This is a genomic window from Kitasatospora sp. NPDC022785, from assembly GCF_055561295.1.
Genome location: NZ_JBVHHB010000002.1, coordinates 1 through 226483 on the forward strand (window position 1 = coordinate 1; position 226483 = coordinate 226483).

Genomic DNA, 226483 nt, shown 5'->3' on the forward strand with positions numbered 1-226483 from the left:
ACCGCAACCGCATCCGGCGTCCGCACCACCTGAGCCTCGAACAGATCCACCAACGAACCCGCCCCCACCTCACACCCCGTCGCATTCCAGCCCTGGAGCTGCAGGCGCTCGGAGTCCGAGAGGAGGTCCACGGCCGCGATCGGCTGCTCCGGATCGGCCGCGACGGCCTCCAAGAGCCGGACCAGCCGGTCGGCGAGCCGCAGGGCCGACGCCTCGTCGAACAGGTCGCGGGCGTACTCCAGCCGGCCGGTGATCCCGGCGGCCTCGTGTCGGTCGTCCTGGCGCTCGATCAGCTCCAGCGTCAGGTCGAACTTGGCGGTGGTCAGCGGCAGCGGCACCTCGCTGCTGCGCAGGCCGGGCAGGTCGAGGCCGGCCGAGGGGTTGTTGTGCAGCGAGAGGAAGACCTGGAACAGGGGGTGCCTGGCCAGCGAGCGGGCCGGGTTCAGCACCTCCACCAGCCGCTCGAAGGCCACGTCCTGGTTGGCGTAGGCCGCGAGGTCGGTCTCCCGCACCCGCCGGACCAACTCACGGAAGGTCGGGGCGCCAGAGGTGTCGGTCCGCAATACCAGCGTGTTGACGAAGAAGCCGACCAGCTCGTCGAGCGCGGCGTCGGTACGGCCGGCGATCGGTGCGCCGATGGGGATGTCGTCGCCTGCGCCGTGCCGGGAGAGCAGGGTGGCCAGGCCCGCCTGCAGGACCATGAAGAGGCTGCTGTCGGTGGCGCGGGCGAGCTCCAGCAGGCGCTGGTGGGTCCGCGCGTCCAGGCTCACCGGTACGTCGGCGCCCTGGTAGCTCGACTGCGCCGGGCGGGTGCGGTCGGTCGGCAGCGACAGCTCCTCGGGCGTGCCGGCCAGCGACTCGCGCCAGTGGCCGAGCTGGGCCGTGAGCAAGCTGTCCGGATCGGCCTCGTCCCCGAGGACCTCCTGCTGCCACAGGGTGTAGTCGGCGTACTGGACCGGCAGCGGCTCCCACTGCCGGGCCGCGCCGCCGAGCCGCGCCCGGTAGGCGGCGGAGAGGTCGCGGCCGAGCGGGGCCATCGACCAGCCGTCACCCGCGATGTGGTGGAGCACGATCAGCAGCACGTGCTCCTCCTCGGCGAGGCCGAACAGGTGCAGCTGGACCGGGAGTTCACGGGACAGGTCGAAGCGCGTGGCGGCCGAGCGGGCGAGCTCGGCGGTCAGCGCGTGCTCGGTCACCGTGGCCCGGTGCAGAACCGGGCGGGCCCGGTCGCCGGTGAGGATCTCCTGGTAGGGCGTACCGCCCTGCTCGGGGAAGACGGTGCGCAGGCTCTCGTGGCGCTCCACCACGTCGGCGAAGGCGAGTTCCAGCGCCTCGGCGTCCAGCGGGCCCGAGAGCCGCAGCGCGGCCATCAGGTTGTAACTGCCACTGTCGCCGTCCAGCCGGCTGAGGAACCACAGCCGCTGCTGGGCGGGCGACAGCGGGATCCGCTCCGGCCGCTCCCGACGGCCCAGGGCCGTACGGGCGTCGCCGGCGAATCCGAGCTGTTCGGCGACGCCGGCGACAGTGGGCGTCTGGAAGAGGCTGCGCACCGGCAGCTCCACCTTGAACTCGCGCCGGATCCGGCTGACCAGGCGGGTCGCCGTCAGCGAGTGCCCGCCGAGATCGAAGAAGCTGTCGTCGATGCCGATCTTCTGGAGGTTCAGCACCTCGCCGAAGAGCCGGACGAGCTGCTCCTCCTGCTCGTTGCGCGGTCCCCGGCCGCCTCGGGTGGTTGCTTCGGGGGCCGGCAGGGCCTTGCGGTCCAGTTTGCCGTTGGTGGTCACCGGCAGGGCGTCCAGGCCGACGAACGCCGAGGGCACCATGTACTCGGGCAGAGACTGCGCCATGTGCTCCCGGAGCACGGTGATGTCGAGGGTTGAGTCCACCGGCACCACATAGGCCACGAGCCGCTTGTCGCCGGGCTGGTCCTCACGGGCCACCACCGCCGCGTGGGCGACCAGCGGATGCGCGGCGAGGACGTGCTGGACCTCGTCCAGCTCGATCCGGAAGCCGCGGATCTTCACCTGGTCATCGACCCGGCTCACGAACTCCAGCTGCCCGTCCGCGCGCCAACTCACCAGGTCACCGGTGCGGTACATCCGCTCCCCGGGGCCGCCGAACGGGCAGGCGACGAACCGCTCGCCCGTCAGGCCCGCGCGTCCCAGGTAGCCACGCGCCAGACCCGCGCCGGCGACGTAGAGCTCGCCCGGCACGCCGACCGGCACCGGCCGCAGCATGCTGTCGAGCACGTAGACGCGGCTGTTGAAGACCGGGCGCCCGATGGGCGGCGTACCGGCCCCCACCGCCAGCGGCGCGCTGAGGGTCGCGCCGACGGTCGACTCGGTCGGACCGTACGCGTTCACCATCCGGCGCCCGCCGGCCCAGCGGTCCACCAGCTCGGCGGGGCAGGCCTCGCCGCCGACGATCAGGCCCCGCAGTGAGGAGTGGTCGCCCGGCCGGACCGTCGCCAGCGCCGCCGGCGGGATGAGGGCATGGGTCACCTGCCGGTCGTCTATGAAGCCAGCCAGCAGATCATCGGCGAGCGGGCCGAGGGGCGGCACCACCAGGGCGGCACCCGCCGGGTAGGCCATGCACAGTTCCAGCACCGAGGCGTCGAAGCTGGGGGACGCGAACTGCAGCACGCGGCTGTCGGCGGTCACGTCCATGCGGTCGAGCAGGGAGGCGGCGAAGGTGGCCAGGCCGCGGTGGGTGACCGCGACGCCCTTGGGGCGACCGGTCGATCCCGACGTGTAGATGACGTAGGCCGCGTTCGCGGTCGACACCTCGACGGCCGGGTTCTCCTCGGACCGGCCGGCCAGGTCGGCCTCGTCCAGCAGGAGCGTCGCCACATCCAGGTGCTCGGGCACGCTCGCGACGTGCCGGGAGTCCGTCACGGCCAGGACGGGCGCCGAGTCGTCCAGCAGGTAGCTGATGCGGTCCTGCGGGTAGTCCGGGTCGACCGGCAGGTAGGCCGCACCGGCCTTCACCACGGCGAGCTGCGCGACGGCGATCTCCGTCGAGCGGGGCAGGACGAGGGCCACCACCTGCTCGCGGCCGACCCCCCGCTCGATCAGGAGGTGCGCGAGCTGGTTGGCGCGGGCGTTCAACTCCGCGTAGGTGAGCGAGAGTTCCTCGGACTCCAGGGCAGTCGCCCCGGGGGTCCGCGCCACCTGGGCCTCGAACAGAGCCGGCAGGGTCATCGGCTCGACGGCGCGCTCGCTGTCGTTCCAGTCCGCCAGGACCTGCCGGCGCTCCTGTTCGGCCAGCAGGCCGATCCGGCCGAGGGGCGTCGCATTCGGCTCCACGACCTCCTCCAGCAGCCGGACCAGCCGGTCCAGGACGGCCTCGGCGGCGGCCCGGTCGAGGACGTCCGCGCGATAGTCGAACCTCAGGTGCAGACGCTCGCCCGGAAAGGCGGTGACGACCGCGGTGTAGTGGGTGGCGTCCCGGCCGTCGAACCCGGTGACGTCGACGTCCCCGGCGAGCCGCAGGTCGGCGGCGTCGACCGGGTAGTTCTCCACCACGATGCAGGAGTCGAAGAGGTCCCGGTGCCCGGCCCAGGTCTGAATGTCCGTCAGGCCAACGTAGTGGTACGGCGTCAGCGCGGCCTGGTCGGCCTGGATCCGGTCGGCGAGACCGTCGAAGGTCTGGGCGGGGTCGAGGGTTACGCGCACCGGCAGGGTGTTGATGAACAGGCCGACCATCGACTCGATGCCCGGGATCTGCGGCGGCCGGCCGGACACCGTCGTGCCGAACACGACATCGCGACGGCCGGTCAGCTGGCCGACCACCATCGCCCAGGCGGCCTGGAGCACGGAGTTGAGGGTGCGGCCGGCCGAGCGGGCCCGGTCGGTGAGCGCCTGGGTGAGCGCGGCGGAGAGGTCGAGGGACACCCGCTCCGGAAGCGATTGACTGCCGCCCCGGGTGACGGGAGCGAGCAGGCTGGGCTCCTCGAGACCGTCGAACGATTTGCGCCAGGCGGCCTCGGCCTCCGACCGGTCCTGCTTGGCCAGCCAGGCGAGATATTCGCGGTAGGGGGTGACCGGCGGCAGGCCGGAGTCGTCGCCCTCGGTGCCGTACAGCGCGAACAGCTCGCTCAGGAGAACCGGCATCGACCAACCGTCCAGCAGGATGTGGTGGTTGGTGAGGACCAGCCGGTACCGACCGGGGGCCAGCGTGACGAGGGTGAAGCGCATGAGCGGCGGCTTGGTGAGGTCGAAGCGGCGGGCACGGTCCTCGGCCAGCCACCGGTCCAGCTCGGCCTGGCGCTCCGCCTCGGGGAGATCGCTGAGGTCGGTCTCGGACCAGGGCAGCTCCACCTCACGAGGGATCACCTGGACGGGGTCCTCGAACTTCGAGTAGACGAAGGCCGAGCGCAGGTTGGCGTGCCGCCGCAGCAGGGCTGCCGCCGCCGATCGCATGGCCTTGGCGCTCAGCAGCCCTTCGATTTCGAGCACGAGCTGCACCGTGTAGATGTCAGCCGGGTCCTCGTCCGAATCCCCGTCGTAAACCGCGTGGAACAGCAGCCCCTGCTGCAGCGGCGACAGCGGAAGAATGTCCTCGACTCCAGGCCTCGTCACGTCTTTGTCTCCCACTCAAGATGTGCTCGAAATATCCGCGCCTGCAGACGGTCGGCGCATTCAAGCACTCACCAAACAGTGTGCAGGGACGGCCCGCAACCATCGCTGCAGCAAGCTGCCAGCGGCGGAACTCCGGATCCCGCGATAGAGGAATTCCGGCGACCATCCGGAGCTGGTGAATCGGTGCGACTGCCCCGGTCCGACCATCCGCCCTACGGGCGCACCCCAGAGCGCTGCCGATCGCGCGCACAACAGACCGCAGCACATCGGCAAGAAACTGTCGCAGAGCCGCAAGATTCGGCCCGATCTGCATGATCGGTGACATTTTCCTGCCGTGTCGCTCTCTTGTCAGGCGATTCCGGAGCCAATTCGTGAATCCGTTGAATTCGAGCGACCCGTTCCACGCTGGGCCACCGCCATGGCGCGTGCCGTCCCCCTGGTCGGACTGCCCGCGTGCCTGTGGCGGCTGCCGTTCGCGTTCGGCTTCACCATGAGGACGGTGCAGGAAAGGACGTACAACTGGTGGGAGATCGCGCCGTACCGTCTTCGCCCTGAGCACGGTCTCGGTGTGCCTCGCCCTGCTCTCCATCGGCCCGGCCTGGTGCGCGGGTGGGGCGAGGTCGTGCCCGGCTGGGTCCCGGTGATCGGCGCCCGTCGGGTACCGCCGGCCGCGGCGATCGTGCCGGCGACCATCGGCGGGCTGGTGCTGACCGGCGTACTGGTCGAGTGGTCGCTCGGGATGCCCGGTGTCATCCCCGGCCTGCACTACACCAGCAACGCGTGGCGGGTACTGGCAGTGTGCTGCCAGAGCCTGATGGTCCTGTGGGGCCCGCTGCTGCTCGCCGTCACCTACGCCTACCGGGTGCGGCGCTGCCGCTGAGCCGGCACCGGCGAATGGATCGGGCCAGACCCGCGGGAAGCTGTCCGTGGCCGGCACCGACCAGCCAGGACGGCGCTGCGGCCCTTGCGGGAAGGCGGAGGGGCCGCCCGGTCGGGCGGCCCCTCCGTGCGGGCCCGATCGCTCTTCCGACGCCCTTCGCGCGCCGTTGGGTCGACGCGAGGAGGCCGGCCGGGCCGGGCGGTGCCGGGCCCGGCCGCTCCCGTCACAGTGCGATCTCGACGTCCGTCACCGGGTAGGCCACGCAGCTGTGCGTGAAGCCGTTCTGGGCATCGGACATCCGCAGTCGGGCCTCCTCGGCGTCGAACACCTCACCCGACACCACCCGAACCCGGCACAGGCTGCATTCGCCGGACCGGCAGCCGACCTCGGGCCGGATGCCGTGCTCCTCCAGAGCATCGAGCAGCGGCCGGCCGCGCGGGGTGCGGAACGACGGCCCGCCCTGGACCGTCACCTGGACCTCGCCCTCCGGGTCCCGCCCGGCCGGCCAACCGGCCTGCGTCTGCGGGCGCGCGGGGGCGCCGTTCGCCTCCAGGCGGATCCGCCGCCGTGGGTGCCCGAGCCGGGCCAACTCCGCCAATGCATAGGGGTACATCGCCTGCGGGCCGCAGACGTAGACCATCCGGTCGGCCAGCGGGCCGGTCAGTGCGGTGATCGTCTCGCCGGTGAGCAGTCCGGCCGGCCCCTGCCAGTCGGCACCGGGCCTCTGGACCACGAGGTCGACCCGTACCCGGTCCGGATGGTCGGCCGCGATCTTGTCGAGCACTTCCCGGAAGATCACGTCGTCGGCCGTGCGCGAGCCGTACACCAGGTGAAACCGGCGCGCCAGGCCATGGTCCACGATGTCGCGGATCATGCTCATCGCCGGAGCGACTCCTGACCCGCCGGCGAGGAAGACCAGATCGTCACCGTGGAACAACGGATTGTGGTGGAACGAGCCGAGAGGCCCGGAGGTCCGGACCCGGTCACCGACCGCGAGGTGGTCGATCAGGTGGTTGCTCACCCGGCCGCCGGAGACCCGGCGCACCGTCAGATCGTAGGCGTCGAGCCGGGCCGGGCTGGAGGAGACCGCGAGCGGACGGCTGGTCGCAGTGCCGCCGACGGTCGCATCCAGGGTGACGTACTGACCGGCCTGGAAGGGCGGGAGGTCCGCGCCGTCCGCCCGGCGCAGCCGGAAGGTCTTGGCGGTCGTGGTCTCGGTGATCACCTCGGCCACCACCAGGTCCAGGCCGCTCGGGTGGTACCGGTCGACGAGCCGCTGCACGTCGCCGGCCGCACCGTGGTCGACGCCCTCTCCGGCGCGACGGTCGATCTCGGTCATGATGTCGGGCGCTCCGGCGAACAGCTCGGCCAGCGGATGCGCGGGCATCGGGTCTCCGTAGGGTCAGGCGGCGTTGCGCCGCAGCAGGTTCCGGGCCACTCGTGCCCCGGCCTCCAGGGTCGGCTGGAATCCGCCGACCCCGGCCCAGGCGCCGGCCAGGTGGAGGCCGGGCACGTGGGTGGTCGACTCGTCGTCGCGGAACAGCCAGCTCTCAGTGGCGTCCTGGTCGAAGCCGTAGATCGCGCCGCCGGGGTGGCCGAGGTAGCGCATCACCGTGAGCGGGGTGGCGACGTCGACCTCCTCGATCACGTCGCGCAGGCCGGGGGTGACCTTCTCCAGCAGATCGATCAGCGTCTCGGCGTACGCGTACTTGGTACGTGCGTAGTCCGCGGGTGCGACCTTCTCCCAGACGTCGGCGTACTGCAGGGTCATCAGGCTGACGTGGCTGGCCCCGGCCGGCGCGAAGCCGATCGGGTGCACGTCGTAGGCGCTGGCGCAGATGCTCGGGGCCGGACGCAACGAGCGCAGCCCGTCGATCACCTCGGCCTCGTCGAGCGTCGCGTTGACGAAGTGCGTGCTGGTGCCGAAGCCGAGATCGGCGGGGGTCGCGTCCAGGCCCATGTGCAGCACGAACGCCGACACGCCGATCCGCCGGCTGCTCAGGTCACGCCGCACCGTGTCCGGCACGGCCGACCGGTCCAGCAGCCGGGTGTAGGTGGTGACGGCGGAGGCGTTGGAGACCACCTCCCGGGTGCTCAGCTCCTCACCTCCGGCCAGCCGTACTCCGCGCACCACGCCGTCACGGGTCATGATCCGCTCGACCGCGGTGTGGAAGCGCACCTGGCCGCCGGCGGCCAGGAAGGCGTCCAGTACGGCCGACGACATGGCCTGGCTGCCGCCGCGGACGTGGAAGGGCTTGAACTCGACATAGGTGTACAGCAGGGTCGCCAGTTCCTGGAACGGGAGCCGGGAGGGCGGCTGTCCGAGGTAGTACCAGTACGCGCCCAGCGCCGTCTTCACGCGCTCGTCGTCGAAGTACTCGTCCAGCACCGCCGTGACCGGCCGCAGTCCCTGGCTCAGCAATGCCTCGCCGCGCTTGGTCAGGGCCCGGCGGACCCGCTCGCCACCGGAGCGCTGGGCCATCACCTGCCACATCGCGACCTCACGGCAGAGGCCGAAGAAGCGCTTGAGCCGGTCGAGGTTGCCGGGAAAGGCGTCGTCCAGCGCCTCGGCGGCCCCGGTCCAGTCGGCCGGCAGCGTCACGTCGAGGGCACCGGGCACAACCGCCCGGTAGAGGTCGCGCTCCTCGACGAACTCCAGGCGGTCCGCGACGCCGAGTTCGGCGAAGAGTCCGCGCAGCGAGTTCGGCTGGCCCTCCCGGCCGATCCCGGAGAGCTGGTGCAGCGCGGTCTCGAACTCGAAGCGGCCCCGGACGAACGAGGTGCCGCACCCTCCGGGCACGTTGTGCCGCTCGACCAGCAGGGTGCGGGCGCCGCCGCGCTGCAGCGTGGCGGCGGCGGTGAGACCGGCGTTGCCCGCCCCGATGACGATCACGTCGTAGTCGTCCATGATGCCGTCAGTCCTGCCCGGACCGGACCGCGGCGACGAAGCCGGGCAGCCGGTCGATGCCCCAGAACTTCTCGAAGCCGTCGATGAAGTACGGCACCCCGAAGACTCCGTCCTGGTACACCTTGGTGAGCGCGGCCACACCGCGCTGCTTCAACCCCTCGTCCTGGTGCGCGAGGGCCAGGACGTCCTCGTCCAGACCGAGCCGGCGCGCCACCCCGGCGACGACCTCCGGGTCCGCGATGTCCTCTCCCCGCTCCCAGCGCGCCTGGGAGATCAGGTCGATGTACTGGCGGCCCAGGCCCAGGTCCTCGGCCCTCAGGTAGGCCAGGTGGGAGAGGTCCCAGTCGGGGTCGCGGTCCACCGGCCACGCCATCTCCAGACCGCGCTCCTGGCACAGCCTGCGGGTGTCCTGAAGGATGTACATGTGCTTCTCGCGGGTCATCGGCACATAGGCCAACTCCATGCCTGCCTCGTTCAGTTGCCGCCTGATCTGCTCGCCAGGCTCCCAGTACGGAAACCAGTCGATCCGCTCGGCCACGTCGGCGTAGCGGGTGACCAGATCCCGGAAGGCCATCCACGAGTACGGGCTGCGCAGCGAGAAGTACCAGCGGGGCCGGGTGGCCATGACGGTCTCCAAGAGAGCGAGGGAACGTTCGGGAAAGGGTGCGGCCGGCCCAGCGGGTGGGCCGGCCGACGAGGGATCAGATGGCGATGCCGCCGTCGATCTGCAGGACGGCGCCGGTGATGTACGCCGCCCGGTCGGAGGCGAGGTACGCGACCAGGTCGGCGACCTCCTCCGGCTGCCCCATCCGCCGCAGCGGAACGGAGGCGAGCGCCTCCTTGCGGGTCTTGCCTTCGAGTACCGCGGTCATGTCCGTCTCGATGAAGCCCGGGGCGACGGTGTTGACCCGGATCCCGTATCGGCCGACCTCCTTGGCCAGCGACCTGGAGAAGGCGATGATCCCCGCCTTCGAGGCCGCGTAGTTCGTCTGGCCGGCGTGACCGTACACACCGGCGACCGAGGAGAGGTTGATGATCGAGCCGGACTTCCGCTTCATCATCTCGAAGACGACGGAGCGGCAGAGATGGTAGACGCCGTCCAGGTTGACGTCCATGACCTGGTGCCAGTCCTGGTCTCCCATCATGACCAGCGGGTTGTCCCGAGTGATCCCCGCCGCGGTGACCACGACGTCGATCGGCCCGAGTTCCTGCTCGGTCTCCCGGACCAGGGCTCGGACGGACTCCATGTCCGACACGTCGGCCCGCCGGGCCAGGATCCGTGCCCCGCTCCCGGCCGCCTCCTTGGCGACGGTGTCGGCCGCCTCCTGGTTCGCCTGGTAGCAGAAGGCGACGTCGTACCCGTCCTGGGCCAGGCGCAGCACGGTCGCCCGGCCGATACCACGCGATCCACCGGTGACCAGGGCAACCCGGTTCTTGTTCTCCGCCATGGATTCCTCTGTTGATCCGGGCCGCTGCTGCGCGGCGGCGTGCGTCATGACGTCCATGGCTCGGGAATCAGCAGGTCCTGCCCGGCGCGGCGGACCGGCCTGCCGTGATGGCGACTCGTCGAGCCGGCACCTGTGACCTCCTCGCCCGGAGGCCGAGGAACCGCTGCGACGGTCCAGCGCAGGTCGGCCACGCCAACCAGATGGTCGCCGAGTCGGGCGGATCGCCCGACGGCCACAGCAGTCCCCCCATGTGTGACGATCGCGCAATGGCGATCGGCGTTTCGCTCCGATTACCAGCCCGCGGATTCCGCGACGACCTCGTACACACCCTTGAGGTGGACCATGCGGGCGAGTTCGGCCTGGTCGATGACGACGCCGAACCGCTTCTCCAGCGCGGCCAGGATCTCGATGGCGCGCAGCGAGTCCGCGTCGTGCTCTTCCTTGAAGAGGCTGGTCTCGGTGGCCTCGTCCTCCTCGATCTCGAGAATGTCGCAGACGATTTCCTTGATCTCCGCGAAACGCTCGTCGTAGCTGTCGCCCATGTGGATCAGACTCCTGTCGTCCCGGTTATTCCCGCCGATTCGTGGCGTGGCGGATTGGGCGTAAGTGAATCCGAGTCAACGGCACCGGGCAATAACAGGTGCAGCAAACTGCCATTTCACCCGAGCTCGCGGACCGAGGCCGCCCGGCCGCGGCAGCAGGCTGCCGGGCCGCCTCTGGAGGAGGACGTGGCAACCGCTGGCGGGTCTAATCGAGGGCGTCCCGTGGACCGCCTGACGGGGAGATTCATGTCCCGCGCAGCACCTCGAAAACCCGGAAGTCCACACCGCCGGCCACGCCCCGGCCCTGGCGAAGCCGCCGCTCGCCCCGGACGACTACCGAACTTGAAAGCGTGATGTCGGTCAGCCTTCCAGGGTGTGGCTGGTGTCGGCGAAGCGGCCGTTCGCCCGGTTTGTAACAACCATCCTTGCCGTCGAAACCCGCCCGGAGCCGCGGCCGCCCTCCCCGCGGAGGACTCGATGCCCCCCGCGGGGGTGACCGCCAGACACTACTTCAGGCCGATCCCCCGGCGCCGCCGAGCAAGGAAGATCTACCCATGCGATTCAAGACGCTTCATCCGTCCCCGACGGTCGGTGACACCGCGCAGCCCGTCCCCAAGTGGGCCATCCGCTCCGCCCAGCTCATACCCCTGCTTGTCCTGCCATCGTGCATCTGGCGCCTGCCGTTCGCAGTCGACTACGACATGGGCCAGGTCTACGCCGTCCACAAGACGTGGCACTGGTGGGTGATCCTCTACGTCTTCGGGCTCAGCATTCTCTCCGAGGCACTCGCCTACCTCTCCTTCGGCCTGGTGGCCGGATGGGGCGAAGTGTTTCCTTCCTGGATTCCGATCATCGGAGGCCGACGTGTTCCACCGCTCGCAGCGATCATCCCGGCCACCTTGGGCGGTCTGGCGCTGATCGTGCTGTGGGACCCACTGCCGCTCGCCTTTCTCCACATCGGCGGGGTCCCCCTCGTCGAGTACTCCAACGGCTGGTGGAAGGCCCTCTCGGCAGCGGCTACTCTCCCGCTGACTCTCTGGGGCCCGCTTCTCCTGGCTTTGACGTACGCGTACTACAAGCGCCGTCGTGGAGAGTGACATGCAGTCAACTTGACTTGGTGGAGTCGGTGCGGTTCGCCTGACAACCGGCAGACGCTGTCGGTAGCCCTGTGCTGTGAGGCATGCGCAGGGCGGCGGCCTTATCGACGCCGAGAGGACCGCGCGGGAGCGGATCCGGCTTCAGACCGTGGAACGCTTCGAGGGCGGGGAGCGGAACAGGGAGATCGCCATCGCGTTGCGGGTGAGCGTGCGTTCGGTGGAGCGCTGGCGCCGGCAGTGGCGTGAAGGGGGGCGGCAGGCGTCGCCTCGAAGGGCTCACCCGGCAGACCGAACCTGTCCTCGGCGCAAGTCAAACGTCTGGAGCGCGAGTTGGAGCGCGGACCGCTGGCTCATGGCTGGGAGGACCAGCGGTGGACTCTCGCACAGGTGAAGACGTTGATCGGCCGGCTGTTCCACGTCTCTTACACCGTGGAGGGCACATGGGTCCTGCTTCAGGGGCACGGGTGGTCGTGGCAGCAACCGGCCCGCCGGGCCACCGAGCGCGGCGGTGCGGCTGTCGAGTTGTGGCCGAGGCGTGGCCGCGGGTAGAAGCGCCGCGGGGCCTGGCTCGTCCTTGAGGACGAAGCCGGGCAGTCGATGAGGCCGCCGCGTGCCAGAACCTGAGACAGGGCCGGTTACACGCCGGTCGTGTGGGCAAGAGGCTGGGGAGCCGGCCGGGTCTCCAGGGCGGGGCTGAGCTGCTACAAGCCCGGCTCCACACGAACGGCTGCACCCCAGCCGGGTCTCCAGCAGCCCACGCTCAAGTCCCCCGACGTCCACCGTCGCGGTCCACATCGGCTCGTACTCCAAAACGGCCTTCCCCGGCGCGCGGGTCGGGTTCGTGGTCGCCCGACCAGCAGTTCCGGCACGCCTCCGGTGCGAGCAGCCTCCCTGCCGAGGAACTCCTGGATCAAGAACATGGTGACGGTCAACACCCGCCGCCGAGTCAGGCAGCCGTCCGGTGGGTTGCTGGCGACGGACGAGCGCCTGGCCGGGCCACAACCGACGCCCCTCGGAGCACTTCGGGGAGGTGATGCGGGTGACATCGGGGCAGTTGGCCCGCCGGTCCCCGAGGGGCGGCGGCGTGCCCTGGGCGTGAGCTGGAACGAGCCCCGGGGCGGCTTCTTCCTCACCATCACGTCCCGTTCGCCGCCGACAACGGGGCGCTCCTGCGCTCGACCGTCGGGCTCGGTGTCCTGTGGACCCCCATGCCCTACCTCTACCCGGACGGTGACGGCGAGCGAGGCATCAGGCTCTCCGTCAGCTACCTTTCCGTGCCCGAGATCGAGGAGGGCATCGCGCGGCTCGCGGAGTTCGTCCAGGCGCAGGCCGGGGAACGGCCCGCGCGGCTCGACGAGGGCACCACCGCGTCCGGCGCGACCCCCGCGTCCGAGGGCGGCGTGCGATGAAGACGGGAACGGTCATCGGAGTCGGGGCGATCGGAACCTCGACCGCGCTCGCGCTGACCCGGTAGCACTGGCCCGACTGTTCGCCGCCACCGGAGGGCCGGGGTGAACATCGAGGACGTCCGGATCGAGCACGCGTCGTAGCTCTCGCGCGGCCTGGTCGAGCTGCTGCTCCACCCGCGCTCGGCCCCGGAGCTGTCCCGGCGCCGGCCGCGGACGGCTGGATCCTGCGACCCCAGGAAATGGAACCGGCGCCCGGCCGGCCCCGGCGTCCCGACCACGCCCTGACGCGCGCCGGGCGGCACCGATCCTCCGTTCAGCACCCGGCGTTCACCGCGAACCGTCGAGGCGCGAACTCACCGTTCCCTGCGAGATCCCACGCCGCCCCCGTGCTCTTCCCGTGGGCACCGACAACCCGCACTGCGGAAGCGGTCAACTACCTGCCAACGAGCCACCCGCAGGAAATTCCGCGTGATAGAAGTTCCGACACATCAGACGATCGACCAGCGGAAAACCAATTCGAAAGAGGCAAACTTATGACCAACTCGACAGTCGAAGTCACCGGGAGCAGATCCCGGCACCTCCCGCTCGACGGGGTGCGCTTCATTCCGATGTTCCTGATCTTCCTGTCCCACGTGGCACTGACCGTCGCGTTTTCCTCGCTCAGCTTCACGAAGTCCTATTTCCGGTACTTCGGCGGCATGGGGCAGATCGGCGTCTCCTTCTTCTTCCTGCTCAGCGGCTTCGTACTGGCCTGGTCCGCCCGCCAGAACGACACCACACTCGCGTTCTGGCGGCGACGGATCGTCAGGATCTACCCCATCCACGTGGTCACGCTGCTGCTGGCGCTCGCGGTCTTCGGGACCGCGACGGCCACCTTCAGCTCGTCGATGGCCAACCTCACGCTGATCCAGGCCTGGTCCTCCGACCCCCGGTGGTTCAACAGCCTCAACGCGCCGAGCTGGTCGCTGAGCCCCCTCCTCTTCTTCTACCTGGCGTTCCCGCTGCTACACAGGCTCCTCAACCGGCTCCGGTCGCAGTACCTGTGGTGGTGCGCCGGCGCGATGGTGGCCATAGTGATCGCGTTGCCGGCCGTGGTGCGCGCGCTGGTTCCGGCGGACCCGGCCGCCCCTCTCTTCTTCCGGGCGACGTCACTGAAGGCGTTCTGGCTGGTCGAGATCTTCCCTCCGAGCCGGCTGCCCGAGTTCGTCCTGGGCATGGTGCTGGCCTACCTCGTCAAGTCCGGCCGGTGGATCCGCATTCCGCTCTCCGCCGCCCTGCTGCTCGCTCCCATCGGCTACGTGATCTCGCTGAACGTGCCCAAGGAGTACCAGATGTCGGCAGCGATGATCATCCCCTGGGCAGTGATCGTGCCGGCCATTGCGGCGGCATCCGACGACAGGCTCGGTAGGATCCTGCTCGGCAACCGGATGATGGTCTGGCTCTCGAAGCAGGGCCTCGCCTTCATGCTCGTCCAGTACCCGGTCATGATCTTCTTCGTTAAGCAGTTCGGGGCCACCCGGACCTACACCGTCGCCCAGGGACTGGGCCTGGCGACGCTGGAACTGGTGGTCTCGATAGCCCTCGCCTGGATCCTGACCGAGTGCATCGACCGGCTGATCACCCAGCGCTTCTCCTCTCCGCGCTCCCGGCCGGTGGAGACGCCCGTCGAGCGCACCGGCGACCGGGACATGCTCGCGGGCCGGACGACGGACTGACCGGACGCGCAACGGCGCCGCCGCACCAGGTGCCCGAGCTGATGGTCGACGCCCCCAACCAGCCGTCCTGGGACGTCACCCGACTGCACACGGTCGAGCAGGGCGCGTGACCGCACCAGTACGCCCTGCTCGACATCATCCTTGATCGGGCCCTTGCCCGGCCGCCAGGTGCGGCCGGGCAAGCCGCGGTCTGACGTCGAACGCCTGGTGGCAGCCTCGGATCCGTACTGGGACGCCCTCGCCGAGGCACGACCTTCCGACGGCTCTTCCACCGCCGCGCCAGATCGGGACTTTCCCGGCCTACGCCTCCACCAGGCAAAGGGCGTCGATCAACCGCGAGCTGTACCTGCCCGCCTCCTGGACCGACGACCGGGCACGCTGCCGGCCGCCGGGATCGAGGACGGCGTGCCGTTCGCCACGGCCGGCTATGGCCACAGCCGCCCGGACGGCCTGGAACTGCACCTGATCCGCATCCCGGCCGGCCAGCCCGTCACCCGCCCACGGATCGCCCACAGCCACTGACCGACTTCGGAACCACTCGTCCAGCCCGGCCTGTGGCAGGAACCTGTCCCTCCACCGGGAATACGGCAGCCCGGGGAACCGGGGGCTGTCCTCACTGACAGTGACGCTGCGCTGAACTCCGTTCGCGGCCCGCCTGTCGACCGCCGGACGCTCGGAGATGTCCCCGAGTTCGGGCTACGCTCGAAACAGCCGGCCGGGGTGGGTCACTGACTGCTGGTCCGAAGCCCGACACGACCGTGGGCGGGGAGCACGTCGGACGGCGTCGACTGGACGGAGCGCGGGTCCGCCCCGGGATCCTGCAGCCGGCTGTCCAGCTCTTGGGCGAACTCCATCCAGCTCTCCGCGCACCACCGCGCCAGATCCACCACCAGGGCACCGCAGTGCGCCGGCACCGCGGCGGTCAGCTCGGACCACTCCTGGCTGCCGATCGCGTTCTGCCGCAGCAGGCGCAGCAGCTCGCGCCCCTCCTCCTTGTGGCGCAGCGCCGGGTCACGCAGCAACTTCTGCAGCACCACGGCGGGATCCGAGTGCACCAGGCGCACCCGGCGGGCGGCCTTGCCGCGGGGGTGCTGGGCCGAGCGCACCGCGCTGACCGTCCCGTCCCGCGCCCCGTCCGCCACCGGCGGCTCGCCGGCCGCGATCCGCCGCCGCACGTCGCTGACCGTCGCCGGCGAGATGCCGGCCAACCGGGCGACCTCGCGCAGCGAGGCCTCCGGTCGCTCGGCGAGCAGCTCGGCCGCGCGGCGCCGGCCCGCCCCGCTGTCCAGCGGGCGGACCTTGCCGTCGCGGCCGACCCGGGCCTGAAGCGGCGGCTGCTCGGCCCCGCGACACCGGATGGCCGCGACCGTCCTGGCGCCCAGTCCGGCGGTGCGCGCGATCGCGCGGTCCGACATGTGCGGGTGAGAGGCCACGATCCGCTCGGCTGCGATCCGGCGGTCCGCCTGCGACAGCGGCAGGCCGTGCGTGACGTTCGCCTCCACCGCCTTGAGGAAGGCGTCATCGGCGGTACCCTCGAAGAACTCCACCTCGATGCTCTGCTCCCCCTTGCAGACGGCGGCCAGCAACCGGTGGGTACCGTCGATCACCCGCATGGTGCTCCGCTCGACCAGGATGGGCGGGAGCGGCCCTTCGAGTTCGGCCAGCAGCGCGATGTGCTCCTCGTCGCTGCCCTTGGTGCGTGGCGACTCCCCAAGGACCAGCGATGAGATCGGAACCTCGACCCTGGTAGCCAGTTCAACCGCAGCCTGACTCAACGTAACCCCCGCTGTAGTGCGCCTCTGAGCCCGACTCCAGCACGTCGGGTAGGCCCGTACAAGGGATCTGTCCGCTTGTCGCCTTCCTTGTCGAAGGGTCACTGATCCGCCCGGCTGCTCCGACCCATCGACGCACGCGCGAAACGCGTCCGCCTCGCCGCGCGCAGGGTGGTGCCCTCCGGTAGGAGGATGTCCCGGGGCGCGGGCGGTCGATCAATGACCGGGGTTGTCAACGCGTCGGTGACGGCCCGTGCTCCGCAGGCGAACACGTTCAACTGCTGTGGTGCACCAGTTGAACAGCCTCGGCCGCGGCATTCCCTGGCGGCCGCGCCGCCGCCGCGACAACACGCTCAGATCCCGCCGCATTGAACGCCTTCACCGCGGCGCGTCCGCTCTCCTATCGTTGGCCCGATGGCTGGATCGCCAACCCGAAAGGAAATAAAACTGTGTCAGAAATACTGAGCTGGCAGATTGTTGACGGCAAACCGGCCATGACGCGGGTCACCGGCCTCACTGACATGGCACAGGCCGGCGCCTGGCTGGAGGGCGTTCGTCCGCAGCTGACCGCGGCGCTGCGGGAACACGGTGCGATCTACCTGCGCGGTCTGCCGATGGCGACCGTCGAGGACTTCGCCCAGGTTCGCGACCTGCTGATCAGCGAGCGGACGCCGTACCGGGAGAAGGCCACCCCGCGCAGTCGGCTCGGCGACGACGTCTTCTCCTCGACGGACCTCCCGGCCTCGCAGTCGATCCGCATGCACAACGAGAACAGCTACACCCTGACCTTCCCGGGTCAGCTGCTGTTCGGCTGCCTGATCGCGCCCGCTCAGGGTGGGGCGACACCCGTCGCGGACTGCCGGAAGGTCCTGGAGGCACTTCCCGCACGGGTGATCGAGAAGATCCGGGCAGCCGGCTGGCGGCTCTCGCGCAGTTTCTCCGAGCACATCTCCACCGACTGGCAGACCGCGTTCGCCACCGACGACGTCGACGAGGTCGCGCGCTACTGCGCGGACAACCTCATCAGCTGCCGCTGGCAGGAGGACGGCACGCTGCGGACCGACCAGATCCGCCCCGGCATCATCATCCACCCGTCCACCGGCGAAGAGGTGTGGTTCAACCACATGCTCTTCTGGAACGAGTGGGCCCTGGAGGAGGATCTGCGGGAGGCCCTCGTCGACGAGTTCGGCAGGGACGGCCTCCCGTTCAACACCGGATTCGGCGACGGCTCCCCATTGACCAACGAGGACCTCCAGGCCGTTCAGGCTGCGTACGATTCGGCGACCGTCCGCGAGACCTGGCAGCCGGGCGATGTGATGCTGGTCGACAACATCCTGACCGCGCACGGCCGGGACCCGTTCCAGGGCGACCGGAAGATCGTGGTGGCCATGGGCGACCCGGTCGAGCTCTCGGAGTGCCGGCCGACCGTCGAGCCCGCGCCCGCGTTCGCCTGACCCCGGCCGGCGCCATCAGGCCGCGCCGGTCTGATCGCAGCGCCACGCCCTCATCCAATGGTGCAAGGAGCCTTTCGTGACTGACCTCGCCCAGAAGCCGGTTGACCTGGTATCGCGCTTCCGTCGTGCCGCCCGGCTCGACCCCGACCGGATCGCCGTACGGAGCGCCGACGGTGAGCTTACCTTCGCCGAACTCGACCGGCGCACAGCACAGTTGGCGGCCCACCTGACCGCTCGCGGGATCGGCGTCGGCGACCTGGTCGGGGTCAGCCTGAAGCGCGGCGTCCAGCTGGTGGTGTCGCTGCTCGCGGTGTGGCGGGCGGGTGCGGCCTATCTTCCGCTGGACCCCCGCTATCCGGCGGACCGCCTGGAGTTCATGGCCGAGGACGCCGGCATCCGGGTGCTGCTGGGCTCGTCCGGCCACGTCCTCGGGGCATCCGGTCTCGAGATCGTCGACCCGGATTCCGTGGCCGGCGATCCCGACGTCGCCGACTCGGAGCCGGTGGCCGCCGGGCCGCTCGTCCCGGCGTACGTGATCTACACCTCGGGCTCAACCGGCCGGCCCAAGGGCGTCCAGGTCGGACGGGGCTCGGTGGCGGACCTGGTCGCCGCCCTGGAGCAGGCCGGCATCTACGCCGGGGAGCCGCGCGTGGTCGGCTGGAACGCCAGTGCCTCCTTCGACGCCTCGGTGCAGCAGTGGGCGCGGATCTGCCGGGGCGACACCATCGCGATCCTCGACGAGGACCAGCGCACCGACCCCGTCCAGCTCCGGGCCCTGCTCGACACCTACGGGATCCAGGACCTCGACCTCACCCCCTCCCACTGGGAGCTGGTGCGGACCTGTCTGCTGGACGGCGCCCACGACCCGCTGCCGCGCCTGTTCATGGGCGGTGAGCCGGTGCCGGAGCGGACCTGGCAGGAGATCTCCAAGGCCACCGCCAACGGCCTGCTCGAAGCGGTGAACCTGTACGGTCCGACCGAGTGCACCGTCGACGCCACCACCGCCTGGATCACCGGCGAGGAGCCGCACATCGGCCACCCGCTGCCGGGCACCCGGGCGTACGTGGTCGGCGACGACCTCCGGCAGGTGAGCGGTGCCGGTGAGACCGGTGAGCTGTTCCTGGCCGGCGAGGGCTTGGCCCAGGGCTACGTCGACCGGCCGGCCTTGACCGCCGAGCGCTTCGTCGCCGACCCGTTCGCCGCAGACGGCGGGCGGATGTACCGCACCGGGGACCAGGTCCGGCTGCGCGCCGACGGTTCGCTGGAGTTCATGGGCCGGGTCGACCGCCAGGTGAAGGTGCGCGGCTACCGGATCGAACTCGGCGAGGTCGAGGCCGCGGTCTCCTCGCACCCCCGGGTGGCCACCGCGGTCCTGACCGGCTATCGCGACCCCGCCCTCGGCGACCGGCTGGTGGCCTACTACGTCTCCGAGGAGCCGCCGGCCGACGCGGAACTGCGCGACCACTGCGCGGCGGCGCTGCCGGAATTCATGATCCCCTCGGTCTTCGTACCGGTCGACGCCATTCCGCTCACCGTCAACGGCAAGGTCGACTGGGAAGCGCTCCCGGAACCGCACACCGCACCCACCGAGCTGTACGTCGAACCCGAGGGAACGATCGAGAAGCTGCTCGCCGAGGTCTGGTCGGAGGTCCTGGGCCAGGAGCGGATCAGTGCCGACGACAACTTCTTCGCGCTGGGCGGCCACTCGCTCGTCGCGCTGCGGGTGATCAGCAAGCTCAAGCGTGAACTCGGCCTCACCGTCCGCATCCGGGAGGTGTACCAGCACCCGCACCTGCGCGAACTGGCCGCCTACGCCGGGGCCAAGCTCGCCACGCCCGAGAACCCCTGACCCGTCACATCGCAAGGGACCATGCCCATGGCTACCAACCAGGACCTCATCGTGGTCCGATTCCGCCGAACGGCGAACCCCGCCCGCACCCTGGTCTGCCTCGGCTTCTGCGGCGGCGGCACCGGGCAGTACCAGCAGTGGGACAGCGTGCTCCCCGAGGACGTCGACCTCGCCGCCATCTGCTACCCGGGCCGGGAGGGCCGCTTCCTGGAGGACTTCGCCCAGGACTGGGACGCCCTCGCCGAGGACACGACCCGGGCTGTGCTCTCCGTCGCGGCCGAGGGCCCGTACGTGCTCTTCGGCCACAGCATGGGCGGCTGGATGGCGTTCGACGTCGCGGTGCGCATCGGACGGCTCGGCGGGCCCGCGCCCGAAGCGCTCGTGGTGTCCTCCGCGAACGCGGCCAGCCGCGGGCTGACGCCCAAGGATATGTTCCCGGCCCAGCAGGACACCAACGAGCAGCTGCTCGACTGGATGACCATGCACGGGATGATGCCCGAGCACGTCATGAGCGACCCGGAGCTGCAGGAGCTCGCGGTCGAGCTGATGCGGGCCGACATCCGGGCCCGGGACACCTTCCACTACCTGCCCGGCTCCAAGGTCGACGTGCCACTGCACGTGCTCACCGGGGAGAGCGACACGGTGATCGAGCCCACCACCGGTGAGCAGTGGCAGGACCTCGCGAACGGCGACTTCCGGCACGACATGCTGCCCGGCGGGCACTTCTACACGCCGGAGGTGTGGAGCCGGCTGCCGACCTACATCCCCGCCCTCTCCGGCGCGGTCAGCGCGCACTGACCGCGCGGTCGGGGGAGTCCGTCGACACCGCCAAGCGGGGGCACCAGGCCGTGAAGCGGCCTGGTGCCCCCGCTTCGGCATGCCGGGGTGACGGATCACCGCCCAGGCCGGCGGGCCGAGCAGCAGCCAAGGCCGCCGGACGGCACCGGCCGGCAGGCCCGCCGCGAGCCGCCCGCCGTCCAGCGACGGCACTGCGACCGGCGGCCACGACGGAGATGGCGCTGCCGCCCGGCTCGTACGAGGCATCTTGTTTCGTCTCCGGTGCACCGGCCGCCCCGCCCGAACAGGTGTACCGGCACGGATCGGCGGGCACCGGGTAGAAGGGGGCTTCCCGCCGAGGAGGTACGAACATGCCGCACGCGACCGCCCCGCACACCAGGCCCGAGGGCATCTCCCCGCACGCCCTGGGCAACGACACGCTGCTGCACGAGCTGGAGCAGCTGCACCGCACCCGGCACGAGACCTTTCTGTACGGGTCGGAGGAGGCGCTGAAACGCCACACCCTGCGGACCGGGCAACTGGAGGCGGAGTTCCTGCACCGGTTCCCGAACCGGCAGGTCACCGCGGCCCGGACCAGGGCCGGCGCACGGGCGAGGGAGGCGGCGGCCCGGGTCGAGTCGCTGCCGGAGTAGCGGTCGGCGCCGCACCGCCCGGCGGGACACGCCGGGCGGTGGTGGCGTGCCCGGGGGCCGGGTGTCGGCCAGGGTGGAGGCAGAGCCCAGCCCCACCACCCGTACGGACACCTGGGAGCCCACCGATGCCCATCGCAAGCGTCAACCCCGCGACCGGCGAGACCCTGGAGACCTTCGAACCACTGGACGCCGCCGGCCTCGAACAGCGGCTGGCCCGCGCCGAGGAGACGTTCCGCACCTACCGCACCACCTCCTTCGCCCATCGCGCCGAACTGCTGCGCCGCGCCGCCGACCTGCTGGACCAGGACCGGGAGGCCGCCGCCCGCACGATGACCGAGGAGATGGGCAAGCCGCTGGCCGCCGCCCGCGCCGAGGCCGCCAAGTGCGCCAAGGCGATGCGCTGGTACGCCGAGAACGCCGAGTCACTGCTCGCCGACGAGCACCCCGACCCGGCCGACGTCGCCGACTCCGGCGCCGCCCGCGCCTACGTCCGCTACCGCCCGATCGGCGTCGTCCTCGCGGTGATGCCATGGAACTTCCCGTTCTGGCAGGTGGTCCGGTTCGCCGCGCCGGCCCTGATGGCGGGCAACGTGGGCCTGCTGAAGCACGCCTCCAACGTGCCCCGGACGGCGGTGGCGCTGGAGGACCTGTTCCGCCGGGCGGGCTTCCCGGAGGGCTGCTTCCAGACCCTGCTGATCGGCTCCGGCGCCGTGGAGGGCGTGATCCGCGACCGCCGGGTGGCCGCGGTGACGCTCACCGGCAGCGAGCCGGCCGGCCGGGCCGTCGCCGCCGCGGCGGCCGACGAGGTCAAGAAGGCCGTCCTGGAGCTGGGCGGCAGCGACCCGTTCGTCGTCATGCCCAGCGCCGACCTGGACGCCGCCGTGCAGACCGCCGTCCGGGCCCGGGCGCAGAACAACGGGCAGTCCTGCATCGCCGCCAAGCGCTTCATCGTGCACACCGACGTCTACGACCGGTTCACCGCCGCCTTCAGCGAGGCCATGGGCTCACTGCGGATCGGCGACCCGATGGACGAGGCGACCGAGGTCGGCCCGCTGGCCAGCCGGCAGGGGCGGGCCGACCTGGAGGAGCTGGTCGAGGACGCCCGGGCGCACGGCGCCCGGGTGGAGTGCGGCGGGCGCCGCCCCGAGGGCCGGGACGCCGGCTGGTTCTACGAGCCCACCGTGCTGACCGGCATCACCCCGGCGATGCGGATCGACCAGGAGGAGACCTTCGGGCCGGTCGCCACCGTCTACCGGGTCGCCGACCTGGACGAGGCGGTGGCGCGGGCCAACGACACGCCGTTCGGGCTCAGCTCCAACGTCTGGACGGACGACCCGGCCGAGCAGGAGCGCTTCGTCCGGGACATCCAGGCCGGCGGGGTGTTCTTCAACGGCATGACGGCCTCGCACCCGGCGCTGCCCTTCGGCGGGGTCAAGCGCTCGGGCTTCGGGCGGGAGCTGTCGGGGCACGGGATCCGGGAGTTCTGCAACGTGACCACGGTCTGGCTGGCGTAGCTCCCGTCCGGCACCCCGTGCCCCGGCCCGGGCCCGGTCAGGCCGCCATGCGGTGTCTGCCGGGGCCGGGCGTCACCCAGCGCGCGACCATGCCGCACAGGGCGATCAGGGTCGCGCCCCACACGATGCTGAAGATGATCAGCATCGGCAGCCAGCTCACCTGGGCCCCGACGAGACCGAGGCCGAGCGAGAGCGCGACCATGAAGGTCACGGCCGTCGGGCTGAGGCTGAGCAGGCCGTGCCAGGCGCGGTGCGCCCAGCCCGGGTGCTGCGGGGCGTCGGGACCGGTGTCGAGGTCCTTGTAGGTCAGCAGGTCCATCTGGGTTCGCCTCCGGACGTCGGGGGGACTGCCGGTGAGCAGCTCACGAGGCCTTGCGGGGAGCTGCGGACTTCCTGGGGGTGGTCTTCCTGGCGGCGGCCGCCGTGGTCTTCTTCGCCACGGTGCCCGTCCCGGTCGCGGCGCCCCTCCCCGCCGCCGTGCTCTTCCCGGCCGCGGTGGTCTTCCGGGCCGTGGTGGTCTTCCGGGCCGTGGTGGTCTTCCCGGCGGCGGGTGCGCGCTTGCGGGGCGCGGGCTTCCCCGCGGGCTCCTCCTCGGCCGCTGCCGCCTCCTCCGCGCCGCGCTCCGCGGCCCCGGGCTCCCCGGCCGGCGCCGCCGCGTGGCCGCGCCGGTGCCCGCCCTTGGCCTCCTTGAGGCTGCTGCGCAGCGCCTCCATCAGGTCGATGACGTTGTCCGGTGCCTCGCCCGGCTCCTCCTCGTGCGGCACCTCGACGCCCTGCAGCCGGGCCTCGATGACCTGCTGCAGCGCGTTCTGGTAGTCGTCGTGGAGCTGGGAGAGGTCGAAGTCCTCGGAGAGGGTGTCCATGAGCGAGCGCGCCATCTTCAGCTCCTGCGGCCGCACGGTCACCGCCTCCTCGGGCGCGATCCCGGCGGCAGGGCGCACCTCGTCGGGCCAGATGCAGGTCTGCAGCACCAGCGTGCCGTCGTGGACCCGCAGCACCGCCGGGGACTCCCTCGTGCGCAGGGCGATCTTGGTGACGGCGATCTGGCCGGAGTCGGTGAGCGCGTCGCGCAGCAGTGCGTACGGCTTGGCGGCGGCCTTGTCGGCCACGCCGATGTAGTACGCCTTGGAGAACATCAGCGGGTCGATCTCGGCGGCGTCCACGAAGGCCAGCACGTCGATGATCTTCTTGCTGGGCAGCGGCAGCTCGGCGAGGTCCTCGTCGGTGAGCGTGACGGTGCGGCCGTCGGGGGACTCGTAGCCCTTGGCGATCTCCGCGTACGGGACCTCCTTCTCCTCCTGTTCGCAGTACCGCTTCATCCGCACCCGCCCGCCGTCCCTGGCGTGCACCTGGTGCAGCGGGACGTCGTGCTCCTGGGTGGCGGAGTACAGGTGCACGGGGATGCTGACCAGCCCGAAACTGATCGTCCCCTTCCACGTGGTCTGCACGGGGTCACCCCTTTCCCGGAGGTCCCCCTACCGGAGATTTCCCACTCTGCCCGGATTCACCCGGATCGGCCACACGATCCCGCGCGGGTCCGGTCCGGCGGACAATGGGCGGACGGAACGAGGAGGTGGCGCGATGCCGGGAACCCAGCCGCCCCCGCCGCCCGACCGGACCACGTACACGGTGGCGTACACCGTCACCGGGGAGCCCGGGGTGCGGCGGGCGGAGGTGACGGTCGTGCCCGGGTACTCCCAGGAGAGCGACATCCCGCGCATCCTGGCCGCCCGCCTCCCCGGCCGGCCGGCGGACGGGCGACCGGCGGCGGCGGACGGGCAGCGGGACGAGCAGCCGGCGGCGGGCGGGAAGCCGGACGGGCCACCGGCGGCGGACGGGCGCATCGTCCTGCTGGAGGTGCGCCCGGTGTGAGGCCCCCGCGGCGCGGCCGGGACGGGCCGGCCCGACCCGCCGAACGGAGGCACCGGCGCGTGTCACCGGTTGATCGGCCGGGGCCGGGCCGGGCCGCTCCTTAGCATCGGGACTCCGCGCCCACGCCCGAGTTCGCGTGACGGAACGTCACCCCCGCCCCAGGAGCGCTCATGCCCTCGTCCCCGGGCGGACCCGCCCGCACTCCCGGCCCCGCCCGCACCCCCGGCCCCGACCGCCCTTCGCCCGCGCCGGGGCGCAGCTCCCTGCGCGCCCTCGGCGAGTGGTGCGCGCGCCACTCGGTCCTCGTGATCGTGCTCTGGCTGGTCGCACTGGCCGGCGTCCAGGTGATCGACCGGGCGGTCGGCGGGACGTTCTCGGACGACTTCTCGCTCTCGAACACCCAGGCGCAGGAGGGGCGCGACGTCCTCCAGGAGCACGAGCCGTCGGTGGGCGGCACCAGCGCCCAGGTGGTGCTCCACGACGCCCAGCCGCTGACCTCCTTCCAGAGCCAGGTCGACCAGGCGGTCGGCTCGCTGCGCCAACTGCCGCACGTGCAGTCCGCGCAGAGCCCGCTGCCGCCCCCGGGCCAGCCGGCCCCGCCCGGCGGCCCGCTCTCCACGGACGGCCTCACCGGCTACATCACCCTCCGCTTCGACGTGAACCCCACCACCCTGGGCGACGCCTTCCTCGACGAGGTGGACGCGGCCGTCGCCCCGCTGCGGGACGCCGGGGTCGAGGTCGAGTACGGCGGGCCGCTCGGTGAGCTGGCGCGTCCGGCCCCCGACGACCGGCTCAGCGAACTGATCGGCTTCGCGGTCGCGATCGTCGTCCTGCTGATCGGCTTCGGCAGCGTCATCGCGGCCGGCCTGCCGCTGGTGACCGCCCTGATCGGCGCCGTCGTCGGCCTCGGGCTGCTCGGCCTGCTGGCCGCGGCCACCACGTTCGCGACCGTGGCCCCGACCCTGGCGACCATGATCGGCATCGGGGTCGGCATCGACTACGCCCTCTTCCTGCTCACCCGGCACCGGCAGGACCTCATGGACGGCAAGGACCCGGTGTCGGCCGCCGGGCACGCGGTGGCCACCAGCGGCCGGGCGGTGCTGGTCTCCGGCTGCACGGTGGTCATCGCCCTGGCCGGCCTGGTCGTCTCGCGGGTCAACTTCATCGCCAAGCTCGGCGCCGCCGCCGGGGTGACGGTGGTCTCCGCCGTGCTGGCCGCGCTGACCCTGCTCCCCGCGCTGATGGGCCTGATCGGCCGCCGGATGGACCGCTGGACGGTGCACCGGCCGGTCGCCGAGACCGGGGCCGCACCCGGCGAGGAGATCACCGGCAGCTGGCACCGCTACGCCCAGCGGGTCGAGCGCCGCCCCTGGTGGTTCCTGGCCGCCGGGGTGATCACCGTCGGTGTCCTCGCCATCCCGCTCTTCTCCATCCAGCTCGGCCACATCGACGACGGGGCCGACCCGACCTCCTTCACCGACCGGCGCGCCTTCGACCTGATGTCGGATGCCTTCGGCCCCGGCTCGAACGGTCCGATCACCGTGGTCGTCGACCAGACCGCCGTCCCGGCCGACGCCCGCCCTGCGCTGCAGAGCTCCGTGCAGCAGGCGCTCGCCGGCGTGCCCGGCACGGCCGGCGTCACCCCGCTCCAGAGCAGTTCCGACGGCGACGTGCTGTTCACCACCGTCACGCCGGCGCAGCGGCCGCAGGACCGGCAGACCACCGACCTGGTGAACGACCTGTCCGGCACCGTCCTGCCGCAGGCCGTGGCGGGCACCGGCGCCCGGGCGTACGTGACCGGAACGACCGCCGCCCAGGTCGAGTTCGGCGACATCGTCGCCGCGCGCCTGCTGCCGATCATCGCGGTCGTGGTCGGGCTGGCCTTCCTGATCATCCTCGTCGTCTTCCGCGGCCTGCTGATCGCGGTCAAGGCCGCCGTCCTCAACCTGCTCTCCATCGCAGCCTCGTACGGCGTCGTCGTGGCGGTCTTCCAGTGGGGCTGGGGCGGTCCCGCGCTCGGGGTGTCGGGCACCGTGCCGATCGAGAGCTACGTGCCGATGATGATGTTCGCCATCGTCTTCGGCCTCAGCATGGACTACGAGATCTTCCTGCTCTCGCGGGTGCACGAGGCCTGGTTGCGCACCGGGGACAGCCGGGGCAGCGTCGCGCATGCCCTGGAGATCACCGCCCGCGTGATCAGCTGCGCGGCGCTCATCATGGTCAGCGTCTTCGCCGCGTTCGTCGTCAGCGACAACATCGTCATCAAGATGATGGGCCTCGGCCTGGCCGTCAGCGTGCTGATCGACGCCACCGTCGTGCGGCTGCTCCTGGTGCCCGCCGTGATGACCCTGCTCGGTCCGGCGGCCTGGTGGACGCCCCGGGTGCTGGACCGGGTCCTGCCGCACATCGACACCGAGGGTGAGCGGTCGTGACCAGGTTCGGCACCCTCAGGCGTTGAGGGAGACCAGCGTGACGATGGTGATGTCGGACGGGGCTCCGACCCGGACCGGCGGACCCCAGGCGCCGGCGCCGCGGGTCACGTAGAGCTGGGTGTCGCCGTACCGCTCCAGCCCGGCGACGGTGGGGTTGGCCAGTTCGGCGAGGTGGTTGCCGGGCCAGAGCTGGCCGCCGTGGGTGTGGCCGGAGAGCTGGAGGTCGACGCCGTGCCGCACGGCGTCGTGAATGGTGACCGGCTGATGCGAGAGCAGCACCGAGGTGCGGGAGCGGTCGCGGTCGCCGAGCGCCCTGGCGAAGTCCGGGCCGTCGCCCTCGGAGCGCCCGGCGAGGTCGTTCACCCCGGCCAGGTCGAAGCCGGGCAGCTCGACGCGCGCGTTCTGCAGCGGGTGGACGCCCAGCTCGCGGACGAAGTCCACCCAGGGCGCCGCGCCGGAGAAGTACTCGTGGTTGCCGGTGACGAAGTAGGCGCCGTCGCGCGCCCGCAGCTGTGCCAAGGGCTCGGCGGCACGGCCGAGTTCGGGCACCGTGCCGTCCACCAGGTCGCCCACGATCGCGATCAGGTCGGGCTGTGCGCCGTTGATCGTGTCGACGATCCGCTGCGTGTGGCCGCGGCCGAGGATCGGGCCGAGGTGGATGTCGCTGACCACGGCGATCCGGTAGCCGTGCGCGCGGGCGGGCAGCTTGGCCAGCGGCACGGTGACCTGCTTCAGCCGCGGCCCGCGCAGCACCCCGTACGCGCCGTTGCCGACGATGGCCGCCGCCGCGCCGGAGGCGCCGATCGCGACCGTCCGGGCGACGAAGAGCCGGCGCTCGGGCGAGGGGGCGGTCTGCGGCGCCTCGCCGGCCGGCCCCTCCTCCGCCGGCGTCGCGGCCGGGCGGCGCGGGAGCCGGAGCAGCAGCGGCCGGACGGCCTCGCCGACCGCGAGGGCGAGCAGCAGGTAGAGCAGCACCGCCAGCCAGAGGTACCCGGGCCAGGCGAGCCATCGCTCGACGGACAGCGGGAGCTGCCGCCCGCCGACCAGGGCCCCGACCGACAGCAGCGGCAGCACGACGGCGAGCACCGTCCCGGTCCGGCGCCACCGGCCGCCCGGCACGGAGACGTCGCGCACCAGGCGCCGCCAGAGGTACCAGTGCGCGAGAACCAGGACGGCGAGGACGGCGAGCAGGCCGAGCACCACGAGGACGATCATCACGCGGACAGTATGGACGGCCCGGCGGCGAGCTCCCGCGCCGGGCCCCCGGAGGCCCGAACAGCCTGACGCTGCCTCAGATTTGAGCTTTCCACGACACCTGTTCACCCACTCTGACCTGGCCTTTTATGTCCGCTGAGCGAACAGTTTCCGAGGCCTTGTTCCGATACTCGTAGGTAGAAGTTAGGTTGCACCGCAATGCGCGGGTCCGTCCCCCACCCTCCGGCGAACGAGCCGAGGGTCAGCCGCGCTGGAAAGGCACAGGGCACCCTCACATGAGTGCGGAAACCACCACCTCGGCCAAGAAGCCGTCGGTCGACGCCGGAACCCGGCATGACCACGGCCACGGCACATCCGGCCTCGGCGCCGACGGGCACCTGAAGCCCGGGCTCAAGAACCGCCACCTGTCGATGATCGCGATCGGCGGCGTGATCGGCGCCGGCCTCTTCGTCGGCTCCGGCGCGGGCATCGCGTCCACCGGTCCCGGCATCCTGCTCTCCTACACGCTCGCCGGCGTGCTGGTCGTGCTGGTGATGCGGATGCTCGGCGAGATGGCCGCGGCGGACCCGCAGAGCGGCTCGTTCTCCGCGTACGCGGACCGGGCGCTCGGCCGCTGGGCCGGGTTCACCATCGGCTGGCTGTACTGGTTCTTCTGGGTCGTGGTGCTGGCCGTCGAGGCCACTGCCGGAGCGAAGATCCTCAACAACTGGGTGCCCGGGGTACCGCAGTGGGGGTGGGCGCTGATCGTGATGGCGGTGCTGACCGCCACCAACCTCTTCTCGGTCGCCTCGTACGGCGAGTTCGAGTTCTGGTTCGCCGGGATCAAGGTGGTGGCGATCGCCGCCTTCCTGGTGATCGGTGTCCTGGCCGCGTTCGGGCTGCTGCCCGGCACCCACGCGGTCGGCACGGAGAACCTGACCGGCCACGGCGGCTTCCTGCCGCACGGTGTGGGAGCGGTCTTCACCGGCATGCTGACAGTCGTCTTCGCCTTCATGGGCAGCGAGATCGTCACCCTGGCCGCCGGCGAGTCGGAGGACCCGGAGAAGGCGGTCAGCAAGGCCACCAACAGCGTGATCTGGCGGATCGGCGTCTTCTACCTGGGCTCCATCCTGCTCGTGGTCACCCTGCTGCCGTGGGACTCCGACGCCGTCAAGGGCAGCCCGTACGTGGCCGTGCTGGAGCACGTCGGCATCCCGGGCGCCGGCCAGGTGATGGACGTGATCGTGCTGACGGCCGTGCTCTCCTGCCTCAACTCGGGCATGTACACCGCCTCGCGGATGGCGTTCTCGCTCGGCCAGCGCGGCGACGCGCCCAAGGCCTTCGCCACCGTGACCCGGCGCGGCGTGCCGCTGGTCGCCATCCTCTCCTCGGTGGTCTTCGGCTTCGTCGCCGTCTTCTTCAACTACACCTCCCCCGACACCGTCTTCTCCTTCCTGCTCAACTCCTCCGGCGCGGTCGCGCTCTTCGTCTGGCTGGTGATCTGCTTCTCCCAGCTGAAGATGCGCAAGATCATCGAGAACGAGATGCCGGAGCGCCTGACCGTGCGGATGTGGCTGTACCCCTACCTCACCTGGGCCGCCATCGGCATGATCGGGTTCGTGATGGCGTACATGTTCACCGACGCCGACGGGCGCAAGCAGATGTACCTGTCGCTGGTCGCCGCAGCCATCGTGCTGACGGCATCGGCCGTGGTGGGCCGCCGGCGGCGGGCCGCGGCGGTGGCACCGACTGCCTGATCCGGACCGCGCCGCCCGCGCACACCGGGCCCGGGAGTCGTTGTGACGGCTCCCGGGCCCGGTGCCGTCTCCCCTCGGACTCCGCTTCGGCACCGGACCATGACGAGGCGGATATGACCTGCCGGCGGCCGGCCCCTACCCTTTCCCCCTATGCGAGATCTTGTGGCGGGGACGAAGTACCTGGCCGAGGGCCAGAAGTGGGTGGGGCGGCATGGCCGCTGGTGGGCGTTCGGGATGATCCCCGCGCTGCTCACCCTGATCGGGTACGCGGTGGCGCTGGGGTTCCTCGGCGGCTGGTCGGAGGAGCTCGCCGCCTGGGCCACCCCCTTCGCCGACGACTGGGGCTCGCCCTGGCAGGGCCTGCTGCGCGGCGCGCTCGCGCTGATCGTCTTCGGCGGCGGGCTGCTGATCTCGCTGATCACCTTCACCGCCGTCACGCTCCTGGTCGGCCAGCCGTTCTACGAGTCGCTCTGCGAGAAGGTGGACGAGAGCGAGGGCGGCGCACCCACCCCGCCGGACGTGCCGCTCTGGCGCGAGCTGGCGGTCTCCGCGCGCGACAGCCTGTACGTGCTGGTGCGGGTGGCCGGGTTCGGCGTCCTGCTGTTCGCCTGCGGGTTCATCCCGGTGGTCGGGCAGACGCTGGTGCCGGTCGCCGGTTTCCTGGTCTCCGGCTTCTTCATGGCGGTCGAGCTGACCGCGGTCGCCCTCCAGCGGCGCGGGGTGCCGCAGCGCGAGCGGATCCGGCTGCTGCGCGCCCGTCTCGGACTGGCGCTCGGCTTCGGCGTGCCGCTGATCCTGGCCTTCCTGGTCCCGTTCGTCACCGTTCTGGCCATGCCGGGCGCCGTCGCCGGCGCCACGCTGCTGGCCCGGGACCTGGTGCCGGTCGAGGAGGCCGGGAGCGAGGCGGAAGGGGAGCAGGAAGAGGTGGACGGCCCCGCCGACGGGCCCGCCCCTGGCTTCCCCTCCTACCCGGCGTACACGGAGCAGCGGCCGGTGCCCGGCAACCCGTACGCGAACGCTCCGGTGGCGGCCGAGCACAACCCGTACCGGAGCCACTGATCCGGTGACCGGCCGGTCACCCTGCGCCCATCCGCGGGCATCCCGGGTGTGAAGCCGCCCACAGCGCCTCTCCCGCCTACTACCGTCGATAGTGGCCGGCCGCACGCGGAGGCGACCCGGAGGCCCGGGTGCGGACCGGTCGGACCGGCCCGCAGCCGGCCGGGAACCGGCGGGAGGCCGGAAGAACGCAGGCGGCGGGCCCGTTCGGGCCGACCGTTCGTCGACGGTACAAGCGATTCACCCCCTGTTTGAACAAAACGGACAAATCACTCAGAAGCGCCCGGCTCCGGCCGGGCGCTTTCGCCGTTCCCCCCGCGTCGGCCACTACTGCGCGTAGTATCCGGCGCCTTTGCCGCCCGCGCCGCGCTCTGCCAAGAATGGCCCGTCGCCAGGCAGCGCGAACGGCCCCACGGCCGCCGCGCACCCCGCCCGCCCCGCCTTCACCGCCGGGGTGCCATGGCCGTCCCGGACGGCATTGCGGGCCCCCGCTCACCCGAGCCCCGCCCCGCGTGCCGGATGCCACCGCGCCCCCGACACGGCCCCCGACGGAAAAGGATCGCCCGCTCCATGCAGCTCAGCCATGCCCGCCGCAACTCGCTGATCACCGGTATCACCACCCTCGTGGTGGCGAGCGCGGCCACCGCCGCCCTCGCCATTCCGCAGAGGGGCGGCAACGTCGCCGAGGCCGCCGCCCCGGTGGCCGGTGTCTCCGGGGTCTCCGTGGACGGGCAGCCGGCTGCCGAGCAGGCCCCGGCCCCCCAGGCCGACGCCGCCGCGGCCGCCCAAGCACAGGCCGCCGCCCAGGCGCAGGCCGAGGCGGACGCCGCCGCTGCCGCGCAGGCCCAGGCCCAGGCCGCCGCCCAGGCACAGGCCCAGGCACAGGCCCAGGCCGACGCGAAGGCCCAGGCGGACGCCAAGGCCAAGGTCGACGCCCAGGCCGCCGCCTCCCGCTCGCAGGAGCGCCCGGCCCTCAACGCCAAGCCGAGCTACTCCGGCAGCCCGCGCGACATCGCCGCGCAGATCGTCCCGGCCGGCCAGCTGCAGTGCTTCAGCAACATCGTCTCCCACGAGAGCAGCTGGAACCCGCTCGCCGTCAACGCCTCCTCCGGCGCGTACGGCCTGGTCCAGGCCCTTCCCGGCTCCAAGATGGCCTCCGCCGGCTCCGACTGGCGCACCAACCCGGCCACCCAGATCAAGTGGGGCCTGGACTACATGAACTCCCGCTACGGCAGCCCCTGCGGCGCCTGGTCGTTCTGGCAGTCGCACCACTGGTACTAGGCCGGCCCCAGGCCGACCCCGGCATGTGCCGAGGACCCCGCGCGGAGCTCCGCGCGGGGTCCTCGGCTTTCCCGCCCATAGCCGCCTTTCCCGCCTACCGTGCCACACACAAAGGCGCGGGCCGCACGGGCAGGGCATGGCGCAGGGCCGTCGCTCTGGAGGACAAGCCATTCCACCGGGGCTCCGCTCTTGCGTCCGGCAAACGCCCAGATCAACGTGCCCTTGCCAATGCAAGCAAGTCCATAACTTCACGGCCTCGGCCGAAAGGGAAGTGATCTCGACGTCCGTGGCGGGTGCGTGCCCGGTGCCGCACGGGGAGCCCGACGCGCGACACCGGGTGGTGCCTTCGACTCCGGAGCGTCAGGGGTTCAGCAGCTGATCAGTCCCTTGAAACGCCCGAACTCGAAGGAGAGCTTGCTGGTCACCTTCTGGCCGGGCTGGAGCACGTAACACGTCGGGTCGGTGCGGTCCGCGTAGACGACCTTCGCACGCTGCTCGGTGCTGCAGTTGTTGGTGACGTCCACCCAGACGACGCCCAGGAGCCACTCCTGGGCCTGGACGCAGCTCGGAACGGTCGAGGCCGTCGTCGACGCGGTGGTCGTCGCCGCGCTCGCCACGCCCTGGCCGGCGGCCACCAAGGCCATTCCGCCCACGGTCGCTGCCGTGGCGCTCATGAATCGGCGCATCATGTTCACATTTCCTCCGTCACGGAATTCGCGCGGCAACTCCTTTTGGTCGCCATCGCCGTGAGATTCATTGAACGTCGCGTGATCCGCGGCGGAGTCCTGATCCGACGACCTGTCATGTTCCTGCATGGATGCGTGACCATCGCGGTAAAGGGGTGGCAAAAACCGGTCACCGGCGTTTCCCGGCGGCGGCGCCGGTTTTTCGATGCTCTGCGAATTCTTGATAAAAAACCTTGCCCAGGGGGAGTTCATGGGCTGCTGCGTCCGCGACTGCGAGCGCCTGCCCGAACATCACGAGGCCATGGTCCGGTGGTCAACGATCATCCTCACGGCCCGGCGCCTCGCCCGACCGGCCCCCGGGGAACGCCGGGTGCGGTGCTGACGTGGACGCGCCCGGCACGACGGGTGAAGATATGGCGCACGCTCGTACGATTTGACGGGTATTGCTCAGAATTACGGGGCGTCAGGCCTTTGCCACCTCCCGCGTCCGCTCCTACGCTCCGGCCTCATGCCCTCACCTCTGATCAGCGTCGTACTCCCCGCCTACGACCAGCAGAAACAGCTCCCGGAGTGCCTGGACTCGCTGCTCGCCCAGTCCTTCCGCGACTTCGAGGTCATCGTGGTCGCGGACCGGTCCCCCGACTCCCCGGCCGGGCTCGTCGACACGTTCGCGGCCCGGCACCCGCAGATCACGGCGCTCCACCTGGACGCCTCCGTCGGCGTCGGCGTCAGCCGCAACGCGGGCGCGGCCCGGGCGCGCGGCGAGTACCTGCTCTTCCTCGACGCCGACCACCTGCTGCCCCGGGACGCCCTGCAGTCCCTGGCCGACCGGCTGGCACAGACCGGGCCGGTGGACGTGCTGCTGTTCGGACACACCCGGCGGCACGGCGGGCGGGACTGGCCGGGCGGCGCGGAGGCACTGCTGGCCGAGGCCGGGCCGGAGGTGTTCGGGCCGCTGGACCACCCCGAGCTGGTCGGCGCGCCCGCGCTGGCCTGGGACCGGCTGCTGCGCCGCGAGCACTGGCAGGGCCGGGAGCTCACCTTCCCGGACGGCCGGTACGAGGAGATCCCGCCGGTCCACGCGGCGATGCTGACCGCCCGGCGGATCGCCGTCCTGCCGCGCGCCTGCGCCCAGCTGCGCCGCCGCGAGACCGTCCACCCGACCGGCTCGCCCGGGAGCAGCCGGTTCGACATCTTCGAGCAGTACGAGCGGAGCTTCGCGCTGCTGGACGAACTGGTGGCGCAGCGACCCGAGCTGGACGCCGTCCGGGACGCGCTGTTCATCCGGATGGTCCGGCACTACCTCTTCGTCTTCGACCTCGCCGGGTGCGTGTCGCGCGCCGAGCGTCCGCAGTTCTTCCACCGCGCCGCCGAGCACCACCGCCGGTTCCTCCCGGCCGGGCACCGCCGGCCCGGAGGCCGCGAGGGCGTGAAGTTCTCCCTCCTGGCGGGCGGCGCCTACCCGGCGTTCGAGATGGCCAAGCTCTCCCACATCGCCAAGGGCACCCTCACCGGCTCGGCGCGGCGCAAGGCCTCCTGACGGCGGTCACACGTGGGCCGTGCCGCCGCCCTCGGCCATCGCGGCGGCGATCCGCCGGGCGGTCGCGGCCCACGCCTCGACGGACGGCGCCGGCAGGAGGTCCATCCAGAGCGGGAGGGTGGAGCCGCGCAGCTGCATCATGCCCTCGGGCCGGGCGATCAGCCACAGGTGCAGGTGCGCGGCGCCGTCACCCCACCTGTTGACGTGCACCCGGGCGATGCCGCCGAGCGAGAGCAGGGCCGCCTCGACCCGCTGGAGCATCGGGCCCAGCTCGGCGGCGCGCCCGGGCGGCAGGTCGAACAGGTCGTGGTGGGCGCGCGGCTGGAGCAGGACGACGGCGGGCAGTCCGGAGGGGGCCTCGGCGGTGCTCAGCCGCCAGTGCTCGTCCGTCCAGAGGAAGTCCGCGTCCGGGCGGGCGCACTGCTTGCAGCTCTCCGGCCCGTCCTCGCCCTGGCGGGGCGGTTCGGGCAGCTCGGGCGCGTCCAGCACCTTGGTCCGCAGCTCGCCCTCGTACGGGAAGATGTCCCAGGACGGGGCGCCGTCGACCGGGAAGGGCGGCCGCTCGCCGATCGGCAGGCCGGCGAGGTAGGGGCTGGTTCCGGCGGTGGCGCCGGCCTCGTTCTCGGAGATCATGACACCCGACCCTGCCAGATGACACCCCGTCGGAGGTACCCCGGGGTGGCCCGTACCGCGGGCGGGGGCCCGGCTGCGATGATCGGCGGCGGTACGCCAGCCCGCCCCACCCCGGGAGGTCCACCGTGAGCCGACCGTCCGCCACCCCCGGCGCCGACCTCGCCCGGGAGTTGGCCGCCACGCTGCGCGGCGAGGTCCGCTTCGGCGCCGCCGAGCGCACCGTCTACAGCCACGACGCCTCCAACTACCGCCACCTGCCGCTCGGCGTGGTCAAGCCGGCCGACCTGGACGACGTGCGCACCGCGCTCGCGCTCTGCCGCCAGTACGGGGTGCCGGTGGTGCCGCGCGGGGCCGGGACCAGCATCGGCGGGCAGGCGATCGGCCCGGGCGCCGTCGTCCTGGACTTCCGGCGTCACCTGGGCGCGGTGCTCGGGGTGGACCCGGCACGCCGCACCGCCCGGGTCGAGCCCGGCGCCGTCCTGGACGACCTCCAACGGGCCGCCCGTCCGCACGGGCTGCGGTTCGGGCCCGACCCGTCCACGCACAGCCGGTGCACGCTCGGCGGCATGATCGGCAACGACTCCTGCGGCGCGCACTCGGTGGCCTGGGGACGGACGGCCGACAATGTGGAGTCGCTGGACCTACTGCTCGCCGACGGCACCGAGCTGACCGTCGGCGGCCCGCTAGGGCCCGACGCGCGCGCCGCGCTGCTGGAGCTGCCCGGCGGGGCCGGCCGACTCCACCGCGAACTCCGGGAGTTCACCGACCGCAATCTCGCCCTGATCCGCCAGGGCATGCCGGACCTGCCCCGCCGTACCTCCGGCTACCCGCTGGACGCGCTGCTGCCCGAGCGGGGGTACGACCTCGCCCGGGCGCTCACCGGCACCGAGGGCACCTGCGCGCTGCTGCTCGGCGCGACCGTCCGGCTGGTCGAGGACCCGCCGGTCCGCGTCCTCGTGGTGGCCGGCTACCCCGACGAGACCGCCGCCGCCGACGCCGTCCCCGCGCTGCTGCCCCTGCGTCCGCTGACCGTCGAGGGGATGGCCGCCGACCTGATCGCCGCGCTGCTCGCCGCCGGGCCGCGCCCGCCGGCCCTGGACCGGCTGCCCGAGGGCGCCTGCTGGCTCTTCCTGGAGGCCGGCGGCGCCACCGCGGCCGAGGCGCTCGACGCCGCGCGCCGACTCGCCGACGCGGTACGGCGCGAGCGGTCCGCCACTGTCACCGTGGTCACCGACCGCGGGGAGCAGCGCCAGCTCTGGGGGGTGCGCGAGGCCGGCGCCGGGATCGTCACCCGGCTGCCCGGGGGCGGCGAGGCCTGGCCCGGCTGGGAGGACTCGGCCGTCCCGCCGGAGCGCCTCGGCGACTACCTGCGCGACCTGCGGGCCCTGCTGCGCCGGCACAGCCTGCGCGGAGTGCCGTACGGGCACTTCGGAGAGGGCTGCGTCCACCTGCGGATCGACTTCCCCCTCACCGAGCCCCAAGGGGTGCTGGTGTTCCGGGAGTTCATGGAGCAGGCCGCCGATCTCGCGGTCTCGTACGGGGGTTCGCTCTCCGGCGAGCACGGCGACGGGCAGGCCCGGGGCGAGCTGCTGCCGCGCATGTACCGGCCCGAAATCATCGCCCTGTTCGGCGAGTTCAAGCGCGTCTGGGATCCCGGGAACCTGCTCAACCCGGGCGCCCTGGTCGACCCTCGCCCGCTCGACTCCGACCTGCGCTTCGCCGGGCCGGTCCGCGAACTGCCGCTCGCCCTCCCGTACGAGCAGGACGACGGCAGCCTCGCCAAGGCGGTGCGCCGCTGCGTCGGCGTGGCCAAGTGCGTGGACCCCGATACCGGGGTGATGTGCCCGAGTTACATGGCCACCAGCGAGGAACGGCACTCCACCCGGGGCCGCGCCCGGCTGCTCGCCGAGATGCTGCGCGGCGGCGTGGGGGCCTCCGGGGGAGCGATCACGGACGGCTGGCGCTCGCCCGAGGTCCGGGAGGCGCTGGACCTCTGCCTCGGCTGCAAGGGCTGCGCGAGCGACTGCCCGGTCCACGTCGACATGGCCACCTACCGGACCGAGTTCCTGTACCAGCACTACCGCCACCGGCCACGGCCGCTCCCCCACTACTCGATGGGCTGGCTGCCGCTCTGGCTGCGGGCGGTCGCCCTCGCCCCCGGCGCCGCCAACCTGGCCGCCCGCTCCCCGGCGGCCGGACTGCTGAAGCGGCTCGGCGGGGTGGACCGGCGCCGGGTCGTCCCGGTCTTCCCACCCGAGACCTTCACCCGCTGGTACCGCCGCCACCGCGCCGCCCACCCGGCCCCGGCCGGCGCCCGGCCCGTCCTGCTCTGGCCGGACACCTTCTCCGACCACCTCCAGCCGAACGTGCTGCGCGCCGCCGTCGAGGTGCTGGAACACCTCGGCTTCGACGTCCGGCTGCCGGCCGGCCCGGTCTGCTGCGGCCTGACCTGGTATTCCACCGGCCAACTCGGCACCGCCCGGCGGGTGATGCGCCGCAGCCTGCGGGCGCTGGCCGCCACCGGACTGCCCGAGGACACCCCGGTGGTCGGCATGGACCCGAGCTGCACCGCCACCCTGCGCGAGGACGTGCCCCGCCTGCTCGGCCCCGACGGCAGCCCGATCGCCCGGCGGACCCGCACCTTCGCCGAGTTCGTCGACCAGTACGCGCCGGACGCCCCGCTCCCCCGGGCCCCCGTCGACGCGATCACCCAGACCCACTGCCACCAGCACGCCGTCCTCGGCACCGCCGCCGACCGCCGGGTCGAGGCCCGGATGGGCCTGCGGAACCGGGTACTGGACTCCGGCTGCTGCGGCCTGGCCGGCAACTTCGGCTTCGAGCGGGGCCACTTCGAGGTGTCGGAGGCGATCGCCGAGCGCGTCCTGCTCCCGGAGGTCCGGGCCGCCGCACCGTCCACCGTGATCCTCGCCGACGGCTTCAGCTGCCGCACCCAGATCTCCCAACTCGCCGAGGGGCGGCAGTCGCTGCACCTGGCGGAGCTGATGCAGCGGGCGCTGCACGAGGACGGTTGACGATCCGGAGCCCCACCCGCACGGTCTTCTCCCCCGGGGAATCACCGGAGTTGAATGGCCGTCACCGACTCGGCCAAGCGTCCACCGAGGTTCCGGGGGTTACGGGGAATGCTGGTGGAGGCTCGGGCGGCAGATGTCCGACGACGAGCGTCCGTTCACCCTGGCGTGCGCCAACGACCTCGCTGTCCATCGTCGCCGGGCCGGGGACTCCCGCGCGGCCGCCCGGGACGGCCGCGCAACGGTGGACGCCCTCATCCGGGCGGTCGGGCCGGCCGTAGGCTCGCCCCGTGACGGATGAGATACAGCGGCTCGTCGAAGGGCTGGCCGGCCGGGAGTTCGTGGGGGACGTGTGCATGCTCCTCGACGAGCACCTGGAGCGCGGTGACACGGCGTACCTGGCTGCCTTCGGCACGGCACTGCACGCACGCTACGGCTCGGGTGAGTCGGGTGCCGAGCACCAATACCTGTTCGACCGGATCCTGTGGGACGTGACCACCACACCAGGGCGGGAGAACGTCGGGCACGCGATGCGGCTGGGGCTCGCCACCGGGACACGGACCGGCGGGCCGGTCCGCCGCGCGGCCGCCGTTCTGGCCGCCCACCAGTCCGTGGCGGACCTCGCAGCACTGTTCGCACCGGGCCGGCCGTACGACGACACCCCTGACGAGTTGCGCGCCTGCCTGGTCCACGAACTGGTGCTCCGGGACGCACCGGTCGCGCAGTCGCCGGAAGCGGTGCGGTGGGCGGCGAACTCGCCGCTCTGGAACGACCACCCGCTGGCCTGGCTGCCCTGGTCGCTCTCCCCGGTGGAGCGCAGGCCCGCTCTGCCGAGGTACTCCCGCGGCGGGGTGGCGTACGGCTCGGGTTACGGGCTGCCGCAGGGCGCCAGGCCGCCGGGCGGGGATCCCGACGGCGTGCCGTCCGTGCGACGGATCGCCGAGGAGCACACGATCACCGCGGCCGTGGAACCCTGGGCGCGGCGGCACAACGGGCGGGTCGAGTCGGGGATCTACCTCACCGACGCTCCCATCGGCCCCGGCGCCGTGCACGCCGTCCTGGCCTCGCTCCCCATGGCCTGCCTGGCGGACCTGGCCGACCCCGGCCATCTCACGGTCCGCACGGGATCGCCGGCGGAGGCCTGGCGCCTGCTCTTCGCCGCGGCATCCACCGGCGCAGGCCCGGAGAGCGACTGGTGCTACGGCGCGTACGGCCGCCTGGCCGCGTGGCAGTCACTGGCAGCCCTGTCGGGCGCGGCCCACGGCGCCTCGCCCGCCGAGGTGGAGCAGCGGGCACAGGAGTGCGCCTGGTACGGCTTCCAGGCGTCCACGCGCTGGTTCAACCAGGATTCCAAGGACTTCGCGCTCCTGGCCCTCTCGCCCGGAGGCCACCGGCTGGCCGTGCTGGCAGCCACCGACTACGAGGGCGGGTAGCCCCGAAGCGGCCGGTCCCGGGCACCGGCGCACCGGGAGGTGCCCGCCCGCGCCACGGCGGCGGGGCTGCGGCTCGCGGCCTCCGCGAGCCGGTACGCGCCCCTACCGCTTGACCGCCACGCCCCCGTACATCGCGATGTCCCGGTCGCGCACCGGGGCGGCGTCCGCGTCGGGCCGCCAGTGGTGGACCAGCGTCACGCCCGGGTCGAGCAGCTCGTAGCCGTCGAAGAAGGCGAGCGTCTCCTCCCTGTCGCGGATCTGCAGCGGGATGCCCCGCGCGTTGTACTCACGGCCGACGCCTCCGACCCCCACCGGGTCGGTGTCACCGGTGAAGACGGTCAGGGCGAGGAAGCTGCCCGGGGCCAGCTCGTCCATGAACCGGCGCACGATGCCCTGCGGGTCGTCCTCGTCGAGGACGAAGTGGACGATCGCGATCAGCGAGAGCACCACCGGCTGCGACAGGTCCAGCACCTCGCGCAGCTCCGGTGCGCCGAGGATGGCGTCGGGGTCGCGCAGGTCGGCGTCGACGTAGCAGGTCCGGCCCTCCTCGGTGCTCGACATCAGGGCCCGGGCGTGGGTCAGCACGATCGGGTCGTTGTCGACGTAGGCGACCCGGGTCTCCGGTGCGATGCCCTGCGCGACCTCGTGCACATTGGGGGAGGTCGGGATGCCCGTCCCGATGTCCAGGAACTGGCGGACCCCGTGCTCCTCCACCAGGTTGCGGACCACCCGTTGCATGAAGGTCCGGGTGGTGCGCATCGAGACCGGCAGTGCGGGCCAGGCGTTCACCGAGGCGTGGGCAGCCGTCCGGTCCGGCTCGAAGTTGGTCTTGCCGCCGATGAGGTAGTCGTAGACCCGGGCCGAGTGCGGCACGTCCATCCGCAGATCCACCGCCGGCCAGCGTTCCTCGCGCGGATTCCGTGACACCCAGCCCATGTTCGACATCGCTCGCCCCTCCCGATGACCCGCCGCCCCGGCACCGGCCGCCCCGGTGGCAGGCCGTGGTGCGCCGTCGTGCGCCGTGGTGCGCCACTGTGCGCCTTCGTGCGCATGGTAACGGTGACTCCCGCACAGGGGCTGTCAGTTCCGGGATCGGGGCATCGCTGCACGGCCGCGCCCCTGCGACGCCCGCACCGGGGGCGCGCCCACACCGGGCGAACCACTGACACCGCCCCCGCCGGCCCGCCACAATGACGGCATGACGCTGACCACCGCCGAGGCGGACACGATCCTCGCCGACAACTTCGCCCCCTGGGTGCAGGCGCTCGGCCTCTCGGTGACCGAGACCGGCCCGCGGCACGCCGTGCTGCGGCTGCCGTGGTCCGACCGACTGGCGCGCGAGGGCGGCGGGTTGTCCGGCCAGGCGCTGATGGCCGCCGCCGACACCGCGAGCGTCGTCGCGGTCTCCGCGGCGCTGGGCGGCTTCGGGCCGATGACCACCGTCCAGCAGTCGACCAGCTTCCAGCGGGCCGTCACCGGGCGGGCCGTCCTGGTGCACGCGCGTGTCACCAAGCTGGGGCGGCGGATCGCCTTCCTCGACATCACGCTGACCGCCGAGGGTGAGGACGAGCCCGCCGCCCACGCCACCACGGTGTACGCGCTGGCCGGTTGAGCCCTCCCGCCGGGCACGCGCCCCGCGGTTGCCGGCCCGCCGCCACCGGCCCGGCACCGCTACGCGCCCTGTGGCTGCTGCACCTCCGTCGACCTCGGGTTCTCCTCCGCGCAGACCGCCGAGACGAACTCCGCCAGCCGCGCCTGCGGCAGCCCCCGGGCGATGTCGGCCTCGCTGATCATCCCGACGAGCTCGTGCTCCGGGTGGTTGATCACCGGCAGCCGGCGCACCCGGTACTGCTCCATCACCCGCAGCACCTGCTCGGCGTCCTCGTCCGCCTCCACCGTCATCGGCCGTCCCTGGGCCAGTTCGCCCGCGGTGACCTCCGCCGGGTCGCGGCCCTCGGCGACGCACTTCAGCACGATGTCCCGGTCGGTGACGATGCCCAGCAGCTTCTGCCGCTCGCCGCAGATGGGCAGCGCCCCGACGTCGCGTTCCTTCATGATCCGCGCTGCGGTGGCGAGCGTCTCGTGCTCACGGATGCACTCCGCGCCCGGGTGCATGATGTCGCTGGCTCTGGTCATGATCGGCCTCCTGACGTGCCTGTCACTGCCGCTGCCGCTCACTCCATCGTGGTCCGGCCCCGCGGGTGCCGCCACCGGGCCCGCCGTGGCCCGCCAAGGCGGGCCCGACGGTTCGCACCGGACACCGACCCGTCGGGCGGGACCTAGACCGACGCCTCCGGGCGTCCCCCGTTCTGCGGAGGGTCGGCCGGCGGCTCCAGCGGCGAGTGCTCCAGCAGCTCCTCCAGCGGCGGCAGTTCGAGCTGCTCCACCGGCGGAAGCCGCGGCCCGTCCGCGACCGGACCGGCCGCCGCCTCCTCCTCCCCGCCCCCGTCCCCCTTCGCGGCCGACTGCCGCTGCACCTCGGCGGCGCTGTCCAGGAACCGCAGCAGCTCGACCGGGAACGGCAGCACCAGCGTCGAGTTCTTCTCCGCCGCCACCTCCACCACGGTCTGCAGCAGCCGCAGTTGGAGCGCCGCCGGGGTCGCGCTCATCACCGCCGCCGCCTCCGACAGGCGCGCCGACGCCTGGTACTCGCCGTCCGCCGTGATGATCCGCGCGCGGCGCTCCCGCTCGGCCTCCGCCTGCCGGGACATCGAGCGCTTCATCGACTCCGGCAGGGCGACGTCCTTGATCTCCACCCGGTCGATCTCGATGCCCCAGCCGAGCGCGGGGCTGTCGATCATCAACTCCAGGCCCTGGTTGATCGGCTCGCGGTTGGCCAGCAGGTCGTCCAGCTCGCTCTTGCCGATGATCGACCGCAGCGAGGTCTGCGCGACCTGCGAGATCGCGAAGTTGTAGTCCTGCACGTTGACGGTCGCCCTCACCGGGTCCTCCACCCGGAAGTAGACGACCGCGTCCACCCGCACGGTCACGTTGTCGCGGGTGATGCCCTCCTGCGCGGGGATCGGCATCGTCACGATCTGCACGTTCACCTTGCGCAGCCGGTCGGCCAGGGGCATCAGCATCACCAGCCCCGGATCCCGCACCTGGTCGCGCACCTTGCCGAAGCGGAACACCACGCCGCGCTGGAACTGCTGGACCACCCGGAGGCTCAGCCCGGCCACCACGGCCGCCAGCAGGATCACAGCGACAATGACTCCCACGACCACATCGACGCCCATCACGGCCTCCTCGCGCGCACCGGCGAGTCCCGGCGTCGCCGGCCCGGCCCAGCCGGTGGCCGCCGGAGCAGCTGATTCCACGCTACGCCTGCGCGGGCCCCGCCGGAACGCGCGGACTCCGCAGCCGTGGCGGCCCTAGCCCTAGGATCGGGCCCATGCCCCAGCCCGCCGACGAAGGCCCGGCCGCCGATCCCGACGACCCGCGCCACCCCGCCGCGGCCGCCGCCCGGGCCGACGGGCTGGCCGCGCTCGACCGGGTGGTCACCGGCTGCCGCGCCTGCCCGCGCCTGGTCCGGTGGCGCGAGGAGACCGCCCGCACCAAGCGCCGCGCCTACCTCGACTGGGACTACTGGGCCCGCCCGATCCCCGGCTTCGGCCCGCCCGACGCCCCGCTCGTCCTGGTCGGCCTCGCCCCCGCCGCCCACGGCGCCAACCGCACCGGCCGGATCTTCACCGGCGACCCCTCCGGCGACCTCCTCTACGCCGCCCTGCACCGGCTCGGCCTGGCCAACCGCCCCGAGTCCGTCCGGTACGGCGACGGGCTGCGCCTGCACGGCGTCCGGATCACCGACCCGGTCCGCTGCGCGCCGCCGGACAACAAGCCGACCACCGGCGAACGCGACACCTGCCGCCCGTGGATCGTCCGCGAGCTGGAGCTGCTGCGGCCCACCGTCCGGACGGTGGTCGGGCTCGGCGGCTTCGCCTGGCAGGCGCTGCTGCCCGCGGTCGAGGCCGCCGGCTGGCAGCTCCCCCGCCCGCGGCCCGCCTTCGGCCACGGCGCCCACGTCACCCTGCCGGCCCGCGACGGCGGCCCGCCGCTGGAGCTGTACGGGTGCTACCACGTCAGCCCGCGCAACACGAACACCGGCCGGCTGACCACCCCGATGCTGCGCGACCTGCTCCGCACCGCCGCCCGCTCGGCGGGGCTCGCCCCGCGCGAGGAGGAGTGACGGGCTCAGCCGAACCGCGCCGGCGTCCGCTTCTCCGCGCGGGCCCAGACCACCGGAAGCTCCCGCCGCGCCGCCTCGGCGGCCGCCAGCTCCTGCGCGTACAACACGCCGTACCCGAACGTCTCGCCGGAATCCTCCGCCTGCTCCCGCAGGGCCGCCGCCGCGACCACCGCGTCCTGGTGCTCGCCGAGCACGTCCTGCACCGCCTTCATCCGCTCGACGTACCCCTCCGCCGCCCGGCCGCCCACCGGCATCGCCGTCTCCCCCGCGTACCGGGCCCGCTTCGCCGCCTTCCGGGCGTCGTGGAGCGCCTCGTCCCGGACCTGCGCGGTGCCGTCGTGCTCGGCGGCCAGCGCCCGCCGCACCCGCTCCGCCGTCCGCCGCTGCTCCCGCGCGGCGACCCTGGCCAGCTCCCGCCCGGCGGCCCGCTCCGCCCGCCCGCGCAGCGGCGGTTCGGCCAGCAGCGCGGCCAGGCCGTCCGCCAGGGCGCGCCGCCGCGGACTGTCCAGCGCCGCCACCACCTCGGGCCGGACCCGCCGGTACTCGGCCCGCCCCCACCGCTCCACCTCGGCCGCCACCCGCTCCGGGCCGCACGCCGCCGGCAGCTCCCGTGCCCGCGCCACCAGCCGCTCCCGCAGGACCTCCCGGTCCCGGGCCCGCCCGAGCGCCGCTCCCAGCCAGCGCAGCTCGGCCACCAGCACGTCGGTCGCCCCGGCGGCGAACAGCCTCCGGTACGTCCGCAGCGCGCTGCGCAGCCGCCGGCAGGCCACCCGCATCCGGTGCACCGCGTCCGGCTCGTCCGCCCGCACGGCATCGTCCAGTCCGCCCAGCACGGCGGCCTGCGCCCCGATCCGGTCGAGCAGTACCGCACCGACCGTGGGACCGTCTGCGCCCACGCGCACTCACCCCCTCGTCGGGGCCTCCGGGACGCCTTCCAGGCTAGGTCCTCCGCCGGGCCCCGGCAGCTCCCCGAACCCGTCCCGCCGGTGAACCCCGCGCCCCCGGCCCGCGAACGGACGGCCGCCGCGGGGCAATGCCCGCGGCCGCTGCCCGCCGGCCCCCGACGCACCCTCGTGCGGGATGTAAGCGCCGTGGCATACTCCGGGGCGTGACGACTTCCACCCCGGCGACGAGGGCCCTGCGGGCCGCGGTGTTCACCGCGCTCGCCGTGCCGCTGTCCGCGCTGGGCCAGGTCGTCATCACCGGTCGCCCGCTGCCGCTGACCCTGGTGGCCGCCGCGACCGTCGTCGTCTTCCTGGTGGCGGGCGTGCTGGCCGGCGGGGAGCGGCGGCTGCTGCACATCTCGGCCGTGCTGGTCCCGGTCGAGCTGCTGCTCAACACGACCTTCAACCTGGGACAGGCCGGCTGTGGGCCGGTGCTCGGGGCGGACCACGTCCCCGCGCGCGGCGTGAACCTGCTGGTGTGCGGCGGCGGCTCGGTGGACGGGTCGCTGTTCTCCGGGCAGTTCGGGCATGCCGGGCCGGTCGCGCCGGCGGTGACCCAGCTGCTGGTCCTGCTGGTCCACCTGCTGGTGGCGCTGGCCGCGGCCGCGTGGCTGCGGCTGGGCGACGCCGCCCTGTCCGGTCTGGCCCGGGCGCTGCGGGCACTGCGCCAGTCGGTGGCGGCCCCGCTGCGGGCGCTGCTCCTGCTGCTGGCGCCGGTGCCGGTCCGCCCGGTGCTGCGGGTACCGCTGCCCGCCTCGGACCGCCCGCGGCCGCGCCGCGAGGCCGTGGTGCTCAGCCCGGCGCCCCGGCGCGGTCCGCCGCTTCTCGCGCCTGCCTGCTGACGCCCCGCGTCCGTCACCCCGCTGCCCGGCAGCGGCCGACGCCGCCCGCGCAGGCAGTGCGCACAACTCCCGCGTTCACCGACCGAGCCCCCTCGTCCCCGCGCACGTGCCGGCGCCCAGCGCCGCCGCCGCGACGAGGCGGGCACCCCGCGCGCCCGCGCGCCGCGTACAGGAGTTGACCCACCATGGCCCAGCCCACCGACAAGCCCACCCGTAAGCAGTCCGAGAAGATCAGCGCCCGCCAGCGGATCCAGGAGGCGCAGCGCCTGGAGCAGCTGGCCGCCAAGCGCCGGCAGCGGATCGTGGTCGCCGTCTCGATCGTCGCCGTGCTCGCCCTGGCGGGCGGGACGGTGCTGGCGATCACCGCGGCGGGCGGCGACAAGTCGTCCGCCTCCGACACCGCGGCGGCGGCCGAGCCGACCGCGCTGGTCGTCCCGGCCAACGCCGGCGGCCCGGACGGCACGGTGATCACCTACGGCAAGGCGGACGCCGCGCACACCCTGCAGGTCTTCGAGGACTTCCGCTGCCCGGTCTGCAAGAACTTCGAGGCGACCAACGGCGACACCGTCAGGAAGCTGGCGGACGACGGCACGGTCAAGGTGGAGTACCACCTGGCCGCGTTCCTGGACAAGAACCTCGGCGGCAAGGGCTCGCGCACCGCGCTGGCCGCCGTCGGGGCCGCGCTGAACGAGGGCGTGGACAAGTTCAAGCAGTTCCACGACGTGCTGTACGCCAACCAGCCGGACGAGCGCGAGGACGGCTTCGGCAACGTCAACCACCTGCTGGACCTGGCCGACAAGGTGCCGGGCCTGAAGACGGACGCCTTCGTCAAGGCGGTCACCGACCGCACCTACGCGCCGTGGGCGGCGAAGGTGGCGGACGCGTTCAACGACAGCGGGGTGACGGGCACGCCGACGGTGAAGATGGACGGCAAGCCGATCACCCTGTTCAGCGGGAACCGCGCGGTGACGCCGGAGCAGTTCACCACGCAGGTGAAGCAGGCCGCGGGCTTGCAGTGAGCACCACCGGCCCGGCCGACACCCCGGCCGGGCCGGCCCTTCTCACCCACCGGAGTGCTCTGCCATGACCGCCCCGACCGCCGTGAACCCCGTGAACCCCTCCCGCCCCGCCGTCACCGAAGCCGCCCCGCCGGGCGGCTCCGCGGTCGGCGCGGGCCGGGTGTACTCCCTGTTCGTCCTCCTCGGTGCGCTGATCGGGCTGGCCGCCTCGGCCGTCCTGACCTTCGACAAGCTCCGCATCCTGGAAGACCCGTCGTACATCCCCAGTTGCAATCTCAATCCGGTGATCAGCTGCGGTTCGGTGATGCGCACCGAGCAGGCCGGGGTCTTCGGTTTCCCGAACCCGCTGATCGGCCTTGCGGCGTTCGGCGCGCTGGCGGCGGTCGGCGCCGGGCTGCTGGCCGGCGCCGCGTACCGGCGCTGGTTCTGGCTGGGCGTGCAGGCGGGCACCGTGCTCGGCGTCGTCTTCGTGCACTGGCTCATCGACCAGACGCTGTACGAGATCGGCGCGCTCTGCCCGTACTGCGTGGTGGTCTGGGTGACGGTGGTGGCGCTGTTCTGGTACACGACGCTGCACAACCTGCGGACCGGCGTGATCCCGGTCGGGCCGCGGCTCCAGGTGGTCGTGCGCGAGGCCGCCCGCTACCACTGGGCGGTGCCGGTGCTGTGGACGGCGGTGATCGCGCTGCTGATCCTCAACCGGTTCTGGTATTACTGGTCCACCCTGATCTGACCGTTGGTCACCCCGTCGCCGGGCACCGTCGTGTCCGGCGGCGGGCTGCTCAGCCGAAGACGGCACGGCGGAAGGCGTTGCGCAGGTCGGTGAGCGGCTGGAACTCGCGGTCGTAGTGGACCTTGTTGGTGAGCAGCAGCGCCCAGCGGCCGAGCCGGCGGGAGACCCAGATCCCGGTGCCGGTGAATCCGTAGTGGACGAAGGTGCCCTCGGCCGGGTCGGTGCCGGCGGCGCAGAGCCAGGAGAGGCCGCGGGCGGGGGCCAGCCCGCCGGTCTGTTCGCGCAGCGATTCGGCGATCCAGGCGCCGCCCCAGGGCAGTGCGCCCGGCGGGTCGAGCAGCGCGGTGAGGAACCGTTCGAGGTCACGGGCGGTGGAGAAGACGCCGGCGTTGCCGGAGACACCGCCGAGCAGCCGGGCCGACGGGTCGTGGACGACGCCGCGCAGCACGGCGCCGGCCACCTCCTCGTGCTCGGTGGGCGCGGTGCGGGCGGTCTCGGCGGGGCCGAGCGGGCCGTACCGGGTGTCGGTCATGCCGAGCGGCCGCCAGACCTGCCGCTCGGCGAGGGCGTCGAGCGGGGTGCCGGCCAGTGACTCGACGAGGTGGCCGAGGAGGACGGCGGCCCGGTCGGTGTACTCGACGGCGGTGCCGGGCGGGCGGTGCAGCGGGGCGGAGAGCACCCCGGCCAGGATCGTCGCCCGGTCGCGCCCGTAGAGCTCGGCGAACCGGGTGCGCAGCGGCATCCCCGCGGTGTGGGTGAGCAGTTGGCGGGCCGTCACGACACCGGTCGGGCGGCCGGCGGCGGCCGGCCAGTAGTCGCCGAGGGGCCGGTCGAGCGGGAGCCGGCCGGCCTGCCGGAGGGCCCCGGCGCAGGGCCAGAGTGCGACGATCTTGGTGATGCTGGCCAGGTCGAAGAGGGTGTCGGGCCCCATCGCCAGGCGCCCGTACGGGCCTTGGCCGAGGGCGCCGGTGCTGCCGCCGCCACGCCGGCCGGCGGCGTCGCCGACGGCCCAGACCGCGCCGGAGCCGACCGCGCGCAGCCCGTCCGCGACCAGCCGCTCCAACTCCCCGCCGGGGGCGGCCAGAACGGGGAGCGGGGCCGGGGCCGGCAGCGGGACGGGAGGTGTGCTCGCCCGCTTCGGCTCGTCCATGCCCTGCTCCCGCCCCCGCGGCCGCCCGCCGGCCGGCCGGTCCGCCGGGAGCCTACCCAGCGGGCGCCCGGTCAGACGGCGGGCGCGCCGCCGAACTCCTTGCCGAGGCAGATGCTCTGCGGGTGGTCACGGTAGATACCGAACTTCCGGATCGGCTCGTACCCCTCGGAGGTGTAGAGCGCGACCGCCTCGGGCTGCTCGGTGCCCGTCTCCAGGACGATCCTGGTCCGCCCGGCCTCGGCGGCGGTCCGCTCCAGGCGGCCCAGCACCGCCCGGGCCAGGCCCCGGCCGCGCGCGGCCGGCACGACGAACATCCGCTTCAGTTCGGCGTCGCCGTCCCGCACGCCGTGCGGGTCGGCCGTCTTGGCCCGCCAGCCGCCGCAGGCGACCGGCTCGCCGGCGAGGTAGGCGACCAGGAAGAGCCCGGCCGGCGGCTCGAAGTCGTCCGGGTGCAGCATGGTGAGGTCTCCGTCGCCGTAGCGGCGGACGTACTCCTCCTGCACCTCGGCCGAGAGGCGCTGGGCGTCCGGGTGGCCGTAGCCGGTGACGCGGATCTCGATGCTGTCGCCCTTGCTGTCCTGCAGGACGGCCGTCTCCGTGATGCTCTCCATGGTTGAAAAGCCTACGACCTGCGGTCAGCGGCCCTCGAACCGGGCGACCAGCTCGTCCTTGCCGAACATCCGGGCGGTGTCGACGGCGGACGGGGTGCCGGCCCCGGGGTCGGCGCCGCCGTCCAGCAGCACGGCGAGCACGTCCTCGGCGCCCTTGAAGACGGCGCCGGCCAGCGGGGTCTGGCCGCGGTCGTTGGCCCGGTTCGGGTCGGCGCCGCGCTCCAGCAGGGCGGCCACGCTGCCCGCGTGCCCGTGGTAGGCGGCGAGCATCAGCAGGGTGTCGCCGCGGTCGTTGGTGAGGTCGGCGGGCGCGCCGGCGTCGACGTACGCGGCGAGGGTGGCGGAGTCCCCGGCCCGGGCGGCGTCGAAGAGCTTCCCGGCGAGCGCGATCACCTCGGCGTCGGGGGCGTCGGCGGGCTGCTGGCTGGCGGCGTCGGTCATGGCGGGCCTCTCTGGCTGTGTGGGCGGGGCGCCCCGCCCACAGGGCGTCCTGCGGCCGGGCGTCCTGCGGGTCTGATCCTGCGGGGGTGGTCGTGCAGGTCGCAGGTCTGGTCCTGCGGGGGTGGTCGCGCCTGTCGCACCGTAACGGCCGGACGGGGCGTGATCCAGCCGGTGTCCGGATTCCGGATCACCGGCCGGTGCGGCATTCCCGGCACGACACACGGGCGGGAAGGTTGCGCAGCCGTTCGGGCGAACTTCCCGCCACCCCCGGACGCTTCCCGCCCGCACACCGGGAATGCCTCGCCGCGCCGGGAGGGAGCGGCGGACGGCCCCACCGAGGGCGGTTCGCATACCTCCGCCCGGCGCCCCGCCCGGTATTGCCCGGGAGAACCACCCATTTGCGCCGTTCCATCATCTATTACTTTTTGTCACGATTAGGGCACATTCCGTGACACTGTCCCTGTCCCCCTCCCCGAGGAGCAGACCGTGATCCTCTCGATTTCCGGCATCGTCCTGTTCGGCACCATCGCCTTTCTCTTCTTCCGCAGGGACGGACTAAAGCCCTCCCACGCGATCGTCTGCGCCCTCCTCGGCTTCTACATCGCCGGATCCTCGATCGCCCCCAGCATCACCGCGGGCGGCGCGAGCCTGGCGAGCCTGCTCGGCGGCCTCAAGTTCTAGGGCTCGTCCGACGATTCGCGCCGCCTCAGCGCGGCGGGAATCGTCGGACGCCCCCCAGCCACCGGCACGCCGTCCGACGGCCGGCCCCGGGCCCGGGTGCGGATCCCACCGCCCCGGGCCCCGGCGTACCGCCCGCCGGACCGAACCTCCTCAACCCGACCGTCCCACTCGCCCGGGGAGCCAAGGAATGCCGCTCAACCGCCACCTCAGCAAGGGCCGCGACATGGCCCGCACAGCCGGCGACCACGCCTCCGACATGTTCGCGCCGCTCACCGTCATCGGGCGCGGCCTGCGCCACCACGTCGGCTGGGCCAAGGGCCGCTGGCTGGCCACCCCGAAGGAGCGGCGCGGGCCGACGGTCTTCCTGGTCGCCGCGATGCTGCTCGGCATCTACCTGCTGCCGCACGGACTGCTCTTCGCCCTGGTGGCCCTGATGGCCAGCGCCGCCTGGGTGGGCCGGGCCCCCAAGGCACCGTCCGCCCCGCCCGAGCCGGACGTCGCCGACACCAAGCTCTCCGCCCTCTACGCGGCGCTCACCCCGTACCTGGCCGCACCGGAGGACCTCAACCCGCTCTACCACCACGAGCGCGGCTACAAGGACGCCTTCCGCGCCTGGGAGTTCGACGGCGAGGGCCGGCTCTCCCGGCTGGAGCTGGATTATCCGGCGTACTTCACCGACACCGAGCCGGCCGCCCGGGCCCGGATCGAGCAGGTCGTCCAGGGCAAGGCGGGCCGGGCCCGGGAGTACCGCTTCGACTGGGACGAGGAGTCCAACAAGCTGCGGATCGCCGCGCTGCCCCCGCTGTCCACCGACATCGCGGCCCAGCGCTTCGTCGCCGCGCCCGGCGAGATCGTGCTCGGCTTCACCGACGAGGACGGCAGCGCCCGCACCATCCCGGTCGGCCAGGGCGGGGCGATCACCCAGCAGCCGCCCGTGGTCTGGCGCACCGGCCCGCGCTCCGCGGAGCCGCACCTGCTGGCGCTCGGCGTGGCCGGCTACGGGACGTCCAGCCTGATTCGCTCGATCGCACTCCAGGCGCTCCCCTTCGGCGACCTCGTGGTGATCGACGGCGCCGGCACCGGCGAGCACGCCTGCCTGGTCAACCGGCCCGGCGTGCACACGGTGGAGACCAGCCTGCACGGCGCGCTGGCCGCGCTGGAGTGGGCCACCCAGGAGACCGAGCGCCGGCTGGCCGCGCTGAACGCCTCCCGGCACGCCGGGTCGGCGCCGCCGGAGGACGTCACCCGGCCGCTCTGGCTGCTGCTCGACCACCCGACCGAGCTGAGCGAGCTGGCCCACGCCGAGGGCCGCCCGGACCCGCAGGACCTGCTGGAGCTGCCGCTGCGGCACGGCCGGGCCGCCCGGGTCACGGTGGTGATCGCCGACGACGTGGAGGCGCGCCACCGGATCACCCCGACCGTCCGGGCCACCACCCGGGCCCGGGTGCTGCTCGGCCCGGCCGGCCCCGAGGAGGGCTTCGCCGCGCTCGGCGCGCCGCTGGACATCGTTCCCGCCGCGCACGCCCCCGCGGGGCGCGGCTACGCCCGGATCGGCAACAGCGCGCCCGTCCGGCTCCAGGTGCCGGCCACCGTCGACCCCCTGGACGAGGAGGCGCCCGCCCAACTGCGCGAGGCGGTGATCGCCCTGCTGCCGCACCGGGACACCCGGACGGAGGCGGCCGCCCCGGTGGACGTACCGCCCCGCCCCGCCGGTCCGCCCCCGATGCCGCCGGCTGACGCCGGGGCCCGGCCGGGCGTCGATCTGGGCAAGGAGCACACCCCCCTCCGCTTCCGTCCGCTCGCCTGATCGGGCGGCCGTACGCGGGGGCGGCGCCCCGCCCGGCGGGTCGTCCCGGTACGCTCGTCCCGGAAAGGCCGACCGATCACCAGATGTGAAATAGGTGACACCTGGGGTGATATCACCGGCCAGATGTGACAAATCGGGCGCCGGTGGGTACAAACAGGGGCGGCACGACAGACGACGCATGTCCCGGGACGGGAATCTTCGTCGGAAGCCGAGCGTTGACCGAACGACGAAGAACAGCGACCACTAGTCCTGTGGGCCATAAGCCCGGGAGGCACGATTCATGAGCGAGCGAGCTCTCCGCGGCACGCGACTCGGGGCCACTAGCTACGAGACCGACCGTGGTATCGATCTGGCTCCCCGCCAGACCGTCGAGTACGCATGTCAGAACGGACACCGATTCGAGGTTCCTTTCTCGGTCGAGGCGGAGATCCCGTCCGCCTGGGAATGCCGCTTCTGCGGCCAGGAAGCCGTACTTCTCGACGGTGACGAGCCGGAGGAGAAGAAGACCAAGCCCACGCGCACCCATTGGGACATGCTGATGGAGCGCCGGACGCGCGAGGAGCTGGAGGAGGTGCTGGCCGAGCGGCTGGCCGTGCTCCGCTCCGGAGGGATGAACCTCGCGGTACACCCGCGGGACACCCGTAAGAGCGCCTGACCCGGCCCCCGCCACCCGGCGGGAGCACGCGAAAAGGGACCCTGGCTTCCAGGGTCCCTTTCGCGTTGTCCGGCTTTCGCGTTGTCCGGGTCCCGGGTGCCGTACGGGTCCGTCGCGGGTCCGCTCTCGTGGGCCGGCCGCCGGTCGACGGACGGCCCACGAGCCGACGGCCGGCCCCGGGGGGTCAGCCCTTGATCGGCGGGCGGTAGGTGGTGTCGGGGCCCTGCGGACCGGCGTCGGGCTCGACCACCTCGCCCTGGATCACCTTGCCGTCCGGGCGGTGGATCCGCAGCTGCTCCTGCAGCCGCATCGCGTCCGCGAGCGGGTCCGCGCCCACCGCGGAGGTGCCGCGCAGCGCCTTGTCGGCGAAGCGGCGCCCGGCGGCCCGCCAGAGGGCCCGGGTGGGCGGGAACAGCAGCGTGAGCGCCAGGACGTCCGAGAGGAAGCCCGGCACGATCAGCAGCAGGCCGGCCAGCACGGTCAGGCTGGTGCCGGTCTGCGGCTGTTGCGACTTCGGGTCCCTGCTCTGGTCGATCGCCGCCGAGAACGCCTTCAGCCCGGCCCGCTTGATCAGCGAGCCGCCGATCAGCACTCCGGCGACGAGCAGCAGCACCACGGTCAGGCCGCCCAGCCACGAGCCCACCTGGACCAGCAGCCAGATCTCCAGCACCAGCCAGGCGGTGATCAGCAGCGGCACGATCCGCCTGAGCTTTCCGCGCGGGGCCGGACGGGCGGGGGCATCTTGCTGGGTCACGGTACGAATCCACTCCAAGCGGTGCTCTGCGCGCCGCACGGGAGATCCGGGCCGGCTACGGCACCACCCGGTCCAACGATTCGCCGGCGGCGGGTGTTCCGACCCGCCCCGAGCCGAAGGGCCCGCCGGGGCCGGAAGGGAGAAGGGCCGAGCCGCCGACGGTCGGCGGGCGCTGCGCCCGCCGACCGTCGGCGCCGGATCAGGAGGACCCGGAGGCGAGCGGGCGAGTCACCCGTCGGCGGCCGGCCAGCAGCGCCGCGCCGCAGGCCAGCAGGCCGCCGACGGCCAGCGTCCACTCCGGCACGGCGCCCACGCGGTCGGCCACCGTGGTGCCGTCGCGCAGCGGGACGACGGCGGAGAGCTCGGCGGCGGTCAGCTCCTCGGTCTGCTGCTGCACCGTGCCGTCGGGGGCGATGACGGCGCTGATGCCGCTGGTGGCGGCGATCAGCACGGCCCGGCCGTGCTCCACGGCGCGCAGCCGGGACATCGCGAGCTGCTGCTCGGGCTGGCCGGTCTTCGCGTAGGTGGCGTTGTTGGTCTGGACGACCAGCACCCGGGCGCCCTTGTCCACGGTGTCGCGGACGATCTCGTCGTAGGCCACCTCGAAGCAGATGACGTCGCCGATCTTCGCCGGGCCGAGCTGCATGACGCCGTTGTGGTCGCCGGGGTAGAAGTCGCGGGCGACCCGCTGGAGCCGGGTGATCACCTTCATCAGCTGGTCGCGGAACGGCACGTACTCGCCGAACGGCACCGGGTGCTGCTTGGTGTAGGAGGCGCCGGGGCCGGTCTTCGGGTCCCAGACGATGCCCTCGTTCTGGACGTGCTGCTCGTCCGGGCCGTCCACCAGGGTGCCGACCAGGGTGGGCACGCCGACCGCCCGCACGGCCGCGTCGATGCGCTGGTAGGCGAGCGGGTCGCTGAACGGGTCGAGGTCGGAGGAGTTCTCCGGCCAGATCACGATGTCCGGCTTCTCGACCTTGCCGGCCTTGATGTCGGCGGCGAGCTTCTCGGTGGCCGAGGCGTGGTTGTTGAGGACCATCATCGGGCGGCCGAGGAAGTCCATGCCGGGGTTGGGCACGTTGCCCTGGATCAGGGCGACCTTGACGGTGTCGGCCGCGGCGGTGGGCACCGGCACCAGGTAGCCGGCCAGCAGGGTGGCGACCGCGCCGAGCGCGGCCAGCGCGGCGGCCTTCGGGGCCCGGCGGGGGCCGCGCAGCCGCAGCGCCGCCCAGCCGAGGAGGGCGCCCGCCAGGGCGACGGCGAAGGTCACCAGCGGGGCGCCGCCGAGCGCGGCGAGCGGGGTGAACGGGGTGGCGGTGTTGGCGAAGGCCAGCCGGCCCCAGGGGAACCCGCCGAGCGGCAGCCGGTCACGTGCCCACTCCTGGGTGACCCAGAGGCAGGCCGCCCAGAGCGGCCAGCCGGGCAGCCGCGAGGTGAGCGCCAGGCCGGCGCCGAGCAGGGCCAGGAAGAGCGCCTCGATGACGGAGAGGCCGACGGTGGCGTCCCAGCCGACCACCCGCAGCCAGCTCAGCAGCAGCAGGAAGAACGGCAGCCCGAAGGCGAAGCCCGTCCAGGCGGCCTGCCGGACGGTGCGGCCCCGGGTGAGCAGCGAGAACGCGGCGACACCCACCAGCGAGAGCGGCCAGAGGTCGAACGGCGGGAAGGCGAGGGCCAGCAGCAGTCCGGCGAGCACGGCCAGCCCGGTGCGCGGCAGCCCGGCCCGGACCTTGGCGAGTACCCGTGCCCGCCGCCCGGGCGCGGGAGCCTCGTCGGGTGTCTCGGGCGCGGTCCCGGACCGCTCCTGGGTGACGGGCATGGCCACCGGCGCACCATCTCTCTCGGTGCCGCCTCGCGGAGGTACGGGGACGGCTGTTCGGACGCTGTCCGAAGAAGGTACCCCGGAACGTCACCTCACCGTGAGGTCGGGTGCACCGGGCCCGGCTCACCGCGGGAAGTAGCGGACCTCGCGCAGCGGCCAGGCCTCGGCGAGCCAGGCGGAGACCGTCCGGTGGAGCACGGCGTCCAGGTGGGCGCGGTCGGCGCGGACCCAGGAGCTGACCTTGGTGACGGACGGCTCCCCGCGGTCCGGGTAGATGTAGACGCAGCCGATGACGGCGTCCCCGGGGGTCTCCAGGACGGTGTAGGTGAAGCCGAAGCGCTTCTCGAAGTCGGCGGCGTGCCGGCGCAGGTCGGCGAGGTTCTGCTCCGGCGTCATGCCCTCGGCGGGCGGCCAGCTGCCCGTCCAGCCGGGGGTGGCGTGGATGTGGTCGATGCTCGACGTCCAGGCGGCGAGGTCGGAGGCGTTGTGCTGTTCGCCGAGGGGCTCCAGGCGGAACCCCTCGGCGGTGAGCGTGCGGGGGACGGTGAAGTCGGCGGGTACGAGATCGGTCATGTCGATCAACCTAGGGCCGACGGCGCCCCCGCATCATCCGGTTTTCACCCGGCGGCGAGGTGCACCGTGCGACCGCGGACGACGGTGCGCAGACAGCTGGGGAGGGGGCGGCCGGGGGTGAGGTCGGGCAGGCCGGGGGTGCCGGAGCGCGGGTCGGTGGACCAGCCGGCCACCCGGGAGTCGGGTGCCTGGACGACCAGCTCGTCGGCGGCCCAGACCGCGTAGCTGGCGACCGCACCCGGGACGAGGACGCCGTCCTGGTCGCGCCCGAGGGCCCGCCAGCCGCCGCGGGTGTGCGCGGTGAAGGCGGCCCGCACCGAGATCCGGTGCTCCGGGGTCCGGTGGAAGGCGGCCGCCCGGACGGTGCCCCAGGGGTCGAGCGGGGTGACCGGGGCGTCCGAGCCGAAGGCGAGCGGGACGCCGGCCCGCAGCAGCGCGGCGAAGGGGTTGAGGGCGGCGGCCCGCTCGGCCCCCAGGCGCTGGACGTACATGCCGTCCGGGCCGCCCCAGGTGGCGTCGAAGGCGGGCTGGACGGAGGCGGTGAGGCCCAGCTCGGCGAAGGCGGCGATCGACTTCTCGTCCAGCGCCTCGGCGTGCTCGACCCGGTGGCGCAGCGCCCGGACCCGGTCGGCGCCGACCCGCTCCCCGGCCGCCCGGACGCCGTCCAGGACGGCGGTCACCGCGGCGTCGCCGATGGCGTGGAAGCCGGCCTGGAGGCCCGCCTCGGTGCAGGCGGCGACGTGGTCGGCGACCTGCGCGGCGCTGAGGTAGGAGACGCCGGTGTGGTCGGCGTCGGCGTAGGCCGTGTGCAGGCAGGCCGTGTGCGAGCCGATCGCGCCGTCGACGAAGAGGTCGCCGCCGGCGCCCACCGCGCCGAGCCTGGCCGCCGTCTCGACACCGCTGCGGCCGGCGCCGCCCAACTCGCCCCAGTAGCCGAAGACTTCGGGGCCGCCACCCTCGGCGGCCAGGGCCAGCAGGGCGGTGAGGTCTTCCTCGGAGGAGATCTCCGGACCGGCACACTCGTGCAGCGAGCCGATGCCGAGTTCGGCGGCCCGGGCCAGGGCGGCGCGCTGGGCGCGGCGGCGCTGCTCGGCGGTGAGGTGGGCCAGCGCGGTCCGCCGGACGGCGTGGTGGGCGTCGCGGGTGAGCGGGCCGTCGGCGTCGTGGCCGGGCTGCTCGGCGAGGCCGGGGGTGAGGGCTCGCAGGGCGGTGGTGGCGAGCGCGGAGTGCACATCGGTGCGGGAGAGGTAGACGGCGGCGCCCCCGGCGGCGGCGTCCAGCTCGGCGAGGGTCGGCGGGCGGCCCTCCGGCCAGCCGGTCTCGTCCCAGCCGTGACCGATGAGCACACCACCGGGCTCGGCCGCGGCGGAGGACTCGGCGAAGGCGGTGACGGCGGCCAGGGCGGCGGCGAGCGTGGGGCTCCCGGTGAGGTCGAGGCCGGTGAGCGCCAGACCGGCGGAGGTGGCGTGCACGTGCGCGTCCACGAAGGCGGGGGTGACCAGCGCACCGTCCAGTTCGACGATCTCGTCCACGGTGTCGGCGTACGCCTCGGCGGCGCCGTCGCTGCCGACCCAGGCGACGTGCTCGCCCTCGACGAGCATCGCGGTGGCGAAGGGGTCGGCGGGGCTGTAGACGGCGCCGCCGCGCAGCAGGACGGTCCGGAGGGTGCGTTCGGTCATGGCCCTTAGTCTGCACCTCTCCGGACGTGCTCAGAGCTTCGGGGGCCGCGCCTCGTACGGGGTGGAGAGGACGACGGTGGTGCGGGTGGAGACGCCGGCCGCGCTGCGGATCCGGGCCAGCAGGTCCTCGAGGTCACCGGGGGCGCCGACACGGACCTTGAGGATGTAGTTCTCGTCCCCGGCGACGCTGTGGCAGGCCTCGATCTCGGGCAGCCCGGCGAGCCGCTCGGGGGTGTCGTCCGGGGCGCTCGGGTCGAAGGGCTTGACCGAGATGAACGCCGTCAGCGCCAGGTCGACGGAGTCCGGGTCGACGATCGCGGTGTAGCCACGGATCACCCCGCGCTGCTCCAGGCGCCGCACCCGCTGGTGCACCGCCGAGGTGGACAGGCCGGTGGCCTTGCCCAGGTCCGTGTAGCTCATCCGGCCGTCCTCGAGGAGCAGCTGAACGATGCGTTGGTCGAGATCCTCCACAAGGCGCAAACCTACCCCTTCGGGGGCGCGGGCCGCGCCACGGCCGGAGCGCGCGATGGCACGGGTGGTGGTGCCGGGTGCCGGGCGGGCACATGCCGGGCGAATGTGGCGAAGGACACACCCGGTGCATCACAGTGCACCGGGCTGCAGGGTTATGAGTCCGCGTCGCAGGGAAGTGCTGGTTGTGGCCCCGGGCGACCACGCCGGGCCCGATCCGAGGGGGATCACCATGCGTGCAACCGACCTGCGTTCGCCGAGCGCCGACGACACCCACGATATGACCGGCCGCGACGCTCTCGCGGTCCCCAACGGCCCCGCGCCGGGGGTGGACCCGGGCGAGGCCGACACCTGGGAGATCTTCCGCGTGCACTGCCCCGAGTGCCGCCGCCCGATCGCCCTCGTGGGCGACGAGGAGCGGCTGCCGCAGCACGCGGTGCTGCCGACCGCGTGGCACCCCTTCTCCCCCGCGCTCTGCCCTGGTTCGGGCGCGCCGACGGACGACCTGGCCGAGGTGGAGTCGGCCGAGGACGCCGAGACCGACGACCTGGAGGCGCTGCTGGCGCTGCCGGCCGAACTCGACTGGCGCACCCAACCGTTCTCGCACGCGGTGGCGCACCGCCCGGTGCAGGTGCCGGCCGTCGCTCCGGTGATCCCGCGGCAGCGCACCCGGCTCGCCCGGCGCTGACGGCGCACCAGACCCCGAGCCGCTGAGCCCCTGAGCCACCCCTGAGTCGGCCCTCCCCGCCGTCGGGGCCGACCGCCTGCCGGTCGGCGGCGGGCCCCGACGGGACATGCCTCCGGGCGTCACTCCGCACCCTGGAGTGACGCCCGGAGGCCGTTTCGGGGGGCTGCCCGGGGGCAGCCCGCAGGGCCGTCAGCCCTGGGTCAGGTGGCGGCCGATGACCAGCCGCTGGATCTGGTTGGTGCCCTCCACGATCTGCAGCACCTTGGCCTCGCGCATGTAGCGCTCGGCCGGGAAGTCCTGGGTGTAGCCGTAGCCGCCGAGCACCTGGACGGCGTCGGTGGTCACCCGCATCACCGTGTCGGTGCAGAACAGCTTCGCCATCGCCGCCTCCTTGGAGAACGGCCGGCCGGCGTCGCGCAGGCGTGCGGCGGAGAGGTAGAGCGCGCGCCCGGCCTCGATCTGGGTGGCCATGTCGGCGAGCATGAAGGACAGGCCCTGGAACTCCGCGATCGGCCGGCCGAACTGGCGGCGGGTGCGCGCGTAGTCGACGGCGAGGTCGAGAGCGGCCTGGGCCACGCCTATGGCGCAGGCGGCGATGCCGAGGCGGCCGGAGTCCAGGGCGGCGAGGGCGATCTGGAAGCCCTGGCCCTCGGCGCCGATCAGCCGCTCACGGGCCACCCGGGCGCCGTCGAAGTGCAGCTGGGCCGTCGGCGAGGAGCGCATGCCCATCTTGTGCTCCGGCGGGGCCGCCGAGAGGCCGGCCGTCGCACCAGGCACCAGCAGGCAGCTTATGCCGCGCGAGCCCGGCTCGCCGGTGCGCACCAGGGCGCTGTAGAAGTCGGCCTGCCCGCCGTGGGTGATCCACGCCTTGGTGCCGCTGACGACGTACTCCTCCCCGTCCAGGTCGGCGCGGGTGCGCAGCGCGGCGGCGTCGGAGCCGGACTGCGGCTCGGAGAGGCAGTAGGCGCCGAGCTGCTCGCCGGAGAGCATGCCGGGCAGCCAGGCGGCGCGCTGCTCGTCGGTGCCGAAGGTGGCCAGGGCGTGGCAGGAGAGGGTGTGCACGCTGACGCCGAGGCCGACGGCCAGCCAGCCGGCCGCCAGCTCCTCCAGGACCTGGAGGTACACCTCGTAGGGCTGGTCGCCGCCGCCGTACTTCTCCTCGTACGGGAGGGAGAGCAGGCCCGCCTCGCCGAGGGTGCGGAAGACCTCGCGCGGGAAGCGGCCGGCGGCCTCGTCCTCCGCCGCGCGCGGCTGGATCTCGCGCTGGACCAGGTCCCGGGTGAGGCTCAGCAGCTCCCGGGCCTCCTCGGTCGGCAGCTGGCGGTCCACGGCTTTCGCAGGGGAGGGGGTCATGGCGGCTGGTCGCCTCCTCGTTCGGGCGGCGGGCCCTGGTGTGGCGGGCCCGACGCGGGTGTGGCAGGTCGGCCCGACCGGCACCGGATTGCGGTGAACGGCCGTTCACATGCGTGGCGAAGTGAGTATGCCCGATCCCGGCGCTGCCGTCACGAGCTGCGTGCAGCACTGTCCGTACCGGCGTACGGACCGCCGTAGGGTGGCCGATGTGGCTGCTTCCGAAACCTCCCGCACCCCTCCCGGCATCCGGCCCGGTGCGCCCGCCGCGGACCTGAGCGCGCTGGCCGCCGAGCTGCGCGCGCTGGCTCCGTCCTGCGGGGCGGTGCGGCTGGTCGCGGTGGACGGGCACGCGGGCTCCGGCAAGACCACCTTCGCGGACCGGCTGGCCGCCGCGCTCGGGGGCGCCCCGGTGGTCCACCTGGACGACCTGGCCACCCATGCCGAGCCCTTCGGCTGGACCGGACGGCTGCGCGCCCAGGTGCTGGAGCCGCTGGCGGCCGGGCGGGACGCCGCGTACGAGGTCTACGACTGGACGCTGCGCCGGTTCGCCTCGACGGCGGCGGTGCCGCTCGCGCCCGTGGTGCTGGTGGAGGGGGTGGGCGCCGGGCGCCGGGCGGTGCGGCCGTGGCTCGCCAGGCTGGTCTGGATGGAGCTGGCGGCCGAGGACGCCCGGCGGCGCGGCGAGGAGCGGGACGGCCCGGCCCTGGCGGAGTTCTGGGAGGGCTGGGCGCGGGCCGAATCGGCGCATTTCGCCGCCGATCCGAGCCGCCCGCACGCCGGGACCACGGTCGACGGAGTGACCGGGCGGATCTCGCCGGGCACCGTCGGTGAACCTTCAACAAGCCCTTGACCTGCGGCATCGCCAGAACATAGGTTCTCCTCAGTTGCCGGACTCGTTGAGCGGGCAACATTCGGACGCGGCATCCCCGGCTTGTTCCCCCGTGAGCCGGGGGTGCCGTCCCCCTTTCGGTGCCGGCGGCGCCGCGGTGGGCCCCGCACGGTCGTGGAATCGACCGGGACCGGCCAATCGATGCCCCCGGCCGCGTCCCCCTCCGCCCGATTGCGTGGAGCGCGGCGGCACGGTCAGTGACCATCCGGGAGCCGCGCAGGGCCCGGTGCATGCCCTGGCCGGCCGCCAGGGGCGTCTGGGGATCCCACTCGTTCTGCAGGACAAGTGCGCCGACCGTGTTGTCCACCGTCGTCCCGGGCTCGCTGCCCTCCTGCCAGAAGGCGCACGGCTTGATAGCGGACGCGAAGTCGCCGTACAGCGGGTACCGGGCCCGGTCGCGGACCGCGTCGCGGCGGTACTGCTCTGGGTCGCGCGGCCAGGTACGGGTGTCGGCCCAGGCACTCGCGATCTCGTTGTCCGGGAGAACGGTACGGGCGGGCGCCGCGGGGACGCGCTCCGCGGCCCGCCCGGGCGGGCCGGCGGGGGCCGGCGTCCTGCCCTCGGCCGCCTTCTTCAGCTCGGCGACCTTCTCGGCGGCCTCCTGGACGTGGAAGAACGTGGCGCGCAGCCGGGAGCGGATGTCGTCACCCGTGAGGGCCTCCCCGCCGGAGTCGACGGGCCGGCGGTCGGCCCGGGCGACAACGTCCCAGAAGGTCGTGCGGACCTCGGCCGGAGTCTCACCCAGGTGGTACGTCGTGTGGTGCCGGGCGGTCCATTCGCTCCACCGGGTGAAGGCGGGCTCGGCCCCCTCGGCCATCCCCCGGAACATTCCCTGCCAGATCCGCGCGGAGTCGGTCGCACTGTCCAGAACGAACCGGTCGGCCCGCTGGGGGAACATCTGCGTGTAGACGGCGCCGAGGTAGGTGCCGTAGGAGTACCCCACGTAGGAGATCTTCTTCTCTCCCAGCACGGCACGGATGACGTCCATGTCGCGAGCGGTGTTACGGGTGGTGAGGTGCGGGAGTGTCCCGCCCGCTGCGGCGCGGCACTTGGCGGCCACCGTGCGCACCCACTCCACGTCCCTCGCGAACGTTCCGGCCTTGTACGGGCGTTCGGGGTTCTGTTCGTCGTCGGTCAGACCGCAGCTGACGGGAGAGCTCCGAAAGCGACGAACAGCCCCGCTTATGGCCGTCGGCGCCGTGGCAGCCCAGGGGTGCCGGCCCTCCGCCCTTGTGTGCGCGGGAGGTTGGCGCGTCCGACTGCGGGAGGGAGCGGCCCGGTCCCTTCTCCGCTCATCGTGCGTTCTGCCGTCAACCGGTCAGGACACCATCCTGGTCTGCGGGGTCACGGGTGCACATCGCGGGAAGGCGGGAGAAATCGCTCCCCCGATCGGGGGAGGCCGCCGGTGAGCAGGCCGGTCATACTGCCGATCATGATCACGGGAATCCGGCCGCTGCTGCGCGGCTCCACGTATTCGGGTGTGTTGTTCGCCTATGGCGGCGCGTTGGCGAGCCTTCCGCTGCTGCCTCTCGCCATGCTGCCGGTGCTGGCGTGGCGAACCGCGCCCTACGGAGTGCAGGTTGTCCTCGTCCTGCTGGCCTGGGCGGCACTGATCGGTGCGGTCGGGCTGGCCCGCACCACGCGGCGGGTGCTGATCGTGTGCGCCCGTCGTCTGCTGAGGGTTCCGTTGCCGGATCCCGTGGCCGGCCGTCCGCCCGCGGGCCCGCCCGGCACCGGGCCGACCCCTGCCGTGCCGGCCGCCGCCGTACCGTCCGGCACCGATCGCTGGCGGACTCCGGTCTGGCTGCTGCTGCACGTGGCGGTGGGGTGGACGGGGGCGCTCGTGAGCGGCGTGCTGCTCGCCGCGGGCCTGACCCTCCCGGGGGGCTGGACCGGCGCCGAGGCGGGGCTGAGTCTGTTCGGCCGGTCGGTGCGGGTGGCGGACGGCTGGATGAGCTGGGTGGCGGCGCTCGGCTGCGTGCTGGTGGCGGCGGCCGGGTGCGTGGGGGTGACGAGCGCCCTGCGGTGGTCGGCGCCGAGGCTGCTGGGCCCGTCGTCGGCCGAGCGGCTCGCGCTGGCCTCCGAGCGGGAGCTGCGGCTGGCCGAACGCAACCGGCTGGCCCACGAGTTGCACGACTCGATCGGGCACACGCTGACGGCGGCCACGATCCAGGCGGCGGTGGCGGGCGAGGTGCTCTCCGCCGATCCGGTGGCGGCACGGGCCGCGATGCGCAGCATCGAGGAATCGACCCGGGCCGCGCTGGAGGATCTGGACTACGTGCTGGGCGTGCTGCGCGAGGAGAAGGCGGGGACGGCGCCGACACGGACCTTGGCGGACCTGCCCGAGCTGCTGGAGCGGTTGGGCCACGCGGGCGCGGTGGTGGCGCCGGAGCTGTCGGGCGAGCTGGCGCAGGTGCAGGGGACGCTCTCCCGTGCGGCGTACCGGATCCTCCAGGAGGGGCTGACCAACGCGTTGCGCCACGGGGCGGGCGGTCCGATCGAGGTCCGGGTGGTGGCCGCGTCGGACGCGCTGGAGCTCAGTGTGGTCAACCGGACCGGGGCGGGGGCAACGACCGGCAAGACCCCGGGTGCCTTCCCCACGTCCGGGCACGGCCTGTCCGGACTGGCCGAGCGCGTGCGGCTGTTGCACGGCGAGCTCGACGCCGGCCCGGACGGACCGCAGCGCTGGCGGCTGGCTGTCCGGCTGCCGGTACGCTTGTCGGCATGATCGGCCCTGACACGAGCGCAGCCGTCATGGCCGGCCCGGGCCTCGCCCCGACCACCCCGACCGTCACCCCTGTCACCCCTGTCACCCTCCTGATCGCGGACGACGACGAGGTGACCCGCAGCGGTCTGGGCACGCTGCTCGCGGCGCAGCCGGGGATCGCGGTGGTCGGCGAGGCCGCCGACGGCGTCGAGGCGGTCGAACAGGCACAACGACTGCGGCCGGACGTCGTCCTGATGGATGTGCGGATGCCGCGCCGCAACGGGATCGAGGCCACCCGGCAGCTGCTGGCCGAGTCGGCCGAGCCGCCGAAGGTGGTGGTGATCACCACCTTCGAGAACGACGACTACGTCACCGCCGCGCTCAGCGCGGGGGCCTGCGGGTTCGTGCTCAAGCGACTCCCGGTCCGGCAGATCGCGGAGGCGGTGCGGGTGGTGGCGACGGGGGAGGCGATCCTCTTCCCGGCCGCCCTGCGCCGGATGGTCGCCGCCCGCCCGCTGGGCTCCGCCGAGGCGTTGCCTAAGGCGGCGTTGACGGGGCGGGAGGAGGAGGTGCTCCGGCTGATGGCCACCGGCCTGTCCAACCCGGAGATCGCGGACTCGCTCACGGTGAGCCTGGAGACGGTCAAGACCCACGTCGGGAACGTGCTGACCAAGCTCGGCGCGCAGAACCGGACCCACGCGGTGGTGATCGCGTACGAGTCCGGTCTGGTGGTGCCGGGGTTCACCGGCTGACGCGCCCGGACCTGCGCCCGGTGCGGGGGCCCGTGCGGGTTTCCGGCCAGGGCGCACACCCGCGTGCCGGCTCGGACGCCGGTTCGAACCCGTCCGACCCGTGCGAACGCCCAACAACCGCGCCCCCGATCGCATTTGACTGCGCGCGGCACCCTTCCGGATCAGCGCCGCGCCGGTACGATTCCTGGCAGGCGCATTGGCGCCCCGGGGGCTTCGACCACCGGCCGGCTCTCCGCACGCGACGCGCCGGCCGAGCCCCGAGGCACACCGCGGGGGGCGTGAGTGACGACGGTGGACAGTTCCGACAGCAACAACGCGGGCGGCCCGGCTCCGAACCGGCTCGCCGACCGGGCCTGGCTGCGCGCCATGGACGCCTACACGGCGGGCGCGTACGCCCGTGCGGAGGAGGAGTTCCGCGCGGCCGTCCGGCTGGACCCGGGGATGGCCGACGCCTGGCTCGGCCTGCACGCCCTGCGCAGCGACACCTCCGGGGCGCTGCTGGCGATGTACCGCCACCAGAAACGTTTCGGCGAGCAGCGCAGAATCCACCGCCGCCCGCTCAGCTCCTGGTACTGGCTGGGCTGGTGGGTCCAGCCGGTCCTGGAGGACGCCCGTGACCTGGCGCTCGCGCACGCCTCGCACTGGCTGGACGGCCGCCATCTCGCCGAGCTGGACCAGGCGTTGGAGCAGTGCCCGGCCCCGAGCGAGGACCCGTCCGCGCGGTTCCTGCACGCCTGCCGTTCCTACCTGCTCAAGGACTGGGAACAGCTGATCCGGGACACCGACCGGTTGCTGGACGACCCGCTGCTCGGCATCGAGGCCGGGCTCTTCGCCGGGATGGCACGGGTCCGGTTGGACATGTGCGCGCAGGCCCAGGCACCCCTGGCGGCCTCGCTCGCCCGCTGCCGCTCCGAACAGCCGCAGCGCAAGGAGCTGCGGTACTGGCTGGCCCGGGCGTACGAGGGGGCCGGGCGCAGCGCCGCCGCGCTGCCGCTCTACCGGGCGGTGCACCGGGCCGATCCGGCGTTCATGGACACCGCGGCACGGCTAGCGGCGATCTCGGCCGAGGACGGGCTGGTCGACGGGCTGCTGGACGCCGTCGGCGGGGCCGGCGGCCGCGAGCCCGGGGGCGCCATGCCCGGCGAAGAGGCGTTCGACGCGGCCGAGTTGGACGCGGCGGTGTTGGACGCTGCGGAGGCGGAGGCGGCGGGCCCGGAGTCGGCGGTGGCGGACGTCGCGGGGTACGGGACTCCCGGGTTCGGCCCGGGCACGTTCGAGGCCTCGGCGTTCCCCGGGGACGCCTTCCCGGCCGAGGAGCTCCCGGCCGGGGACTTCCCGGGTACGGCGTTCCCGGCAGGGGAGTTTCCGGCCGAGGCGTTCCCGGCCGAGGTGTTCCCGGGTGGGTCGTTCCCGGCCGGGAACCCGGCGTCCGGCGAGGAGGCGACCGGGCCCGCCGAGGCGGGGGCCCCGCCACTGGCCGCCGGCGAGCGGTCCGGCTCGGCCGTCCCGCCCGTCGCCCCGGCTCCCGCCGCCGGGCAGGTGCCGGGCCGGGGCGAGGCCCTCCCCCGGGCCGCGAGCACCTTTGCTCCCGAGGAACGGGAGGGCGGCGAGCGGGAGTTGGACGAGGCCCTGGCAGAACTCGCCCGGATGGTCGGCCTGGAGCCGGTCAAGCGGCAGGTCCGGGCGCTCTCCGCGCAGCTGCGGATGTCCCGGCTGCGGGCCGCGCAGGGCCTGCCGATCCAGCCGCCCAAGCGGCATTTCGTCTTCTCCGGCCCCTCCGGCACCGGCAAGACCACCGTGGCGCGCATCCTCGGCCGGGTCTTCCACGCCCTCGGCCTGCTCTCCGGCGACCATCTGGTCGAGGCCCAGAGAGCCGACCTGGTCGGCGAGTTCCTCGGCCAGACCGCGGTCAAGGCGAACGAGCTGATCGACTCCGCGCTGGACGGCGTGCTCTTCATCGACGAGGCGTACAGCCTCTCCAACTCCGGCTACAGCAAGGGCGACGCATACGGCGACGAGGCGCTGCAGGTGCTGCTGAAGCGGGCCGAGGACAACCGCGACCGGCTGGTGGTGATCCTGGCCGGCTACCCGGAGGGGATGAACCGGCTGCTCGCCACCAACCCCGGCCTCAACTCCCGCTTCACCACCCGGGTCGACTTCCCCAGCTACCGCCCCGGCGAGCTGACCGCGATCGGCGCGGCGCTCGCCGGCCGGGACGGCGACGGCTGGGACGAGGACGCCGCCGAGGAGCTGGCCAGCATCTGCACCCATGTGGTGCGCGAGGGCTGGATCGACGACCTCGGCAACGGCCGGTTCATCCGCACCCTGTACGAGAAGTCCTGCGCCTACCGGGACCTCCGGCTCTCGCTGCTGCGCGAGCCGCCGGGCCGCGAGGACCTGGCGACGCTGCGGCTGCCGGACCTCGTACAGGCCTACGGCGAGCTGATCGACGGCCGGGGCTGACTCCGCCGTCCCCGGCCGCCGTCGCCGCTCAGCCGGCCAGGACCTTGGCCTCCCGCTCCGGGTCCAGGCCGACCACCGGCCGGTCCGGGCGCTGCGGGGCCGTACCGCCGATGGACCGCAGCCAGGCCCAGGTGTCCGCGACCGTCTCCGACACCGGCCGGCAGCGCAGCCCGGCGGCCACCGCCTTGGCCACGTCGGAGCCGTGCATGGCCTCGTGCAGCTCGCCCGGCGGCGTCCAGACCGGCAGGTCGCTCCACGGCTCGATGCCGGCCGCCAGGATCACTCCGGGCTCGGTCCAGCGCAGCTCTGCGTCCGAGCCGGTGGCCCGGACGCAGGCCTCCAGCAGCCCGCCCATGGTGGCGTGCCCCTGCGGACTGACCAGGTCGTACGCGCCGCCGAGACCGGCCGCCAGGGCGTCGAGGGTCCAGACCGCGACATCGCGGGCGTCGATGTACTGGATCGCGAGCTCGCGCGGGCCCGGGGCGAGCACCGGGCCGCCGCGGGCGATCCGGCCCAGCCACCAGGGCAGCCGGCCGATGTTCTCGTACGGGCCGATGATCAGCCCGGCACGGGCGAGCAGGGCCCGGTCCCCGAGGGCGTCCAGCAGGGCCAGCTCGGCGCCCCGCTTGGCCTGCGGGTACGGCACCTCGCCGGCGTCCGGCGAGCCCTCGACCACCGGCGCGCTCTCGTCCGCCCCGGCCGGGGTCGGGTACGTGTACACCGACCGGCTGGACACGTACGCGTAGCGGCCGATCCGGCCGGCCAGCAGGCGGGCGCTGTCGCGCACCGCCGCGGGGGCGCCGGACCAGGTGTCCACGACGGCGTCCCACTCCCCCTCGGCCAGTGCGGCCAGGCCGCCCTCGGCCGTGCGGTCCCCGTGCAGGGCGCGTACGCCCTCCGGGGGCTCGTGCGTCCCCCGGTGGAAGACCGTCACCTCCCATCCCCGGGCCAGCGCCTCCTCCGTGACGGCGCGACCGACGAATTCCGTTCCACCCAGCAGTAGAAGCCTCATGCCGACCACCCTGCACAGAGGGTGGCCGGCATGGGAACAGGCGAACGCTCAGAGCAGAATCGCCCACAGCGGAAGCCCGGTGGCGGATCAGGCGGCGGAGCGGTGGTCCGGGTCGTGGACCTCGCCGACCAGCTCCTCCACCACGTCCTCCAGCGTGACCACACCGAGCGTGCGCCCGTCCTGGTCGAGCACGGCGGCCAGGTGGCAGGCGGCCCGGCGCATCGCGCCGAGCGCGTCGTCCAGCAGGAGCGTGCCGCGCAGCACCGTGATCGGCCGCCAGAGGCGCGCCGGGACGGGAGCCGACTGGTCCTCGACGTCCAGGATGTCCTTGAGGTGCAGGTAGCCGAGGTAGCCCTGACCGGCCGGGTCGCCGTCGGTGACCGGGAACCGTGAGAAGCCGGTGCGCAGCGCCAGCTCCTCGACCTGCGCGGCGGTCACCTTGGTGTCCACGGTGACCAGCTGCTCGGGCTTGAGCAGGACGTCGGTGACCGGGCGGCGGCCCATCTCCAGGGCGTCCTCCAGGCGTTCCTGGCGGTCCTCGTCGAGCAGGCCGGCGTCCCGGGAGTCGAGCAGCAGGTACATCAGCTGCTCGGTGGTGAAGACCGACTCCACCTCGTCCTTGGCCTCGACCTTGACCAGCTTCAGCACGCCGTTGGCGAAGGCGTTCAGGAAGCGGATCACCGGCGTGAGCCAGCGGGCGAGCCGGTCCAGCGGCGGGCCGAGCCAGAGCGCGGCCTTCTCCGGGCCGGCCAGCGCCATGTTCTTCGGCACCATCTCGCCCATCACCATGTGGAGGTAGACCACCACGGCCAGCGAGATGCCGTACGACAGCGGGTGCATCAGGCCGGACGGGATCCCGATCGCGTGGAACGGGCCCTCCAACAGGTGGGCGATGGTCGGCTCGGCGAGGGCACCGAGGCCCAGCGAGCAGACGGTGATGCCGAGCTGGGCGGCGGCGAGCATCGCGGAGACGTTGGAGAGCGCGTGCAGCACGGTGCGGGCGCGCCTGTTGCCGGCCTCGGCGAGCGGTTCGATCTGGCTGCGCCGGACCGAGATGACGGCGAACTCGGCGCCGACGAAGAACGCGTTGCCGAGCAGCAGCAGGACGGCGACGGCCAGTTGGAGCGCGGTCATCGGGTCCCGTCCTCGTCGTCGCCGAACTGGTGGTGGCCGCCGGTGCGTTCGACCCGCACCCGGCTGGTGCGGTGGCGGTCCACGGCCTCGACGGTGAACCGCCAGCCGGGCAGCTCGGCCTGCTCGCCCGGGACGGGCAGGCGGCCGAGCAGGTCGGAGACCAGGCCGGCCAGCGTCTCGTACGGGCCGTCGGGGGCGTGCAGGCCGATGGCCTCCAGCTGGTCGATCCGGGCCCGGCCGTCGGCGGCCCAAACGGGCTGCCCGCCGACCGGCGGCAGCGGGACCAGCTCGGGGGTGTCGGCCGGGTCGTGCTCGTCCTGCACCTCGCCGACGATCTCCTCGACGATGTCCTCGACGGTGACCACGCCGGCGGTGCCGCCGTACTCGTCCACCACGATGGCCATCGGCTGGAGCCGGCGCAGCTGGTCGAGCAGCCGCTCGGCCGGGAGCGTCTCGGGCACCAGCAGCGGCGGCACGGCGAGCTCGCCGACGCGCACCAGGCCGCGGCGGGCGGCCGGGACGGCGAGGGCGTCCTTGAGCGTGACGGTGCCAGTGACCTCGTCCAGGCTGTCCGTGTAGACCGGGAAGCGGGAGAGGCCGGTGGCCCGGGTGAGGTTGAGCACGTCGGCGGCGCTGGCGTCGCGCTGGAGGGCGGCGACGTCCACGCGCGGGGTCATGACCGACTCGGCGGTCAGCTCGCCCAGGCCGAGCGTGCGCACGAACAGGGTGGCCGACTCCTCGTCTATCGCACCGGCCTTGGCCGAGTGCCGGGCCAGCGAGACGAGCTCGGCCGGGGTCCGGGCGTGGCCCAGCTCCTCCTGCGGCTCGATCCCGAAGGCGCGGACGGTGCGGTCCGCGGAGCCGTTCAGAAAGCTGATCAGCGGGCGGCAGGCGCGGGAGAAGGCCATGTGCGGGGCGGCCACCGCGCGGGCCACCTGGAGCGGCCGGGAGATCGCCCAGTTCTTCGGGACGAGCTCGCCGATCACCATTTGCACCACGGTGGCCATCATCATGCCGATGACGACGGCGGCGGCGCGGGCGGCGCCGTCGGACAGGCCGATACCGGTGAACACGGGCTTCAGCAGGACGGAGAGCGCCGGCTCGGCGAGCATGCCGACCACCAGCGAGGTGACGGTGATGCCGAGCTGGGCGCCGGAGAGCTCGAAGGAGAGGTGGCGCTGGGCCCTGGCGACCCGGCCGGCCGGCGCGTCGCCGGCCTCGGCGGCACGCTCGACGGCCCCGCGCTCGACGGTCACGAAGGCGAACTCGGCGGCCACGAAGAGGCCGTTGGCGAGGATGAGCAGAAGTGCCGCGAACAGCAGCAGCCAGGCGGTGATCACAGTGCCGCCTGCCTTCCGGTGGTCGGAAGTGGGGCGGCGTGGGTACTACCGGACGGATCGTCCATGGACGGGGGGTGTCACTCCTCTGGTCGTCGGAAGCAGGGCCAGGGGACCGCCGGCGGTGCGCTTTGCCCTGCTTTTACCAGCGTAGACGATACCCGTACGGCTGTCGGATCCGTGTTCGGACAGGCCGCCCACGGCTTCGTGCGGCCTGCCGGGCCCTCTACCGCGCCGGGGGCCCTCTACGGCCGTGCCCTCGGCGGCCGGCCGGTCAGCGGCCGTGGTGCTCGACCAGGTCGCGCAGCGCGCGGGCGTCCGCGATCGCCTGCGCCTTGCCGACGCCGGACTGGATGCCGACCACCGCGAGCGAGGTGCCGTCGGCGAGGTCGAGCGTCGCCCACGGGTCGCCCTGACGGAAGTTGACCCGGACGATCTCGGCCCAGCCCAGCCGGCGACGCCGGACGAAGTTCACCACGGTGACGCCCTCGGCGTCCGCGCTCACCCGCGGGCGGGCCAGCATCAGGCCGGCGGCGGCGAAGAGGACCCCGCTGAGCACCATCATGATCCGGTCGTTGAGCTGCCAGCTCGCCGGGAGCGCGACCGCGATCACGGCGAACAGGACGACCAGCAGCGCGCAGACCGGCAGCAGCACGGCCCGGGTACGGCGCGGTGCCCAGGTGACGGGGAGCTCGGCGGGGGTGGACACGTGGGGTCTCCGGGGGTCGTTCTGGGGAGGTCCGGCCTGGGGAAGGCCGGCGGAAGGGGTGGGGACGCCGGCCGGCGTCCCCACCCCATTGAACCGGTACCCGACTCCGCGCCGGCGACCGCCCCCGGGGGCCGGAGGCGGCGGGCGGTCAGAGGCGGCAGGCGTGGATGTTGGTGACCAGGATCGCCCGGGCGCCGATGCCCCACAGGTCGTCCATGATCCGCTGGGCCTCCTTGCGGAGCACCATCGAGCGGACCGCGACCCAGCCCTCGGTGTGCAGCGGCGAGACCGTCGGCGACTCCAGGCCCGGGGTCAGCGCGACGGCCGCGCCGACGTTCTCGGCGCGGATGTCGTAGTCCATCAGCACGTAGCGGCGGGCCACCAGCACGCCCTGCAGGCGGCGCAGGAACTGGTCGACGCCGGCGTCCTCGCCCGCGCCCTTGGGGCGGATGACCACGGCGTCGGAGACCAGGATCGGCTCCCCGAACACCTCCAGGCCGGCGTTGCGCAGGCTGGTGCCGGTCTCCACCACGTCGGCGATCACGTCGGCGACGCCCAACTGCACCGCGGTCTCCACCGCGCCGTCCAGCTTGGTCACGGTCGCCTTGACCCCGTGGTCGGCGAGGTGCTGCTCGACCAGGCCGGTGTAGGAGGTGGCGATCCGCAGCCCCTCCAGACCCTGCACGTCCTTGACGTCCACGCCCTCAGGGCGGGCGAAGCGGAAGGTGGAGCCGCCGAAGCCGAGCGCCAGCACCTCCTCCGCGTTGGAGTGCGAGTCCAGCAGCAGGTCGCGGCCGGTGATGCCGACGTCCAGGCGGCCGGAGCCGACGTACACCGCGATGTCGCGCGGGCGCAGGAAGAAGAACTCGACCTGGTTGTCCGGGTCGACGAGGACGAGCTCCTTCGGGTCCTTGCGCTGGCGGTAGCCGGCCTCATGGAGCATCTCCGCCGCCGGACCCGAGAGCGAACCCTTGTTGGGGAGGGCGATGCGCAGCATGGAGGTCGGTTCCTTACCTGTTTTGGTGGGGTGGTGCGGTTTCTCTGGACCGGTGACTAGAGGTACTTGTAGACGTCGTCGAGCGTCAGCCCGCGGGCGACCATCATCACCTGAAGGTGGTAGAGGAGCTGGGAGATCTCCTCGGCGGTCTGCTCGTCCGACTGGAACTCGGCGGCCATCCAGACCTCGGCGGCCTCCTCGACGACCTTCTTGCCGATCGCATGGACGCCCTGCTGGACGAGCTGCGCGGTACGGGAGGACGAGGGGTCGCCGGTGGCGGCCTTCTGCTGGAGCTCGGTGAAGAGCTCCTCGAATGTCTTCGAAGCCATGATGGACTCACCTTACGGCGTGCGGGCTTACAGGCGGTAAACGGTCCCGGACCGTGGACAGTCCAATGGACATCCACGGTCCGGGGTCCCGAACGCGGGTTCGCGGGGAGTGCGCGGGGGGTCGGTTCAGAGCGCGCGCAGGGCGGCGGCGGTGGCCACGGCGGCGGTGACGGCCTCGTGTCCCTTGTCCTCCGCAGAGCCCGGCAGGCCCGCTCGGTCCACGGCCTGCTGCTCGTTGTCGCAGGTCAGGACGCCGAAGCCGACCGGAACGCCGGTGTCCACGCTGACCTGCGTGAGGCCGGAGGCGGCTGCCTGGCAGACGTAGTCGAAGTGCGGGGTGCCGCCGCGGATGACCACGCCGAGGGCGACCACGGCGTCGTAGCCGCGCTCGGCGAGCCGCTTGGCGGCGACCGGCAGCTCGAAGGTGCCGGGGACGCGCAGCACCGTCGGCTCGGCGATGCCCAGCTCCTTGAGCGCGCGGTGCGCGCCGTCCAGGAGGCCGTTCATCACCTGCTCGTGCCACTGGGCGGCGATCACGGCGACCTTGAGGTCGGCGGCGTTGTCGATGGTCAGCTCGGGGGCGCCGTGGCCGCTCATGGGCTGGTCCTCTTTCGGGGTGCGGGGTCGGTCGGGAGGTGGTTCGGGTTCAGGAGCCGAGGCCGGGCAGGTCGTGGCCCATCCGGTCGCGCTTGGTGCGCAGGTAGCGCAGGTTGTGCTCACCCGCCGGGGTCTCGACCGGCTCGCGGCCCTTGACCTTGAGGCCGTGCTCGGTGAGCGCGGCGAGCTTCTCCGGGTTGTTGGTCAGCAGGGTGAGCGAGCGCACCCCGAGATCCCCGAGCATCTGCGCGCCGATGCTGTAGTCGCGGGCGTCGGCGGGCAGGCCGAGGTCCAGGTTGGCGTCGACGGTGTCGCGGCCCTGCTCCTGCAGCTCGTAGGCGCGCAGCTTGTGGGCCAGGCCGATGCCCCGGCCCTCGTGACCGCGCAGGTAGAGGACGACGCCGCGGCCGGCCTCGGCGACCTTCCGGAGCGACGCCTCCAGCTGCGGCCCGCAGTCGCAGCGCAGCGAGCCGAACACGTCGCCGGTCAGGCACTCGGAGTGGACCCGCACCAGCACGTCCTCGCCGTCCGGCAGCCGGCCGTCGGCGTCCAGGCCGCCCGCGACCAGGGCGAGGTGCTCGATCCCGTCGATGCTGCCCTGGTAGCCGACCGCGGTGAACTCCCCGTACGCGGTGGGCAGCGCGGTGACGGCGGCCCGGTCCACGTGCAGCTCGGTGCGGCGGCGGTAGGCGATCAGGTCCTCGATCGAGATGATCGCCAGGCCGTGCTCACGGGCGAAGGCGACCAGCTCGGGCAGCCGCGCCATGGTGCCGTCGTCGTTGACCACCTCGGCGATGGCACCGGCCGGCGCCAGCCCGGCCAGGCGGGCCAGGTCGACGGCGGCCTCGGTGTGGCCGGGGCGGACCAGCACACCGCCCTCGACAGCCCGCAGCGGGAAGACGTGCCCGGGGCGGGTCAGGTCGGCCGGCTCGGTGCCGGCCGAGGAGAGCAGCCGGACGGTACGGGCGCGGTCGGCGGCCGAGATGCCGGTGTCGACCCCGTCGCGGGCGTCGACCGAGACGGCGTAGGCGGTGCCCTTGCGGTCCTCGTTGACCTGGGTCATCGGGGGCAGCTTGAGCCGGTCCAGCTCGTCGGCGGTCATCGGCACGCAGATCACGCCGGAGCTGTAACGGATGGTGAAGGCCATCAGCTCGGGGGTGGCCGCGGAGGCGGCGAAGACGATGTCGCCCTCGTTCTCGCGGTCCTCGTCGTCGACCACGATCACGGCGCGGCCGAGCGCGATGTCGGCGACGGCCCGCTCGACCGGGTCGAGCACGAGGTCTTCGCCCACGAGGTCTTCGGTGGCGCGGTCGGTGCTCATGCGGAGGCTCCCTGGAGGACGGTGGCGGACGAGGTGCGGGGCTCACGGGTGCTCAGCCACCAGGAGCGCAGGCCGAGCAGCACCAGAACGAAGTAGATCGAGTAGGTGAGGCCGGAGAAGGAGTAGCCGCTGTTGAAGGCGAGCGGGACGCCGACGACGTCGACGGCGATCCAGGCGAACCAGAACTCCACCCAGCCGCGGGCCTGGGCGACCATCGCCGCCAGCGTGCCCACGAAGATGTAGGCGTCCGACCAAGGGCTCCAGGACAGGCTGGGGTTGGCCAGGAACAGCCAGGCCAGAGCACCCGTGCCGAGCGCGGTGCCGGCCACCAGGGCGGCCCGCTCCGGCCAGCTCGCGAACCGGACGGCGATCCCACCGGTGCCGCGCCGGCCGCGCTGCCACTGCGTCCAGCCCCAGGCGGCCGTGGCGACGACGATCAGCTGCTTGCCGATCAGGCCGGGCACATGGCCGTTCAGGTACGCCGTGATCAGCACGAGGCCGGAGAGCAGCTGGACCGGCCAGCTCCACACCGAGCGGCGCCAGCCCAGCGCGAGGGCGGACAGCCCGAGCAGGTTGCCGAACATGTCGGCCCACTTCACGTGCTCACCGAAGACGGTGAACGCTTCTCCACTGAGCCAGTTCACTGGGACTCTCCGGTCGTCTCGGCGGCGATGGTGGGGGGAAGGGTGCGCGATTCGAGCAGGCGCTCCACGTACTTGGCGAGTACGTCGACCTCGAGGTTGACGCTCTCGCCGACGGTCTTGGCGCCCAGTGTGGTCAGCGCGAGGGTGGCGGGGATGAGGCTGACGGTGAAGCTGTCCCGAGCCGCCTCGACCACGGTGAGGCTGACGCCGTCCACGGTGATCGAGCCCTTCTCCACCAGGTAGCGGGAGATGCTGTCGGGCAGCGAGAAGCGCAGCACCTCCCAGCGGAGGTTGCCCTCGGCGTCTCGCTCGCCGGGCTCGCGGCCCAACAGGGCGCCGGTGGCGTCGACATGACCCTGTACGAGGTGGCCGCCGAGCCGGGCACCGAGCGCCATGGCCCGCTCCAGGTTGACCCGCGAGCCGGGCTTCAACTCGCCCAGACTGGAGCGGTGCAGCGTCTCGGCCATCACGTCGGCACTGAACTCGCCTGTCTCGGCAGCCAGTTGCTCGGGGCTGTCGACGACGGTGAGGCAGACGCCGTTGACCGCGATGGAGTCGCCGTGGTGCGCGCCCTGACAGACCACCGGGCCACGCAGGCGGATTCGCGAGGAGTCGCCGATCTCCTCGATCGACACGACCTCGCCGAGCTCTTCGATGATGCCGGTGAACACCCGGGTTCTCCTCGCGCTTGGGGCGCGGACTCCGGGGCGGCATGGGAGAGGACACGGACGGGCACGGGTGCACGAGCCCCGGGGCACGACCCGTCGCCGGGGTGCCGCAGAACCGCCGGGAGAGAGCTCTCCCGTCGCACACCTTCCCGAGGTCCACCGGGGGACCACGGGCACTGCTCTTCGTCCGCCGCGCACGCCTCCCATCCGGACTTTAACCGTCGGTCCAGGAATTTCACCTGGTCAACCGGCCGCTGGCTGCGGACGGGTCGCGGACTGTAACCGCCGGTTCGGATTTTCACCGACCCCGGAGTGCGCTGAACGTCACTGCTACTACTGACGTCATTGTGCCATGATCCGCGCGAAGCGAGGGAGAGACTTCCACTGTGGTCTGTTTCACGTACGGCGCGGGAATGCGCCGGGCGCGCGGGCGACGAATTCCGGCCGCCCGGCGCGGGGCCGCCGTCATCCGCCAGGGCTCCGGCGGCATCACCGTCAAGGCTCCGGCGGAGCATCACCGTCAGGGCTCCAGCAGCGTCACCTCGGCGTGGTGGCGACGCTGCTGCGCGGCGTCCCAGTCCCCCGTGCAGTAGACGGAGAGGCGCTCGATCGCGCCGTCCCGGACGTCGGCGCGCAGCAGTTCGCGGCAGTACTGGCGCTCGCCGTCCTGCTCCCAGCTCTCCTCGACCTCCAGCACGAACCCGGCGTCGGTCCGGTCCATTCGGTGGCGCGGGACGCTGCCGGGCGCAGGGTGGCCGTTCCGCCGAAGGGCGACCAGGCCGTCGACGCCGCGGGACTGCAGGCGCCAGGACGGGACGGTGAGGTCGCAGAACACGTCGGGGCGGAAGAGACCGTCGGGCGGGGTGCCGGTCTCCAGGAAGGCGATCAGGAGGGTCGCGAGGCGGTCGGCGGTGGCGGTGGTGGTGGCGGGTGCGGCTGCCGTGGTCGTCATGGTGCGGCCCTCCTGGTCAGGCTTCGGCGCCGGCGGCGATGCCGGCTTCGGCGGGCGGGGCGGCGCTGGGAGCCGGGGTGGTACTGGGAGCCGGGGTGGTACTGGGGGCTGCGACGGCCAGGGCGGCTGGGGCGGCTTTGGTCGCGGCCAGGTTGCGGCCGACCACGGCCATGGTGTGCTCCAGCGCCTCGGTGGGGCTGAACTCGATCAGCTCCGTCCCGGCGAAGATCAGCGGGAGGTGGCCGGGGGCGCCGTAGTAGGCGTCGCCCGCGCGGTAGACCTCGTCGTGGTCGGCATAGCGGAACACCACTTTGCCGGTCACCACGACGCCCCAGTGCGGGCTCTGGCAACGGTCCTGGGGGAGGCCGGCGAAGAGCGGGCCCGGGTCCACGTCCGCCTTGTGGGTCTCGAACCCGACGGTGTAGCCGCCGAGTTCGGCGTAGCGGCCCTCGATGACCGGTTCGTCCAGCGCGAGCTCGGCCTCGGCCTTGGAGATGCGGGGCATGGCGTCCTCCTCGGGTGGTTCGCCCGCGGGGCGGTTCGTCCGTGGGCGGTTCGTCCGTGGGCGGTTCGTCTGTGAGGCGGTTCGTCCGTGGGCGGTTCGTCTCTGAGGAGGAGGCGTGAGGAACGGGCGCACGATGTGAGGCGGGTCGTCGTCACGTCTGCCAGTGGACGGGCTGCTCCGGCTCGTACACGCAGAGTGTGCCGGTGCGGACGGCGTTGGCCAGGTGGCGGCCGAGGGCGGGGTGGGCGCGCGAGACGCGGTCGATGGCGGCGCGGATCCTGGCGGTCACGGCCGTCCGGGCCCGTTCGGCGGCCGAGCCGGTGCGGCGCACGCGCCCGCCCAGTCCGTAGGCCGCGGAGAGCTGGCCGACGAGCGCGTCCCGTTCGACGGCGATCCGGGCGGAGCGCTCGGCGTCCCCCGCGGCGTCGGCCTCGGCGGCCTCCTCGTCCAGTTCGCCCAGTCGGCGGCGGTAGGCGGCGCGCGCGGTGGCGTCGATCAACTCGCCGGTGTCGGTGGGGTGGTGGAGGCCGAGCGCGGCCTCCACCACCTCGTCCGCCGCGGCGGCGGGCGTGGGGGTCGCCAGGTCCAGGGCCGGGACGGGCGTGCCAGGGCGGGAGAGCAGAGTGGCCAGGTCGTGCAGGCCCTTGCTGTCGGGGAGCCGCACCTCCTCCCCCGCGTACCGGAGCTGCCAGAACTCGCCCTGGCGGAGGAAGAGCCGGCCGTCCTCGGCGGGCGGTCGGCGGGTGCCCGCCTCCCGGTCGATCCGGTCGGCCAGGCGGGGTGCGCCGAGCGCGCGGGCGGTGGCCAGCGCCCGGGTGAAGTGCTCGCGGGCGGTGGCGGGTTCGCCGAGCGCGGTGGCCAGCAGGCCGAGGTGCCGGTGCACCGGGCCGCGGACGGCGGCCGCGATGCCCTCGACCGCGAGCAGGTCGCGACAGGGGTACAGGGCGTCGTAGAGCTCGCGGGCGAGCGGCTGCAGTTCGGCCTCGGCGGTCGTCCCGCCGACGAGCGCGAGCGCCTCCGCGGCCTGGGCCATCATCGGCAGCCACTCGCTGTCCACCGGGGCGGACGCCAACAGCGGTGCCACGGCCGCGAGTCGGCGCCCCGCATCGGCACGGTCGCCGAGCTGGGCGGCGATGAGCGCCCTGGTCACCCGGGGCCAGACGCCCGGCAGGCCGTCCAGCGGGGGTGGTCCGGCGAGCAGCCGGCCCAGCTCGTCGGACGCGCCCGACTCCGCACAGAGGCACCAGCGTTGCGTCGCGCCGAGGACGGCGGCATTGGCGCTCCCGGCCCGCCCGCCGAGCTCCGCCGTCTCCGCGAGGGCGGCACGGCAGTCGGCGTACCGGCCCTCCAGCAGGGCTCGCATGCCCCGCCAGAGCGGCACGTACCACGTGTAGAGCGGTCGGCCCAGCGCCCGGGCGCCCGCTTCGTACGCCTGGATCTCGGCGTACGCCTCGGCGGCCTCCCCGCGCTCCAGCAGGGCGACCAGGCGCAGGCGCCGGCCGAGCAGCTCCAGCTCCCGGTCCGGCTCCGGCAGCCCCCGCGCGAGGTCCACGATCTCCCCCGCCCAGGCCCGCCGTTCGCCGCAGTGCGCGGGCCCGGAGAGGGCGTCGCAGAGCGCGGAGAGCGCGTACGCCAGTACGGCGTCGTCCCCACTCCCCCGCGCCGCACGGACCGCCTCCTCGGCCAGCGCGAGCCGGTCCCGCTCCGGCTCGACCAGCGCGTCGGCGACGGAGAGCCGCGCGGTCACGGCGGCGAGCAGGGCGGCGTGCGGGGACGGGGTGGGGTGGGGGTCGTCGGATGCGCTCGTGCCGCCGGGCGGTGCGGGGGCGGGCGGCGCGGGGGCGGGCGAGGCAGCCAGGAGGTGGGTGCGGGCCTCGCCGAGAAGGTCGATCTGCGGGCGGTCGAGGAGGTCCACCTCGAAGCCCGCGGGGCCGGAGCCGAGGCCGAGGGCGGCGCGGGCCAGGAGGTCCGGGCGGGCGGCGCGGCGGGCGGGAGCCGCGGCGGCGAGGAATGCCTCGCGGCTCTCCTCCCGCCGGCCGGCGCCGAGGCGCGCGGCGCCGAGGCCGAGCAGGAGCGCGGCTCGGCGGGAGTCGTCCGCGCCCGCCACCTCCGCGAGCGCCGTCAGGGCCCGTTCGTACCACTGGGCCGCGTCCTCGAAGGCCAGCAGGCCGGCTGCCCGGTCCGCTGCCCGTCCGGCGAACTCCGCTGCGGCACTGGCCTGTTCGGGCCCGGCCTGGAGAAGGTGGCGGGCGGCCTCGGCCGGGCCGGTGTCGCGGCCGCGGTCGGCGAGGGCGGCCAGTACCGCGCCCGCGCGGCCGTGCAGGGCGGCGCGTTCGGCCGGGCCGAGCGCCTCGTGGACGGCCTCCCGCATCAGCTCGTGCCGGAACCCGCCCACACCCGGCTCGTCCAGCGTCAGCAGGCCCTCCGCTGCCGCGGCGGCGAGCAGCGACCTGAGCGCGCCGAGTGGTACGGCGGCGAGTTCGGCGAGCACGTCCAGGCCGAAGCGGGTGCCGAGCACCGAGGCCGCGCCGAGGACCCGCGCACACTCGTCCGGCAGTCCGTCCAGTCGCGCCGCGACCGCCGCGCGGACGGTGGCGGGCAGCGGCTCCGGCCGTCCGGCGCCGCCGTGGCGCAGCAGTTCGGTGACGAAGAAGGCGTCGCCGCCGGTCCGGTCCAGCAGCTCCTGGACGGCCGCCGGTTCGGTGCGTCCGCCGGACGCGGCGGCGAGCAGCGCCCGGACGTCCGGCTCGGTGAGCGGGCCGACCGGAAGCGTCCGGCCGGCTCGCAGGAGCGCGGCCCCGGCGGCGGTGCGCCCGTGCCAGGCGGCGCCGTCGTCGCGGGCGGTGGCGAGCAGCAGGGTGGGCGCGGTGCGCAGCGCGGCGGCGAGTTCGGTCAGCAGGCGCAGGGAGGAGACGTCGGCCTCGTGGACGTCGTCGAGGACGAGCAGCAGCGGGCGGGAGGCCGCGCCGGTGCGGAGCAGTTCGGCGAGGTCGCCGCCGAGGCGCTGCCGGGCCGCCTCCGGGTCGGCGGCGCGCGGACCGGCGGCAGGCGCACCGGCGGGCGCGACGGAAGGGGCCGGCTCGCCGGAGACCAGGGCGCGCAGCCCGGGCGAGGCCCCGACCAGCCGCCCGCAGGCGGGGTCGGCGGCGGCGAGCTCACGCGCGGCCTGCGACCAGGGGCCCAGCGCCCCGGAGCCCGCGCGGCCGCCGGACTGCGGCGGGCACCAGAGCCAGAGCACCCGGCACCCGTCGGCCCGGTGCACCGCCTCCTCGGCCGCCCTGGTCTTGCCCGCACCGGCCGCGCCGGTCAGCACCGTCAGACCGCCCCGGCCGGCCCGCGCGTCGGCGACCGCCGCCGCCAGCTCGGCCAGCAGGTCGGCGCGGCCGACGAAGGGAAGCACGGGCATCGGGCCGTCCTCTCGCCGGGGCCGGGGAGGTGCAGGGGTGGCTCCGTTCCGAGCGTAGGCCGCCGGGCCGACGCCTTGCCCGGTGGCGGGCCCGGGTGCGGCGGGCGCACGCTGGTGGTAGGCGGCCGGCGACGGCCGGCCGGGGACTCCCGGAGGTGCGAGAGCGATGGCCAAGTTCATGGACGTCCACCACGGCATGGCGGGTATCACCGAGGAACAGCTGCGGATGGCCCACCGGGCCGACCTGGCGATCGAGGGCGACGAGGGCGTGCACTTCGAGCAGGCGTGGGCCGACCCGGAGTCGGGCACCGTCTACTGCCTCTCCGAGGCGCCGTCCAAGGAGGCCGTGCAGCGCGTCCACGAGCGCAGCGGGCACCCGGCGGACGAGATCCACCCGGTGCCGCTGATGGTCTGAACGCCGACGGCCCGCGCCTCGTCCGGTCGGCACCCTGACGGTCCGGCGGTCCGGGTCGGACGGTCCGCCGGTCCGCATGGGCGCGCGTCAGACCGGCCGGACGGCCGGGATCGGCGTGAAGTGGGTGACCTCGGGCGGGTGCACCAGGTAGCGCAGCTCGCCCTCCGACCAGACCGGCCGGATCCGCCACATCGGCCCCGCGTACCCGCGCAGGGCCTCCTCGTCGCGCCACCGGCTCACCACCAGCACCCGGTGGCCGTCCTCGGTCACCGACCGCAGCAGCTCGCCGCCCAGGCAGCCGTCCGTCTGCCCGAGCTGCGGGATCACCTGTGATGTCAGCAGGGCGCAGAACTCTTCGATGTGCCCGGCCATGACCTGCCCGGCCCAGATCCTCACGATCACGGCCACCACCTCCCTGAGGCACTCCGCACCAGGCTGCGGGCCGATGGAAACACCACAATTATCCGCCGCGGCGCCGTTCCGGCACCTGCCCCTTTTACGGCGCCCGGTCGGTGCTCTCGCAGCACCCGCGCGCAGGGTGCCCGACCAGTCCCGATCAGCCCCCGGACGGGGCGGACGGGGCTTCCGGACAGGGCTTCCGGACCGAGCTTCCGAACGGTCGAGGGGGCTCCGCTAGATTTCCGGTATGACCAGCACACCGGAGACTGTCGTTCCGTCAACCACCGGGCCGGGCGGGCCCGCCCCGCAGGGCGCGCAGGGGAGCCTGTTCGAGGCGCTCCGCGCGGATGCCGTGAAGGACGCGGCGGACCTGCGGGAGATCTACGAGCAGCCGAGCGACCATGCGCGGCGCAAGCAGGTGGACCGGATCCACGAGGTGGCCCGGCAGCTGATCGCCTGCTCGTCACTGGTCTTCGTGGCCAGCGCGGACGCGGCCGGGCGGTGCGACGTGTCTCCGCGCGGCGGGCCGGCCGGGCTGGTCTCCGTCCTGGACGAGCACACGCTGGCGATTCCGGACGCCACCGGCAACAAGCGGCTGGACACCCTGCACAACGTCATCGAGACCGGGCAGGTCGGGCTGATCTTCGTGGTGCCCGGCCGGGACACCACGCTGCGGGTCAACGGGCGGGCCTGCGTCTCCACCGATCCGCGGCTGCTGGAACAGCTGACGGCGGTCGGCAAGCCGCCGCGCAGTGCGATCGTGGTGGCGGTCGAGGAGGTCTACGCGCACTGCCCGAAGGCGCTCCTGCGCGGTTCGGCGTGGAAGCCGGAGAACTGGCTCGCCAAGGACGCGCAGCCCACCTCGGCGGCGGTCACCCTCTCCCACCTGCGGGACCCCTCGCTGACGATCGAGATGATCGAGCAGAACGAGCGGGAGGCGCTGCTGTACCGCTACGAGTAGCCGGGCGGTCGGCGCACGGCGGAGCGGTCGAGCGGAGGCGCGCAGAGGCGCGGAGCCGCAGACTCGCAGAGCCCAGACGTAAGGGCGCGCCGACGTCCAGGCGCGCAGACGTGCGAGAAGACCGTCCCGGGTGCTCGGCCGGGGCCGGTCTCCTCGCTCCTACTTCCCCCGCCCCCCGCACCGGCCCGCGCGGTGGGCGGCCTCCGCCCGTGGGCGGCCGGCGTCAGGCAGCCGCGGCCTTGGGAACGTCCACCACGTTCGCGCCCACGGCCGCCCGCTGGACGGCCTCGACGCCCTTGTGCGCGGCCTCCTTGCTCGCGTAGCCCTGGCCGGTCGCGACGATCTCGCCGTTGCCCGCCTTGAGCCGGAAGCGATACTTGCCGCCGGCGTCCTCGTAGACCTCGAACTTGCCCGTCATCCGGGCCACCTCCTCAGCGGGGCGCGCGGCGCGCCCTCCTGCACCGTGCGACCGCCCGGGGGCCCGCCGCACCTGATCGGCGGCCGGACGGGTGAAGCCCCGCCGTGGGGGGTTCGCGGGCGTGCCGGGGCGGCGGGTGGTCGCTTGAATGGACGGATGGACTGCGTCTTCTGTGCGGTGGTGGCGGGCGAGGAGCCCGCGCACCGGGTGCTGGACGACGAGGCGGCGGTGGCCTTCCTGGACCGGCGGCCGCTCTTCCCCGGCCATGTGCTGGTCGTTCCGCGCGCCCACCACCGCACGCTGGCAGACCTGCCGACGGCGGAGGTGGGCCCGTTCTTCCTGCAGGTGCAACGGGTGGCGGCCGCCGTGGAGCGCGGGCTCGGGGCGGCGGGCAGCTTCGTCGCGGCGAACAACCGGATCAGCCAGTCGGTGCCGCACCTGCACGTCCACGTGGTGCCGCGCAATCCGAAGGACGGGCTGCGCGGCTTCTTCTGGCCGCGCGGGAAGTACCCGGACGAGGCGGGCGCGGCGGAGGTCGCCGAGCGGCTGCGCGCCGCGCTCGCCCCGTCCTGACGTTCGCCGGCCGGGCGGCTCAGCCCACCCGGACGTTGTCGAGCACCCAGTACCAGTTGTTGCTGCCGGTGTACCGGAACCGCAGCCGCAGCCGGCTCGCACCGGCCGGGACGGCCAGGGCCAGCGTCTGCCGGCCGTTGGTCTCCGCGCTGTAGCTCTTGACGACGACCGGCGTCCCGCCGTCCCAGACCGCCAGCACCTGGGCGGTCTGGCTGCCCTCCTGCTGGTAGTAGGTCGTGAACGAAACCGGGACGCTGCTCAGCCCGGCCACCGGGTACTCCGGGCTGACGAGGGTGGAGTCGTAGCCGCCCTTGAACGTCTTGTCGGCCCACTCGTCGGAGTCGGCGACGGCGAAGACGTTGCGGGAGCGGACGTTCAGCTCGCGGTACTGGTCACGCTGGGTCCGGGTTGCCGGGGTTTCGTCCCGGTCGTGAACAGCGCCGGAATTCGGTCCAGACCCGTTATCGTTCAGTGATCACGTGGGCGGCGCGGGAGGCGCCGTCAGAGCCCGGGCCGCCGAGCCCGGGAGGGCCTGGGGATCGCCCTGGGGTCGGCCGCGTCCGGGGCGACCCCAGGCCCGGGGTCGTCTCCGGGGTCGTCCGCGTCCGGGGTCGGCGGGCGCGCCGGTGGTCAGTCGGCTTCTAGGCGGGTGGTGAAGCTGAACCGGTCTCCGCGGTACAGCGATCGCACCCGCTCCAGCGGCGCGCCGGCCGCGTCCCTGGTGAGCCGGTGCAGCAGCAGCATCGGCAGGGCGGGTGGCGTCCCGATCAGCAGTGCCTCGCGCGGCGAGGCGAGCACCGTCTCGATCCGCTCGTCGGCCGCGCCGAACTCGATGCCCGCCTTCTCCTTCAGGTAGACGTAGAACGACGAGCCGGGGTCGAACTCCCGGTCCAGCTCCGGGACCCGCGCCACCGCCAGATAGGTGCTCTCCAGACCGACCCGCTCGCCGTCCGCGAGCAGCACCCGCTCCAGATGCCAGACCTGCTCCCCCACCCCGATGCCCAACTGCCCGGCCAGCAGCGGATCGGCGGCGAACCGCTCCAGCCCGATCAGGCTGCGGCCCGGCACCCGCCCCTGGCGGCGGACGCCCTCGGTGTAGCTGGCCAGCGACAGCGGCTGCTCCAGCTTGGGACCGGCCACCACGGTGCTGCGGCCGCGCCGCCGGACCCGCCCCTGGATCAGCAGGTCACGCAGCGCCTGCCGCAGCGTCTCGCGGGCCACCTCGAAGCGGGCGGCGAGGTCGCGCTCGGTCGGCAGCACGCCGTCCTCGCCGAGCTCGTCGAGCAGCGCCTCCAACTGGCCCTTGACGGCGTAGTACTTGGGCACCCGGCCGTGCTCGGGGATACCCGCACGGATCGGCGCGCCGAGGCCGGGCAGGGGGTCGCGGGCCCGGGGTTCTCGTCCATCCGGCCATCCTCGCAGACTCGGGCGGGCGTCCGATCGAGGCCGAACCGACGGATGCGCCGCGTTCGGACCAGGGGTGCGCCGGGGTCGCCCCAGGGGCGCCGTGGGGGTTTCCCGGGGGTCGCCCGGGAGGCCCGGCGGGGGTCCATGGGGCCCGCGGAGGGATCCACCGGGGGCCGATCCCGGACATCGCGCGGGCCGATCCCGGCCCAATCCGCGGCCAACCCCTTGACAGGTATAGACCATTCCGCTTGAGTCTCGGTCAGCCCCGCACCCGGCCCGCACCCCGGTCGGCCCGTCCCCCCACGACGCGCCCCCGCGCGGGGCACCGAGGCCCCGGCACCACCGTCCCTGTCCCACCGATGTGCGGCCCCCACCGCACAAGGGGTGATCACGTGTCAACGAAACGCCTGCTCGCACTGCTCTCCGCCATAGTCACGGCACTCTCGCTCGCGCTACTGCTGCCCGCCGCCAGCGCCAGCGCCGCCGCCTGCGCCGCCCCCTGGAACGCGGCCACCGCCTACACGGGCGGCGCCGCCGTCTCCTACAACGGCCACAACTGGTCCGCCAAGTGGTGGACCCAGAACGAGACCCCCAGCACCGCCGGCACCGGCGTCTGGGCCGACCAGGGCGCCTGTGGCGGCGGCCCGACCGACCCGACGCCCACCCCGACCTCGGGAAGCTGCGCCTACCCGGACTGGGCCGCCGGGCGCACGTACACCACCGGGAGCATCGTCCGCTACACCAACGGCGGGCTCTACCGGGCCACCCACGACAACCCGGGGTACGACCCGGTGATCAGCACCTGGTACTGGGAGCCGTACAGCTGCGGTCCGACGCCGACGCCCACCGGCACTCCGACCACGACCCCGAACCCCGGCGGATTCCCGGTCAGCCAGGCGCAGTTCGACCAGATGTTCCCGAACCGGAACTCCTTCTACACCTACCAGGGCCTGCTCGACGCACTCGGCGCCTACCCCGGCTTCGCCAACACCGGCAGCGACACCGTCCGCAAGCAGGAGGCCGCCGCCTTCCTCGCCAACGTGAATCACGAGACCGGCGGCCTGGTCTACGTGGTCGAGCAGAACACCGCCAACTACCCGCACTACTGCGACACCTCGCAGCCGTACGGGTGCCCGGCCGGACAGGCCGCGTACTACGGGCGCGGTCCGATCCAGCTGAGCTGGAACTTCAACTACAAGGCGGCCGGCGACGCCCTCGGCATCGACCTGCTGCACAACCCCGGCCTGGTACAGACCGACCCGGCCGTGGCCTGGAAGACCGCGCTCTGGTACTGGAACACCCAGACCGGCCCCGGCACCATGACCCCGCACAACGCCATGGTCAACGGGTACGGCTTCGGCGAGACCATCCGCAGCATCAACGGCTCCCTGGAGTGCAACGGCGGCAACCCCGCGCAGGTGCAGAGCCGGATCAACGCCTACCAGGACTTCACCCGGATCCTCGGTACCGTCCCCGGTTCGAACCTGGGCTGCTGACGCTTCGACAGCTCTCAGCCCTGTCATGCGCCGGTACGCCCCTGCTTCGCCCCGATACCTCACGGGGAGTAGCGGGGGCGTACCTCGGGTGGAGGACCGGCGGGGGTGCGGAATCATCGTCACGGCGGACGACGGGTGGATGGTGGCGGCCTAGGCTCGCAGCCATGAACGACCTTGGCAGCCTTGTCCAGCAGACCGCCGACCGGCTCGCCGGCCAGCAGGTCGGCGCCGTGGTGGCCGGCCTGGCCGGCGGCGCGGTGGAGATCCGCGGCGCCGGAAGCACCTCCGCCGGCCCGGGCGGCAGCGTGCCCGGGGCACAGACACTGTTCGAAATCGGCTCGGTCACCAAGGTGTTCACCTCGCTCGCCCTGGCCCGGCTGGTGCTCGCGGGCTCGGCCGCGCTCGACGAACCACTGGCCCACGTCCTGGCGGACGCGCTGCCGCCCGGCGTCACCGTGCCCACCAAGGGCAGCACCCCGATCACCCTGCAAGACCTGGCCACCCACAGCTCCGGGCTGCCGCGACTCCCCGCGGGGATGCTGCTGCGGGCCCTCGTCACCCCCAACAAACCGGACCCGTACCGCCATTGCACCACCGACACCCTGCTGGCCGGGCTCGCCCGCACCAGACTGCACGCGGTGCCCGGCCGGAGCTTCCGCTACTCCAACCTCGGCGCAGGCCTGCTCGGCCTAGCCCTCGCCCACCGGGCCGGCACCGGCTACGAGGAGCTGGTCACCCGGGAGATCTGCGAGCCGCTCGGGCTCGCCGACACGGTGATCACCGTCGACGAGGAGCGCACCGGCCGCCTCGCCCACGGTCACACGCCGGGCCGGCGCCCCGTCCCCGGCTGGCACCTGGCCGACCTCGCGGGCGCCGGCGGACTCCGCTCGACCGCCGCCGACCTCGCGACGCTCCTGCGGGCCCAGCTGGCCTCCGCCGCCCCTTCCGCCACCACCCTCGCCGCGGCACCCGAGGCCTCATCGCTGGCACCCGCCATCGCGCTCACCCGGGAGGTCAAGCACCACGTCAACCCCTTCGCCTGGATGCACCTCGGCTGGCTCGCGCACCGGCTCCACCCCAGGCAGGGCGGCCACCTCCAGATCTGGCACAACGGCGAGACGGGCGGCTTCCGCTCCTTCGTCGCCTTCGACCCCGAGAAGCAGGTCGGCGTCATAACCCTGGCCAACACCCGCCGTTCGGTCGACCCGGCCGGGGTGTCCCTACTGCGCAGCCTGCAGAACGGCCACGCGACGCGCGGTGGCGGGGCGCAGGCGCGGGGCCGGGCGTAGGCGCGGGCCGGACGGGGCGCAGCGCACGCCGCAGGGGTACAGACGGGGGCGGGGGGTGACTCGCGCCGCCCCGGGGGCGCGCGCCAGGGCGGCAGCAGGCAGCGAATGACCGCACCCGAGTGGCCCGGACCACAACTTCATAGCGTTGGAATTCCAAACTCACCAGCTCTATAGTGAGTTTGCTTTTCCAACCACCCCTCAGAGGAAGGCAGCCGCCATGCGTGACGCCGTGATCGTCGAAGCCGTTCGTACCCCCATCGGCAAAGGCAAGCCCGGAGGCACCCTCTCGTCCGTCCACCCGGTCGAGCTGCTCGCGCACACCCTCCAGACCCTGATCGGCCGCAGCGGCGTCGACCCGGCGCTGGTCGACGACGTGATCGGCGGCTGCGTCGACCAGGTCGGCGAGCAGGCCATGAACACCACTCGGTACGCCTGGCTGGCCGCCGGCCTGCCGGACTCCGTCCCGGCGACCACGGTCGACCGGCAGTGCGGCTCCTCCCAGCAGGCCGTCCACTTCGCCGCACAGGGCGTGATCGCGGGCGCGTACGACATGGTGGTGGCGTGCGGGATCGAGTCGATGAGCCGCGTGCCGATGTGGTCCAACGTGCCGCCGGGAGCGGACCCGTTCAGCGCCGCGATCGCCGCCCGCTACCCCGGCGGGCTGATCCCGCAGGGCGTCAGCGCGGAGCTGATCGCCGCCAAGTGGTCCGTCTCCCGCGAGGCGATGGACGCGTTCGCCGCCGGTTCGCACGCCAAGGCCGCGCACGCCCACGCCACCGGCCTGTTCGAGGCGGAGCTGGCACCGGTGACCACCCCCGCCGGACTCGTCGCCATGGACGAGTCGGTCCGCCCCAGCACCACGCCGGCGATCCTGGCCGGCCTCCGCCCGTCCTTCGCCGACCCCGGCTTCGCCGAGCGGTACCCGCAGATCGACTGGTCGGTGACGGCCGGCAACAGCAGCCCGATCAACGACGGCGCCTCGGCCGTCCTGATCACCAGCAGCGAGACGGCGGCGCGGCTCGGCCTGCGCCCGCTGGCCCGGCTGCACTCCTTCGCGGTGACCGGTTCGGACCCGTTGCTGATGCTCACCGGCGTCATACCCGCCACCGAGAAGGTGCTCGGCCGGGCCGGCCTGTCGCTGGCGGACATCGACCTGTTCGAGGTGAACGAGGCGTTCGCCAGCGTCGTGCTGGCCTGGCTCCAGGAGACCGGCGCCGACCCGGCGAAGGTGAACGTCAACGGCGGCGCGATCGCGCTCGGCCACCCGCTCGGCGCCAGCGGCACCCGGCTGATGACCACCCTGGTGCACGCGATGCGCGAGCGCGGGGCGCGGTTCGCACTGCAGACCATGTGCGAGGCGGGCGGCCTGGCCAACGCCACCATCCTGGAGGCGCTGGACTGACACCGGCCGACCGGTCGCACCCGGGAGGCCACCCCCGGCCCGCTCCCACCGCGTCTGCGCGCCCGCGCCGCCGCCCCGACCGGTGCGAGCACGCGGTGGGGGCGGGCCGGTGCACGTGAGACTGCGTACCGTCGGGCACCCCACCGTCCGCTTCCGTACCGTCCGCTTCCGTATCGTCCCGTTCCGCTCCGTCTCGTCCCGTGGAACGAGCGGGGCCGTGGGGCTGCGTGGGAAGATGGCAGGGCTGGTGGAAACGATCTCCGGGCGGTTCTCTGGCCATGGTGAACGAGCAGCGTGATGCCGGCGAGCCCAAGCGGCCGCGTCAGGATGCCCTGCTGATGGTGCCGATCGCGACCGCGCTGATCGAGGCCGACGGCCGGATCCTGCACTGGAGCAACGACGCCGAGGCACTGCTCGGTTACACGGCCGAGGAGGCGATCGGCGCGCGGGCCGCGCAGCTGCTGGCCTCGGACGAGCAGCGGCCGGAGGTGCTGGAGCTGTTCCAGGAGATCCTGGACGGCCGCGGCTGGTCGGGTGTGTTCCCCGTCCGGCACCGGGACGGGCACCTCGTCAATCTTGAATTCCGCACCCACCCGATCTCGGGACCGGGCGGCAGCCCGCTGGTGCTCGCGGTGGCGTCCGACGTGACGACGCTGCGCCGGATCCAGGCGGATCTCGCCGTCCTCGACGGGTTCTTCACGCAGTCCCCGGTCGGGATGGGCGTGTTCGACACCCGGCTCGCCTTCGTCCGGCTGAACGACGCGCTGGCCCGGGTGAACGGCCTGCCCGCCGCGGCGCACGTGGGCCACCGGCTGAGCGAGCTGCTGCCCGGGATCAACGGCGAGGAGAGCGAGGCGGTGATGCGGCAGGTGCTGGAGAGCGGCGAGCCGGTGGTGGACTCGCGCTCGCACGGCCGCACCCGGGGCGATCCGGAGCACGATCACGCCTGGTCGGCCTCGTACTTCCGCTTGGAGGACCCGGCCGGGCAGGTCCTCGGGGTGAGTTCGACGGTCATCGACATCACGGAGCGGTTCCGTGCGGACGCCAGGGCGGCGCGGGCACAGGAGCGGCTGTCGCTTCTGGTGGACGCCACCGCGTCGATCGGCACCACGCTGGACCTGCGGCAGACCGCGCGCGAGCTGGCCGACGCCATGGTGCCCAGGGTCGCGGACATCAGCGGCGTGTTCGCCCTGGAGGCCCTGGTCGCGGGGCGCAACGTGGAGCCGCTGGACCCGTCCACCGCGCAGCTGGTGCGCCGCCTGGCGCTCGCCACCACCGACCCGCTCTACCCGGCCGAGGCGCTGCCGGTGGACACGGTGTACGAGGTGGCGCCGGACTCGCCGTACGCGCGGGCGCTGGCGACCGGGCGAACCGTGGTGGTTCCGTCCTGGGAGCTGCCGCTGCTGAGCCAGGGGCTCTCGGAGAGCCGCCGCCAGGCGTATCTCGGCGACCGGCCGCGTTCCGTGCGGATCACTCCGCTGGTGGCGCGCGGCACCACGCTGGGCATGGTGGTGTACTCGCGGCGCGGCGAGCGGGAGTCCTTCGTCGAGGCCGACATCACGCTCGGTGACGAGCTGGCCCTGCGGGCCGCCGTGGCGATCGACAACGCCCGGCTCTACCTGCGCCAGCACCAGACCGTGCTGGCCCGGCAGCAGGCGCTGCGCGAGGCGAAGGCCGCGCAGGAGCGGCTGGCGCTGGTCAACTCCGCCTCGGCGCGGATCGGCACCACGCTCGACCTCGCCCAGACCGCCAAGGAGCTGGCCGAGGTGGCGACGCCCCGGCTGGCCGACACGGTCGTGGTGGAGGTGCTGGACGACCTCGTGCGCGGCGAGCGCGAGGCCCGCCCGCTGGCGGACGGTTCGGCCGTGCTGCGCCGGATGGCCTTCCACTCGGCACACGGCTCGACGCTGGAGCCGATCGACCGCACCGACGGGGTGCAGCGGTTCCGGCCGGGATCGCCGTATGCGTGGAGCCTGGCGCACCGCAAGCCGGTGCTGGTGCCGCGGATGGACGCGGCGGGCATGGCCTGGTTCACCGACGACCCCGTCCGCACGGCCGCGGCCAGGAAGCAGAACGTGCGCTCGTTCATGGTGGTGCCGCTGATCGCCCGGGGCTCGCCGGTCGGTGTCGCCGCGTTCTACCGGACGGTGGTGGAGCGGCCGTACGAGGACGACGATCTGGCGCTGGCCGGGGAGTTGGCGGTGCGGGCGGCGGTGTCGATCGACAACGCGCTGCTGTTCACCCGGGAGCGCGACGCGGCGGCCGCCCGCCAGCGCGCCCTGGACGAGGCGTGGGCGGCGCAGCAGCGGCTGTCGCTGCTCAACGAGGCCAGCACCCGGATCGGCACCACCCTGGATCTGCACCGCACCGCCGAGGAGTTGGTGGAGGTGGTGATCCCGCGCTTCGCCGACTTCGTCACCGTCGACCTGCGCGAGGCGGTGCTGAGCGGCGACGAGCCCAGCCCCGTCCCGGACGACGGCACGGTACTGCTGCGGGCGGTCGCCGTCGGCGAGGCCAACGCGCGCGGGGTGCTGGCGGGCGCCGCCGACCAGGTCGGCGCCAACTCCCAGTCCGCACGGGTGTATGCGGAGAGCCTGCGGACGGGGCGCTCGATCCTGGTGTCGGAGGTGGACGAGGCGGCGCTGCGGCGGATCGTCGCCTCGCCGGACCGGGTGCAGCCGGGCCTGGAGGCCGGGGTGCACTCGTACCTGATGGTGCCGCTGCTGGCGCGCGGACTGGTGCTGGGGGGCGCGGAGTTCATCCGGATCCGCAACCAGGTGCCGTTCGGCCAGGCCGACCGGGCGCTGGCCGAGGAGCTGGCCGCCCGGACGGCCCTGGCGATGGACAACGGCCGGCTCTACCGACGCGAGCGGGACACCGCGCTCACCCTGCAACGCAGCCTGCTGCCGCAGGAGATCCACCGTACGCTGGGCCTGGAGATCGCCTACCGGTACCTGCCGAGCAGCGTGGTCAGCGAGGTCGGCGGCGACTGGTTCGACGTCGTGCCGCTCTCCTCGGGTCGGGTCGCGCTGGTGGTCGGCGACGTGATGGGCCACGGCATCCGGGCCGCCGCGACGATGGGCCAACTTCGCACGGTGGCCCGTACGTTGATCACGCTTGAACTGGATCCGGCGCGGGTGCTGCACCGGCTGGACGAGGCGACCACGGCGCTCGGCGAGGGCCAGTTCGCGACCTGCGTCTGCGTGGTGTACGACCCGGTGGACCGGCACTGCACCGCCGCCTGCGCGGGCCACCTGCCGCCGGTGGTGGCCGACGCCGAGGGCGGAGCCCGGCTGCTCGACCTGCCGCCGGGGGCCCCGCTGGGGGTCGGCGGGGTCCCCTTCGAGAGCGTCGAGTTCACGCTCCCGGAGGAGGGCATCCTGGCGCTGTACACCGACGGACTGGTCGAGCGCCGGGGCCGCGACCTGGACGAGGGCCTGGACCAGCTCTGCCGGACCATCGCCGACCGGCGCCGCTCGCTGGAGCAGACCTGCGACGCCGTCCTGGCCGAGCTCACCGGCCGCACCAGCGAGGACGACATCGCGATCATCCTGGCGCAGGTCCGGCCGGCCGGCTCGGACCGGATCGCCACCCTGCCGCTCACCGACGACCATGCGATGGTCGCGCACTCGCGCCGGTTCACCCGCGACACGCTCATCGGCTGGGGGCTCGCCCCGCTCGCCGACTGGGCCGAGCTGCTCACCAGCGAGCTGATCACCAACGCCCTGGTGCATGCCGGATCCCCCACCCAGCTACGGCTGTTCTACAACCGGCTTCTCACCGTCGAGGTCGCCGACCGGGACGCTGAGTCGCCCAGGATGCGGCGCGCCCGCGAGGAGGACGAGGGCGGGCGCGGCATGCACCTGGTCAACGAGCTCGCCCACCGCTGGGGCAGCCGGCGCACCCGGGACGGCAAGGTGGTCTGGTTCGAACTGGAGCTGCCGCCGGGCACGCCGGCCCGCTGACCCGCCGACCAGGCACGACAACCGCCGTTTGTCGCCGCCGCCGTGCGGTTGTTCGCCCGCGCGCACCCCGAGGAGCTTGGCTTGGTCCCGGCAGAACGACCGATCCCGAGCACCAGGAGCAGACCATGGACCAGCTCGACCCCCGTACCGTCGTGGAGCGCTACGTCACCGCCATCGCGACCGGCGACCTCCCCACCGCGGTGGCCTCGTTCGCCGAGCACGCCACGTGGTCCTACCCCGGCAACCTGCCGCTGTCGCGCGTCTGGAGCGGCCGGGACGCCATCGTCGAGGACTTCCTCGGCTCGGTGGGCACCCTGTTCGCCCCCGACGGCGCCCCGCAGGTGACCCTCACCGGCCTGCTGGCGGACGGCCCGCAGGTGGTCGCCGAGTGGACCGCCAAGGGCACGGCGGCCGACGGCAGCGCGTACGACAACCAGTGCCTGGGCATCTTCACCGTCGAGAACGGCCTGATCACGGCGGTGCGCGAGTACCTGGACACCCACCACGCGGCTCTCACGCTGTTCGCGGACCGGTCCGCCTGAGCCCCTGTCCGGGCCGCCCGGGAGCCGCTGGGTGGCCCTCCCCGGGCGATCGCGCCCAGGTCCTGGCCGGCCCTAGTCGGGCAGCAGCAGGTTGACGTCGCCGAACTCGTGCCACAGGTAGCGGTGGCGGACCGCCTCCGCGTAGCAGCGCTGCAGCAGGGGGCGGCCGGCGACGGCGGCGAGCATGAGCAGGTGGGAGGCGCGGGGCTCGTGCCAGCCGGTGAGGAGGCCGTCCACGGCACGGACGCCGCGCTCGGGGGTGATCACCAACTCCGTCCAGCCGTCGGCCTGGTGGACGGTGCCGTCCGGAGCGGCGGCCGACTCCAGGGCACGGACGGCGGTGGTGCCGACCGCGATCACCCGGCCGCCGCCGGACCGGACGTGGCCGACCAGGCGGGCGGTGGCGGCCGGCACCTGGAACCGTTCGGCGTACGGGGCCTCGTGCGCCTCGGGGGAGGCGACGCCGGTGTGCAGGGTGATCGGCGCGACCAGCACCCCGCGGCCGGCCAGCCGGGCCACCACTTCGGCGGTGAACGGTCGGGCGGCGCTGGGCATTTCGCTGCTGCCCGGGACGGCTGCGAAGACCGTCTGGTACGCCTCGATCGGCCAGTCGCCGTCCACGTAGCCGTACCGGATGGCCTTGCCGTGGCGGGCCAGATAGCCCAGCAGCGGTGCGGGTAGGTCGAGTCGGGCGTGCCAGAGGCGGGCGGTGAACGCCTCGACCAGCTCGGCCGAGCCGCCGCCCGGCAGCGCCACCCGCAGCCCCGGGCGGGCCGGGGACTCCTCCGGCGGGTAGTAGTCGGCGGCCTCGCCGGGTGCCGGCCGGCGCAACTCCACCAGGAAGGAGCCGCGTTGGTCGGGCTGGGCGGAGGAGAGGTGCAGCGCGACGGGGCCGCCGTCCGGCAGCCGGCCGGCCAGCGCGGCGGGCAGGGTGGCCGAGTTGTTGACCACCAGGAGGTCGCCGGGGCGCAGCACCGCGGGCAGGTCGGTGAACCGGCGGTGCTCGACGGCGGTGCCGTCGCGGCGGCCGACCAGCATCCGCACGCCGTCGCGGGCGGTCCCGCGAGCCTCCGCGGGTGCGCGGGCGGAGAGTTCGGGCGGGACGGTGACGTCGATCCCGGGGTCGGTGAGTGCGGTCATCGGTCACTCTGGGCAGTGGCTGCGGTGGCAGGGGCCGTGGCAGTGGCAGTGGCCGTGGCAGTGGCCACGGTGTCGGTGGCCGTGTCGGTGACGGCGAGCAGGTCGGCGGCCCGGTAGCGGCCGGAGGCGGGACGGTCGCGGAGCAGACCGAGCAGGGCAGGGGCGACGGCCTCCGGCAGCGGCTCGGCGGAGATGTCCTCGCCCGGGCACGCCTCCTGGTACATCCTGGTCCGCATGGTGCCCGGGTCGACCGCCCAGACGTGCAACTGCGGCTCCTCCCGGGCCAGTACGGCGGAGGCGTGGTCCAGCGCGGCCTTGCTCGCGCCGTATCCGCCCCATCCTTCGTAGGCCTCGACGGCCGCGTCGGAGCTGATGTTGAGCAGGGCGCCGGAGTGCGCGCGCAGCTGCGGCAACAGGAGCTGGGTCAGGGCGATCGGCGCGAGGGCGTTGACCTCGAACATCTCCAGCAGGTCGGGAAGCGGGACGTCGGCGAGCCGGGGCAGCGGCTCGCCGCCCGCGTCCGAACCGTTCAGCGTGCCGGCGTTGTTGACCAGGAGCGTCGCGCCGCCGAGCGCGGCAGCGGCCTCGGCCAGGCGCGCGCGGTGGTCGTCGTCGACGACCGAACCGGCCGGCGCGGTGACCTTGGTGACGGCGGCCAGCTCGGCCTCGGCGGCGGCGAGCGCGGCCCGGTCGCGCGCCGTGATCACCAGCTGCCAGCCGGCGGCGGCCAGCGCCCTGGCGAGCGCCAGACCGAGGCCGCGCGAGGCGCCGGTGATCACTGCGACGGGCTGGGCGGTGTCCTGGGCGACGGGCTGGGCGGTGTGCTGCGATGCGGTGTTCATGGCACCACGATCGCCCCGGACGGCCGCCGCCGGATCGGCCACCCGGCCCGGGACCGGGTCGTCCCTTGGGCCTAGGGCTGGATCAGGAGGCCGAGAACGCGCGCCGCCCCGGTGTCGTCGCCGGTACGCCGGTAGGCGTCCGCCGAGGCCTCGTACGCGGACCGGACCTCGGCGGCGGGGTGGCCGGCCGTGGCCCGGCTGATCGCAAGCCCCTTCAGCGCCTTGGCCTCCATCGGCGTCGACTCGGACTCCCCCGGCGCGGTCCCGGAACGTCGTCGCGTCGCCGTGCGCGCCGGGGCTCAGGTGCACGTCCGCGTCGCTGGCCCCGTCGACGTAGTACCGCAGCAGCCGGTGCGCGGCCGCGTCGCTCGCCGCGCCCGGGCCCGGGGCGTGTCAGGCAGTTGCCGCCGGGCGCGCGACGCGAACCGTCGGACGCGCCCTACGGCGCGTCGGGCACGGTGGCCGGGTGCTCCCGGCCCTCCGGCCATCCCTCCGGGCCCGCCCAGGCGGCCGGGTCCGACCAGGCGGCGAGCGTGCGGCGGCTCTCGAAGCGGCGCGGGCGGCCGGTCAGCGGGTCGGTGAACTCGACGGTGGAGGCGAGCAGTTGCAGCGGACGACGGAAGTCGTCCGGGGCCGCCTCCGGCAGCAGCAGCGGGTACACCGGGTCGCCGAGGATCGGCAGGCCCAGGCCGCTCATGTGCAACCGCAGCTGGTGGGTGCGCCCGCTGAGCGGGAGCAGCCGGTAGTGGCCGAGGCCGTCGCGGTGCTCGACGAGCTCGATCCGGCTCTCGCTGTTCGGCGGGGCGTCCAGCTCCCTGGCCGCGATCACGCCGCGCTCCTTGACGATGTGGCTGCGGACGGTGCGCGGCAGCGCGAGCGCCGGGTCGTACGGCGCGATCGCCCGGTACTCCTTGCGGACCAGCCGGTCGCGGAAGAGCGTCTGGTAGGCGCCGCGCTCCTCGGGGCGCACCACGAACATCGCCAGGCCCGCCGTCAGCCGGTCCAGCCGGTGGGCCGGGCTGAGGGCGGGGAGGTCCAGCGAGTGCCGCAGCCGGGAGAGCGCCGTCTCCACGACGTGCCGGCCGCGCGGGGTGGTGGCCAGGAAGTGCGGCTTGTCGACCACGACGAGGTGCTCGTCGCGGTGCACCACCGCCACCTCGAACGGGACGGGGACCTCGTCCGGCAACTCGCGGTAGAGCCAGAGGTGCGCCCCCGGCCGGAACGGCTCGTCCGGCCCGATCGGCCCGCCCTGGCCGACGATCTCGCGGCCGTGCAGCAGCGCGTCGATCCGCTCCGGCGCCACCGTGGGCAGCCGCTCGGCCAGGTACGCGCGCACCGTCGGCCAGGGCCCCTCGACGGGCAGCCGCAGGTGCACCGGGTCCACCCCACGGCGCTGTGGAAGGGGGGCGACCGGCTTGCTCTTGCGTCTCATCTCGCCGCCAGCCTATCCGGGCCGTCGCCGGCACCCCGGGGCGGCCAAGGGGAGGCCGGGGCGGTCGGCGGGAGGGCGGGGCGCCCCCGTCCGACGTGCCGATGCCGGCCGCCGCGGTGGAGAGTGGACGGTGAGGCCCCCGCCGACCCCGCTGGAGGCGTACGCGTGACCGTCGACCGACCGCAGGACGCGGTGCCGCCGCTGCACCTGCCGCGGCGAACGAGGCTGCTGCTCGCCGGCGCGTACCTCCTGCTGGTCGCGGCCGTGGTGGCCGACCTGGTGTCCGGGCCGGGGACGACCCTCTCCCCCGTGCTCGCGGTGGCGCCGGTGCTGGCCGGGGCGACCACCCGGCGGGCCCGGGTGCCGCTGCTCACGGGGGCGGCCGCCATCGTCGCGGTCGGCCTGCTGGAGGTCACCAACCGCGGCCTGCCCGTCTCCGTCCACCTGACCGCGCTGATCACCGTGCTCGCCGCCACGCTGGCCAGCGCCGGGAACGTGGTGCTGGTGGCCTCGCGGGAACGCGAGCTCTTCCAGGTCCGCACGGTGGCCGAGGCGGCGCAGCGGGCGCTGCTGCGGCCGCCGCCGGAGCGGCTCGGGCCGCTGCGGGTGGCGGTGCGGTACGTCGCCGCGGCCGCCGAGGCGCGGATCGGCGGGGACCTCTACGAGGTGGCGCAGGGCCCGTACGGGATCCGGATCCTGCTGGGGGACGTGCAGGGGCACGGGTTGCCGGCGGTGGAGACGGCGGCGGACGTGCTGGGGGTGTTCCGGGAGGCGGCCCGCACGGAGCCGGAGCTGGCCCGGGTGGCGGAGCGGCTGGACTCGGCGCTGGCGAGCCGCCCGGTGAACGAGCGGTTCGTCACGGCGCTGCTGCTGGGGGTGGACCCGGCGGGCGGCGCGGCGCAGCTGGTCAACTGCGGCCATCCGCACCCGCTGCTGCGCACGGCGGGCCGGGTGAGCGAGCTGGAGCCGCCGCAGCACGCCCCGCCGCTGGGGCTGCTCGACCTGATGGGCGGGAGCTACCGGGCGGGCGGCTTCGAGCCCCGGGCGGGTGACCTGCTGCTGCTCTACACCGACGGCGTGTCGGAGGCCCGGAACGCGGAGGGCCGGTTCTTCCCGTTGGCGGAGCGGCTGACGGGGGCGTCCGCGGGGAGCCCGGAGGACGTGCTGGACGAGCTGCTGGCGGAGGTCCGCGCCTGGGTGGACGTCGCCGGCCTGGCCGACGACGCGGCCCTGCTGGCTTTGCGCTGGGAACGCTGAGCGGCTCGGCCCGCTCCGCGACCGTCCCGCCTCGGTCGGCCGCCACTGTCAGTGCCGTGTGCAACGCTGTCGGTGCGGTCGGCGGAGCGCCGTCCACGGGCAGGTTCGTCGAGGGGACGGTGTCATGGGGATCAAGACGGGCGGGGCGTTCGAGGTGACGGCGTTCGAGCCGGAGGAGACGGACGAACGAGCGGGCGCGACGCTCGGCCGGGTCCGGATGGCCAAGGAGTTCACGGGCGGCCTGACGGGCAGCAGCGTGGTGCGGATGCTCTCCGTGCTGGGCGGCTCGGGCGCCCCGGCCGGGTACGTCGCGATGGAGCACTTCACCGGTGAGCTGGACGGCCGCAAGGGCTCTTTCGTGCTCCAGCACACGGCGCCGGACAGCCGGGGCGAGCGGCTGGCGATCCGGGTGCTGGCGGGCACCGGCGCGGGCGAGCTGGAGGGGATCACGGGCACGTTCGAGCTGATCGTGGACGACGAGGGCAGGCACAGCTACGCCCTGGAGTACGAGCTGGGCTGATCCGGGCCGGTCCGACACGAGCCGATCCGGACCGGGCCGGGCCGGGTCGGACCGGGCCGGGCCGGTGCGCCGGCGCGAGTGCCTGCGCGGCGTCGGCGGCGCCTGGCCCGCCACTGTCACGATGATGCGATCGGTCAACGGTCGATCGCGGAAGGTGACGGATGGCTCGGAACATGGCGCACGCGGTCGACGACGTGATCCACCGGCTGCGCGGGATCGGCGCCGGCCTCCCGCACGGCGACGGTGTCGCGGTCTTCAACCGGATGTACCTCACCGTGACGGAGGCGGTCCGCCGCCACCTCGGACGCCGGTACTTCGCCGACCCGGCCGCGATGGCCGAGCTGGACGTGGTGTTCGCCGGGCGGTACCTGCTGGCCGTGGACGCCGTCGCGGCGGGGCGGCGGCCGCCGGCCTGCTGGCGGCCGCTGTTCGACCTGCGGGCGGAGCCGGGGGTCCACCCCCTGCAGTTCGCGCTGGCCGGGATGAACGCCCACATCCAGCACGACCTGCCGCTCGCCGTGATCGACACCTGCCACCGGCTCGGCCGCACGCCCGGGCAGCTCGCCGCCGACTACCACCGGATCAACGGCCTGCTCGCCGCGGTGGAGACGGCCGTGCGGGAGCAGCTGATGCCGGGGCCGGACGTGCTGGAGCGGGCCGAGCCGCTGACGCACCGGGTGGGCGCCTGGTCGGTGGATGCCGCCCGGGACGCGGCCTGGGCGAGCGTCGGCGCACTCTGGGAGCTGCGCGAGGTGCCGTGCGCCGCTGCGGCGCTCACCGCCGCGCTGGACACCTCTGTCGGCCTGCTCGGCCGGGCGCTGCTCACCCCGCTGGGGTTCCACGGCACCCGAACGGACGGGCCCCGCTCCCAGGAGGCGTGCTCGCAGGAGGCCCGCCCGCACGACACCCGGTCCGCCGGCATGTGCTCCGACGGTCCCCGCCCGGACGGCACACGGTTCCACCGCGCGGACAGCGGAACGGCCGGCCGGCTCCCCGAGGCGAGGAACCGGCCGGCCGTGCGCTGAGCGGGATCAGGCCCAGCTGGAGTGCAGCGGCTTGCCCTCGGCGTAGCCGGCCGCGCTCTGGATGCCGACCACGGCCTTCTCGTGGAACTCCTCCAGGCTGGAGGCGCCCGCGTAGGTGCAGGAGCTGCGGACACCGGCGACGATCGAGTCGATCAGGTCCTCGACGCCGGGGCGGACCGGGTCGACGAACATCCGGGAGTGCGAGATGCCCTCCTCGAACAGCGCCTTGCGGGCCCGGTCGTACGTGGAGTCCTGGGCGGTGCGGTTGCTCACCGCGCGCGCCGAGGCCATGCCGAAGCTCTCCTTGTACTGGCGGCCGTCGGCGGTGGTCTGGAGGTCGCCGGGCGACTCGTAGGTGCCGGCGAACCAGGAGCCGATCATCACGTTGGACGCGCCGGCGGCCAGCGCCATCGCGACGTCGCGCGGGTGGCGGACGCCGCCGTCGGCCCAGACGTGCTTGCCGAGCCTGCGCGCCTCGGCGGCGCACTCCAGCACGGCGGAGAACTGCGGGCGGCCGACGCCGGTCATCATCCGCGTGGTGCACATGGCGCCGGGGCCGACGCCGACCTTGAGGATGTCGGCGCCCGCCTCGACCAGGTCGCGGACACCCGCGGCGGAGACCACGTTGCCGGCCACGATCGGGATCTGCGGGTCCAGCCCGCGCACCGCGCGCAGCGCGCTGATCATCGACTCCTGGTGGCCGTGCGCGGTGTCGACGACCAGCACGTCGGCGCCGGCCTCGATCAGGGCCTTGGCCTTGCCGGCCACGTCGCCGTTGATGCCGACGGTGGCGGCGATCCGCAGGTGGTTCCGCGCGTCCACGGCCGGGGTGTAGAGGGTGGCGCGCAGGGCGTTCTTGCGGGTCAGCAGGCCGACGAGCTTGCCCTCGGCGTCCACGACCGGGGCGAGCTTGCGGTGCGCCTCGCTGAGCCGGTCGAAGGCGGCGCGCGGGTCGATGCCCTCGTCGAGCAGCAGCAGGTCGCGCGACATGACGTCGGCGAGGCTGGTGAAGCGGTCGACGCCCTGGCAGTCGGAGTCGGTGACCACGCCGACCGGGCGGCCGTCCTCGACCACGACCAGCGCGCCGTGCGCCCGCTTGGGCAGCAGCGAGAGCGCCTCGGCGACGGTGGCACCGGGGTCGAGGGTGATGGCGGTGTCGTGCACCAGGTGGCGCTGCTTGACCCACCCGATGACGTCGGCGATCACGTCGGTGGGGATGTCCTGCGGGATGGCGACCAGGCCGCCGCGGCGGGCGACGGTCTCGGCCATCCGGCGGCCGGCGATGGCGGTCATGTTGGCGACGACGAGCGGGATCGTGGTGCCGGTGCCGTCGTTCGAGGAGAGGTCGACACCCTGCCGGGAGCCCACGGCGGAGCGGCTGGGGACCATGAAGACGTCGTCGTACGTGAGGTCGTACGAGGGCTTGAGGTCGTTCAGGAAGCGCATGAAGATAGGGCTCTCTGGCTGGGAGAAGGTACACCTCGGGTGCGGTTGCGGCGAGGCCGCGGGGCGCACTCGGGCGCCCCGCACCCAACATTCGATTCTCCGGCACGGTGGGGGCAAAAGCCAGTTCGAGGACGATTGCTGGCGCAGTGCACAAACCATGATCACCTGGGGACCCGCAGGCTTGGAGGTTTCTCCAAGTGATCGGCTTTTCGCCCCGGCCGGGGCCGCTCCCGTAGCATTCACGCGGTAACGGCGAGGCAATCCAGGAAAGCGGCAGCGGGCGATGACGGCGGGCGTGGACATCCAGCAGGAGAACGGCACCGAGGGGTCCGAGGAGGAGATCGACTACGGTCCCGGCCTCGACCCGGAGCGGCTGCGGCTCTGCCTCGACGTGCTCGCCGAGCTGGACGAACTGCACGTCGACCACCCGGACGCGATCACCGTCCGCCAGGCGGTCGGCGGCATATTCCGCACGCTCAAGCAGCGCCGCCGCCAGGAGACCCGGGCCCGCAAGACCGCCAACGACCGCGCCGTCACCGCCCGGACGGCCACCGGCGCGCCGACCCGGATCGACGACGAGACGGCCGGCGCCTTCGGCCTGACCACCGTCACCACCACCGAGATCGCCGGCATCCTGGAGCGCCCCCGCTCCTGCTACACCTGCAAGCAGCGGTACGTCGAGGTGGACGCCTTCTACCACAACCTCTGCCAGGCCTGCGCGGTCAAGAACCGCGCCCGCCGCGACGCCCGCGCCGACCTCACCGGCAAGCGCGCGCTGCTCACCGGCGGCCGGGCCAAGATCGGCATGTACATCGCGCTGATGCTGCTCCGCGACGGCGCCCACACCACCATCACCACCCGCTTCCCCAACGACGCCATCCGCCGCTTCACCGCGATGCCGGACAGCGCCGACTGGCTGCACCGGCTGAAGATCATCGGGATCGACCTGCGCGACCCTGCCCAGGTGATGGCGCTGGCCGACGAGGTCGCCGCGGACGGCCCGCTGGACATCCTGATCAACAACGCCGCGCAGACCGTGCGCCGCCCGCCGGAGTCCTACCGCGAGCTGGTCAACGCCGAGTCGGCCCCGCTGCCGGCCGGCGAGCTGCCGCAGTCCACCACCATCGGCCGCTTCGGCAGCGGCAGCGTGGACCTGCCGGCCCTGCCCGCGCAGGCCACCGGCGCCCAGGAGCGGCTGTCCGCCGAGGACGTCACCTCGCTCGCGCTGGTCACCGGCTCCGCGACGCCCGCCCGGATCGAGGCCGGCACCGCGATCGACGCCGGCGGCCTGGTGCCCGACCTCGCGCCCACCAACAGCTGGGTGCAGACCGTCAACGAGGTCGGCCCGGTCGAGCTGCTGGAGGTGCAGCTCTGCAACTCCACCGCGCCGTTCATCCTGATCAGCCGGCTGCGCCCGGCGATGGCCGCCTCGGCGTCCCGCCGCAAGTACGTGGTCAACGTCTCCGCGATGGAGGGCGTGTTCCAGCGCGGCTACAAGGGCGCCGGCCACCCGCACACCAACATGGCCAAGGCCGCGCTGAACATGCTCACCCGCACCAGCGCGCAGGAGATGTTCGAGACCGACGGCATCCTGATGACCGCCGTCGACACCGGCTGGATCACCGACGAGCGCCCGCACCCGGACAAGATGCGCCTGGCCGACGAGGGCTTCCACGCCCCGCTCGACCTGGTCGACGGCGCGGCCCGGGTGTACGACCCGATCGTCCGCGGCGAGCAGGGCGAGGACCTCTACGGCTGCTTCCTCAAGGACTTCGACCGCGCCGCCTGGTAGCCCCGCAAGGAGAAACCGAGTTGACCACCGCACCACTGCTCGGCGCCGGCGTCATCGTGCCCACCGGGGACGGCCGGGTCCTGCTCGGCCGCCGGATCACCGCCGGCGAGCCACCCACCTGGAGCCTGCCCGGCGGCAAGGTGGACGACCCGGGCGAGTCCTTCGAACAGGCCGCCGCCCGGGAGCTGGCCGAGGAGACCGGCATCGTGCTGCCGGCCGAACGGATGCGGGTGCTGGCAGTGCTGCTCGACCACGAGCTGGGCCGCCCCCGGCTCACCGCGGCCGTGCTCGCGCCGCCGAGCCTGGCCGCCGCCGAGGTCACCGAGCCGCACGCGTGCGCCGGCTGGGAGCGGTTCCCGCTCGACGCGCTGCCCGGGCCGATGTTCTACCCGTCCGCGCTGGTGCTGGGCAGCTGGCTGCCGGACGCCCCCTCGGCGCTCCGGGCCGGGACGTACGCGTACCCCGTCACCGGCGGAAGCAGGTGACGGGGTAGCCGCTGCGGGTCGGGCGCGGTGCGCGTGCGGTGACCGCGGCGGGTTCAGCCGTTGCGGGCCGCCTCCGGGCCTGTGCTCCGCTTCAGCAGCGGGAGCGTCGAGGCGATGATCCCGAGCGAGGCCACCAGGCCGACCGCGGTCAGCACGTAGTACAGCGTGCCCGGCGACACCAGGTCGTAGTTCATCTGCGACTTGAGGAACATGGCCGCCGCCGAGAAGCCCGTCCCGATCGAGAGCGCCGACACCAGGAGCAACGGCAGCGCGCTCTCCAGGCCGATCACCCGTTGCAGCAGGCCGAGCGGCGCACCGGTGAGCCGCAGCATGGCGAACGGCCGCTTGCGGTCGGTCAGGCCCGCGACCACGCTCACCGCCAGGCTGCACCCGGCGATCGGCAGGGTGGTCAGCAGCACCACGTTGGCCAGCTGCCTCCAGCCTGACAGCTGCTTCTGCTGGGCGGAGCCCCAGTCGCCCACCGTCCGGGGCCCGTACCCCGGGTAAGCCTTGGTAAGCAACGTCCGGGTCTGCTCCTTGGCCGCGGCGGAGCCGTCGGTGGTCACGTAGATACTGCGCACCGGCAGCCTGGCCGCCTCCTCTGCGGAGACGGGTGCGGCCGGCCACTCGAACCCGGAGGTGGAGCGCAGGCTCATGAAACCCCACTGCGGAACGCCGACGACGCTCGCGCCGGCCGGGCACCGGCCCACCACCGGGACCTGCGCGAGCTCGGTGCAGAGCACCAGGCTCGGGGAGAACCCGGGGCGCTCACCCGGCAGCGCGCCGAGCCCCTGCGGGTTGTCGTGGCCCAGCGCGAGGCCGTGGAAGCCGGGCACCGCCCGGAGGTCCGCCAGCAGCTGCGCCGGAACGGCGCCCGTCATCGCGGGCTCGTCGACCATGCTGCTCTGCTCGACCGCGGTCCGGGTCTCCGGGTCCCCGCTGAGCGTGCCCCGGTTCTCGTTGATGGTGCCGATGATGCAGACCGTCGCCGTGGTGACGAAGAGGGCGAGGACCAGACCCGCGACCGAGCGGAAGCCCGCCTTCGGGTCGTCCGCGAGCCGCCGGACGGCGATCAGCGTGGCAGGGCGGCTGGTGCGCAGCGCGACGGCGCGGGCGCCAACCATGGTGAGCCAGGGTCCGGCGATCACCAGGCCGAGCATGATCACCAAGAAGCCGGTCAGATAGGCCGCGGTCTGCCCGTTGGTGGTGTCCGGGCGCCGGTTGACGAAGTAACCGAGCTCGGCCAGACCGGCCAGCAGCGGGACCACCCGCCAGTGACTGGGCGGCTTCGGGGTGACCCGGCGGGTGACACCCAGCGGGGAGATGGTGACCCGCCGCAGCGCCAGCCGCGCCGCGACCGCCGCCGCCACCGGGACGCCCAGCGCCGCGGCCGCCATCTGGAGCGGAGTGAGTGTCAGGTCCTCGGCGAAGAACCGGTCACCGGTGAACGGGACGGTCGCCACCAGTGGGCGCAGCAGCAGGAAGAGACCGAAGCCGACGACCGTGCCGGCCACCGCGGCCACGGTGGACTCCGCCGCCGAGATCACCGAAACCTGCCGCGGGGTGGCGCCGACCAACCGCATCGCGGCGTAGCGCTGCTCGCGGGTGGCGGCGGAGAGGCGGGTCGCGGTGCCGATGAAGATGACCACAGGGAAGATCAGCGCGCCGGCCACCACGGAGAGGATCAGCGTCATGGCGTCGCCGCGCGTGCCCAGCCCCGGGCAGTCGTTGTCGCAGGAGGGCGGGAGAGCGGTGGCGATGGTGGTGACCTTGCTCGCCCCGGGCATGTGCTCGATCTCCGCCGGAGTGCGGCCCTCGATCAGGTAGAGCGAGTCCGGGGAGGGCAGTGCCCCGTCGCCGAGGATTCCGGCCATCCGGCCGGGGAAGCGGTCGCCCAGCTCGACGGCCGGGGTCTTGCGCAGCAGTTCGGCGAGCGCGGGCGAGGCGTAGTACTCACCGGGCGCGGGCAGCTTGTCGAGACCGGGCGGGACGGGCGCGGTCGGCCCGGTGGCGGCGACGTCGAGCTGGAAGATCTCCTTGCCGTCGAAGTAGTCGCCGTGGTCCCACCACCAGAGCGGGTCCACCGGCGCGGTCTCGGTCCGGCTCGCCGCACCGCTGTTGGTCCACAGCACCCGCTCGTTGGACTTGCCGACGGCGTTGATGCTCGCCAGCGTCGAGAGCAGCAGGCCGACGCCGATCGCCACGGCCGCCGCGATCATCACCAGCCGGGCCACGGCCTCCCGCCCGCCGCTGACGGCGAGGCGCAGTGCGAAGTGGATCACGAGGTGATCCGTTCCGCCGCGCGGTCGGCCGCCGGTCCCGCCGAGAGCGAGGTGGCCTTGCCGTCCCGGACGATCGCCTCGCGGTCGGCGTAGCAGGCGACCCGCGGCTCGTGGGTGACCAGGATGACGGTGGTGCCCTGTTCGCGCGCGGCGCCGACCATCAGCTCCATCACCTGCTCGCCGGTGAGCGAGTCCAGCGCGCCCGTCGGCTCGTCGGCGAACAGCACCTGCGGCCGCGCCACCAGCCCGCGGGCCAGCGCGACGCGCTGCGCCTGACCGCCCGACAGCTCGCCGGAGCGGCGCCGCTCCATGCCGTCCAGGCCGAGCCTGGCGAACCAGGGCCGGGCCTCGGCCAGGGCCGCCGCCCGCCTGGTGCCGCTCAGCAGCAGCGGCAGTGCGACGTTCTCCTCGGCGGTCAACTCCGGGACGAGCTGGCCGAACTGGAAGACGAAGCCGAACCTGTCACGGCGCAGGGCGCTGCGCTGGGCCTCGCCCATGGTGTCGATCCGCTGCCCGTCGAAGCGGACCTCTCCCGAGTCGGGTGTGAGGATGCCGGCCAGGCAGTGCAGCAGGGTGGACTTGCCGGAGCCGCTGGGGCCCATGATGGCGAGCACCTCGCCGGCGTGGACGGCCAGGCTCGCCCCGCGCAGGGCGGGGGTCTCGCCGAAGGCGAGGGTGATGTCGTGGGCCTCGATCAGCAGCGTCACGACCGCACCGCCTCGGCCAGCGCGTCCAGGCGGGCGGTGGTCAGGTCGATCCAGCGCAAGTCGGCCTCCAGGTGGAAGAGTCCGTGGTCGGCGAGCAGGGCGTCGACCAGCGCTCCGTTGCGGCGCAGGTCGGTCAGTTCGCGCATCCGCCGCATGTGGGCGGCGCGCTGGGTGTCGAGGTAGACCTCGGCGTCGCGGCCGAGCATCAGGGCCAGCACGACCTTGGTGAAGAGCACCGTCTGCAGGTTCGGTTCGGGCGAGACGGGCTCGGTGAGCCAGTGCTCGAACTCCGTCACACCGGCGTCGGTGATCACGTAGCGCTTGCGCTCGGGCCCGTCGCCGGGCTCCGCCTCGCCGGCCACGACCTTGCCGTCCCGCGCCAGCCGGCCGAGCGTGGCGTAGACCTGACCGTACGGCAGGGGCTTGCCCCGCCCGAAAAAGGCGTCGTAGTCGCGCTTGAGGTCGTAGCCATGGCTCGGCTCTCGCTCCAGCAGCCCGAGAAGGGTCAAAGGAACACTCATGAGATGACCATACATCAGGCGTATACTCCGAGTGTATAGTTGGCGAGAATACAGCCGTGACCTGCGAAGACGTGAGCGAGGCGTTAGGGCGGAAGCGTTCGGACGGCGCGAGCGGGAGGCGGCCCCACGTCCGCCCCCCGCCCCGCACCACGGTCCGGCACGCCCCCACAGCACGCCGGACCTGCCGCGCCCCGGCACTCGGAGGGCGCGACCACTCCCAGCCTGCCCCGTCCGCCCCTCCCCCGCCGAGGGCCGAACGTCCCGGTTCGCGGGCCGGACCCCGGGTGGTGCGGGCCCACACGCTCTTGTGCGCACGCGGGGAGCGGAGGGAGATTGGATGCCCGCAGTACCGCCGGCTGTGGCAGTCCGGGCATCCGGCGGGGGTGCCCCGACCGGGCGCCTCGCACCATCGCCCCGCACCGTTGCCCCGCGTACCCCGAGGAGCGCGCATCGTGTCCAGCACACCCCGCCCGGCCAGGCCCGGGTCGCTGCCGCGGCGAGTCGGCCGGGAGCTGCGGCGGGCCCTCGGCGCGCGCCCCGCCGCTTCGGCGCGGCCGCTGGGCGGGCCCCTCGGCCGGGCGCTCGACCTGCCGCTCGACCGCCCGCTGGACCGCTCCCGCAGTCGCGCACGGCTCGCGGCGGCGCTGGGTGTCCTCCTCGCCCTCGTGGCCGCCGTAGCCGGTGCGCTGCTCGGCTACCAGGCCACCGCGCGGTCGGCGGCCGCCGACCGCGCCCGCCTGCACCCGGTCGACGCCGTCGTCCAGAGCGTCGACCGGCCCGGTGCCACGACGAGCGCCCGCCGCACCGGCGACTACCAGAACCTGCTCACCGCCGAGGCCACCTGGACGGCCCCCGACGGGCAGCCGCGCACCGGCGCGATCGAGGTCCGCCACACCACCACCGCCGGTTCCACCGTCACCCTCTGGCTCGACGGGGCCGGCACCCCCACCGCTCCGCCCACGACCAGGAACGGCCTGATCGCCGACGCCGTCTGCGCCGGACTCGCCGGCTTCCTCGCCGTCGCCACCGCACTCGGCGGCGCCCTCGCACTACGCCTGCGCGTCCTCGACCGGCAGGCCGACCGGGCCTGGGAGGAGTCCTGGGCCCGGCACGAACCCAGGTGGAGCGGCCGCACCACCAGCAGCCCCGGCGGGCCGCAGGACGAATGACGGAGACCCCCGTGCTCATCGCCTTCACCACCGGCCGGCTCACCGCCCGCCTCTGGGAGCCGCAGGACGGGGCTGCCGGGCTTCCCGGGAGTGCCGGCGATCCCGGGGCCGGGGCGACGCGCCGCCCCACCCTCCGGACGCCGGCCGAACTCGTGGACTGGGTCCGCGCGTTCGCGGAGATCTCGCACCGCACGATCGAGGACGTGGTCGGCCCCCTGATCGCCGCGGAACAGGCCAGGGCCGACGTCGGCCGGCCGCACCGGCCGGGGCAGGCGCCGGACGCGCGCCAGGTGGAGTGACCCGCTGGGCCCGGCGGCCCGTCGGGGGCCGCCGGTCCGTCAGGGCGCGCCGGTCCCTCAGGACCCACCGGTCCGTCAGGGCGCGCCGTCCGGGTCCACCCAGGCGGGTTGGGTGAGCGAGGCGTGATGGGCGAAGGCCGCGACGGCGGCGAGCAGGGCGAGGGCGAGGGCCAGCGCGGCCGGGACGTCGGCGTGCAGGACGAGCACCGCCCCGAGCAGGGCGCCGCCGAACATCCAGATAGCCGAGGCCAGTCTGCGGGGGCCGGACCGGTCGGCGGCGAGGACGGTGATGGTCATGGTGAGGACGGTGGTGGTGAGGTCCGGCACCCCGATACGGCGGACGACGGCGTTCTGCAGGCCCATCGCGAAGCCGAGCAGGCCGATCAGCGGGTAACGGACCGGGTCGGCGGTGTGCCCCGCCAGCGCGGCGAGGGCCGTTCCGCCGGCCAGCAGGACGGCCTGGACGACGGCGGAGACGACCAGCAGCCGCCCCCGGTTGCCGGGCAGCCGTTCGCAGAGCCGGCCGCCGGCGAGCGCGCCGAGGAGGAAGGCGGCCAGCGCCGCGAGCGCGGCCGTCACCGAGAGGCCGGGTGCGCCCGCGAGGGCGAACCCGAGGAAGACGACGTTCCCGGTCATGTTGGCGACGAAGACGTGTCCGAGGGCGAGGTAGCTGACCGCGTCGACCAGCCCGGTGACGACGGTGAGCACGAGCAGCATCGGGACGAGCGGGCCGTGGCGGGGGTCGGTCTTCAAGCCTGTTCTCCTCCGGTCGTGCGGCGCGCCCGGTGACACCCGGCGATCTCTCCGTCCGTTCTACGCCCGCCCGGCCCTCCGGGGCGCGCCGAACCCCGGTCGCCACGTCCCCGTCCCCGTCCCCGGACACGGCGCCCGACCCCCCCCTGCCCCAACCGGCACCCGGCCACCGAGACCGACCACCACGGCCCCACCACCGCACCCCACCACCGAGCCCCCGCCACGTGCCCCGGAAGCGGCACCGCCCCCGTCCGGGAGAGCGTCCGGGACGGGGGCGGTGCCGCGGGCGGGTCGTCAGACGGCGAGCGCCGGGCGGTGGTGGTCGAGCCAGAGCGCGAGGTCGACGACCCGCTCCAGGCGCAGCCGGTGGCCCCACTCCAGTTGCTCGGCCGGGGTGTCGAGGCTGGCCTTGATGACCGTCTCGTCGGCGATGTCGCGCACGTGCGGCGCGTCGAGCGCCTCGCGCGCGAGGCGCTGCAGGCCACTGTTGTAGTCGGCGTGGTGGGTGGTCGGGTAGTGGTTCTTCGGCCGCCAGAGCACCGAGTCCGGCGCGATGCCCTGACCGGTGGAGCGGAGCAGGCTCTTCTCCCGCCCGTCGTGGCTCTTCATCGCCCAGGGGGTGTTGAAGGCGTACTCGACCAGACGGTGGTCGCAGTAGGGGACGCGGACCTCCAGGCCCTGCGCCATCGAAAGGCGGTCCTTGCGGTGCAGCAGCTGGCGCAGCCAGCGGGTGAGCGAGACGTGCTGCATCTCGCGCTGGCGGTGTTCGGCGGGGCTCTCGTCGTCCAGGTGCGGGACGGCCGCGAGCGCGGTGCGGTAGGTGTCGTCGCGGAACTCGCCGATGCGCAGGTGTGCGGCGAGGTCCGGGTTGATCGGCATGGCGGCCTCGTCGCCGGTGACGAGCAGCCAGGGGAAGGTCTGCGCGGCGAGCGCCCTGGGGGTGTGGAACCACGGGTAGCCGCCGAACACCTCGTCCGCCGCCTCGCCGGACAGGGCGACGGTGGAGTGCCTGCGGATCTCGCCGAACAGCAGGTAGAGCGAGGTGTCCATGTCGCCGACTCCGATCGGCGAGTCACGGGAGACGACGACGGCCCGGCGGTTCTCCGGGTCGAGCAGGGCGGCCGGGTCGAGGACGACGGTGGAGTGGTCGCTGCCGATGAAGGCGCCGGCCTCGGCGGCGTACGGGGTGTCGTGGCCGGTGCGCAGCACGTCGCCGGTGAACTGTTCGGCCTGGTCGCTGTAGTCGACGGCGTAGGAGCGCAGCTTGGCCTGCGGGCCCTCGGTCAGCCGGAGTTCGTCGGCGACCAGCGCGGTGACGACGGTGGAGTCCAGGCCGCCGGAGAGCAGGCTGCAGAGCGGGACGTCGGCCTCCAGCTGGGCGCGGGCGGCGCGGTTGACCAGCGAGCGGACCTGCTCGGTGGTGGCGGCGAGGTCGTCGGTGTGCGGGCGGGCCTGCAGCTCCCAGTACCGCCGCTCCCGGATGCCGTCCCGGTCGAGGACGAGCAGGCCGCCGGGCTGGACCTCGCGGACGCCGGCCCAGACGGTGGGGCCGGTGTTGAAGAGCAGGCTGTAGGCCTCGCGCAGGCCGTCCGCGTCGACGGTCGGGGTGATCTCGGGGTGGGCGAAGAGCGCCTTGGGCTCGGAGCCGAACGCGAGGCCGCCGCCGACGGGCGCCCAGAACAGCGGCTTGACGCCGAGCCGGTCGCGGACGAGCAGCAGACGCTCGGCCCGCTCGTCCCAGACGGCGAAGGCGTACATGCCCTCCAGGCGGTCGACCAGGGCGTCGCCCCACTGCTGGTAGGCGCGAAGCACCACCTCGGTGTCGCTGCGGGTCTCGAACCGGTGCCCCCTGGCCTGGAGTTCGGCGCGCAGCTGGTGGTGGTTGTAGACCTCGCCGCTGTAGGTCAGGACGACGCCCGGGTGGTCGCGGCGGTCGGCCATGGGCTGTGCGCCGCCCTCGATGTCGATCACGGCGAGGCGGCGGTGGCCGAGCGCGGCGTGGGCGCCGAGCCAGACCCCGCCGGCGTCGGGCCCGCGCAGGGCCATGGTGGCGGTCATCGCCTCGATGACGGGGGCGCTGTGGCGGACGTCCTGGTGGAAGGACGCCCAGCCGGTGATTCCGCACATGCGCGTGCACTCCTTGGGGCGGGCAGAGTCGGACCGGGCTGGCGGGGCGGGCGGACCGCGCCGTCCGCCCGGAGCTCCCGGCCCGGCACGGCCGCCCGTCGGCGCCCGGTCCACCAGTCGTGCGGCGGGGGCCCGGGGTTCCCTCGATTCGGACACATTTCCGGCCATGCCGTACGAGGTCGGACACGAACCGCCTTCGCCTCCTCCCGCTCGCGACGGTCCGCCCTCCTCCGGGAGCACGGACAGCAGGGGACGCGGGCGTGGAACAGCGGGCGGCGGGCGCTTCCCGCGCCCGCCGCCCGCTGTTCGCCGTCAGCCGTACTCCGTCCGGCGTACTCCGTCCGGTGCTCGCCGTCCGGTGCTCGCCGCCCCGCTGATCGCCGTCCGGTCCCGCCCGGGCTCAGCAGTCCTTGAGGGCGGTGCAGAGCGCCGAGTCCATCGCCTTGGCCACATCGGCCTCGGCGGGGCCGGCCCACGGGACCTTGGGCTGGGCGCCGGTCTTGCCGGCCGTCCAGAGCGACAGCTCGTTCACCGTGCCGTCCGGGGCGGTCAGGTACTCGTGCAGGGTGACGGTGGTGCCGCCGGCCTGCGGGACGGTCACCGTCGCCGCGAAGTACTTCCCGTCCTCGGGGCTGGTCACCTTGACGGTGGCACCGGGGACGGTCTTGGCGCAGGCCTTGACCTCGTCCCGGAGGTCGCCGAAGACCGCGTAGGCGCTCTGCGCGACGCCGCTGCTGGGGCGCGGGTCACCCTCGTAGAGGAGGGTCTGCTGGGCCTGCCACTGGTCGGCGCCGCCGACCCCGATCACGGACTGGGCGGCGGCCCGGCCGGCGCCGAGGCTCTCGTTGTCCTGGGACAGCTTGGAGTGGCACAGCTCCTGGAGCTTGAAGGCCGGAGTGCCGCTCACCCCCTTGGCGGTGCCTGCCGGGGCCGGCCACTTGTAGACCGCGTCGAGCGGGACGGCACGCGGGTTGATCCAGGCGCCGGCCGGGATGTCCTTGGAGACGGCGGGGCCGGCCGAGGACGGCTTGGCCGCGCCGGTCGACGGCTGCGCGGCGCCGCTCGCCGGGGCGGTGGCGGCCGCGGTGGCGGCGGTGGTTCCGACCGCGGTGGCGGCGGTGCCCGGGGCGGCGTTCTGCCCGCCGCTGTTGTCCGGTCCGCAGGCGCTCAGCGCGCCGAGGCAGAGGAGCGCGGCGGCGGTGACGGCCGTCCTGGCGATGACGGTGGTCCCACGGCCACGCTTGGTGCCGCCGGCTCCGCTGGTTCCGCTGGTACGCAACTGACTGTTCCTTCCCCCGATGCGATGTTCCTGTCGACACGACCGGGCGGCCGGCCGCATGACCGATGGTCAGCTCCCCTGCGGCCCGCCCGCGTCGACGGCGTCGAAACCTAGTGCGAACCGGCCGCACCACGCAAAACGGTCCACCCTCCACCGGAGGGCACCACCCGGACACCACCCCCTTTTGAACGTGTTCATTTTCGTATTAAGCTAAAGACAACACTTCGAGGGGGGAACCTGATGAGAATCGTCATACCCGGAGGCACCGGCCAGATCGGCCGCATCCTGGACCGCGCCCTGACCGCCGAGGGTCACGACGTCCTGATCCTCACCCGGCGGCCGCAGCGCGACCGCGAGCTCTACTGGGACGGCCGCACCCTCGGCCGCTGGGCCGAGGCCGTCGACGGCAGCGACGCCGTGATCAACCTCGCCGGGCGCAGCGTCAACTGCCGCTACACGCCCGCCAACCAGCGCGAGATGCTGGACTCCCGGGTGGACTCCGCCCGCGTCGTCGGCGAGGCCGTCACCGCCGCGAAGCGCCCGCCGCGGGTCTGGCTGCAGATGAGCACCGCCACCATCTACGCCCACCACTTCGGCACCCCGTACGACGAGGAGAGCGGCGTCCTCGGCGGCGGCGAGCCGGACGTCCCCCGGTACTGGGACTACAGCGCCGACATCGCCAGGGCCTGGGAGCGCACCCAGCAGGAGGCCCCCACCCCGGACACCCGGCGGGTCGCGCTGCGCACCGCCATGGTGATGAGCCCCGACCGTGGCGGCGCCTTCGACCTGATGCTGCGGCTGGCCCGGTGCGGGCTCGGCGGTCCGATCGACGGCGGCGCGCAGTACATGTCCTGGATCCACGACCGGGACCTCGTGCGCGCCGTCCGGTTCCTGCTCGACCGTGACGACCTGGCCGGCCCGGTCAACCTCGCCGCACCGCACCCGCTGTCACAGCGCGCGTTCATGCGGGCGATCCGGCGGGCCTGGGGCATCCCCGTCGGCCTCCCCGCCACCCGCTGGATGGCCGAGCTCGGCGCGTTCGCCCTCCGCTCGGACACCGAACTGCTGCTCAAGAGCCGCTCGGTGGTGCCCGGACGGCTCCAGGACGCGGGCTTCGGCTTCGAGCACCCGCACTGGCCCGCGGCCGCCGTCGACCTCGCACGCCGGCTGCGGCGCTGACCGGCACCAGGCCCTGCCCGTACGACGGGCGGCGGGCGACGGGCGGCGGGCGACGGACGACGGGCGGCGGAGCCGGCCTCCGCCCCGGCCCTCCCCCACCTGTTCGCCTGCGCCCCGCACCCGCAGCGCGGGCGGGCGGGCGGCGGCGGCTACGGCCGGACGGCGCCCATGTAGGGCATGACGCCGATCGGGAGGACCTCGATGTTCTTGCCGGTGCGGGGGGAGTGGATCATCTTGCCGTCGCCGATGTAGATGCCCACGTGGTGCAGGTCGTCGTAGAAGAAGACCAGGTCGCCGGGCTGGAGGTCGCCGCGGGCGATGCGGGTGCCGGCATTCCACTGGTCCTGGGACATGCGGGGGAGCTTGACGTCGGCCGCGCGGTAGGCGGCACCGGTGAGGCCGGAGCAGTCGAAGCTGTTGGGGCCGGTCATGCTCCAGCCGTACGGCTTGCCGAGCTGGGCGTAGGCGAACTGGACGATGGCGGCGGCGCGGCCACCGGCGGCCGGCGGCGGCGGGGTGTTCGTGCCGGGGCGTTCGGCGGAGCGGGAGGCGCGGTCGGCGGCGGCGGCCTGCTGGGCGGCGGCCTTGGCCTTGTCGGCGGACTCCTGGGCGTTGATCTTGGCGCGCTCGGCGGCGCTGAGCTTGTTGAGCAGGGCCTGCGCCTGGGCGAGCTTGGTCTGGACCTGTCCCTTCTCCGCCCCGAGCGAGGCGCCGACGGTGTCGAGCTCGGCGAGGGTGGCCGCGGCCTCGGTGCGGTCCTGGTCGAGCTTGCGCTGTTCGTCCTGGGCCTGCTTGAGCAGGTTCGTCTGGGAGTCGGCGACCTGGTTCTGCACCGAGGCTCGCGCCAGGTAGGCGGCCGGGTCGGAGTCGAGCATGAGCTGGACGCCCGGGTCCATGCCGTTGCTGCGGTACTGGTCGGCGGCGACCGCGCCGAGCCGGACCCGCAGTTCGTTCATGGCCTCCTGGCCGCGGGCGACCTTCTCCTGGATCCGGTTGGCCTCGCCCTGGAGCTTCTGCTGCTTGGCCTGGAAGCCGTTGTAGCGCTCGGTGGCCTGCTCGGCCTCCTGGTTGAGCTGGTCCACCTGCTCCTTGACGGAGGCGAGGGTGGGGGCGGGCTCGGCGTGGGCCGTACCGGAGGCGAGCACCGCGCCGCCGGCCATGGCCGTGGTGAGGACTGCCAGGCGGGCCCGGCTCGCGGGGTTGGGCTTGCGGCGCTTTCCCATGGCGGTGGGCTCTCCTTCGGGGGACGCTGGAGGGGACATTGGAGAAACGTCCAGGGGGCGTTCGCGGGTTCACTTCGAGGCGCCGGGAGCCGCGAAAGGCACGGCGACGGCGAGCAGGCACGCACGGGGATGCCGTCCCCGTGCGCCCTCTTCGAAGGGCCTCGGCTGCTGAGGGGCGGGGTTCCGCAATTCCCCCGTTCCGGGCGATTCCGGTCAGTCGATCATGGTCCGTGACACCGGCCTCGACCACGGGTGCCGCCACCCGTGGCACCGGCGTCGACCACGGGTGCCGCCACCCGCGACACCGGCCCTGACCTCGGGTGCCACGTCCCGCGGCACTCCTCGCCGCCCGGAGTGCTGAGGCTTCGCTAAATCGAGGGAAAGGTCACACGCGCCTCCCCTCCTGCGCCCTCGCTAACGGGCGCTAACCTGCGGTCATGAAGGTCCCGCCCGAAGGGCTCCCCCTCGCTGCCGAGTTCCCGGCCGCGCACCGTGAGCAGTGGCAGCAGCTCGTCGAGGGTGTGCTGCGCAAGTCCGGTGCCCAGCCCGAGGACGGCGCCGCCGCCGAGCAGGCGCTCACCACCGGCCTCCAGGACGGCCTGCGCGCCCGCCCGCTGTACACCGCCGAGGACACCGCGGCCGAGCCCGGCTACCCGGGCTTCCCGCCGTTCGTGCGCGGCGGCAGGCCGCAGGGCTCGGTCGTCGCCGGGTGGGACGTCCGCCAGCGACACGCCGACCCGGACCGCCGGCGCACCAACGAGGCCGTCCTGGCCGACCTGGAGCACGGCGTCGGCTCGATCTGGCTGGAGCTGGGCGGCGAGGGCCTCCCGGTGACCGCCCTGCCCGAGGCGCTGACCGGGGTGTACCTGGACCTGGCCGCCGTGGCGCTCGACGCCGGCCCCGAATTCACGGACGCCGCCGAGCAGTTGTTCAAGCTGTACGAGGAGCGCGAGGTCTCCCCCGGCGCCGCCGCCGGCAACCTCGGCGCCGACCCGCTGGGCCTCCAGGCCCGTACCGGCCAGGCCGACCGCACCCCCGCGCTGCTCGCCGAGGCCACCGCACTGGCCGCCCGCTGCGCCGCCGCGTACCCGGGCGTCCGGGCCCTGACCGTCGACGCCCTGCCGTACCACGAGGCCGGCGCCTCCCCCGCCCAGGAGCTGGGCTGCTCGCTCGCCACCGGCGTCGCCTACCTGCGGGCGCTGACCGCCGCCGGGCTGTCGGTGGACGCCGCGCTCGGCCAGCTGGAGTTCCGCTACGCGGCGGACGCCGACCAGTTCCTGACGATCGCCAAGTTCCGTGCCGCGCGCCGCCTCTGGGCCCGCGTCGCCGAGGTGTCGGGGGCGTCCGCGGAGGCCTCGGCGCAGCGCCAGCACGCCGTCACCTCCCGGGTGATGATGACCGCCCGCGACCCGTGGGTGAACATGCTGCGCACCACCGTGGCCTGCCTGGCCGCGGGGGTCGGCGGCGCCGACGCCGTCACCGTGCTGCCCTTCGACAGTGCGCTCGGCCTGCCGGACGCCTTCGCCCGCCGGATCGCCCGCAACACCCAGTCGATCCTGCTGGAGGAGTCCCACCTGGCCCGGGTGATCGACCCGGCCGGCGGCTCCTGGTACGTCGAGCAGCTGAGCGAGGAGCTGGCGCAGGCCGCCTGGGCCTGGTTCCAGGAGATCGAGCGGGCCGGCGGCCAGCTGGCCGCCCTCACCGACGGGCTGGTCGGCGAGCGGATCGCCGCGACCTGGGCGGAGCGGTCCGTCCGGCTCGCCAAGCGGCGCGAACCGGTCACCGGCGTCAGTGAGTTCCCGCACCTGGGCGAGCAGCCGCTGGTCCGCGAGCCGGCCCCGGCCGCTCCGGGCGGCGGGCTGCCGCAGGTGCGCCGCGCCGAGGCGTACGAGGCGCTGCGGGACCGCTCGGACGCGGTCCTGGCCGCCACCGGGTCCCGTCCCACGCTGTTCCTGGCCTCGATCGGCACGGCCGCCGCGCACACCGCGCGCACCACCTTCGCCGCCAACCTGTTCCAGGCCGGCGGCATCGCGACGACCTCGCTGGAGTCCGTCGACCCGGCCGCGTTCGCCGAGGCCTTCGCCGCCTCCGGTGCCACGGCCGCGTGCCTGTGCTCCAGCGACGCGCTGTACGGCGAGCACGCCGAGGCCGTCGCGGCCGCCCTCAAGGCGGCGGGCGCGCGCCGGGTGCTGCTGGCCGGGCGTCCCGGCGAGCAGCGCGCGGCCTACGAGGCGGCGGGCGTGGACGGCTTCGTGGCGGCGGGCGGCGACGCCGTCGCCACGCTGACCGGCCTGCTGGACGAGATCACCGACGAGAACATCGCCGACGAGAGCAAGGTGGCGTGATGATCCCCGACTTCACCGGAATCGGGCTGGACGGCGACGCCGCCCGGGACGTCACCGACGAGAGCTGGCAGGCCGCATGGCGCCAGGCCACCGGCAAGGACGTCGACGAGCTGCGCTGGGACACCCCCGAGGGCATCGGCGTCAAGCCGCTGTACACCGCGGACGACCTGGCCGGCCTGGACTTCCTGGGCACCTACCCCGGCGTCGCCCCGTACCTGCGCGGCCCCTACCCGACGATGTACGTCAACCAGCCGTGGACGGTCCGGCAGTACGCCGGGTTCTCCACCGCCGAGGAGTCCAACGCCTTCTACCGCCGCAACCTGGCGGCCGGCCAGAAGGGCCTCTCGGTCGCCTTCGACCTGCCGACCCACCGCGGCTACGACAGCGACCACCCGCGGGTGACCGGCGACGTCGGCATGGCGGGCGTGGCGATCGACTCCATCTACGACATGCGCCAGCTCTTCGACGGCATCCCGCTGGACAAGATGTCGGTGTCGATGACCATGAACGGCGCGGTGCTGCCCGTCCTGGCGCTGTACATCGTGGCGGCCGAGGAGCAGGGGGTGCCGCCGGAGAAGCTCGCAGGGACCATCCAGAACGACATCCTCAAGGAGTTCATGGTCCGCAACACCTACATCTACCCGCCGCAGCCGTCGATGCGGATCATCTCGGACATCTTCGCGTACACCTCGCAGAAGATGCCGCGGTACAACTCGATCTCCATCTCCGGCTACCACATCCAGGAGGCCGGGGCCACGGCCGACCTGGAGCTGGCCTACACGCTGGCCGACGGCGTCGAGTACCTGCGGGCCGGGCTCGACGTCGGGCTGGACGTGGACGCCTTCGCGCCGCGGCTGTCGTTCTTCTGGGCGATCGGCATGAACTTCTTCATGGAGGTCGCCAAGCTGCGCGCGGCCCGGCTGCTCTGGGCCAAGCTGGTCAGGCAGTTCGACCCGAAGAACGCCAAGTCGCTGTCGCTGCGCACCCATTCGCAGACGTCCGGCTGGTCGCTGACCGCACAGGACGTGTTCAACAACGTCACCCGTACCTGTGTGGAGGCGATGGCCGCGACCCAGGGGCACACCCAGTCGCTGCACACCAACGCCCTCGACGAGGCGCTGGCGCTGCCGACCGACTTCTCGGCCCGGATCGCCCGCAACACCCAGCTGCTGCTCCAGCAGGAGTCCGGCACCTGCCGGGTCATCGACCCGTGGGGCGGCTCCGCGTACGTCGAGAAGCTCACCCACGACCTGGCCCGCCGCGCCTGGCAGCACATCCAGGAGGTGGAGGCGGCCGGCGGCATGGCCAAGGCGATCGACGCGGGCATCCCCAAGCTGCGCGTGGAGGAGGCCGCGGCCCGCACCCAGGCCCGGATCGACTCCGGCCGCCAGCCGGTGATCGGCGTCAACAAGTACCGGGTGGAGAGCGACGAGCAGATCGACGTGCTCAAGGTCGACAACTCCTCGGTGCGCGCCCGCCAGATCGAGAAGCTGCGCCGCCTGCGCGACGAGCGCGACGAGGGCGCCACCCAGGCCGCGCTGCACGCGCTGACCCGGGCCGCCGAGGCCGGTCCGCAGCGCGGCGGTTCGCTGGACGGCAACCTGCTCCACCTGGCGGTGAACGCGGCCCGGGCCATGGCCACCGTCGGCGAGATCTCGGACGCCCTGGAGAAGGTGTACGGCCGGCACTCGGGCCAGATCCGTACCATCTCGGGTGTGTACCGAGACGAAGCCGGGGCGTCGGCCCCGCTCCAGCGCACCCGCGACCTGGTGGAGCGGTTCGAGCAGGCCGAGGGCCGGCGGCCGCGCATCCTGGTCGCCAAGATGGGCCAGGACGGCCACGACCGCGGCCAGAAGGTGATCGCCACCGCCTTCGCCGACCTCGGCTTCACGGTGGACGTCGGCCCGCTGTTCCAGACCCCCGCCGAGGTGGCCCGCCAGGCCGTCGAGGCGGACGTCCACATCGTCGGCGTCTCCTCGCTGGCCGCCGGACACCTCACCCTGGTGCCGGCCCTGCGCACCGAGCTGGCCGAGGCCGGCCGGGAGGACATCACCATCGTGGTCGGCGGGGTCATCCCCCCGGGCGACTTCGACGCCCTGTACGAGGCGGGCGCCGCGGCGGTCTTCCCTCCCGGCACGGTGATCCCGGACGCCGCCTACGACCTGCTCAAGTCGCTGGCCGCCGACCTCGGCCACGAGCTCTGAGGCGCTGAGCCGATGGCGCCCCGGACGATCGACCTCGACCAGTACGCCCAGGGGGTGCGGGAAGGCTCGCGCGCTTACATCGCGCGGGCCATCACCCTCGTCGAGTCCACCCGGCCCGACCACCGCGCGCTGGCGCAGCAGCTGCTCACCATGCTGCTGCCGCACGCGGGCGGGGCGGTCCGGGTGGGCATCACCGGCGTCCCCGGTGTCGGCAAGTCGACTTTCATCGACGCGTTCGGCACCATGCTCACCGGCCTCGGCCACCGCGTCGCGGTGCTGGCCGTCGACCCGACGTCCAGCCGCACCGGCGGCTCCATCCTGGGCGACAAGACCCGGATGGAGCGCCTCGCCGTCGACCCGAACGCCTTCGTCCGCCCCTCCCCCACCTCCGGCACACTCGGCGGCGTGGCCCGGGCCACCCGCGAGTCGATGGTGGTGATGGAGGCCGCCGGCCACGACGTCGTGCTGATCGAGACGGTCGGCGTCGGGCAGTCGGAGACCACGGTGGCCGGCATGGTCGACTCCTTCCTGCTGCTCTCACTGGCCCGCACCGGTGACCAGCTCCAGGGCATCAAGAAGGGCGTGCTGGAACTCGCCGACGTGATCGCCGTCAACAAGGCCGACGGCCCGCACGAGACCGACGCCAAGGCCGCCGCCCGCGAACTGGCGGGCGCGCTGCGGCTGTTGCAGGCGCCGGACGCGCCGTGGACGCCGCCGGTGCTCACCTGCAGCGGCCGCGACGGCAGCGGGCTCGACGTGCTGTGGGAACGGCTGCAGCAGCACCGCAAGGTGCTCGACGCGACCGGCGCCCTGACGGCGAAGCGCCGCGACCAGCAGGTCGAGTGGACGTGGGCGATGGTCCACGACCAGCTCTTCGCCCGCCTGCACGCCCACCCCGAGGTCCAGCGCCTCGCCCCCGGGCTGGAGCAGCAGGTCCGCGCGGGCACCCTCCCGGCGGGGTCGGCCGCCCAGCAGATCCTGGACGGCTTCTTCGGCCCCTCGTCCTGACGGTCACGCCGGCGGGGGCACGCAGATGAACGGAGAACGGCCCCGGACCTCGCGGTCCGGGGCCGTTCCGCTGCCCTGCCCGCGTCAGGCGGCGGTGACGGCGGCGAAGCGCTGCGACACGTCCTGCCAGTTGACGACGTCCCAGAGCTTCTCGACGTAGTCCGGGCGGACGTTGCGGTACTGCAGGTAGTACGCGTGCTCCCAGGCGTCGAAGGCCAGCAGCGGGGTGGTGCCCTGGCCGACGTTGCCGTGGTGGTCGTAGACCTGCTCGACGATCAGGCGCTTGCCGAGCGGCTCCCAGGAGAGGATGCCCCAGCCGGAGCCCTGGACGCCGGTGGTGGCGGTGGTGAGCTGCTTGCGGAAGGCCTCGAAGCTGCCGAAGTGCTCGGTGATGGCGTCGGCGAGGGCGCCCTCGGGGCGGTCGCCGCCCTCCGGGGAGAGGTTCTCCCAGAAGAGCGAGTGCAGCACGTGGCCGGACAGGTGGAAGGCGAAGGTCTTCTGCAGGCCGACCAGGCCGCCGAACTGCTCCTTGTCGCGCGCCTCGGCGAGCTGGTCCAGGGTGTCGTTCGCGCCCTTGACGTAGGCGGCGTGGTGCTTGGAGTGGTGCAGCTCCAGGATCTCGGGGGACATCGCCCGCTCGAGTGCGGAGTAGTCGTACGGCAGGTCGGGAAGCGAGTAGGTGCCCATCAGGACACGGCCCCTTTCGGCGGGTTGAACGATGACGATCGTGCCGGAAACACACTATTGCGTATCAGTTGCAGAAACGAAGTATGGGCTCCTGCATATTCCTCACACCCCGTCGGGCACAATGGTCGCACGCACGCGTAATGACCGATGAGGGTGAGTGACCGTGACCGGATCGCCGGTGGCGCTGGGAATCGAGCCCTCCTGCGACGAGACCGGCGCGGGCGCCGCCGCCGCGGCTCTGCACGGACAACGGCGCCATGGTCGCCGCCATCGGCAACCTGCTGGTCCGCTCGGGTGCGGCGCCGGCGCCGGCGGACCTGTCGATCGACCCCTCGGCGCCGCTGGAGTACGCGGCGCTGACGCCGCTCGCCTCCGTGCGGGCCGGCGCGGCGTGGCGGCGGCCGACTGCCGGTCTGCGAGACGGCGGGGTGACTGGACGACGGGACTGCGGGAGGGCCGGTTCGCCGGTCGGGGGTCCGCAGGCCTGTGGGCTGGAGTCCGTCGGCCGGCGGGTTCCTGACAACGTTTCGGTTGCGGTCGCGATCAATCCCGCCCGAGGCCTTCCCGTCGCAATGCGCCATGTGCCATTTTACATGTCACACATCGAGCGGTCGCGCCCCCAACACGCGACCCCGAACGGCCCCGGAGGCCCCCACAGATGCGTCCCTTCCGGATATCCAAGGCCCAGGCGCGAAGGGTACCGGCGCTCGGCGCCGCGTTCTTCATCGCGCTCGGCCTGTTCGCACCGCAGAGCCAGGCCGCCCCGATCGGTCAGGCGTCCGCCGCCGCGCCGGCCGCCAAGGCCGCAGCCCCGCGGGCGATCCCGGTCCCCAAGTCCCCCGAGGCCACGACGGGAGGCCGTCCGCTCGCCTCGGAGACCGACGGCACCGCCGGCACCCCGAAGGCGGCCGCCGCCGGCACGCCGGCCAAGGCCGCCAAGCAGTTCTCGGCCGCCGCCGCGGCCAACGGCTGCGACACCTCCGCCTTCACCAACGCCACGGGCAGCGCGCTGGTCGCCAACGTCAAGGCCGCGAGCCTCGACTGCATCAACTCGCTCTTCCTGCTCACCGGTACCGACGCGACCAGGGCGTTCCGCGAGGCCCAGATGGCCACCGTCGCCAACGGCCTGCGCGACGCCTCCGCCGGCTACCCGGGTGACAACTCCACCTCCGTCGGGCAGTTGGTGCTCTTCCTGCGCGCCGGCTACTACGTGCAGTGGAAGTACCCCAACGACGTCGGCCAGTACGGCAGCACGCTGCAGACCGCGATCCGCGGCGGGCTCGACGCCTTCTACGCCGCCCCGCACAGCAAGGACGTCACCCAGGCCAACGGCGACACCCTCGCCGAGGCCGTCACCCTGATCGACAGCGCCTACGAGAACGGCCGCTACACCGGCGTCGTGAAGCGGCTGCTCGCCGACTACACCACCAGCTGGCCCAGTTCGATGACCACGGCCGTCGCCAACACCGAGACGGTCATCGAGAACGGCTTCGACCGGGACGGCTTCATCCCCGCCCTCCAGGCCGATCCCGGCTTCGCCACCACCATGTCCTCGTTCGTGACGCGGAACGCCTCGCTGATCAACGGCGGCGACATGGTCACCTCGATCGGCATCCAGATCGGCAACCTCGTCGCCCACGACGAGCTCAGGGCCCAGGGCCGCCCGATCGTCAAGGACCTGGTCAGCCGCTACCCGCTGGTCGGCGCCACCGCCCCGCTCACCATGAACCTGGTCTGGTTCACGGAGAACAAGGACAAGGGCAACTGCTCCGTCTACGGCCTCTGCGACCTGCCCACCCGGCTCCCCCCGCTGGTGCTCACCAACGAGCGCACCTGCAACGCCAACCTGCGCGTCCGCGCCCAGGAGATGACCGCGCAGCAGCTGGCGGACACCTGCACCAGCCTGATCAACGAGGACGCCCTGTTCCACAAGGTGATCCAGGACAACGGCGCGATCCCGGGTGACGTCAACACCAACCTGGAGGTCGTCGTCTTCGACGACTACTACGAGTACAGCCTCTACGCCGGATCGATGTACGGCATCGCCGTCGACAACGGCGGCATGTACGAGGAGGGCAACCCGGCCAAGGTCGGCAACCAGGCCCGCTTCATCGCCCACGAGGCCAGCTGGCTGCGCCCGGACTTCCAGATCTGGAACCTCAACCACGAGTACACCCACTACCTCGACGGCCGCTACAACATGTACGGCGACTTCGACGCCGGCATGACCACCCCGACCATCTGGTGGGTCGAGGGCGTCGCCGAGTACATCTCGTACACCTACCGCAACGTGCGCAACGCCGACGCGATCGCCGAGGCCGGCAAGAAGACCTACAAGCTCAGCGAGCTCTTCGACACCGTCTACGACCAGACCCCCGACGCCAACGTCAACTCCAACCGGATCTACCGGTGGGGCTACCTGGCCGTGCGCTACATGCTGCAGTCGCACCCGGACGACGTGAAGGCGGTGCTCGCCAAGTACCGCACCGGCGACTGGAACGGCGCCCGCACCCTGCTCAAGAGCACCATCGGCACCAAGTACGACGCCGACTTCGCCACCTGGCTCACCGCGTGCGCGGCCGACAACTGCGGCACCCTGCCGCCCGTCAGCCAGGCCCCGCTCTGCACCGCCGCCGACACCCGGCAGTTCGACAAGAACTGCCGTCGTGACAACCTCGCGGCCACCACCGGCAACTACAGCTACCACTTCCTGTACCTGCCGGCCGGCGTCAAGCAGCTGACCATCACCAGCAGCGGCGGCAGCGGAAACGCCGACCTCTACTACGGCGGCGGCAACTGGGCCACCACCGGCAGCTACCAGGCGAAGTCCACCAACGCCGGCAACGGCGAGAGCCTCACCATCGCCAACCCGCCGTCCGGCTGGGTCTACTTCAGCCTCTACGGCCAGCAGACCTTCGGCGGCGCCAGCGTCACCACGCAGTACCAGTAGGCAGTAGCAGTAAGCCCTCGGTTGTGAATGCTGCGCCCCGCCCGTGCCCGCCACGGCGCGGGGCGCACGCGCATCGCGGCGGGCCGCGCGCACGTTGAGGCGGGGCGCGGCTTCACCTCGGCGAGGCGCACACGCATCACGGCGGGCCGCAGCCTCATCGCAGCCGGGTGCCCCCTCAGGCGGACCAGGTGACCAGGGGCGGCCGGACGGCGGCGCAGAGCGGGTGCCCCTTGGCGTCGGTCAGGCCGAGCCGGGCCACCAGCAGGCCGCTGCGGACGGCCGCCTCGACCGTTGCGGCCGGCACCGCGTCCAGCATCAGCTTGGCGCGGCGGAACATGGTGAAGCCGTCCGCGTCGGCGTTGACCCAGGACAGGTAGACGAAGCGGGCCCCCGGGCCGCCCTGGACGTACGGGCCGAGGAGGTCCGACCCCGCCTTGGCCGTGCACTCCAGCGTCCAGACGGCGCGCGGTGCGTCACCGGGGACGGGGTCGAGCAACTCGCCCGGTTTCCCCCGGCGTTGGACGGCGACATGGATGTCGTCGTAGCCGGGGAAGCCCGGCGCCGGAGCACAGCTGCGCCCCGGCAGGCCGGTGGCCTCGATCCTGATCCGCACGGTGCTGCTCCGCGCGCTGGTGTCGGGCGTGCCGCTGTCGGGCGGGGCGCTGTTCGGCATGCTGCCATCCTGCCCCTTCCGGCCCCTTGCGGGACGCAGGCGCCAGCTGCTCCGCGCGGCGACGCCGAGCGCGACGACGATCTCGAAGAGGACGCCGACGGTGATCCCGGCCGCCGTGGGCGTCGGCCGGTCCCGCAGCTCCTTCGGCGGCCGGACCCGTGCGGCCCAGCCCGTGCGGCCCAGCCCGTGCAGCAGTGTCCGTAGGGCCGGGTCCGTGCCTTCGCGGCCCCGAGGTCGGCCAGGGGCCGGGTCGCCCGCCTGCTGCTCGACTCCCCTCAGTGGCCGCAGCGTTCGGACACCGGGGCGGCACCCCAGGCGAGGAGCATGCGCAGGGCGTCGTCGGACGGCGTGCCGGGCTCGGCGGCGTAGGTGATCAGCGCCTGGTCGGGGTCGGAGGCCGGGCGCAGTGTGTCGTAGTCCAGCTCCAGGGTGCCGACCAACGGGTGGTGGAAGACCTTGCGGCCCGAGGTCTTGTCGCGGACCGGGTGCTCCGCCCACCAGTGCCGGAACTCCTCGCTCTGCATGGCGAGTTCGCCGATCAGCTCGGCGAGCCGGGGATCGTCGGGGCGGCGGCCGGCCTCCAGTTGGAGGAAGGCGACGCTCTCCCGGGCGCAGGTGGTCCAGTCGGCGTAGAGCGAGCGCGAGGCCGGGTCGAGGAAGGTGATGCGGGGGATGTTCCGCTCGTTCGGGGCGAGGGCGCCGTAGTCGCCGAGGAGGGCCGCGGCGGCGCGGTTCCAGGCCAGGACGTCCATCCGCCGGCCGATCACCAGGGCCGGGACGTCCGGCAGTTCGGCCAGCAGCCGGGCCAGCATCGGCCGGACCCGCTGCGGGGCGGACGGTGTGCGCCCGGCCCGGCGGTCCGCCCGGGTGCGGGCGAGCCGGTGCAGGTGCCGGGCCTCCTCCTGGTCGAGCTGCAGTGCACGGGCCACCGCGTCGAGCACGGCGTCGGAGGGGTTGCGCACCCGGCCCTGTTCGAGCCGGGTGTAGTAGTCGACGCTGACCCCGGCGAGCTGGGCGAGCTCCTCGCGGCGCAGGCCGGCCACCCGGCGGCGGCCGCCGAAGTCCGGCAGGGCCACGTCCTCGGGCCGCAGCCGGGAACGGCGGCTCCGCAGGAACTCGTTGAGGCTGATCGCGGTGGTCATAGGAGGATTCTCGCCGCCCTGTGGCCTCGGCAGCCTGGTCCTGTCAGAACCAGGCTGCCGAGGCCACTGCGGGCACGGCGAGCACCGCGGCGCCGGCCGGTACGGCGAACACGGCCGCACGTCGGGCACCGCGGCGCCGGCCGCAGGGTGACCGCTCAGCCGGCCGGGGCCGCCGAGACCAACCCGCCGTCGATCACGAAGTCCTGGCCGGTGAGGTACGAGGAGCGCGGCGAGAGCAGGAAGGCCACCGTCTCGGCGACGTCCTCGGCCTGCCCGAACCGGCCCAGCGGCACCCGGGCCCGGACGGCCTCCCGGTCGGCGACGGGGACGTTTGCCTCGAACATGTCCGTGACGATGTAGCCGGGGCTGACCGAGTTGACCCGGATTCCCCGACCGGCGAGGTCGCTGCCGAAGGTGCGGGCCAGGCTCTGCACGGCGGCCTTGGTGGCCGAATACACCGGGGCCACGGCGAGGCCGCGGTGCGCCGTCCAGGAGGCGTTGAGGACGACCGAGCCGCCGCCGGCCGCCGCGAGCAGCGGCAGCGCGTGCTGAACGGTGAAGAAGACACCCTTGACGTTGACGGCCATCAGGCGGTCGAACTGCGCCTCGGTGGCCTCGGCGACGGGTTGGAAGGCCGCGATCCCGGCGTTGGCGAACACCCCGTCCAGCCGTCCGTACCGCTCGCCGATCACACCCGCCAGCCGCTCCAGCTCGGCCGGCACGGCCGCGTCGGCGCGGACGGGGAGAACACGGCCCGGGGCGCCGCCGGTTGGGGTTCCGGCGCCCGCCGGGGAGCCGTGCCCGCCGCCGCCGCCGGTCAGTTCGGCCGCGGCGCGCGCCAGCCGGGCCTCGTCGCGTCCGGTGATCACCACGCTCGCGCCGCCCGCCAGCAGCAGCCGAGCGGCGGCGAGGCCCATCCCGCCGCTGCCACCGGTGATCAGCACCGTCCGGCCGTCGAACTCGCGGGCGCCGTCGGGGTTCTGGTTGTTCTCGTGCGGGGAGGTCGGGTTCGCAAAGGTCATGCCCCCACCTTCGCGACCGACCGGCCCCGCCCACCAGGCCCGCCGGAACCGGGGTCCGCCAGGACCACCCTCCCGGCCCACGGGGCTCGGAGGCCGGCCCGGTCCGTGGTGGCGGTCAGGACGGCGGGGTGGCCGTCGTCGCGGACGAGGCGGTCCATTCCCTGCCGGACGACGCCGCCGGAACCGCGGGCCTGTGCTGTCGCCCCGGGCACGGCGACGGCGACGGCGAGGCGGCGGCCGTCGCGGCCACCAGCGATTGCTTCGCCGTCGGGCCGGCTCGCCCGTGCGCCCGCTACACCTGCGAAGCCCTCCGGTGCCGGTGCCGGCCCACCGCCGCCCGGCCGGTGACGCCGGAGCGGGGATGCGTCCGGGCCTCGGGGGCGGGCGCCGGGCGCCAGACCCGGGTGGCCGCCCCGGCCGCCACCAGCGCGAGCGCGCCCAGCGTCACCGTGGCGGCCGGGAGGCCGGCGGTGGCGCCGAGCCAGCCGGCCAACGGGTAGGTGAGCAGCCAGCAGCCGTGGGAGAGGGAGAACTGGGCGGCGAAGACGGCGGGCAGGTCGGCCGGGCCCACCGCGTCGCGCAGGAGGCGTCCGGTCGGGGTGAGGATCAGCGAGCCGGCGGCGCCGAAGGCGGCCCAGAGCGCGAGCAGCGCGGGCCAGCGCCAGCCGGCCGTACCGTCCGGGCCGGCCACCGCGAGTGCCGCCAGCGCGCCGAGGAGTCCGGCGGTGCCGAACGCCGCCGGGAGCATCACCGCGCGGTCGGTCACCCGGTCCAGGACGCGGGGCAGCAGCAGGGCGACGGCCATCGAGCCGCCGCCGTACGCGCCGAGCGCGAGGGGGACGTCGCCGGCGGGGCGGCCGAGCTGGTCACGGACGTAGACGACGGTGTTGACGATCACCATGGCGCCGCCGGCGGCGACCGCGAGGTCGAGCGCGAGCAGGGCGCGCAGCCTGGGGGCGGCCAGGAAGAGGCGCACGCCCCGGGCCGAGCGCTCCAGGACGCCGCCGGGGCGGTCGGCCGGCACCGGTTTGGGGAGGACGGCGGAGACGACCAGGGCGGCCGAGGCGAGGAAACCGGCCGTGGTGCCCCAGAACAGCCAGTGGTACCCGACCAGCGCCAGCAGTCCGGCCGCGAGCATCGGCCCGGCGAGACTCTCCAGGTCGTAGGCGAGCCGGGAGAGCGACAACGCGCGGGTGTAGTCGCGTTCCGCCGGCAGCACCTCGGGGATCACCGACTGGAACGCCGGGGTGAACGCCGCCGAGGCGGACTGGAGCAGGAAGATCAGCAGGTAGACCTGCCAGACCGTGGTGACGAACGGCAGCGCGACGGCGACCGCCGCCCGGGTCAGGTCGGAGGCGACCATCAGCCGGCGGCGCGGGATCCGGTGGGCCATCGCGCCGACGACCGGCGCGATCCCGACGTAGGCGACCATCTTGATCGCCAACGCCGTGCCGAGCACCGAGCCGGCGTCCGCCCCCGCGAGGTCGTAGGCGAGCAGGCCGAGGGCGACGGTCGCCAGGCCGGTGCCCACCAGGGCGACGACCTGGGCGGCGAACAGGTGCCGGTAGGTGGGCTCGCGCAGCACGGACAGCATGGGGACCCCGCTCGGACTCGGCGCGCACGGCGGCGGCGCGCAGGACGACAGGGCACCGGCGTGGCAGCTCGGGCAGCGGAGCGGCAGGCGCCGGGGCGACAGCCTCAGCATAGGACAACATGTGCGTACGTGTGCACCTATTGGAGGGAGAAGCCGGGGAAGGGGACCGCGAAGGGGGCTGGGGAGGGCGCCGGGGAACAGGACCGCGAAGGGACCGGGGAAGAGCTCCGGCTGGAGACCCTCCCCATCGCAGCCGGGCCCGCTCAGTCGTGCGGCGGCAGTCCGCTGATCTGATGGTCCGCGACGTTCAGCGCCTCGTTGACCAGCCGGCGCAGGTGTCCGTGCCGCAGCGCGTAGACGACCCGTCGCCCGTCCTTGCGGGTGGTGACCAGGCCGGCCAGCCGGAGCTTGCTCAGGTGCTGGCTCACCGAGGGCCGGGCCGCGCCGCAGGCCTCGGTCAGCGTCGTCACGTCGGCCTCCCCCTCGCCCAGCCGCTGCATCAGCGCGAGCCGGGTGCGGTCGGCGAGCAGGGCGAGGATCCCGGCTGCCGTGTCCAGCCGCTCGTCGTTCCGCAGCCGTTCGCCCGCGTCCGGCTCCTGCGACCGATGCGCACCTGATAGCTGAAGGCTCCCGCTCATGGCCTCATCGTAGAGGGCGCACCGTGGCGGCTCACCCGCTCGCACACGGTGCCACCGGCCGATCCGCGCCCCCGGTCCGCCCCCGGTCCGCCCCCGGCACCCGGGCCGTGCCCGCACCCCCAGCCGCACACCCACCCGGCCCGTACCCGGGCGCCCACCCCCGCCCGGGCGATCGAGCAGGTCGGCCCCGTCGGGACGTGGCGCGCCCTCACAGCGAAGCGGCGGCCCCGGCTCCGGGACCGGGAGCCGCCGGGGTGCACCCGGCGCCGGTGGCACGCGGCACCGGGTGGGTCACCGGGCTACCGGCCGGGCTTGCGGCCGTGGTTGGCCTTCTTCTTCCGCCGGGCCTTCTTCCGACGGGCGCGCTTGGACATGTCGTTCTCCCTGGCAGGTAGGTGGTTCAGGCAGCCCGGCCGACGAGCTGGTCGGCGAGCTTGGCGAGGCGCTTCTGCGAGCGCTCCTCCTGGGCGGCCGCGGCCGTCGGGGCGAGCTCGCCGCCGTCGTAGTACTCGCCGTTGAGCAGCGACACGTCGGGCAGGCAGAGCCGGACCACGGCGGCCGCGCCCTCGGCCGGCGGCGCGCCGACCCGGCCGTACAGCGGGAGCAGCGCGGTGTCGCACAGGCCCGGGTCGAGGCTGACGGCGGTGATGCCGGAGCCGGCCGGGGCCATGTCGGCGGTCGCCATGGTCAGGGCGAGCTGGGACTGCGCGTACGCCGCGACCCGCGAGTACTTCTTCGTTCGGTGCGGGTCCGTCCAGTTCATCGAGGCGGTGCGGTGAAGGGAGGAGGAGACGTTGACGATCCGCGCGTCACCGGCCGCCGAGAGCGGGGCCCGCAGCAGCCTGGCGAGCAGGTGCGCGGCGAGGAAGTTGACCTGGAGCGAGACCTCGTTGCCGTCGTCGGTGAGGGTGCAGCGCTCGGGGGCCATCACGGCGGCGTTGTTGACCAGCAGGTCGAGCGCCGGGTAGTGCTTCACCACGGTGCCGGCCAGCACCGCGACCTCCGAGAGCCGGGTGAAGTCGGCGGCCAGCTCGACGAGTTGGTCGCGCCGGGCACCGGCGGCGACGAGCCGCTCGACGGCGGACTCGGCCTCGGCGGTGGTGCGGGCGTGTACCAGGACGGTGGCCCCGAGCCCGGCCAGCAGGCGGGCGCTCTCCCAGCCGATGCCGGAGGAGGCCCCGGTGACCAGGGCGGTGCGGGAGGACAGAACTGCGTCGGACATGACCCATCCAAGGGTGGCGGGCACCGCCGGGCAGCCGGCGGGCGTGACGGTGCACGCCCGCCGGGGGCCGACGGTGCGAAGAGGGAGGTGATGCGCGTCCGCCCCCGCCCACAGCGGCGGGGGGCGGACGGCGCGGAGCGGCGCGGACGCGGCGGAGACGCCGCCGGGCCCGCGCGCGCAGCCGGTGGCGGAGCGGGGAGGCTCGGTGCTACCGGACGCCGGTGAAGACCGCGGCCACTGCCGCGGCTGCGACCGCGGCTGCGGCTGCGGCTGCGGCTGCGGCCATGGGTGCGGCCATGGGTGCGGCTGCGGCAGGCACCACGGCAACGGCCCGGGGCCGCGGATGCGGCGGGCGGTCGTGGTGGCGTGTCGAGCGGTTCACGCCCCCCATCCAAGCCCGCCCTCCGACGCCCGGGCAAGGCCGACCGGCCGCCCTGACACGGCTCTGACGCTCCCCTGACGCCCCCTTGACGACGCCTCACTCTCCCGGGGTGCGGCGCCCTCTCATACGGCGCCATCTCATACGGCGCCCTCTCATACCGCGCCGTCTCAGGAGAAGTCGAGCGACCCCGTGCGAGTGCGCTTGAGCTCGAAGAAGTGCGGGTGTCCGGCCAGCAGCCGCACGCCGTCGAAGACCCTCACCGCGTCCTCGCCGCGCGGGATCGCGGTGAGGACCGGGCCGAAGAACGCGGTGCCGTCCACGTGCATGGTGGGCGTCCCGACCTCCTCGCCCACCGGGTCCATGCCCTCGTGGTGGCTCTTGCGCAACGCGCCGTCGTACGCGGTGCTGTGGGCCGCGTCGGCCAGTTGCTCGGGGAGGCCCGCCTCGGCCAGGGCCTCGCGGAGGACGGTCTCGCCGACGGCCCGGTCCTGGTCGTGCAGGCGGGTGCCGAGCGCGGTGTAGAGGCCGCGCAGGACGTGCTCGCCGTGCTGCTCGGCGGCGGCGATGCAGACCCGCACCGGGCCCCAGCCGACGTCGAACAGCCGGCGATAGCGCTCGGGGAGGTCCTCGCGGCCCTCGTTGAGGACGGAGAGGCTCATCACGCGGAAGGTGAGGTCGAGTTCGCGGTGGCGCTCGACCTCCAGGATCCAACGGGAGGTGATCCAGGCGAACGGGCAGATCGGATCGAAGTAGAAGTCGACTTTGTTGCTCACACCGCCGATCCTAGGGAGCGGGTGGTCCGCCGGACAGGACCAGTCCGGCTCATGATCCATGGGCCACTTGGCGCACGGGGACGGCCGCGGCCCGCCCGGGTCAGCCCCCTCGCCCGGGTCAGCCCTCGCGCAGGTCCGCGATCCGGCGGATCTTGCCGACCGAGCGCTCCAGGCTGTACGGGTCCAGCACCTCGGCCTCCACCGTCACCCCGACCCCGTCCTTGACCGCCCGGACGATCGCCGCGGCGGCGGCCTCCCGCTGCTCGGGCGCGGCGTCCGGGCGGGCCTCGACGCGGACCGTCATGTGGTCCATCCGGCCGCGGCGGGTCAGGCGCAGCTGGAAGTGCGGCGCCACGGCGGGGGTGCGGAGCAGGATCTCCTCGATCTGGGTGGGGAAGACGTTCACCCCGCGCAGGATGATCATGTCGTCGCTGCGGCCGGTGACCTTCTCCATCCGCCGGAACGCCGGGCGGGCGGTGCCGGGCAGCAGGCGGGTGAGGTCGCGGGTGCGGTAGCGGATGACCGGCACGGCCTCCTTGGTGAGCGAGGTGAAGACGATCTCGCCGCCCTCGCCGTCGGGCAGCACCTCGTCGGTGATCGGGTCCACCACCTCGGGGTAGAAGTGGTCCTCCCAGATGTGCAGGCCGTCCTTGGTCTCCACGCACTCCTGGGCGACGCCCGGGCCCATCACCTCCGAGAGGCCGTAGATGTCGACGGCGTGGAGGTCCATCCGCTCCTCGATCTCGCGGCGCATCTCCTCCGTCCACGGCTCGGCGCCGAAGATGCCGACCTTCAGCGACGTGCCGCGCGGGTCCACGCCCTGCTTCTCGAACTCGTCGAGCAGGGTGAGCAGATAGGACGGGGTGACCATGATGATCTCGGGCCGGAAGTCCCGGATCAGCTGCACCTGCCGGGCCGTCATGCCGCCCGAGGCGGGGATGACCGTGCAGCCGGCCCGCTCGGCGCCGTAGTGCGCGCCCAGGCCTCCGGTGAACAGCCCGTACCCGTAGGCGATGTGCACCTTGTGACCGGCCCGGCCGCCGGCCGCGCGGATCGAGCGCGCGACCACGTCGGCCCAGACCGAGAGGTCGTGCTCGGTGTAGCCGACCACGGTGGGCAGGCCGGTGGTGCCGCTGGAGGCGTGGATCCGGCGGACCTCCTCCATCGGGACGGCGAACATGCCGAAGGGGTAGGTCTCCCGCAGGTCGGCCTTGGTGGTGAACGGGAAGCGGGCCAGGTCGGCGAGGGTCCGGAAGTCGTCAGGCCGTACGCCGGCCGCGTCGAACTTGCGCCGGTACAGCTCGACGTTGTCGTACGCGTGGTGCAGCGTGCGGCGCAGGTGTGTGAGCTGGTGCGCCCGCAGCTCCTCGCCGGTCATCCGCTCGCCGGCGTCCAGCAGCTCGTCCGGGAGCGGCTCGCCCAAGCGCGTCCGCGCGGGCTCCGGGCCGGTCGGTCTGCTGGTCATCGCGTTTCCTCCACCGTCCGAGGGCCCCGACTGCGCCGCGCGCCGACCGACCATTCGGTCAGCTCTCGGGCATGGCCAAGTAATCCAGCACCCGCACCGGCTGTCAAGGGTTGCCGCGCAGGTCGGAGGCCCGCCGGGCACGGACCGGGCCGGGCGACGGGGCGTGGCGGGGGTACGGGGTGGCGGGGGTACCTGGGTGCCCGGGCACGGGGTGGCCCGGGCGCCGAAACCTTGACGAACGACCGGGGCGCCGGGCGCCCGGGGTCTGTCGAAAGTCCTGCGCGCATCTCTGCCGAACGGCAGATGGCAGCGGGCCGCCGATCCGGAAGGCTCGACCGCGTCGCCACCGGCCCGACCGAGAAAGCGGATCGCATGCTCGAACTGATCGACATCACCAAGGTCTACAAGGGCGGGAAACGGGCCGTCGACGGCCTCTCCCTGCACCTGGGCCCCGGCATGCTGGGCCTGCTCGGCCCCAACGGCGCGGGCAAGTCCTCGCTGATGCGGATCGTCTCCACGGTGACCAGGCCCACCTCCGGCGGGCTCCGCTACCGGGGCGCCGACGCGCTCGCCCGACCCGACGAACTGCGCCGTCACCTCGGCTACCTACCACAGGACTTCGGCGTCTACCCCAACCTGACCTCCCGCGAGTTCCTCGGCTACCTCGCCGCCGCCAAGGGGCTCTCCGCCCGCACGGCGCGGGCCCGGATCGAGGAGCTGCTCGCCCTGGTCAACCTCACCGAGGCGGTGAAGCGGCCGCTCGGCGCGTACTCGGGCGGCATGCTGCGCCGGGTCGGCATCGCACAGGCACTGCTGGCCGACCCCCGGGTGATCGTGGTCGACGAGCCCACTGCGGGCCTCGACCCGGAGGAGCGGGTGCGCTTCCGCAACCTGCTCAGCGAGCTCTCCGCCGACCGCGTGGTACTGCTCTCCACCCACATCGTCTCGGACATCGAGTCCGTCGCCGCCGACATCGCCGTCGTCGCAGGCGGCCGGCTGCTGCGCCGCGGCACCCCCGAGCAGCTGGCCGGCGAACTCCACGGGCGGGTGTGGGAGTTGCTCGTGAGTCCGGCCGAGGCCGCCGCCGTACAGGGCCGCCACCCGGTCAGCCGGATGGTCCGGACGGTGGACGGCGTCCGGCTCCGGGTGCTCGCCGACCGGGCCCCGTCCGGCGACGCCGCCCCGGCCGCACCGGACTTGGAGGACGCCTACCTGGGCATCGTCCGGCAGGCCGCCCCCGGCCCTGACGCCGGCGCCGAGTCCTCGCCCCCGTTCTCCCCCGGCGGCCCGCTCCGGCAGCAGGCGGTGCGGCGATGACGGCGCGCGCCCTGGCCGGCCTGGCCGCCGGCGACTTCCGCGACCGGGTGCGGCGCCCCGTCTACGCCGTCACACTGCTGGCTGCCGTCGGGCTCGGCTACCTGGCCGTCCCACCGGTCGACGGACACTGGGTGATCCTGGCGGTCGGCCGCTACCGCGGCGAGTACGACAGTGCGTACGTCGGGCTGGCGACGGCCCTCGCGGGCGCGCTCTGGCTGACCCTCGGCGGGTTCTACGTCGTACGCAAGGGCATCGGCCGGGACGAGGAGACCGGGGTCGGCCAGATCCTCGCCGCCACCCCACTGCGCACCTCCGCCTACCTGGTGGCGAAGTTCCTCAGCAACCTGCTGGTGCTCGGCTCGATGCTGGGCGTGCTGGCGCTCACCGCGGCGGCCATGCAGCTGGTCCGGGGCGAGAACCGCGCGATCGACCCGGTGGCGCTGCTGACGCCCTTCGTGGTGACGGCCCTCCCACTGCTCGCGGTGACCGCCGCGGCGGCCGTCCTCTTCGAGACGCTGCCGCTGCTGCGCAGCGGGACGGGCAACGTGGTCTGGTTCTTCGTCGCCCTGGCCGTCACGATCGGCGGGCAGTCCCCCGGCGCACCGTTCGGCGGGCTCGGCGTCGGCCAGGCCGCCGAGTCGCTGCGCGCGGCGGCCCTGGCCGCCGGGGCCGGCCCGGTCGAGGGCGAGGAGTTCAGTCTCGGGCTGACCAAGGTGGACACACCGCTGGTGCCGTTCCCCTGGGCCGGCGCCGGTTTCGATGGCGGCTTCATCCTCCAGCGGCTGCTCCTGGTGCTGCTCTCGGTGGCGCTGGTGGTGCTCCCGGCGCTCTGGTTCGGCCGCTTCGACCCGGCCCGAGGCCGCCCGGCCGACGCTGCCGCCCCGTCGTCCGGTCGGAAGGCCGCCGGAGAGGCCGCGCCGCTCACCCCTGCCCCCGTTCCCGTTCCCTCGATTGTCGCGCTGCCCCGCACCGCCCCCGCGTTCGGCGGCACCTTCGGACGGCTACTGGCGGGCGAGGTGCGCATCCTGGCCGGCGGGGTGTCGCGCTGGTGGTGGCTGGTCACCGCCGGGCTCACGCTGGCCGGCCTGACCGTCCCGATCGGCGCGGTGACCGGCGTGGTCCTGCCCGCGCTCTGGGTCTGGCCGGTGCTGGTCTGGTCGGGCCTGGGCAGCCGTCATGCCGAGAACGACCTGGAGGTCCTGCTCGGCGCCTATCCGGCCGCCCGCCGTCGTCTGCTGGCCGAGTGGGCCTCCGGCGTCGCCCTGGCCGCCGTGACGGGCGCGGCACCGCTCATACGCCTCGCCGTCGCCGGTGACGCCGCCGGCACGGCCGCCTGGGCCGCGGGCGCCGTCTTCGTCCCCTCCCTGGCGATGGCCCTCGGTATGCTCTCCCGCACCCACCGGGTCTTCCAGGCCCTCTACCTCCCGCTCTGGTACCTGGTGGTCAACCAGGTCGCCGCCCTCGATTTCATGGGCGCCGTCCGCACCGACGGCCGCCCCACCGGCCCCGCCCCACTGCTCGTCCTCGCCGTCGCACTGGCCCTGCTGGGCACGGCTTTCCTGGCCGACGCGGCCCGCCGCGAGGTGAAGGCGAGGTGAAGGGTCAGGCCGTGCCGCCGGCGGAGCCGCCTCATCGGCCACCCTGCTCACGGCTCTCCGGGCTCGCCCGAGCGGGTCACCAGGTGCGGGCGGCCACCAGGAGGTGGTCACGGACGCGGTCGAGCCGGGGGTTGGTCGGGGTGCCGGGGCGTTGGACGAGGTAGCCGGTGTTGATGGGAGGGTCCTCGGGGTCGTGCAGTTGGACGAGGGCGCCGGAGTCGAGCAGGGGTACGCAGAGGTAGCGCGGCACGACCGCGAAGCCGGCTCCGGCGGCCACCGCGGAGACGACCCCGCGCAGGTCGGGCACGGTCAGCGCTGCCTGGCAGTTGAGGCGCCGGCCGAAGACATGGCGCCAGTAGCGGCGCACGATCGGCAGGTCCTCGGCGTAGGCGACCAGCGGCACCTCGTGCAGCGCAGCCGGGCCCTCGGCGGCGAGCCGGCCGTTGAGGCGGCCGGCCCAGCCGGGCGCGGCGACCAGGACGAACTCCTCATCGCCCAGCGGCACGGCGGTGAGGGTGCGGCCGCGCGGGCGGGAGGTGGCGATCACCAGGTCGTGGCGGCCCGCGCGCAGCTCCTCCAGCAACGGGTCGGTGAGCCCCGCGGTGACCCGCAGCCGGATGCCGTCGGCGACCAGGGGGGCGAGGGCGGGCAGGACGAGGGTGCAGAGCAGCTCGGCGGGGCCGGCCAGGTGGACGGGTTCCGCACCCGCGTCGGGCCGGGCGCCCGCTCCGGCGACGGCCGCGAGCGCATCGAGCGGTGCGGAGATCCGCGCGGCCAGCTCGTCGGCGACGGGCGTCGGGGCGACGCCGCGCGGCCGCCGCTCGAACAGCTCGCGCCCGCCCTGCCGTTCCAGCGAGCGGATCTGGGTGGTCACGGTGGGCTGGGACAGGCCGAGCACCTGGGCGGCGGCCGTGAACGAGCCGGCCCGGTAGACGGCCAGGAAGGTGCGCAGCAGGTTGAGGTCGGCGGGCCCGGAAGACTCGGGGAGCTGGGCGGCGGGCCCGGAAGACTCGGGAGGCGGCCCGGCGGGCCCGGCGGCGGGACGCGGCGCGGCGGGCAGGCCGGCCTCAGCGGGGTCGTGGTCGTTCACCCGGCCAGCCTACGATGCGGCACCCATAGGAATGCCTATGGCAGCCATCGGCTCTGCCATTGGTGGACTGCTGATCACCCGGCCTATGGTCGGTTCCATCCTCCGGGCCCTGCCGGCCCCCTGCAGAGAAGAGCTCCCAGCATGTCGAAGATCCTGTTCGTCGTCACCGGCGCCACCTACTGGACGCTCGCCGACGGCACCCGGCACCCCACGGGCTTCTGGGCCGAGGAGGCCGTCGCCCCGCACGAGGCGTTCACCGCCGCCGGTCACGAGGTCACCGTCGCCACCCCGGGCGGTGTGGTCCCGACGGTCGACCAGGGCAGCCTGGCCCCCGCGGTGAACGGCGGGCCGGAGGGCGCCGAGCGGGTCGCGGCCGGCCTGGAGGCCTTCACGGGGCTGCGGCACCCGGTCAAGCTGGAGGAGGTGGACCTGGCCGACTACGACGCCGTCTTCTACCCCGGCGGCCACGGCCCGATGGAGGACCTCGCCGTCGACCCGGTGTCCGGCCGGCTGCTCGCCGACACCCTGGCCTCCGGCAAGCCGCTCGGCGTGGTCTGCCACGGACCGGCCGCGCTGCTGGCCGCCACCGGCGCCGACGGCACCAACGCCTTCGCCGGCTACCGGCTGACCGGCTTCACCGACGCCGAGGAGACCCAGGCCGGCCTGGCCGACAAGGCGAAGTGGCTGCTCCAGAGCCGCCTGGTGGAGGCCGGTACGGACTTCCAGGAGGGCGAGCCGTGGGCCCCGCACGTGGTCGTCGACCGCAACCTGGTGACCGGCCAGAACCCGGCCTCCTCCGCCCCGCTCGCGGCCGAGCTGCTCAAGAAGCTGGCCTGAGGCCCACAGCACCGACCACCGAACGGGCGCAGCGCCGGCCCGGAGCGATGCGGGCCGGCGGGCGGCCGGCCGGAGTGCACGAACGCGGCGGGCTCCAACCGGAGTGCACCGGCCGGCGCGCGCCCGGCGGGCTCACCGCCGGAGTTCGTCCACCAGGTCCTGGGCGCCGCCGCTGACCACGGCCGTCACGGGGATGCCCGCGGCGGCCAGCAGGCTCGCCGCGACGGTGGCCCGGCGACCCCGACCGCAGACCGTCCAGTACTCCCGGCCGGGCGGCAACGTGCCGATCCGGTCGGGCAGTTCGGTGAGCGGGATGGCGAGGGCGCCGGGCACCGGTGGATCGGCGGCAGGTCGCACGTCGAGCACCTGGACCGGTCGCCCGCCCTCCGGCCCGCCAGGCACGTCATACCCTCCACGCCCGCCGGGCCCTCCCCGCCCGTCAGGCCCGCGCGAGCCGGAAGGCCCACGAAGCCCGGAAGGCCCAGGAAGCCCGAGAGACCCGCGCGCGAGGGCTCCGCGCACCTCGGAGACGTCGGCCGTCCGGATCGTGGCGAGCTGGCGCCCGCTTGCCCGCCAGCGTTCCACGCCGCCGTCCAACTGCCCTACCAGCCAGGCGTCATAGCCGATCCGCAGCAGCTGCAGGACGGCTTCGCGGGCGGCGTCGGCGAGCGGCTCCGGCAGCACCAGGACCAGCGGTGTGCCGAACGGCACCACCTCGCCGACCAGCGCCGCGAAGGAGCCGTCCAGCTCGTCACCGAGCGAGCCCGGCAGGTGGGCGTCGGCGAACGCCCGGCGGTCCCGCGCGTCGACCACCACCGCGTCGCGCCAGAGGGCCTGTTGGACCTCCTCCGGGGTCAGCGGCAACAACCCGGGCGGGCCGCCGAGGACGGCCGGGCCGGCCCGGTTCAGCGGCCCCATCCGCCGGTAGTAGGCGGGCGCGGGCGGCAGACCGAGCAGGCGGGCGGCCACGAACGCGTCCTCGTCGCCGGCCAGCAGCGCCGGGTTGGCGAGCCGCTGGTCGCCGACCGTGCTGGTCCGCTCGCCGGCCGCCGCGCCGATCGAGCAGGAACTGCCGGCCCCGTGCGTGGGCAGCACCCGGGTGTCGGGGGGCAGTTGGGCGAGCCGCCGGAGCGAGCGGTACTGGGCGCGGGCCAGTTGCTCCGTCCGGGCGGCGCCGGAGAGGTCGGTCCGGCCGGCGCTGCCGACCAGCAGGCTGCCGCCGGTGAACACCGCCGCCGGGCGCCCCTCGCCCGGGCCCTGACCACCGTCCAGCACCAGGTAGGCGGTGTGCTCGGCGGTGTGGCCGGGCGTCTCCAGCGCCTGGACGCGCAGCCCGCCGAGGGTGAGCTCGTCGCCCTCGGCCAGCGGCAGGTGGTCGAACCCGTACCCGGCCCGGGCCGGCCCCGCCACCGTCGCCCCGGTCACGGCCCGCACCTCCAGGGCGCCGGAGAGGTAGTCGTTGTGGACGTGGGTCTCCAGGACGTACCTGATCCGCAGCCCGCGCGCCGTGCAGGAGGCGAGCAGCGGCCAGCAGTCCCGCTGCGGGTCCACCACCAGGGCCTCGTCACCGGAGGTCAGGAGGTAGCTGGTGTCGCCGAGGGCAGCGGTGGTGACGGGTTCGATGGTGTTCCCGCCGGTGCCGCTCCTCGTACCGGGGTCGCCGCCCATGGCCCTCAGCCTCCGCCCGGCCCGCCCCCGGGCCGTTCCCGTCCGCGGTCCGGCCCGCCGGCGGTGGCGGCCGTGACCACCACGACCTCCACCCCGGCCACCGGATTGCAGCCGTACCCCTGCTCGTTCCACGGCGCCCGCAGCGGCTGGGTGCGTCCCTCGGCATCGGTCGCCCGCACCAGCAGCAGCCGGGGCCCCGGCACCCGCGGCGTCCATGTGTACGTCCACTCCGCCCAGGCGTACGGGCCCCGGGCCGGGGCCAGCTCGGCCGGCCGCCACCCGGCGCTGCCGACCCGCACCTCCACCCGGCGCACCGGCACCCCGCCCGACCAGGCCCGCCCGCGCACCGTGCAGGGCAGGCCCAGCGGCAGCCGGGCCCCCGGCGCCGGGCCGGTGATCAGCGACTTCACCCGGATCTCCCCGACCGGCCCCTCGGGTGTGCCGCCGCGAACGCCGCGCGAGCCCCGGTAGACGTACTCCTCGGCCTGGAACGGGCCGGCGAACGGCCGCGCCACCGCCCTCACCCCGACCAGCCACTTGACGTCCGCCACCCCGTACCGGCCGGGCACCAGCAGCCGGACGGGCGCGCCGTGGCCGGGGGTGAGCGGGGCGCCGTTCATGTGCGTGGCGAGCAGGGTGTCGGGGTGCAGGGCGAGGCCGGCCGGAAGGCTCCGTTCGAAGGCGGTGCGGCGGCCGTGCAACGCGCCCTCGTCCGCCCCGGTGAACACCAGCTCCATCGCCCCCGGCCGCAGCCCGGCACGCTCCAGCACCGCCCTCAGCGGCACCCCGGCGAACCGGGCGCACCCGACCGCCCGCTGCCCCCACGGCAGGCCGGGCGGGCGCGGCTCCATCAGGCTGCGGCCGTTCCCGGCGCACTCCACCACCACGTCCAGCTCGCGCACCGGCAGTGCGCGCAACTCCTCGTAACCGAGGTCGAGTTCGGCGTCCACCAGCCCACCCACCCGCAACCGCCAGCCGGCCCGGCGCAGGTGCGGCACCCCGAAGTGGTCACGGACGAAGAACGCTCCGGTGGGCGTGAGCGGCTCGGCCAGCGCCGCGGCCGGCGTCTGGGCGTTGTACGGCTCGGCGCTGACCGTCTCGGGCGCCCAGTGCGGGGCGGTCGTCCCGTTGCGGGCTGTCGTCGTCATCCCGGCTCACCACCTGTGTGTGTCCCTCGTGCCCGTTCACGGGCCGCGCCCACCGGCCATGGCGGGCACCGGCCATGGCGGCCAGCCGCTGTGGCGGCCGTCGGCTGTGGCGCTCCGCCGTGGCGACGCCCCGCCCGCGGGCAGCCACGGATCGCCCGGGCCGCCACAACGCGCTGCGTCCACCCTCACCCCGGCTCACCCCCTACCGCCACCCGCCCAGCCGGCTGCCCAGCCACCGGCCCCGCCACCAGCCCCGACTCCCGCACCCGGGCCAGGGCGCGGCGGGCGCCGAGCGTCTCGAACAGCGCCGCCGCCTCCACCCGGAGCCGCCGGTCCGCCTCGCCCGTGCCCGCCCCGACGGCCACCGCCGCCGCCTGAGCCTTGGCCCGCGCTTCCCAGTACGGCTGTCGCGCCCGGCCGTACAGCCCGGCCGCCGCCACGTGGTGGTCCCGGGCGCCCTCCGGGTCATCCCGGGCCGAGGCCAGCGAGCCGAGCGCCGACTGCGCCATCGCGCGCCAGGCCGAACTGTCGGACCGGGCCGCCACCCGCCGCGCCGCCTCGGCGTGCTCGGCCGCGCCGTCGGCGTCGCCCAGGGCCGCGAACGCCTCCGCCGCCACCGGGTGGAGCAGCACCGTGCAGGTCGGGCACTCGCCGTGCCGGGCCGCGGAGGCCGCAGCGGCCAGCGCCGCGCGGACGGCCTCGCCGGGTTCGCCGCGCTCGACGGCGTCCAGTGCGGCGGTCGCGTGGAGCCGCCCGACGGCGTGCCGGGCCGAGGGGGAAGCGACGGCGACGGCCATGCCCTGTCGCAGGCAGGCCGCCGCTTCGGCGCTGTCGCCGCGCCCGGCCGCGTATTCGGCGAGCCGCTGCCAGGGCAGGGCGCCGCCTCGGCCGCCTAGCTCCTCGTGCAGGTGGGCGCTGCGTTCGAGGCAGCCGGGCGCCTCGTCCCAGCGCCCGCGCAGCAGCAACGACTCGCCGAGCAGGCACCAGGCGAAGGCCTCCGCCCGGCGCGCACCGCGGGCGATCGCCAGGTCGAGGGTGTGGCGGGCGTACTCCTCGACGCTGTCGCTGAGCCCGTCCCCGTAGAGGTGGTACTGGCTCAGACAGCAGTGGATGTCGAAGATCCGGGCGAAGCGGGCGTCCTCGTCAGCGGCGGCGCCGAAGCGGTCGATCTCGCTCCGCAAACCCTCCGGCCAGTCGCCGCGGAGGTGGTGGACGGTGGCGAGCGCCTCGTGGGCGGCGGTCAGGTCGTCGGCGGTGCCGTGGTCCCGGGCGAGGGTCAGGCCGGCCTCGGCCGCTCGCTGGGCCTCCTCGTAACGGCCGGACGCCCGGAGCCAGTCGGCACGGGCGCCGAGCAGCCGGCCGGTCTCGGCAGGGTCGCCGCCGGCCTCGGCGAGCGCGGTCTCGGCGGCGGCCAGGTGCGGTTCGGCCGCGGCTACTCCCGCCAGGTGCGGTTCGGCCGCGGTCGCGGCTTCTCCCTCCAGGTGGGCGGTGGCCGGGGCTTCTCCCGCCAGGAGGGCCATGACCGGGGCTTCTCCGGCCAGGTGGGCGGTGGCCGCCTTGCGGTGCAGCCGGACCGCTCGCAGGCCGGTGCCGTCAGCCGCCCGCCCGGTGAGGACGCCCGGCGAGGCCGGCAGGTCCACCACGCCCGGGTCGAGGGCGGAGCCGTACGCGACCGCGGCGCCGGCGGTGTCGCCGGCCGCCATCCGCTGGTCCCCGACGTGTTCCCAGAGCTCGCCGGCGAGTTCGGCCCGGACGTCGCCGCCGGTCCGGACCTGTTCGCGGAGCCGCTGGGCGGCGGGCCCCGGCCCCTCGGCGCCGTCCGAGGCGTGGTCCAGCGCGGCCGAAAGCCGGTCGTACTCGTGCAGCGCCTCGTGCCGGCGCCCGGCCAGCGCGTAGACCCGCATCAGCGCCGGTGACGCCTCCTCGTGCAACGGGTCGGCGGCCACCGCGCGGCGCAGTACGGCTGCGGCGCCGTCCAGGTCGGCGCGCGCCTCACGGAGCGCGCCGAGCTCGACCAGGAGCGCCAGGTACTCCGCGTGCAGGGCCTGTTCGCGTTCGACCGCCCATTCCTCGTACCGGTCCTCGGGCAGCAGGTCCCCGCCGTACCGGGCGACGGCCCGCTCGTACGCGTCGGGGTCGCGGCTTCGGCGGGCGTGCAGCGCGGCCTGCTCGAACTCCTGGACGTCGACCCGCAGCGGTCCGCCGTGCAGGGCGAGGCTCTCGCCCGACTCCAGGTAGCACCGGCCGGCGGCGGGGTCCGGGTCCGGGGCGAGGGTCCGCCGGGCCTCGTGCACGGCCGTGCCCAGCAGACCGACGCCGGCCTCGGGCGGCACCTCGGGCCAGAGCGCCGCGAGCACCTGCGACCGGTGCAGCCGGTGGCCGGGGGCGAGCGCGAGCAGCTTCACGAGGTTCCGGGGCTTCCGCAGGCGCCAGGCGTCGGCGGCGATCTCTCGCGGGCCCACCCGTACCCGGAAACCGCCGAGGAGGCGGATACGCAGTTCGAGCATGCGCCGGACGCCTTCCGTACGGACACTACGAACCTACTTCGGCAGCGGCCCACCGGCGAGTCCGGGGAAGCCCGCGAGACCCGCGGGAACGCGCCACCCGCGCGGAAGCCCCCGCGGCGCCCTCGCAGCACACTCCGCGCGGCCTACGCCGCACGCCGTGCACGGGGCCCTCAGGCCATCCCCGTCACGCGTCGCGCAGGCCTCATGCCATCCCCCTCACGCCGCGCACACCCTCCCCCTCACGCCCCGGAGAGCGCCTGGCCGCCGAACTCGCGGACGGCGTCGGCCACGATGGCGTCCAGGCTGGCGTGGTGGGCACCCCGCCAGTAGGCCTGGCCGCACTCGGTGCACTGGGCGAACGCGTCGTAGGAGCGCTCGGTGCCGTCCCGGAGCTGGTCCTGCACGGACGTCTTGGTGACGCTGCGCAGCGTCCCGTTGCAGGTGGTGCACCGGCTCCAGGGGGCGAGCGGCGGCGCGAACCGGGACAGGACGTCCCGCAGCTGTTCCGCGGGCCGGTGGCTGTAGACGTAGGCGCCGGCCCAGAGTTCGCGGCGCCGCAGCAGGCCTCGGTCGCGCGAGAGCATGACGCGCTGCTCGGCGGCCGAGCGGGCGGCGAGCGCGGCGTCGCCGATGTCCGGGTTCTCGTAGGCGGCGTCGATGCCCAGCAGCCGCAACCGGCGCGTGAGCGTGCCGAGGTGGACGTCGAGCAGGAACCGGACCGGGGCGGGCGAAGGCTGCGGCCGGGGTACGGCCTCGACCGAGATCCGCTCCCCGTCGGCGGGGACGTGTGCGACGCCCACCGGCCGCCCGTCCGCGACCAGCGCGCCGACCTCGGTGAGCGGGACGCCGAGCGACTCCACCACATGCCCGAGCGTCGAGGCCCCGTCCGCACGCAGCGCCGTGGGCACCCCCCGCCGCGCCGAGGCGACGAAGACGTGCAGCTCGGGCGCGAAACTGAGCCAGATCTCCGGTCTCTCCACCCGGCCAGCATGCCAGCGGCCGGCCGACGGCGGCCAGCGTTTTTCCCCGTCCCGGTGCTGTCGGCCGCCCACGACCGCCCGCGCCGCGAAGGCACACCGGTAGTCGGTCGGTGTCACCCCGACCGGGGCGGTGAGGTGGCGGCGCAGATTGGTGGCGCAGGTTGGTGGCGCTGCCGAGGCCGCTGCGCTCGCCGACCTGCTCGACGGGCAGGTCGGTCGCCTCCAGCAGCACCTGGGCGCGGGCGAACCGCTGGTTGAGCAGCTACTGCAGCAGGGTGGTGCCACTGGGGTCCCCGAACTGTGCCCGCCCGCCTGGCCCGTGAACGGGAAGACGACTGCGCGGTCGCCCGGCGCCCGTCCGGGATGCCGGCGGCGACCGCGAAGGCGCCGGTGCAGAGCGACCCCATGCGCGCCCCCGCCCGCCCCGCGCGCCGCAGCTCCGCCACCAGCGCCGCCCGTCTCTTCCCCCGACGCCCCCACCGAGGCCGGCGACCTCACCCACGCCCCCGCGGAGACCCTCCTCCGGTGCACCGGCCGAAGCCCCCTACCGGGCCGGCCCCGACTCCCCGCCGGGGCGTGGGCCTGGGACGGACGGGTGCGGTGGCCGGGGTCAGGCGTGGGGCGCCCAGAAGGCGACGAGCCGGGCGGCGCCGTGTTCGAGGCCCTTCCACGAACCGGTGAAGGTGAGCACCGCGATGGCGGAAGTCGGGAACCCGGAGCGGTTCATCCGGGGCAGCAGGTCGGCCTCGGCCTCACCGGCGAGGGCGTCGGCGAGGGCGTGGACGCCGGGGTTGTGGCCGACCAGCAGCAGGTCGGCCACCTCGTCGGACGTCTCGTTGAGCACGGCGATCAGTTCCCCGAGGCTCGCCTCGTAGAGCCGGTCCTCGAAGACCGTCCTGGGCCGCTGGGGCAACTCGGGGACGATCAGCTTCCAGGTCTCCCGCGTGCGCGCCGAGGTGGAGACGAGTGCGAGGTCCGGCACGATGCCCGTACCGGCGAGCCACCGGCCTGCGACGGGAGCGTCCTTGCGGCCCCGCTCGGCCAGCGGGCGCTCGTGGTCGTCGGCGTCGCTCCACTCGGCCTTGGCGTGCCGGACCACGACGATCCTGCGGGTCGGTTCGCTGCTCACTACGGTCTCCTCCTCCATGCGGGACATCGGTACCCGGCCGACGCTAGCCACCCGTCGACCGGGCCTCGGACATGACATCCGCCCCTCACTCGAAGGAGTGAGGGGCGGACGGCGGACGGGGAGTCAGCGGAAGGTGCGCAGGCGCAGGCTGTTGCCGACCACGAAGACCGAGGAGAAGGCCATCGCCGCCCCCGCGATCATCGGGTTGAGCAGGCCCGCGGCGGCCAGCGGCAGGGCGGCGACGTTGTAGCCGAAGGCCCAGAAGAGGTTGCCCTTGATGGTGGCCAGGGTCCGGCGGGAGAGCCTGATGGCGTCGGCGGCGGCGAGCAGGTCTCCGCGGACGAGGGTGAGGTCGCCGGCCTCGATGGCGGCGTCGGTGCCCGTGCCCATGGCCAGGCCCAGGTCGGCCTGGGCGAGGGCGGCCGCGTCGTTGACGCCGTCGCCGACCATGGCCACGACCCGGCCCTCGGCCTGGAGGCGCTGCACGGTGGCGACCTTGTCCTGGGGCAGCACCTCGGCGATCACGTCGTCCGGCTTGATGCCGACCTCGGCCGCCACCGCCCGGGCCACGGCGGCGTTGTCGCCGGTGAGCAGCATCGGGGTCAGCCCGAGGGCGCGCAGCCGGGCGATGGCCTCGGCACTGGTGGGCTTGACGGCGTCGGCGACCTCCAGGACGGCGCGCGCTTCGCCGTCCCAGCCGACGGCGACGACGGTCCGCCCGCCGGCCTCGGCCGTGCGCTTGGCCTCGGCGAGCCGCGCCGGCAGGTACTGCGACCAGTCGGCGAGCAGCTGTTCCCGGCCGACCAGGACGGCGTGCCCGTCCACCACGCCCTGGACGCCGAGGCCGGGGAGGTTCTCGAAGCCCTCCACGCCGGGCAGTTCGCCCGTCCGGTCGGCGGCGGCGGTGGCGACGGCGCGGGCGATCGGGTGCTCGGAGGCGTGCTCCAGGGCGCCGGCCAGGCGCAGCGCCTCGGTCTCGGTGGTGCCCTCGGCGGTGTGGACGGCGAGCAGGGTCATCCGGCCGGTGGTGACGGTGCCGGTCTTGTCCAGGACGACGGTGTCCGCCCGCCGGGTCGACTCCAGCACCTCCGGGCCCTTGATCAGGATGCCGAGCTGGGCGCCGCGCCCGGTGCCGACCAGCAGCGCGGTCGGGGTGGCCAGGCCCAGGGCGCACGGGCAGGCGATGATCAGCACGGCGACGGCGGCGGTGAAGGCGGCGCTCCAGCCCTCGCCGGTGCCGAGCCAGTAGCCGAGGGTGGCGAGGGCCAGGGTGATGACGATCGGGACGAAGACGGCGGAGATCCGGTCGGCGAGCCGCTGGGCCGCCGCCTTGCCGTTCTGCGCGTCCTCCACCAGCTTGGCCATCCGGGCGAGTTGGGTGTCTGCGCCGACGCGGGTGGCGCGGACCACGAGGCGGCCGCCGGCGTTGACGGTGGCACCGGTGACCGCGTCGCCCACCACGACCTCGACCGGCACGGACTCACCGGTCAGCATCGAGGCGTCCACGGCGGAGGCGCCCTGTTCGACCACGCCGTCGGTGGCGATCTTCTCGCCTGGGCGGACCACGAACAGCTCGCCGGCGGCGAGTTCACCGGTCGGGATGCGGACCTCGGCGCCGCGGCGCAGCACGGTGACGTCCTTGGCGCCGAGTTGGAGCAGCGCCTTCAGGGCGGCGCCGGCGGTGCGCTTGGACCGCGCCTCGAAGTAGCGGCCGGCCAGGATGAACGCGGTGACGCCGGCCGCGGCCTCCAGGTAGATGTTGGACGAGCCGTCGCTGCGGGCGATGGTGAACTCGAAGCCGTGCCGCATGCCGGGCATGCCGGCGTGACCGAGGAACAGCGCCCAGAGCGACCAGAGGAACGCGGCGCCGGTGCCGAGGGAGACCAGGGTGTCCATGGTCGCGGCGCCGTGCCGGGCGTTGGTCCAGGCGGCGCGGTGGAACGGCCAGGCCGCGTAGGTGACGACGGGCGCGGCGAGGGTGAGCGAGAGCCACTGCCAGTTGTCGAACTGCAGCGCCGGCACCATGGCCATCGCGACGACGGGGACGGCGAGAGCGAGCGCGGTGATCAACCGCTGCCGCAGCGGGGCGAGTTCGTCCGGCTCCTCAGGCACGTCACCGGACGGTCCGGCGACCGCGGGCTTCGGCAGGGCGGCGGTGTAGCCGGTGGCCTCGACGGTGGCGATCAGGTCGGCGACCTCGACACCGTCCGCGACGACGACCCGGGCCTTCTCGGTGGCGTAGTTGACGGTGGCCTCGACGCCGTCCATGCGGTTGAGCTTCTTCTCGATCCGGGCGGCGCACGAGGCGCAGGTCATGCCGCCGATCTGGAGTTCCACCTCGGTGGAGGCGGGTGCCTGGGTGGTCATCTGGGCTCCTCGTGGGTCGTGGATCAGGGTGGGTCGGGTCCGGGGCCGAGGTCCGGGGCCAGGACCGGGGTCCGGATACCCCCAGGGGGTTGTGCGGGGGGGGATGTCCGGCCCCCGGCCGCCCAGGGCGGATCGAACAGCGGCGGTCAGGCGCGGCCGGTCAGCTCGTAGCCCGCGTCGTCGATGGCGGCGCGCAGGGCCTCTTCGTCCGGCTCGGCCTCGGCGGAGACGGTGACCAGGCCGGCCGTGACGTCCACACGCACGGCGGTGACGCCGGCCAGGGCGGAGACCGCCTTGCCGACGGCCTGCTCGCAGTGGCCGCAGGTCATCCCGGCGACCGCGTAGACGGCGGTGACGGCGGCAGGCGCCGCCTCGATGGTGGCGGTGGTGGAGCAGGTGCCGTCGGTGGAGCAGCAGGACATGGGTTCCTCCGGTGGATTCGGCCTTGGATACCCGGCTGGGGTATCGGTCGGTGCGTTGCTTCGTTTATACCCCTGGGGGGTATCGAGTGCAACCCCTCCCCGCCCTTCAAAGCTCCTTGACTTCATACCCCTAGGGGGTATCTACTCCAGATCTCGGAGCCCCGCCCGAGGATCCGATCACCACCGAAGGAGCCCGCCATGAACACCGCGCTGAAGATCGCCGCCTTCGCCACCGGCCTCACCACCGCGTTCGGCGCCGCGTACGGGGTCGGCCACGCCACCGGCACAGGCCCGCGCCCGACCGCCTCCACCACCGCCGGCGCGCATGCGGGCCACACCCCGGAGGCGGCGAACGCCGCCGAGCACCTGCCCGGCGGGCTCCAGGTCTCGGAACGCGGCTACACGCTCAGCGTCGACGACCCGTTCGTCACCGCCGGCGCCACCCCCACCGACCTGCGGTTCCGCATCCTCGGAGCGGACGGCCACCCGGTCACCGACTACCGCCCGGCGCACGAGAAGGAGCTGCACCTGATCGTCGCCCCGCGCGACCTCACGAGCTTCCAGCACCTGCACCCGACCCGGGCCGCCGACGGCACCTGGAGCGCGGCGGCCGCCCTCCCCACCGCGGGCGAGTACCGGGTCTTCGCCGACTTCACCCCGGCCGGCGCGGCCGAGGGGCTCACCCTCGGCGCCGACCTCCACGCGGCCGGCGACCTGCGCCCCGCACCCCTGCCGGAGACCGGCCGCAGTGTCACCGTCGACGGCTACACCGTCACCCTCGGCGGCGACCTCACCCCCGGCCGGCCCGCCCGGCTCACCCTCACCGTCACCCGGGACGGTCGCCCCGTCACCGACCTCCAGCCCTACCTCGGCGCCTACGGCCACCTGGTCGCACTGCGCGCCGGCGACCTCGCCTACCTCCACGTCCACCCGGAGAGCACGACGCCCGGGCCGGAGGTCGCCTTCACCGCGACCGCACCCAGCCCGGGCGCCTACCGCCTCTTCCTCGACTTCCGGCACGGGGACACCGTCCGCACCGCGGCCTTCACCGTCACCACCCCGGGTGGCGACGCGCCCACCGGGGCCGACGCCCACCGGCACTGAGCGGCCACCGGCACCGAGCGACCGCAGCGCCTCGCGTGCCTCAAGCGCCTCAGCCGTAGCGCCTCAGCAACTCCTCGACGTAGTCCTCCAGCCGTTCGGCCAGCAGTGCGGGGGTCAGGTCCGCGCGGCCGAGCTCACGCCAGCTCACCCCGACCTTCTCCGCGTCCGGTGCGAAGGCCAGGGCATCGAGCAGGCGCCAGTACAGGTGGTCGGACGGGTCCTCGGTCAAGGCACCGCCGGCCGAAAGGTAGCGGTCGGCGAACCCCATCCCGACCGGCACCCCGTACAGCAGGGCCAGCGCGGTGGAGCAGTGCGCGACGTCCAGGTCGACGGGGCCCCATGAGGTCTCCACCCAGTCCACCACGCCGGTGATCCTCAGCCCGCCCGCGCCACGGCCGCCCTCGCCGCTCCCACCGCCCTCGGCGCCACCTCCACCGTCGCCGCCACCTCCACCTCCGCCGAAGAGCACGTTGCCCGGGTGGTAGTCCCGGTGCAGGAAGCGGCCCGGGAACGGCGGGGACGTGCCGGACTCAGGGCGTACCCGGGTCAGGGCGTACCGGGCTCAGGACGTGCCTGACTCAGGATGTACCGGACTCAGGACGGACCAGGCTCAGGACGGGCCAGGCTCGCGATGGCAGGGAACCGCCTACCGCCCCGGGCGGCCCCGGCGGGCGCCGCCGGACTTGCCGCCCGACGCCTTTCCGGTGCCCGGCCTGCCGGTGCCCGACCGACCGCCGGCGGACTTCCCGCCCGCCGCCTTGCCACCCGTCGCCCGGCCGCCCGCCGTCTTGCCGCCCGCCGTCTTGCCACCCGCCGGCTTCGCACCCGTCGACTTGCCGCCGGCCGGCTTGCCCGAGCCGCCGCGCGGGCGCCCGGCCGCCGGGGCGGGCTTCTCCTCGGGCTGCGCCGCGCCGACCCGGCCACGCGAACTGTTGACCGTCCGGCCGCGGACGATGCCGATGAACTCCTCCACCAGGTCGGTCGTCCTGTCCTGCAGCCAGGAGAGCACCACCTGCGACTGCGGCGCGTCCGGTACCGGGCGGTAGGTGAGGTCCCGGCGGTGGTGCAGCCGGGCGAGCGACTGCGGCACGAGCAGGACACCGACGTTCGCCGCGACCAGCTCGATCGCGTCCCCCGTCGTAGCCGGGCGCTCGATCGCGGGCCGCCCGGGGAGGGTCTGCCAGCCGAGGGAGTCGTCCATCGGGTGGAAGACCACCTCGTCGGCCAGGTCCGCGAGCGGCACCTCCTCGGCCGCCGCCAGCCAGTGGTCCTTCGGGAAGACGACCACGGTGGTCTCGGTGTAGAGGGGGATCGCGCTGAGGCTGTCCCGGTCGACCGGGAGGCGGACCAGCCCGGCGTCCGCACCGCCGCCCAGCAGCGTCGGCTCGCCCTCCTCCACCGGCACCGCGACCAGGGTGAGCGGGACGTCGGGCAGCCGCTGCTCCCAGACGCGCACCCACTTACCGGGCGTCACGCCGGGAACATACACCAGCCGGAACGAGGGGTTCGCCTGCATCTCTGTCACGCAGCAAGGCTACCGACCGTGATCGGGGCCGCCACTCACTCGCTTACCCTAGTGACCATGACATCGCTCAAGCCGAAGACCACCCAGACCATGAAGCCGGCCACGGCGGCCAAGAAACTGGGCATCTACCTCGACGCCGCCCCCGCCGACTTCCAGGAGGGCGTGGTCTCCCGCGAGGAGCTGAACGCCCTGCAGGCCGAGCCGCCGCAGTGGCTCCAGGACCTGCGCCGCAACGGCCCGCACCCGCGCCCGGTCGTTGCCGCCAAGCTCGGCATCTCCGTCTCCGGCCTGGCCCGCGGCGGGGTCACCGAGGCCCTCACCACCGAGCAGATCGACGCGCTCAAGGAGTCCAACCCCACCTGGCTGGAGCGCGAGCGCACCGTCCAGGCCGAGGTCCGCAAGGAGGCCGTGCGGATCAAGGAGAAGCAGGAGAAGGACCAGCAGAAGGAGCAGCAGAAGCAGGCGGCCCCGCAGGCCAAGCCCGCCAAGAAGCGCTGACACCGCCCGGCGGCACCGGCACCGCCCCGGGGCGCTGACACCGCCCGGCAGCACCGACACCACCCGGAGACGCTGGCACCGCCGGAAACCTGCCGGCGCCGCCAGGGGGGCTCCGGAGCCGACGGCCGGGGCGGCGGCGCGCACGTCCGCAGGGGGATCCGCCTGACGGGGGAAGGCGCCGGCCTGCCCGGCCTGCCCGGCCTCGGGGCGCAGCTGGGCGCCGCGCCCGCCGGACACCACGACCGGCCGAAGCTCCCGGGGCTGCGACGTTCCCGCCGGCGCCGACCGCGGCCGCACCCGTGCGGATGCCGGCGGGCGTGGCGGACCTGCCGGCCTCCCCGGACCGCTTCTCCCCCGAGACTCCGAGACTCCGAGACTCCGAGGCCCCGCAGCCCCGACCATTCCACCCGGTCCACCCCGTCCCCACGCCTCGGCCGCATTGGCGCCGGGCTCGTACCCGACGGACGGGGCGCCGGCGCACCGGTCGCCGGTGTCGAGGGACTCCCGCCCGGCCCAGGGGCCGGCGTTCAGGTTGTAGGTGTGGTTCAGACCTCGGTCACCTTGTTCACCGGGCTGTGGACCACCCCCGGGCTGCCGGTGACGTGGTACGACGGGACCGGCGTCGTCCGGTCCGCCCGTCGTCCACGCGCCGCCGTCGGCGCTGTAGGCGTGTGCGAGGACTCCGTCGACGCCGACGGCGAAGGTCTCCCGACCTGGTCTCTCCAGACCGACTCGGCAAACGGCTGGAGCCGGCCCGGCACGGCCGCTTTCGCACCCGACTCACCTTCTCCATGGGCACTTTGGGGTGCACGGGCAGGACTCGGCAGGCGGGCCGACCCCAGGGCCACCCGTCGCGGCACTACGGTGTGCCAGGACCGCCCCGGAGGAGAGGAGCACGACCATCACGACCCCGAGCTGGGCCGAGCTGCTGCTGCACAACCGGGAGACGCTGGCCGGCCTGTACACCGAGGTGCCGCCCCTGGAGGACGTGGTCCTCCGGTCGGTGCACTTCAACGTCTACGGCCCGACGCTCGTCTGCCGCCTCGAACTCCCCCGCTTCCCCGACCTGGCGCCGGACGACTGGCGGGCGGCGGGCTGCGACCGGTTCGAGCTCCAGCTCCACTTCATCCTCGGCCCGCAGGAGGACCTCCGGATGCAGGGCATGCCGAGCGGCCGCACCGTGACCGTCCGGCACGAGCGGTCGGGCGGCCTCGGGCAGCGGTTGCTGCGGGTCTCGATCGACGGGGAGGGCTGCGCCATCCGCTTCAGCTGTTACGAGGAACTCCAGGCCGCGCACCTCAGCGCCTACAACTCCTCGGACGGCGACGCCTCCAGCGCACCACGCCGGTTCGCCGGCCGCGTCGACCAGCGCCTGTACGAGACCGTGCCCCCGCCGACCAGGATGCCCTTCTATGACTCCCTCTGACCCCGACTGGTCGGCCGCGCTGCTCGATCCGGAGGACGTTCGCGCGGTGCTGGGCACGCCACCGCCGCCCCTGACGGACTACGCGCTGACCACCGTGCACGTCGACGAGCGCGAGGCCTCCGTCACCCTGCGCTTCTTCGCCTTCGGCGTCCCCGCGGGAGCGGCGGCGGCCTGGGAGGAGGCCGGGCACAACGCCGTCACGTTCTTCCTGCTCTGCACCGGCGTGCGGAACCTCGTGGTGGACGGCTGGAGCACGAGTCCGCTCACCGGCATCGCCCTCACCGCCGACTCCGTCGAACTGTCCGGCAGTGGCAAGCGGATGACGTTCGACGCCGCCACGATCACCGCCACCGCGCCCACCGGCTCCCGCGCCGGTGGCTTCTGAGCCGACGACCCCCGAGCCGACGGGTCACCGCTGCTGATACGCGTGGCCCCCGGGCGGACGTCCGCCCCGGGGCCGTGCCGCGTCATCGCCGGTCAGGGCCGGTCGGACCAGGAGAAGGCGACGATCCGCCAGCCCTCGGCGGTACGGACGTACTGGAAGACCTTCGTCCCACTGCCCTCGTAGGGCTCGCCGTTCATCATCCCGGACTTGCTGTACTCGCCGACCCGCGACGCGACGTTGCCCGCGATCTCGGTGCGCTCGGACGTCTCCCACTCGGAGAATTCGACCAACCGGCCGTCGCTCAGCAGCTTTTCGCGCGGCTCGACGAACTCGTCCACGGTGTAGACGGTGAGGGCCGGTCCGGTGTTGACGATCACTCCCCCCGGGATCAGCAGCCGGCGGAGCCGGGCCACATCGGCGGGCTTGCCGCCCCGGTTGTCGAATGCGCCGAAGAACTCGGCGGTCAGCGCGTCAATCTCGACCTTGGACATGATCCGACAGTAACACTGCAATGGCACGGCAGGACCGGAGTTGCCGCACCTTCCCGACCGTCTCGACGGTCACCGCGCACCCACGAGCCCGCCCGACATCGTGAACCGGCCGGACGATCGGCTGTCAGAGGGATCCGGAGGCTCCAGTGCCTTCCGCCGCGCGCCGGAGGGCGATCCAGTACCGCTGCACCGGGCCGAACCTGGTGTCCCGGACGTCCTCGAAGACACCGCCATGATGCGTGATCGTCCTCACCGAGGCCGTGTTGTCGACCGCGCAGCCGAGCAGTATCCGGTCCATGCCCAACTGCCGCGCCTCGTCCAGCATCCGGCCCAGCGCCCAGGTGGCCAGCCCACGCCGACGCGCGGACGGGCGGATGCCGTAGCCGATGTGCCCGTACAGCGGGACATAGCCCTCGGGCCCGTGCCGCAGCGCGATCCCGCCGAGCACCCGGTCGCCCTCGACGATCCAGCGGTAGGTGCAGCCCTTCCCGCCGTGCTCGGCGCGCTTCGTCGGATCCGACGCGTCGGCCAGCCGCGTCACCCAGGCCGCGAACCCGGCCGGCGACTCGGTCTCGTCGGACGGCTGCAGCCCGAACCCGTCCTCGTGAAGCCCGGGCCCCCACTCGTCACGCGCTTCGAGCCAGGCGGAGTGCAGGCGGACGGTGGGCGCGATCAGTTCGGGCATACGGCGACGATATACGGCAGCGTCGGGGCACCGGTCCTCCGTCGACGGCGGATGGTTGACGCCACATCAATAACAGTGTTTTCTTTGCGTAACGTCGTTTTTCAGCGAGGGGGAAGCGTCATGCGCAGCACTGGGAGCACCACCGAAGGCGCCGGCACGGCCGAGAGCGCCGCCCGGACCGTCGTCGGGCTGACGACCCTGGTCGACCACGTCGAGAACCGGGCCGACGCCGAACTCCGGGCCGTCGAGGACGGCACCGGCCCGCACGTGTGGCTCGCCTTCGCGGACGTCGAGCGCACGCTCGGCTTCACGCGCAAGCCGCAGGGCTGGTGCCAGGGCGACATCTGCATCCCTGCGGCCGCCGTCGCCCGGCTCGAGGACGCGGGCACGGGCACGGGCGCAGACCGGGACGCCGACGCCGGGATGCTGGACGTCACCGCCTTCGCCGAACTGCTGGGCCGGCCGGTGGCACTGGAGCCAGAGGCAGGGGTCATGGCGCTCGGCGCGTCGGCCGCCGACCGGTCACCGGCGCTGGTCGGCGCCATGGCACCGGACTTCACGCTGCCTGACGTCCACGGCGTCGAGCACTCACTGGCCGAACTGCGCGGGCGGAAGGTCGCGCTCGTCTTCTGGGCCTCGTGGTGCGGCTGCCGCTACGACCTGCCCGAGTGGGAGCGCCAGCACGCCGCGCTGGCCGCCGAGGGCTTCTCGGTGCTGAGTGTCGCCGTGGACCGCCGGATCGAGGACGCCGCCCCCTGGATCGCCGAGGCCGAAGCCACGCACCCCGCGCTGGTCGACGTCGACGGCCGGGTCGCAGACCTCTACCAGCTGCTGAACGTCCCGACCGTGCTCTGGATCGACGAGGAGGGCCGCACCGCCCGCCCGAACGACACTCAGTTCGCAACCGACCTCTTCCGCTCCATGAGCGGCCTGGACTCCGCGAAGGCGCTCGGCGCGCTGCGGCGGTGGGTGACGACCGGCGAGTCGGGCCTCGACGCCGAGGGGGTCGCCGAACCGACCCGACCGGGCGACCCGAAGCAGCAGCACGCCCGTACGGAGGCGGCGCTCGCGCTGTGGCTGCTGCGCCACGGCCACCAGGAGGCGGCCGAGCGGCACTTCGCGGCCGCGGCGGAGCTGGCGCCGGAGGACATCACGACGTGGCGCAGCGCGATGCCGCTCCTGGGCGTCGACCCGATGGGCGAGGAGTACTTCGCCCGGCGGGCGGCGCTGGACGAGGCGGGAGTGCCCATCTACCGCGCGCTGCCGGACTGGCAGTAGCAGCCCACCGCCCGACAACCGCCCCGGAGGATCGTTCCCGTGCCCGCCATCCCACCCACCGGTGCCTTCGCCCGGGCCCAGGCCCAGAGTGAGGAGGCACTGCGCACCGCCATGCTCGACGTCGCCGCCGGCATGCTGGCCACCGAGGGACCGGCCGCACTGAGCATGCGCCGCCTGGCCACCGCCGCCGACTGTTCGACCACCGTGCTCTACCGCCTGTTCGGCGCCAAGGACGGCATCGCGGCGGCCCTGTACCGGGAAGGCTTCGCCCGACTGCGCCGCCGTCTCGAAGCCGTGCCGCGCGGCGAGGACCAGGCCGAGTACCTCGCCGCCCTGGGCCGCGCCTACCGCGCCAATGCCCTTCAGGAGCCCAACTTCTACCGCGTCATGCACGGCGAGGCCATCCCCGGCTTCGTGCCGGACGAGGAGTCCCGGGGCGCGGCCGCGGCCAGTCTGGACGTACTGCGGCAGGCGGCCCGCGCCGCCGTCCGGGCCGGCGTGCTGCGTGCGGACACGGACGTCGACGAGATCACCGACCTACTGTGGGCGGCGACCCATGGGGTGATCAGCCTGGAGCTCGCCGGGCACTTCCCGGGCGGCTCGGGCGAGGAGCGGTTCCGGACGCTGACCCGGGCGGCGGTGTCGCTGTTCCTGCCCTGAGCGCGCGGGGGTCTCCGGACTGCCGCGCCTGCCGCCGATCCGGCGGCCCGGGTGTCCTTATCCCCGCGTAGGAACAGCGCCTGCATCGCACTCGACACACCCACTCGAAAGGGGCCTCGACCGGGACGCCGGTCGGGGCCCCTTTCGCCCAGGCCAGGTCAGACGGCGCCGAACTCTCCGACCTGGACCCCGGCGATGAACGACCGCCACGCGCCGGCGGGGAAGACCAGCGCCGGGCCCTCGGGGTCCTTGGAGTCGCGGACGGGAACGGCACCAGGGAAGCTCGCGGAAATCTCCACGCACTGACCGCCGTTGTCGGAGTACGACGACTTGACCCAGGACGCGCCGGACAGGTCAGGGTTCATGAGGCTAGATCCTTCCGAGCCTTGTCGATCAGTGCCAGGGAGGCCGCCTTGGGCAGCGCTTCCACCACAAGTTGATCGTACTCTCTCTCCCAGGCCATGACCGTTTCGCGGGTTCGCTCGAGATGCCCGCGAGCATGTGATTCGGCGTAGCCGACGACCGAGCCGTCCGGAAGGTCCAGCAGGGTCACCGGCATTTTGAACGGCAGGTTCTCACCCAGCTGGAACGGCGCCACCTGGATGGTGACGTTCGGCCGGACGGCCAGGTCCGCGATGTGGTCAAGCTGCTTGAGCATGACGGCCTGTCCGCCGATCGGCCGGACCAGGCAGCTCTCATCCAACACGGCGTGGATCAGCGGTGGTTTCTTCCTGTCGAGGCGCATCACCACCAACTCGACCCCAAGGAGCCCGACTTGCTGTACCCACTCCCCGAGATCCTCACCAACCCGCCCCGCCGCCGGCTCGGCCACCAGGCCCTCGTCCTCAACCCGGACGGCGCCGTCCTCCTCCTCGAAACCACCTACAAGAACGGCCTCACCCTCCCCGGCGGCAACGCCGAACGCGACGAACTCCCCCACCTCGCCGCCCGCCGCCACACCGAGACCCAGACCGGCCTCGTCCTCCCCCTCCGCACCCTCCTCGCCACCGACTACACCGACACCCGACTCCTCCCCGAAGCCGTCCACTTCGTCTACTGGGGCGGCCGCCTCACCCGCGCCCAGGAGGTGACCCTCGCGCGCCACCTCCCACCCCCGCACGTCATCGGCCTGCACTGGGTCCCCGAGGCCCGGCTCCCCGACGTCATGGCCACCCACCAGCACCGCCGCACCACCCAGGCCCTCACCGCCCTCGCCCGCGGCGCCCACCTCCCCTTCCTCCTCCGCGGAATCCCCGCCGAGTAGCCCCGCCGAGTAGCCCCGCCGAGCAGCCCCCGGCTCACCGCGCCCGGGCGAGGAAGAGGTCGCTGAGGAGGTCCATGGCGATGCCGCCGCCGTGGGCGTCCAGGACCCGCGCGGTGTCGGCGAGGACCTGCTCGCGCCGGTCGGGGGCGAGGAGGCGGTAGCGCGAGAGCGAGGCCAGGTAGCCCAGGTAGCGGGCGGTGTCGTAGTGCTGCTCCTGCCGGTACCGGACGCTGCGCAGGTCGGTGAAGCGGCCGTCACGGCGGCACTCGTCCTCGGGCCAGCCGGGCAGCCCGGCCCAGTTCCCGGCTGCCTCGCCGTAGGCCGAGGTCAGGTCCTTGTGCGGAGAGTCGGTGATCCCGTGCCGGCGGTCGACCTCGGCCAGGGAGGCGTGCAGCCCCGGATCACGGATCCCCTGCGGGTTCCAGAACAGTGCCACCGCGCCGCCGGGCGCGAGGGCCTCGTGGGCGAGGCCCCACCGCCGTTGCGGGTCCACCCACTGCCAGGACATCGCGGCGAGGAGCAGTCCGAAGCCGCGGCCGTCCGGCTGCCACTCCTCGAAGCTGCCGGCGTGGACCCGAACGCCCGGATACGGCTCGGTGTTTCGTCGGAGGACCTCCGCCATCCGCGGGTCGGGCTCGATGCAGACGAGCGGTGTGCCCAGCGCGGCGAACGGCAGCGTGGCCTTTCCGGTCCCGGCGCCGACCTCGACCGCCGCCCGGTCGCCCAGGGCCGCGTACGCGAGCACCTCCGCGACCAGCGCGTCGGCGTAGCCCGGGCGGGCGGCGTCGTAGAGCTCGGCCACCTCGCCGAACACCTGGCTGCGTGCCGTGTCGACGTGTCCCTGTTCGGTCATGCGCATCCCCTCCGGTTCCCCGGTGACTTCACCGACGACGTCCTCCACGCCGTCCCCGACGGCTCCCCGACCGACGGGCGGTCACCCTATCGACGATGCGGGCAGCGGTGTCCGTCGCCGGGACAGCAGTACCGGTGGAACCGGGCCCGGACGGCAGGGTGCCGGCCGCCACCGCCGGACTCGTCCCGCTGCTCGCGGGCTGGGCGATGGTGGCCGTCCCCGCGGCCGCCGAGCGGGCGTCAGACGCCGGGCAGGCCCGTCGTGAGGCCGTCCAGGGTGTGCGAGCAGACGCAGTCCCGGGTGACGGGCAGGCTCTCCAGGGCCTTGAACAGCACGGTGCGCAGCCGGTCGACGTTGCGCGCGAAGACCTCCAGCACCTCGGCGTGGGTGACGCCCTCGCCGCTCTCCACGCCCGCGTCGAGGTCGGTGACCAGGGCCATCGAGGTGTAGCAGAGGCCGAGTTCGCGGGCGAGGACGGCCTCCGGGTGGCCCGTCATGCCGACCACCGACCAGCCGTTGGCGGTGAACCAGCGGGACTCGGCACGGGTGGAGAAGCGCGGGCCCTCGATCACCACCAGGGTGCCGCCGTCGACCGGCTCCCAGCCGGCGTCGCGGGCCGCGGCCGCGGCGGTGTGCCGGCCGGCCGGGCAGTACGGGTCGGCCATCGAGACGTGGACGACCTCGGGCGCCTCGCCGCCCGGGAGCGGGAGGCCGTCGTAGAAGGTCTGGGTCCGGCCCGAGGTGCGGTCCACGAACTGGTCCGGGACGAGCAGGGTGCCGGGGCCGTACTCGGGGCGCAGGCCGCCGACCGCGCACGGCCCGATCACCTGCCGGACGCCGAGGGCGTGCAGCGCCCAGAGGTTGGCGCGGTAGTTGATCCGGTGCGGGGGGATCCGATGGCCGCGGCCGTGCCGGGGCAGGAAGGCGACGGTGCGGCCGGCCACCTCGCCGAGGAACAGGGAGTCGCTGGGCGGGCCGTACGGGGTGTCGACGGCGATCTCGGTGACGTCGTCGAGGAGCGCGTACAGGCCGGAGCCGCCGATCACGCCCAGCTCGGCGCGATGGGCCGTGGTGTCCGCCATTCCCGCCATGCCGGCCATTCCCGCCATGCCCGCAGCGTCCGCCATACCCGCCATACCCGCCATCTCGATGATCCTTTCGTCCGGAGAACTGGCCCCGCCAGCCTAGGCGGGCAGCGGCCACGGGGGTGCCGGAACCGTTCCCACCGGTCACGGACGGCGGCCGATCCGGAACCCCTGCCGACATATGTCGGCGGACTGCATATACTTTTCCCTGGCAGGTGCGGTATACATACTGGGTATGCAGGCCGGACCGGGCCGCGGGGAGTCCCTGCCGGTCCGGAAGCCTTCCGTCGCCATGCCGCATCCCGGGCGCCATGCCACTTCCAAAGGGGGAACACCCATGCCTCAGACCAATCCCAGCAGGAGCGCCACCGCACCCGTGCTGCACCTGGACCACGTCACCCGGGTCCACGGCCGGGGCGCGGCCGAGGTGCAGGCGCTGCGCGGGGTCGACCTGGCGGTCCAGCCCGGCGAGTTCGTCGCCGTCATGGGCCCGTCCGGCTCCGGCAAGTCCACCCTGCTGAGCCTCGCCGGCGGGCTGGACACCCCCAGCACCGGCCAGGTCCTGGTCGAGGGCGTCGCCCTCGGCGAGCTCGGCCGCAAGAAGCTCGCCGAGGTCCGCCGCCGCTCGGTCGGCTACGTCTTCCAGGACTACAACCTCATCCCGGCGCTCACCGCCGCCGAGAACATCGCCCTGCCGCTCGAACTCGACGGCGCCGCCGGGCGGGCGACGCGCCGCAAGGCCGTCGCCGCGCTGGCGGAGATGGGCATCCCCGAGCTCGCGGACCGCTTCCCGGACGACATGTCCGGCGGCCAGCAGCAGCGCGTCGCCATCGCCCGCGCCCTGATCGGCGACCGCCGCCTCGTCCTCGCCGACGAGCCCACCGGCGCCCTCGACTCCGCCACCGGCGAGGCCGTCCTCGCCGTCCTGCGCGCCCGCTGCAACGCCGGCGCCGCCGCCATGATGGTCACCCACGAACCCCGCCACGCCGCCTGGGCCGACCGCGTCGTCTTCCTCAGCGACGGCCGGATCGTGGACGAGAGCATCGGCCAGGACGCCGACTCCCTGCTGCGGATCGCCGCCCGCCACGGCCGCGCGCACCAGGCCAACGGGATCGGGGCCGTCCGATGAAGCTCCGCTCCCTCAAGGTCACGCTGCGGATCGCCCGCCGTGATGCCCTGCGCGCCAAGGGCCGCAGCGCCCTCGTCGTCGCCATGGTCGCCCTGCCCGTCCTCGGTGTCGCCGGCGCCGACGTCGTCTACCGCAGCGGGCAGCTCACCACGGCCGAACGGACCGAGCGGCTGCTCGGCGGGTCCGACGCGTACGTCACCGCCTACGCGCCCGGCAGCACCGTGAACCAGCTCCCCTTCGCCGAGGACGGGGCCTACGCCGTCGCTCCCCGGGAGGGACAGGCCCCGACGCCGGAACAGGCCCGCGGCGCCACCTCCATCCCGGCCGACCTGCTGAAGGAGCTGCTGCCCGGCTCCACCCTGCTGCCGGCCGGCCCCGGCCCCACCGCGAGCGCCGCCTCCCGGGAGGGCCTGCTCCAGACCGACACCGCCGAGGCCGACCTCACCGACCCGGCCTGGAAGGGCAGGATCACCCTGGTCGAGGGCCGGGCTCCGAAGGGTCCGCACGAGGCCGCCGTCACCCGGGCCTTCCTCGACGAGTCCGGGCTCGGCCTCGGCTCCACCACCACCCTGAAGGGGCTGGAGAAGACGCCGTTCACCGTGACCGGCGTGGTCGAGCGCCCCGGTGACCTCGGCAAGGTCGAGTTCGTCGGCCGCCCCGGCGAGGTCCTCGCGCCGCTCGCCGCCCTGGCCCCCGCCGCCAAGGCCCCGACCGGTGGGTCCGAGCAGGCCGCCGACAAGGCGTCCTGGCTGGTGAAGCTGCCCTCCGGCAAGCCGCTCGACTGGGCCGGCGTGCAGCAGCTCAACCGGTACGGCTTCACCGCCACCTCGCGCACCGTCGCGCTCCACCCGCCGGCCGAAGGTCAGGTGTCGTACCGCGCCCAGAAGGTCAGCCTGAGCGACTCCACGCGCAAGAACACCGCCGTCGTGGTCGCCACCGTCGCCGGCATGGCCCTGCTCGAAGTCGCCCTACTCGCCGGGCCCGCCTTCGCCGTCGGCGCCCGCCGCTCCCGCCGGCAGCTGGCCCTGCTCGCCGCCGGCGGCGGCGACCGCGGGCACGTCGCGGCCGTCGTCCTCGGCGGCGGCCTGGTGCTCGGCGCGGCCGGAGCGGCCGCCGGGGTGCTGCTCGGCACCGGTCTGGTCGCCGCGCTCCGGCCGTGGATCGAGGAGACCGCCGGCAGCCGGTTCGGCCACTTCGGCCTGAAGGCCGCCGACCTGGCGGCGATCGGCGCCGTCGGCCTCGTCACCGCGCTGCTCGCCGCCGCGCTGCCCGCTCTCCAGGCCGCCCGGCAGAGCGTCACCGCCGGGCTCAACGACCGCGACACCGTCAAGCCGCCGAACCGCCGGACCACCGCCCTCGGCATCGTCCTCTTCGTCGCCGGCGCGGCCACCGCCCTGCTCGCGGTGGGCACCAACGACGGCACCGGCCGCGGCATCGCCGTCTTCGCCGGCCTCGACAAGATGACCCTGATGGTGCTGGCCGGCTCAGCCGCCGCCGAACTCGGCCTGCTCGCCCTCACCCCGCTGCTGATCGCGCTCTGCGGCCGGATGGCCCGTCATCTGCCGCTCAGCGGGCGGCTCGCCCTGCGCGACTCCGCCCGCCACCGCGGGCGCACCGCCCCGGCCATCGCCGCCGTCATGGCCGCCGTCGCCGGCTCGGTGGCCGTCGGCCTCTACACCACCAGCACCGAGGCGCGGGACCGTGAGACCTACCGGCCGCACACCCCGGTCAACGCCGTCACGCTCGCCGTCCCCGCGGGCGACCCGCAGCTCCCCCGGCTGCGGTCGGCCGTCGAACGCGACATGCCCGGTCTCGGCGAACGCGCCGACCTCTCCCAGGCGTTCTACTCCTGGTGCCAGGGCTGCTCCAGCGCCGTCACCCTCAAGGGCAGTGGTGGCGGCCTCGGGCGGAACTCCCTCGTCGTCGGCGACGCGGCCGTCCTGCACAACGCCTTCGACCTCCGCGACCCGGCCGCCGACCAGGCGCTCGCCGCGGGCAAGGCCGTCGTCTTCAACGCCTCCCGGATCCACGACGGCAAGGTGGTGCTCCAGCTCACCGGCGGGTTCACCAGCGCCCCGCAGCCGGGCACCAACCCCGGGCAGGACATCAAGGAGATCGCCGTCGACGCCGTCCTGGTCGACAACCCCGCCGCCGACCGCTACGGCGCCGCCGTCATCGGCGCCAAGGCGATCGAGAGCCTCGGGCAGGGCGTCAGCGTCCAGCCCGTCGGCGCGGCCTGGCTGCCCGCCACCGTCCCCGACCGCCGGGCGCAGCAGCGCGCCGTGGCGACCGCCGACCGGCTCGTGCCGATGGCCCAGCTCGAGGTGGAACGCGGCTTCCAGGCCAAGGACGACCTGCCGACCCTCGCCCTCACCGGCTTCGCCGCGCTGGTCGTCCTCGGTGCCGCCTGCATCGCCACCGGCCTCGCGGCCGCCGACTCCCGGCGCGACCAGGCCACCCTGGCCGCCGTCGGCGCACCGCCGGGCATCCGCCGCCGGCTCTCGGGCGTCCAGTGCGCGGTGATCGCCGTGCTGGGCGCGGTGCTCGGCACCGTCAACGGGTTCGTGCCGGCGCTCGCCCTGCTGAAGACCCGGGACATCGACTACCCGGGCGTGACCAACCCGATCGTCGTTCCCTGGGGCGAGATCGCGCTCACCGCGTTGGTCGTCCCGCTCCTCGCGGGCCTGCTCGCCGGCCTCTTCACCCGCTCCCGCACCCCGCTCACCCGCCGCCTCGGCTGAGGCCGCGGCCGACCCCCGCCCGGCCCGGCGGCGCGCCCGATGTCAACGGACGCGCCGCCGGGCCGGGCCGTCGTGTTCCGCCGCCACCTCACAACTCCGCCTCGGGCGGCAGCCGGTGGACCCCCGGGAGGTGGGTGTCCAGCTCGCCCGGCTCGAAGCGGCACATGCCGATCGCGTGCCAGAACTCGCCGACCACGTCGCCCTCGTACTTGTAGGCGCCGGAGGGCAGCAGCGCCGCCCAGCCGTCGGGGGCGCCGAGGAGGGTGGCCCTGGGGGTGGGCAGGCCGGTGGCGGGGACGTTCCAGAGACGGACGGTGCCGTCCTCACCGCCGCTGGCGAGCAGGGAGCCGTCCGGGCTGAAGGTGACGGCCAGGATCCGGCCGGTGTGGCCGCGGAGCCGGCCGGCGTCGCGGCCGGTGTGAGGGTCCCAGAGCCGGACGACGCGGTCGTCGCCGGCGGTGGCGAGCAGCGGGCGCCGGGGGTGGACGGCGGCGGTCCAGAGCCGGCCGACGTGACCGCCGAGCCGGTGGCGGGCGGTGCCGTCGGCCCAGATCACGGCGTCGCCGTCCCACGAGGCGCTGGCCAGCCAGGCGCTGTCGGCCGCGAACGCCACCGCGTACACCCGGTCGTGGTGGCCTTCGAGCTGGGTCTCTATCCGGCCGGCCGCGATGTCCCAGATCCGGACCCGGCTGTCGTCGCAGCCGGTGGCGAGCCGCCGACCGTCCGGGCTGAAGGCGATGGAGCGGACCCTGCCGCGGTGTTCCCGCAGGGTGGCGACGTGGGCGCCGGTACTGCGGTACCAGATGCGGACGGTGTCGTCGTCGTTGGCGGTGGCGACGAGGACGCCGTCGGTGCTGAACGCCTCGGCCCAGACGTGTTCGGTCTCGACGTCCATCTCGCGCAGGTACTCGCCGGTGCGGGCGTTCCACAGGTAGAGGTCGCCGTCGTTGCTGGCGGTGGCGATCAGCGGGCCTTCGGGGCTGAACTGGGCGGAGACCAGCCGGCTGCTGCGGGCGGCGAGCTCCCTGGCCCGGCGGCCGGTGGCGGGCTCCCAGAGGCGGACGACACCGTCGTTGCCGCCGGCCGCGAGGAGCGTGCCGTCGCCGTTGAAGGAGAGCGAGCCGATCCGCCGGCCGTGGCCGCGCAGCAGCAGCCGGCTGCGGCCGGAGCCGGGCTCCCAGAGCCGGACGGCTCCGTCGTTGCCGCCGGTCACCAGCAGTGCCTCCGCGTCCGGACCGGGCGGTCCGCCGGCCGCCCCGCCGACCGGACCGGCGACCGGACGGTCCGCCGGCCTGAACCGGCAGACCCAGACCGAGCCCCGGTGCTCGGGCGGCTGGCGGCGCAGCGGCGTCACCTCGCGGCCGCCGCCGCTGCCGCTGCCGCTCCTGGTCACGGGGCCGACCCGCCAGACCCGGACCACGCCGTCGCTGTCACCGGCCGCGAGCCGGGTGCCGTCGGCGTCGAAGGCCACCTGGTAGACCGCCCCGGTGCAGCCCTCCAGCCGGCCCGCGGCCGTCCCGTCGAGCGGGTTCCAGAGCTGGACCCTGCCCTCGGTGTCGCCGCTGGCGAGCAGGTCGCCGCCGGGGTGGAAGGCCAGCGTATAGACGCGGCCGCCGTGGCCTTCGAGGGTGTGCAGGAGCCGGCGCCGGCGGACGTCCCAGAGCCGGACGGTGCCGCCGCGCTCGCCGTCCACGCCGCCGTCGCCGGTGGCCAGGACCGTGCCGTCCGGGCTGTACCGGGCGCGGTACACCGCTCCCCGGTGGCCGGGGAGTTCGGCGATCATCCGGCCGCTGCCGGTGGACCAGAGCCGGACCGCGCCGGCGCGGTCGCCGGTGACGAGCTGGGAGCCGTCGGGGCTGAACACCGCCGTGTACACGGGTGCGGCGTGGCCGGGGAGGCTGTGCAGCAGCCGGCCGGCGGCGGTGTCCCAGAGAGTGACGGTGCCTTCGGCGTCGCCGGTGGCGAGCAGGGCGCCGCCGGCCCCGAGCGAGACCGGCCAGACGCCGCCGGGGTGGACGTCGAGTCGGTGGCGGCACTCTCCGGAGACCGGGTCCCAGAGCCGGACGGTGCCGTCGGCGCTGCCGGTGGCCAGCACGTCACCGGCGAACTTGACGGCGTAGACGCGGCCGATGTGGTCCTTGAGGGTGCGCAGCGCGACACCGGTGACGGCGTCGCAGACCAGCACGGAGCCGTCGTCGCTGCCGACGGCGAGGAGCTGGCCGTCGACGCTGAAGGCGACGGGCTCGGGCAGCCGGGTGGTGCGGACGTCGAAGCCGTAGGGGACGCCGACCTCGGACGGGCGGAACCCGGCCTCGACGGGCAGGCCGGGGGCGATCGCGGCGGCGCGCAGTTCGGGGGCGGCGAGCACCCGGGCGTCGGTGACGGCGGAGATCAGGGCGGCGCGCTGCCAGCGGCTGCCGCGCAGGCGGGCGCCGCGCAGGTCGGTGCGGATGAGCCGGGCGCCGCGCAGGTCGGCGTCGCGCAGGTCGGCGCCGGTGAGGTCGGCGGCGTCGAGCCGGGCGCCGACCAGGCGGGCGCCGCGCAGTGAGGCGCCGGCGAGGTTGGCGCCGAGCAGCCGGGCGTCGGTGAGGTCGGCCCGGGCGAGGTCGACGCCGGAGAGGTCCCGGTGGGAGAGGTCCTCGCCGGCCAGGGCGGCGCCGCGCAGGTCGGTGTGGGCGGGGACGCGGAGCCGGGCCAGCACCTTGACGGCGTTGGACCGCGCGGCCTCCTCGGAGCCGGCGGAGTCCGCGGCGCCGTCCAGGACGGACTGGGCCCACTCCTGGCAGACCTGGTGGTCTGCCAGGTCGCAGAGGAACTCGACGGCGAGCCGGCTCAGCGGGCGCCGGGCGAGCAGCTCCGGCTCGCCCGCGCCGAGGCCGGCCGCGGCGGCGCGGGCGACCAGCCACTCCACCACCGAGCCGTGGATGAACTGGAACATGCCCTCGTCGGAGCGGACCAGCAGCGAGCCGGATCCGACCGCGTGGGCGAGCTGCTGGGTGGGCAGCCCGGTGCCCGCCAGGTCGGCCAGCACCCCGGCGATGTCGAGCAGTTCGTCGTACGGCATGGCGTTGCGGCCGCTCTCCCAGAGCCGCAGCGCGAGCAGGGTGACGGCCTCCCAGAGCTGGTCGAGGCCGAGGCCGGGCGCGGCGCCCGGCCCGCCATGGCCGCGCTGCTCCTCGAACCGCAGCCAGGCGGTGAAGACCTCCTGGTAGAGGCCGGCGGCGCTGAGTGCCCGGCCGGCGCCGGCCACGGCCCGCAGCCGGTCGTGGTCGAGGTCGGCGACGAAGCTGAGCAGCCGGGGGTTGCGGCAGAGGGCGAGGAGGTCGGGGATGGCCTCCAGCAGCCGCATCCGGCGGTCGGCGGCGGTCTCGTCGCCGTAGCGGTTGACCAGGTAGCCGCGGATCTGGGCGGTGGTGAAGTCCTGGACGGCGAGCAGCCGCCGCTGCGGGAGCAGGCCGACCCGCTCGCCGAGCGCGGTGAGCACCTGCTCCTGGGAGCTGAAGTGCTGGGTGCGGCTGCTGACCACGATCTTGGCGTTGTCGACGGCCGCGTCGAGCAGCACCTGGAGGTGGTCGGCGGCCCGTTCGTAGCTGACCCGGTTGAGGAGTTCGTCGAAGCCGTCGAAGAGCAGGACGATGCGGCCCTGGCGGAGCATGTAGCGGAAGGCCCGCAGGTCGATGGTGTCGATGCCGTGCGCGGTCAGGTGGGCGGCCACCAGACCGTCGAAGGAGTGCGCCTTGTCGAGCGCGCTGAGCTCGATGAACAGCGGTGTCAGGTGCGGGAGTTCGGCGGGGATTCGGCGGGCGAGCTCGCGCAGGGCGAAGGTCTTGCCGTGGCCGAAGTCGCCGAGCAGCAGCAGGAACCGGCCGTGGTCGGACTCCAGCAGCCGGAGCATCTCGTCCACCAGGCCCTCGCGTTCGGCGCCGCCGGGGCGTTCGGCGTCGCGGTAGCGCTGCGGGAGGTAGAGGCCGGGCTGGTACTGGCCGTCGGTGCTGAGCCGCTCGCTCTGGGCGGCGACGTACCCGCTCAGGTCGAGCAGGCCCTGGAACTCGATGAAGCTGCGCAGCCGCACGCCGCGCCGGCGGGCCCGGTCGCGCAGCTCGCGCGGGGGCGGCGGGCCGTCGTGGACGAGTTCGGCGTCGGGGGCGGTGCCGGCGGCGTGCACGGCGTCGACGAAGCGGTCGACGTCCTCGGCGGTGGGGGTGGAGACGCAGACGGCGACGCGCTGTTGGCGGACGAAGCCCGATTCCGTCCAGGTGACGAAGAGTTGGGGCGGGGCGCCGGCGACGGTGCGGATCTGGGCGCCCTCGTGGCGGGTCCGGCAGACCTCGGCGACCCGGGCGAGCAGGGTGTCGGCCGGGGAGGCCAGCTCCCGGGCCTCCCGTTCGGGTTCGGCGGGCGGCGGGGCGGCGGCCGGCGGCGCCGGAGGGGCGGGCGGTTCGGCCGTGTCCGGCGGCGGCGGGAAGGCCCGGTGGGCCCGGCGCCAGGAGGCGGGCGTCCGCTGGAGTTCGGCGCCCGGGGCGGGCCAGCGGGTGAGGCCGTCGCGGGTGAGCCGGAGCAGCTGGTGGGTGCCGGGGCCGTCGGCGCCGGCGACGCTGACCTCGCCGGTACCGGTGGAGAGCGTCCGGACCGCCGGCCGGGAGTCGGCCGGGCCGTGCAGCAGCAGATGCAGCCGGGGCGCGGTGAGCCGGGTGAACCGGTCGAGGTCGCGCAGCGGTTCGGCGTCCTGGCCGGCCCGGGCCGACCGGGCGCCGGCGGGCCGGGCGGTGACCGGGTGGCGCAGCGCGCCGATCCGCAGCCAGCCGTCGTTCTCGTACGGGCGCAGCGCCTGGGCGAACCAGGCGGCCTGTTCGGGGCCGAGCCAGCCGTACCGGTCGTCGGCGCGGTGGCTGTACGCCATCGAGGAGTTGAGGCCGGCGACGACGGTGCCGAGCTCGGGCACGGGGAAGAGCGTCCACGGCTGGGCGCTGTCGAAGACGACGTCCAGGCCCTGGTAGAACTCCTGGAACAGCCGGGCGTAGTGGCGCCACTTGGGCCAGTACGGCGGGGTGGGCCGCAGTTCGTCGGCCTCGCAGGTGCTGAAGTAGGCGCGCGAGGCGGCCTGGCTGACGTCCTGCCCGCCGGGCACGATGGCCACCCGGTGCGGTTCCAGGCCGAGCAGCGAGCGGATCCCGGTGAGGAAGGCGAGCGCCTGCTCGCACTCGCGGGGGCTGCCGGAGGCGGTCAGGTCGCCGGTGACGACGACCAGTTCGGGGGCGGGGGCACCGGCGTCGGCCAGCTCCACGAGGTCGCCCCAGATGGCGGCCTGGAGGTCGACCGGGTCGCTGCCGCGGCCGAAGGACGGGCCCGCCAGGTGCAGCACCGACACGCCCTCGCGGCCGCCCTCGCGGCCGCCGGCCGACGGGTACTCGGGCGGGGCGGAGGGCCTGCGCCGGCCGGCCCAGCCGGTGCCGCCGACCGGCCGGGGCGCGGGCACCTGCGACTGCGCCTGCCCCGGGACCGCGGGCGCCCCGGCGGAGCCGCCCGGGTAGCCGGGCCGCAGGTCGGGCCGGGCCCGGCCCTCCATGGCCTGGCCGACCCGGGCGAGCAGCAGCTGCCGGGCCCGTGCGGGCTCGGCGACGCCCGCCAGGTCGATGTAGGTGAGGGTGGCGAGCAGGCCGTCCACCGGGATGTCCTCGATCCGGACGGTCAGCAGCCGGCGTTCGGGTGCGTCCGGGTCGGAGCGCAGGGCGGCCTGCCACTCCATCCGCCCGTACCGGGAGCGCTCGTAGTTGCGGGAGAGCAGGGCGATGGTGGCGGCGGACTCGGTGACGCCGCGGTCCATGAAGTCGACGAAGTTGGTCCCGGGGACGAAGTCCCAGGCCTGGAGGAAGGCTCTGTAGCCGGCCTCCTCCAGCGTCCAGGCGATCCAGGCCGCCCACCGCTCGTCCGCCGGCGAGTAGCTGATGAAGAAGTCGATCGGCCCGGGGCCACCCGGGGTCGCGTCCATAGCCCCCATGGGGGAGAGCTTATGACCGATCGGGGGCCGGTAAACCCGGTTCGGCCCGGTCGTTCGTACCGCTCCACCCCGGCCGGCCGGCCCGGCTCCGCCCCGGTCTCGACGTGAGAACAACCGTGTGCGACCCTGGCGGGCGTGCTTGCCTACTGGCCCACTGTCAGACGTCTCCACCCCCTGGACTGGGTGGCCGCGGCGCTGCTCGCCTGCGGGTTGCTCTTCCTGGCCACCGGTCTGCTCCCGGCGGCGTCGGCGAGCGCGGCGGTCTCCCGGGTCGCACCGCTGCTCGCCTTCCTCGGCACGGTCATCGTGCTGGCCGAACTCACCAGCGCCGCCGAGGTGTTCGACGTGGTCGCGGCCGGCGTGGCACGGGCCGGGCGGGGCAGTTACGCCGCGCTGTTCCTGCTCTGCGTGGCCTTCGCCGCGGTCACCACGATGACCCTCAACCTGGACACCACCGCCGTCCTGCTCACCCCGGTGATGCTGGCCCTCGCCTCGCGGGTGGGCATCGCGCCGCTGCCGCTGGCGATGACCACGGTCTGGCTGGCCAACACCGCGAGCCTGCTGCTGCCGGTGTCCAACCTGACCAATCTGCTGGCCGCCGAGCGGGTCGCGCTCTCCCCCGCCGGGCTGGCCCGGGTGATGTGGGCGCCGCAGCTGGCCGCCCTGCTGGCGACGATGGCCTGCCTCTGGGGCTTCTACTGGCGGCGCGGCCGCCGGGGCGCCGCCGACTACACGCCACCGCCCGCCCACCGGCCGGGCGACCGGGTGCTGTTCCGGGTCTGCGGGCTGGCCTGCGCCGGGTTCCTGCTGGCGACACTGCTGACCGGCCTGCCGCTCTGGGTGGCCTCGGGCGCGGCCGCCCTGGTGACGGTGGCCGCCTTCGCCGTCCGGCGGCCGGAGGCGCTGCGGGCCTCGCTGGTGCCGTGGCGGCTGCTGGTGATGGTGCCGGGGATGTTCCTGGTGGTGCAGACGGTCGACGCGCACGGGCTGCACCGGGTGCTGGACGCGGCGGTGGGGACGGACGGCGGGGTGCTCGGGATGTTCCGTGCCTCGGCGGTCGGCGCGGGCCTGTCCAACCTGCTCAACAACCTGCCCGTCTACCTGGCCGGGGAGTCCGCGGTGCCGGTCGCCAACCACCAGCAGCTGCTCTCGCTGCTGATCGGCACCAACACCGGCCCGCTGGTCACGCCGTGGGCCTCGCTGGCCACCCTGCTCTGGTACGAGCGCTGCCGCTCGGCCGGCCTGCGGGTGCCGCTGCGGGGCGTCGCCGGGACGAGCGCCGTGCTCGCCGTGGGCGGCGTGCTGCTGGCCACGTCGGCACTCGCGCTCACGGCGTAGCCGGGCCGGCGCGGGCCCGCGGCGGCGCCGGGCGGCACCACCAGGCCCGCCGTGACCCCGAGCGGGCCCGGCGGGCAGGTCGGTCTCCTCCGCCCGGCTGCCGACAAGGCCATCGACGTCGCTCCGGGCCGGCATCGGCCGGGTGAGCAGCGGCGCCCGGAGCCGGAGCAGCCGCCGCGCGCCGGCCTCCTCGGCCACCACCGCGGCCCGGCACTCGGCCGCGAAGCGGGCCGCCGCGGGCCCCGGCGGGTTCAGGCGGGTTCAGGCGGGTTCAGGCGTCGGGTGCGGGCTGATTGATCATCCTGGCGGCCGCCTCGGCGATCCGGGCCGTTCGGGCCGCGTCGCACTGCCGGCGCACCACTCGCCGGGAAGCGCCGTCGAGCGGGCCGAGGACGACGTCCACCGGCCCCGGCACGGAGCGGCCCAGCACCACCGTGGCGGCCGGCGCGCCGCCCGGCAGGACAGTCGTGTGGAACTCGCCGGCCCCCAGGGTGTACGTCTCGCCTCGCGCGCTGGTCCGCTCGCCGAGCGGCTCCCAGCGCACCAGTCGCGCGGTCGGCCGGATCTCGTCGGTGCCGCCCGCGCTGTACACCTCGTACGCGCGGTGGGTCGGCCGGTCCGGCTCGTCGTGGACCGCGACCCGCAGGTTGCCGACCCGGCCGTACAGCACGCTGCTCTTCAGCTCCCAGCTGTGGCAGTGGATCTCCCGGACGGCGCGGTCCTGGCCCGGCGCCTCGGCGTCCGGGCCGAAGACGTGCACGCAGACCCCGAACTCCCCGTCGCGCAGCACCGGCAGGCAGAAGAAGCCGAGGGGGTGGGCGACGGCCCGCAGGGGTCTCGCGCCCGAGGCGACCTCCGCAAGGATCCCGCCGACCAGCCCGTCCAGCGCGGGCGAGGCCGCGCCGGCCCCGCCGGCCCCGACAGCCCGGTCGAGCGACGCGAAGAGTTCCGGAAAGGGGCTCGCGCCAGGGCCCGGGAAGGGGCCCGGGCCAGGCTCCGGGAAGGAGCCCGTGCCAGGGCTCGCGCCAGGGTCCGGGAAGGGGTCCATCGTCTGCTCCCTCCGGCGGCTACCTGCGGTACGGGTTCTCCGCGTGCAGCGCCCTGTCGATGATGTCGCCGACGTCCGCGTCCGAGAAGGCCGCGGGCAGCCGCACTCCCAGCCGGTCGAAGAGCCGCCTGGCCTCGTCGACGGTCGGGTCGTCACCGAGCGGCTCGGCGTCGCGCAGGTCGAGCTTGACCGCCTGCTCGCGGTAGTGGTGCAGCTCGGTGACGTAGTAGTCGTAGAGAGGCCGCCCGCGCTCGATGTAGAGGCTGACCCGCCGCGGGTCGTCCTGGGTGATGACCAGGCACGACGCGGAGAGGTCGAAGCGCAGGGTCGGGACGACCGAGGAGAGGTGGACGTCGATCTCCAGCGTGTCGAGCCGCTGCCGGTACCAGGCGGCCGCGAACACCGTGGCGTACGACTCCTTGCGGGTGCGCTCCACGCTCCACCCCCCGGACTGCGCGCCGTCCGGCCGGCCGCCGAAGGTCTCCCGGAACCGCGAGTAGGCCGCGCAGGCCTGCTCGTCGCCCGGGTGCACGATGTCGATCTTGACTGTGAGCGAGCGGCGGCGGTGCTGCGCCTCCCGGACGCACTCGGGCAGGGTGACCGCCCGCAGGTAGGTGCCGGTGCCGCCCTTGAACACCCAGCGGTCGGTGTCCTGGCGGGCGAGCTCCAGTGCCCGTTCCAGCTCCACCCCGGCCAGCTCCCGCACCGAGGTCAGGCTGTCCAGCGCCTGCCGGGCGCCGGCCGTCGCCTCCCGGATGTCGCTGATCCGGCGCCGGCGCTCGGCCAGCGAGCCGTACACGACCGCCGCCAGCACCAGCAGGGTCGCGCCGGAGACGACGTTGTCGCCGAGCCCGCCGCCGAACAGGTCCAGCAGCCCGACGGCCAGCGCACCGCAGAAGGCGACGACGCCGTCCGAGTTCCGCAGTGCCCACGCGATCGCGCTCTCCAGCCGCCGCCCGGACTCCGAACCCCCGTGCGCCACCCCGAACCCCCTTGTTCGCCGACCAACATGGTAAGTCCCGCAGGCAATTGACGACCAGACAGCAACCCGTCCGGCCGGGCCGCCCGGCGCGGCCAGGGCCGGTGGCAGGCCCGTCAAGGAGCCGTCGACGGCGCGGGAGGGTCTCGTCAAGGACCACCGCCCCGGCCCCCGCCCGGGCGAGTCGCCGCCGCCGACCGGCTAGCCTGGAGGGCTCCGCCCCGGGACGCCCGCCCCGGACGCCCGCCCCGCCGACAAGGAGCCCGCCGCCGTGTCCGACACGTTCGCGCACCTGCACGTCCACACCGAGTACTCGATGCTGGACGGGGCCGCGAAGAACGGCAAGCTGTTCGCGGAGGCCGAGCGGCAGGGCATGCCGGCGATCGCGATGAGCGACCACGGCAACATGTTCGGCGCGTACGAGTTCTTCCACGCCGCCGCCAAGACCGGTGTCAAGCCGATCATCGGCATCGAGGCCTACGTCGCCCCGTCCTCGCGCTTCCACAAGAAGCAGGTGTTCTGGTCGCCCGGCGGCCAGCGGCCGGCCAGCGCGGACGGCGAGGGCGGCAAGGACGTCTCCGGCGGCGGCCGCTACACCCACATGACCATGTGGGCACAGAACGCGACCGGCCTGCGGAACCTCTTCAAGCTCTCCTCGCTCGCGTCGATGGAGGGCTACTACATGAAGCCCCGGATGGACCGCGAGCTGATCGCCGCCAACGCGACCGGCATCATCGCCACCACCGGCTGCCCCTCCGGCGAGGTCCAGACCAGGCTGCGGCTCGGGCAGTACGAGGAGGCCGTCAAGGCGGCCGGCGCCTACCAGGACATCTTCGGCAAGGAGAACTACTTCCTGGAGCTGATGGACCACGGCCTGTCCATCGAGCAGGACGTCCGCCAGGACCTGCTGCGCCTGGCCAAGCAGCTGGACATCCCGCTGCTGGCCACCAACGACTCGCACTACGTCACCGCCGACCAGGCGGACGCCCACGACAGCCTGCTCTGCGTCGGCGTGGGCAAGAACAAGGACGACCCGAACCGGTTCAAGTTCCAGGGCACCGGCTACTACATCAAGACCGCCGAGGAGATGCGCGAGCTCTTCCGCGAGCTGCCGGAGGCCTGCGACAACACCCTGGCGATCGCCGAGCGGGTCGAGTCGTACGAGGAGGTCTTCACCTACGTCGACCGGATGCCGCAGTTCGACGTGCCCGAGGGCGAGACCCAGGCGTCGTTCCTGCGCCAGAAGATCGCCGCCGGCCTGCAGCACCGCTACGGCGACAGCCCCAGCCAGGAGGTCCTGGACCGGGTCGAGCTGGAGATGGGCGTGATCACCCCGATGGGGTTCGACGCCTACTTCCTCGTGGTCGCCGACATCTGCCAGTACGCCCGGGACAACGGCATCCCGGTCGGCCCGGGCCGAGGCTCGGCGGCCGGCTCGATGGTCTCCTACCTGACCAGGATCACCGAGCTGGACCCGCTGGAGCACGACCTGCTGTTCGAGCGGTTCCTCAACCCCGAGCGCATCAACCCCCCGGACGTCGACATCGACTTCGACGACCGCCAGCGCGACCAGATGGTGCGCTACGTCACCGACAAGTACGGCTCCGCCTACACCGCCCAGGTCAACACCTTCGGCACGATCAAGGCCAAGGCCGCCGTCAAGGACGCCAACCGCATCCTCGGCTACCCCTTCGCCATGGGCGACCGGATCACCAAGGCGATGCCGCCGGACGTCATGGGCAAGGGCGTCCCGCTGGCCGACCTCTTCAACGAGAAGCACCCCCGGTACAACGAGGGCACCGAGATCCGGGCGCTGTACAGCAACGAGCCCGACGTCAAGAAGATCATCGACACCGGGCTCGGCATCGAGGGCCTGATCCGCGGCACCGGCGTGCACGCCGCCGCGGTCATCCTCTCCTCCACCCCGCTGCTCGACCTCATCCCGCTGCACATGCGGGACAAGGACGGCGTGATCATCACCGGCTTCGACTACCCGTCGTGCGAAGCCATGGGCCTGATCAAGATGGACTTCCTGGGTCTGCGGAACCTGGGCATCATCGACCACTGCATCAAGATCGTGAAGGCTAACCGGGGCGTCGACGTCGACATCGAGAAGATCCCGATCGACGACCCCACCACCTACCAGCTGCTCGCCCGCGGCGACACCCTCGGCGTGTTCCAGCTCGACGGCGGCCCCATGCGCGCCCTGCTCAAGCTGATGAAGCCCACCGAGTTCGCCGACATCTCCGCCGTCTCCGCGCTCTACCGGCCCGGCCCGATGGGCATGAACTCGCACACCAACTACGCGCTGCGCAAGAACGGCCAGCAGGAGATCATCCCGATCCACCCCGAGCTGGAGGCCCCGCTGAGCGAGGTCCTCGGCCCCACCTACGGCCTGATCGTCTATCAGGAGCAGGTCCAGCGTGCCGCCCAGGTACTGGCCGGCTACTCGCTCGGCCAGGCCGACCTGCTCCGCCGCGCGATGGGCAAGAAGAAGAAGGAGGTGCTGGAGAAGGAGTTCGTCCCCTTCCACGCGGGCTGCCAGGAGCGCGGCTACTCCGACGAGGCCATCCAGGCGGTCTGGGACGTCCTGGTCCCGTTCGCCGGCTACGCCTTCAACAAATCGCACTCCGCCGCGTACGGCCTGGTCTCCTACCAGACCGCCTACCTCAAGGCCAACTACCCCGCCGAGTACATGGCCGCCCTGCTCACCTCCGTCGCCGACGACAAGGACAAGATGGCCGTCTACCTGGCGGAGTGCCGCCAGATGGGCATCAAGATCCTCTCCCCCGACGTCAACGAGTCCGTGGTCGACTTCACCGCCGTCGGCAGCGACGTCCGCTTCGGCCTGAAGGCCGTGCGCAACGTCGGCGTGCCGGTCATCGAGTCGCTGGTGAAGACCCGCAAGGAGAAGGGCAAGTACGCCTCGTTCGCGGACTTCCTCGACAAGGTCGAGCTGGTGGTCTGCAACAAGCGCACCGTCGACTCCCTGGTCAAGGCCGGCGCCTTCGACTCCCTCGGGCACACCCGCCTCTCGCTCAGCACCGTGCACGAGACCGCGATCGACGCCGTCACCGGGCTGAAGAAGCAACAGGCGATCGGCCAGGACGACCTCTTCGGCGCACTGGACGCCGACGAGGGCGCCGGCCCGGGCATCGGCCTGGACTTCCAGCTCACCGACCGCGAGTGGCCGCGCCGCCAACTGCTCAGCCTCGAACGCGAGATGCTCGGCCTCTACGTCTCCAGCCACCCGCTCGACGGCGCCGAGCACATCCTCTCCAAGAACCGCGACACGTCCATCGCCGAACTGCTCGGCTCCGGCCGCACCGAGGGCGAGGTCCGCCTCGCCGGCCTGGTCACCGCCGTCGACCGCCGGATCAACAAGGCCGGCAACGCCTGGGCGATCATCACCCTCGCCGACCGCGACGGCTCGGTCGAGGTGCTGTTCTTCCCCGCCACCTACAACCTGATGGCCGAGCAGATGGTCGAGGACAACGTCATCTCGGTCCGCGGGCGCCTCAACGAGCGGGACGGCTCGCTGAGCATCTTCGGGCAGGAGATCACCACCCTCGACGTCTCCTCCGCCGAGCTCGGCACCAAGCCGCCGGTCCAGATCACCATGCCGCTCGGCAGGATCACCGCCGAGACGGTGGCCGAACTCAAGCTCGCCCTCCGGGCCCACCCGGGCGACGTCCCCGTCCGCCTGCTGACGACCAACTGGGACAAGGACACCCTCTACGAGCTGGGCTTCCAGGTGAACCCCGACAACGGGCTCGCCTCGGACATCAAGACGCTGCTGGGCACGCACGCCTGGGCGGGGACGGTGTAGCGGGCGCCGGTCGGTCCGCCGGATCACCTACGGGCCCGACCGGCGCGGCAGGGGCGGGAGTACGGTGGGGACAGCGGGACAGCCCGGGCTGCCGCGACGGCCGGGCCGGCCCTGTGCCGGCGGCCCCGGCCTGCGCCCGCGGATGGGTGGCGCGCCATGTCCGTCTACGTGAAACTCTCGGCCGAGGCCCGGTCCCCGGAGGAACCGTCGAAGGGGCCGTTGGACATGCAGTACCAGGACACGGCCGACGGCTACACGTACGAGTACGACCTGCACCCCAGCGGGGCACTGCGGATCCTGCGGGTCTTCGAGGACACCCCGCACGCGGTCGAGGCGTACTTCAGCCCGTCGGCGTGGCTCCAGGTCGCCGGCACCTACCTGCGAAGCGGCTCCGAGTACTGACGGCGTGCCGACGAGGACCGCGGTCGGCGTTCACGGGTCGCCGTCCGCCGCTCCGGCCCTTACGGTCTGTCCTGGGGCCGGCTCGTCGCCACAGGAGGCCTGGATGCCGCACTACCGATGGATCCTGGACACCCAGGACGACAACGGACACTGGACCCGGCAGGACGAAACCCTCATGCCGAACCCCCTGGAGTACGACGGACCGCCCCAGCGTGCGGCGAACCACCTGCGGGACGTGTTCGTGCGCACGCTCTCCCGGCCCGCGCCCAGCCCCCGGGCGGTCAGGCTCCGCGTCTGGGAAGGGGCGGAGGCCGTCGGCGAGCCCCAGGCCGAAACCGAGTGGTCACGCGAATGACGCACGCGGCCCCCGCGTGGCCGGGCACTCCGCCGATGGCCCGCACGGACCGCCTGCACGGACCGGCTACACGGACCGCCCACACGCACCGCCTGCACGGACCGGCTACACCGGGACGGGCCAGGACGCGGCCCGGATCCGGGCGACGTCCGCCCGCCGACCGACCGCACCGGGGCCGTCGGCGGGTGCGGCGGCCGACGGCAGGAAGTCGGAACGCGGCTGCTGCGCCGCCGCGGCGCCATCCGCACTCCGGGCGAGCAGTTCGCTCGCGGTCCGGGTGCCGGCCGGGTCGGCTGCTTTGGCCATCAGCCGGGCGGCATCGACGGTGTCCGTCGACGGCGGGACGACCAGCAGGTTCAGGCTGAGCGGTGCGTACGAGTACACCGCGATCACGTGTCTGTCCTGCTCGGTGGTGAACCAGCCCGCGTGGACGGTGTGGCCCGCGACCGGGATCCGCCGGGGGATGACCGGCCACGTCGCCGGGTTCACGGTGATCCGGGTGATCCGGCCCCACCGCTCGTCGAGTTCGGCGGCCAGGGCGGGGAGTTCGAGAAGAAGATCACGCGACCGGGGCCACCAGGCTCCGTCCAGGCGGCCTGCCCGCACGCCCACGGGGGCGAGCGAGAGCCGCGTGGCGGGTGCGGTGGTGGGGGGCGTCGTCGCACGATCGAGGGTCACGGTCATGACCAAGGACCCGTCTCCGGGCCCGACGCGAAAGGCCGGGTCCAGTATTGCCACTCGCCGGAGACGACGCCAGTGTCCGGTGCCGGCATTCGAAGTGCCTTCGGTGATATCCACGTTACTCCTCGCCGGCCCGGATCCTGGCATGATCACGACTCCCTTCGGATCCGCCCCGGCCGGTCCTCGACGAGAACCCGCCCGCCCCGGCCGGTCCTCGAGGAAGCCCCCGGCCGGTCCTGGAGGCAGGCACGCCCACCCCGGCCCGCACGCCCGGTCAGTGCGGGAGTTCCACCGACAGGTGCGGGGCCAGCGACCGGAGGAAGTCCGCCGCGTCGAACATCGCGCCAGCCGAGGCCAGGCCGGTGGTGCGCGTCCGCCCGGCCAGGACCCGCCGGACGGCCTCCACCACCAGGGGCGCGGTGATCGCGTAGATGTCCTGGCCACGGGCCGAGGCGCGGCGCTCGACGCCGCCGGAGCGGACCACGACGTCGACCACGAAGGTCTGGTCCGAACGCCCCTGGGCGTCGACCGCCTCCGGCGCCGGCGTGTCCTCCCCGGCCAGGTCCCGCGCGGCCTCAACCGTCATGTGGGTGCGGACCTCGGAGACGGCCAGGTGGCTGGGGACGGTGACGACATCGGCCATGGTGAACTCCGCGACCACCGCACGCCGGCCCAGCGGCTCCGGGAAGTGCCAGTCCTGCTCCCACGGCTGGTCGTCGTGGTACTGCAGCGCACCGTCCGCGAAACGCACCCGGCGGCCCGCGCGGCGCTCGTGGGACACCTGGCCGGCCTCCCGGGTGCCCGGCGTGGGGTGCCAGCTGCTCAGCCCGTAGGCGATGTGCACCTCCTCCGCGCCGGTCCACTCCCCCATCGCAGCGGTCACCAGCAGGTCGCCGAGCCCGCCGTAGAAGGCCATCGCCGGCACCACGGGCGTCTCCGCCTTCATGGCCGCTTCCGCGTGGTCGGCGAACATCGCGGCATTCGCCTCGATCTCCGCCGCGACGTCGAGGTACGGGATCCCCGCGCGCAGGGCCGCCTCGACCACCGGGCCGCCCGTCACGGCGAACGGCCCGGCGCAGTTGACGACCGCGGCCGCGCCGGCGAGGGCCCGGTCCAATGCGCCCGGGTCGTCCACGGAGGCCGGCCGCACGGTCACGTCCCCCCACTCGGCCGCCAGCGCCTCCAGGCGGGCCGCGTCACGGCCGGAGGCGATGACGGCGAAGCCACGCCGCCGAAGTTCTGCGACGACGAACCGCCCGGTGTGTCCCGTCGCCCCGTAAACCACCACTGCAGCCGTCGCACTCATCGTTCCCCCGCTTCTCGCCGTTCCGACGGGTTCAGTCTGGCCGCGCCCGACACCGGAGCGTGATGGTCCGGAAGGACATCACCCGTACACTTTCGGACATGCCCACCGTCGCCCTGCTGACCGCCGGTCACCTGCTGCACTTCGAACTGGCAGTGGCCTACGAGATCTTCGGCAATCCCCCGCGCGAGGCCGCGGACGGCTGGTACGACGTCCTGCTCTGCGGGCCCGGTCCGGTGCGGGTCGGCCCGTTCACGGTCGAGCCCGACCACGGGCTGGACCGCGCCGCCGGCGCCGACACCGTGATCGTGCCCGCCTGCGCCGACGTCGACGAGCCGCTGCCGGCCGAGCTGATCGAGGCCGTGCGGGCGGCCCACGAGGCGGGCGCCCGGGTCGCCTCGCTCTGCACCGGGGCGTTCGTCCTCGGCGCCGCGGGCCTGCTGGACGGCCGGCGGGCCACCACCCACTGGGCCCACGCCGCGGAGCTGAGCGCGCGCCACCCGCTGGCCGTGGTCGATCCGGACGTGCTCTACACGGACAACGGCAGCGTGCTCACGGCCGCGGGCAAGGCCGCCGCGGTGGACCTCTGCCTCCACCTGGTCCACCTCGACCACGGCGCCGCGATCGCCAACTCCGTCGCGCGTCGCCTCGTCATGCCGCCGCACCGGCCCGGCGGCCAGGCCCAGTTCGTGGCGACGCCGGTGCAGGTCACGGGCGACCACGCGCTCTCCCAGCTGCTCGCCTGGGTCCAGCAGCGGCTGGACCAGCCGCTGACCGTGACCGACCTGGCCCGGCGGGCGAACACCAGCCCGCGCAATCTCGGGCGGCAGTTCCGGTCGGTGATCGGGCAGACGCCGCTCCAGTGGCTCCTGACCCAACGCGTGCGCCGCGCCCAGGAGTTGCTGGAGGCCACCGACCAGAGCATCGAGTCGGTCGCCGTCGCCACCGGCATGGGGACGGCCACCACGCTCCGGCGCCAGTTCAAGCGGGTCGTCGGGGTCCCGCCCGACAGCTACCGGCGCTCGTTCCGCAGCGGCGACGGCCCGGCGACGGCCCTCTGACCTCCGGCTGCCGGTCGCCGGGCGCGCCCCGGTCCCCCAGCCGTCAACGCCGCCGGGCGTCACGGGCGCCCCGGGCGGTCCGTCCCGGCCGGCACGGCGGTCCGCCCCGGCCGCACGGTGGTCCGCCGTGACCGGCACGGCCGGGGCGACGCGGAGTGCGGCGACGCCCCGGCCACGCACCTCCGCGCCGCTACTTGCCGCGCAGGCCGACCGGGTTGCCGTCGGTGTCCTCCAGCACGCAGACCCGGACGCCCGGGGCGACCTCGCGCGGCGCGCTCCGCTCGGTCGCGCCGGCGGCCAGCAGGGCGGTGCGGGCGGCGTCGAGATCGTCGACGTCGGTGTGGACCACCGGCCCGCCGGCCACGTCGCCGTGGGGATTCAGGCCGACCTCGAAGCCGTCGACGGAGTAGCCGACGTAGTAGGGCTCGTCCGTGTGCGGTGCGCCGAGCAGCGCGCCGTAGACCTTCTTGGCGGCGTCCAGGTCGGACACCGGGACCACCAGGGCGCGGATCGTCGGACTCATCCGTTCTTCCTCTCGGGTGAAGGGGCCGGGCCCGCCCGTGCCGAGGGCCGGTCAGAGCCCCAGCCTGGGAGGACCGGTCGCCCAACCTATCGGCGGGGTCGTCCCATGTCCCGCCACCGCCGCCCGCCCGCACCGGCCGTCCCCGGGAAGTCACCCGATCGGACCGGCCTCCGCCACCCGCACCCCTGCCGCGGGATTCTGCGGACCGCCGGGATCCCGCCCGACCCGCGACCTTTGGCTTCCCGGCGGAGCACCTAGAATGAGAAACCGTCGCGAGTAATCCATCTGCGCACGCACGAAGCGTGTGCACGGGGTGAGGGAAGAGGTGTGCCGTGCCCGAAGCAGACTCCGGTGCGTCCACGCTCGCAGCGAAGCTGGACCGGCTGTTCGACGTGGTCCGTCGTCCCGACCGTGAACAGTACAGCCATGAGGAGGTCGCCCGGGCCTGCCGGGAGGCGACCGGCGAGAGCTTCTCGGCCACGTACCTCTGGCAGCTCCGGACCGGCCGCCGGGACAACCCGACGAAGCGTCACCTCGAAGCGCTGGCACAGTTCTTCCAGGTGCCGCCCACCTACTTCTTCGACGACCGGCAGAGCGCCCGGATAGCCGAGGAGCTGGCACTGCTCGGCGCGCTGCGCAACGCGGGCGTACGGGACGTGGCCCTGCGCGCGGTGACCCTCTCGCCCGAGGGGCTCGGCACGATCAGCGACATGATCGAGGCGATCGCCCGCCGCGAGGCCGGCGGCAGGTAGCGGCCTTCCCCGCGAAGCGGATTCCCTCGGCGTTGCCGCGTCCGTAGTATCACCTCCCGGTCGAACGCCAGGGGGGCGAATCGTGGGATATCCGGGTGGGGTGGAGCATGGGCTGTGGCAGCGATGTCGGGGGGTCGCGGAGTCGATACCGCTTCCGGAACCGTTCGGCATACCGGAGCTGACCGAGGCGCTCGCCCTGCTGCGTGGCAGACCCATCGAACTGATGCCGCTCTCGGGTCCGGAGCACTCGCCGTGCGGTGTGCTGATCAGCACCGACCGGGCGGACTACATCGGCTATCCGGCCGACACCACGGCGCTCCACCAGCAGCACATCGTGCTGCACGAGATCGGCCACCTCCTCTGCGGGCACACCGGCGGCTCCGGGCCGAGCACGGCCGTGCCGGCCGCGCTGACGACCCAGCTGTCGGAGGAGCTGGTGCGCCGGGTGCTCGGCCGGTCCGGGTACACGGAGCGGCAGGAGCAGGAGGCGGAGCTCGTCGCCTCGCTCGCGCTGCAACGCGCACTGCACCGGCCCTGTTCCACCGCGGTCGGCCAACTCGCCGACCAGGTAGGACGGTTACGGTCAGTGTTCGGGCGGCCGTCACGGCGCGGAACGGCGCGCCGTGGGTGACCAGCTGGCCAACACCGCGGGCTACTTCGCCGGTGCGGTCGCGCTGCTGGGAACGCTCTGGAAAGTCCTGATGGACCGGGGACGCCGGTCCGACCCGGCGCTCCACTACGGCTACGCCTGCGGGGCGCTGATCGGGGCGGGGATGGCGGTGAGCGCCCCGGCCACGGCTCCGGCGCTCGCCGCCGTCGTGCCCGACCCGGTCCACCTCACCCTGGTGGCCGACCAGTTGAAGGTCGCCGCCTCCGGAGCCCTGGCCATGATGGCCTACTCCACCCGGCCGGCCGCGGCGGCGCGACGCGCCGTGCGGCGGCAGACCGCCCTCACGGCCGCCACCGTCCTGCTGAGCATCGCCGCCTTCGTCGCCGCCTCGCCCGTCCGGGAGGGCGAGGTGGTGGGCGTCAGCGGCGCGGACAGGCCGATGCTGGCGGCGTACGTCGCGCTCTTCGCCGTCCACACCGCGTGGTGCCTGGCGGTCTTCGGGTTCCTCATCGGGCGCTGTGCACGGTGTCTGCCGCCCGGGGCCCTCCGACTGGGACTGCGCCTGATGGTGCTCAGTGCGCTGGCGGGCCTGCTGTGGACGGCGGACAACGTGGACGACCTCGCGGACATCCTCACCACGGGCCGTGAGAACGGTGCGGAGAGCCGGGTGTCCGGGGTGGCGGGCGCCGTCTGCGTCACGCTGGGCTTCGCCGGTGCCACCGCGTCGGCCTGGGCCGACTGGGCCAGGCACATGCGGGCCTGGCACGATCACCGCAGGCTCGGTCCGCTCTGGTCGGCGATGCGGGCCGCGCTGCCGGAGATCGAACTCATCACCCCGGAAGGGTCGTTCGGGGCCGGGAGGCGCCGGCGGCGACGCGACGTCCAGTTCGCGCTGTACCGGCGGATCATCGAGATCCGGGACGGCCAGCTCTCCCTCCGCCCCCATCTGCATCCGGCGGTGCCGCTCTGGGTGAGGGAATTCATCGGCCCCGCCGGGGCGGAGGAGCTCGCGGCCGTGGTGGAGGCGGCCGCCATCGCCGCCGCGCTGGAAGCGGCCCGGGCCGGGCACCGGTTCCCCCTCGGCCCCGGCACGGGATGCGTACCGCACCCGGTGGCGGCAGGCATCCACGAGGAGGCGGCGTGGCTGGTCAAGGTGGCCGCCGCGTACACGGGTTCGCCCGCCGTGGCTCACGTCCGCGAGCGGGTCCGCACCGAACTGGGCCGGGCCGCGGTACAGCGGTGACGTCGTGGGACCGCCCCGCCGCCCGGCGTCTACGGCGGGGCGGCGGGGCGGTGCTGGTGGCCGGGTGGCGCCGGCGGCGGGGACGGCTCAGGCAGCCGGGTGGGCGCCGCCGGGTGGCCGGGTGACTCAGGCAGCCGGGTGGCTCAGGCGTGGGCAAGGTCCGGCATCAGCTCGTACACCTGCTCGGCGGAGCCGGGATCGGCCTCCAGGCAGGCGAGCAGGTCGGCCTTGGCGGTCTCCGCCCGGTCGAGCCCGATCAGACAACGGGCCCGCTGCAACCGGGCGTCGACGTCCTCGGTGGAGCCGACCACCTCGTCGAGCAGGCGAAGGGCCTCACCGAAGCGTCCGGCGTCGTGGTGGACCACCGCCAGGTTGAACTGCATGCCCGGGTCCGCCGAGAGTTCGACCGCACGCGACAGGTCGGCGCTCGCAGCGTCCAGGTCACCCTCCTGGTAGCGGAGTTCGCCGAGCAGGGCCCACGCCTGGGCGTACTCGGGGTCGGCGGTGAGGGCGGCCTCCCACGCCTCGGATGCTGCCGCCGTGTCCTCGTCGGCGGCCAGCAACTGACCCTTCAGGCAGAGCAGTTGCGGGCTCGCCGGGGTGGCCGCGAGCCCCGCCCGGACCTCGCTCCAGGCGAGCTCGTGCTCGCCCGACTCGAACAGCAGGGCGGCCCGGTTGAGGCGGGCGTCGGCGAACGCCGGGTCGAGTTCGAGGACGTAGCCGAAGTCCGCCACCGCCGCCTCGGTGTCGCCGAGCTCGGCGAGGACGTCGGCCCGGTTGAAGTACGCCTCGGGGAAGGGCGGCGAGAGCCGGATGGCCCGGTCGTAGTCGGCCAGCGCCTGCTCCGGGCTGCCGAGGTCGCGCCAGAGCATGCCCCGGTCGAAGTAGTACTCGGCGTAGTTGGGGTCGCACTCGATCACCGCGGTGTAGTCGGCGACGGCGTCGGTGTGGCGGCCGAGGCCCGCGTACACCTGCGCACGGTTGTAGCGCAGCACGGATCGGTGCAGCGCGTGCTCGTGGGGCTCGAGCGTCTCGTCGAGCCGGGCGATGCAGGAATCCAGCAACGCCAACGCCGCCTCCAGGCGCCCCTGGTGGACCTCGATCAGCGCGAGCCCGTTGCGGTTGAACACCACGCGCGCTTCCCGCTCCTTGGGCTCGGGATGCCACTTGGCGAAGGCGATCGCCTGGTTGACCCAGCTCCGGGCGAGTTGGTGGTCGCGCCGGCCGGCGTCGAAGTGCCGGGTGTGGAGCATGGCCGTGGCGTACGCGGCCTGCATGTGGACCTCGGGCGAGGTGCTGAGCGCCCGGGCCTCGTCGTACAGCGGCAGGGCCTGGTCGGCGAGGCCCAGTGCGGCGAAGGAGGTGGTCATCTTGGTGGTGAACGCCCACCAGTGGGTCGGGCTGCTCTCGTGGGTGACCAGCCGCCGGCCGCGCTCGCCGAGGTCCAGGACGGCGTGGTAGTAGCCGAGGTCCATGCAGTGGTCGAGCGCGTGGCGCAGGATGTCGGCCCCGGCACCGGAGGGGTCGCTGCCGTGCTCCGCGTGCCAGGCGATGGCGCCCAGCCGCAGCGAGGACTCCCCGGCCGTCTCCAGCTCCGCCCGCCGCAGGTCGTGCAGCCGAGCGCGCTCGGTGGGCGGCAGCCCCAGGTAGGCGGCGATCTCGTCCGGGTCGTCGCCGACGCCGTCGCCCTCGATGTGGCGGCGGCCGAGCGCGGCGTCGCCCGTCGTCCGGGACGGGCCGTCGTCCGGCCGGCCCTCGTCCGAAAGGCCGCCCTGGTCCGGCACGTCGCCCTCGTCCGCCAGGTCGAGCACCGTGCACCGGGTGGCGAGGGCGGTGGGCAGGTCCTCGCTTCCGATGCCGGCCGGGCGCTCCGGCGGCTCGGTGCCGGTGATGACGACCACGGTGAGCAGGGCGGGGTCGATGCGCCGCAGCAGGACGGCGAGGAACTCGGCGTCGGTGGGGTCGGCCCGGTGGGCGTCGTCGACGATCAGTGTGCGCGGGGCCGGACCGGCCGCGCGCAGATACGCCTCCAGGAACTCGACCAGGCCGTGGGCGATCCGCAGGGTGCGCAGCGCGGAGTAGAAGCGGGTGCGCTCCTTGGGCACCGCCAGGGAGGTCAGCGTCTCGCGGGTGGCGGGCACCAGGTCGCGCAGCTCCGGCGTGGTGGAGAGGATTTCGATGTCGTGCCCGGTGACGGCCTCGGGGCAGCGCGCGAGAGCGTCCGGGACGATCGCCCGCAGGATCGAGCCGACGGCGGTGTACGGCCCGCGCAGCCGGCGGTTGGCGTTCACCCGGGCGAGCACGGGCGGCAGGTCGAACCGCTCGCGGGCGTCGACGCGGGCGGGACGCCCGGCGGCGCGGACCCAGTGGTGGCGGTGCTCGGCCATGACTCGGCTGCCTTTCGTGCGGTGGCGCAGGGGCTAAGGGGGGTTCGGGGCTCAGGCCGACCGGGCGGCACGCCGCTCACGGGCGGCGAGCACGACGACGGCGGCGGTCTGCGCGAGGCTGAGCAGCATGAGGGCGAGCGAGTCGAGCCGGCCGGCCAGGTCGGCCTGGCCGGTCAGGCGCAGCCACATGTCGTGCAGCATGCGGTAGGCCGTCGGCACGACGACCCCGGCGAACATCGTGAGGGTGAACACGTAGCCCACCAGCATCAGCCAGGCGTACCAGCGCGCGACCCTGCGGTCGACCGGGTGGTGGGCGGAGAGGTCCAGCGGCGGCCGGCCGGTGGCCCGCCGAACGGCGTTGCGCAGCACGTCGGTTGCGGCGGCGTGGAGGTTCACGCAGCCCAGGACCGTGCTGAGCAGGACGTAGAGGTCGGTCCGCAGGTAGAAGAACCCCTGCCAGGCCAGGCGCAGAGCCGTGGCGTAGGCCATCGCGAGACAGAGCGACGCGACCACCCCGCCGGCGTCGCGGGTCACGTCGGCGACCAGGGTGAGTACGGCGATCGCCAGGGCATCGGCCAGCATGCCGGCCATGATGGGCAGGTAGCGCTGCCGGCGCGGCACGCTGACCAGCCCGTCGAGGGAGGTCTCCAGCACCAGGTAGACCAGGCGGCGGCCGATGGAGAGCCGCGAGCGCAGGCCGAGCCGGCGGCCCGCCAGGGCGTGGAAGGACTCGTGCAGGGCGAGCAGCGGCACCTGGCCGACGAACAGCATCAGCACGACGAGGGTGTAGGACGAGCTGAAGAACAGGTTGTCGACGCGTGGGACCAGCTCGGGCACCCGGATCATCTCGGCCACGGCGAGGGCCGTCACGAGTGCGTAGCCCACGAGGGCCGGCCGGCTGAACACCAGGCGGCCCAGCCGCTGCCAGCGCACCGGCGTGGCCGGTCCCGCCGGCTCGTCGTCGCCGGCGGAGCGGACGAGGTCGAGATCCACGAGGGCCTCGATCAGGTCGGCGATGTCGACGCTCTCGCCGTGCACGACCTGGTAGCGTTCGGCGGCCTCACGGGGCGTCAGGCCGTCGGCCAGCATCCGGACCAACTCGGCGCCGTCGGCCGGGAAGACGGCGTAGGTGTCGGTCTCCGGGCTGCCGATGGTGACCTCGTCGGCCTCCGGCAGGTACACGAGCTGACGGAGTGTCACCGGCCGGTCCAGGTCGATGCCCGGGGCGGTGGAACTGCTGTCCGTGGAGGAGTGCACGGATCCTCCTGCGGGAGGTAGGCGGAGGGGGCGGGGTGGAGCGGTGCCGGCCGGCGGCTACGGCCGGCCGGCACCGCATTCCCCCTTTGCCCGGGGGGTTCGGTCAGTTCTGCACGGCGCAGGACCAGGGCAGGTACAGCGCACGGGCCGCGCTGGTGAGGCGAACCGGGCCGGCCTTGCGGACGACGATCTTCTTCATGGCACACACCTCCTTCGATGATCGGTCAATCAACAACGCCATCAGCTGAGATGAATGGCTCACTTGGAGCTATCCATGTCAGCTCGGCGATGGACCAAGAGTGATGACGGCGTGGTGATCGTGTCAATAGATCCGGGACTCTAGACCTGACCCATCGTCACCGTCCGCTGGAGAACGCCCAGGTAGAGGGCGATGCGGAGACCCCGACAGCAGGGGAGCAACTAATAAACTGAAATGATGAGCCAGCTACTGGCTCTCCACCCAGGCTGATCTCGAAGACACAGAAACACCCGAACGACCACCCTCCGACGGGGCCGCGCCACCGCGATCCCGCCCCACCCGGCCTTGCCCCGGCCTCGGCGTCGACCTCGGCGTCGACCTCGGCGTCGACCTCGACGGTCAGGCCTTCGACGGGCTGGCCTCAGCGGTCAGGCCTTCGACGGGCCGGCTCGTCGTGTCGTGTCCCTGACATGCTCGGGCCCGGGCGCGGGAATGCGCAGGGAGTCCAGCAGCGGGGGCAGCGGGCCCTCCGGCGACACCTGCCCGGCGGTACGGCCGATCTCCCCTATCCACGCGCAGAGCTCGGCCGTTCCGGTGGCGTCGGTCACGTTGCCGAACCAGACGGGCCGGGCACGCCGACCGTCCTGGAGCCGCCCACGGGGGCGGACCACCACGACGTTGGCCTGCTCACAGGGACCCAGACAGTCCGTGACGACCAGGCGCGCGGCCGGGAGGGCGGCCACCGCCTCGGCGAGCGAGGCCAGTTGACCCTCGTGATCGGTGCCGGGCCGCTTCCTGACAGTGCCACAGCAGCAGCCCCGGCAGACCACGACATCGACGGCAGCCGTGACCGGTGACATCGCCCAACCTCCTCGTGGGGTTCCGCGCCCCTACCGTCGGAGAAACCACGGGTCAGTGTCCTGACTCCCGGATCGACGCTCGCCCCGACCTTCCGGCCGCAAGGCCGTGGTCGTCACCTGAAAGGGGTCGCTCCCCGGTCACAGTGGCGGGACCGTCCCGGAATCGCACCGGGTTCCTGCGCACCGTGGTCTCGGATGCATACATCTCGTGCGCGACCCTGCCCCATCGCGTACGAACACGTCAACCCGGGCTCGCTCACGCCGAGCGCCCGAAGCGCACGTTCCACCGGCCGGCACGTCCGCTCAGGTCCGTGACGGAGAGCGGCTCCACGTCGAGCCGCCAGAACGCCGGGGCCGGAGCGCCGAGCGCGTGGTGGACCGCGGCCCGGACGACGTCCGGTTCCGTGACCACGACGACCCGTCCCGCCTCCGGGGCAAGGCCGTCGAGCCAGGTGGCGACCCTGGCGAGGAGATCGAGCAGGCTCTCCCCGCCCTCCGGGGCGAAGTCCGGATCGGCCAGCCACCGGGCCACCGCCCCGGGCTCCGTGGCGGCCACCTCGCCAAGGCTCCGACCGCGCCAGCGGCCCATGTCGCGCCCTCCGGGAGCGGACGGGGCCGAGGCCGGGAGGCCGAGGGCCTCGGCGGTCTCCCGGCACCGGGCCGACGGGGAGACAAGGACCTGGCCGGCGACCCGGATGCCGCCCGCGGCCTCCCGCGCCTGCCGCAGCCCCGCCGGGTCGAGCGGGCCGTCGTCGTCGAAGCGCGCCTGCCGCATCGCCTCGCTCATCGCCGCTGAGATCAATGTCACGCGTACTGTCACGCCGCTCCTCCTCTGCTTCCCCAACTGTCCTGCGGCATCGACCGATCGGTCCGTGCACCCGGCGCTGGGGCGCGCGTTCCGGGACGGACCGGAGGATTCGCGCCGCCCGCACGCTCTTGGCGCAACCGCCGCTAGCCGATACCTTCTGCTCGATATGACGACGGTATGACGGAAGTCCGGTGAGAATCCGGCACGGTCGCGCCACTGTAAGCCAGGCGTGCGCCGCCCCCACGGGGCGGTTCGCGCCAGGGAGTCAGACCCGATGCCGTCGTCGATGCACCATCTAGCGGGACGCGAGTTCCCGAGGAGGTCCCTGCCATGGCACAGACCGCTGCCCCCGCAGCCATCCCCGCCGGCCCCCTGACCCTGCCCGTCAAGGCGATCCTGCCCTGGGCCGTGTTCTTCGGCATCATCATGCTGGCCCTGATCTACTTCGTCGGCGCCGAACAGGGCGCCACCTCCCTCATCTCCGGCGAGGACGTGCACGAATGGGTGCACGACGGCCGCCACCTGCTCGGCTTCCCCTGCCACTGAGAACGGGGAGCCCCGAAGTGAACTCCAGCACCGTCAGATCCCTGCTCGTCCGCGGCATGCTCGCCGGCCTCGCGGCCGGCCTGCTCGCCCTCGTCGTCGCCTACCTCCTCGGTGAACCCCGGATCGACGCCGCCATCGCCTACGAGGACGCCCACTCCGCCGGCGAGCCCGCCATGGAGATCGTCAGCCGCTCCCTGCAGTCCACCGCGGGCCTGGCCACCGGCGTCCTCGTCTACGGCGTATCGCTCGGCGGTTTCGCCGCCCTCGCGTACTGCTTCGCGCTCGGCCGCATCGGCCGCTTCACCCCGCGGGCGACGGCCGCCCTGCTCTCCGGGGCGGCGCTGCTCGCCGTGTACGTCGTGCCGTTCCTCAAGTACCCCGCCAACCCGCCGTCGATCGGCGACCCGGAGACGATCGGCAAGCGCACCACGCTGTACTTCCTCATGATGGCGCTCAGCGTCCTGCTGGCCGTCGCCACCGTGACCGTCGGCAAGCGGCTCGCACCGCGCCTGGGCAACTGGTACGCGACCGTCACCGCCGTGGCCGGCTTCGCCGTGGCCATCGGCCTCGCCTACGCATTCCTCCCCGCGATCAACGAGGTGCCCGAGGACTTCTCGGCCACCCTGCTCTGGCAGTTCCGCCTCGCGGCCCTCGCCATCCAGCTCACCCTCTGGACCTCCTTCGGCCTCCTCTTCGGCCACCTCGCCGAACGCGTGCTGGAGCCGAAGACGGCCCCGGCCACCGCGCCCGCCGTGGCCCCGGAGGTCGCCGCCTCCGCAGGCTGAGAACACACCGGGCGGCCCGACGGGGATTCCCGTCGGGCCGCCCGGCCGTCGTTCACCATGTGCCGCTTCCGGAGGGAGCAAGGGAGACCCTGCTCCGGGCGTGCCCTCGGGTGCCGCGGGTGCCAGGGGGGTGCCGCGGGTACCTGGAGGGTGCCGGGCGTGCCCTCGGGTGCCGCGGGTGCCGCGTCCGGACCTCCCGGTGTCAGTGGACGGCGATCCGGTCGAGGTTGGGGCCGCCGTCAGCGGTCGTCGAGGTGACCCGGACGGTGTTGGCTCCGGCCTTCAGCGCGACCGGGAGCGAGCTGGTCGCCCAGGTGTCCCAGCCCGCGGTGGGCGGGAACGGGCGCCCGGCGGCGATCCGGGTGCCGTTGACGGTGATGTCCATCGGCCGGTCGGCGGCGGTGCCGTTGGCGTACGTCAGATCGAGGGTGGCCCCGGACGCGGCGGCCGCCTGAACCGTCCACTCGGCGTAACTCCCGGCGGTGTTGCCCAGGTTGACGAACCCGGTGCCGCTGTACCCGGCGTGGTCCGCGTCGACGGTGCCCCGGGAGATCCGCGCCTCCTCGGCCTGGTAGACGCCGGAGCCGCCGGAGACCAGCTGGTAGCCGCGCATCGCGCGGGTGAGCAGGTAGCAGTCCTGGAGCGAGCCCGAGGTGTCGCCGAGCGAGCGGTAGATGCCCCACTTGGGCCGCACCCGGTCCGCGAGGAAGGTGTCGACGCCGTTCCTGGTGACGTCGACCACGGTGGCGCCCGCACTGCGCAGGATCCACCGGACCGACCCCGAACTGCCGTCCCCCACCTTGATCTGGAAGTCGACGTCCACCCAGCGGTCGTGCAGCGGGTCCAGGCTCGTACGGCCCACCAGGACGCCGGTGACGGGGAGTTGGAGTTCGATGGTCTGCGCGCCGCCCACCCGGCGCAGGGACTGCACGACGATCGGCGACGTGCCGTTGCCGGGCTGCTTCATCTGCATGATGTGGGTGAAGGTCGTGGTCGCCTTCAACGACGAGGGGATGTACATCGAGTAGGTGGTCCGCCAGGTCTGGCCGGGCAGCCACTGCAGGTAGGCGCCGCCCGCCGGGCTGCGCATGCCGGTGACCTCGTGGCGCTGCCGGTCGGTGGAGCTGTCCCGGTCCACCGTGTGCATGTTCCAGCGGTAGGTGTCGTTCTCGACCCGGATGTGCGGATGACCGGCCGGGTGGGAGCCGGCACGGTCGTCCTCGATCGTCTCGAAGGCGGCGAGGCCGTCGGTGGCGGCCGACGGCGCCCATCGCTGCTGCCAGCTCGACACGGCCAGGGTGGCCGCCGAAGCGGTGGTGCGCGGCAGTCCGGCGGTGACGGCGGCCGTGAGGGCGGCGCCGAGGACTGTTCTGCGCGAGGGCCTGTTCATGGCGCTACCGTGCCTTCCCCGGGGAGGAGTGAACTGGGTGACGTTCAGAATCCCGGGATGAGGGAGCACGGTCAAGAGATTTGGTTAGGAAACTTTCCCAATCATTCCGGGGCCATCCCCGGCCGCTCGGGGCGGTGCGGCCGACCGGGTCCGACCGGCTCCCCGTTCTTCCACCAGGCGGCGCAGTGGGGGCCGGACTTGATCGTCTCGAAGCTCGCCTTGAAGGCGTCGTAGACGGTCGCATTGTCGATCTTCAGGAGGGTCTCGCCGTTGGCCCGGAGGTTCGGGAACGTGTAGTTGTGGCTTCCCGTGAAGACCAGCTTGCGGTTGGCTCCGCCCAGGTAGGTGCCTTCGATCAGCATGTACTTGGAGTGGATGCCGATGGTGCGCGAGGTACCGGTGCCGTCCACCGCGGTACCGGCGCAGCGGGCTGCATAAGTCAGGTTTCCGGCGATGGACCGCTCGCCTCCCGTTCGTTCGTCGTCGTGGCCGCCGGACGCGGCGTCCTCCGTCCTGGCGCGGCTGCGGCGACCGGCTGCCCTGCGCGGGGCGAAGACTACCTCCCCGACCGACACCGCAAAATCTATGCCCGTCGGAGTAGACATTGCCGCACACCGTGGTTAGTGTTTCTCTCGTAGACGAGGTCAAGCGGTACCCGCCAGACACGAACTGGCGGGCAGCAGGAAAGAAGTTCGCAGGTCGGCACGGTTGCAGGGCCCTGAAGCCAGGGATGGTGCAGTAAGGCGACAGGACCGGTGGCCGGGCCGGGCGGCCCGCAGGTATCAGGGGCCGCCACCGAGCGGTACCGCAGTTCGGTAAGTGCATTACCAGCAGGTGAAGTTGAGTTGCGCAGTACCGGCAGTCGCAGTACGCGGTATCCCAGTGAAGGCGCCCAAGACTGCGGGCGCGCGTGCTGGGAGTCCGGCAGTGGGGTTCCAAGCCGAGCGGTTGAGCAGGACGGGCGACGGGGCTGGCTGCCGGAACCGGCGGACCACCAGGACCGCCACAGCAGCACCGGGTAGTTGGCACTATCACGCAGTTCGCAGTACCAGCAGCACCGCAGTTCCGAGCAGGTCGCAGTACCCGGTAGTGGAAGTACCCGCGGTTCGCAGTAATCGGTCAGTACAGAGGATGAACGGAGGGGACAGAGCGCCATCAGGATCGCCCGGCCCGTGAGGCATCACCCGGGCGGATTCCGAAGACCCCAAGGCAAGGACGGTGGTTTCCGGTCACGCATACGCGATCCCCGCACGCCCCCTCCCCCGGGGCGAGGCGGACATGAGGAAGTCGGCCACAGGCCGACAGATGGTGTAAAACCCTTCGGGGCCCCGGGAGCCGCAACGGCCCCGGGGCCCCTCAGCGCGTCCCCGGACACAACAACAAGAAGAGGTGCAGTGACCACGGCAACCATCCGACCCCACACCCCCGACGCCGTCAGCTCGTTCGACGATGACGACTACCCCGCCTACACCATGGGCCGCGCCGCCGAGATGACCGGCACCACCCCCGGCTTCCTGCGCTCGCTCGGCGAGCAGGGCCTCATCACCCCCCTGCGCTCCGACGGCGGTCACCGCCGCTACTCCCGTTACCAGCTTCGGATCGCGATGCGCGCCCGCGACCTCGTCGACCAGGGCACCGCCATCGACGCCGCCTGCCGCATCATCATCCTCGAAGACCAACTCGAGGAAGCCCTGCGCATCAACGAGCAGCTCCGCCGCTCCCAATACGGCCAGGAACCCTCCGCCGACACCTGACCCAGCCATCCAGGCCGACGAAACCGGCCCGCGGTGAGCAGCAGGTGCTCACCGCAGGCCGCCCGGGACTCTAGCCCCTCGGTTCCGGTTCGCCGGCCGACCCTTCTCCACCGGCCCGGCCGCCCGACACCCTGCCTCACGGCGCGGACCACGCAGACCGCTTCCGCGCAGGGGGATTCCAGGTTCGTGTGAGGCCGCACCGGCCCGGCGCATCCGCTGGTAGGGGCGAAGCGCGCTGCGGGCGGATACCGCGATGGCCGGCCGGCGCGTCGGCGCCACGCGCCGGGCCTAGAAGCTGAGCAGGCCGATGGCGTGGCCGTCGTGGTCCACCACCGGCCACACGGCCAGGCCGCGGGAACGCATGGCGGCGGCCGCAGTGGCGGCGGGCATGTCGGCGGTGGCGAACGGGGCCCGGTCGAGGACGATGTCGCGCACCGGGGTGCGCTCGGTGGACCGGGAGCGGGTCTGGAATGGCGCCAGGTGCAGGCGGGTCAGCAACCCCGCGCAGCGGCCGTCGTCGTCGCGAACCAGGAGGTGGTCGGCACCGGAGCTCTGCAGGATGTCCATCGCCATGTCGACCATGACGTCGTCGCTGATCTGCAGCTCCGGGCAATTCATGAGGTCGCCGACCGTGGCGGTGGTCGCGGGGCGTTCGAGGGTGATGGTCATGGGCAGACTCCTTCGCGTATCCACCGCCGGGACCGGCGGTAGTCAGGGCACTGGCGGTGGAACGGCCGGCTGGTGCGCCGGATCGGGCCGAGACTGCTCTGCGCTTGGTGGGCGGTGGGGCCCGGGACTGCGGCGGCAGTCGGGGCCCCCACGTACGCGCTAGGCGGCGAGGGCGACGCGGCGGGGTGCCCGGCGCCGGCGGCCGGAGGAGCCCTGGTTGTCGCGGCCCGTGGCGGTTGCGCGGGCGTCGGCTCCCGCGTAGGCGGGGCGGCTGCGGCGGCCGCGGCTCGTGGACGCGCTGCGGCGGGGGCGTTCGACGACGGGGGCCGCGATCACGGTGGGGATGCCGGTGGGCACGCGGGCGCCGGTGATGCGGGCCAGTTCCTCGTCGCCGGCGCTGACCCGGGTGGTGACGGGGGTGATGGCGGCCGTGGTCATCATGCGGGCCATCTCGCGGCGCTGGTTGGGCAGCACCAGCGTGACGACGGTGCCGGACTCCCCCGCGCGGGCGGTGCGCCCGCCGCGGTGCAGGTAGTCCTTGTGGTCGCCCGGCGGGTCCAGGTTGACGACCAGGTCGAGCCCGTCGACGTGGATGCCGCGTGCGGCGACGTTGGTCGCGATCAGCGCGGTGACCTGGCCGGTGCGGAACTGCTCCAGGGTGCGGGTGCGCTGCGGCTGGGACTTGCCGCCGTGCAGGGCCGCGGCCTTCACCCCGTTCGCGAGGAGGTCCTCCACCAGGCGGTCCGCGCCGTGCTTGGTGTCGATGAACATGATCACTCCGCCGTCACGGGAGGCGATGTGGGCGATCGTGGCGTTCTTGTCGAAGTTCTGCACGTGCAGCACGTGGTGCTCCATGGTGCTGACCGCACCCGCCGACGGGTCAACCGAGTGCGTGACCGGATCCTTCAGGAAGCGCCGCACCAGGCGGTCGACGTTGCGGTCCAGGGTCGCGGAGAACAGCATCGTCTGGCAGCCCTCGGCGACCTGGGCGAGGAGTTCGGTGACCTGCGGCAGGAAGCCCATGTCGGCCATCTGGTCGGCCTCGTCGAGCACCGTGATGCCGACCCCGTCCAGCTGGCAGTCGCCCCGCTGGATCAGGTCCTTGAGCCGGCCGGGGGTGGCCACCACGACCTCCGCACCCCGGTTCAGCGCCTGCGCCTGGCGGCCGATCGACATTCCGCCCACCACCGTCGCCATCCGCAGCCGAACCGCGTGGGCGAACGGGGTGAGGGCATCGGTGACCTGCTGCGCGAGCTCACGGGTGGGAACCAGCACCAGGGCCAGCGGCCGGCGCGGCTCGGCCTTCTGCCCGGCGGTCCTGGCCAGCACGGCGAGACCGAACGCGATGGTCTTGCCGGAGCCGGTACGGCCACGTCCGAGGACGTCACGGCCGGCCAGCGAGTTCGGCAGCGTGGCGGCCTGGATCGGGAACGGCGTGGTGACGCCCTGGCGGGTCAGCACCGACAGCAGCGCCTTCGGCATGTCCAGCTCGCCGAACGCCTCGACGGCCGGCAGCGCCGCGGTGGTGCTCACCGGCATCGCGAACTCGCCCTGAGCGGACGAGCCCTGACGGGAGCTCCGGCCGCCGGCGGGCCGGTCGCCGTAGAAGGAGCTGCCGCCGGAGCGGGATCCGTAGGAGCGGGCGGAGGCCGAGGAGCGGGAGTTGGTGTTCTGGTACGGGGAGCGACTGGAGCGGTTCATGCGAAACCTTCCTGGGACGGCACGTCGCGAGGCGACTCCGCAGCGCGGGGCGCCGGCAGGAGATCGCCAGGGAACGGGCCGAAAGTATGGGGAGCGGGGCGTGGACGGTGAAACCGTGCGGCACGTCACCTCAGCTCGACGCTCACCGCGGAGGGCGGGAGCGAAGATCCTCGAACCGTGGGATGTCACGGCAGGGCGCCGATCCGGACGCGGCGCTGGGCGTCTCGCGTGGGGATGGCCGCCGGTGGCGGAGCCAGGGGGCCTGAACGGCCGCGGAACGCGTGGTGGAGAAATACCGAGGGGCCCGCACCGGGCATCATGTACGCGGTGCGGGCCCCTCGCTACCAGGCGGGTGCCGTGGCAGAAACTACAGCGGACGAATGTTCTCGGCCTGCGGGCCCTTCTGACCCTGCGTGACGTCGAACTCGACCTTCTGGCCCTCGAGCAGCTCGCGGAAGCCGTTGGCGTTGATGTTCGAGTAGTGGGCGAACACGTCAGGACCGCCACCCTCCTGCTCGATGAAGCCGAAGCCCTTTTCCGCGTTGAACCACTTCACAGTGCCATTAGCCATAAAGAAATCTCCTTCAAGGGGCTGTCCGAAACCCGCACAGCGCGCGTTTCGAGTCGCCGCGATGAGCACCCACCCGGGGAAGAGCCGGGAAACAAAAAGGCGCCTGCGATACATCAGCAGGCGCACACAAAGTTCATGGGAACCACTACTGCAACTAAAACGACTCTAGCAGGCCCCAGCCCGCCACGGGCGGATATTTCACTCCCGGTTCCGCGAGGCCCCTTCCCCGGGGCCGCCGATCGCGAGGCGTCGGGACCATCAACACACATGGAGAGCAGCTTCGTTGAGCATGCATCCCGCCCTGGCGGCGCCGCGGACGCCAGGGAGGGGAGGGCGGCCGACGCGGGCGCGGAGCGCCTGCCCTGACCGCGAAGAGCAAGGCGCCACGCCCGCCGACGCCATCCGGGGGCCCGCTGGACAGCGCACGGGCCTTCCTGTCGAACCCCGAAAATGAATGCGCCGGAAGGACCCGCTCTCGCGATTTCCGGCGCATACTGCAGGGGATGACGAAATCTGCAGCAGTCCGCCGCGTCCTGCCCACCAGCCCCTTCAAGGCCCGGATCGAAGCACCGCGCAAGCACTTCGCCGTCGGCGACCGCGTCACTCACGACCAGTACGGCCTCGGCCGGGCCATCGGCGTGGAAGGCGACAGCGACATCGCGGTACTCGTCGACTTCGGATCGCGGCGGGAACGCATCACCCAGCCCTACGCCACGATGTTCAAACTCTGACCCAGGACTCACGCGTTCTCGGCCGAGCGCGCCGCACCGCGCATGCCGCGGTGACACCGCCGCGCGCCCCTGGATCATCGCGCCGGTCCGCCGTCCAGGAGCGCGCACCCAACCAGGTCGAACAGGCACCCCCGATCCCGTCCCGGGCCGCACCGGCGACAAACTTGAACAGTACGTGACAGGCTCGTCACCGATGGCCGACCGCGGGGTGGGCAGGGCGATAAACTCCGCGCGTGGATGACAGACATCTGTTTGAGTCCGTCTGCGAAGTGCTCTCCCGCCGAGGGTTCGAGCCGGCACCGCCGCAGGCAGCCGGACTCTCCGTCCGACTGCGTCCGAGGACCGGCCTCGTACTGGGATGGCGGCCGGGTGAGGACCTGATCGGACCCACCCTCCACGCCTGCCCGCATCCCGACGACGCCGCCGGGCGCACCGAGTTCCGCGGCATCCGGACCGCGCTCATGCTGGCCCTGTCGGAGGTCCTCGGCGATGCGGGCTTCACCGTCACCGCCCAGGGCGACGACCTGCTCGTCACCGCCGGCCCACACGATCCGGGCACTGCCCCGACCCTCCCGGCCGCTCCCACCTGTCCCGCACCGCGGCGCAGCCGGTCGGCACGTCAGGTCGCCTCCGTGTAGCCCCCGGCCTAGCAGCTGACGACAGGCCCGTTGCCGCTATGGCCGCTGCCCCAGGCGTGTGAGGCCCGGGAAGCGGCGCATAGTCACCGAGGTTTTCATCACGAGCCGATCCTGCCAGGCCAGCATCGGCACGCGTCACTATCGTGCGCGCCCAGCGAACAGCGGAGCCCGGGGCCTCCCTTGGCCGCTGCCCGGGCCAGCCATTCCTGAGCCGCGGCAAGCCCCTGCGAGCCGTAGAAGCAGTTCCATGCGAGGACCATCGCGGTGGCTTCCAGGTCGGTGTCGGCCACCTCATCCATGGCCGGGGCCAGTACGGCCACCGCCTCGTCGGCGCGGCCGAGCTCGCCCAGGGCGGTGCCGAGCAGCAGTGCGGCCCGCGGGTCGAAGCCCTGCCGCAGTGCCGCCTCGGCCAACTGCCTTATCCGGTCAAGATCGTGGGCGTAGTACGCCAGAGCGGCCGCGCGCAGCAGCAGCTCGGCGCCGCGCTCCTCCTGTCCGCCCCCGCGCAGGCCGGGGTGATCGTCCCGCAGGTCCACCAGGCCGGCATCATCATGGACGACGCAGCCGGCTTCCCGCCCGGGCCCACCGTCACTGCTTCGGTCTGTGTCCCGACCGCAGGCGAACGGGGGCGCCACCGCTCGGTGGCGCCCCCGTTCTGCCCGCCGCGCGAAAGCCGGACGCCCGGCGTCGCCCGGCCTATATCCACACGCATGCTCGGGCGCCTCATCGTGGACCTCCTCACCGCGTCGACGAACAGACCGTCATCGGGGCGGGCGGGGGCGGCCGCGCTGACCGTGCCCAGCCTGGCCGGCTCACTGCGAGCTGTCCTCGACGACTCTCTCGGCGGAGTGTCCGGGTCAGCTCCGGTCGGGGAGGCGGGGCGTGGGGCGGCCGTTGACGTTCGGGTCTGCGACCGATGCGCCGGTCGTCGAAGCCGTCGAAGTCGCTGTGGGCGCCGCGGAGTGCTGGAGGGACCGTAGGATGGCCAGCCCCTGGCTGGCGATGCCGGCCGCGATCTGGTTCACCCCGTCGGTGCCGTTCAGGACGGTCAGATCGGCGCCCGCCATGCCCCGGGCCGCCGCGTCGGCGAGTGCGGGGAGGGCCTCCACGATCCTGTTGGCCGCGATCAGCTCCTGGTTGCCGTCCCGCAGTGACGCCGCGCGGGCGGCGTTGGCGTCCGCCTGGGCCTGGGCCAGGGTCCGTTCGGTGTAGGCGCCGGCGTCGGCCTCGAACTTCACCCGGTCGCGGTCCGCCTCGGCCAGCGTCCGCTTCCGGTAGGCCTCGGCGTCGGCGGGGCGCCGCACCTCCGCCTCCAGCCGCTGCGCCGTGAGCGCCGCATTGCGCTGCGCGAGGGCGGTCTGTTCCTCGGTGACCTCCTGGGTGGCCCGTGCCTCGGCGAGCGGCCCGGCCTGGGCGGCGCGCGCCCTGGACTGCTCGGTCTCCGCGAGGAAGCCGGCCCGCTTGATCGCGGTGTCCCGCTCGTACTCGGCCTTGAGCGCGGCGGCCTGCTGCTCCCGTTCGCTCGCCTCCTGGTCGGCCTTGGCCTGGGCGATCCGGGCCTGACTGGCCACCGCCGCCGCGTGCGGCGCGGCGAGGTTGTTGATGTAGCCGGTGGCGTCCTCGATCTCCTGGATCTGCAGGGCGTCCACCACGATGCCGAGCTTCTCCATCTCGCCGTGACTGCCCGCCATGACTTCCTGGGCGACCCGGCTGCGTTCCCTGATGATCTGCTCCACGGTCAGCCCACCGATGATGGAGCGCAGGTGGCCTGCGAATATCCGTCCGACCAGTTCCTGCATCTGGTTCTGCTCGGACAGGAAGCGCCGGGCCGCGTTGGCGATCGACACGGCGTCGTCGCCGACCTTGAAGACACAGACCGCGCGGACGGTGAGCCGGATGCCCTGCTGGGTGACGCAGTCCTCGGCGATCTCCGCCTCCTGCAGGGCCAGGGACAGCATGCGGGCCTTCTGCTTGACGGGAACGACGAAGCTCCCGTGGCCCGTGACGATCCGGAACTGGGTGTCCTGCGACTGCCGCTTGGAACCGGAGATGAGCATGGCCTCGTTGGGCGCGGGCACGTGCCAGAACAACATGACGAACCACCTGACCTGCAACAGCTCGACGAGGGCCGCGGGGCCGCCGGACTCAGGGCGGCAACGGCTCGACGAGCACCGACCGGGCGGAGATCGTGTCGATCACGACCACCCGGGTGTTGACCGCGACCGGCCCTGCGGACCAAGCCGCGAACACCTCCGACCCGCCGCGCAAGCCGACCAGCACCTCGCCCGGCCCGTCCGTCGGGATCGGCACCGTAACCCTCCCGACGGCTCCGACCGGGCTCTGCTGGGAGTCATCGGCCACGTACATGACACCTCGTGCCGTGAGACACGACGGCGCAGTGGGCGGCCGGAACACGAACGGCCACGGGCGGCACCCCTCCTGGAGGCACCGGGCCCCCGGTCGAGTCCTTCGGCAGAATGCCTGCGAGCAGCGCGCGCGGCGCGACCGCCCCGACCCCACCCACGGTACTCCGGCCGCAGGAGGGAGGCGTTTCTCGGGTACCCGTTTCCGGCGGCAGCGCCGAAACCTTCCCGACCGGGTCCGGGACGGCCTCCCGGATCGAAGAACAAGCACCGGGCCAGGCGCCACGACGTCGGCAAGACGGTCAAACGCGCCGAGACGATCAAGGAACATCAAGCCCGGCGAGGATAAACGCCAAGGTAAGAAGCCGTTGTCATACCAATCACAAGGCCTGCCGATCGAACGAGAGTCCAAGCCGCACCGAAGCCAGTGAGGTCGATCCGCAGAAGCTGAACCCTCGTCGTGTTCCGGCGCCGGACTCAGTCCCACCACAGGACGACCCTGCTGGACGGGCTCACCGCGCGCATCGAGTCCGGCGCAAGCGGCTCCGGCGCCTGACGCGGAGCGGGCGCGGTCCGACGGCGCCGGTCCCCCGGAGACCGGCGGTCGCCGTTCGCGCGGGGGCCCGCCCGGAGGCGGGTGGCGCGGCTCCTGCCGCGCCACCCGCTGATCACACCGTGGCCGGGTCCTGCGGGACGGGCTCGGGGCTGATGCGGGACCGGCGGCCGGGGTCTGTCCGGCCGTCTTCGGGCCCGGGTCGCTCTGGGCATCAGCAGGGCACCACCACACTGGTGCTGATCGGGTCGGTGTACCAGCCGTCTGCGGAGACGGAGAAGGTCGCGGTCACGGTCGAGCCGCACGGGACGGTGCCGCCGTAGCCGGCGATCTCCAGCGTGGTGGCCCGGAAGAGCAGGGACTGCTGCACGGTGCCGAGCGATTCGCCGCCCTCGATGTCGGTGGTCAGGACCGCATCGACCAGCTTCGTCCGCAGGGGCGGGCCGCCGGGGCTCGGCGGGCCGGCCAGGCCGATCCGGCCGGTGAACTGGACGCCGTCCTCGGTGACCGTGTAGCAGAGCTTGGTCCAGAGGCCGGACTGCAGGCCGGAGGCGTCGCAGACCTCCGTGGCGGTCTCGGTGGTGGTGGTGGCGGCGGTACCGGCAGCGACGGCCGGGGTCGCGCCGGCGAGAGCGAGTGCCAGGGCACCCGTAGCGGCGGCCGTCGTCAGCATCTTGCGAGTCATGAGGTGCTTCTCCTGTGTGCAGAGCTCCTGGTCCGTCCAGCAGCACTGTTATGTGATATTTCACTATCTCTCTGTAGTCAAGACGTCGCTCATCTGAATGGAGTGAGTCCGGTTGGTGTGGACTTGGTACGTGGAATCCGGATGTTTAATTCGCCCGCGAGTGGTGAAGGACGTCCTGGACCTGCCCGTGGGCGACTGGACCGGCCGTCCCACCTGGTGGGGGAAGGGCGGCCGGGGCGGGCCCGTCGGGGCGGACGGTGATGCTGTAGGCGGTACCGGCCAAGGTGGTGCGGAAGCGGGGGGTGTGGGCGGGGAGGAGGAGTTCGAGGAGCGCGGTCGACTCGCGGAGCGCGAACCGGGTGCCCAAGCAGGCGCGGGCGCCGACGCCGAACGGGTAGTAGGCGGCGAGGTGGGCCGGCCGGGCGCCGGGGATGGTGAACCGGGACGGGTCGAAGTGCTCGGGCTCCGGCCAGAGTTCGGGGTCGCGATGGGTCAGGTAGGGGCAGACCAGCAGGTCGTCGCCGGCCCCGATCCGGTAGCCGGCCAGGGTGTCGTCCTCGGTGGCGTGCCGGGGGAGGATCCAGGCGGACGGGTAGAGCCTGAGGGTTTCGCTCACCAGTGCCTGCACCGCCTCCTGCCGTTCGGGCGAGCCCTCGGGGCCGGCCGCCAGCGCTTCGGCGCGGGCCTGCGGGTGCCAGTGTTCCGGACGGGCTTCGCCGCCCACCAGCGGATTAATACTCCAACGCTGGAAGCCGCTGTCGTGCCGATCTTGTTCGATTGCGGAGGCTCGGTCGAGTGATCTTGTGGCCTGCCGTGCATGAAGACAGGGCCTCCAGTGCAGCACCTGGGTGTTGAAGCCGGAGAAGCACCAGGGAGGCCCTGTTGCCGCTGGTGTACGCCCTCGCACCTGCCGGTCCCAACTCGGCTGCTCGTGGGTGTGATCGCCTCGCTCACCGGTTCGGTAGCGCCGGGGACCGCCCGCATAGGCGGCCGAAGTATCCCTCGGACATGACGGATGCCGAATGGGCAGTGGTCCGCGATGCGTTGTCACTCTCGGAAAGACAACGGCTTCCAAGAGGACTGCGTCGATGAAGACCTGATTCCCCGTCGATGTCCACCGGCTGCCCCGTAGGCCCGAGGCAGATCAGCGACCGCTCGCGCCCAACAGAAGGCCATCGAGGGCTCACCGGCGCCGCGCCACCATCGATCGAGTCGTCGCCCCCTGCGCCACGCGCCTGACAGGTAGTGCGCTGGCGTGCCAACTCCTGGGCGCAAGCGGGAAACCCGGCCAATCGATCCGACCGTAGTTTCGGGGTGTGCCGAAACCGCGAATGCGGTGGGCGCTCTACCGACTGCTCCGAAGGGATCCCTCATGTTCGACATCACCAAGGTTCAGGCTGCCCCGAGCTCGGACCTCCTCACGCCCGACAACGCAGTCATGCTCTTCGTGGACCACCAGCCGCAGATGTTCTTCGGCACCGGCAGCGGTGACCGTGCCGCGATCATCAACAGCACCGTGGGGCTCGCCAAGGCGGCTCGGGCTTTCGAGGTTCCGGCCGTCCTGACCACGGTGGCCGCCGAGTCCTTCTCCGGGCCTCTGCTGCCGCAGCTCGCCGAGGTGTTCCCCGAGCACGAGGTCATCGACCGCACGACCATGAACGCCTGGGAGGACGAGGCCCTCGTGGCGGCGGTCAAGGCCACCGGACGCAAGAAGATCATCCTCGCCGGTCTGTGGACCGAGGTCTGCCTGGTGCTGCCCGCGCTGTCCGCGCTGGAGCAGGGGTATGAGGTGTACGTCGTCTCGGACGCCTCCGGCGGCGTCAGCCCGGCCGCCCACGAGCACGCGCTCCAGCGGATGATCGCCGCCGGCGCGGTGCCGGTGACCTGGGTGCAGGTGCTCCTCGAGCTGCAGCGCGACTGGGCGCGTCAGGAGACCTACGGCGCGGTCATGGAGATCGTCAAGGCCCACGCGGGCGCCTACGGCCTGGGTGTCGTGTACGCCCAGAGCGTCATCGGCGCGCACGCGGCCGGCTGATCTCCGTGGACACCGGCATTCTGATCCTGCGTCTGCTGGTGGGCCTGCTCGTCGCTGGCCACGGCGTGCAGAAGATCAGCACGCACCTGGGCGGCAGGGGGCTTGAGGGCGGCACCGAGGAGTTCCGTGCCGACGGCTTCCGCGGCGGAGCCCTCACCGCCCTGGCGGCGGGCGGTGGCCAGATCGGATCGGGTCTGCTGCTCGCCGCCGGCCTCCTGACCCCGCTCGCCGCGACCGGGGCCGTCGGGGTGATGACGGTCGCCCTCACCGTGAAGTGGCGCCACGGCCTGTGGGTGCAGAACGACGGGTACGAGTACCCGCTCGTCCTCATCGGCACCGCCGTCGCCCTGGCCGCGACCGGACCCGGCGTATGGTCCCTCGACGCGGCCCTCGGCCTCACCCCGTACCCGCTGTGGTGGGCCGGCCTCGCGTTCGTGGCCGGCCTCGGCAGCGGGCTGCTCACCCGGCTCGTACTGCACCGTCAGGCCCCGGCGCCGCCGCAGGCCGCCGCCTCCGGCGGCCGCTGAGCGCGAGCCGCGCAGACCGGGTCCGGCCGCCCTGCGACCCCCGCGCGGGCGGCCGGGCCCTCCCACCTTCCACACCAGGAGTACCGATGGAAACCGCGACTACCGCATCCACCACCGCACCCTCGCGCGGTGGCGGTCAGCCGCTGCTGCACCAGAAGGGTGGCGAGACCCAGGCGTTCGGCACGTTGAAGCAGCTGCCGATCGGCCTCGGCCACGACACCCGTATGTACGCCTGCCAGCGGCTGAACCGCGTACTCGCCGACACGCAGATCCTGTACTCCCTCTACAAGAAGCACCACTGGCTCATGCGCGGGGCGACCTTCTACTCGCTCCACCTGATGCTGGACAAGCACGCGGAGGCCCAACTGGCCATCGTGGACGCGCTGGCCGAGCGGATCCAGAGCCTCGGCGGCGTCGCGGTCGCAGACCCGCGCCACGTCGCGGAACTGACGGCCATTCCCCGGCCGCCGAACGGCGTGGAGAAGGTTCCCGTCATGCTGTCGAGGCTCCTCGACGCGCACGAGCGGATCCTGATCGACGCGCGGGACGCCGCCGCCCGGATCTCGGCGGAGGGCGACGAGGGCAGCACCGACCTGCTCGTCTCCGAGGTCATCCGCACCGGCGAGACGCAGGTGTGGTTCCTGGCCGAGCACCTCGTGGACACCCCTCTGGTGCAGGGCTGATGACGGACACGTACGACGTCGTCGTGGTCGGCGGAGGGCCGGTCGGCGAGGTCCGGCTGCGCCTCCTTGAGACGTACGGCTTCTGAGGCGCGCGGCTTCCGAGGCTCCCTCCACCCGGCCTCCGCAGGCCCTGTTCGCCTGCCCCACCCCCGCATCGAGCACCGAACGAGAGACCCACCATGAGCACAACCTCCCCCTCCGCCACCGGCGGCGCCGACGGCGGACAGGACAGCCGGCCGGACGCTCCCCCGGAACGCCGCTTCGAACCCGACCTCCGGTCGATGACCCGGATCAACCTCCGCCCCATCGCCTCACCCATGCCGCTGGGCTTCTTCACGGTGGCGATCGCATCCGTGATGACGGGGTGCATGCAACTCGGGATCTTCGATACAGAGGCCCGCAGCGCCGTCGCCCTGTGCGTATTGCCGGCCTTCGCGCTGCAGTTCCTGGTGAGCATCCTGGCGTTCGGCGCCCGGGACGTCATCGCGGCGACGCTGATGGGCATCTTCGCCGGCAGTTGGCTGGCCTACGGGCTCGTCATGTTCAGCGGCGCGCCCGACGGTCTGCGCGTGCTGGGCGTCTTCAACCTCGCGCTTCTGTGTTTCGGGGCGCTGATGACCGCCGTGACACGGCCCAAGCGCGCCCTGTGGCTCGTCCTGCTGGTCTCCCTGCCCCGCTGGGCGACCACCGGTCTGTCAGGTCTCACCGGCAGCGAATGGCTCACCCGCACGTCCGGCGCCCTTGGCCTCGTGGTGGCGCTCGTCGCGATGTACACGGCCTTCGCCCTGATGCTGGAGGACATGCGCAGCGAAGAGGTCCTGCCCATCGGCCGCAGTGGTCCGGCCCACGCCGCCGTCGAGGGCGGCCTCACGGTCCAGCTCCGCAATCTGGAACGCCAGGCCGGCGTGCGCCGAACGCTCTGAACATCCGGCGCCCATGAACACCGCGGCCGCACAGTAGCAACGATTGAACAGGAGTTCCCCCATGTCCCGATCCGCCGAACCCACCGTCGTGCTGGTCCACGGCGCTTTCGCCGACGCCTCCAGCTTCGCTCGCGTCATCCCGGCGCTGACCGCCGCAGGCCTGAAGGCAGTGGCTCCCGCGGTGCCCAACCGCAGCCTGGTGGAGGACGCCGCGTACATCGCCTCGGTGATACGTGCTGTCGACGGCCCTGTGATCCTGGTCGGCCACTCCTACGGCGGCGCCGTCATCACCCTCGCCGGCGTGGAGGAGAACGTCCGGGCGCTTGTCTACCTGGCGGGATACGCGTTGGAGGAGGGCGAGAGTCTCGGCGAGTTGCAGGGGCGCTTCCCCGACTCCGGCCTCGCCGAAGCGCTCATCTTCACGCCGTTCCCCGCGGCCGGATCCGCCGAGGCCGGCACCGACGTCTCGGTGGATGTCGAGAGGTTCCCCGCTCTCTTCGCCGCCGACGTCGACCCCGGGCTCGCCGCGGTGCTCGCCGTCTCCCAGCGCCCCCTGGCCGCGCGGGCCTTCTCGGAGGCGGCCCCGGTCGCGGCGTGGAAGAGCAAGCCGTCGTGGGGCCTCGTCGCCACCTCCGACCGGACCATCAACCCCGACGTGGAGCGCTACGGTTACGAACGAGCCGGCATGACCACCGTCGAGGTCGACTCCTCGCACCTGGTGATGCTCGCCCGGCCCGAGGCCGTGGCGGAGCTGATCCAGGACGCGGCCCGGTCCGTCGCCCGCTGACCCGCCCGGGCCGCCGATGCCGGTGCCGAGCCCACCCCCGGTGTGGGCTCGGCACCGGCACACAAGCCTCTGACCTCGAACGATTGGTTGATTATGTTCGAACGCTGATAGCTTCGGTTCGCCCCCGAGAACACTCGGTGGGCGAACGGAGGAAGCACACCCATGAGGTTCGGCGCGAGGCTCGCGCTCGCCGTTATCGCCCTAGTCGTCACGGCCGCCGCATGCGTCGCCCCTCCCAGCGCTTCCTCGTCCGGCGAGGCCGGGGACTGCGGGCCGTACGCGCGGTACGGCAGACACCCCGCGACCCACGTCACCGTCTACGCGCCCAGCCGGGACCGGGAAGCAGACCTGTTCGAAGAGACCTGGGCCGCGTTCGCCGCATGCACGGGGATCGACGTCCAGTACGAGGGAAACGGGGAGTTCGAGGCCCAGATCCAACTCCGGGTCGAGGGCGGCCACGCCCCCGACGTGGCGTTCTTCGCTCAGCCCGGGCTCCTGGAACGTTTCGCGCGCGCGGGGAAGCTCGAACCCGCGAGCGCGGAGCTGGTGTCGCTGGCAGAGCAGGGCTGGTCGGCGGACTGGAACAGCTACGCGACCGTGAACGGCACCCTCTACGGCACTCCGTTGGTCGCGAACGTGAAGTCGTTCGTCTGGTACTCGCCGAAGTTCTTCCGGGAAAGGGGACTCACCGTCCCCCGCACCTGGGCCGAACTGATGGACGTGACGGAGAAGGTCGCCGCATCGGGGGTCAGGCCCTGGTGTGCGGGCCTCGAATCCGGCGAGGCGACCGGCTGGCCCGTGACGGACTGGATCGAGGACGTCCTGCTCCGCCAGCAGGGGCCGGACGTCTACGACCAGTGGGTCTCCCACCGGATTCCGTTCAACGACCCGCGGGTGGTCCGGGCGATGGACACGGTGGGATCCATCCTCAAGAACGACCGCTATGCCAACGGCGGCTACGGACCGGCCCGCTCGATGGCCTCGATCTCCTACCAGGACGGCGGCACGCCGATCCTCTCCGGCGACTGCGCGATGCACCGCCAGGCGTCGTTCTACGCCGAGCACTGGCCGAAGGGCACCCGGATCGGACCGGACGGGGACGTGTTCGCCTTCCTCCTTCCGGGGGTGGACACAACCAGCAAGCCCGTCCTGGGCGGAGGAACGTTCGCCACGGCATTCTCCGACCGCCCCGAGGTGCGAGCCTTCCGGGAATACCTGGCGAGCGCCGACTTCGCCAACGCGCGGATGAAGAAGGGCCCCTTCGTCTCGGCGAACAAGGGAGTGGATCCGGCCGACGCGGCCGGCCCGGTCGACAAGCTGTCGATCCAGCTGCTCCAGGATCCCCGGACACAGTTCAGGTTCGACGGTTCCGACCAGATGCCCGCGGCCGTCGGTGCGGGCACCTTCTGGAAGGGAGCCGTCGACTGGATCAGCGGCAAGGACACCGAATCGGTGGCGGCGGCCATCGAACGGTCCTGGCCGAGCCACTGATGTCGTTCGACGTCGTCGCTCAGCAGCCCAAGCTGGCCCACCTTCTCCAGGGCGTCGTCGTGTTCTCGGCCGTGGTCGGCTTGATCCTCCTGGCGCTGCACCGAGGGCCGGTACGGAGGCGCGGCGCGGCCTTCCTGCTGCTGGCCCCCGCCCTGCTGCTGCTCACCATCGGCCTTCTGCTGCCCGGCCTGCACACCCTGGGCCTGTCGTTCATGGACGACGAAGGGAACACCTGGGTCGGCGTCGACAACTACGTGTGGATGTTCACCGACCCCGAGGCGCTGGTCGCGCTCCGCAACACCCTGGCGTGGGTGGTGCTCGTGCCCCTGCTGGTGACGGGGATCGGTCTCCTCTACGCCGCGGCCGTCGTACGGTCGCGGTTCCGGGCGCTCGCCCTGGCCCCCGTCCTGCTGCCGATGGCGATCTCGTTCGTCGGCGCCGGCCTGGTCTGGAAGTTCGTCTACGCCTACCGGCCGGCCGGGGCGGAGCAGATCGGGCTGCTGAACGGACTCGTCGTGGCGTTCGGCGGCGAGCCGAGACAGTGGCTCGTGGACTCCCCCTGGAACGTCCTGTTCCTCATAGCGGCGATGGTGTGGACCCAGGCAGGCTTCGCGGCCTTCCTGCTGGCAGGCGCGATCACGGCGGTTCCCGGCGAGATCATCGAGGCGGCCCGGCTGGACGGCGCGTCACCGCGGCAGATCTTCCGGCACATCACCGTGCCGTCGATCAGACCCACGCTGCTCGTCGTCGTCCTCACCGAGGTGATCGGCACCTTCAAGGCGTTCGACATCGTCAAAACCATGACCGCCGGGCAGTTCGACACCGGTGTCATCGCCCACGAGATGTACGACCAGTCCTTCCGCTACGGCCGGACCGGCCACGGCGCAGCCCTCGCGGTGCTGCTCTTCCTCCTCGTCACCCCTGTCGTGGCCTACAAGGTCCGTGTGCAGCGGAGCGCGGGGTGAGCGGTGTCCGGGAGCGTCTGTCGTCCCGTGTGTTCTCGCTGGCCGCCGTGGTGACCGCGATCCTGTGGACCGTGCCGACGCTCGGTCTGTTCCTCTCCTCGTTCCGTCCCGAGACCGAGATCAAGACGACTGGCTGGTGGACCGTGTTCGGCTCGCCCCGCGTCACGCTCGCCAACTACCGTGAGGTGCTGTTCGGCACCGGGAACGCGTCGGGCCGGCTCGCCGACCACCTCGTCAACTCGATCGTCATCACCCTGCCCTCGGTGCTGTTTCCGCTCACGCTGGCGTTCCTCGCCGCGTACGCCCTGGCGTGGATCGACTTCAAGGGGCGCGACGTGCTTGTCGTCGGCATTTTCGCGCTCCAGATCGTGCCCCTCCAGATGGTGCTCGTCCCGCTGCTGCGGCTCTTCTCCCGCGGATGGCTGTTCCTGCCCGCCTGGAACGTCACCGGAGCGGCTCGGTTCAGCCAGGCGTGGTTCGCACACACGGTCTTCGCGTTGCCGTTCGCGGTGTTCCTCCTCCACAACTACCTGGCCGGACTGCCCCGTGACCTGATCGAAGCGGCCCGGGTCGACGGCGCGTCACACGCGACGCTGCTGCTCCGGATCGTCCTGCCGCTGGCCCGCCCGGTCCTGGTGACGTTCGCGGTCATCCAGTTCATCTGGGTGTGGAACGACCTGCTCGTGGCGATGACGCTGTCGGGCGGGACCGCCGAGACCGCTCCGGTGACGGTCGGACTGGCGGCCATGGCCGGGACGCGCGGCAACGAGTGGCAGCGGCTCACCGCAGGGGCGTTCGTATCGGCGTTCGTCCCGCTGCTCGTGTTCCTCCTCCTCCGGCGGCACGTCGCCCGAGGTCTGCTCGCGGGGTCCGTCAAGGGATGACACCGCAGGAGATGAGCACGGGCGCCCGGCTGAGCCGGCCGGGTCTGCGCGGCCGGGAAGCCGAGCTGGAACAGCTGCGGGCCATGGTCGAGGCGGTGCGCGACGGCGACGGCAGTGGGATCGCCCTGCTCCTGGGCGAGCCGGGGATCGGGAAGACCGCCCTGCTGGAGGAGACCGTCTCCATCGCACGCGCCAGCGGGTTCGCCGTCAGCCGGGGACGCGCCGAGGAGCTGCACGAGCTGGCACCGCTGGCCTCGCTGGCCTCAGGCCTGCTGCACGGCGACCCGCCGCTGCTGGCCGCGGAGGACTTCGCGCACCTGGCGGGCCACCACGACCAACGCGTCTGGCTGGTCGAACGGCTGGCCCGGCTGCTCGAGGAGCGCTCGAAGGACGCGCCCACAATGATCGCGATCGACGACGTCCAGTGGACCGATCCGCTGAGCCGGTTCGCACTGAACGTCATGCCGGCACGACTGCTGGCCTCCCCGGTTCTCTGGCTGCTCGCGGGGAGGGAGAACCCGGACCTGCGCGGGGGCGCCACCCGGATGGCCACGCTCGCGCTGCGGCCGCTGTCCGGCGCGGCGCTCGCCGAGTTGGCGCGGGACGTACTCGGCGGGACGGTACCGGATCGCGTCACCGGGTTGCTCGACTCGGCCGGCGGTAACCCGTTCCTCGCGACGGAGGTGCTGACCGGCATCGCGGCGTCGGGTGCGGACGGGTTCGAGCCGCCGGAGCGGCTGGTGCTCGGGGTCCGCGGCAAGCTGTCCGCACTCCGACCGGGCACCCTCGAGTTCCTGCGGATCGGCTCGGTCCTGGGCCGCGCCTTCCACCTCGCCGACGCTGCGGCCCTGTGCGGCAGGCCGGCCTCGGGCCTCATCGGTGAACTGCACGAGGCGATCGGTGCCGGGCTCATCGAGGACGACGGCGAACGCCTCGTGTTCCGTCATGATCTGCTCCGGCAGGCGGTCTACGCCGACCTCGCGCCCTCCGCGCGGCGGGCACTGCACCGGGAGGCGGCGAGTCGGCTCGTCGCGACGGGCCGCACCTCGGCCGACGCTGTCCCGCACCTGCTCAAGAGCGCCGAACCGGGTGACCAGGAGGCGATCCGGCTGCTCGGCCGCGCCGCCTCGGACGTACTCACCGTCATGCCCGACCTCGCCGCCGATCTGTCCGTGCGCGCCATGGAACTGGTGCCGCCCCACGATCCCGCGGAGTTCGACGTGGGGGAACGGGCCGTCACCGCCCTCACCCGTGCGGGCCGGTACACCCGGGCACGGGAGACCGGCGACGTCCTCCTGGCCCGGCAGCCCCCGTTGGACGTCTTCGCCCGTCTGCAGTCGGTCCTCGGGGACACGCTGTGGCACCTCGACGACATCCATGAGCTGACCCGCCGCTCGACGGCCGCCCTGGGCGTCGTCACCGACCCGGCGGTCCGCGCCCGGCTGACCGCGCGACTCGCGCTCGCCCAGTCCCGCGGCCGCGACCTCGGCAGCGCTCGCAAGACCGCGGAACGGGCGTTCGCCGAGGCGGAGCGCGCGCAGGACCGGGAGGCCCGCGTCATCGCGCTGTGGGGTCTCGGCGAGATCGCCCTCAACGCGGGCGAGTGTGCGTCCGCCGTCGACCATCACACGGCGCTCAGCGCGTTCGACGCGGCGTTCCTCCCCGAGGAGGTCGTTGCCCGTGTCCACCTGGACGACTTCGACACGGCCCGGCACCTGCTGCGGACGGCGGCCGACGACCCGCTGCGACCAGCGATGCTGATGTGGGCGCAGGGAAATCTCAATCTGGGGCTCGGGCGGCTCGACGACGCGGAGGCCGACCTCGTCACCACCGAGCGGCTGGAAGCGGACATCCACGTGCCCGCGAACCTGGTCAACGTTCGCGTCCACCGGGGCTGGCTGGCGCTGCTGCGTGGCGATCGCGAAGCCGCGGAGGAACACGCCGAGGTCGTCAGGACGGCGGTGGCCGGTCGGCCGAACCCGGGGAACCACGCCGCTCACCAGTACCTGGAGGCCCTCCTCGCCGACGCCGACGGCGACCACGCGGCGGCGGCCGAACGGCTGCGGTCCGCCCAGCGGGATCACCCTTTCGTCCGCTGGAGGCTCCTGCGCACCCGGTTCGTCGAGGCCGTGCAGATCGCCCTGCGTGCCGGAGACCGGGCTCTGGCCGTGGACCTCGCGGCCCAGGCGGCCGACTACGCCTCCCACAACCCCGCCGTGCCGACAGCGCAGGGGACGGCCACCCACACGGCGGCGCTGGTGAACGCCGATCCCGGCCTTCTGGAGCGGTCCGTCCGGATCCTTCTCAACGGGCCCCGGCCGCTGCACCTCGCGGCGGCCTCCGCCGACCTCGGCCGCGCACTGTCGGCCACGGGAGACGCCGCCGCAATACCCGCCCTGACGAAGGCGTACGAGGCGTACGCCTACGCGGGGGCCGGCGCCGAGGCCGACAAGGTCAGGGCGGAACTGGACCGGGCCGTGACGGGCTCCGGTCGACTCCCGGCCCGCCCCCGCCCCGTCCGGGGGTGGGACGCGCTCACCGCCTCGGAACGCAAGGTCGCCCGGCTCATCGCCGCAGGACACACCAACCGGTCGGCCGCTGCCGCCCTGGTCGTGTCTCCGCACACGGTCAACACGCACCTGACGTCCATCTTCCGCAAGCTCTCGGTGAACTCACGGGTCCACCTGACCCGGCTGGTACTGGCGCAGGCCGACATCGAGGCGGCCGGCCCTGCCCCGTCCGCGGACTCTGCGCCGGCGGGCAAGGCTCGGGGCGCCGCACGACAATCGGCGGCGCCTCCCCCGCCATAGCGTGACGGCAGTCCGCGCCGCGACGACGCGCGGACCAGCCGACCCGAAGCGAGGAAGACACAGCCATGCCGTACATCACCGTGGGCCAGGAGAACACCACCGCCGTCGAGCTCTACTACGAGGACCACGGCACCGGCCGGCCGATCGTCCTCATCCACGGCTTCCCCCTCGACGGCCACTCCTGGGAGCGCCAGAGCGCCGCGCTCCTCGACGCCGGCTACCGCGTCATCACCTACGACCGCCGCGGCTTCGGCCGGTCCTCCCAGCCGACGACCGGCTACGACTACGACACCTTCGCGGCCGACCTGAACACCGTGATGGAGACCCTCGACCTGAACGACGCCGTCCTCGTGGGCTTCTCCATGGGCACCGGCGAGGTCGCCCGCTACGTCTCCGCGTACGGCTCCGCCCGCGTCGCCAAGGTCGCCTTCCTCGCCTCGCTGGAGCCGTGCCTGCTCAAGACCGACGACAACCCGGACGGTGTCGCCCCGAAGGAGTTCTTCGACGGGATCGTCGCCACGGTGAAGGCCGACCGTTACGCCTACTACACCGCCTTCTTCAACGACTTCTACAACCTCGACGAGAACCTGGGCACCCGCATCAGCGAGGAGGCCGTCCGCAACAGCTGGAACACCGCGGCCGGCGGCGGCTTCTTCGCAGCCTCGGCGGCGCCGTCGACCTGGTACACCGACTTCCGTGCCGACATCCCGGCCATCGATGTCCCCGCCCTGATCCTGCACGGCACGGCCGACCGCATCCTCCCCGCCGAAGGTACCGCGCGTCCCTTCCACGCGGCCCTCCCGTCCGCCGACTACGTCGAGATCGACGGCGCCCCGCACGGCCTGCTGTGGACCCACGCGGAGGAGGTCAACGCCGCGCTCCTCGCGTTCCTGGCGAAGTGAGGCCGCTCCCGTCGGCTCACACGCAGTGAGCCCCCGCCCGCGGCAGCCGGTCGTCCGGCTGCCGCGGGCGCCGGCGCCGGACGATCAGGAGTCCTCCGGCTTCTCGGCCCGCGATCACCGCATCCAGACAGGTTCAGGAGAGTGGAAGCATCATGCAGTTCGGTATCTTCACCGTCGGGGACGTGACACCCGACCCTACCGATGGCCGTGTCCCGACGGAGCACGAGCGCATCAAGGCGATGGTCGCCATCGCGCTCAAGGCCGAGGAGGTCGGTCTGGACGTCTTCGCGACCGGAGAGCACCACAACCCGCCGTTCGTCCCGTCGTCGCCGACCACCCTGCTCGGACACATCGCCGCCCGCACCGAGAAGCTGGTCCTGTCCACCGCCACGACTCTGATCACCACCAACGACCCGGTGAAGATCGCGGAGGACTACGCGATGCTCCAGCACCTGGCCGACGGCCGGGTCGACCTTATGCTGGGGCGTGGCAACACCGGACCGGTGTATCCCTGGTTCGGGCAGGACATCCGCCAGGGCATCGACCTCGCCAGGGAGAACTACGCGCTGCTGCGCCGGTTGTGGCATGAGGACGTCGTGGACTGGGAGGGCCGGTTCCGCACGCCCCTGCAGGCCTTCACGTCGACACCCCGACCGCTGGACGGGGTAGCGCCGTTCGTCTGGCACGGATCCATCAGGTCGCCGGAGATCGCGGAACAGGCCGCGTTCTACGGTGACGGATTCTTCCACAACAACATCTTCTGGCCGGCCGATCACACCAGGCGCATGGTGCAGCTGTACCGGCGCCGGTACGCCCACCACGGCCACGGTCGCCCGGAGGACGCCATCGTGGGGCTGGGCGGCCAGGTCTTCATGCGCAAGAACTCGCAGGACGCGATAAGGGAGTTCCGTCCGTACTTCGACAACGCGCCGGTCTACGGGCACGGTCCGTCGCTGGAGGAGTTCACCGAGCAGACCCCGCTGACCGTGGGCTCTCCCCAGCAGGTCATCGAACGGACCCTGTCCTTCCGGGAGAGCGTGGGCGACTACCAGCGCCAGCTGTTCCTGATGGATCACGCGGGTCTGCCCCTCAAGACGGTCCTGGAGCAGCTCGACATCCTCGGCGAGGAGGTCGTGCCCGTGCTGCGCCGGGAGTTCGCGAGCGGACGCCCGGACGATGTGCCGGACGCCCCGACGCACGCGGCGCGGGTCACGGCCGCCGCGACCGTGCAGGAGGCGGGCGCCGCGTGAAGCTCGTCGCCGTTTCCGCGGGGTTGAGTACCCCTTCCTCCACCCGCCTGCTCGCGGACCGGCTGGCCGAGTCGGTCCGCGACGAACTCACTGTCCAGGGCCGTGTCGTGTCGGCCGAGGTCGTGGAGCTTCGCGAACTGGCCGGCGATGTCGCCAACCATCTTGTGACCGGCTTTCCGGCACCGCGCCTGGCTGCCGCGATCGACGCGGTGACCGGAGCCGACGGCCTGATTGTCGTCACCCCGGTGTTCACGGCCTCCTACAGCGGCCTGTTCAAGTCCTTCTTCGACGTGATCGCCCCGGACGCACTCGCGGGAAAACCGGTCCTGGTCGCGGCCACGGGGGGTACGGCTCGCCACTCCCTCGTGCTGGAGCACGCCATGCGACCGCTCTTCGCGTATCTGCGTGCCACTGTTGTTCCCACCGCGGTGTTCGCGGCGTCCGCGGACTGGGGATCCGGAGGAGACGAGTACGCCGACGGCCTGCCCGGCCGCATCCGCCGGGCGGGCGGCGAGCTGGCCGCGCTCCTGGCCGACCGCCCGGCCCGGGCCGAACCCGAGGACGACGTCACCGCCCTCGAACGGCAGCTCGCCGACCTGCGCTTCGACTGAGACCGGTCGGTCCGGGTCACCCCCTGCCCGGGCGAAGCCGCCGTGCCGCATACTGATCCGCCGTACCGCCGTTGGACGAGCCCCCGTCCCGTGCGGCCCCGGCCGGCGGAGTGAGTGTGAACCGATTGACGACATGGCCCTTCCCCGAGGACGTCGAGGGTGGGGGGACACCGGTCCGCGGCAGGGAGGAGGAACTGGCGTTCATCGAGGCGCGGCTCGACGCCCTCGCCCGGGGGGCAGGCGGGATCGTCCTCGTCGAAGGCCCTGCGGGCATCGGCAGGTCGCGGATGCTCGCGGAGGCGTCGGCGTCCGCGAAACGGCGCGGGATGAGGGTGTTCCAGGGCGGAGCCGACGCCGACGAACAGTTCGTGCCGCTCGGCCCGTTGCTGGACGGGCTGTTCGCGGGGGAGGAACCGCTCGCGGGTGCCGACCGGCTACGGGACCTCACCGCGACGCCAGGCCAGCGGTTCTGGCTGCTCCAGGAACTGGGGGACCGCCTGCGGGAGGCCGCTCGGAGCGGGCCGCTGCTCATCGTCCTCGACGACCTCCAGTGGTGCGACGAACTGACGCTGCTCACCCTCCACACCCTCGCGGCCGCACTCGCGACGCAGCCGATCCTGTGGCTGGTGGCCGTGCGCCACGGGAGTGTGTCTCCCCGGGTCCGCACGACACTGGACCGGATTCGGCAGGCCGGGGCGCACGAACTGGCCTTGGGCGCACTCGGCGACCCGGCGGTCGTCCGGATCGCGGAGGACGTCCTGGGTGCGGTGCCCGGCCCGGACGTCATCCATGTCGCGCGCCGCGCCGAGGGGGTGCCGCTGTTGCTCGAGGAACTGCTCGACGCGGTACGGGACGAGGGGCTGGTGACGATCGAGAACGGCACAGCACGGCTCACGGCCGGATCCCTCCCCCTCACGCAACTGCCGTCCGTCGCGGGCCGGCTGGCCCGGCTTCCCACCGCGGCCCGCGAACTCGTCGAAACGACGGCCGTGGTGGGAGGCCCCGTCCCCGTGGAGCTGCTGGCCGAGCTGCTCGGCAGACCACCTGCGACGCTGATCACCGCGATCCAGGAATCCCTCGACTCCGGTCTGCTCGTCGAGAGGGGCGACCGTCTGGAGTTCCGCCACGAGCTGATCCGTGAGTCTGTGGAAGCCGGACTCCCTCCCGCCCTGCGCCGAACCCTGCGGAGCCATGCCGCCGAGGTGCCGCCGGCGCCTGCGGCGTCCCCGGCCGGGCCCGACGCGCCGCCGGCCGTGGGCGTGCGGCTCGGCGACCGGACGGCCGTCGAACGGCTGCGTGCCGGTGCGGCCGATCTCGCGGCCACAGCGCCCGGAGCGGCGGCGGAGCTCAGCCTCAGAGCCCTGGAACTCACCATGGAGGACCCGTCGCGACGGCCGAGGGTCATCGCCGAGACGCTCCCGCTGCTCTGGCAGATGGGGCAGCCGGCCCGGGCACACGACCTGGGGGCGTCGGCCCTGGCCGCCGGTGATCTCAGGCCCGACGACGAGGCGCGGATACGCCTCGCCATGGCGCGCCTCGCCAGTCACTTCGATTTCGCCGAGGCCGTCCGCCAGGCCCGTGCAGGGGCGGCACTGCCCGGGATCCCGGCCGCACTGCGGGCCCGACTGCTCGCCCTGTTGTGCCTGGGCCTGTCGCTGGCGGGTGACCCCGAGGGCGCGGAGCAGACCGCTGCCGAGGCGCGGGAGGCCACCGATGAGGCCCGGGACGGCATCGCCCAGGCCACCATGATGGTGGTCGACTCGGCCCTGTGCTTCTACCGGATGGACTGGAACGAGGCGCTCCGCCGGGCGAGCCGGGCGGCAGCCCTGGCGGCCGGCCTCGGCATCGCCCCTTCCGTCTGGATCCCGGAGGCGCTGTGGCAGTGCTTGCTGCTGACCGTGGCCGGCCGCACCGCGGAGGCGCTCGCGCTCGCCGAGGCCGGGGTCCACGACACCCGCCACCAGGGCCAGGCGGCGGCCGCACGCCTGTGGCTCATGCACCGCGCCCGGGCGCTCCTGGACGCCGGGCGGCTGGCGGACGCCCGGGCCGAGGCGGAAGCCGCCGCCGACATGAGGGGTGCGTTCGACAGCGGAGACCTCGCTGAACTCATGCTCCTCTACACGCTGACGCGAGTGGCGATCCACACCGACGACCGCGAAGCCGCCCAGCGGTGCGCGGCGCAGGCGCGGCGCGTGCGGGGTACGGGCGCACCGCTCGCCCGTAGCGTCGCTGCCTGGATGCTGGTACTGCTGGCGGACTTCGACGGCCGGCCCGACCGCGCCCTGGCGGAACTCGACGAGGTGCTGGCGGCGCTCGCCGAGGAACGGTCGGCCCTGGTGAGCCCGGTCGACCCGATGGACACTCCCGTCCTCGTCCGCATGGCCCTGCGCGCCGGCGCATCCGAGCGGGCCGCCCCGGCCGTCGAGGTGGCCGAGCGGCGAGCCGCTCGCAACCCGGACTTCACGATCCTCGCTGCCAGTGCCGCGCACGCCCGCGGGCTGCTCGACAACGATCTGGCGCACCTCCTGCACGCCGTCCGACTGTACGAGGGGTGCTCACGCCCGGTCGCCCGGGCGTCGGCGCTGGAGGACGTCGGACGCAAGCTCGCGACCACCCGCAGGCCCGAGGCGGTGCCGTACCTGGACAAGGCGCTCGCCCTCTACACCCAGTCAGGTGCCGAGCGGCACGTCGCGCGGGTCCGTCGACGCCTGCGGGCCGCCGGCGTGCGCCGACGCCCCTCATCGGCCGGGTCGGCCAAGGAATGGCCCGAGCTGACAGCGTCGGAGCTCCGGGTGGCACGGCTCGTGGCCCAGGGACTGACGAACCCGCAGGTGGCCGAGGAGCTCTCCCTGTCGCCCCACACGGTGGGTTCGCACCTGCGCCGCGCCTACACCAAGCTCGACATCGGCTCCCGCGCGGAGCTGGCCCGGCTGGTGGAGAGACGCGACAACGGAAAGTGATCGTTTCGTATCCCCTGCCGACGCCGTCCCTATGGACCTTTCATGCGATGTGCCGGCGTCGTCGCCTCCTCAAAATGATCAACAGCTGCGGAAAGGAAGCGTTCCGCAGGGAACAGTTGGTCGAGAGAGGAACAGCGCATGACCGCAAGGCTCCAGCGGGCCCGCCCTGGCAGCCCTGGACTTCAGGCGCTTGTCGACGAACTCGCGGAGCAGCTCGGCCGGTCCGTCGCGATCGATGATCCGCTGGTCCGCGTGGTCTGCACGAGTCGCCACTTCGGCGACGAGGACCCGGTACGCATCGGCACGCTGCTCCAGGGCCGTGCCGACAACGCCACCATCCGCTACGTACTCGCCCAAGGAGTGACCCAGTGGCCCAGACCCGGATTCATCGAGGGCCGTGACGACCTCGGGCTCCTGCCCCGTTACGTCGTGCCGCTGCGCGAGCGCGGGCACCTCCTGGGGCTGCTCATGGTGGTGGCGCCCGAGATGACGCTCGGGGACAAGGAGACCGAAGCCATCGGGCGGGCAGCTGGCCTGATGGCGGCCCAGATGTACGTCGAGCAACTCGGCGCCGACAGCCGGAGGGGCGACGAGCAGACCCTGGTCCTGGAACTCGTCGACACCGACGTCGTCACCCGCACCGCCGCGCGTCGGCGGGCCGTGGAACTCGGGCTGCTCGGGGAGGCCGACCACGTCCTGGTCACCTTGGTCAAGTTGGGCCGTGGAACGGAGCCCGTACGCCAAACCGAGGCGGCTCTGTGGGGGGCTCTGGAGGGCTTCCGGCAGACACGTTCGGCGCACGGCGTTCTCGCGGCCGACCAGGACCGGGCGATCCTGCTCCAACTGCGTAAGCGGCCTCCCGACCCGGACGAGGTGGCCGCCCAGTCGGTCCGCATTCTCGAGGAACTCGCCACGTTCCTGGAACCGTCGGCGTCTCCGGTCATCGGTGTCGGCGGGCGGCACCTGGGCCTGCAGCACGCCTGTCGGTCGTACGAGCAGTCCCTCGTCGCGGCCCGCGCGGCACGCCGGATCCCCTCGCTGCGAAGCATCGGTGACTGGGACCTGCTCGGGGAGTTCGCCGTCCTCCTCCAGCTCCCCGAGCACGCACTGAACGCCTCCCTCGTGCCCGAGCCGCTGCGCACCCTGAACGAGGCCCACGGCGACGACCGGCTCCGGGACACCCTGCGCTGCTTCCTCGAGCACGCCGGATCGATCCCCAAGACCGCCGAGGCGTTGCGGCTCCACCGCACATCGCTGTACTACCGCCTGCGTCAGATCCAGGAGATCACCGGACTCGACCTCGACGACGGTGGTCACCGGCTCACGCTGCACCTGGGGCTCAGGATCGAGGAACTCCTCTCCACGGGCGGCGACACGGCCGCCTGATCCGGCTGATCCTGGCCGGCCCTCGCCCCTTCGACAAAGCGATGAGGATCTCCGACCCGATTCCTACAGCGCGCGGTGGTGGTGACGAAGGGCCGTCATCGAAGATATGAGAGACGGCGCGGGCCTGACGACAGGCCCGTGACCAGGGAAGGAAGAGGTCATGGAAGAACTGATCACCACCGATGGGACACGCATCGCCTACCGGGACACCGGTGGCGAGGGCATCCCCCTGGTCATGCTTCACGGCTGGGGCCAGACGCAGGCGATGTTCCGCCACCAGGTCGAGAACCTGTCTCCCGGGCGTCGTGTGGTCACCGTCGACTTCCGAGGCCACGGGTTGTCCGACAAGCCCAAGCACGGCTACCGCATCGCTCGGTTCTCCCGCGATGTGCTCGAACTCGTCGACCACCTCGGGCTGGTGCGGTTCGACGCGCTGGGGTGGTCGATGGGCGTCTCGGTGTGGTGGAGCTTCATCGACCAGTACGGCACCGGACGGATCCGGCGCCTCGTCGCCGTCGACCAGCCGGCGGCCGTCGCTGCCGTGCCCTGGACGACCGGGCAGGAGCAGCAGCAGTCCGGCGCCATCTTCGACGTGTCGCAGCTGCTCGAACTGGGTGCCACGCTCGCGGCCCCCGGGGGTGACAAGGTGCGCGCCGACTTCGTGCGCGGCATGTTCTCGGGTGACCCGGACCCGGAGATCCTCGCCTTCGTCGCGCAGGAGATCACCTCGACACCTGCCTACGCCGGCGTACCTCTGCTGTTCGACCACTGCGCTCAGGACTGGCGCGACGTACTTCCCCGGATCGACGTGCCGACCCTGGTGCTCGGCTGCGAGGGGAGTCATGTGAACCCCGACTCGCAGCGCTTCATCGCCCAGCAGATTCCCGACGCCCGACTCCATGTCTTCACCTCCGACGTGGCGAGTTCGCATTTCCCGTTCCTCGAGAACCCCGCGGCGTTCAACGCGGTGGTGGAGAAGTTCCTCACCGAGGAACCGGACACGAGGGCCTAGACCGGCCTCCGTGTCCACGCCGGCAGCCGTGCGAACGGCTGCCCCTCCCGCGAAGAACCGAAGGCTTGGGATTCTCATGGCTCAGTCAGTGATGTCACGCGCGCCTGAAAGGGAGGTCCGGCAACCGGCCGGTATCCGGCCGGCGTCCGCTTCCGAATGGCTCGTCGAGATCCGTTCCGGAATACCGAGCGAGGGGAACGGGACCTTCCTCTACCTCGGCATGCACGTCCGCGGATCGGCGACCAGCGTCCGCGAAGGGGCCAGAACGGTTCTGGAGCCCCACGACCTGGTCTTCTGCGACCCGGCCCGGCGCCACCTCCTGCAGTTCGGCGACGACTGCCAGATGGTCTTCTTCCGGTTGCCCCGCGGCTACCTGGGAGTCACGGAATCGGAACTGGACCAGGTGGTGGGTGTTCCCGTGCGTGGTGGCGACGGGCTGGGGGCTCTGGTGTCGGACTTCCTGTCCGCGCTCGCCAACAAAGCCGATCTCCGCCGGCCCAGACCCGGGGACCGACTCGCCCGTACAGCCGTCCACCTCCTGTCCGTGCTGCTCATGGAGCTCCTCGAAACCGGCATGGAGAGCGAGGAGGCCGAGGCATCGACGGTCGGCAGCGAGATGCTGTCCCGGATCCGGTGCTTCATCGAAGAGCACCTCATGGACCCGGACCTCTCACCGGAATCGATCGCACGCGCCCACCACATCTCCGTCCGGTACCTGCACAAGCTCTTCCAGAACGAGGGCGTCACGGTGAGCCAGTGGGTGCGGCGACGCCGACTGGAGTCCTGCAGGGTCGAGCTGGGCCGGTCCAACCGACGGTTCACCGTGGCAGCGGTGGCGCACCGCTGGGGCTTCAGCAGCCCTTCGCACTTCAGCCGCACCTTCAGGGGCGCGTACGGCATGACCCCGAGCGAATGGCAGTCCTTGGCGACTTCGGCCGTCACTGACGCCCCGCACGCGGCCTGACACCGAGAAGAGGACCGCCATGACCCCCACCGTCGTACTCGTACACGGCGCCTTCGGCGACGCAGCGGCCTGGATAGGCGTCATCTCGGAACTGCGCAGCCGCGGCATCCCGGTGATCGCACCGCCGAACCCCCTGCGCGGCCTCGCCTCCGACGCCGCCTACCTCACGTCCGTCGTCTCCCAGATCTCCGGCCCCGTCCTGCTCGTCGGCCACTCCTACGGCGGGGCACTGATCACCGTGGCCGGCGCCGCGGAGAACGTCGTCGGGCTCGTCTACATCGCCGCGTACGTGCTCCACGAAGGCGAGAGCCTCGGCGATCTGGAGAGACGCTTCCCCGACTCGTCGCTGGCGGGCAACTTGAAGACGTGGACGTACCCGCTCGGGGACCTCGACTGCGCAGTCGAGGTCACCATCGACGAAGCGGCCTTCCCCGCCGTCTTCGCCGCGGACGTGGCGAAGGATGTCGCCGGGGTCCTGGCGGCGGCCCAACGCCCGCTCGCCGCCGCAGCCTTCACCGAGGCGGCCTCCGCCGCCGCCTGGCAGGTCAAGCCGTCCTGGGCCTTGGTGGCCGGAGCCGACCGCGCGATCAACCCGGAGGTCCAGCGCTACGGCGCCGAGCGGGCCGGGTCCGTCGTCGTCGAGCTCCCGGACGCCTCCCACGCCGTCGCCCTGTCGGAGCCCAGGCAGGTCGCCGATCTGATCAGGGACGCGGTGCGGGCGACGAGCTGACCGGAACGCACGGCGTGGCGCGGACGAACCTCGGTTCGTCCGCGCCACGTTCCTTTCCGGATCGCGTGCACCGGAGGTCAAGAATGCGTGCGTGGGATGGCTCGACGATATTCGGGACACCGGTAATTTCCATGGAGTCGAAAGGAACCAAAATGCAGCTCCCCCTCGAAAAGACGATTAGCGCGAGACTGATGACAGCGGAGTACGAATGGCATGAACTGACCTTGCGCGTGAGGCATTCACCGGACGATGCGCTGGCAGTTCGAATGGACCTTTTCGCAGCCGAGGACGATCCGCCGGCGGCGACCTGGGTCTTTGGCCGGGATCTGCTCGCCACCGGACTCATCCTGCCGACGGGCGAGGGAGATGTACGCGTTCGGCCCCATGGCGAGGACGAGACGGACGTCGAACTCATCTCGGGGCAGTCCTGGTGCGTCGTCAGGATGGCGTCGGCCCATGTGCGCGACGTGGTGGCCAGGACGCAGTCCGCCGAGGAGCTCTGGAACGACAAGGCGCGATCCGAGCTCGACCGGGTGCTGGCGGAGATCCTTTCAAGCGGCATCAAGAATGCGGATTCGTAGGCTTCAAGGACCGCCCGGGCACGCGCCGAAACGCTGACCAGCCGCGTTCGCGCAGCCGTTGCCCCGCCGGGCCCCGGGCTGTTCCCGCACCGCACTCGCCCCGCCGGACGAAAGAACGACCGGCCGAAGCGCCTGATCCGGAACTGCCCGGACGGGCCAGACCCGGTGCGTGCAGTGGAAAGCCGCCGCCCCCCGATTCCCTAGATTCGTCCGTACCGAGTCCCCATCATGCCGGCGTCCGTTGTCGGCAGGGCCACACCCTGCACGGAGTGCACCCATGCCTTTCCTCCCCGTCGGCGAGGAGAACTCAAGCGTCATCAACCTGTACTACGAGGACCACGGCACCGGCCGACCCGTCGTGCTCATCCACGGGTGGCCGCTCAACGGTGCGTCCTGGGAGAAGCAGGAGGCCGCGCTGCTGGCCGCCGGCCACCGCGTGATCACCTATGACCGCCGCGGCTTCGGCGCCTCCGACAAGCCGTCCTTCGGCTACGACCACGACACCTTCGCGGCCGACCTCGACGCCCTGCTCACCCGGCTCGACCTGCGCGATGTGGTGCTCGTCGGCTTCTCCATGGGCAGCGGCGAGGTCACCCGCTACCTCGGCACCTACGGCTCCGAGCGCGTCTCCAGGGCCGTGATGCTCGGCGTGCTGCCACCGTTCCTGCCGAAGACCGATGACAACCCGGCCGGTGTCGGCGGCACCGTCTTCGAGAAGATCCGGGGCGCCATCCGCGCCGACCGCCCAGCCTTCATCGCCGGTTTCCTCGCCGACTTCTACAACGTGGACGTGCTCGGCGGCGACCGGGTGAGCGACCAGGTCGTCCAGTACAGCTGGAACGTCGGCGTTTCGGCCTCCGCCAAGGTGACCGCGGACTGCGTCCCGACCTGGCTCACCGACTTCCGTGCGGACCTGTCGAAGATCGACGTCCCCGTCCTGATCATCCACGGCGACGCCGATCGCACCCTGCCGCTGCGCTCGACCGCCGTCCCACTCTCGGAGGCCATCGCGGGCGCCCGCCTGGTGGTACTCGAGGGTGCCCCGCACGGTCTCATCTGGACGCACGCCACCGAGGTCAACAAAGAACTGCTGAGCTTCATCGGCGGCTGACCGGCCGCTCCCCCACTCCCCTCCTCTGCTCCCCGAAAGCGAGATCGTATGTCGAGCATGCCCGTCGCCGGGATCCGTCCCGGCCCGCCGGCCCCCGGCCACTCCCCTGAGTACACCGCAGATCTGGTCGTACGCAACGCCAAGGTGTACACCGGCGACCCCCTGCGCCCTCGGGCAAGCGCGGTCGCGATCCGCGCCGGACTGATCACCGCCGTCGGCGACGACGCCGATGTCCTGCCACAGGTCGGTCCGCACACCCGCGTGGTCGACGCGCTCGGCCGGCGCGCCGTCCCCGGCCTCAACGACTCGCACCTGCACGTCATCCGGGGCGGCCTCAACTACGTGCTGGAGCTGCGCTGGGACGGCGTGCCGACGCTGCGCCAGGCGCTGGCCATGCTGCGTGCCCAGGCCGAGCGCACCCCGCCGGGCCAGTGGGTCCGGGTGGTGGGCGGCTGGTCCGCCGACCAGTTCGCCGAGCGTCGACTGCCCACCCTCGCCGAACTCAACGCCGCCGCCCCCGACACCCCGGTGTTCGTGCTGCACCTGTACCAGTCGGCGCTGCTCAACCGGGCGGCACTGCGGGCCGCAGGCTTCACCCGGGACACCCCGGACCCGGTCGGCGGGCAGATCGTGCGCGCTCACGACGGCGAGCCGACCGGCATGCTGCTGGCCGCACCGGGCGCCCTGCTGCTGTACTCCACGCTGGCCAAGGCTCCGACCCTGGACACGGCCGACAAGGCCGCCTCCACCCGGCACTTCCTGCGCGAGCTCAACCGCTTCGGGCTCACCTCCGCCATCGACGCGGCGGGCGGCTTCCAGAGCTTCCCGGAGAACTACGGCACCGTCACGGAGCTGGCGAAGAACGGCCAGCTGACGCTCCGGATCGCCTACCACCTCTTCCCGCAGACCGCCGGGCAGGAGCTGGACGACCTACGGCGCTGGGTGGAGACCGTCCGACCCGGCGACGGGGACGAATGGCTGCGACTCAACGGAGCCGGGGAGAACCTCACCTGGGCGGCCGCCGACTTCGAGAACTTCTCCGAGCCGCGCCCCGAACTCGGCCCCTACGAGGTCGGGTTCGAGCAGGCGGTGCGCCTGCTGATGGAGCACGACTGGGGCTTCCGGCTGCACGCGAGCTACGACGAGACGATCCGCCGCGATCTGGCGGTCTTCGAGCGGCTGGCCGCCGAGGGCCTGTTCCCCGGTGGGAACCGCTGGCTCTTCGACCACGCCGAGACGGTCTCCACCGCGAGCCTGGACCGGATCGCGGCGCTCGGCGGCGCCGTCTCGGTGCAGAACCGGATGTCCTTCCAGGGCGAGGCGTTCGTCCGGCGCTACGGCGCGGTCGCAGCCGCCGACGCCCCTCCGGTGCGGGCGATGCTGGAGCGCGGCCTGACGGTGGCCGCCGGCACCGACGCCACTCGGGTCTCCTCCTACAACCCGTGGGTGGCCCTGCACTGGCTGGTCTCCGGACGAGCCGTCAGTGGACGCGCGCTCCGCCCGGCCGCCAACCGGCTGAGCCGTGAGAAGGCGCTGGAGCTGTACACCCTCGGCGGCGCTCGGCTGACCGGCGAGGAAGAGGTCAAGGGCCGCCTTCGGGTGGGCTGTTACGCCGACCTCACGGTGCTCAGCGCGGACTACCTCACCGTCCCCGAGTCGGACATCCCGCACATCGAGTCAGTGCTCACCGTGGTCGGCGGCCGTATCGTGTACGGCACCCAGGAGCACGAGGGCCTCGCCCCCGAGCTGCCGGCCGTGGTCCCGCTGTGGAGCCCGGTGGCACGCTTCGGCGGCTACCAGGCCACCCCGGCGCCGAGCCTGTCCGGTGTCCGGCAGGCCGAGCGGCTGGCCGAGGCGGCGGCCGACTCCGACGAGCAGCGCGCCTGGCGCGCGGCCCGCGGCCAATGGATACCCGGACAGGGCGGCGGCCCCGCACTCGACGACCCCTGTTTCCTCTGAGCCGCCCACTTCCGGCCTGACCGATTCAACCACCGTGCGCCGCCGAGCCCTTGTCGCTTGGCGGCGCCCGGCGTTGCCCGGCGAGAGCCGTGAAAGGACCGCCCTCGTGACTTCCTCCGCCTCCCCCTCTGCCGTGCCCGCCGCGCGGATCCACGACCGCCACCCGCTCGCACTGGCCTGGCGCACCAACACGACCGCATCCCGCTTGAACTCCGCCGTATACCGCTTACTCATGTTGCTCTTGCTTCCCGCCTGAAACTGCTTCCTCCGGGCTCACATGTCCCAGTCTCCAGGTGTCCAACCGCAGGGTGGAACTTCAATCCGATTAGACCCTGCTACACCTAGCCAAACTTGCGATTCGGCGCAGCCCACCAGCGCCGGGTTCCAACCGATCCCGGGAGGCTGCGGGACGTCGCGGGCGACCATCTCCCAGCGCCCCCGAATCGAATGGGCCCGCAACCTTGCACGCACACCGCTGGCGAGCATTACCGCAGGTCAGCGTACCCTTCCTCGCGCCTTCAGCGGGATGTCGGGGAGCCCTGGCGCACGCAACCGGGCACCGTCGTAGCCGTGCACCTCACCGAACCGCGGGCTCTTCTCCCAGTCATTCCGTGCCTGCACGATCTCATCACCGGATCGGCCGATGAAGTTCCACCACATGACGAGCTTCTCCTCGAACGGCTCGCCGCCGAGGAGCAGGACGGCGGCGTCGGTGCGGGCGAGGAGGGGGAGTTCGCGGCGGTCGGTGCCGAGGTAGAGCATGGAGCCGGGTTCGACGCGGACGCCGTCGACGTCGACGCTGCCGGACATGGAGAGCACGGCGTACTCGAAGCCGGGTTCGAGGGGGAGCTTGAGGTCGGCGCCCTCGGTGAGGGCGAGGTCGGCGCCGACGAGGGGGGTGTAGGCGGTACCGGGGG

196 protein-coding genes, 6 pseudogenes and 2 riboswitches (1 of these 204 cut by a window edge) are annotated in these 226483 nt (G+C 73.3%); of the genes and pseudogenes, 98 read left to right on the forward strand and 104 right to left on the reverse strand.

Annotation, left to right across the window (positions count from 1 at the left end; translation table 11 throughout):
* Positions 1-4580 (reverse strand): amino acid adenylation domain-containing protein (locus ACZ3YO_RS03255; protein WP_465564195.1); only part of this gene is annotated, 4580 nt, incomplete at its 3' end.
* A 418-nt stretch (positions 4581-4998) separates the two neighbouring features.
* On the opposite strand from ACZ3YO_RS03255, the gene ACZ3YO_RS03260 reads away from it, so the two are divergent.
* Positions 4999-5460, forward strand: coding sequence for a hypothetical protein (locus ACZ3YO_RS03260; RefSeq protein ID WP_465564198.1), 462 nt, complete (start codon positions 4999-5001; stop codon positions 5458-5460).
* Positions 5461-5683: 223 nt separating this feature from the next.
* Here ACZ3YO_RS03260 and ACZ3YO_RS03265 read toward each other — a convergent pair whose 3' ends face one another.
* The 5 genes from ACZ3YO_RS03265 to ACZ3YO_RS03285 form a co-directional block, all read right to left on the reverse strand.
* A complete protein-coding gene (locus ACZ3YO_RS03265) occupies positions 5684-6847 on the reverse strand; it encodes a 2Fe-2S iron-sulfur cluster-binding protein (RefSeq protein ID WP_465564201.1) in 1164 nt (387 codons plus the stop codon).
* Positions 6848-6862: 15 nt separating this feature from the next.
* Entirely contained in the window at positions 6863-8368 is a 1506-nt protein-coding gene (locus ACZ3YO_RS03270; RefSeq protein WP_465564204.1) for a phytoene desaturase family protein, read from the reverse strand.
* 7 nt (positions 8369-8375) lie between these two features.
* A complete protein-coding gene (locus ACZ3YO_RS03275; RefSeq protein WP_465564206.1) occupies positions 8376-8993 on the reverse strand; it encodes a DsbA family protein in 618 nt (205 codons plus the stop codon).
* A gap of 76 nt (positions 8994-9069) precedes the next feature.
* Positions 9070-9816, reverse strand: a complete 747-nt coding sequence (gene fabG / locus ACZ3YO_RS03280) for a 3-oxoacyl-[acyl-carrier-protein] reductase (protein WP_465565189.1) — start codon at positions 9814-9816, stop codon at positions 9070-9072.
* Positions 9817-10106: 290 nt separating this feature from the next.
* Positions 10107-10358: an acyl carrier protein gene (locus ACZ3YO_RS03285; protein WP_465564209.1), complete on the reverse strand. Its 252-nt coding sequence runs from the start codon at positions 10356-10358 to the stop codon at positions 10107-10109.
* Between the two features lie 554 nt (positions 10359-10912).
* Between ACZ3YO_RS03285 and ACZ3YO_RS03290 the strand changes: the two genes are divergently transcribed.
* The 5 genes and pseudogenes from ACZ3YO_RS03290 to ACZ3YO_RS03310 all read left to right on the forward strand — a co-directional run.
* Complete coding sequence (locus tag ACZ3YO_RS03290; protein WP_465564212.1) at positions 10913-11455, forward strand: hypothetical protein; 543 nt, start codon at positions 10913-10915, stop codon at positions 11453-11455.
* Between the two features lie 76 nt (positions 11456-11531).
* A pseudogene (locus ACZ3YO_RS03295) lies at positions 11532-12169 on the forward strand (helix-turn-helix domain-containing protein); the annotation flags it as partial.
* 494 nt (positions 12170-12663) lie between these two features.
* On the forward strand, positions 12664-12864 hold the full coding sequence (locus ACZ3YO_RS03300) for a hypothetical protein (RefSeq protein WP_465565239.1): 201 nt from the start codon (positions 12664-12666) through the stop codon (positions 12862-12864).
* A 533-nt stretch (positions 12865-13397) separates the two neighbouring features.
* Positions 13398-14579: an acyltransferase family protein gene (locus tag ACZ3YO_RS03305; protein WP_465564214.1), complete on the forward strand. Its 1182-nt coding sequence runs from the start codon at positions 13398-13400 to the stop codon at positions 14577-14579.
* 280 nt (positions 14580-14859) lie between these two features.
* Positions 14860-14973, forward strand: a pseudogene (locus tag ACZ3YO_RS03310) (IS701 family transposase); the annotation flags it as partial.
* A gap of 331 nt (positions 14974-15304) precedes the next feature.
* Here the strand turns inward: ACZ3YO_RS03310 and ACZ3YO_RS03315 are convergent.
* On the reverse strand, positions 15305-16354 hold the full coding sequence (locus ACZ3YO_RS03315; protein WP_465564217.1) for a transcriptional regulator: 1050 nt from the start codon (positions 16352-16354) through the stop codon (positions 15305-15307).
* A gap of 446 nt (positions 16355-16800) precedes the next feature.
* On the opposite strand from ACZ3YO_RS03315, the gene ACZ3YO_RS03320 reads away from it, so the two are divergent.
* From ACZ3YO_RS03320 to ACZ3YO_RS03340, 5 genes are all read left to right on the forward strand, one after another.
* On the forward strand, positions 16801-17805 hold the full coding sequence (locus tag ACZ3YO_RS03320) for a TauD/TfdA family dioxygenase (RefSeq protein ID WP_465564220.1): 1005 nt from the start codon (positions 16801-16803) through the stop codon (positions 17803-17805).
* A gap of 76 nt (positions 17806-17881) precedes the next feature.
* Entirely contained in the window at positions 17882-19654 is a 1773-nt protein-coding gene (locus ACZ3YO_RS03325; RefSeq protein WP_465564223.1) for a non-ribosomal peptide synthetase, read from the forward strand.
* 27 nt (positions 19655-19681) lie between these two features.
* Positions 19682-20452: a thioesterase II family protein gene (locus ACZ3YO_RS03330; RefSeq protein WP_465564226.1), complete on the forward strand. Its 771-nt coding sequence runs from the start codon at positions 19682-19684 to the stop codon at positions 20450-20452.
* A 350-nt stretch (positions 20453-20802) separates the two neighbouring features.
* Positions 20803-21084 carry a DUF6158 family protein gene (locus ACZ3YO_RS03335; protein ID WP_396323955.1) on the forward strand — a complete coding sequence of 94 codons (282 nt, stop codon included), beginning with the start codon at positions 20803-20805 and terminating at the stop codon, positions 21082-21084.
* A gap of 125 nt (positions 21085-21209) precedes the next feature.
* Positions 21210-22598 (forward strand): NADP-dependent succinic semialdehyde dehydrogenase, encoded by a 1389-nt coding sequence (locus ACZ3YO_RS03340; RefSeq protein WP_465564230.1) that lies wholly within the window; start codon positions 21210-21212, stop codon positions 22596-22598.
* Positions 22599-22635: 37 nt separating this feature from the next.
* Here ACZ3YO_RS03340 and ACZ3YO_RS03345 read toward each other — a convergent pair whose 3' ends face one another.
* Positions 22636-22917, reverse strand: coding sequence for a hypothetical protein (locus ACZ3YO_RS03345; RefSeq protein ID WP_465564232.1), 282 nt, complete (start codon positions 22915-22917; stop codon positions 22636-22638).
* A 43-nt stretch (positions 22918-22960) separates the two neighbouring features.
* The gene (gene ku / locus ACZ3YO_RS03350) at positions 22961-24046 is read right to left on the reverse strand and encodes a non-homologous end joining protein Ku (RefSeq protein ID WP_465564235.1); all 1086 of its coding nucleotides are present in this window, start codon (positions 24044-24046) and stop codon (positions 22961-22963) included.
* Positions 24047-24179: 133 nt separating this feature from the next.
* On the opposite strand from ku, the gene ACZ3YO_RS03355 reads away from it, so the two are divergent.
* Positions 24180-24470, forward strand: a complete 291-nt coding sequence (locus ACZ3YO_RS03355) for a hypothetical protein (protein ID WP_465564238.1) — start codon at positions 24180-24182, stop codon at positions 24468-24470.
* Between the two features lie 170 nt (positions 24471-24640).
* On the forward strand, positions 24641-26902 hold the full coding sequence (locus tag ACZ3YO_RS03360; protein WP_465564242.1) for an MMPL family transporter: 2262 nt from the start codon (positions 24641-24643) through the stop codon (positions 26900-26902).
* Between the two features lie 15 nt (positions 26903-26917).
* Here the strand turns inward: ACZ3YO_RS03360 and ACZ3YO_RS03365 are convergent, their stop codons facing one another.
* Positions 26918-28117, reverse strand: coding sequence for a metallophosphoesterase (locus ACZ3YO_RS03365; protein ID WP_465565192.1), 1200 nt, complete (start codon positions 28115-28117; stop codon positions 26918-26920).
* Positions 28118-28392: 275 nt separating this feature from the next.
* Here ACZ3YO_RS03365 and ACZ3YO_RS03370 point away from each other — a divergent pair, with 275 nt between their 5' ends.
* The 3 genes from ACZ3YO_RS03370 (at position 28393) to ACZ3YO_RS03380 (ending at position 32190) form a co-directional block, all read left to right on the forward strand.
* Positions 28393-29853 carry an amino acid permease gene (locus ACZ3YO_RS03370; protein WP_465564245.1) on the forward strand — a complete coding sequence of 487 codons (1461 nt, stop codon included), beginning with the start codon at positions 28393-28395 and terminating at the stop codon, positions 29851-29853.
* Between the two features lie 150 nt (positions 29854-30003).
* The gene (locus tag ACZ3YO_RS03375; RefSeq protein WP_465564248.1) at positions 30004-30912 is read left to right on the forward strand and encodes an EI24 domain-containing protein; all 909 of its coding nucleotides are present in this window, start codon (positions 30004-30006) and stop codon (positions 30910-30912) included.
* A gap of 567 nt (positions 30913-31479) precedes the next feature.
* Complete coding sequence (locus tag ACZ3YO_RS03380) at positions 31480-32190, forward strand: aggregation-promoting factor C-terminal-like domain-containing protein (protein WP_465564251.1); 711 nt, start codon at positions 31480-31482, stop codon at positions 32188-32190.
* Between the two features lie 368 nt (positions 32191-32558).
* On the opposite strand, the gene ACZ3YO_RS03385 is transcribed toward ACZ3YO_RS03380, so the two are convergent.
* The gene (locus ACZ3YO_RS03385) at positions 32559-32864 is read right to left on the reverse strand and encodes a hypothetical protein (RefSeq protein ID WP_465564254.1); all 306 of its coding nucleotides are present in this window, start codon (positions 32862-32864) and stop codon (positions 32559-32561) included.
* Between the two features lie 181 nt (positions 32865-33045).
* Positions 33046-33171: a hypothetical protein gene (locus tag ACZ3YO_RS03390; protein ID WP_465564257.1), complete on the reverse strand. Its 126-nt coding sequence runs from the start codon at positions 33169-33171 to the stop codon at positions 33046-33048.
* A gap of 213 nt (positions 33172-33384) precedes the next feature.
* On the opposite strand from ACZ3YO_RS03390, the gene ACZ3YO_RS03395 reads away from it, so the two are divergent.
* Positions 33385-34416 (forward strand): glycosyltransferase family 2 protein, encoded by a 1032-nt coding sequence (locus ACZ3YO_RS03395; RefSeq protein ID WP_465564260.1) that lies wholly within the window; start codon positions 33385-33387, stop codon positions 34414-34416.
* Positions 34417-34422: 6 nt separating this feature from the next.
* On the opposite strand, the gene ACZ3YO_RS03400 is transcribed toward ACZ3YO_RS03395, so the two are convergent.
* The gene (locus ACZ3YO_RS03400; protein WP_465564263.1) at positions 34423-35049 is read right to left on the reverse strand and encodes a hypothetical protein; all 627 of its coding nucleotides are present in this window, start codon (positions 35047-35049) and stop codon (positions 34423-34425) included.
* A gap of 125 nt (positions 35050-35174) precedes the next feature.
* Here ACZ3YO_RS03400 and ACZ3YO_RS03405 point away from each other — a divergent pair, with 125 nt between their 5' ends.
* Both ACZ3YO_RS03405 and ACZ3YO_RS03410 read left to right on the forward strand, forming a co-directional pair.
* On the forward strand, positions 35175-38081 hold the full coding sequence (locus tag ACZ3YO_RS03405) for an FAD-binding and (Fe-S)-binding domain-containing protein (RefSeq protein ID WP_465564266.1): 2907 nt from the start codon (positions 35175-35177) through the stop codon (positions 38079-38081).
* Between the two features lie 287 nt (positions 38082-38368).
* Positions 38369-39511, forward strand: a complete 1143-nt coding sequence (locus ACZ3YO_RS03410) for a DUF6183 family protein (protein ID WP_465564268.1) — start codon at positions 38369-38371, stop codon at positions 39509-39511.
* Positions 39512-39613: 102 nt separating this feature from the next.
* Here ACZ3YO_RS03410 and ACZ3YO_RS03415 read toward each other — a convergent pair whose 3' ends face one another.
* Positions 39614-40447: an SAM-dependent methyltransferase gene (locus ACZ3YO_RS03415; RefSeq protein ID WP_465565195.1), complete on the reverse strand. Its 834-nt coding sequence runs from the start codon at positions 40445-40447 to the stop codon at positions 39614-39616.
* A 262-nt stretch (positions 40448-40709) separates the two neighbouring features.
* Here ACZ3YO_RS03415 and ACZ3YO_RS03420 point away from each other — a divergent pair, with 262 nt between their 5' ends.
* Positions 40710-41123, forward strand: coding sequence for a PaaI family thioesterase (locus ACZ3YO_RS03420; protein WP_465564271.1), 414 nt, complete (start codon positions 40710-40712; stop codon positions 41121-41123).
* 59 nt (positions 41124-41182) lie between these two features.
* Here ACZ3YO_RS03420 and ACZ3YO_RS03425 read toward each other — a convergent pair whose 3' ends face one another.
* Together ACZ3YO_RS03425 and ACZ3YO_RS03430 are read right to left on the reverse strand one after the other, a co-directional pair.
* On the reverse strand, positions 41183-41647 hold the full coding sequence (locus tag ACZ3YO_RS03425) for a CBS domain-containing protein (RefSeq protein ID WP_465543671.1): 465 nt from the start codon (positions 41645-41647) through the stop codon (positions 41183-41185).
* A gap of 143 nt (positions 41648-41790) precedes the next feature.
* Positions 41791-42750, reverse strand: a complete 960-nt coding sequence (locus ACZ3YO_RS03430) for a slipin family protein (protein ID WP_465543673.1) — start codon at positions 42748-42750, stop codon at positions 41791-41793.
* A gap of 155 nt (positions 42751-42905) precedes the next feature.
* Here ACZ3YO_RS03430 and ACZ3YO_RS03435 point away from each other — a divergent pair, with 155 nt between their 5' ends.
* Positions 42906-43700: a uracil-DNA glycosylase gene (locus ACZ3YO_RS03435; protein WP_465564276.1), complete on the forward strand. Its 795-nt coding sequence runs from the start codon at positions 42906-42908 to the stop codon at positions 43698-43700.
* Between the two features lie 5 nt (positions 43701-43705).
* Here the strand turns inward: ACZ3YO_RS03435 and ACZ3YO_RS03440 are convergent, their stop codons facing one another.
* Positions 43706-44596 (reverse strand): CHAD domain-containing protein, encoded by an 891-nt coding sequence (locus tag ACZ3YO_RS03440; protein ID WP_465564279.1) that lies wholly within the window; start codon positions 44594-44596, stop codon positions 43706-43708.
* A gap of 212 nt (positions 44597-44808) precedes the next feature.
* Between ACZ3YO_RS03440 and ACZ3YO_RS03445 the strand changes: the two genes are divergently transcribed.
* The 3 genes from ACZ3YO_RS03445 (at position 44809) to ACZ3YO_RS03455 (ending at position 47238) form a co-directional block, all read left to right on the forward strand.
* Entirely contained in the window at positions 44809-45486 is a 678-nt protein-coding gene (locus ACZ3YO_RS03445; RefSeq protein WP_465543679.1) for a hypothetical protein, read from the forward strand.
* Between the two features lie 185 nt (positions 45487-45671).
* The gene (locus ACZ3YO_RS03450; RefSeq protein WP_465564282.1) at positions 45672-46505 is read left to right on the forward strand and encodes a DsbA family protein; all 834 of its coding nucleotides are present in this window, start codon (positions 45672-45674) and stop codon (positions 46503-46505) included.
* A gap of 64 nt (positions 46506-46569) precedes the next feature.
* Positions 46570-47238: a vitamin K epoxide reductase family protein gene (locus ACZ3YO_RS03455; RefSeq protein WP_465564285.1), complete on the forward strand. Its 669-nt coding sequence runs from the start codon at positions 46570-46572 to the stop codon at positions 47236-47238.
* A gap of 49 nt (positions 47239-47287) precedes the next feature.
* Here the strand turns inward: ACZ3YO_RS03455 and ACZ3YO_RS03460 are convergent, their stop codons facing one another.
* The 3 genes from ACZ3YO_RS03460 to ACZ3YO_RS03470 form a co-directional block, all read right to left on the reverse strand.
* The gene (locus ACZ3YO_RS03460; protein WP_465564288.1) at positions 47288-48388 is read right to left on the reverse strand and encodes a serine hydrolase domain-containing protein; all 1101 of its coding nucleotides are present in this window, start codon (positions 48386-48388) and stop codon (positions 47288-47290) included.
* A 71-nt stretch (positions 48389-48459) separates the two neighbouring features.
* Positions 48460-48948, reverse strand: a complete 489-nt coding sequence (locus ACZ3YO_RS03465) for a GNAT family N-acetyltransferase (RefSeq protein ID WP_465565198.1) — start codon at positions 48946-48948, stop codon at positions 48460-48462.
* Between the two features lie 75 nt (positions 48949-49023).
* Positions 49024-49440, reverse strand: coding sequence for an ankyrin repeat domain-containing protein (locus ACZ3YO_RS03470; protein WP_465564291.1), 417 nt, complete (start codon positions 49438-49440; stop codon positions 49024-49026).
* Between the two features lie 486 nt (positions 49441-49926).
* Between ACZ3YO_RS03470 and ACZ3YO_RS03475 the strand changes: the two genes are divergently transcribed.
* The 3 genes from ACZ3YO_RS03475 (at position 49927) to ACZ3YO_RS03485 (ending at position 52583) form a co-directional block, all read left to right on the forward strand.
* Positions 49927-50121 (forward strand): hypothetical protein, encoded by a 195-nt coding sequence (locus tag ACZ3YO_RS03475; protein ID WP_396323929.1) that lies wholly within the window; start codon positions 49927-49929, stop codon positions 50119-50121.
* A 187-nt stretch (positions 50122-50308) separates the two neighbouring features.
* Positions 50309-51928, forward strand: a complete 1620-nt coding sequence (locus ACZ3YO_RS03480) for a hypothetical protein (protein WP_465564294.1) — start codon at positions 50309-50311, stop codon at positions 51926-51928.
* Between the two features lie 280 nt (positions 51929-52208).
* Positions 52209-52583: an RNA polymerase-binding protein RbpA gene (locus tag ACZ3YO_RS03485; protein ID WP_030396357.1), complete on the forward strand. Its 375-nt coding sequence runs from the start codon at positions 52209-52211 to the stop codon at positions 52581-52583.
* A gap of 184 nt (positions 52584-52767) precedes the next feature.
* Here the strand turns inward: ACZ3YO_RS03485 and fxsA are convergent, their stop codons facing one another.
* The 5 genes from fxsA to ACZ3YO_RS03510 form a co-directional block, all read right to left on the reverse strand.
* The gene (gene fxsA, locus ACZ3YO_RS03490; protein ID WP_465564297.1) at positions 52768-53337 is read right to left on the reverse strand and encodes an FxsA family membrane protein; all 570 of its coding nucleotides are present in this window, start codon (positions 53335-53337) and stop codon (positions 52768-52770) included.
* A gap of 199 nt (positions 53338-53536) precedes the next feature.
* Positions 53537-55153 (reverse strand): apolipoprotein N-acyltransferase, encoded by a 1617-nt coding sequence (gene lnt, locus ACZ3YO_RS03495; RefSeq protein ID WP_465564300.1) that lies wholly within the window; start codon positions 55151-55153, stop codon positions 53537-53539.
* A gap of 126 nt (positions 55154-55279) precedes the next feature.
* Positions 55280-55729, reverse strand: coding sequence for a GNAT family N-acetyltransferase (locus ACZ3YO_RS03500; RefSeq protein ID WP_465564302.1), 450 nt, complete (start codon positions 55727-55729; stop codon positions 55280-55282).
* A gap of 44 nt (positions 55730-55773) precedes the next feature.
* The gene (locus ACZ3YO_RS03505) at positions 55774-57408 is read right to left on the reverse strand and encodes an amidohydrolase (RefSeq protein WP_465564304.1); all 1635 of its coding nucleotides are present in this window, start codon (positions 57406-57408) and stop codon (positions 55774-55776) included.
* A 30-nt stretch (positions 57409-57438) separates the two neighbouring features.
* Positions 57439-57879: an Lrp/AsnC family transcriptional regulator gene (locus tag ACZ3YO_RS03510; RefSeq protein WP_097238963.1), complete on the reverse strand. Its 441-nt coding sequence runs from the start codon at positions 57877-57879 to the stop codon at positions 57439-57441.
* 229 nt (positions 57880-58108) lie between these two features.
* Here ACZ3YO_RS03510 and ACZ3YO_RS03515 point away from each other — a divergent pair, with 229 nt between their 5' ends.
* Positions 58109-58564 (forward strand): hypothetical protein, encoded by a 456-nt coding sequence (locus ACZ3YO_RS03515; protein WP_465543701.1) that lies wholly within the window; start codon positions 58109-58111, stop codon positions 58562-58564.
* 189 nt (positions 58565-58753) lie between these two features.
* Here the strand turns inward: ACZ3YO_RS03515 and ACZ3YO_RS03520 are convergent, their stop codons facing one another.
* On the reverse strand, positions 58754-59917 hold the full coding sequence (locus ACZ3YO_RS03520) for an acyl-CoA dehydrogenase family protein (RefSeq protein WP_465564307.1): 1164 nt from the start codon (positions 59915-59917) through the stop codon (positions 58754-58756).
* A gap of 208 nt (positions 59918-60125) precedes the next feature.
* On the opposite strand from ACZ3YO_RS03520, the gene ACZ3YO_RS03525 reads away from it, so the two are divergent.
* Positions 60126-60767, forward strand: coding sequence for a uridine kinase family protein (locus ACZ3YO_RS03525; protein ID WP_465564309.1), 642 nt, complete (start codon positions 60126-60128; stop codon positions 60765-60767).
* A 208-nt stretch (positions 60768-60975) separates the two neighbouring features.
* On the opposite strand, the pseudogene ACZ3YO_RS03530 reads toward ACZ3YO_RS03525, so the two are convergent.
* A pseudogene (locus ACZ3YO_RS03530) lies at positions 60976-61968 on the reverse strand (alpha/beta fold hydrolase); the annotation flags it as partial.
* Between the two features lie 270 nt (positions 61969-62238).
* Here ACZ3YO_RS03530 and ACZ3YO_RS03535 point away from each other — a divergent pair.
* The 3 genes from ACZ3YO_RS03535 (at position 62239) to ACZ3YO_RS03545 (ending at position 66728) form a co-directional block, all read left to right on the forward strand.
* A complete protein-coding gene (locus ACZ3YO_RS03535; RefSeq protein ID WP_465564312.1) occupies positions 62239-63534 on the forward strand; it encodes a sensor histidine kinase in 1296 nt (431 codons plus the stop codon).
* Between the two features lie 26 nt (positions 63535-63560).
* A complete protein-coding gene (locus ACZ3YO_RS03540) occupies positions 63561-64265 on the forward strand; it encodes a response regulator transcription factor (protein WP_465565200.1) in 705 nt (234 codons plus the stop codon).
* Between the two features lie 291 nt (positions 64266-64556).
* A complete protein-coding gene (locus tag ACZ3YO_RS03545; RefSeq protein ID WP_465564314.1) occupies positions 64557-66728 on the forward strand; it encodes an AAA family ATPase in 2172 nt (723 codons plus the stop codon).
* Positions 66729-66756: 28 nt separating this feature from the next.
* Here ACZ3YO_RS03545 and ACZ3YO_RS03550 read toward each other — a convergent pair whose 3' ends face one another.
* From ACZ3YO_RS03550 to ACZ3YO_RS03610, 13 genes are all read right to left on the reverse strand, one after another.
* The gene (locus ACZ3YO_RS03550) at positions 66757-67740 is read right to left on the reverse strand and encodes an NAD-dependent epimerase/dehydratase family protein (RefSeq protein WP_465564316.1); all 984 of its coding nucleotides are present in this window, start codon (positions 67738-67740) and stop codon (positions 66757-66759) included.
* Positions 67741-67827: 87 nt separating this feature from the next.
* Positions 67828-68874: a hemolysin family protein gene (locus tag ACZ3YO_RS03555; protein ID WP_465564318.1), complete on the reverse strand. Its 1047-nt coding sequence runs from the start codon at positions 68872-68874 to the stop codon at positions 67828-67830.
* Positions 68871-70214, reverse strand: a complete 1344-nt coding sequence (locus ACZ3YO_RS03560) for a hemolysin family protein (RefSeq protein WP_465543716.1) — start codon at positions 70212-70214, stop codon at positions 68871-68873. The genes ACZ3YO_RS03555 and ACZ3YO_RS03560 overlap by 4 nt, the downstream gene beginning before the upstream one ends.
* Positions 70215-70485: 271 nt before the next feature.
* Positions 70486-70920 (reverse strand): PH domain-containing protein, encoded by a 435-nt coding sequence (locus tag ACZ3YO_RS03565; RefSeq protein WP_465564320.1) that lies wholly within the window; start codon positions 70918-70920, stop codon positions 70486-70488.
* A gap of 148 nt (positions 70921-71068) precedes the next feature.
* The gene (gene hisG / locus ACZ3YO_RS03570; protein WP_396323907.1) at positions 71069-71917 is read right to left on the reverse strand and encodes an ATP phosphoribosyltransferase; all 849 of its coding nucleotides are present in this window, start codon (positions 71915-71917) and stop codon (positions 71069-71071) included.
* Between the two features lie 56 nt (positions 71918-71973).
* Positions 71974-72246, reverse strand: coding sequence for a phosphoribosyl-ATP diphosphatase (locus ACZ3YO_RS03575; RefSeq protein ID WP_030306151.1), 273 nt, complete (start codon positions 72244-72246; stop codon positions 71974-71976).
* Between the two features lie 126 nt (positions 72247-72372).
* A complete protein-coding gene (gene ribH / locus ACZ3YO_RS03580) occupies positions 72373-72843 on the reverse strand; it encodes a 6,7-dimethyl-8-ribityllumazine synthase (protein WP_396323906.1) in 471 nt (156 codons plus the stop codon).
* 49 nt (positions 72844-72892) lie between these two features.
* Complete coding sequence (locus ACZ3YO_RS03585; protein WP_465564325.1) at positions 72893-74164, reverse strand: bifunctional 3,4-dihydroxy-2-butanone-4-phosphate synthase/GTP cyclohydrolase II; 1272 nt, start codon at positions 74162-74164, stop codon at positions 72893-72895.
* Positions 74161-74808 (reverse strand): nicotinamide mononucleotide transporter family protein, encoded by a 648-nt coding sequence (locus tag ACZ3YO_RS03590; RefSeq protein ID WP_396323904.1) that lies wholly within the window; start codon positions 74806-74808, stop codon positions 74161-74163. Before ACZ3YO_RS03590 ends, ACZ3YO_RS03585 begins: the two co-directional genes overlap by 4 nt.
* Entirely contained in the window at positions 74805-75479 is a 675-nt protein-coding gene (locus tag ACZ3YO_RS03595) for a riboflavin synthase (RefSeq protein WP_465564328.1), read from the reverse strand. Before ACZ3YO_RS03595 ends, ACZ3YO_RS03590 begins: the two co-directional genes overlap by 4 nt.
* A 188-nt stretch (positions 75480-75667) precedes the next feature.
* Positions 75668-75795, reverse strand: a riboswitch (FMN riboswitch).
* 201 nt (positions 75796-75996) lie between these two features.
* Positions 75997-76428 carry a hypothetical protein gene (locus tag ACZ3YO_RS03600; protein WP_465564330.1) on the reverse strand — a complete coding sequence of 144 codons (432 nt, stop codon included), beginning with the start codon at positions 76426-76428 and terminating at the stop codon, positions 75997-75999.
* A gap of 16 nt (positions 76429-76444) precedes the next feature.
* The gene (locus ACZ3YO_RS03605; protein ID WP_465564333.1) at positions 76445-76933 is read right to left on the reverse strand and encodes a cupin domain-containing protein; all 489 of its coding nucleotides are present in this window, start codon (positions 76931-76933) and stop codon (positions 76445-76447) included.
* Positions 76934-77084: 151 nt separating this feature from the next.
* The gene (locus tag ACZ3YO_RS03610) at positions 77085-80339 is read right to left on the reverse strand and encodes an AAA family ATPase (RefSeq protein ID WP_465564336.1); all 3255 of its coding nucleotides are present in this window, start codon (positions 80337-80339) and stop codon (positions 77085-77087) included.
* Positions 80340-80505: 166 nt separating this feature from the next.
* On the opposite strand from ACZ3YO_RS03610, the gene ACZ3YO_RS03615 reads away from it, so the two are divergent.
* Complete coding sequence (locus ACZ3YO_RS03615) at positions 80506-80754, forward strand: SCO4226 family nickel-binding protein (RefSeq protein WP_465564338.1); 249 nt, start codon at positions 80506-80508, stop codon at positions 80752-80754.
* An 87-nt stretch (positions 80755-80841) separates the two neighbouring features.
* On the opposite strand, the gene ACZ3YO_RS03620 is transcribed toward ACZ3YO_RS03615, so the two are convergent.
* Positions 80842-81156: an antibiotic biosynthesis monooxygenase family protein gene (locus ACZ3YO_RS03620; protein ID WP_396323896.1), complete on the reverse strand. Its 315-nt coding sequence runs from the start codon at positions 81154-81156 to the stop codon at positions 80842-80844.
* Positions 81157-81400: 244 nt separating this feature from the next.
* On the opposite strand from ACZ3YO_RS03620, the gene ACZ3YO_RS03625 reads away from it, so the two are divergent.
* The gene (locus ACZ3YO_RS03625; protein ID WP_465564342.1) at positions 81401-82114 is read left to right on the forward strand and encodes an MSMEG_1061 family FMN-dependent PPOX-type flavoprotein; all 714 of its coding nucleotides are present in this window, start codon (positions 81401-81403) and stop codon (positions 82112-82114) included.
* Positions 82115-82337: 223 nt separating this feature from the next.
* Here ACZ3YO_RS03625 and ACZ3YO_RS03630 read toward each other — a convergent pair whose 3' ends face one another.
* On the reverse strand, positions 82338-82532 hold the full coding sequence (locus ACZ3YO_RS03630) for a YegP family protein (RefSeq protein ID WP_465564344.1): 195 nt from the start codon (positions 82530-82532) through the stop codon (positions 82338-82340).
* A 156-nt stretch (positions 82533-82688) separates the two neighbouring features.
* Here ACZ3YO_RS03630 and ACZ3YO_RS03635 point away from each other — a divergent pair, with 156 nt between their 5' ends.
* The gene (locus tag ACZ3YO_RS03635; RefSeq protein ID WP_465543740.1) at positions 82689-83105 is read left to right on the forward strand and encodes an HIT family protein; all 417 of its coding nucleotides are present in this window, start codon (positions 82689-82691) and stop codon (positions 83103-83105) included.
* A gap of 19 nt (positions 83106-83124) precedes the next feature.
* Here the strand turns inward: ACZ3YO_RS03635 and ACZ3YO_RS03640 are convergent, their stop codons facing one another.
* The gene (locus tag ACZ3YO_RS03640) at positions 83125-83376 is read right to left on the reverse strand and encodes a hypothetical protein (RefSeq protein WP_465564349.1); all 252 of its coding nucleotides are present in this window, start codon (positions 83374-83376) and stop codon (positions 83125-83127) included.
* A gap of 359 nt (positions 83377-83735) precedes the next feature.
* The gene (locus tag ACZ3YO_RS03645; protein WP_465565203.1) at positions 83736-84527 is read right to left on the reverse strand and encodes a GntR family transcriptional regulator; all 792 of its coding nucleotides are present in this window, start codon (positions 84525-84527) and stop codon (positions 83736-83738) included.
* A 377-nt stretch (positions 84528-84904) separates the two neighbouring features.
* On the opposite strand from ACZ3YO_RS03645, the gene ACZ3YO_RS03650 reads away from it, so the two are divergent.
* From ACZ3YO_RS03650 to ACZ3YO_RS03670, 5 genes are all read left to right on the forward strand, one after another.
* Positions 84905-86008, forward strand: a complete 1104-nt coding sequence (locus ACZ3YO_RS03650) for a glycoside hydrolase family 19 protein (protein ID WP_465564351.1) — start codon at positions 84905-84907, stop codon at positions 86006-86008.
* A gap of 164 nt (positions 86009-86172) precedes the next feature.
* A complete protein-coding gene (locus tag ACZ3YO_RS03655) occupies positions 86173-87297 on the forward strand; it encodes a serine hydrolase domain-containing protein (protein WP_465564354.1) in 1125 nt (374 codons plus the stop codon).
* Positions 87298-87514: 217 nt separating this feature from the next.
* The gene (locus tag ACZ3YO_RS03660; protein WP_465564357.1) at positions 87515-88699 is read left to right on the forward strand and encodes a thiolase family protein; all 1185 of its coding nucleotides are present in this window, start codon (positions 87515-87517) and stop codon (positions 88697-88699) included.
* Between the two features lie 278 nt (positions 88700-88977).
* Positions 88978-92664 carry a SpoIIE family protein phosphatase gene (locus ACZ3YO_RS03665; RefSeq protein ID WP_465564360.1) on the forward strand — a complete coding sequence of 1229 codons (3687 nt, stop codon included), beginning with the start codon at positions 88978-88980 and terminating at the stop codon, positions 92662-92664.
* 125 nt (positions 92665-92789) lie between these two features.
* The gene (locus tag ACZ3YO_RS03670; RefSeq protein ID WP_396323887.1) at positions 92790-93206 is read left to right on the forward strand and encodes a nuclear transport factor 2 family protein; all 417 of its coding nucleotides are present in this window, start codon (positions 92790-92792) and stop codon (positions 93204-93206) included.
* A 72-nt stretch (positions 93207-93278) separates the two neighbouring features.
* Here ACZ3YO_RS03670 and ACZ3YO_RS03675 read toward each other — a convergent pair whose 3' ends face one another.
* The 4 genes from ACZ3YO_RS03675 to ACZ3YO_RS03690 form a co-directional block, all read right to left on the reverse strand.
* Positions 93279-94346 (reverse strand): S-adenosylmethionine:tRNA ribosyltransferase-isomerase, encoded by a 1068-nt coding sequence (locus tag ACZ3YO_RS03675; RefSeq protein ID WP_465564364.1) that lies wholly within the window; start codon positions 94344-94346, stop codon positions 93279-93281.
* Positions 94343-95188 carry an SDR family NAD(P)-dependent oxidoreductase gene (locus ACZ3YO_RS03680; RefSeq protein WP_465564366.1) on the reverse strand — a complete coding sequence of 282 codons (846 nt, stop codon included), beginning with the start codon at positions 95186-95188 and terminating at the stop codon, positions 94343-94345. Before ACZ3YO_RS03680 ends, ACZ3YO_RS03675 begins: the two co-directional genes overlap by 4 nt.
* A 71-nt stretch (positions 95189-95259) precedes the next feature.
* Complete coding sequence (locus tag ACZ3YO_RS03685; RefSeq protein ID WP_465564369.1) at positions 95260-95421, reverse strand: hypothetical protein; 162 nt, start codon at positions 95419-95421, stop codon at positions 95260-95262.
* Positions 95422-95627: 206 nt separating this feature from the next.
* Positions 95628-96620 carry a pseudouridine synthase gene (locus ACZ3YO_RS03690; RefSeq protein WP_465564371.1) on the reverse strand — a complete coding sequence of 331 codons (993 nt, stop codon included), beginning with the start codon at positions 96618-96620 and terminating at the stop codon, positions 95628-95630.
* 165 nt (positions 96621-96785) lie between these two features.
* On the opposite strand from ACZ3YO_RS03690, the gene ACZ3YO_RS03695 reads away from it, so the two are divergent.
* The 3 genes from ACZ3YO_RS03695 to ACZ3YO_RS03705 all read left to right on the forward strand — a co-directional run bounded on the left by ACZ3YO_RS03695 (position 96786) and on the right by ACZ3YO_RS03705 (position 99422).
* Complete coding sequence (locus tag ACZ3YO_RS03695; RefSeq protein ID WP_465564374.1) at positions 96786-97877, forward strand: PP2C family protein-serine/threonine phosphatase; 1092 nt, start codon at positions 96786-96788, stop codon at positions 97875-97877.
* Positions 97878-98001: 124 nt separating this feature from the next.
* On the forward strand, positions 98002-98397 hold the full coding sequence (locus ACZ3YO_RS03700; protein ID WP_465564377.1) for a DUF3224 domain-containing protein: 396 nt from the start codon (positions 98002-98004) through the stop codon (positions 98395-98397).
* A gap of 161 nt (positions 98398-98558) precedes the next feature.
* Positions 98559-99422: a DUF5995 family protein gene (locus tag ACZ3YO_RS03705; protein ID WP_465564379.1), complete on the forward strand. Its 864-nt coding sequence runs from the start codon at positions 98559-98561 to the stop codon at positions 99420-99422.
* Between the two features lie 6 nt (positions 99423-99428).
* On the opposite strand, the gene ACZ3YO_RS03710 is transcribed toward ACZ3YO_RS03705, so the two are convergent.
* Entirely contained in the window at positions 99429-100868 is a 1440-nt protein-coding gene (locus ACZ3YO_RS03710; RefSeq protein WP_465543768.1) for a GuaB1 family IMP dehydrogenase-related protein, read from the reverse strand.
* A gap of 295 nt (positions 100869-101163) precedes the next feature.
* Here ACZ3YO_RS03710 and ACZ3YO_RS03715 point away from each other — a divergent pair, with 295 nt between their 5' ends.
* Together ACZ3YO_RS03715 and ACZ3YO_RS03720 are read left to right on the forward strand one after the other, a co-directional pair.
* Complete coding sequence (locus ACZ3YO_RS03715; RefSeq protein WP_396323878.1) at positions 101164-102660, forward strand: SDR family NAD(P)-dependent oxidoreductase; 1497 nt, start codon at positions 101164-101166, stop codon at positions 102658-102660.
* A gap of 20 nt (positions 102661-102680) precedes the next feature.
* Entirely contained in the window at positions 102681-103145 is a 465-nt protein-coding gene (locus ACZ3YO_RS03720) for a nucleotide triphosphate diphosphatase NUDT15 (protein WP_465564383.1), read from the forward strand.
* Between the two features lie 53 nt (positions 103146-103198).
* Here the strand turns inward: ACZ3YO_RS03720 and ACZ3YO_RS03725 are convergent, their stop codons facing one another.
* Genes ACZ3YO_RS03725 through ACZ3YO_RS03735 form a run of 3 tightly spaced genes read right to left on the reverse strand, consistent with a single transcriptional unit; the run spans position 103199 to position 106655 of the window.
* Positions 103199-105427 carry an FtsX-like permease family protein gene (locus tag ACZ3YO_RS03725; protein ID WP_465564386.1) on the reverse strand — a complete coding sequence of 743 codons (2229 nt, stop codon included), beginning with the start codon at positions 105425-105427 and terminating at the stop codon, positions 103199-103201.
* A complete protein-coding gene (locus ACZ3YO_RS03730; RefSeq protein ID WP_465564389.1) occupies positions 105424-106134 on the reverse strand; it encodes an ABC transporter ATP-binding protein in 711 nt (236 codons plus the stop codon). Before ACZ3YO_RS03730 ends, ACZ3YO_RS03725 begins: the two co-directional genes overlap by 4 nt.
* A complete protein-coding gene (locus tag ACZ3YO_RS03735) occupies positions 106131-106655 on the reverse strand; it encodes a PadR family transcriptional regulator (protein WP_396323874.1) in 525 nt (174 codons plus the stop codon). Before ACZ3YO_RS03735 ends, ACZ3YO_RS03730 begins: the two co-directional genes overlap by 4 nt.
* A 452-nt stretch (positions 106656-107107) precedes the next feature.
* Between ACZ3YO_RS03735 and ACZ3YO_RS03740 the strand changes: the two genes are divergently transcribed.
* Both ACZ3YO_RS03740 and ACZ3YO_RS03745 read left to right on the forward strand, forming a co-directional pair.
* Positions 107108-107824 (forward strand): Rv1733c family protein, encoded by a 717-nt coding sequence (locus tag ACZ3YO_RS03740; protein ID WP_465564393.1) that lies wholly within the window; start codon positions 107108-107110, stop codon positions 107822-107824.
* Positions 107821-108123 (forward strand): hypothetical protein, encoded by a 303-nt coding sequence (locus ACZ3YO_RS03745; RefSeq protein WP_465564396.1) that lies wholly within the window; start codon positions 107821-107823, stop codon positions 108121-108123. Before ACZ3YO_RS03740 ends, ACZ3YO_RS03745 begins: the two co-directional genes overlap by 4 nt.
* Positions 108124-108198: 75 nt before the next feature.
* On the opposite strand, the gene ACZ3YO_RS03750 is transcribed toward ACZ3YO_RS03745, so the two are convergent.
* The 3 genes from ACZ3YO_RS03750 to ACZ3YO_RS03760 all read right to left on the reverse strand — a co-directional run bounded on the left by ACZ3YO_RS03750 (position 108199) and on the right by ACZ3YO_RS03760 (position 112282).
* Positions 108199-108840 carry a YoaK family protein gene (locus ACZ3YO_RS03750; protein ID WP_465565205.1) on the reverse strand — a complete coding sequence of 214 codons (642 nt, stop codon included), beginning with the start codon at positions 108838-108840 and terminating at the stop codon, positions 108199-108201.
* 330 nt (positions 108841-109170) lie between these two features.
* Positions 109171-111003, reverse strand: a complete 1833-nt coding sequence (gene asnB, locus ACZ3YO_RS03755; RefSeq protein ID WP_465564399.1) for an asparagine synthase (glutamine-hydrolyzing) — start codon at positions 111001-111003, stop codon at positions 109171-109173.
* 400 nt (positions 111004-111403) lie between these two features.
* On the reverse strand, positions 111404-112282 hold the full coding sequence (locus ACZ3YO_RS03760; RefSeq protein ID WP_465564402.1) for a hypothetical protein: 879 nt from the start codon (positions 112280-112282) through the stop codon (positions 111404-111406).
* Between the two features lie 240 nt (positions 112283-112522).
* Between ACZ3YO_RS03760 and ACZ3YO_RS03765 the strand changes: the two genes are divergently transcribed.
* Positions 112523-113461: a TIGR01777 family oxidoreductase gene (locus ACZ3YO_RS03765; protein WP_465564405.1), complete on the forward strand. Its 939-nt coding sequence runs from the start codon at positions 112523-112525 to the stop codon at positions 113459-113461.
* A 149-nt stretch (positions 113462-113610) separates the two neighbouring features.
* On the opposite strand, the gene ACZ3YO_RS03770 is transcribed toward ACZ3YO_RS03765, so the two are convergent.
* Positions 113611-114684 (reverse strand): C40 family peptidase, encoded by a 1074-nt coding sequence (locus tag ACZ3YO_RS03770; RefSeq protein ID WP_465564408.1) that lies wholly within the window; start codon positions 114682-114684, stop codon positions 113611-113613.
* A 437-nt stretch (positions 114685-115121) separates the two neighbouring features.
* Between ACZ3YO_RS03770 and ACZ3YO_RS03775 the strand changes: the two genes are divergently transcribed.
* From ACZ3YO_RS03775 to meaB, 3 genes are read left to right on the forward strand one after another with little or no spacing between them, the layout of a single operon-like run.
* Positions 115122-117029 carry a methylmalonyl-CoA mutase subunit beta gene (locus ACZ3YO_RS03775; protein ID WP_465564410.1) on the forward strand — a complete coding sequence of 636 codons (1908 nt, stop codon included), beginning with the start codon at positions 115122-115124 and terminating at the stop codon, positions 117027-117029.
* Positions 117026-119233 carry a methylmalonyl-CoA mutase gene (gene scpA / locus ACZ3YO_RS03780; protein ID WP_465564413.1) on the forward strand — a complete coding sequence of 736 codons (2208 nt, stop codon included), beginning with the start codon at positions 117026-117028 and terminating at the stop codon, positions 119231-119233. Before ACZ3YO_RS03775 ends, scpA begins: the two co-directional genes overlap by 4 nt.
* Positions 119234-119245: 12 nt before the next feature.
* Positions 119246-120241 carry a methylmalonyl Co-A mutase-associated GTPase MeaB gene (meaB, locus tag ACZ3YO_RS03785; protein WP_465543789.1) on the forward strand — a complete coding sequence of 332 codons (996 nt, stop codon included), beginning with the start codon at positions 119246-119248 and terminating at the stop codon, positions 120239-120241.
* An 84-nt stretch (positions 120242-120325) separates the two neighbouring features.
* Here meaB and ACZ3YO_RS03790 read toward each other — a convergent pair whose 3' ends face one another.
* The gene (locus ACZ3YO_RS03790; RefSeq protein WP_465543791.1) at positions 120326-120928 is read right to left on the reverse strand and encodes a superoxide dismutase; all 603 of its coding nucleotides are present in this window, start codon (positions 120926-120928) and stop codon (positions 120326-120328) included.
* A gap of 218 nt (positions 120929-121146) precedes the next feature.
* On the opposite strand from ACZ3YO_RS03790, the pseudogene ACZ3YO_RS03795 reads away from it, so the two are divergent.
* Together ACZ3YO_RS03795 and ACZ3YO_RS03800 are read left to right on the forward strand one after the other, a co-directional pair.
* Positions 121147-121311 (forward strand): annotated as a pseudogene (locus tag ACZ3YO_RS03795) (tRNA (adenosine(37)-N6)-threonylcarbamoyltransferase complex transferase subunit TsaD); the annotation flags it as partial.
* A gap of 275 nt (positions 121312-121586) precedes the next feature.
* Positions 121587-123878 carry a M9 family metallopeptidase gene (locus tag ACZ3YO_RS03800; protein WP_465564418.1) on the forward strand — a complete coding sequence of 764 codons (2292 nt, stop codon included), beginning with the start codon at positions 121587-121589 and terminating at the stop codon, positions 123876-123878.
* 175 nt (positions 123879-124053) lie between these two features.
* On the opposite strand, the gene ACZ3YO_RS03805 is transcribed toward ACZ3YO_RS03800, so the two are convergent.
* The 9 genes from ACZ3YO_RS03805 to paaK form a co-directional block, all read right to left on the reverse strand.
* Positions 124054-124551: a DUF5990 family protein gene (locus ACZ3YO_RS03805; RefSeq protein ID WP_465564421.1), complete on the reverse strand. Its 498-nt coding sequence runs from the start codon at positions 124549-124551 to the stop codon at positions 124054-124056.
* Between the two features lie 275 nt (positions 124552-124826).
* Positions 124827-125693, reverse strand: a complete 867-nt coding sequence (locus tag ACZ3YO_RS03810) for a helix-turn-helix transcriptional regulator (protein ID WP_465564424.1) — start codon at positions 125691-125693, stop codon at positions 124827-124829.
* Positions 125694-125848: 155 nt separating this feature from the next.
* A complete protein-coding gene (locus ACZ3YO_RS03815; protein WP_465564426.1) occupies positions 125849-126715 on the reverse strand; it encodes an SDR family NAD(P)-dependent oxidoreductase in 867 nt (288 codons plus the stop codon).
* A 292-nt stretch (positions 126716-127007) separates the two neighbouring features.
* Positions 127008-128309: an MFS transporter gene (locus ACZ3YO_RS03820; RefSeq protein WP_465564429.1), complete on the reverse strand. Its 1302-nt coding sequence runs from the start codon at positions 128307-128309 to the stop codon at positions 127008-127010.
* A 263-nt stretch (positions 128310-128572) separates the two neighbouring features.
* Positions 128573-128947 carry an ArsR/SmtB family transcription factor gene (locus tag ACZ3YO_RS03825; RefSeq protein WP_396323847.1) on the reverse strand — a complete coding sequence of 125 codons (375 nt, stop codon included), beginning with the start codon at positions 128945-128947 and terminating at the stop codon, positions 128573-128575.
* Positions 128948-129246: 299 nt separating this feature from the next.
* Positions 129247-129321, reverse strand: a complete 75-nt coding sequence (locus tag ACZ3YO_RS03830; RefSeq protein WP_465565207.1) for a 50S ribosomal protein bL37 — start codon at positions 129319-129321, stop codon at positions 129247-129249.
* Between the two features lie 26 nt (positions 129322-129347).
* A complete protein-coding gene (locus ACZ3YO_RS03835; protein ID WP_465564432.1) occupies positions 129348-130169 on the reverse strand; it encodes an SDR family NAD(P)-dependent oxidoreductase in 822 nt (273 codons plus the stop codon).
* Between the two features lie 549 nt (positions 130170-130718).
* Positions 130719-131324 carry a mycothiol-dependent nitroreductase Rv2466c family protein gene (locus tag ACZ3YO_RS03840; RefSeq protein WP_465564434.1) on the reverse strand — a complete coding sequence of 202 codons (606 nt, stop codon included), beginning with the start codon at positions 131322-131324 and terminating at the stop codon, positions 130719-130721.
* A 118-nt stretch (positions 131325-131442) separates the two neighbouring features.
* The gene (paaK, locus tag ACZ3YO_RS03845) at positions 131443-132789 is read right to left on the reverse strand and encodes a phenylacetate--CoA ligase PaaK (RefSeq protein WP_465564437.1); all 1347 of its coding nucleotides are present in this window, start codon (positions 132787-132789) and stop codon (positions 131443-131445) included.
* A 372-nt stretch (positions 132790-133161) separates the two neighbouring features.
* On the opposite strand from paaK, the gene ACZ3YO_RS03850 reads away from it, so the two are divergent.
* Complete coding sequence (locus ACZ3YO_RS03850) at positions 133162-134106, forward strand: ABC transporter ATP-binding protein (protein WP_465564440.1); 945 nt, start codon at positions 133162-133164, stop codon at positions 134104-134106.
* A complete protein-coding gene (locus tag ACZ3YO_RS03855) occupies positions 134103-135704 on the forward strand; it encodes a hypothetical protein (protein ID WP_465564442.1) in 1602 nt (533 codons plus the stop codon). Before ACZ3YO_RS03850 ends, ACZ3YO_RS03855 begins: the two co-directional genes overlap by 4 nt.
* 76 nt (positions 135705-135780) lie before the next feature.
* Here the strand turns inward: ACZ3YO_RS03855 and ACZ3YO_RS03860 are convergent, their stop codons facing one another.
* Positions 135781-136659 (reverse strand): LysR family transcriptional regulator, encoded by an 879-nt coding sequence (locus tag ACZ3YO_RS03860; RefSeq protein WP_465565210.1) that lies wholly within the window; start codon positions 136657-136659, stop codon positions 135781-135783.
* Between the two features lie 276 nt (positions 136660-136935).
* On the opposite strand from ACZ3YO_RS03860, the gene ACZ3YO_RS03865 reads away from it, so the two are divergent.
* The gene (locus tag ACZ3YO_RS03865) at positions 136936-137631 is read left to right on the forward strand and encodes a type 1 glutamine amidotransferase domain-containing protein (protein WP_465543816.1); all 696 of its coding nucleotides are present in this window, start codon (positions 136936-136938) and stop codon (positions 137629-137631) included.
* Between the two features lie 132 nt (positions 137632-137763).
* Here the strand turns inward: ACZ3YO_RS03865 and ACZ3YO_RS03870 are convergent, their stop codons facing one another.
* From ACZ3YO_RS03870 to ACZ3YO_RS03900, 7 genes are all read right to left on the reverse strand, one after another.
* Positions 137764-139299 (reverse strand): MBL fold metallo-hydrolase, encoded by a 1536-nt coding sequence (locus ACZ3YO_RS03870; protein ID WP_465564445.1) that lies wholly within the window; start codon positions 139297-139299, stop codon positions 137764-137766.
* Positions 139300-139304: 5 nt separating this feature from the next.
* Entirely contained in the window at positions 139305-140447 is a 1143-nt protein-coding gene (locus ACZ3YO_RS03875) for a sulfite oxidase (RefSeq protein ID WP_465564447.1), read from the reverse strand.
* Positions 140448-140632: 185 nt separating this feature from the next.
* A complete protein-coding gene (locus ACZ3YO_RS03880; RefSeq protein ID WP_465564450.1) occupies positions 140633-142954 on the reverse strand; it encodes an AfsR/SARP family transcriptional regulator in 2322 nt (773 codons plus the stop codon).
* A gap of 239 nt (positions 142955-143193) precedes the next feature.
* Positions 143194-143934, reverse strand: coding sequence for a Mut7-C RNAse domain-containing protein (locus tag ACZ3YO_RS03885; protein WP_465564452.1), 741 nt, complete (start codon positions 143932-143934; stop codon positions 143194-143196).
* A gap of 610 nt (positions 143935-144544) precedes the next feature.
* A complete protein-coding gene (locus tag ACZ3YO_RS03890; RefSeq protein WP_465543827.1) occupies positions 144545-145063 on the reverse strand; it encodes a SixA phosphatase family protein in 519 nt (172 codons plus the stop codon).
* A gap of 123 nt (positions 145064-145186) precedes the next feature.
* Entirely contained in the window at positions 145187-147430 is a 2244-nt protein-coding gene (locus ACZ3YO_RS03895) for a heavy metal translocating P-type ATPase (RefSeq protein WP_465564457.1), read from the reverse strand.
* 146 nt (positions 147431-147576) lie between these two features.
* Positions 147577-147852: a heavy-metal-associated domain-containing protein gene (locus ACZ3YO_RS03900; protein ID WP_465564460.1), complete on the reverse strand. Its 276-nt coding sequence runs from the start codon at positions 147850-147852 to the stop codon at positions 147577-147579.
* 198 nt (positions 147853-148050) lie between these two features.
* Between ACZ3YO_RS03900 and ACZ3YO_RS03905 the strand changes: the two genes are divergently transcribed.
* Positions 148051-148956: a hypothetical protein gene (locus ACZ3YO_RS03905; protein ID WP_465564463.1), complete on the forward strand. Its 906-nt coding sequence runs from the start codon at positions 148051-148053 to the stop codon at positions 148954-148956.
* 49 nt (positions 148957-149005) lie between these two features.
* On the opposite strand, the pseudogene ACZ3YO_RS03910 reads toward ACZ3YO_RS03905, so the two are convergent.
* Positions 149006-149455, reverse strand: a pseudogene (locus tag ACZ3YO_RS03910) (aminoglycoside phosphotransferase family protein); the annotation flags it as partial.
* A gap of 147 nt (positions 149456-149602) precedes the next feature.
* Complete coding sequence (locus ACZ3YO_RS03915) at positions 149603-150481, reverse strand: LysR family substrate-binding domain-containing protein (protein ID WP_465564465.1); 879 nt, start codon at positions 150479-150481, stop codon at positions 149603-149605.
* A 57-nt stretch (positions 150482-150538) separates the two neighbouring features.
* Here ACZ3YO_RS03915 and ACZ3YO_RS03920 point away from each other — a divergent pair, with 57 nt between their 5' ends.
* The 3 genes from ACZ3YO_RS03920 to ACZ3YO_RS03930 all read left to right on the forward strand — a co-directional run bounded on the left by ACZ3YO_RS03920 (position 150539) and on the right by ACZ3YO_RS03930 (position 152790).
* Positions 150539-150979 (forward strand): DUF5997 family protein, encoded by a 441-nt coding sequence (locus ACZ3YO_RS03920; RefSeq protein ID WP_396326127.1) that lies wholly within the window; start codon positions 150539-150541, stop codon positions 150977-150979.
* Between the two features lie 805 nt (positions 150980-151784).
* On the forward strand, positions 151785-152405 hold the full coding sequence (locus ACZ3YO_RS03925) for an Imm50 family immunity protein (RefSeq protein WP_465564469.1): 621 nt from the start codon (positions 151785-151787) through the stop codon (positions 152403-152405).
* Complete coding sequence (locus tag ACZ3YO_RS03930) at positions 152392-152790, forward strand: Imm50 family immunity protein (protein ID WP_465564472.1); 399 nt, start codon at positions 152392-152394, stop codon at positions 152788-152790. Before ACZ3YO_RS03925 ends, ACZ3YO_RS03930 begins: the two co-directional genes overlap by 14 nt.
* Before the next feature lie 92 nt (positions 152791-152882).
* Here ACZ3YO_RS03930 and ACZ3YO_RS03935 read toward each other — a convergent pair whose 3' ends face one another.
* Positions 152883-153281, reverse strand: coding sequence for a nuclear transport factor 2 family protein (locus ACZ3YO_RS03935; protein WP_465564475.1), 399 nt, complete (start codon positions 153279-153281; stop codon positions 152883-152885).
* A gap of 124 nt (positions 153282-153405) precedes the next feature.
* Entirely contained in the window at positions 153406-153966 is a 561-nt protein-coding gene (locus tag ACZ3YO_RS03940) for a GNAT family N-acetyltransferase (RefSeq protein ID WP_465564478.1), read from the reverse strand.
* Between the two features lie 120 nt (positions 153967-154086).
* Here ACZ3YO_RS03940 and ACZ3YO_RS03945 point away from each other — a divergent pair, with 120 nt between their 5' ends.
* The gene (locus ACZ3YO_RS03945; protein WP_465564481.1) at positions 154087-155244 is read left to right on the forward strand and encodes a redoxin domain-containing protein; all 1158 of its coding nucleotides are present in this window, start codon (positions 154087-154089) and stop codon (positions 155242-155244) included.
* Positions 155245-155283: 39 nt separating this feature from the next.
* The gene (locus tag ACZ3YO_RS03950; RefSeq protein WP_465564484.1) at positions 155284-155904 is read left to right on the forward strand and encodes a TetR/AcrR family transcriptional regulator; all 621 of its coding nucleotides are present in this window, start codon (positions 155284-155286) and stop codon (positions 155902-155904) included.
* A gap of 158 nt (positions 155905-156062) precedes the next feature.
* Here ACZ3YO_RS03950 and ACZ3YO_RS03955 read toward each other — a convergent pair whose 3' ends face one another.
* Together ACZ3YO_RS03955 and ACZ3YO_RS03960 are read right to left on the reverse strand one after the other, a co-directional pair.
* Positions 156063-156269, reverse strand: coding sequence for a DUF397 domain-containing protein (locus tag ACZ3YO_RS03955; RefSeq protein ID WP_465564487.1), 207 nt, complete (start codon positions 156267-156269; stop codon positions 156063-156065).
* Entirely contained in the window at positions 156266-156649 is a 384-nt protein-coding gene (locus tag ACZ3YO_RS03960; protein WP_465565212.1) for a DUF5753 domain-containing protein, read from the reverse strand. Before ACZ3YO_RS03960 ends, ACZ3YO_RS03955 begins: the two co-directional genes overlap by 4 nt.
* Before the next feature lie 30 nt (positions 156650-156679).
* Between ACZ3YO_RS03960 and ACZ3YO_RS03965 the strand changes: the two genes are divergently transcribed.
* Positions 156680-157168, forward strand: a complete 489-nt coding sequence (locus ACZ3YO_RS03965; protein WP_465564490.1) for an NUDIX domain-containing protein — start codon at positions 156680-156682, stop codon at positions 157166-157168.
* A gap of 34 nt (positions 157169-157202) precedes the next feature.
* Here ACZ3YO_RS03965 and ACZ3YO_RS03970 read toward each other — a convergent pair whose 3' ends face one another.
* Complete coding sequence (locus ACZ3YO_RS03970; protein WP_465564493.1) at positions 157203-158021, reverse strand: class I SAM-dependent methyltransferase; 819 nt, start codon at positions 158019-158021, stop codon at positions 157203-157205.
* A gap of 239 nt (positions 158022-158260) precedes the next feature.
* Positions 158261-159157, reverse strand: coding sequence for an S-methyl-5'-thioadenosine phosphorylase (locus ACZ3YO_RS03975; protein WP_465565215.1), 897 nt, complete (start codon positions 159155-159157; stop codon positions 158261-158263).
* Positions 159158-159443: 286 nt separating this feature from the next.
* On the opposite strand from ACZ3YO_RS03975, the gene ACZ3YO_RS03980 reads away from it, so the two are divergent.
* Positions 159444-160235, forward strand: a complete 792-nt coding sequence (locus ACZ3YO_RS03980; RefSeq protein WP_465564496.1) for an ABC transporter ATP-binding protein — start codon at positions 159444-159446, stop codon at positions 160233-160235.
* The gene (locus ACZ3YO_RS03985) at positions 160232-162976 is read left to right on the forward strand and encodes an FtsX-like permease family protein (RefSeq protein ID WP_465564500.1); all 2745 of its coding nucleotides are present in this window, start codon (positions 160232-160234) and stop codon (positions 162974-162976) included. The genes ACZ3YO_RS03980 and ACZ3YO_RS03985 overlap by 4 nt, the downstream gene beginning before the upstream one ends.
* 88 nt (positions 162977-163064) lie before the next feature.
* Here the strand turns inward: ACZ3YO_RS03985 and ACZ3YO_RS03990 are convergent, their stop codons facing one another.
* Complete coding sequence (locus ACZ3YO_RS03990; protein WP_465564502.1) at positions 163065-168974, reverse strand: WD40 domain-containing protein; 5910 nt, start codon at positions 168972-168974, stop codon at positions 163065-163067.
* Between the two features lie 135 nt (positions 168975-169109).
* Here ACZ3YO_RS03990 and ACZ3YO_RS03995 point away from each other — a divergent pair, with 135 nt between their 5' ends.
* A complete protein-coding gene (locus tag ACZ3YO_RS03995; protein WP_465564505.1) occupies positions 169110-170312 on the forward strand; it encodes an ArsB/NhaD family transporter in 1203 nt (400 codons plus the stop codon).
* A 271-nt stretch (positions 170313-170583) separates the two neighbouring features.
* Here ACZ3YO_RS03995 and ACZ3YO_RS04000 read toward each other — a convergent pair whose 3' ends face one another.
* Together ACZ3YO_RS04000 and ACZ3YO_RS04005 are read right to left on the reverse strand one after the other, a co-directional pair.
* The gene (locus ACZ3YO_RS04000; protein WP_465564508.1) at positions 170584-171360 is read right to left on the reverse strand and encodes a hypothetical protein; all 777 of its coding nucleotides are present in this window, start codon (positions 171358-171360) and stop codon (positions 170584-170586) included.
* 19 nt (positions 171361-171379) lie between these two features.
* Entirely contained in the window at positions 171380-172342 is a 963-nt protein-coding gene (locus tag ACZ3YO_RS04005; protein ID WP_396325566.1) for a hypothetical protein, read from the reverse strand.
* Positions 172343-172610: 268 nt separating this feature from the next.
* On the opposite strand from ACZ3YO_RS04005, the gene dnaE reads away from it, so the two are divergent.
* The 3 genes from dnaE to ACZ3YO_RS04020 all read left to right on the forward strand — a co-directional run bounded on the left by dnaE (position 172611) and on the right by ACZ3YO_RS04020 (position 176925).
* Positions 172611-176168, forward strand: coding sequence for a DNA polymerase III subunit alpha (dnaE, locus tag ACZ3YO_RS04010; protein WP_465564512.1), 3558 nt, complete (start codon positions 172611-172613; stop codon positions 176166-176168).
* Between the two features lie 156 nt (positions 176169-176324).
* Positions 176325-176570 (forward strand): hypothetical protein, encoded by a 246-nt coding sequence (locus ACZ3YO_RS04015; protein WP_396325568.1) that lies wholly within the window; start codon positions 176325-176327, stop codon positions 176568-176570.
* 103 nt (positions 176571-176673) lie between these two features.
* Entirely contained in the window at positions 176674-176925 is a 252-nt protein-coding gene (locus ACZ3YO_RS04020; protein WP_465564515.1) for a hypothetical protein, read from the forward strand.
* A 105-nt stretch (positions 176926-177030) separates the two neighbouring features.
* Here the strand turns inward: ACZ3YO_RS04020 and ACZ3YO_RS04025 are convergent, their stop codons facing one another.
* Positions 177031-177609: a DUF5994 family protein gene (locus tag ACZ3YO_RS04025; protein ID WP_465564518.1), complete on the reverse strand. Its 579-nt coding sequence runs from the start codon at positions 177607-177609 to the stop codon at positions 177031-177033.
* A gap of 271 nt (positions 177610-177880) precedes the next feature.
* On the reverse strand, positions 177881-178912 hold the full coding sequence (locus ACZ3YO_RS04030) for a saccharopine dehydrogenase NADP-binding domain-containing protein (protein WP_465564521.1): 1032 nt from the start codon (positions 178910-178912) through the stop codon (positions 177881-177883).
* A gap of 98 nt (positions 178913-179010) precedes the next feature.
* On the opposite strand from ACZ3YO_RS04030, the gene ACZ3YO_RS04035 reads away from it, so the two are divergent.
* Positions 179011-179970 (forward strand): helix-turn-helix domain-containing protein, encoded by a 960-nt coding sequence (locus ACZ3YO_RS04035; protein WP_465564524.1) that lies wholly within the window; start codon positions 179011-179013, stop codon positions 179968-179970.
* Positions 179971-180160: 190 nt separating this feature from the next.
* On the opposite strand, the gene ACZ3YO_RS04040 is transcribed toward ACZ3YO_RS04035, so the two are convergent.
* Positions 180161-180493: a VOC family protein gene (locus ACZ3YO_RS04040; protein WP_396325573.1), complete on the reverse strand. Its 333-nt coding sequence runs from the start codon at positions 180491-180493 to the stop codon at positions 180161-180163.
* A 332-nt stretch (positions 180494-180825) separates the two neighbouring features.
* Here ACZ3YO_RS04040 and ACZ3YO_RS04045 point away from each other — a divergent pair, with 332 nt between their 5' ends.
* From ACZ3YO_RS04045 to ACZ3YO_RS04055, 3 genes are all read left to right on the forward strand, one after another.
* Complete coding sequence (locus ACZ3YO_RS04045; protein WP_396325574.1) at positions 180826-181245, forward strand: XRE family transcriptional regulator; 420 nt, start codon at positions 180826-180828, stop codon at positions 181243-181245.
* Between the two features lie 100 nt (positions 181246-181345).
* Complete coding sequence (locus tag ACZ3YO_RS04050; protein ID WP_465564528.1) at positions 181346-181876, forward strand: ParH-like protein; 531 nt, start codon at positions 181346-181348, stop codon at positions 181874-181876.
* Complete coding sequence (locus ACZ3YO_RS04055; RefSeq protein WP_465564531.1) at positions 181869-183098, forward strand: MAB_1171c family putative transporter; 1230 nt, start codon at positions 181869-181871, stop codon at positions 183096-183098. Before ACZ3YO_RS04050 ends, ACZ3YO_RS04055 begins: the two co-directional genes overlap by 8 nt.
* A gap of 143 nt (positions 183099-183241) precedes the next feature.
* On the opposite strand, the gene ACZ3YO_RS04060 is transcribed toward ACZ3YO_RS04055, so the two are convergent.
* From ACZ3YO_RS04060 to ACZ3YO_RS04075, 4 genes are all read right to left on the reverse strand, one after another.
* A complete protein-coding gene (locus ACZ3YO_RS04060) occupies positions 183242-185485 on the reverse strand; it encodes a tetratricopeptide repeat protein (RefSeq protein WP_465564533.1) in 2244 nt (747 codons plus the stop codon).
* Between the two features lie 51 nt (positions 185486-185536).
* Positions 185537-186742, reverse strand: coding sequence for a hypothetical protein (locus ACZ3YO_RS04065; RefSeq protein WP_465564536.1), 1206 nt, complete (start codon positions 186740-186742; stop codon positions 185537-185539).
* Positions 186743-187369: 627 nt separating this feature from the next.
* Positions 187370-187801, reverse strand: a complete 432-nt coding sequence (locus ACZ3YO_RS04070; RefSeq protein WP_465564539.1) for a (2Fe-2S) ferredoxin domain-containing protein — start codon at positions 187799-187801, stop codon at positions 187370-187372.
* Positions 187802-187833: 32 nt separating this feature from the next.
* Positions 187834-188004: riboswitch (cobalamin riboswitch) on the reverse strand.
* Positions 188005-188057: 53 nt separating this feature from the next.
* Positions 188058-188621 (reverse strand): histidine phosphatase family protein, encoded by a 564-nt coding sequence (locus ACZ3YO_RS04075; protein WP_465564542.1) that lies wholly within the window; start codon positions 188619-188621, stop codon positions 188058-188060.
* Between the two features lie 318 nt (positions 188622-188939).
* On the opposite strand from ACZ3YO_RS04075, the gene ACZ3YO_RS04080 reads away from it, so the two are divergent.
* Positions 188940-189155 carry a CbtB domain-containing protein gene (locus tag ACZ3YO_RS04080; protein ID WP_396325581.1) on the forward strand — a complete coding sequence of 72 codons (216 nt, stop codon included), beginning with the start codon at positions 188940-188942 and terminating at the stop codon, positions 189153-189155.
* Positions 189156-189172: 17 nt separating this feature from the next.
* Positions 189173-189940 (forward strand): CbtA family protein, encoded by a 768-nt coding sequence (locus tag ACZ3YO_RS04085; RefSeq protein ID WP_465564546.1) that lies wholly within the window; start codon positions 189173-189175, stop codon positions 189938-189940.
* A 202-nt stretch (positions 189941-190142) separates the two neighbouring features.
* Here the strand turns inward: ACZ3YO_RS04085 and ACZ3YO_RS04090 are convergent, their stop codons facing one another.
* The 3 genes and pseudogenes from ACZ3YO_RS04090 to ACZ3YO_RS04100 form a co-directional block, all read right to left on the reverse strand.
* Entirely contained in the window at positions 190143-190553 is a 411-nt protein-coding gene (locus ACZ3YO_RS04090; RefSeq protein ID WP_465565217.1) for a carbohydrate-binding protein, read from the reverse strand.
* Positions 190533-191330 (reverse strand): annotated as a pseudogene (locus ACZ3YO_RS04095) (Tat pathway signal sequence domain protein); the annotation flags it as partial. The pseudogene ACZ3YO_RS04095 and the gene ACZ3YO_RS04090, both read right to left, overlap by 21 nt.
* A 101-nt stretch (positions 191331-191431) precedes the next feature.
* A complete protein-coding gene (locus ACZ3YO_RS04100) occupies positions 191432-191935 on the reverse strand; it encodes a phospholipase D-like domain-containing protein (protein ID WP_465564549.1) in 504 nt (167 codons plus the stop codon).
* Between the two features lie 867 nt (positions 191936-192802).
* On the opposite strand from ACZ3YO_RS04100, the gene ACZ3YO_RS04105 reads away from it, so the two are divergent.
* The gene (locus tag ACZ3YO_RS04105; protein ID WP_465565220.1) at positions 192803-193084 is read left to right on the forward strand and encodes a helix-turn-helix domain-containing protein; all 282 of its coding nucleotides are present in this window, start codon (positions 192803-192805) and stop codon (positions 193082-193084) included.
* Between the two features lie 288 nt (positions 193085-193372).
* On the opposite strand, the gene ACZ3YO_RS04110 is transcribed toward ACZ3YO_RS04105, so the two are convergent.
* From ACZ3YO_RS04110 to ACZ3YO_RS04120, 3 genes are all read right to left on the reverse strand, one after another.
* A complete protein-coding gene (locus tag ACZ3YO_RS04110) occupies positions 193373-193753 on the reverse strand; it encodes a CBS domain-containing protein (RefSeq protein ID WP_396461015.1) in 381 nt (126 codons plus the stop codon).
* A 159-nt stretch (positions 193754-193912) separates the two neighbouring features.
* Positions 193913-195454: a DEAD/DEAH box helicase gene (locus ACZ3YO_RS04115; protein WP_465564552.1), complete on the reverse strand. Its 1542-nt coding sequence runs from the start codon at positions 195452-195454 to the stop codon at positions 193913-193915.
* 367 nt (positions 195455-195821) lie between these two features.
* Positions 195822-196025 carry a cold-shock protein gene (locus ACZ3YO_RS04120; protein WP_030918248.1) on the reverse strand — a complete coding sequence of 68 codons (204 nt, stop codon included), beginning with the start codon at positions 196023-196025 and terminating at the stop codon, positions 195822-195824.
* A 503-nt stretch (positions 196026-196528) separates the two neighbouring features.
* Here ACZ3YO_RS04120 and ACZ3YO_RS04125 point away from each other — a divergent pair.
* Positions 196529-196756 (forward strand): hypothetical protein, encoded by a 228-nt coding sequence (locus ACZ3YO_RS04125; protein WP_465564554.1) that lies wholly within the window; start codon positions 196529-196531, stop codon positions 196754-196756.
* 233 nt (positions 196757-196989) lie between these two features.
* A complete protein-coding gene (locus ACZ3YO_RS04130; protein WP_465564557.1) occupies positions 196990-197394 on the forward strand; it encodes a hypothetical protein in 405 nt (134 codons plus the stop codon).
* A gap of 98 nt (positions 197395-197492) precedes the next feature.
* Here the strand turns inward: ACZ3YO_RS04130 and ACZ3YO_RS04135 are convergent, their stop codons facing one another.
* The 5 genes from ACZ3YO_RS04135 to ACZ3YO_RS04155 all read right to left on the reverse strand — a co-directional run bounded on the left by ACZ3YO_RS04135 (position 197493) and on the right by ACZ3YO_RS04155 (position 201719).
* Positions 197493-197930, reverse strand: a complete 438-nt coding sequence (locus ACZ3YO_RS04135; protein WP_465564559.1) for a hypothetical protein — start codon at positions 197928-197930, stop codon at positions 197493-197495.
* A gap of 321 nt (positions 197931-198251) precedes the next feature.
* A complete protein-coding gene (locus ACZ3YO_RS04140; RefSeq protein WP_209415308.1) occupies positions 198252-199487 on the reverse strand; it encodes an SPFH domain-containing protein in 1236 nt (411 codons plus the stop codon).
* A 52-nt stretch (positions 199488-199539) separates the two neighbouring features.
* Positions 199540-199704: a hypothetical protein gene (locus tag ACZ3YO_RS04145; RefSeq protein WP_396315295.1), complete on the reverse strand. Its 165-nt coding sequence runs from the start codon at positions 199702-199704 to the stop codon at positions 199540-199542.
* Between the two features lie 820 nt (positions 199705-200524).
* On the reverse strand, positions 200525-200995 hold the full coding sequence (locus tag ACZ3YO_RS04150; protein ID WP_465564563.1) for a hypothetical protein: 471 nt from the start codon (positions 200993-200995) through the stop codon (positions 200525-200527).
* A 145-nt stretch (positions 200996-201140) separates the two neighbouring features.
* Positions 201141-201719: a cytochrome P450 gene (locus ACZ3YO_RS04155; protein WP_465564565.1), complete on the reverse strand. Its 579-nt coding sequence runs from the start codon at positions 201717-201719 to the stop codon at positions 201141-201143.
* Between the two features lie 648 nt (positions 201720-202367).
* On the opposite strand from ACZ3YO_RS04155, the gene ACZ3YO_RS04160 reads away from it, so the two are divergent.
* The 20 genes from ACZ3YO_RS04160 (at position 202368) to ACZ3YO_RS04255 (ending at position 225566) form a co-directional block, all read left to right on the forward strand.
* Positions 202368-203030, forward strand: coding sequence for a hydrolase (locus ACZ3YO_RS04160; protein ID WP_465564568.1), 663 nt, complete (start codon positions 202368-202370; stop codon positions 203028-203030).
* 5 nt (positions 203031-203035) lie between these two features.
* Positions 203036-203557, forward strand: coding sequence for a DoxX family protein (locus ACZ3YO_RS04165; protein WP_465564571.1), 522 nt, complete (start codon positions 203036-203038; stop codon positions 203555-203557).
* Positions 203558-203643: 86 nt separating this feature from the next.
* Positions 203644-204240, forward strand: a complete 597-nt coding sequence (locus tag ACZ3YO_RS04170) for a Dps family protein (protein ID WP_465564573.1) — start codon at positions 203644-203646, stop codon at positions 204238-204240.
* Positions 204241-204419: 179 nt separating this feature from the next.
* Positions 204420-205163, forward strand: a complete 744-nt coding sequence (locus ACZ3YO_RS04175; RefSeq protein ID WP_465564576.1) for an acetate uptake transporter family protein — start codon at positions 204420-204422, stop codon at positions 205161-205163.
* 61 nt (positions 205164-205224) lie between these two features.
* Positions 205225-205950 (forward strand): alpha/beta fold hydrolase, encoded by a 726-nt coding sequence (locus ACZ3YO_RS04180; RefSeq protein WP_465564579.1) that lies wholly within the window; start codon positions 205225-205227, stop codon positions 205948-205950.
* 162 nt (positions 205951-206112) lie between these two features.
* Complete coding sequence (locus ACZ3YO_RS04185; protein WP_465564582.1) at positions 206113-207441, forward strand: ABC transporter substrate-binding protein; 1329 nt, start codon at positions 206113-206115, stop codon at positions 207439-207441.
* Positions 207441-208406: a carbohydrate ABC transporter permease gene (locus ACZ3YO_RS04190; RefSeq protein ID WP_465564585.1), complete on the forward strand. Its 966-nt coding sequence runs from the start codon at positions 207441-207443 to the stop codon at positions 208404-208406. The genes ACZ3YO_RS04185 and ACZ3YO_RS04190 overlap by 1 nt, the downstream gene beginning before the upstream one ends.
* Positions 208403-209290 (forward strand): carbohydrate ABC transporter permease, encoded by an 888-nt coding sequence (locus ACZ3YO_RS04195; protein ID WP_465564588.1) that lies wholly within the window; start codon positions 208403-208405, stop codon positions 209288-209290. The genes ACZ3YO_RS04190 and ACZ3YO_RS04195 overlap by 4 nt, the downstream gene beginning before the upstream one ends.
* A gap of 11 nt (positions 209291-209301) precedes the next feature.
* Positions 209302-212100, forward strand: a complete 2799-nt coding sequence (locus ACZ3YO_RS04200) for a helix-turn-helix transcriptional regulator (RefSeq protein ID WP_465564591.1) — start codon at positions 209302-209304, stop codon at positions 212098-212100.
* A gap of 65 nt (positions 212101-212165) precedes the next feature.
* Positions 212166-213002, forward strand: coding sequence for an alpha/beta fold hydrolase (locus ACZ3YO_RS04205; protein WP_465564593.1), 837 nt, complete (start codon positions 212166-212168; stop codon positions 213000-213002).
* A gap of 152 nt (positions 213003-213154) precedes the next feature.
* Complete coding sequence (locus tag ACZ3YO_RS04210; protein ID WP_465564596.1) at positions 213155-214252, forward strand: LLM class flavin-dependent oxidoreductase; 1098 nt, start codon at positions 213155-213157, stop codon at positions 214250-214252.
* Positions 214249-214863 (forward strand): FMN reductase, encoded by a 615-nt coding sequence (locus tag ACZ3YO_RS04215; protein ID WP_465564599.1) that lies wholly within the window; start codon positions 214249-214251, stop codon positions 214861-214863. The genes ACZ3YO_RS04210 and ACZ3YO_RS04215 overlap by 4 nt, the downstream gene beginning before the upstream one ends.
* Positions 214864-214979: 116 nt before the next feature.
* A complete protein-coding gene (locus ACZ3YO_RS04220; RefSeq protein WP_465564603.1) occupies positions 214980-217823 on the forward strand; it encodes an ATP-binding protein in 2844 nt (947 codons plus the stop codon).
* A 138-nt stretch (positions 217824-217961) separates the two neighbouring features.
* Positions 217962-219209 (forward strand): PucR family transcriptional regulator, encoded by a 1248-nt coding sequence (locus tag ACZ3YO_RS04225; RefSeq protein WP_465564605.1) that lies wholly within the window; start codon positions 217962-217964, stop codon positions 219207-219209.
* Between the two features lie 160 nt (positions 219210-219369).
* Entirely contained in the window at positions 219370-220221 is an 852-nt protein-coding gene (locus tag ACZ3YO_RS04230; RefSeq protein WP_465564608.1) for an alpha/beta fold hydrolase, read from the forward strand.
* Between the two features lie 10 nt (positions 220222-220231).
* Positions 220232-221185, forward strand: coding sequence for a helix-turn-helix transcriptional regulator (locus ACZ3YO_RS04235; protein ID WP_465564611.1), 954 nt, complete (start codon positions 220232-220234; stop codon positions 221183-221185).
* A 19-nt stretch (positions 221186-221204) separates the two neighbouring features.
* Positions 221205-221915, forward strand: a complete 711-nt coding sequence (locus ACZ3YO_RS04240) for an alpha/beta fold hydrolase (RefSeq protein WP_465564614.1) — start codon at positions 221205-221207, stop codon at positions 221913-221915.
* Positions 221916-222067: 152 nt separating this feature from the next.
* A complete protein-coding gene (locus ACZ3YO_RS04245; RefSeq protein ID WP_465564617.1) occupies positions 222068-222496 on the forward strand; it encodes an SsgA family sporulation/cell division regulator in 429 nt (142 codons plus the stop codon).
* A 277-nt stretch (positions 222497-222773) separates the two neighbouring features.
* Complete coding sequence (locus ACZ3YO_RS04250; RefSeq protein WP_465564620.1) at positions 222774-223607, forward strand: alpha/beta fold hydrolase; 834 nt, start codon at positions 222774-222776, stop codon at positions 223605-223607.
* 48 nt (positions 223608-223655) lie between these two features.
* Entirely contained in the window at positions 223656-225566 is a 1911-nt protein-coding gene (locus tag ACZ3YO_RS04255; protein WP_465564623.1) for an amidohydrolase, read from the forward strand.
* 495 nt (positions 225567-226061) lie between these two features.
* Here ACZ3YO_RS04255 and ACZ3YO_RS04260 read toward each other — a convergent pair whose 3' ends face one another.
* Positions 226062-226483, reverse strand: partial view of a pirin family protein gene (locus ACZ3YO_RS04260; protein WP_465564625.1) — the final stretch only. Its footprint extends 538 nt past the window's final position; 422 of the gene's 960 nt are visible here — the last part of the coding sequence; its start codon lies beyond the right edge, outside the window; it ends in the stop codon at positions 226062-226064.

Bases quoted from the DNA above. Each gene is read 5' to 3' on its own strand.
- ACZ3YO_RS03260 (WP_465564198.1), top strand. From the start codon at position 4,999: ATGGCGCGTGCCGTCCCCCTGGTCGGACTGCCCGCGTGCCTGTGGCGG.
- ACZ3YO_RS03265 (WP_465564201.1), bottom strand. From the start codon at position 6,847: ATGCCCGCGCATCCGCTGGCCGAGCTGTTCGCCGGAGCGCCCGACATC.
- ACZ3YO_RS03270 (WP_465564204.1), bottom strand. From the start codon at position 8,368: ATGGACGACTACGACGTGATCGTCATCGGGGCGGGCAACGCCGGTCTC.
- ACZ3YO_RS03275 (WP_465564206.1), bottom strand. From the start codon at position 8,993: ATGGCCACCCGGCCCCGCTGGTACTTCTCGCTGCGCAGCCCGTACTCG.
- fabG (WP_465565189.1), bottom strand. From the start codon at position 9,816: ATGGCGGAGAACAAGAACCGGGTTGCCCTGGTCACCGGTGGATCGCGT.
- ACZ3YO_RS03285 (WP_465564209.1), bottom strand. From the start codon at position 10,358: ATGGGCGACAGCTACGACGAGCGTTTCGCGGAGATCAAGGAAATCGTC.
- ACZ3YO_RS03290 (WP_465564212.1), top strand. From the start codon at position 10,913: ATGCGATTCAAGACGCTTCATCCGTCCCCGACGGTCGGTGACACCGCG.
- ACZ3YO_RS03300 (WP_465565239.1), top strand. From the start codon at position 12,664: ATGCCCTACCTCTACCCGGACGGTGACGGCGAGCGAGGCATCAGGCTC.
- ACZ3YO_RS03305 (WP_465564214.1), top strand. From the start codon at position 13,398: ATGACCAACTCGACAGTCGAAGTCACCGGGAGCAGATCCCGGCACCTC.
- ACZ3YO_RS03330 (WP_465564226.1), top strand. From the start codon at position 19,682: ATGGCTACCAACCAGGACCTCATCGTGGTCCGATTCCGCCGAACGGCG.
- ACZ3YO_RS03335 (WP_396323955.1), top strand. From the start codon at position 20,803: ATGCCGCACGCGACCGCCCCGCACACCAGGCCCGAGGGCATCTCCCCG.
- ACZ3YO_RS03340 (WP_465564230.1), top strand. From the start codon at position 21,210: ATGCCCATCGCAAGCGTCAACCCCGCGACCGGCGAGACCCTGGAGACC.
- ACZ3YO_RS03345 (WP_465564232.1), bottom strand. From the start codon at position 22,917: ATGGACCTGCTGACCTACAAGGACCTCGACACCGGTCCCGACGCCCCG.
- ACZ3YO_RS03355 (WP_465564238.1), top strand. From the start codon at position 24,180: ATGCCGGGAACCCAGCCGCCCCCGCCGCCCGACCGGACCACGTACACG.
- ACZ3YO_RS03360 (WP_465564242.1), top strand. From the start codon at position 24,641: ATGCCCTCGTCCCCGGGCGGACCCGCCCGCACTCCCGGCCCCGCCCGC.
- ACZ3YO_RS03365 (WP_465565192.1), bottom strand. From the start codon at position 28,117: ATGATCGTCCTCGTGGTGCTCGGCCTGCTCGCCGTCCTCGCCGTCCTG.
- ACZ3YO_RS03370 (WP_465564245.1), top strand. From the start codon at position 28,393: ATGAGTGCGGAAACCACCACCTCGGCCAAGAAGCCGTCGGTCGACGCC.
- ACZ3YO_RS03375 (WP_465564248.1), top strand. From the start codon at position 30,004: ATGCGAGATCTTGTGGCGGGGACGAAGTACCTGGCCGAGGGCCAGAAG.
- ACZ3YO_RS03380 (WP_465564251.1), top strand. From the start codon at position 31,480: ATGCAGCTCAGCCATGCCCGCCGCAACTCGCTGATCACCGGTATCACC.
- ACZ3YO_RS03385 (WP_465564254.1), bottom strand. From the start codon at position 32,864: ATGAGCGCCACGGCAGCGACCGTGGGCGGAATGGCCTTGGTGGCCGCC.
- ACZ3YO_RS03395 (WP_465564260.1), top strand. From the start codon at position 33,385: ATGCCCTCACCTCTGATCAGCGTCGTACTCCCCGCCTACGACCAGCAG.
- ACZ3YO_RS03400 (WP_465564263.1), bottom strand. From the start codon at position 35,049: ATGATCTCCGAGAACGAGGCCGGCGCCACCGCCGGAACCAGCCCCTAC.
- ACZ3YO_RS03415 (WP_465565195.1), bottom strand. From the start codon at position 40,447: ATGGGCTGGGTGTCACGGAATCCGCGCGAGGAACGCTGGCCGGCGGTG.
- ACZ3YO_RS03420 (WP_465564271.1), top strand. From the start codon at position 40,710: ATGACGCTGACCACCGCCGAGGCGGACACGATCCTCGCCGACAACTTC.
- ACZ3YO_RS03425 (WP_465543671.1), bottom strand. From the start codon at position 41,647: ATGACCAGAGCCAGCGACATCATGCACCCGGGCGCGGAGTGCATCCGT.
- ACZ3YO_RS03430 (WP_465543673.1), bottom strand. From the start codon at position 42,750: ATGGGCGTCGATGTGGTCGTGGGAGTCATTGTCGCTGTGATCCTGCTG.
- ACZ3YO_RS03435 (WP_465564276.1), top strand. From the start codon at position 42,906: ATGCCCCAGCCCGCCGACGAAGGCCCGGCCGCCGATCCCGACGACCCG.
- ACZ3YO_RS03450 (WP_465564282.1), top strand. From the start codon at position 45,672: ATGGCCCAGCCCACCGACAAGCCCACCCGTAAGCAGTCCGAGAAGATC.
- ACZ3YO_RS03455 (WP_465564285.1), top strand. From the start codon at position 46,570: ATGACCGCCCCGACCGCCGTGAACCCCGTGAACCCCTCCCGCCCCGCC.
- ACZ3YO_RS03460 (WP_465564288.1), bottom strand. From the start codon at position 48,388: ATGGACGAGCCGAAGCGGGCGAGCACACCTCCCGTCCCGCTGCCGGCC.
- ACZ3YO_RS03470 (WP_465564291.1), bottom strand. From the start codon at position 49,440: ATGACCGACGCCGCCAGCCAGCAGCCCGCCGACGCCCCCGACGCCGAG.
- ACZ3YO_RS03480 (WP_465564294.1), top strand. From the start codon at position 50,309: ATGCCGCTCAACCGCCACCTCAGCAAGGGCCGCGACATGGCCCGCACA.
- ACZ3YO_RS03485 (WP_030396357.1), top strand. From the start codon at position 52,209: ATGAGCGAGCGAGCTCTCCGCGGCACGCGACTCGGGGCCACTAGCTAC.
- lnt (WP_465564300.1), bottom strand. From the start codon at position 55,153: ATGCCCGTCACCCAGGAGCGGTCCGGGACCGCGCCCGAGACACCCGAC.
- ACZ3YO_RS03500 (WP_465564302.1), bottom strand. From the start codon at position 55,729: ATGACCGATCTCGTACCCGCCGACTTCACCGTCCCCCGCACGCTCACC.
- ACZ3YO_RS03505 (WP_465564304.1), bottom strand. From the start codon at position 57,408: ATGACCGAACGCACCCTCCGGACCGTCCTGCTGCGCGGCGGCGCCGTC.
- ACZ3YO_RS03515 (WP_465543701.1), top strand. From the start codon at position 58,109: ATGCGTGCAACCGACCTGCGTTCGCCGAGCGCCGACGACACCCACGAT.
- ACZ3YO_RS03520 (WP_465564307.1), bottom strand. From the start codon at position 59,917: ATGACCCCCTCCCCTGCGAAAGCCGTGGACCGCCAGCTGCCGACCGAG.
- ACZ3YO_RS03535 (WP_465564312.1), top strand. From the start codon at position 62,239: ATGATCACGGGAATCCGGCCGCTGCTGCGCGGCTCCACGTATTCGGGT.
- ACZ3YO_RS03540 (WP_465565200.1), top strand. From the start codon at position 63,561: ATGGCCGGCCCGGGCCTCGCCCCGACCACCCCGACCGTCACCCCTGTC.
- ACZ3YO_RS03550 (WP_465564316.1), bottom strand. From the start codon at position 67,740: ATGAGGCTTCTACTGCTGGGTGGAACGGAATTCGTCGGTCGCGCCGTC.
- ACZ3YO_RS03555 (WP_465564318.1), bottom strand. From the start codon at position 68,874: ATGACCGCGCTCCAACTGGCCGTCGCCGTCCTGCTGCTGCTCGGCAAC.
- hisG (WP_396323907.1), bottom strand. From the start codon at position 71,917: ATGCTGCGCATCGCCCTCCCCAACAAGGGTTCGCTCTCGGGTCCGGCG.
- ACZ3YO_RS03575 (WP_030306151.1), bottom strand. From the start codon at position 72,246: ATGGCTTCGAAGACATTCGAGGAGCTCTTCACCGAGCTCCAGCAGAAG.
- ribH (WP_396323906.1), bottom strand. From the start codon at position 72,843: ATGAGCGGCCACGGCGCCCCCGAGCTGACCATCGACAACGCCGCCGAC.
- ACZ3YO_RS03585 (WP_465564325.1), bottom strand. From the start codon at position 74,164: ATGAGCACCGACCGCGCCACCGAAGACCTCGTGGGCGAAGACCTCGTG.
- ACZ3YO_RS03600 (WP_465564330.1), bottom strand. From the start codon at position 76,428: ATGACGACCACGGCAGCCGCACCCGCCACCACCACCGCCACCGCCGAC.
- ACZ3YO_RS03605 (WP_465564333.1), bottom strand. From the start codon at position 76,933: ATGCCCCGCATCTCCAAGGCCGAGGCCGAGCTCGCGCTGGACGAACCG.
- ACZ3YO_RS03610 (WP_465564336.1), bottom strand. From the start codon at position 80,339: ATGCCCGTGCTTCCCTTCGTCGGCCGCGCCGACCTGCTGGCCGAGCTG.
- ACZ3YO_RS03615 (WP_465564338.1), top strand. From the start codon at position 80,506: ATGGCCAAGTTCATGGACGTCCACCACGGCATGGCGGGTATCACCGAG.
- ACZ3YO_RS03625 (WP_465564342.1), top strand. From the start codon at position 81,401: ATGACCAGCACACCGGAGACTGTCGTTCCGTCAACCACCGGGCCGGGC.
- ACZ3YO_RS03630 (WP_465564344.1), bottom strand. From the start codon at position 82,532: ATGACGGGCAAGTTCGAGGTCTACGAGGACGCCGGCGGCAAGTATCGC.
- ACZ3YO_RS03635 (WP_465543740.1), top strand. From the start codon at position 82,689: ATGGACTGCGTCTTCTGTGCGGTGGTGGCGGGCGAGGAGCCCGCGCAC.
- ACZ3YO_RS03655 (WP_465564354.1), top strand. From the start codon at position 86,173: ATGAACGACCTTGGCAGCCTTGTCCAGCAGACCGCCGACCGGCTCGCC.
- ACZ3YO_RS03660 (WP_465564357.1), top strand. From the start codon at position 87,515: ATGCGTGACGCCGTGATCGTCGAAGCCGTTCGTACCCCCATCGGCAAA.
- ACZ3YO_RS03665 (WP_465564360.1), top strand. From the start codon at position 88,978: ATGGTGAACGAGCAGCGTGATGCCGGCGAGCCCAAGCGGCCGCGTCAG.
- ACZ3YO_RS03670 (WP_396323887.1), top strand. From the start codon at position 92,790: ATGGACCAGCTCGACCCCCGTACCGTCGTGGAGCGCTACGTCACCGCC.
- ACZ3YO_RS03675 (WP_465564364.1), bottom strand. From the start codon at position 94,346: ATGACCGCACTCACCGACCCCGGGATCGACGTCACCGTCCCGCCCGAA.
- ACZ3YO_RS03680 (WP_465564366.1), bottom strand. From the start codon at position 95,188: ATGAACACCGCATCGCAGCACACCGCCCAGCCCGTCGCCCAGGACACC.
- ACZ3YO_RS03685 (WP_465564369.1), bottom strand. From the start codon at position 95,421: ATGGAGGCCAAGGCGCTGAAGGGGCTTGCGATCAGCCGGGCCACGGCC.
- ACZ3YO_RS03690 (WP_465564371.1), bottom strand. From the start codon at position 96,620: ATGAGACGCAAGAGCAAGCCGGTCGCCCCCCTTCCACAGCGCCGTGGG.
- ACZ3YO_RS03700 (WP_465564377.1), top strand. From the start codon at position 98,002: ATGGGGATCAAGACGGGCGGGGCGTTCGAGGTGACGGCGTTCGAGCCG.
- ACZ3YO_RS03705 (WP_465564379.1), top strand. From the start codon at position 98,559: ATGGCTCGGAACATGGCGCACGCGGTCGACGACGTGATCCACCGGCTG.
- ACZ3YO_RS03710 (WP_465543768.1), bottom strand. From the start codon at position 100,868: ATGCGCTTCCTGAACGACCTCAAGCCCTCGTACGACCTCACGTACGAC.
- ACZ3YO_RS03735 (WP_396323874.1), bottom strand. From the start codon at position 106,655: ATGAGTGTTCCTTTGACCCTTCTCGGGCTGCTGGAGCGAGAGCCGAGC.
- ACZ3YO_RS03745 (WP_465564396.1), top strand. From the start codon at position 107,821: ATGACGGAGACCCCCGTGCTCATCGCCTTCACCACCGGCCGGCTCACC.
- ACZ3YO_RS03750 (WP_465565205.1), bottom strand. From the start codon at position 108,840: ATGCTGCTCGTGCTCACCGTCGTCACCGGGCTGGTCGACGCGGTCAGC.
- asnB (WP_465564399.1), bottom strand. From the start codon at position 111,003: ATGTGCGGAATCACCGGCTGGGCGTCCTTCCACCAGGACGTCCGCCAC.
- ACZ3YO_RS03765 (WP_465564405.1), top strand. From the start codon at position 112,523: ATGAGAATCGTCATACCCGGAGGCACCGGCCAGATCGGCCGCATCCTG.
- ACZ3YO_RS03770 (WP_465564408.1), bottom strand. From the start codon at position 114,684: ATGGGAAAGCGCCGCAAGCCCAACCCCGCGAGCCGGGCCCGCCTGGCA.
- ACZ3YO_RS03775 (WP_465564410.1), top strand. From the start codon at position 115,122: ATGAAGGTCCCGCCCGAAGGGCTCCCCCTCGCTGCCGAGTTCCCGGCC.
- meaB (WP_465543789.1), top strand. From the start codon at position 119,246: ATGGCGCCCCGGACGATCGACCTCGACCAGTACGCCCAGGGGGTGCGG.
- ACZ3YO_RS03790 (WP_465543791.1), bottom strand. From the start codon at position 120,928: ATGGGCACCTACTCGCTTCCCGACCTGCCGTACGACTACTCCGCACTC.
- ACZ3YO_RS03800 (WP_465564418.1), top strand. From the start codon at position 121,587: ATGCGTCCCTTCCGGATATCCAAGGCCCAGGCGCGAAGGGTACCGGCG.
- ACZ3YO_RS03805 (WP_465564421.1), bottom strand. From the start codon at position 124,551: ATGCCGAACAGCGCCCCGCCCGACAGCGGCACGCCCGACACCAGCGCG.
- ACZ3YO_RS03810 (WP_465564424.1), bottom strand. From the start codon at position 125,693: ATGACCACCGCGATCAGCCTCAACGAGTTCCTGCGGAGCCGCCGTTCC.
- ACZ3YO_RS03815 (WP_465564426.1), bottom strand. From the start codon at position 126,715: ATGACCTTTGCGAACCCGACCTCCCCGCACGAGAACAACCAGAACCCC.
- ACZ3YO_RS03820 (WP_465564429.1), bottom strand. From the start codon at position 128,309: ATGCTGTCCGTGCTGCGCGAGCCCACCTACCGGCACCTGTTCGCCGCC.
- ACZ3YO_RS03825 (WP_396323847.1), bottom strand. From the start codon at position 128,947: ATGAGCGGGAGCCTTCAGCTATCAGGTGCGCATCGGTCGCAGGAGCCG.
- ACZ3YO_RS03835 (WP_465564432.1), bottom strand. From the start codon at position 130,169: ATGTCCGACGCAGTTCTGTCCTCCCGCACCGCCCTGGTCACCGGGGCC.
- paaK (WP_465564437.1), bottom strand. From the start codon at position 132,789: ATGACCAGCAGACCGACCGGCCCGGAGCCCGCGCGGACGCGCTTGGGC.
- ACZ3YO_RS03850 (WP_465564440.1), top strand. From the start codon at position 133,162: ATGCTCGAACTGATCGACATCACCAAGGTCTACAAGGGCGGGAAACGG.
- ACZ3YO_RS03855 (WP_465564442.1), top strand. From the start codon at position 134,103: ATGACGGCGCGCGCCCTGGCCGGCCTGGCCGCCGGCGACTTCCGCGAC.
- ACZ3YO_RS03865 (WP_465543816.1), top strand. From the start codon at position 136,936: ATGTCGAAGATCCTGTTCGTCGTCACCGGCGCCACCTACTGGACGCTC.
- ACZ3YO_RS03870 (WP_465564445.1), bottom strand. From the start codon at position 139,299: ATGGGCGGCGACCCCGGTACGAGGAGCGGCACCGGCGGGAACACCATC.
- ACZ3YO_RS03875 (WP_465564447.1), bottom strand. From the start codon at position 140,447: ATGACGACGACAGCCCGCAACGGGACGACCGCCCCGCACTGGGCGCCC.
- ACZ3YO_RS03880 (WP_465564450.1), bottom strand. From the start codon at position 142,954: ATGCTCGAACTGCGTATCCGCCTCCTCGGCGGTTTCCGGGTACGGGTG.
- ACZ3YO_RS03895 (WP_465564457.1), bottom strand. From the start codon at position 147,430: ATGACCACCCAGGCACCCGCCTCCACCGAGGTGGAACTCCAGATCGGC.
- ACZ3YO_RS03900 (WP_465564460.1), bottom strand. From the start codon at position 147,852: ATGTCCTGCTGCTCCACCGACGGCACCTGCTCCACCACCGCCACCATC.
- ACZ3YO_RS03905 (WP_465564463.1), top strand. From the start codon at position 148,051: ATGAACACCGCGCTGAAGATCGCCGCCTTCGCCACCGGCCTCACCACC.
- ACZ3YO_RS03920 (WP_396326127.1), top strand. From the start codon at position 150,539: ATGACATCGCTCAAGCCGAAGACCACCCAGACCATGAAGCCGGCCACG.
- ACZ3YO_RS03930 (WP_465564472.1), top strand. From the start codon at position 152,392: ATGACTCCCTCTGACCCCGACTGGTCGGCCGCGCTGCTCGATCCGGAG.
- ACZ3YO_RS03935 (WP_465564475.1), bottom strand. From the start codon at position 153,281: ATGTCCAAGGTCGAGATTGACGCGCTGACCGCCGAGTTCTTCGGCGCA.
- ACZ3YO_RS03940 (WP_465564478.1), bottom strand. From the start codon at position 153,966: ATGCCCGAACTGATCGCGCCCACCGTCCGCCTGCACTCCGCCTGGCTC.
- ACZ3YO_RS03945 (WP_465564481.1), top strand. From the start codon at position 154,087: ATGCGCAGCACTGGGAGCACCACCGAAGGCGCCGGCACGGCCGAGAGC.
- ACZ3YO_RS03955 (WP_465564487.1), bottom strand. From the start codon at position 156,269: ATGAACCCTGACCTGTCCGGCGCGTCCTGGGTCAAGTCGTCGTACTCC.
- ACZ3YO_RS03960 (WP_465565212.1), bottom strand. From the start codon at position 156,649: ATGCGCCTCGACAGGAAGAAACCACCGCTGATCCACGCCGTGTTGGAT.
- ACZ3YO_RS03970 (WP_465564493.1), bottom strand. From the start codon at position 158,021: ATGACCGAACAGGGACACGTCGACACGGCACGCAGCCAGGTGTTCGGC.
- ACZ3YO_RS03975 (WP_465565215.1), bottom strand. From the start codon at position 159,157: ATGGCGGGTATGGCGGACGCTGCGGGCATGGCGGGAATGGCCGGCATG.
- ACZ3YO_RS03980 (WP_465564496.1), top strand. From the start codon at position 159,444: ATGCCTCAGACCAATCCCAGCAGGAGCGCCACCGCACCCGTGCTGCAC.
- ACZ3YO_RS03985 (WP_465564500.1), top strand. From the start codon at position 160,232: ATGAAGCTCCGCTCCCTCAAGGTCACGCTGCGGATCGCCCGCCGTGAT.
- ACZ3YO_RS03990 (WP_465564502.1), bottom strand. From the start codon at position 168,974: ATGGGGGCTATGGACGCGACCCCGGGTGGCCCCGGGCCGATCGACTTC.
- ACZ3YO_RS04000 (WP_465564508.1), bottom strand. From the start codon at position 171,360: ATGGACCCCTTCCCGGACCCTGGCGCGAGCCCTGGCACGGGCTCCTTC.
- ACZ3YO_RS04015 (WP_396325568.1), top strand. From the start codon at position 176,325: ATGTCCGTCTACGTGAAACTCTCGGCCGAGGCCCGGTCCCCGGAGGAA.
- ACZ3YO_RS04020 (WP_465564515.1), top strand. From the start codon at position 176,674: ATGCCGCACTACCGATGGATCCTGGACACCCAGGACGACAACGGACAC.
- ACZ3YO_RS04025 (WP_465564518.1), bottom strand. From the start codon at position 177,609: ATGACCGTGACCCTCGATCGTGCGACGACGCCCCCCACCACCGCACCC.
- ACZ3YO_RS04030 (WP_465564521.1), bottom strand. From the start codon at position 178,912: ATGAGTGCGACGGCTGCAGTGGTGGTTTACGGGGCGACGGGACACACC.
- ACZ3YO_RS04035 (WP_465564524.1), top strand. From the start codon at position 179,011: ATGCCCACCGTCGCCCTGCTGACCGCCGGTCACCTGCTGCACTTCGAA.
- ACZ3YO_RS04040 (WP_396325573.1), bottom strand. From the start codon at position 180,493: ATGAGTCCGACGATCCGCGCCCTGGTGGTCCCGGTGTCCGACCTGGAC.
- ACZ3YO_RS04060 (WP_465564533.1), bottom strand. From the start codon at position 185,485: ATGGCCGAGCACCGCCACCACTGGGTCCGCGCCGCCGGGCGTCCCGCC.
- ACZ3YO_RS04070 (WP_465564539.1), bottom strand. From the start codon at position 187,801: ATGTCACCGGTCACGGCTGCCGTCGATGTCGTGGTCTGCCGGGGCTGC.
- ACZ3YO_RS04080 (WP_396325581.1), top strand. From the start codon at position 188,940: ATGGCACAGACCGCTGCCCCCGCAGCCATCCCCGCCGGCCCCCTGACC.
- ACZ3YO_RS04090 (WP_465565217.1), bottom strand. From the start codon at position 190,553: ATGCGCGGCTACCAGCTGGTCTCCGGCGGCTCCGGCGTCTACCAGGCC.
- ACZ3YO_RS04100 (WP_465564549.1), bottom strand. From the start codon at position 191,935: ATGTCTACTCCGACGGGCATAGATTTTGCGGTGTCGGTCGGGGAGGTA.
- ACZ3YO_RS04105 (WP_465565220.1), top strand. From the start codon at position 192,803: ATGGGCCGCGCCGCCGAGATGACCGGCACCACCCCCGGCTTCCTGCGC.
- ACZ3YO_RS04110 (WP_396461015.1), bottom strand. From the start codon at position 193,753: ATGACCATCACCCTCGAACGCCCCGCGACCACCGCCACGGTCGGCGAC.
- ACZ3YO_RS04115 (WP_465564552.1), bottom strand. From the start codon at position 195,454: ATGAACCGCTCCAGTCGCTCCCCGTACCAGAACACCAACTCCCGCTCC.
- ACZ3YO_RS04120 (WP_030918248.1), bottom strand. From the start codon at position 196,025: ATGGCTAATGGCACTGTGAAGTGGTTCAACGCGGAAAAGGGCTTCGGC.
- ACZ3YO_RS04125 (WP_465564554.1), top strand. From the start codon at position 196,529: ATGACGAAATCTGCAGCAGTCCGCCGCGTCCTGCCCACCAGCCCCTTC.
- ACZ3YO_RS04140 (WP_209415308.1), bottom strand. From the start codon at position 199,487: ATGTTGTTCTGGCACGTGCCCGCGCCCAACGAGGCCATGCTCATCTCC.
- ACZ3YO_RS04150 (WP_465564563.1), bottom strand. From the start codon at position 200,995: ATGACTCGCAAGATGCTGACGACGGCCGCCGCTACGGGTGCCCTGGCA.
- ACZ3YO_RS04160 (WP_465564568.1), top strand. From the start codon at position 202,368: ATGTTCGACATCACCAAGGTTCAGGCTGCCCCGAGCTCGGACCTCCTC.
- ACZ3YO_RS04170 (WP_465564573.1), top strand. From the start codon at position 203,644: ATGGAAACCGCGACTACCGCATCCACCACCGCACCCTCGCGCGGTGGC.
- ACZ3YO_RS04175 (WP_465564576.1), top strand. From the start codon at position 204,420: ATGAGCACAACCTCCCCCTCCGCCACCGGCGGCGCCGACGGCGGACAG.
- ACZ3YO_RS04180 (WP_465564579.1), top strand. From the start codon at position 205,225: ATGTCCCGATCCGCCGAACCCACCGTCGTGCTGGTCCACGGCGCTTTC.
- ACZ3YO_RS04185 (WP_465564582.1), top strand. From the start codon at position 206,113: ATGAGGTTCGGCGCGAGGCTCGCGCTCGCCGTTATCGCCCTAGTCGTC.
- ACZ3YO_RS04190 (WP_465564585.1), top strand. From the start codon at position 207,441: ATGTCGTTCGACGTCGTCGCTCAGCAGCCCAAGCTGGCCCACCTTCTC.
- ACZ3YO_RS04200 (WP_465564591.1), top strand. From the start codon at position 209,302: ATGAGCACGGGCGCCCGGCTGAGCCGGCCGGGTCTGCGCGGCCGGGAA.
- ACZ3YO_RS04205 (WP_465564593.1), top strand. From the start codon at position 212,166: ATGCCGTACATCACCGTGGGCCAGGAGAACACCACCGCCGTCGAGCTC.
- ACZ3YO_RS04210 (WP_465564596.1), top strand. From the start codon at position 213,155: ATGCAGTTCGGTATCTTCACCGTCGGGGACGTGACACCCGACCCTACC.
- ACZ3YO_RS04225 (WP_465564605.1), top strand. From the start codon at position 217,962: ATGACCGCAAGGCTCCAGCGGGCCCGCCCTGGCAGCCCTGGACTTCAG.
- ACZ3YO_RS04230 (WP_465564608.1), top strand. From the start codon at position 219,370: ATGGAAGAACTGATCACCACCGATGGGACACGCATCGCCTACCGGGAC.
- ACZ3YO_RS04240 (WP_465564614.1), top strand. From the start codon at position 221,205: ATGACCCCCACCGTCGTACTCGTACACGGCGCCTTCGGCGACGCAGCG.
- ACZ3YO_RS04245 (WP_465564617.1), top strand. From the start codon at position 222,068: ATGCAGCTCCCCCTCGAAAAGACGATTAGCGCGAGACTGATGACAGCG.
- ACZ3YO_RS04250 (WP_465564620.1), top strand. From the start codon at position 222,774: ATGCCTTTCCTCCCCGTCGGCGAGGAGAACTCAAGCGTCATCAACCTG.
- ACZ3YO_RS04255 (WP_465564623.1), top strand. From the start codon at position 223,656: ATGTCGAGCATGCCCGTCGCCGGGATCCGTCCCGGCCCGCCGGCCCCC.